Here is a 230,686-nt window from a genome sequence, read left to right on the forward strand (position 1 = left end):
TCAAACAATTCATCGATTTCTTTTGTTGAATCTAAACCATGGGGAACTAGTGTACTATCAATATCAAAAATTAATCCTCTGTAACCAAGTTCGTATACTTTATTAAAATCTATATCAAAAACATTTCTTATATATAGATTCGGAAATAAATTATTAATCATTTTAACGCTACACCTCCTTTTTTATAGCAAATTTTAATTATTAATATTTTTATTGTATTGTATTGTGTTGCGTTAAAGTGTAAACTACCTATTAACTTAAGTCAAATTAAGGTTTGAATATATAAGGGGGAGTATTTTTATGAATTCTGAACTTGTTGTGATGCTAACTTATAACGATTTCACAGTTGAAAATGCATTTGAAGTATTTGAAGAATGTAAAAATTCAAAAGCTAAGTATTGGGGATTTAAAGATAAAGGAATCGAATTAGAAGAAATGATATCGTTGTTTGATTATATGAAACAATGCAATAAAACTACTGTTTTAGAAATAGTTGAATATGAAGAAAAGAAATGCTTAGAAGGCGCATATTTAGCGAAAATCTGCAAATGTGATATTTTAATGGGCACTAATTTTTATCACTCAGTGAATGATTATTGTAAAAAACATAATATAAAATATATGCCTTTTGCCGGTAACATATGTGATAGACCGTCTATACTTCATGGCGAAATTGAGGAAATTATTAAAGAAGCCAATGATTATCTAGATGCTGGAATTCATGGAATTGATTTGCTTGGATATCGTTATGTAGGAAATCCAACAGAACTAATCGCTGAAGTTGTAGCAAATATAGATGTTCCAGTTTGTGTTGCTGGGAGTATAGATTCTTATGAGAAACTGGATTTCATAAAAACTGTGTCACCATGGGGTTTCACAATTGGTAGCGCATTTTTCGATGGTGAATTTGATGGCACTTTTTCAGAACAAATTGAGAAGGTATATAATTATATAAATTAGTGATGCTAGGATATTAAGGTATTTAAATTATTTTTAAATTATATTAATAGTAAGAACTATTTAAAAAATTAGTTGTCAGAAAACTTTTTCTTATTTCATATTTACATATTATAACGATAGGCGTAGATTGTTATGTGTAAGAAGTAATAATGTGTGGAAGAAAGGAAAGTTTCAAAATGCAAAATTCAATAAAATACCGTAAATTTATTTTACCCCTAATTATCGGTATAATCATTTGTGCACTTACGCCTATTAAACCGGATGCATTGAGTACACAAGCTTGGTTAATGTTTGCTATATTTGTCACAACTATTGTTGCTTGTATTACGCAGCCTATGCCTATTGGTGCTGTATCTATACTAGGTTTTACAGCAATGGTTTTAACTGGCGTAACGGACATAAAAACTGCAGTAGCAGGATTTGGAAATAACAGTATTTGGCTTATTGCGATAGCCTTTTTTATTTCTAGAGGTTTCGTCAAAACAGGTTTAGGTCGCCGTATTGCACTACAATTTGTAAAGCTCTTTGGTAAAAAAACTTTAGGCTTGGCCTATTCACTTGTCGGCGTTGATCTTATACTTGCACCTGCTACTCCTAGTAATACCGCACGTGCAGGTGGCATCATGTTCCCAATTATCAAATCTTTATCGGAATCATTTGATTCAAATCCGAAACAAGGCACAGAGCGTAAAATGGGTGCTTTTCTTATATTTACTGAATTCCAAGGTAATTTAATTACTGCTGCAATGTTCTTAACAGCGATGGCAGGTAATCCTTTGGCACAAAACCTTGCAGAAAGCACTGCCCATATAAATATTACGTGGATGGATTGGTTTTTAGCCGCTTTAGTACCTGGATTAGTATCACTGATTGTCGTACCGTACATCATTTATAAAATTTATCCCCCAAGTGTTAAAGAAACACCTAACGCTAAACATTGGGCTAATAATGAATTATCTAAGATGGGAAATATTTCAACTTCAGAAAAATTCATGATTGTTATTTTTATTATCTCATTAGCCTTATGGGTACTAGGTAGCCTTATTCACATTGATGCTACTTTAACAGCATTTATTGCATTAGCGTTATTATTGTTAACAGGTGTACTTGAATGGAAAGATATTTTGAACGAGACAGGTGCATGGAATACATTAGTATGGTTCTCAGTACTTGTTCTAATGGCAGATAGATTAAATAAATTAGGATTTATTCCATGGTTAAGTAAACTCATAGCAACAAGTTTAGGTAACTTCAATTGGCCAATAGTGCTCATTATTCTTATCGTATTTTACTTTTATTCACACTATTTATTTGCGAGCTCAACAGCACATGTTAGCGCGATGTATGCCGCTTTATTAGGCGTAGCAGTTGCTGCAGGTGCACCACCATTATACAGTGCACTCATGTTAGGTTTCTTCGGTAACTTGCTAGCTTCAACAACACATTACAGTAGTGGCCCAGCGCCAATATTATATTCAGCAGGCTATATCACCCAAAAACGTTGGTGGACTATGAATTTCATTTTAGGTATCGTCTATTTCATTATTTGGATTGGTTTAGGCTCAGTTTGGATGAAATTAATCGGTATTTTATAAAGTTAAGTGTAGTAACGATGGGCCATTCACCTTTGCTTCTATCTGATAATTGTTGAATTGATGTTGTGACCTTCATATGTTTATAGGTATATAGAGAAAAGTTTTAGAAGTTGAAGAGACAGTCATATTTTTATTGCCTAAAAATTTAAAAGAACAAGAATTTTTGGCTAAATTATAACTTGGTCAGAGATTTGATTATAAATATAAATGAGATTGAGAGAATAGTATAATTACTGTTCTCTTTTTTTATTGTATAGACTACCAATGTGATTCATTGATTTTAGCGATACATCTATACTTCTTTACATTTTTTTACCTACAGTATCGTAAAATTGAATTTCACCATTAGATGTTACTTTAAAACTCGTTTTCTCAAAACTCTCCACACTACTCACTACTAAGTCATATAAATTGACGTTGCTAAACACCAAGTCTATTATTGTCCAAGAAGAATACTAATGAAGGTATTCTATCTGGTTTTTTAATGGAGGAAATAATATATGTTAAATGTAAAAGCTAGAGCGGTAAATAGTCCGGATTCTGATTTTTATGCTACAGAAATAACAAGACGAGATCTTGATAAAAATGATATTTTGATTGAAATTAAATATGCAGGTATATGTCATTCAGATATTCATACTGCACACGGAGAGTGGGGCCCAGTTCACTATCCATTAGTACCGGGTCATGAAATTGCTGGTATTGTTAAAGAAGTCGGTTCAGATGTTAGTAAATATCAAGTAGATGACCGTGTTGGTGTTGGTTGTATGGTAGACTCATGCGGTGAATGTGAACATTGTAAAAACGGTGAAGAGCAGTATTGTACAAAAGGTATGGTTGGTACATATGCCGGTACGGATAGATATGGCGAACCAACTCAAGGTGGCTACTCAACACATATCGTTGTACATGAAGATTTTGTGCTACGTATTCCTGATAATATTAGTTTAGATGCGGCTGCACCTTTACTATGTGCTGGTATTACGACATATTCACCTTTAAATCACTGGAAAGCATACGAAGGTAAAAACGTTGCTATTATTGGTATGGGTGGACTTGGTCACATGGCTGTTCAAATTGCACATGCTATGGGAGCTGAAGTAACTGTATTATCAAGAACATTAAGCAAAAAAGAAGATGGCTTGAAATTAGGTGCTTCTAATTATTATGCAACAAGCGATGAATCAACATTCGAACAACTTACGAATTCATTTGATTTAATTATTAATACAGTAAGTGCTAATTTACCTTTAGATGACTATCTTAAATTATTAAGATTAGACGGTACACTTGTGAACGTTGGCGCACCAGCGGAACCCGTGTCATTACGTGTAGCTAGTCTTATAGGTCATCGTAGATCATTCGCAGGTTCAGCGATTGGTGGCATAAGAGAAACTCAAGAAATGTTAGATTTCTGTTCAGAACACAATATTAAACCACAAATTGAACTAATTTCTGCAGATCAAATTGATGAAGCGTATGAAAGAGTACTATCTTCAGACGTTAAATATCGTTTCGTTATTGATACAAGTACAATGTAATATAAAAAGTGGAAGCTGAGCAAAAGCTCATTTGTATAAAAAAGATTTTTTAGTTTCGCTTTGGCAAAGATGACTAGAATTGAAAAAGCTCAATACAAGGCATTTTCAACCCATTCATATACTGTCATATATAACCAAAAATCCCCTGTTAACCATAATGTTAGCAGGGGATTTTCATGCGATAAAATATAAAGAATAATTTCTAATTTTTCACTTTAACTTATATTAAGATATGACACTATCTTCCATTTGAGCTTCGAAGTCATCGATTAATCCGCGTGCTTGGTCTGTCGTTTCCGTGCTCATCAATTTATGACGTAGCTCGCTAGCCCCTCTGATGCCACGTACATAGATTTTAAAGAATCTGCGTAGGCTTTTGAATTGTCGTGTTTCTTCTTTTGAATATTTATTGAACAGTGTTAGATGTAATCTTAATAAATCTAATAGTTCTTTGCTCGTATGTTCGCGTGGTTCTTTTTCGAAAGCGAAAGGATTATTAAAAATGCCTCTGCCAATCATCACGCCGTCTATACCATATTTTTCTGCAAGTTCGAGACCTACTTGTCTGTCTGGAATATCACCGTTAATCGTTAATAATGTATCTGGTGCAACCTCGTCGCGTAATTTTTTAACGGCTTCGATTAATTCCCAGTGTGCATCTACTTTACTCATCTCTTTACGTGTACGTAGATGGATAGATAAGTTGGCAATATCTTGTTCAAAGACGTGTCTTAACCAGTCTTTCCACTCGTCGATTTCATAATAACCAAGACGTGTTTTAACGCTTACCGGTAGACCACCTGCTTTAGCTGCTTGAATAATTTCGGCCGCAGTTTCAGGTCGTAGAATCAAACCTGACCCTTTACCTTTCTTTGCAACATTGTCTACGGGACAGCCCATATTTAAATCAATACCTTTAAAGCCCATATCAGCCAAACCAATACTCATTTCTCGAAAATGATCTGGTTTATCGCCCCAAATATGAGCGACCATTGGCTGCTCATCTTCACTAAATGTTAAGCGTCCACGAACACTGTGTATGCCTTCGGGATGACAAAAGCTTTCAGTGTTAGTAAATTCAGTGAAAAATACATCAGGTCGCGCTGCTTCACTGACTACATGACGAAAAACGATATCCGTAACGTCTTCCATAGGTGCCAAAACAAAAAAAGGACGTGGTAACTCACTCCAAAAATTTTCTTTCATAATATATTTAAACCTTCTTATTTATTAGTATAATCGAATTTTTATCCATGATGATATTACCACAAATCGTACACTTATACAAAAGGAATTTGTCTAGTTATGACCTATGCCAAGGGGTGTCTTAAGGTAGTCTAAAATATAGATGGAGGCTAGTGCTTTCAACAATGAAGAAGTGGAATGAATTATATTGACATTAACTCAAGGTGTAACTATAATGGTTACATGAGGTGGTTGTTTTGAAAATTAGCAGTCGTTTTACGGTAGCTGTTCATATTTTAGCTTTGATTAAAGTAGAAAGAGAATATACTTTAACGTCAAATCAAATAGCAAATAGTGTGAACACGAATCCGGTAGTAATACGCAGATTGATGGGAAAACTTAAAGATGCTGGTTATATTGAAGTGTCTCGAGGCAACTCAGGTGTTAGACTTTTAAAACCTTTAGATGAAATTACGTTGTTTGACGTATACAATGCTGTAGAAGTTGTTGAAAAAGGGCGTCTATTTCAAATACATGAGGATACTAATATTAATTGTACAGTAGGTGCAAACATTCAAGTTGTGTTGGAAGTCATTTTAGAAAATGCGCAAGAAGCAATGGAGTCAGTATTGAAAAATGTAACTTTACAAAATATAGTGGATAAAATATTAGTGAATAACGGATAAACTTATCCGTGTGCCTATGATGTAACTGTAACTATTACAATTACAACTAAAATATTTACTTAATTATATTAAAACAATATCAACCCCCTTAATAATCCTTATTGAAAGGAGTTACTGTTTTACCTCAATTAGCGGTAATTTTAAATTTGCAATAATTATAAATAATTAGGAGGATTTTATTTATGAAAATTGGAATAATTGGAGCAAGTGGTAAAGTTGGTAATCTAGTATTAAGAGAAGCAATTGAAAGAGGACATGACGTAACAGCAATTGTTAGAAATGCATCGAAAATATCAGATAGTAATGTTAAAGTAATAGAAAAAGAAATATATGATATAACTTCAGATGACTTAAAAGATTTGGATGTAGTCGTTAACGCCTTTGGTGCACCACTTGGTGAAGAAGAAGCACATGTAAAAGCTGGCCGTGCATTAATTGAAGCATTAAAAGGTACAAATACAAGAGTAATCGTTGTGGGTGGCGCAGGTAGTTTATATGTTGACGAAGCACAAACAACGATATTGATGGATACACCTGAATTTCCTGAAGCGTTCGCACCAACTGCTAAAGGTCAAGGTAGAAATTTACAAGATTTAAAAGCTACACAAGATATAACTTGGACATTCGTAAGCCCATCTGCCGATTTTAATGCTGAAGGTGAAAGAACAGGAAGCTATCAATCAGGCAAAGATAATTTATTAGTTAATACTAATGGCAATAGTTACATTAGCTATGCTGATTTTGCGATAGCATTAGTAGATGAGATAGAAAATCCACAACATATAAATGAACGTTTTACAGTAGTTGGAGAAGAAAAGTAAAATAATAATCATTTTTTTATATAGTAACGTTGAAAGTAAATCATTCAACTTTAGAGAATTTAGCAGAAATTAAGTTTTCCTAAAAATTGAGAGATTTACTATCATAAGGTGGTATCAAACCCGCTAAAATTTAAAAGTAAATTAATCTAGAATAATTTAAAAGCATTAAGGCATGTTCTGAAATAGGAACTGTCTTCTAACTTACGTTTAAGAAGCGCATAAGTTAAACGAAAATGACCATGTCCGTGGCAAAATTGTATTAATTAACAATTCTTAATAAACTAAAAACAAGCATACCACTTTATTTCCTGGGAAATTAGTTAAGTGGTATGCTTGTTTATTTTGTATATAGGGTTTGGGAATTTCTACTGTGCAATACTATGAACGCTTAACGCGTGTCTTTTTGACTTTGTACACGATAAATCCAATAACAAATCCTAATAGTGCAGGGGTTACCCAACCCATACCAATTGTAAAGAATGGTAGGTATTTTTGACTAAATGAGATTATACTATGTGCAAATTGTGTATTTACAATGATTGCTGGGCTAGCTTTGATACCGTCCGCAAACGAGGCCACTAGCGTGAAATAGGTAGTAAATTGATAGACAATTTTCGAATGATTAAATAATGAACTGAATAGTGTGAGTAAAATAATCGTAATGGCTAACGGATATAAGAACATTAATACCGGTGTTGAATAAGCGATAATTTTTGTTAAACCGATATTAGCAAAAACGCAAGAAATGATACTAACGACTGTCGCAAACATTAAATAATTTTGTTTTGGAAATAGCTCTGAAAATGTTTCTGAAAATGCCGTAATTAAACCTATAGCTGTTTTTAAACATGCAACGATAATGATTAATGACAGTAAAATAATGCCATAATCGCCTAAGTAATATTGTGCAATTTGTGCGAGTGCGATACCGCCATTTTCGCTCATTTTGAAATGGCCTAAACTCATCGTACCCATAAATGCTAATAAGCTGTATATAACACCCATTAAAATGATGCTGATCGTACCGGATTTTACTGTTTCTTTGGCAATGTGACTAGGATTGGTAACACCAAGCTTTTTAATCGTTGTAACGACGATAATACCAAAAGCGAGTGCTGCTAAGGCATCTAATGTGTTGTAGCCGTCTATAAATCCTTTTAATAGAGCACTGCTTTCATAATCTGGGCTAATTTTAGCATTGGAAATATCACCCATAGGATTAATAAAGGCTAATACGATCAATAATCCTAACAATATTAAAAATACTGGATTTAGAAACTTCCCAATGTATTCTAAAATTCTAGAAGGCTTTTTAGAGAAAAACCAAGCCACAAAAAAGAACAATACGCTAAAGATGAGTAGGTACAATGTGATTGATGATTTAGAAATAAATGGTGTGAAAGCTATCTCAAATGAAGTTGTAGCTAATCTCGGTAATGCATAAAACGGGCCAATGACGAGATAAAGTAATATTGTGAAAATGTATGCATATTTAGTACTTACTCTTGAAGCAATATCAAAAATACCATTTGTCTTAGAAATACCTATAGCGATAATGCCTAAAAAAGGTAAACCAATTGCTGTAAGCAAGAAACCTAAATCTGCCTTAAAAATATTTGAACCGGCTGATTGGCCTAAATGTATAGGGAATATAAGGTTACCTGCGCCAAAAAACAAGCCGAATAATAGTGAGCCAATAAATATATTTTCTTTGAAACTAAGTTTATTTTTCATGATGATTTATGCTGTCTCCTAATATATTTTCTTTGAAACTAAGTTTATTTTTCATGATGATTTATGCTGTCTCCTAATATGTTTTCATTCAATTTTAAATAAGATGTTGGCGTAGAACGTAAAATTTATGCAAATTAATACGTTGGATAGGACGAACAATACGCTTATGATTGCATCCAAAATTAAGAAGTATTGCATAGTCCACTAACACACTTATTAAAGCATTATAACAAGCATGAGAGACAACTGGAAGAACAAATAAAGATGGTGTGCGATATAAATAACACATATAAAGTACTCGTTTTGTCATAAATAATTCCTGAAAAATATCTTCATAAGTAAATATAAAAAATAATTAATAATATTTGGTAGTGTTAATTATATTTACTTAGTTTAGTAAAAAATTGTTAACTCTTTAATCACTAGGAATTTTATATATTTCAATTTATACGTTCTTTAGGTCTATATGATTTAACTTTAGCTAATATAATGAGTTCTCATGTTTTATCGTTGAGTGGAGATTAAATTACTGAAAAGGCAAATAAATTAGAAAAACTAAAAAAGTAAGTGTCGGTTATAATGCCCTTGATAATGAGCTAATTCAAGTGCACCAACAAAATAAAATACTAATTATAAATATGTTATATACTCTAATAAATAAACATATCAATTAATAATAATCGTAGGTTATTACTTAACTATAAAAAATTTGATATTATTATAGAATAATATCAATAGATAGTAATATTTATTAAAAATTTGTAAATTAATATAATAAGAAATATAAGAGTAGTAAATCTAAAAAAATGGAGATAGAAAATTGAATAAATTATCGATTATTATTACTTTTTACAATAAGGAAGATTACATTTTAGATTGTCTTGAAAGTTTGAAAAGACAACGCAATCAAGACTTTAACCTTATTATTGTTGATGATGGCTCAACTGACGCATCTGCTAGCATAGTAAAAAAAGCTTTTGAAAATACATCTAAAGATATTAACTATATTACGTTGGATACGAATCATGGCCATGCATACGCTAGAAATAGAGCGCTTGATGAAGTTGAGACGCCTTATTTTATGTTCTTAGATGCCGACGACCAATTGGCAAGCTATGCCGTTGAATTTTATTTGTCTAAAGTCAATGGTTTAGATGGACTCGTTGCCCCTGTGCATAAGTTTAGTCTTAAAGATAGACCTCAGTATATAGATAAAGACCAGATTAGAGTAAAATATTTAACTCAAAAATCAAACCCTAATTCGTTCTTACGAAAAAATACTGTTTGTAATATTTTATTTAAAACGGCAATCATCCAGGGTCATCATATTAGATTTAATGAAAATTTAAAAATATATATAGATACCTCATTCTTAGTTGATTATGTAAAATACACTGAAAAGTTCGTTAGAGTGTTGAATTATTCGTTCTACTATAGGGGAGAAATATATGATCCATTTGAAGGTAATGCACTTAGTGATCAAGAATTTATTTTAACTTTTGAAGATTACGTTAATAGTTACTTTGATGCAATTCAAAGAACAGATAATAAAAAAGTAAAAGAATTCTTAACTGAAAAAATGAAGAATAAAATAGAAGAAGGCTTTGATCCATCTTTAAAAGATATTGAAACTCGATATAATACGCTTGAAGAACCACTAGTAAGAGTCGTAAAATATTTAAAGTGGGATTTACTAAAAGATGCTAAAGTACTTTTTAAACTAGAAATGTTATTTTTATATTTTGATGCGATTGAAAATGCTAAATTTATCAACAATATTAGAAATATAAGCAGACACCTAAAAAATATTTTTACAAATGGTAAAATGAAAAATCTTTCTAAGTATTTATTACTTGATAAAGAAGAAAATGTTGATGCAAATACTGTAATTTTTGAATCATTTGGTGGTAAAAATTATAGTGATAGTCCGAAATATATTTATGAATATATGCAAAATCACTTCCCGCAATTAAATTATATTTGGGTGTTTAATAATCCGAAAAAGAATATAATTATGGGAAATGGGCAAAAAGTAAAAAAAGGTTCTAAAGCATACTATGATGCTTATTCTAAAGCTAAATTCTGGGTTGCTAATGCTAGATTACCGCAATATTTAAACAAAAAAGATAATCAAGAATATATTCAAACGTGGCATGGTACACCGTTGAAACGATTAGGTAATGACATGAAAGTCGTTAGAATGCCTGGTACGACAACGGCCAGATATAAAAAGAACTTCTACAATGAAACAAAAAGATGGAATCACCTTGTTTCTCCTAATAGATATTCGACAGAAATTTTTAAATCTGCGTTTTGGATGAATGAAGAAAGAGTATGGGAAATCGGTTATCCAAGAAACGATGTATTAGTTAATAGAATTAATGACGAAGACTTTAAAAATCGCCTGAGAAAAGATTTAAATATCCCAGAGGGTAAAAAAATCATTATGTATGCGCCAACGTGGAGAGACGATGAATTTATTAGACCAGGACAATATTTATTCGACTTAAGAATCAACTTAGAAAATTTACAAAAAGAATTAGGCGACGAGTATGTTATTTTACTGCGTATGCATTATTTGATTTCTAACGCCTTAGACTTAAAAGGCTACGAAGATTTTGCTGTCGACGTATCTAACTATAATGATATTTCTGAGCTTTATTTAATTACAGATGCGCTTGTTACTGACTATTCTTCTGTAATGTTCGACTTTGGTATTTTAAAAAGACCTCAATTCTTCTTTGCTTATGATATTGAAAAGTATGATAAAGGGTTAAGAGGATTTTATATGGACTATATGAAGGATTTACCTGGTGAGATTTTCACAGATGAATTTAAACTAGCTAAAGAGCTTAAAAATTTAGACGCTCATCAAGAGAAATATAAAGATAAAATTGAACAGTTTTATGAAAAATTCTGTTCCTTAGAAACAGGCGAAGCTTCTAAATTTATCGGGAATTATATTTATGATCAATCAAGATTAGAAGATTAAGTTAAAATGTTAATGGTGACAAACCAGACTGTATTACGCAGTTTGGTTTGTTTTTTTATGCAAAAAAAGAAGAGGGGAGTCTCCCCTCAGTCATATATAATATTATTTTATTGTGTTTCCACCATCAATGACGATGTTTTCGCCTGTAATAAAGTTAGTAGCGTCGCTTGCTAAAAATAATGCTACGGCAGCTACTTCAGATGGGTCGCCAAATCTGCCTAAAGGTATGCTATCAAGTTGCTCCTGGCGTTTTTCGCCTACCCATGCTTTATCGCTTAACTCAGTAGCGACAATGGTTGGTGCGATAGAGTTAACATTAATACCGTATTGTGCCCATTCATAGGCTAAGCTTTTAGTTACATTAACTATAGCAGCTTTAGTTGCGCCATAAGCGATATGATTATCTAAGGCTATTAACGCATTTTGGCTGGCCATGTTGATAATTTTGCCACCTTCATTTTGTTCGATTAAGATACGTCCAACGATTTGAGCCAGTTTAAATGACGCAGTAAGGTTTAAATCAATTGTCTTGTCCCACAATTCAGCAGATATGTCTTTTGCCTTATCAAGTAGTGCAACACCAGCGCTATTTACTAGTATATCTATTCTGCCGAATTTTTCTTTAATTGCATGTACAGTTGCTTCTACTTGTTCGGCATTTGTGATATTACATTTAAAGCCAAAAACATTAGCCTTACGGTGTTCAATATCCTCCACGTCATCTTTTAAATCGATAACGGCGACTATAGCACCTTTTTGGACATATAAATCGGTAATGGCTTCACCGATACCACTTGCACCTCCAGTAACGATGGCGACCTTGTCTGTAATATTAAAATTAATATCAAAACCTTTAAATTCATTCATTTTATGTAACCCCTTTCATATAAAAACCATATTACTTTTTTATAATTTATTCAATAAAATAGTTTTAATTTTGTCTTAATAAAATATTAATTCTTACATAATTATAATTATGCTTATATTTATGACTTAAATTGAAAAGATTTACTATAAGGTCATTTCTTTATTAATAACTACGTCTAAATTTGCTAAGTAAAAAGAAGCTAGATATTCTCATTTCTTACAAAATTATTTTAGTTTTTCATATTAATAGTATGTCCTAGCTCAATAGGGTATATAAAGTGATAAAAAAGGTATAGAAGTACAACTTTTGACAAACGGATAGCACTCCGTTTAACATGTAAACGTTCGAAAATTTTGTGGAGGAGATGTAGAGTTGGAAGATTTAAATCAACGTAATAAAACACTGCTTATAGCCATTCTAATGGTAGGCTCATTTGTAGCCATTTTAAATCAAACATTAATGACTACGGCATTGCCTAGTATCATGAGGCAAATGGATTTATCTAGTAGTACCGTACAATGGCTGACATCAATCTTTATGTTAGTAAACGGTATTATGATTCCTATCACTGCATTTTTAACACAACGTTTTACAACCAGAACGTTATATTTTGCAGCGCTAACATTTTTTATAGTAGGTTCTGTAATATGCGTTGCAACTGATCAATTTGGTGTGATACTTGCAGGTCGTGCCGTTCAAGCTATGGGTGCGGGCATAATGATGCCATTAATGCAAACGGTCTTGTTCTTAGTTTATCCCTCAGATAAGAGGGGTCAAGCTATGGGAATGTTTGGCTTAGTTGTAGGCTTTGCGCCTGCTATTGGTCCAACTTTATCTGGTTGGGTCGTTTCTCAATATAGTTGGAAAGTTATTTTCTACATTTTATTAATCGTAGCTATAGTAGATTTATTATTTGCTATAAAATTTGTAAAAAACGTAACCGATGTGACAAAACCAAAACTCGACAAAATGTCAGTAACGTTATCGACGTTAGGTTTCGCTGCTTTATTATTTGGATTTAGTGAGGCAGGTAACCTTGGATGGACTCATCCTTTAATTTATTCGATGATTATCGTAGGTATTCTTATCTTAACGTTATTCGTACTAAAACAATTACGTATGGAAAAACCATTTCTTAACGTTCGCGTGTTTACTTATAAATCATTTACGATGAACATGATTTTAGTATGTATCGTGTTTATTTCATTTATCGGTAGCCAAACGGTGCTGTCATTTTATTTACAAGATTTACATGGTTATTCACCATTAAAATCAGGACTAGCGCTTATGCCTGGCGGAATTATCACAGGTATACTCTCTCCAGTTACTGGAAGAATATTTGATAAATATGGCGGTAAGTTATTATCTATCGTGGGCGTATCAATTGTTGTTATTACATCGTTCGCATTTACACAACTCAATGCGCACACGTCTTTCGCTTATGTAACAACGTTCTTTGCTATTTCATTAGCAGCAAATGCTATGGTGTTTAACCCGCTAACTACAGCAGCGTTGAATAATTTATCACGTGATTTAGTTCCACATGGAACATCTATGAATAATACGATGCGCCAAGTAGGGGCTGCAATGGGTTCTGCAATGCTCGTAACAGTAATGAATACGGCAATATTAAATCCACATAAATATGGTATCGATGGTTTAGTGCACGGTGTTCGCGTGGCTTACATCGTCATTTGTGTAATCGCCGTGATTGGTTTAATATTAGCTATCTTTAATCCAACATCTAAAAAAGGTTATTCTGAATCTTAATAGTGAGGTCTGGGACATTAAATTGTCTCCAGACTTTTTTCATATCGACAGTAGATAGCTGAATAGAAAATGTGCTTGTATCAAGTTTCCTTCAACTGGAGTCCTTTTTCCATAGAGAGATTGCAAAACTTTCTTGCATGATTCTCCTTTCTATTTTTAAGAAATTAAGCGTAGTGTGAGAGTGAAATTTAAGATAAGTAGTAACGATATAACTAGGAAAAACAGGGTAAAACTAACTGATTGCTTGATAGATTTGGGAAGAGATTAACATAGTAATAATTAATAAAGGTAGTGAAAATTATGTTGAAAAACGAAGAGCATCAAATTGCTTTAGAACAGGTAGAAAATCAAGTAACGATAACTAAATTTAATGAAACGCAGCAATATGATATTTTAGAACAAATTAATGAAGTACCTCAAAATGGTTATGCAATATTAAACCACTTGTATGTAAATCCAGGTTTTGAAGCGGATTTTGAGCAAGTATTTCTAAATCGCGACCAACATTTACAGGACGTTGAAGGTTTCCAAAGTTTATTATTTTTAAAACCGCAAATTGAGCATTTGCATTATGTAATAGTGACGATTTGGACTGATGAAGTAGCTTATAAAAATTGGCAAGCATCTAATGCTTACAAAGGATCTCACAAAAACAGAGGAACGCATAAAGGTGCGGATAAAAATATAGTTAATAGGGATTTATCGTTCAATATTGGTATAAATTTATATGGTAATGTATAAATTTAGCAAACTAAATTATTTTTTTAAATTGACTGGGTATACGTTAAAAGTTGCGTAACTCGGTCATTTTTACATTCAGTTAAATCATAAAGTAACAATATTCAACTCACGCCTTAATGTGACAATGTTCAACAGATAATAAATTTTAGCTAGGATGCAATTAGTCTTATACACAACCCTTCATTGACGAAATTTTCAGAAATATATAAAATATATACTTATATTCTTTAAATTAATGGGGGAAGTAATGGAAGAGCAAAATTTTAAGCGCGCGATGAAGTCGCGCCATATTATGTTATTAAGTTTTGGTGGTGTTATTGGAACGGGTCTATTTTTAAGTTCCGGTTACACTTTGCAACAAGCCGGACCACTTGGTACGGTGCTGTCTTATGTTGTTGGAGCAATACTGGTCTATCTTGTGATGCTGTGTTTAGGTCAACTTGCAATTAAACATCCTGTCACAGGTGGTTTTCATGTCTATGCTTCAAAATATTTACATCCCTCAATCGGTTATGTGGTGGCTTGGTTTTATTGGTTATGTTGGACGGTAGCACTTGGCTCGGAATTCACGGCGGTAGGGCTATTAATGCAAAAATGGTTCCCAGATATTCCGGTGGCTATATTTTCTGCAGTTTCAATTATATTTATTTTAATCTTCAATATTATTTCGACACGTTTTTATGCCGAAGTCGAATTTTATTTCTCATTAGTCAAAGTATTAACAATTATTGGGTTTATCGTGTTAGGTATTTTAGTCATAGTAGGTTTGATTCATTACGATGGCTATAAAGGTACTGATACGATAGTAAATCGCTTTACAAATCCCGTATTTCCTCACGGTATAGGGTCCGTATTTTTAACTATGTTAGCAGTAAACTATGCGTTTAGTGGTACTGAATTAATCGGAATAGCTGCAGGGGAAACGGAAGAACCGGAAAAGGTTATACCAAAAGCAATTAAAGCTACGTTGTGGCGTTTAGTTGTGTTCTTTATTGGTACAATGGTTATTATTTCGGTTTTAATTCCGAGTTACCAAGGTAAATCTCTAAAAAGTCCATTTGTAGTTATTTTACAAAATATCGGCGTACCTTATGCTGGGGATATTATGAACTTAGTTATTATAACGGCGCTACTCTCTGCGGCTAATTCTGGTTTATATGCGGCTAGTCGTATGATTTGGAGTTTATCAAATGAAGGTACAATGCCTAAGTGGTTTGGGAAATTAAACAAATACCATATGCCGATAAGGGCAACGATGTTTAGTATGATTGGTGGTTTATTATCGTTATTATCAAGTATTTATGCCGCTGATACGCTTTATGTTGTATTAGTTTCTTTAGCAGGATTTGCGGTAGTCGTGGTTTGGATGAGTATTTGTGCATCATACTTTCAAGCGAAGCGAATCGACGCACAGTTGAACATACATATTGCAATTCCTATTGCAGGATTTATCTTATGTTTAATATCTTGTATTGGCATGTTATTTGATACGAACCAAGCGCCAGCGCTCTATTTCGGTGTGCCTTTCGCAATTATAGCGATAGTATTTTACTTCGTTAAATATCATAAAAAAGGAGCAATTTAAATGCGCTTATTAGATAAAATAGCTCTACCAGGAGCAGTCGTTTTAGATGGTGGTTTGGCAACGACATTAGAAAGCTATGGCTGTGATTTAAATACTTCGTTATGGTCTAGTGAAGTATTACGTACTGAAGTTGAAAAAATTGAGCAAGCACATCAAGATTTTACTCATGCTGGCGCAGATATTGTTTTAACGAGTACCTATCAAGCTAGTTTTCCTACGTTTAAAAAGATTGGTTTAACAGATCAAGAGATTTGTAAACTATATGATAATGCTATAGATAGTATTAAAAATGCGACACATGACAATCAAGTTATAGTTGGGAGTTTAGGACCATATGGCGCATATTTAAGTGATGGTTCAGAATACACAGGAGCATACGACTTAACTAACGCAGATTACTATCAATTTCATTACCAAAGAATTGATGCGCTAATAACTCGAGGTATTCATGACTTTGTTTTTGAAACGACACCTTCTTTTTCAGAAATCAAAGCAATTGTAGAGACGATCATTCCACAATATAGTTCGGAAAACACATTTTGGATTTCGGTCACAATTGATGTAGGCGGTAATTTGTCTGACGGAACGCCGTTTGAAACAGTTGTAGATTACATCAAAAATCATCATGAAAGCGTACCTGTATTTGGCATTAATTGCTCTAAAGTAAGCGCGGTAAATAAAGCTATTGATAAGGGACTGATTAGTTTGCCTCAACAAGTTGCAATATACCCTAACGGTGGTGCAATTTTTAATGCTGAGTCTAAAACATGGTCTGATAATGGTGAACATGAACAACTATTTGAAGCAATTCCACAGTGGATTGCTCAAGGCGTAAAAGTTGTCGGAGGTTGCTGCCAAGTAAGTCCGCAAGACATTGCGAGGATAGATAAGATAGTTAAGTAGGCTATTAAATATAAAATGATAGGTTCATATAATTATAAAAGCGACAAGGTGTATCAAGGGAAATAGACTTAGATACGTATGCTTGTCGCTTTTTTTGTATTATCTTGTAATACTGTCTTTATCATAACGATAATATGCTGCAGCATCTTCATCGATACGTTGTTCAGCATTTTTACTCAGATAAAGGTCATCATCGATAATGTTTATTGAGTAGTTAAGTTGTTTCGCTAAAGGTATTAATTGAATATATTCTTGATTTGTAAAAGATTGAATGTAATTAGCAAGTTTTTCGCGGCTTATACAAGTTGTATTATCTTTATCGTCAGTTGTACTGTCGTTATTAAAATTTCCACTTTCAACATCAACAGCAAAGGCGTGATCAGCTATGGTCAAATCAAGCCAATAAATATCGTCTTCTCGAAAAGCTTGAAACTTACGTAGAGGTAAGGCGACGTTGTTAACATACACGTTAAATTCTGGAATTTCATAAGTTTCTAGTTGCGGTGCTTGATTTCGTTTAATGTAGACGTTACCACCCATTACAGTGCCTTCACGTGTGTCATCGGCTCCACCAGAAACGAATACATGAGGTTGTATAGTGTTTATGTTTTCTGCGCTGCTTTTAGAATCGTTGTCTTGCTCACTATTAATCTTCCACTGACTATCGGTAGCGCCATTATTTTTATCATTATTGTAATTAAATCTTAAGCCATGTACGTCACCGATATATGCTTCAGGCTTGCGCTCCATGGCATGCCCCTTATTAATTAGTTCTAAAATAATACTTTGGCTAAATTGGGGCTCCCATTCGATACGTGATGGGTTACTACTATATATACGTGGTTCATTTATAGCTTGTTGAATTGACATGTCAAAATCTAGGACATTGATTATCGTTTGAACGACACAAGCAATAATACTAATTGCACCAGGAGAGCCGACCTCCATAAAAGGTTTAGCATCTTTCATAATTATAGTGGGCGTCATACTACTGATTGAACGTTTGCCAGGTTCTATTTCATTGATGCCACCCTTAACCACGTCGAAGTCATTCATTGTCGTATTAAGGAGTAAGCCATAGCCTGGAACAGTAATACCAGAACCATAAATCATGCCAATAGAAGTAGTGAACGATGCGACATTACCATAACGATCTGTTACTGAATAATGGGTAGTTTCAGTATGTTGCTCGTCTATATTGGTATTAGATTGCTGTTCGCTGAATACGCCGTGATTAATATTAAAGTTTGCGTACTGACTTTGAATGTGGTTACTGCGATTTTTCAAATAATCTTCATTCAATAATTCACTAATTGGTACGTGATGGAAAGTATTATCAGTACTGTATTGCGCACGGTCGCTATAAGCTAAATGCATTGCCTGGATCAATGTATGAAGATATTGCGTTGATCGGCTACCCATATTTTTTAGATTAAATTGTTCCATCATTTTTAAAATTTGCAGTACGGTAATACCGCCAGAGCTTGAAGGGCCCATAGTATAGATATCATAGCCACGGTAATTTGCAGTAACAGGTGCTTTGATTTGAATATCATAATTGTGTAAATCCTCTAATGTCATTTGACCGCCAGCTTGATTAGTAGCTTGCACAATTTGATGTGCGATATCGCCATGATAAAAGGCATCAAAGCCGTTATCACGAACATATTCAAAGGTCTTTGAGAGTGCTGGCAGTCTAACCCAGTCACCTTCATGAAAGTAGTCATTTTCAGCATTAGTATAGGTTGCATAAGTTTCGGGGTACTTTTTAATACGCTCGATTTGATGCCATGAATATTTTTGCGTTGCCCAATTTGCACGGTGGCCTTCCTGTGCCAGTTGAATTGCTGGGTTGATTAAATTAGCTAACTCTAATGTTGCATAATTGTCCATTAAGTAATCAAATAGTTTTGGAATGCCTGGAATTCCAATGGCGGAACCATGTGTACTAAGGTCAAAAAATGACAGGTGGTTGCCGTCGTTATCTAGATAAAATTCGGTGTCTACATGGCTTGGTGCAGTTTCACGAGCATCAAATGTTGTTACCTGCTGAGTAGTATGATCATAGTATAATAAATAACCACCGCCACCTAAGCCAGACATATAGGGCTCTACAACATTTAGTATGCATTGAATAGCGATAACGGCATCGATTGCCGTACCACCTTGGTCTAAGATGTCTTTACCTACTTTGGCTGCAATAGGGTGTGATACTGATACTAGGCCCTCTGATGATGCTGTAACGTCAGATTGATTGTCCATATGATGACCTCCTATGTCTGTTTCAAATTAAAGTGAACAACATATTAAAATATAGGTGTTGTTACAACGCTATTTAGCTCTTTAAATTGTATGATAACGATATTAGAACAGCGCGTTTTTAATATTAATGATGGTGCTTTTGGTATTTATCCATAATCTTCTGAGCATCATCTAAATCTCTGTGTTGCTTATTACCTGTATTTAGCAATGGTGTGACAGGTGATGCAATATTAAACTTATCGCCACGGTAGAATTTTATATATTGCTGTTGATCGACCGCATCGACAACAGCACGACGCAATTCAGGATGTTTTTTGAAAGTACCGTGTTTAATATTAGTTAATAAGAAGACAGACTCGCTACCCATTTTACGTTTAATTGTTAAATTATCATCTGATTTGATTAAGTCGAAGTTTTTCTGGTCTGCATCAGATAATACATCGACAGAATGGTTTCTTAATTCAGATAAGGCACTGTCTGGGTCATCATTAAATCTTAAGGCAATATTTTTTATAGGAGCGCGGCCATAGTTGCTTTGCCCGTGTTCGTTAAAGCCTGGGTTACGTTCGAATGATGCCTGATAATTTGTTTTCTTAGTCATAATATAAGGGCCACTCGCATATAAGCTGTTTTTGCCACTATCTTTTGTTGGAATGGTACTTGGATCGCCATATGGTTTGTCATTGTTTTTATTGTTCATTGCAGTTACATGAGACTTAGATAATATGCCTGCAGATGAATGTGTAAGATAATTAACTTCTTTTGGCATTGATTGGTCTGTGGTAATTTTAACGACTTGATATTTACCTTCTTTATTGTTTACTGCTGCATCATTATTAGTTAATGATTTAACATTTAACTTTTTATCTTTAGTCAATGCGTCCCAAACACTGTTATTATTTGAGGTTTGTGTGTCTTTTAATTGGTTAATATTTGATACCTTAGCAATATTCTTAATGTGTGAATGCATATTATAAGTTGTATTATCTGGTACTGAATTTTTATCACGAGCGCGATCCAATGAAAACTTAACGTCGTCTGCTGTAACACGTTCATTTGTTTTTTCGGCTTTACCATTTTCTACTTTTGCAAAATAATCGTCGTCTCTTAATAAGAAGTAAAAGGCTGTATGGTCTTTATTTGTCGCGTAACTATGGCTGAGCGAGCCTTTAGTTGTAATGCTATTATCTTTATCCAATGTTAATAGACGTGTATACATGTTCATATCTATGCCATAGACAGACGGTGCAATAGAACGTATTGGATCGAGTGATGCGAGTTCACTGTCTTCTTGAGAAATAACAAGTGGTCGCTTGTCACGATTTTGTTTGTTATTGTAATCAAAACTTTGCCAAAAGAGTGCGCGAGATATAGGTAACATAACGCGCTTAGGATTAATTACTTTATTATCGAAAACGAGATTTTTTTTAGAACCATATAAAGGTGCTAAATAACCTTCTTTAAAAACAACTTCATCTTCTAATTGTTTATAGGTCTTTTTAGCTTTACTATCTGTTTCTTGAGAAGCTTTATTTAATAATTTATCTACATGTTTATCACTCAGCAAACTATTAGAGCCACCCGTTTTGAAAAGGGCACTCACAGAGTAATTTGGGTCACCAAAAACAGTAGTCCAGTCATCTATAGCAATATCATAGTTACCAGCTTCACGTTGTGAGCGGAAACTACCATAGTCAGGTTGTATATTCATTTTTACATTAAATCCAGCGTCTTCTAATTGAGCTTTGGCAATATTCATTTCATCTTCGTATGATGATTGCCCTAGAAAACTTATAGTTGGTCGTTTACCTTTAACTTCAACTTTATGTTCTTTTTTAGGTAAATCAGACTTCGTAGGTACACTGCATGCACTTAAAGTTAGTGCAGCAATTAATGTGACGGTTGCCAATCTTTTTTTCAAAATGTCATCCCCTTTCGCTTATTGAACTTTTGGATCAAGTGCGTCACGTACGGCATCGCCAATAAAGTTAAAGGCAAGAACGAGTAACATAATACATAACCCAGGAAATATTGCGAGATTACTATGTGTTTCAAGATAAGTACTACCTGTACGTAATATATTGCCCCATTCAGGTACTTCTGGCGCTACGCCAAGGCCTAGGAAGCTTAAACCACTTGTTGTTAATACGACCGCGCCTATATTTAATGAAAAACGTATAATGATAGGGGCTAAAGCATTTGGGAAAATATAACTCCATAGTATACGTGGTGTTTGTTCTCCTGAAATAATGGCAGCTTCAACGTACTCAGTACGTTTAACTTCTAATACATTCGCACGCATAGTACGAGCAAAAGAAGGAATATTACCAATGCTTAAGGCGATGATTAAATTGGTTGTACTTGCACCAAATGATGCGATAATTGCAACTGCTAACAGTAATGAAGGAATCGCAAAGAATACATCGAGAATTCTCATAATGCCATTGTCTGCTTTAGTGAAGTAACCAGCAAGCGTGCCTAAAAGCATGCCAAATATCATTGCAATAATAACCGATACTATCGATATAAAGAACGTTAATTTTGCACCTGCGATGATACGCGTGAATAAGTCACGTCCAAAATCATCAGTTCCAAATGGATGTGCCCAACTCGGATTTTGCAATAAAGCATTAAAGTGATTTTGCGTTGCTAATGACGTATCAAATGTGAAAATAGAAGTGATTGATAAGGTCAACATATAAACCAAAATCACCATACCAATAAGTGCAATTTTATTTTGGCGTACTTTATAAATGAAATTTTCCCAACTATTATAAATACCATATTTTGATGTTTGTTCATTGCGCAAAATCGTGATGAACATAAGCAATGAAAAAATATTTCCGGTACAAGTAGTTATAAGAAGGAACAGGTAAACTAACAAGCGTATTATTGAATTTGTCTGCCATTTTGAATAGGATAAGCCGATACATAATGTTAATAAAGTTACTACAATAAGTATCGTTTCACCCAAGTAAAATCTATCTGCGACATAGCCTTTAAACATATTGATACATGTCGTTAATATTACTAGTATAAATGTGACTACTGAGAGTAAAGTGAAATATTTTAATGTTTGTTGTTTCATAGCGTTACTCCCTTTCCTTAATTTCACTACGTATTTTTGGATCTACAATAGCGTAAAAAATATCTATCGCAAGGTTAGCTAGCGATATAACAATAGAAATATATACTACACCGCCCATAATGGCTGGAATGTCTGGTATAAATTGTTTTTGAACGATATAACGACCGATACCATTAATGTTAAAGACTTGTTCTGTTACCGCAGCGCCTCCTAATAAATCGGCTACGAGTAAGCCAATCAATGTGATGATAGGAATAATGGCATTTTTTAAAATGTGTCGTGTAATAACTTGTTGCGATGACAACCCTTTGGCATAAGCAGTCATAACATAGTCATTGCGCATAACTTCTAATACAGATGAACGTGTCATACGTGTAATAGAAGCGGCTACAGCAGTACCTACCACAATCACTGGCAAAATAAGTGTTAACGGGTTATTTGGCATATAAGATGGTGGTAAAATGTCTAACTTTAACGAGAAGGCAAGTATAAAGATTAACCCTTGCCAGAAATTTGGAATAGATAAACCTATTAATGCAATTATCATTAAAATAACGTCTAACCATGTGTTACGCTTAATTGCGCTAATAATACCAATAGGAATGGCAATAACAATCGCAATAATTAATGAAATTAAAGCAATGAGTAAAGTAACAGGAATACGTATGAAAATAGCATGAATAACGTTTTCATTACCTTTATATGATGTTCCTAAATCGAAGGTGAATACGCCTTTAATGGCATTCCAAAGTTGCGCTAAATAGGATTGGTCAAGGTTATGGCTAGCATTAAATTGATGTACTTGATCTTTTGTTGCTTCTGGGCCCAAAATGCTATAAGCTGCATCCAATGGTGAAAGATATAGTATTGTAAAAACAACAAAAATAACGCCTACGATAACGAATAAAGCCATTACGAAACGTTCAAAAATATATCTTACGATTGGATTTAAATAAAAGCATAATAAAATAAATAGCGGGAAGGCACAAATAACTTTGATAACTGGGAATCTGCCAGTTATCAAAGTTGTGTAATATGATACAAAGTCATTTGTAGGCTGCTTAGCATTATAACGATACCGATGATTATATATGCGTTGCGCTTCTTTCCTAAGCTTGTTATCATTTTTGTCCTGTTTTAAATAACTATATTTCTTTTTTAAAGCTGCTACAATTGAATCGAGTTCTGATTGTTGCACGGTACTTACATGTTGTTTACCTTGAATAAAATATTTAATTACGGCATAAATAAATAACGGTAAACTTAAAATTGAAAAAATTATACGATAAAAATATTTACCATATAAGGGCTTGAAAGCGTGACGAAATGGTTGCACAAAATTCACCTCTTGTAAGTTAAAGTCGACTAGATTAATATGATATACAAGTATAGTTGAAAAATTACGTTTTGTGAATAGGGGTGTTTGAATGACGAATTTATTAGAAGTAAATCATCTGGGTATATCGTTCGATTATGACAATAGAAGTGTCGAAGCGGTTAAGGATGTGAGCTTTAATTTAGAAAAGAGAAAAATACTTGGTATTGTTGGGGAATCTGGTTCAGGCAAAAGTGTTACGGCAAAGTCAATTATGAAATTATTGCCTGATTATCCTAACCACACAATTTCTGGTGAAATTTTATTTGATGGTGAAGATATTAATAAACTAAACCGTAAACAAATTCAGCAATATCGTGGTAAAGATGTAGCGATGATATTCCAAGACCCTATTTCTTCACTAAATCCAAGAATGGCAATTGGAAAGCAAATTACAGAAGTGATTTTTCAACATAAGAAAATATCTAAAAGCGCAGCTAAAAAAATGGCTATGGATATTTTAGAAAAAGTAGGTATTCAAAATCTAGAGCGTAATTTTAATGCTTATCCTTATGAATTTTCTGGTGGTATGCGTCAACGTGTCATGATTGCCATGGCTTTAGTTCTCGAACCACGTGTATTAATCGCTGACGAACCGACTACTGCGTTAGATGTAAGTACACAAAATCAACTGTTAGAGTTAATGAAATCATTATATGAACATATAGAAACATCAATTATTTTTATTACTCATGATTTAAGTGTAGTCTATCAGTTTTGTGACGACATGATTGTGATGAAAGAGGGCGCAGTTGTTGAACGTGGCGATGTTAAATCTGTCTTTGATAATCCACAAAATGCATATACACAACGATTAATTGATGCTATACCAGATTTACATGCACCGAAACAACCACGAAGTAACATAAGTGACGAAAAGATATTAACCTTTGATCATGTATCGGTTGATTATCCAGCTTCGAAAGGTCAAAGTTTTAGAGCGGTGAATGATGTATCTATCAATATTCGAAAAGGCGAATCACTTGGTATAGTTGGCGAATCTGGCTCAGGTAAATCTTCTTTAGCAAAGACGGTTGTAGGTTTGAATGGAGTATCTGAAGGAGCTGTGTGGTATAAAGGGTTACCATTACATTTATTTAGACAAAGCGAAATGACGAGCTTAAGAAAAGAAATTCAAATGATTTTTCAAGATCCATATGCCTCTATTAATCCACGCTTTAAAGTGATAGATATTATAGGACGACCGCTTAAAATACATGGCTATATAAATAATAATAAAGATTTAAAGACACAAGTTATTACGTTATTGGAAAAAGTAGGATTAGATGAATCTTATTTATATCGTTATCCTCATGAGTTATCAGGTGGACAAAGGCAACGTGTCAGTATAGCACGTGCTATTTCGATAGAACCTGAGGTTATTGTGTGTGATGAAGCAGTTTCTGCATTAGATGTATCAATTCAACAAGAAATTATTCAATTGTTGAAACGACTACAAGAAGAAATGAATATGACCTATATTTTTATCACACATGATATGGGTGTGATTAAAGAAATGAGCGACCGTATCGCCGTGATGCAACAAGGGCGAGTCGTTGAGTTAAATGATGCTGAAAGTGTTATTGAAAATCCACAGGCCGATTACACACAACGCTTATTATCTGAAGTGCCTACAGTGCCTTCAAGACATGCGAAATAGATTAGCTAGTTATAGAGCGTATTAAGCATAAAGATAGAGATACAAACTTTAATAAACAAACTTGGTTTAACAATTGAGTAAATAGTAAATTTAATATTATGGATGAGAATGGTCGTTTTAATTTTGAAGCGATCATTTTTCGTTATTTAAAACATGTAATAGATATTAGAACTTCAAATTCGTGTAAACTGTATTTTCAATCAGAGACGTTGAATTGCAAATAACGTAGTGAAATTTCAATTTTTTAATAAGGAGAAATGACCATTGGATAATCAAGATAATACAAACCGTATATTAAAGTTGGGTTTCGTTGGTGCGGTATATGCTTTTATGATTGTTATGATGGGGACGACGCTGCCGACGCCACTATACCCGCTGTATAGTAATGTATTTCAATTATCTCCATTAATGATTACTGTTATTTATGCCGTATATGCAGTAGGTGTTATCGGTGGATTACTTGTATTTGGACAGTTATCAGATCGTATTGGCAGACGTTATGTACTTATTCCTGGAATTATTTTGTCTATTATTAGTGCAATCGTCTTTCTATTTGCGTCAAACGTAGGTTTATTACTGTTAGGGAGAGTTGTTTCTGGTCTTTCTGCAGGCTTATTTACTAGTACGGCTACAACAACCATTGTGAATTTAGCACCTGACGATAAAAAGAACCAGGCGTCAACCATTGCCAGCAGTGTTAATATGTTAGGTCTAGGTTTTGGGCCATTACTTTGTGGCGTGCTCGCTCAATATCTTCCATACGCGTTACATTTAGTCTTTATTGTCGATATTGTGTTATTAATACCGGCATTTATTGGTATTTGGTTGATGCCAGAACCTATCAAAGATAAACAAAGTTTTCGTATTAAAGTTCAAAAATTGAGTGTTCCTAGTAACATTAGAGGGACATTTATTTATGCAGTAATACCAGTTTTTGTAGGATTTTCAATGCTAGGTCTATTCACGGCGATATCTCCCAATTTCTTAGGAGAAATCTTGAATATTCAAAACAAAGCAATTATTGGATTAACAGTATTTTTAGTATTCTGTGCTTCCACAGTCGGTCAATTATTATTCAAACAAAAATCAGACTATAGTGTGCTGATGTTAGGTAGTGCGACATTGATCGTAGGTGTTATTTTAGTAGGTATTTCATTGCTACTTAGTTCATATGTCTTATTACTTATAGGGGCAATTGTTTCAGGATTAGGTCAGGCGTTTAGCTTTCGTGCAGGCTTATCCACGGTAAATAGCGTGTCGCCACAAGACAAACAGGCTGAAATCACTTCAACGTTCTTTACGATTGCTTATATAGCGATTTCCATTCCTGTAGTAGGTGTAGGGTTATTACAATTAGGACTTGCTATTCAAGGTGCCGGTCTTACGTTTAGTATTATTGTCGTGCTACTCGCAATTATTTCGCTAGTGTTATTACTGTTAAATCATAAAAATACGCAGCAAGAATAAGGATAAATAGATATGATATTATTCGCTTTATAATTCTAATGTTAAAACGTGAGGTGGTGAGTCGATGAACACAACTTGGCAAATTTCAAAACAAGATCAACGTGTGCAACAATTAATGCGTAAAGACGCTATACTCGTATCCTTAATCGAAGACATTGGAGACATAGAAAGAAATTTACGTCCTGATCCATTAAAGTCAATTGTTAGATCGATAGTAGGGCAACAAATATCCGTTAAAGCCGCAGTAGCTATTTTTGACAGGTTAACTCAAAAGATAAATGATGACTGGTCAGTCGATACGGTTAGTAAATTAACGGAAGAAGATATGGTTGAGATAGGCTTGTCTAAACCTAAACAAAAATACCTCAGTAATCTTATTGAACATATTAACGAGAATGAACTCGAATTTAGTCAATTTGATAAATTAAGTAATGAAGCAATTATCAAACAATTAACTGCCGTTAAAGGTATTGGAAAATGGACGGCTGAAGTATTTCTAATTTTTACGATGCAAAGAGAAGACGTCGTACCCATTGACGATGTTGGATTACAGCGTGCAGCAAAGCATTTATACAAAGTGCCAGATGACAAGGGCAAAGAATTATTAAAAAAATGCCAAATTACTTGGGGTGACCAAGCAACAATTGGTTGTCTATATTTATGGGCATATATTCATAAATATAATATTTAAAGAGTACAAATAGATAATTTCAAAATCTGGATTTCATTATTACTCCCATTCGGTTTATACTTATATAAAGTATCGATATGGGAGTTTTTTATGTATAAAAATCGACTTTTTAAATCACTTTTATACAAATGCATGTATTTTACATGAATAAAACACAATATTATTAACAACGAAAGGTTCATGAGTATGTTTAAAAAAGCATTAGCACGGTTGCCAATCGCTATATCTGGGTTAGCGCTAGGTAATATGGCTCTAAGTAATTTGTTTTATCATTTAAATTTATCGTTATGTGGATTAATATGCTTTATTATTTCCTGGGTAATTCTTATCTTAGTTTTTATAAAGTGGATTGTTATGCCCCAAATGTTTATAAAAGAACTGAAAAATGTAAATACATTTGCTATATTGCCTACATTACCCATGACGCTAATGTTAATGTTGTTTATTATGAAAAATGACTTTTTAATCAAGTCGCAACTAGTAGATATTCTCTGGTACGTTGCTATTTTATTACATATTATTTTTATTATTATATTTGTAGGATTTTATGCGTTTAGAAATTATAAGTCCCGACCAAACACGAGCTGGTTTGTTATGTTTGTTGGAATAGGTGTAATCGGAGAAACATCACCGGCATTTAATAGTAGTTTAGGTTTGATAGCAACGATGTTAGGGTCGTTGTTTTTAATCGCCATTCTTATATATGTATTAATATCTAAAGCGTGGCAAACTTATAATCAAGAACAATATCCAATGGTGATCATAGTAAGTGCCCCAGCAGCATTATGTTTGAATGGTTATATATTAAATCATTCAACTTATTCAACAACATATGTGGTTAGCTTTACTATATTATCGCAACTGTTGTTCGTATTTTCATTGCTCTTTTTCCCTACAATTTTTAAGAGAGGATTTAAAGTATCTTTTTCAGCATTAACTTTCCCGTGGGTGACGACAGCTGCATCACTATATAATATCTCGCAAAAAATTAATTTCAATGATATTTTAGAATTATTATTCAGTATATTATCTTACGTTGAAATTATTTGGGCCACTCTTATCGTTATTTATGTAACTTACAAATATTTAGTGTTCTTAACTGCCAAGCATGAAAGTAGATAATTGCTAGTTAAGTAAATGTTGATGTAAGCGTCGAACAACGTATTTTAAAAGGAATATTATATGATTTATTTATATAAGGGAGAGATAAATATGGCGTATATTTTACAGGTAGATTTTCAATTTGATGGACCATTTGAACCTAATGTGCCGGAAGAGATGAAAGATTTGGCATACTCTATCAATGAAGAACCTGGTTTTATTTGGAAAATTTGGACTGAAAATCCAGAAAATAAAGAAGCGGGTGGCATTTACGCCTTTGATAGCGAGGCACATGCACAACAATACTTAGCAATGCATAGTGAACGCTTGAAACAAATGGGTGTTTCATCAATTAATAGTAAACTCTTTAAAGTTAATGACACGCTAACCCATATTACTAAAGGGCAAGTATAAATCAAATTACAAGTTGAAAATTTTAACTATATTAAAGTGCCAATTTTTATTAATGGTGCTTTTTTAATTTTTAAATTTAAATAATTTACAACTTTTTGAATTTATAAAACAACTTTCTAAAGTATTTAGTAAATAAAAGTATAAAAGTTTAATTGTTTTGTTATACTCTTGTTAATCAATATTATAATTGACGAAATGAGGGAACAAAATGTCGAGAGAAATGCATTTAACAGCTTTAGTTTATAGTACAGGTCTTCATCCAGATTCATGGCGTCTGCCCAATTCTCACGTTGAAGAGCTCGGGAGTATTGATTTTCAAATAAGGATGGCTAAATTAGCTGAACGAGCTAAGTTAGATGCTTTCTTTTTGGGTGATGGTCAATATATCTCAGAAGAAGGTACAGGACAAATTTCCTATTATTTTGAACCAATAACTGCTTTAGCTGCAATTTCTCGAGAAACAAAAAATATTGGTCTAGTGGCGACGATTTCATCGTCTTTTTATGAACCCTATTTAGCTGCACGAATGTTATCGAGTTTGAATCAAATATCTCAAGGGCGTATTGGTGCTAACATTGTTACATCACAATTCGATGTAGAAGCTCAAAATTTTTCCATGGATAAGTTACCACCACTTGAAGAAAGATATCACCGTGCAAACGAATTTATTACAGTTATGAAAAAATTGTGGGGGTCTTTTAATACGGGTGCAATTATTAATGACAAAGAAGCTGGTATCGGTTTGGATAGTAATCAAATAAAGGCAATTAAGCATACTGGCGAACATTTCCAAGTGAATGGTGCAATTAATATACCTACATCTGAATATGGGAGACCAATGTTATTTCAAGCGGGGACGTCTATGCCAGGTAGAGACATAGCAGCACGTCACGTTGAAGGGGTGTTCTCGATTGCGTGGAATATGAAAGATGCACAGGATTTTAGAGAAGATATGCATTTGCGTGCAATCAAAGAAGAACGTACTGCACCGCTTGTGTTACCCGGTTTAACCGTTTATGTCGATGAGACATATGATAAAGCATATGCTTTAAAACAAGAGCTGGATCAATTTGTTTCATTAGAGAATAGGAAAAAACGTTTATCCAAAGCGATAGGACGAGATATTACTAATTGGAAAATGGATGAACGCGTTCCTAATTTACCACCTTATGAAGAAGTACAACAAAAAATCATAAAATCAGTTTATATTGCCGTGAGAAATGCTGTTGAAACTGAAGAATTAACATTGAGGGAATTACTCGAACGTTTCTCAACATGGGTAGGGCATAAAACGATTGTAGGTACACCTGATATGGTTGCCGACGAAATGATTGAATGGTTCGAGGAAGGTGCGTGTGATGGCTTTACATTAATGCCACCTACATATCCTGATTTATTTGAAAAGTTCATTGATCTCGTCATCCCAGTTTTACAAGAGCGTGGTGTCTTTAGAAAAGATTATGAACACGTAACGTTAAAAGGGCACTTGGGGTTGAGTGAGCATGAGAAAAAAATTAAAAGTCGATAATAGATTATAAATTATAGTGTTTCTAAGTAACAAAAAAGTCACAAACTAATCGTTTGTGACTTTTTAAATATTAATGAATGCAATCCACGTTTATAAACACAATACTTATTAAGTTAAATGATTTTCGTTCAATTTACTTAATTCTGAGATGATTTTATGGCTATCTGAATTTAAGTTTTTAACATAAACGGTATTATTACCGTTTTCAAATTTTTCTACGATGGTGTCTATAGCATCTACGGCTGAATCATCCCATAAATGAGCTTTCGAGAAATCTAACTCTACAATACTATTACTTATATTGAAATCAAGGTGATTCATTATAGAATCGATGGATACGAAGAATATTTGACCATCGAAAGAAAAACGTTTCATTGCACCTAAGTCCTCATAATCGATATGAACTTTCGATATTTTAGTAGCAAAGAACAATGCGCTAAATATTACGCCTACAACTACACCAATTGCTAGATTATGTGTCATTAAAACAATAATAACTGTTAATATCATGACTACGGCGTCTGTCTTTGGTGCATTTTTAATAAATTTAAATGATTTCCAATCGATTGTACCAATAGAGACCATCACCATAATACCAGCTAATATAGGCATAGGTATTTGGACAACGAGGTCACCAAGCACGATAATCATAAAAATAAGTAATACGCCTGCTGTAAAGGTAGATAGTCTACTATTAGCCCCTGATTTAACATTAATAACGGACTGTCCAATCATTGCACAGCCACCCATACCGCCAAAGAAGCCGGTAACAATATTAGCGATACCCTGACCACGAGATTCTCTGTTTTTACTACTATAAGTGTTCGTTGCGTGATCAACGATTTTGGCAGTTAATAAACTTTCAACGAGACCGACGATAGCCATCGATAATGAATAAGGGAAGATGATTTTAAATGTTTCCAAATTAAAAGGTACATTAGGTATTAAAAAGTGAGGAAATGTTTGTTTAATAGTTCCTAAATCACCAACAGTTCTAACGTTAGCACCTGTGTACATATAAATAGCCGTCAATATAATTATAGCTATTAAAGGTGCTGGAATTGCTTTGAAAAATTTTGGAACGATGTACACGATAAGTAATGTAACAAGCACATAAATATAGGTAGCAATAGAAATACCAAAGATATGTTCAATTTGAGACATAAATATCATGATGCCTAATGCATTTACGAAACCAATCATTACTGAGCGAGGAATGAATTTCATTAGTCGGCCAACTTTGAGTACGCCTAACAATAATTGTATTAACCCCATTAAAATTGTAGCAGCAAATAAATATTCTACACCATATGCTTTAACTAATGGTGTCACTATTAAAGCAACTGCACCAGCGGCACCTGAAATCATAGCCGGTCTGCCACCAACAATTGCGGTTACACTTGCAATAATAAAGGCCGCATATAGACCGATCATAGGATCTACCCCAGCAATAATAGAGAATGCGATGGCTTCAGGTATTAAAGCTAAAGCTACGACTGTCCCTGCAAGTATATTTTTTCCTGGCTGGTTAAACCATTCAAATTTTAGCTTTTCTAGCATAATCCATACTCCTCTCAAAAAACATCTAACAAAGTATATCACAATAGTTTCATATTAACACCCCTTTTTGATACTATATGATATAATTCTAGCAAAGGTGGTGTAAGGCGATGAAATATGGTTATATCAGGCCTGTCACGATAAATGACAGCCTAGAAGAACAGGCAGAAAAATTATCTTTACATACAAACAATATCCATGAAGAAAATCATGCTAAAAATAAAAATAGAGCTAAATTAAATGAATTATTGGATTCAATTTTACAACCTGAAGACGTATTATACGTGACTGATTTATGTATTCTTGCAGATTCTACGAAACATTTAACGGAAGTATTAGATTACCTTTTAGCCAACAACATTAGTCTGCACGTCATTAACTTAGATAAGGAGATTTCGAGTTCTTATAATGAGTCATTCATAGATACACTACATCACATAGTTGAATTTCAACGCGACATTGTTAAATTTAGAACGCGTTTAGGTATCGAAGATTATACAATGAAAGGCAATAAAGTTGGTAGACCAAAACGTGATGATAAGAACCTTAAGGAAGCCGTCGATATGTATATGAGTAAAAAGTTCACCTTAGACGAAATAAAGAAAAAAACAAATATAAGTAGAGCTACTTTATATAGACATCTTGATAGATAAGTAGCGTATAACTATTTTTTAAATTAAGCTATACTTGATTCAAAGTAAATGAAGTATATACTCGCGACCTGCATCTACAATTGGTGTAGGTTTATACATTTAGCTATTTTATTGTATACATATACATTGGTTCGTAACGATAATGTGATAAACTTATTATTAAAACATGTTTAGCAATGCAAGGGGTAATGAATCATGAAAAAAGTCTCTATAAAAGATGTAGCTGGGGAAGCGGGCGTGTCGGTGACTGCTGTTTCGCATATATTAAATGATAATAAGCAACGTTTTTCGCAGGCTACAATAAAAAAGGTGTTAGATGCCAGGGAGCGCTTAGGTTACATACCGAATAAAAATGCACAACAATTGCGTGGAATCAAAACGAAATTAATTGGCGTATTGTTGCCAAGTTTAACGAATCCGTTCTTTTCTACGATTATGCAAAGTATGGATCAACATAAGCCGGATGATGTCGAGATTATATTTTTAACGACCATTAATAAAGGGCTAGAAGAAAATATTAAGCATTTAGTAGAACATGGGGTAGACGGTTTGGTTATAGGTCGTTTCATAGACGAACCGGAAAGTTTAAACGCATATTTAACTAAACATAAAGTGCCGTATGTAGTGTTAGACCAAAGTGAGGACAATGGTTTTACGGATATTATTAGAACGAATGAACATGAAGGTGGACAGTCAGCCGCAAAGCATTTAATAGACTGCGGTCACACTAACCTTGCAATTATACAACCTTATGAATTGATGGCTAACATGAAAGACAGAATTAATGGATTTGAGCAGTATTGTGGTATGCATAATATTTCTATTCCTAAAAAAATAGATACAGAATTATCAAAACTTGGTGGTAAAAATGCTGCCAATCAACTAATTAACGATGAAGTGACTGGTGTTTTCGCCATAAATGATGAAATTGCTATTGGTGCCATACGTGCATTAATCGATAATGGATTGTCAATTCCTGGTGATATATCAATAATTGGTTATGATGATATTGATTTTGCTCAATATATGAACCCAGCTCTAACTACAATTGCCCAACCTATGGATGACATTGGTAAGGTTGCATTAAAACTTATACTTGAAAAAGTAGATGGACTAAGTAGTAAAACAGAGAAAATTGAATTACCTACTCAATTAATAGTACGAGAAACTACACAAAGCCTCAAATAAGCATTGCCCTGAAAGTTAATTTAACTTTTAGGGCTTTTTATATATAAAAATTTAAAAAGAAAGCGTATACATTTTCAGAAAGAAGTGTTATATTTTAGTAAAACGTTTTACTTAATTATAAAAAATATTTTTACTAAATATGGAGAGGTGTAAAAAATGAACGTAGTAGCATTAATGATTGGATTAGGACCATTAATAGGTTGGGGACTATTTCCTACCATTGCTTCAAAATTCGGTGGTAAACCTGTAAATCAAATTATCGGAACAACGATAGGAACTTTAATTTTTGCTGGTGTCTTTTATTTATCTACAGGACATAGCTTTCCAACGGGAATGGATTTATTTTTTGCAATATTATCTGGTGCTGGATGGAGCTTTGGTCAAATTATGACTTTTAAAGCTTTTGAGTATATAGGATCTTCAAGAGCGATGCCAGTAACGACAGCTTTCCAATTATTAGGTGCTTCTCTTTGGGGCGTCTTTGCTTTAGGAAATTGGCCTGGAATTTCTCATAAAATTATTGGTTTTAGTGCTTTAATCGTTATTTTAATTGGTGCACGTATGACGGTATGGAGTGAAAAATCCGAAGCGACGAGCAATAATTACTTGAGAAAAGCAGTCGTTATTTTACTAATTGGGGAAATTGGTTACTGGTTATACTCTGCAGCGCCTCAAGCGACTGATATTGGTGGTAAAGCAGCATTCTTACCACAGGCTATCGGTATGGTTATCGTAGCGGTTGTTTATGGCTTAATTAATATGAAAAAAGAAAATGCTTTTACTAATAAGATTACATGGTTGCAAATTATTTCAGGTTTCTTCTTTGCATTTGCAGCATTAACTTATTTAATTTCAGCGCAACCAGATATGAATGGTTTAGCTACTGGTTTCGTACTTTCTCAAACTTCAGTCGTGTTAGCAACACTAACTGGTATCTATTTCTTAAACCAACGCAAAACTTCAAAAGAAATGGTTATAACTATCATTGGCTTAGTCCTTATCTTAGTAGCAGCAACAGTGACTGTATTTATTAAATAATATGTAGGAGCGATAACTATGAAAAAAACAGAAATGCTTAACAGTAATGTATCCAAAGCAATTGCTACAATTGGTCATTTTGATTTATTAACAATTAACGACGCAGGTATGCCAATACCTAATGATGACAGAAGAATTGATTTAGCAGTGACTAAAGAATTACCATTGTTTATAGATGTACTGAAAACTGTTTTAGCAGAAATGAAAATACAAAAAATTTATTTAGCCGAAGAAATTAAAACTCAAAATGCGCAACAATTAAAACAAATTAAAGCATTAATCGAAGATGATGTTGAAATTGAATTTATTCCACATTCAACAATGAAAGAATATCTTAGCCATCCATTGAATAAAGGAAATATACGTACTGGAGAAATCACACCATTTTCAAATATTATTTTAGAATCTAACGTTACATTTTAAAATCAAGGGAGAGAATTAGTTATGACAAATAAAGTAGTCGTTTTAGGGTCAACAAATGTGGATCAATTTTTGTCAGTTGAACGTTATGCAAAACCGGGAGAAACGTTACATGTTGATAATGCACAGAAAGCCTTTGGCGGAGGAAAAGGTGCTAACCAAGCGATAGCTTCAGCGCGATTGAACGCACAAACTACCTTTATTTCTAAAGTAGGTAAAGATGATTTAGCTAACTTTATGTTTGATGATTTCAAAGAAGCTGGCATTAATACGCAATATATTTCAAAATCTGACACAGCCGACACAGGGCAAGCTTTTATCACGGTTGATGCTGAAGGTCATAACACGATATATGTATACGGTGGAGCTAATATGGCTATAACACCGGAAGACGTAAATACGGCAAAAGACGAGATTGCACAATCAGATTATGTCGTTGCTCAATTAGAGGTTCCTGTGGATGCGATAATCCAAGCTTTTAAAATTGCTAGAGAAGCTGGCGTTACGACGATATTAAATCCAGCACCTGCAGAAACTTTACCAGAAACATTATTAGCGTTAACCGATGTGATTATCCCTAATGAATTTGAAGCCGCAATATTATCAGGTATTTCTGTTGATGATAAAGCATCTATGGAACAAAATGCGAAGTACTTTTTAGAATTAGGCATAAAGGTAGTCATTATTACGATAGGTGAGCAGGGAACTTATTATGCTGTAAAAGATGATTCTGGATTTGTCGAAGCATATAAAGTCAATGCGATAGACACAACTGCAGCAGGTGACACATTTATCGGTGCATTTGTCAGCAAGTTTAATATGAATGACTTAAATTTAACTGAAGCTATCGATTATGCAAATAAAGCAGCATCAGTTACAGTACAGCGTAGTGGTGCCCAAGCATCAATCCCATTAGCTAAAGAAGTACAATAATTAATAAACCTCCTGTCACTAAAGCAAAGTGAGTCAGGAGGTTGTTTTGTAGTTATTAAATTATGATGTTATTCAGGATCGCCGTTTTCGTCATATTTAGTGACATCGCCATCTTTATCTACAATATATGAACCTGCAAGGTCGCCGTCTTTATCGGTAAAGGAGAATCCCCATTCTCCATCTTCATTTTGCTCAGGCTCTTTATATTTATATGTAGAAGTATCTAAAGTATGTCCTTCATAGTCTTCCACTTTATCGATAACATTATCTCTCGTTACTTTTTCACCGCTGTCATCGCTATCACTATCGGTACTACCCATATCGCCATAGCCACTTGTTTCTGAAATAACATTTGTCCAAGAGTTGATTGTACTTTGTGACAGGTCTTGAAGTTTAACCGTTTTAGGGTTGTTTAGGATACGGTTAGACTCACGTTCTGTATAACCATCTTCATCCCACCCTTTATCTTGGAAATGACTTGGAACGCTGTAAACTGTCACTGTGCCATCATTGTTATCTTGATACACTACTTGTCCAGCTGCCGTTGGTGTACCTGATAGTAATTGTGTACCACTAGGGAATTTTGCTGAAGCACTTTTATTATATGGGTTTAGCGCTTTACCGGATACATCTTCATGGCCAATTTCAGTATTGGAAGGGTCTACACTGCCACCACTGTCTTCTATAACTGAAACCCAAACTTTAGCATAGTGTTCATTAGAATCTGTGCTTTCGCTATGATGATTACTATTAGATGATTGGTTGTTATTATTTTTCTTGTTATCGCTAGAAGAAGAGTCTTCTTTTGAGCTTTTGGAATCATTGCTTGATCCCGTATTAATATTAATATCACACGCCGATAAAACAACTGAAGCTATGAGTGCACTAGCAGCCACATATTTTAATTTCACAAAAAATCCCCCTTGGTAAATAATTAAATCTTTTAATTATTATTATACACAAAATATTGTGCATTATCACAATTAATTTAAAAAATTACAATTAAAAAGGGAACTTTGAAATTTTACTTGTTTAATTCATTAATTACACTAACCATGTCTTCATGGAAAACTAAGTCTGCATCTCTATCGTAAGGTGTTGGCTCTTTATTAATTATAATGAGGTTTTGGCCTTCGAAATTTGAAATAAGTCCTGCTGCTGGTTGGACTACAAGTGACGATCCAAGTACGACTAGCGTATCGGCTAGTTGTATTTTATTTAGGGCATTAACTATGGTTTCTTGGTTAAGCATTTCCCCGTAAAGTACAATATCAGGTCTAATAGCACTACCACATGCTTCACAATGACGTAAATCATTACTAATGACATAGGATTGTGAGTAGTCTTTGTGACAATTAATACAATAAAAATGATTTAACGTACCATGTAATTCGTCGACTTTTTCACTACCGGCAACTGAATGGAGCCCATCGATATTTTGCGTAATGACGCCTAGAGATTGATTGTTTTTTTCTAGATAAGCAATCCATTGATGTACATTATTAGGCTGTTTATCAGTATATAGTAAACGTTTATGACAGAAATTCATAAATCCTGTTGGATCATCTTGTAAATAGTCCGCACTTAATAAATATTCAGGAGAATAGCCATCTTTTGAAATCTCATCAAAAAGGCCACCCATAGAGCGAAAGTCTGGAATGCCACTTGCTACAGATATTCCCGCTCCTGTGAAAAATGTGATTTTATTAGAATTATCAATAATATCTTTTAATTGTTCGATGTTGTTTTTCATATATAACACTCCATTTAACAATATAACTAGCATTTATACTTATCATAATTTTAGTTATCGTAATTAGTTTTAGCAAACATAAAATTTGGCGTCTTTCTTGATTTAATTAACTTAAACAAGCTAAGAAAAGAAATTTTGAGTCACTTGCTTTATAATAAACACAAAATATTTAGAATTGAGGTCAACGCAGTGAAGAAGTTATGGATTTTAGGCGCAAGTATAATAGCAATTATCGTTATTGTGTCATTAATCACAGTAGGAATAAATAAAAAACAATCTAATTCTAAACATCAGGAACGTGACAAACATACGCAACATTCAAAATATATACAGAGCCAAACGCCAACGCTATTTTTACATGGTTATGCAGGGACACTAAATTCAGAGAAATATATGGTGAATCAAGCAAAGAAAAAGGGTGCAACAAAGAATGTCATAACGGCTGAAGTGAGTAATGATGGCCAAGTTCAGTTAAAAGGTAAGTTGAAAAAGAATGCAACGAATCCTGTCGTTCAAGTCGTGTTGGAAAATAATAAGCAAGGTGACTATGACATAAATGCCAAGTGGTTTAAAAATGTGTTAGTGAAATTACAAGACGAATATAAAATTAAAAAGTTTAATTTCGTAGGACACTCGATGGGGAATTTATCTTTTGCTAACTACATGTATTTATATGGCGATGATCATTCATTGCCACAATTAAACAAACAAGTTAACATAGCAGGCACGTTTAATGGCGTGTTGAATTTAAATGAAAAAGTAAATGAAATTTCAGTTGATAAAAAAGGTAAACCAAGTCGCATGAATCAACCTTACCAACAATTACTTAAACTAAAAGAAATTTATAAAGGCAAACATATCTCAGTATTAAATATTTATGGAGATTTACAAGACGGCACGCACTCTGATGGACGCGTATCGAATAGTTCGTCAAAATCTCTAAAATATTTACTGGGAAATAGTCCTAAAAGTTATAAAGAGACAAAATATGAAGGACAAAAAGCACAACATAGCCAATTACATGAAAATAGTAAGGTTGCCAATGAGCTAATAGAATTCTTGTGGGGTAATAATAATTAATAATTTGCGTGCTTAATTATAGTAGTTTATTAGACATGAGTTTGATAGATAAATATCTTAAGTTAAAGCAAAACTACAAATCGCTATTAAAAATTGTCGCATTTATTAAAATAACTGAAGCGTCCTTGTGCTTTGCACTAATTTATCAGGATTTAGTACCTTATCTCGGAAAATTGTGAGAATGAGAGAGTGTAGACTCAATATACCGAATGGCAAAATTAAAAGAGAGTTAATCCAAATTGTAACGGATTGACTCTCTTTTTTGTGAATGGCTAAGTTTTTTAATGTGGGAATATTAACTTTAATCACCGCTATAAAAAATTCTATGTAAAAAGGATAAATAAAAATAATTTAGTTGACGAATCAACTAAATGAGTGTATGCTTTAATAGTTGATTGGTCAACTATATATTTAAAGAAGGTGTTACTTTGAATGAAAAGGAATTTGAATATAGGAATATAAAGTTTATCGGAAAGTTATCATCAAAGATTTACAGAAGAGGAAATATCTATATAACAGAAAAGTTAAAACCATATGGCATAAATTATATTCAAATGATGTGTCTAGTGGCCTTATATATCGAGAACGGTATTAGACAAGAAGAAATAGTTGAAGACATAGGTATTGATAAAGCGAGTGTAACTAGGGCTATTAAATCATTAGAAGAAAATGAATATTTAACAAGATCTAGAAATGAAAATGATAAACGGGCATTTAATTTATATCTCACTGAAAAAGCTATGGAATTTAAAGAAATTAGTTGGAAATTTTTAAGTGACTGGGAATTAATGATATCAGAAGGCATCGACGATAAGGACAAGGCGATAGCATTCGATGTTTTGAAACAAATGTCTATAAATGCAGATAAATATTATAAAGATGAAAATTAACAATAAAAGGAGTAATAAATATGAATAACAATAACGAAATGTTAAATGGTGCAATTGTTTTAGGCGGCGGCGGTTCACTAGCTATCGGTTGGCAATTAGGTTATTTATATGCACTTGAAAAAGAAGGCATCGATATAAGAAATGCAGACTTAGTAATAGGGACTTCTGGCGGAGCGCAAGCTGCTACGGGTATTACTTCGACTAAAAGTTGGGAAGAAATTTTTAATGAGCAAATCGAGCCTAAATCTAATGAAGAACCACCTCAACAAAATATGGAAGCAGTGGTAGCTAGATATAGCGAGATAGCTCAAAAATCTAATAACTCTGAAGAATGGATTGAAAATTATAGTGAGTTTGCACTCGAAGAAAATAAATTCGATGAAAGCGAACATATAAATAGATTAAAACATAGAATTAAAGTAGAAAGTTGGCCTCAAAACTTGATGATTACAGCTATAGATGCTCAAGAATCTAAAAGAGCCGTGTTCACTAAGGCATCGAATGTCGATATTTATAGAGCGATGGCTTCAAGCGGTTCACTACCTGGCGTATGGCCTGCTACATCGATTGACGGTAAAAAATATTACGATGGTGGTTGTCATTCAATGGAAAATGCAGATTTAGCTAAAGGTGCAAATAAAGTATTGATTTTAGCTACAAATCTTCCTATTGTCACACCATATAAACTTGATGATGCTATTGCAGAATTACAAAATAGTGGAGCAGAAGTAAAATTAATCACACCAAGTGAAGATGTTTTACAAAAACTAAATGAACTAGGTGGCAATACGGTTAATACTGCTATTAGACCTGAAATGGCTAGACTTGGCCAAGAACAAGGCGAAAGAGATGCGCAAATGATTAAAGAATTTTGGAACTAGATAAATATGATAAAAAGACCTAACAGAAACCTATAGCGTTTTGTTAGGTCTTTTTAAAATAAAATGTAGGTGTACAAACATTTAATTATTAACTAAGTTTATATTTACCATTTAAAAAAGTTGTAATTAGTATATAATTATTTACATAATCTACTAAAGTTTAGGAGAATATGATGAATAATTCACAAAACCAAATTTTACAAAGTTACAAAGATTTTTGGGTTCGCTACATAGACGTAAATGGGAGATCCAAACGTTCAGATTTTTGGCATCCTTTTTGGATTAACTTCTTAATTTCTTCAGTTTTAGGAGCTATTTCTGGCGGTTTATTAACTACTATTTTTGGTATTGCTATTGTTATTCCTGCGTTTACAGTAATGGTTCGACGTTTACATGATACAAATCGAACTATGATTTTGGCCATTGTTTCATATTTTAGCAGTTTAATTACAACGATGGCAGCCGGGGCATTTATCCTCACAGTACTAGCACTTGCAAGTTCTGGGAATTTTGGATTGATAGGTGCAGCAATAATGGCTAGTGCAGTTGGTACATTAGTTGGTGGAGTTATCACGCTATATACATTGTTTGTGCTCATTAAACCTGGGAATAAAGATGTAAATAGATATGGTTCGGATGGTAGCTGTGAAGTGATTGAACAAATTTAACAGTTATAGTTTATTTTTGAAAAACTTAATAGATATGATTAAGCCACTTTTTTTTAGATTGAAAACAATGGTTTATAGATTTAAAAAAATAACCAAAAAATTATTATAGTTGCAACGCCTCAATTTATCGCATATACAGATGAATTTATTTTTTTATAAGTGAGCAATTTTTATATATTGTTTCGGCATTTACTATATAAAATGATGTAATTAGTATATACTGGTTAACATAATTTGCTGAGGTTGAAGAAAATTAGGAACAATATGCATAAGCAATTAAATTATAAAGGAATATTTGAGGTGTCAAAATGATTCACAGAAAGTTGAAAGACAAGCTAGATTGGCCAGTATTTATTATAAGTGGTGGCGTACTTATCATTTTCGTAATTATGTCATCATTATTTACTAAAGCCACTTCGCATTTTATTCAACAAGGGTTTCATTATTCTATAACGTATTTCGGTGCTTTTTGGCAATTTTTATTATTAGCTACGTTTGCGGTAGGATTATTTTTATCCATAACAAAATATGGTCGCGTTAGATTGGGTAATACATCTAAACCAGAGATGGGCTATTTTAAATGGGCAGCAATAATTATTACGTCAGGTTTAGGTGCAGGCGCAATTTTTTGGGCTGCAGCCGAACCTATGTATTACTTTATAGATGTGCCACCAACGATGGATGCAAGCATAAAAAATAAGAGTGTCGAAGCAATACCGGCAGCCATGGCACAAAGTTTTACTTCATGGGGTTATACTGCATGGGCAGTGTATGGCGCAGTTAGTGGCATTATAATTATGTATGCACATTACAATAAAGGTATGAAAATTTTACCAAGAACGTTGTTGTATCCAATATTTGGTAAAAAACTGGAACGCAATGGCTTAGGATCTGTGATAGATATATTTTGTATTCTAGGTGCAGTAGCTGGAACAATCGGAACAATCGGCTTCTTTGGGTTTCAATTTAGTTATTGGTTGCATAGTATTTTTGGGGTGCCAGACAACATTATTACACAAGTAGTATCAGTTGTTGGCTTAATTATAGTAGTCACTTTCTCTGCTGTAACAGGGATCGATAAAGGAATTCAATTTTTAAGTAAATTGAACGTGTGGTTAGCACTTGGTGTAGCTGCATTTATTATTTTAATCGGACCTGGCTTATTTATTTTACAGACATTTATGTCTTCTTATGGGACTTATATTACACATTTTATTAGTATTAGTACGTTTAGAGGAGATAATAAATGGGCAGGCGCATGGATGCTATTTTTCTTTGGTTGGTTTATAGGTTACGGTCCTTTAATGGGCATGTTAGTAGCACGCGTTTCCAGAGGAAGAACGATACGAGAAATTTTTATTTTAGTATCAATTTTAGCAGGCCTAGTTTCTCAGATTTGGTTTACCATTTTAGGTGGAAGCGGTCTGTTTTATGAACGCCATCAGTCTGGAACTATTAGTAATCCTTTAGAAAAAAATGGTTTACCTGCAGCTGTTATTTCTATTGCGAATCATCTACCTTTAGGTACTATAGTAGTCATAGCATTACTTTTATTGACGCTAATATTCGTTATTACAACGGCAGATACGATGTCATATTCAATATCCATGTCGGTAACTGGAGAAGGCGATCCACCAAAACTAGTCAGAGTATTTTGGGTCGCTGTAATGGGTGCGATTTCTGTCATTCTTATTAATATAGGAGAAGGCAGTATTGATGCAATTCAATCCTTTATTATTATCACGGCAGTACCTATTTCAATTATCATGCTGCCTGTTATTTGGACGGCACCGGCCATAGCGCATAAATTAGCTAAAGAACAGGGCATCATTAAGGTGAAAGAAAAGAATACGGTATTTAAATTTTTAGTACCTAATCAGATATTGAAATATACCGGAAATGATAAAGAAAAAGATTAAATTAAATAGCGAAGCCATTTAACTATTATTAAACATACACATAAAAACTGTCTAAATTTCTTAATCGAAACTTAGACAGTTTTTTTATTATTGAGCTGTGTAACCACCATCAATAAGGATGGCTTGACCAGTTACGCTTTTAGCTTTGTCACTGGCAATAAATACTGAATAGTCGGCCACTTCTTGAATATCGACAAGACGCTTTTGTGGAATCATAGGGAATAATACTTCATCAAGCACTTGGTCGACGCTCACGTTTCGTGTTTTAGCAAGATCTTCCATTTGACCACGAACGAGCGGTGTATCAATATAACCGGGACATATTGCATTGACTGTAATACCGTCTTCTGCGGTTTCTAATGCGGTTACTTTAGTTAAGCCAATAATGCCATGTTTTGCACTATTATAAGCAGATTTCCCAGAAAATCCTATGACGCCATTAATAGATGACATATTTAAAATACGCCCAAATTGTTGTTTTTTCATAATGGGTAATACGTGTTTCGTCATAATAAATGTACCCACTAACATAATATCAATCATTTGCTTGAATTTAGCCGTCGGGAAGTCTTCAATATTTGAGACGTGTTGTAAACCGGCATTATTAACTAAAATATCGATACGTCCATATTGTTTTATCGTTTCGTCGACAAGCTTTTGGACATTATCTTCATTAGAAACGTCTGCTACAACGGCATGACAATCAAAGCCCTTATCTTTAAAGGAATTTACCATGGCGTCTAATTTTTCTTTATTGATGTCCGTGAAAACTACTTTTGCACCTTGGTTTAAAAATTCTGTAGCGATTTCTAAACCAATACCACTCGCAGAACCTGAAATAATCGTAACTTTATCTTGTAACATTGTAACCCCTCCATTTTTTTTCTACATCTTTAGTTTACTTCTACTCTATAAATAAGTAAAATGAATATTAATAATAAAATCTATAACTTAAAGTTATAACGAAAGGTGATAATGACTTGGAAATTCGTCAATTTAATTATTTTATGACAGTAGCTAAACTAGGGAGTTTTACTAAAGCTTCACAACAGCTACACGTTTCCCAACCAGCACTTAGTAAGACAATTAAAACATTTGAAACAGAATTGAATGTGGAGCTATTAGACCGTTCTGACAGGCGAGTTAAACTTACTGATTCAGGTGAAATTGTCTACAATCACGGAATTAAAATCTTTGATACATTAAGTTCTTTAACATCCAATTTAAATGATAATAGTACACTAAAGAGTGGCAATATAAAAATAGGTTTACCTTCGTTAATTGGTATCATGTTTTTCCCTAGTATGATAAAGGGTTTTTCATCTGCATATCCTCATATAACTACGGAATTAACAGAAGAGGGTACTAATAAAGTTATGCGCCTTGTCGAAGAGGGTGAGCTAGATTGTGGTATTGCTATGTTACCGGTAGACGCAACAAAATTTGATGTCTTTAGATTGACTAAAGATAGATTGATGTTATTTTTGCAAAAGTCACACCATTTAGCACAACGTTCGGAAATTAGTTTGCCAGATATTAAAAATGAATCGACAATTTTATTCACGGAAGATTTCACGATGTATGATCGTATTATACAAGAGTGTAATAACTTCGGATTTAAGCCCAATATTGCGTATCAAAGTGCACAATGGGATTTTATAAAAGATATGGTAGAAAATAATTTGGGGATTACTTTTTTTCCAGAGTCATTAAATCGTAAAATTGATCACGATAAGATCACGTCAGTGGCGATAACACAACCACATATATACTGGGAAGTGGGTCTTATCGTCAAAAAAGATAGGTATCGTTCATATGCAACGCAAGCACTTATAGATTATATAACTGAGAAAGGTATTTAAATAATTATAACTTTTAGTTATAGAAATTATGATATTTATATATTTAACAAATATCTGAAACGCTTCTATAGTAGTAATTGTTCAAAGAAAAATAATTTCAAAGTTAAAAATTATTATAGGAGTGATTTGCTATGGAACAAACTAAATATCAACAAGGTATGGATAAGCTAATGGAGTACACTGCAACGACGGGTTCAACACATTTGAAAATAGCTGATGAACTTAAATATATTGCGCCCGATGTTTCAAGGTATATCATTGAATTTGCTTATGGGGAGATATATTCACGTAGTGGTTTAACAAATCAGCAACGTGCTTTAGTAACTGTCGCTTCACTTATAACACAAGGATCAGAGCCACAATTAGAATTGCATATTAATACAGCTTTAACTTCTGGGATAACAGCGGAAGAAATTGTAGAAACAATTACACAATTAATACCCTATACTGGTTTCCCACGTGTGTTAAATGCATTATCGGTTGCTCAAAAAGTATTCAAAGATAGAGAGATTACTGTAGAAGTGTCCAAAGTAGAACAATAATATAACGCATATAATTTGAACTACAGTGTATAAATTGACACTGTAGTTTTTATGTTTACGTATGTGAGATGTATCTTAAAAGTATTATATGGTAGAAGAGCTTACAATTTTTATTATAATGAAACTTTGGTACGCTAAAACCAAGTAATATTAATCCATTTATAAAGGGGCAATTGAGATGAAAATAGTTGTTATAGGTGCTACTGGTACAATTGGGCAACGTGTAGTTGAAAAATTAGAACAGCAACATGAGGTTATAAAAGTAGGTAGTCAATCAGGTGATTATCAAGTAGACATTACGTCCGTTGATAGTATTAAGAAAATGTATGAAGATATAGGTAATATTGATGCTGTTATTAGTGCGACGGGTGGTGCCGCATTTACTGCAGTGCCGGAACTTAGCGTGGAAGAAAATCAAATTGCGATTAATAGTAAATTACTTGGCCAAATTAATCTTGTGTTAATAGGGCAACATTATTTAAATAACAATGGAAGTTTTACGTTAACTTCTGGCATTATGATGGATGATCCTATCAGATTAGGTAGTTCTGCAGCAATGGCAAATGGTGGCATCACTGGTTTCGTCACTTCTGCAGCTATTGAACTTAATAATGGTTTAAGAATTAATAATGTGAGCCCTAATGTTGTTGAAGAAGCATTAGATAAATATGGTGAATTTTTCAAAGGCTTTACAGCAGTGCCAGTAGATAAAGTTGCTGACGCTTACATTAAAAGTGTAGAGGGTGCGCAGACTGGCCAAACATATCGAATTTATAATTAATAATGGTCAGTTTCATAGTTATATGTTCAATTCGATAAAAGTTAATTTATTAAGACATCAAAAAGCCGTTATTATTGTTTCCAATAATAGCGGCTTAATTACTTTTTTTAGTGAGTAATGGTGCTATTGACCAAATGATGAAATCACTGTTCAATGAAATACATCATTTCTTGCAGTTGAGTAACTTCAACATTAAAGTTATTTTTATGACAATATTTCAATACGCCAATAATCATCCCCATCAACACATAACGTAGGCCTTCATTGTTCTGTGCTTTTAAAATAAACGGCGTTAATCTATTTGAGTTTTGTTCTTTATTGATTACTTGGTCAATACTTTCAATAAGTACTTGTTCCATAGTATTAAATGTATTTTTATTGTCTTGTTTTAATGGAGAAATGTGTTGTAGTAATTTTTTGTTGTTACATAAAAACAATGTGAATTGTTCTACAAATGAATCACTTTCTTCAAATTCAAGGCTAATTAAATATACTATTATTGCGGTAAGTAAATCATATTTATTGTCGAAATGTCTATAGAACGTAGACTTATGAATATCACTGGCCTTACAAAAGTCATTAATCGTGACATCAGTAATTTTTTCGTTTTTTAAGATATCAATACTAGTTAATAAAATATGCTTTTTAGTTATATTAATAGTTAATGACCTTCTTTCTCTTCAGTAACTTCCATGGTTTTATTGCATATAAAACTTGTGATATTAGGAATTATCATATTTACGATATTGATCGTGATAAAAGCAACTAACCATGATTCTAACCATTGTATTAAACTAAAATGGGCTATACCTCCGTTAAATAAAGTTAACGTTAGAGATAATATAAATGTATTTAATATAATAGTAAAATATTTTAATACCCTAAGAAAAGTATTGCTTTTTACTCTAACCAATATATCACTCCTTGAATTATTATATGAAAAGTTTAAAGCGAAAGGTTGGAATACTAAACAGTCAAAATGGGCAAATCGTTTCATTTTAAAACGAAAACGCTATAAAGTATCTTCACTTAAATTTTTTTTGAGTCGATAATAAAGTTAGGGAGGGGCTCAAATGAAAAAATATACGCAAAATAAACAATATAATTTACAGTTAAATCGGTTTGTTGGAAATTTAAATGATTTAAGTCTCGATAAATATGTTGAATCATTGATGGAAAATGTTAATTCAGACCAACAGTGGTGGTCTGTGTGGCGAGAAGCAGGCGATAAAGCATGTAATAATAAAAATTATAAATTAGCAACAATATTTTATAGATTGGCAGGATTTTATTTAGAAAATAGTGATGAAAAAAATACGCTTTATGAATTGTTTACAGTGAACTTTTATAAAAGTATTGAAGTGAACTATTTTTATAAGAAACAATATTTAAATTTTTCAAATGCACAATTACCAATTATAATTTTAGCAAAAGAAGAGCCTGTTGATTTTAATAACACGATTATTATTCATGGTGGCTTTGATTCTTATATTGAAGATTGGTGTTTTTCTTATAGTTCTCTAATCGAAGAAGGATATACGATTATAGCTTTTGATGGCCCTGGACAAGGTCATATGTTAAATCAAAATGTATATTTAACTTATAAATGGGAGCAAGTTGTGTCATTTATTTTAGATTATTTTAGAATTGAAAATACTACGATTATCGGACAATCAATGGGTGGATTTCTATGTATGAGGGCAGCTGCCTATGATTTAAGAATTAAAAATGTCATTTGCTATGATATGTTTTATCAGTTATCAGATTCACTGTTTTATAAAATGGATGATGTTTATTTTAAATTATTAGAGTGGTTAGCTGATAATAAAATAACTTTAATTAATGAGAAAATTGACGAACTCAAAGCGCAAAGTCAGGAATTTAATTGGAAAATTAATCAATCTAAAAACACGCTACATGTTGATTCGAATGAAGCATTGTTAAAAGAAATACAAAATTATTCAATTGAAAATGACTTGCCTAATATTCAACAAAATATACTTTTGCTTGTAGGACAAAATGACCAATATGTCCCAACTACTAGACTTGGGGATTTCGCTGCTAAATTAACAAATGCTAATTTGATAAAAAGTACGATTTTCACTTCTTCATATGGTGGAGACGGGCATTGCCAAGCAGGTCACAGAGGGCTAGCAGTAAATCAAATTCGATTATTTTTAAAGGAAGTATATTAATAAATATAATAAGCACCCGTTCCCCAATAAGAACGGGTGCTTATTATTTAATCTAAAGTTCGTAGTTGTAGAATGATATAACTAATTTTAATGCCTGTTCGTAAAATTACGATGAGACTCATATTTCAGCACTATTGACCAATAGTAATTTCCATTAAATTATCATTTTGGTCAAAGAATGCCGTATATGAGCCATTATTTGTACCGTATTTTACAAAAGTACCATCGCCATTACCTAATTTACCTTCTTCAACAATTTTATTTGAAGTGTGCGCTTTGGTGAACGTGTCTTTTGAGACATTGTCAGGTTTAGTAAAGAATGTTATTTGAACGACTTTATTATCACTGTTGTATTCAATTGAAGTGTCATAAACTTTTTTAGAATGATCGAATTCTTTTTTGGCAGAAGTATCAACTTTATAACCATCAATGGCAACGTTGTCGTATTTTAAAGCACGTACAAAATTATAATCTTGCGTAAACGAAGCATCATAAGTCGTATATCCTTCATAGTTATACCAAGGTGTTTCGGCTTTGAAATTAGTGGTGCCTTCACTGTTTGCACCACTTGAGCCCCCTTCACCATGTCCCCATTTTTGAACCTGTTCTGCTGCGTGAGTGACTGGACTACTAGTCGTAACATATACTGCTGTAGAACCTAATACAAGCGTAGAAACAACGACAGTTGCTGAGAAAAACTTGCCTACTTTACGCATAATGAATCACTCCTTATATAATTGTACACCGGTGTAATTGTTCACTTTCATCATACTCTCATTATTTATAATTGCAAGAAAAGAAGAATGCGTTACTAATTAATCAATATTTTATAAAAAGCGAAGAAAATATTTATAAATAACGACTAAAGTCAAAATTAAAGACAGCCCTAAGAGGGCTGTCTTATAATGTTTATAATATGACTTTATTTCATGTTATTCAGTTGTTTTAAAATAATTTTACGTTGTTTTTCTAGAGAAATTGGGTCGTTATAAGTCGTATCTGATGCATCTAAAGTAATAACGTGTCCTTTTTTAACAGCATTTAAATTGCGCCAATTGTCAGTTTTAGTGAAAGCTGGTTTATCCCCATTTGTCGCTAAAATTATATAATCTCCAGTATAAGTAGCTAACTCTTCTTGAGATATCTGCGCATTGTAACTACTGTGGACCTTATCTTCTAGCGCTTTAGGCATCTTCATATCGTAACCATCATAGACAATCTCAGTACCGCGACCTAAACTTTTACCAAATGCTACTAATCCTTTTGGCGTGGATTGAACTGCTGTAATTGTTTTACCTTTAATTTTATTACCCAGTTTTTCTTTATCTTGCGCCATTTGTTGATCCCAATGTTTCACCCATTTTTTAGCTTTACTTTTCTCATTAACAATTTCTCCCAATTGTATTGTCGTTTCTTTATAGTTAGATTTTTTGGAATCAAATTGAACAGTAGGCGCTATTTTCTTTAATTTTTTGATATTTTTATCTTCTTTACTCGTTATAATTAAATCTGGCTGCGTTTGTGCAATTTGTTCAATATCCGTTTGACCTACACGTTTAACACCTTTAGTAGCTTGGTCTAAAGTTTTGTTTTGCTTCACGAAATCTATTACGCCTACAGGTTTATGATCAAATTTAACAAGTGCACCTATGTACGTTGGGTGTAGTACAACAATGCGCTTTGGATCTTTTGGTATTTTAACCTTCTTGCCATCATTTTGCGTAAATGTCTTAGTTTCTTTGTTATGCGACGATTTATCTGAAGTTTTACTATCGTTAGAATCTTTATTACCACAGGCAGCTAAAATGACAAACATAATTAATAATAAGACTAAAATTTTTTTCATTTAATTACCTCTCTCTTTATTGGTATTGATTATCATTATCAATTATAGCATAATAGATGTTGCTTACAAGTTTTTATTAAGTTAAAAATATAAAATATTGAAGGTTTCTTCATAAAAGGGGAAATGATGTTGAATAAGTACATAGATAAGTTTCAAGTCAACGATTATGCTATTACGGTAAAATTACCCAAAAGTTATTTTAAATGTAACAATCGATATTACTCATTATTGTGTGTGCAAGACGGTGATTATTTATTTAAATCGAGAAGTAAAGAAGTAATTTTTGTAGGTATTGAATCAAAAGATAGAAGCAATGATTTTACCCCATGGCAAGCGCAGATAGGCAATGAAATAAATGGTGGTCGTGCGGAAGAATATTTAACATGGCTAACCGAAAAATTAATTCCTTTATTAAGAGATAAATATAGAGTGTCGAATGATAATAACGACATTGGCATTGCCGGAGCATCATATGGAGGATTAGTTTCATTATATGCACTATATACAATGCCACAAAAATTTGGAAGTTATATTTTAATTTCACCTTCATTATGGTATCCACAATTTTTAGAGTTTATGCAGAATCATAACGGTATAAACAAAGAAGTTAGTGTTTATTGGTATGTTGGGTTAAAAGAAGGTATCAAACATACATTAAGGATTAAAAAGATGGTCCCAAATAGCCTAGAAGGCGTGAAAATTTTAGATCGTAATTTAAAAAACGACAGAACACGTTTTAAATTCCAAACCTCAAAACGAGGCATTCATAGACATCGCTACTTCAAAAAATACTTTAATAAAGCATTAAAATATATTTATTGATGTACTTTATATGCATCTCAAAAGGATAAATCATTTTAGTCTTTTAAGATGCTTTTTTTAATTTAATGTAATTTATGAGGAAATAAAGTAGAAATTTAAAAAATTTATAGTCAAAAATTAGTGTATAATAATATTAAAATATTTAATATTATAGGGGGCTTATTTGTGAAGTTAATTTCTATTATAGTATCAGTATATAATAAAGAGAAATTCTTGGAGAAGTGTATTCAATCAATAATAGATTTAAAAATAGATAAATCTATTATTGAAGCTATATTTGTAGATGATGTTTCCACAGATAATTCATATAAAATTATCAAAGAGTATGCAGAAGAATATGATTTTATTCGATGTATAAAGTTAAGTGAAAATACTGGAGGACCTGCTGAGCCACGGAATGTTGGAATACAAGAAGCAAATGGTGAATATCTTACTATATTGGATGCTGATGATTGGTTAGAATCCGATGGAATCCCAAAGTTAGTATATCAAATGAGGGATAATGATTCTGATATAGGTTTTGGACAATGCTATAAACATAGAAATAATGAAATAGTGAAAGTTGCTAACTTTACCTCATATAAAGAAGATAACGGTTTAGTTCCATATGAGATAAATAAAATTTTTAGATCAATCGGACCATGGGCTAAAATTTTCAAACGATCAACAGTTTTTGACCATAATATCAAATTTAAAAACTTAAAATATGCTGAGGATAAGCTTTTTTATTGCGAAATTATAAGTAAATCTAAGAGTGCATCTATGACATCGGAAAATGTATACCATGTAAATAGATATACAAATAATATTTCTTTGGTAAAAAAAACAAATGTTATGGAAAAAGCAGAATATAATCTAGAAGTTCTTAAAGAGATAGTTAAAATGAGTTTGCCTAAAATTGCTACTCAGCAAATTTTATGTAGAATTATAGAAATGGATTTTATCTCTAGGTTTTTTCTTACGAAAACCTTTTTAAATTCAAATAATAAAGAATATTTTTATCATATTTTTGATGAAGTAGAGTCAATAGTAACAAATCTTGGTTTTGAAATGAATAGGATTATTGAAAATGCTAGGTATAAGAACGTATATTATGCTTATCATTATAATAAAGAAGACTTTGTTGAATTTGTTGATCATGCATTAAATAGGGCTAATAAACAAAAGTATATTAATAACCACATTGTTCACTTTAAATATCCAAAAAAATTTAATAATTTAAATGAAATTAAATCTAAGTGTACAGCAGTATATAACGGTACTAGACTAATAAATAATAAATTCTACAAAGTTATTGAGGTGTTTAGACAACCTGAAGTTAAAATAAATTTTGTTAAGCTAGTAAAAAAAGAAGACGAAAGATATAGTAAAAACTTAGATTTCATATTAGATAATAATTTTATATATGTAGAAGCGCGATACTTTGAGTTTGAAGATTATGACTTTAATATTTTGATACAGTTCAATGATTATGAAACTACTTTAGTAAATTCAATTTATCCTGATAGTAGTAAGAACTACAAATTAAAATCTCAGAATCATAAATTAGAATTATTAAAGAGTAACAAAAAAAATAAAAAGAAAAAAGCGAATAAGTATTTAAAAGTTGTACCAAAGTTTGTTGTACTGATAAAGGACTCCAATATATACAGGGATTTAGAATTCAAAGAAAAAATTAGTCCGATTTATAAAGGGCGAGTTTTTGAAATTGTTTCAATTGATAAAAGTACAAAAAACGTCCCACGATTGGTAACTAAAGAAGGTTATTATATATCAGCTAATCTTGATATTGTTTTATCTCTAGATTTTGATAATTTGGTCCTGCAATAAATCCTATTGAAAAAGCATGTAGTATGAAGTTTTTAATAAGATCTATTCAACTGAAATATTGGATAAACTAAAATTCTAATTACTATTAATTTCATAACGGGATATATTGATTAAATGAATTTATTTTATATAATCAAAAATTAGTTATTGCAATAGGTTAATAAAATTTTGAAATTAAAATTTTAAAGTAATTTGAAAATTACATATTAAACTATTGTTTTTAAATCGGAAAATAGTTAAAATTAATATTATTGAGCAATTATAATTAATTAGGGAACAGGTGCCTAGAATTTGAAAGTGGGAGATATTATGAAATTTTCAATTGTTATACCTTATAAAGAAAAAGGGAATGAAAAATTTTTAGAAAATTGTATTGATAGTTTATGTCAACAGACCTATAAAAACTTTGAAGTTATATTCATACATAATAATTCTAATAAACTTCTTAGTTTAATAAAAAATATTGATTTGAACGTACATGAGTTCAAAATGAATGAAACAAACACCTTGTCTGATTATAGAAATACTGGTATTGAAAGAGCTAAAGGTGAATATGTTATTTTCCTAGATGCAGATGATTATATTCATTCAAATGCTTTATCTTATGCAAGTGAAATGATTAAAGATAGACCTGAAGATAGTGTTTTTAAATTTGGTATTGCAAAAACAAATTTAGATAAAGTATCTACATTAAATAAATCAAAAAAAGCTTTTTTTGAAAATGAAGCGCAAGCTAAACTTGAATCCGTACTAACTGACGCTAATATTAAAGTGAATGAAGAACAAGTTAAAGATGTTATTGATGGATTATTTAAAAATCAAATAATTAACCATAGTTATACTAAAATTAAACGCAACAAATTTTTAAGTGCTATAAATTATAAATTTAAGGTACATGGATTTATTATAAAAAGAGATTTTATAATAGATAATTATTTGTACTTCAAATCAAGTAATAATTTATATACTGATATACCTTTTTTAATAAGGCTTTATAATAAAACTGAAAATATTAATCAAACAACCACTAAATTATATTATAAATACCTTCATAATGATCCTATAAATATGCCATCCTTAACTCAAGAGGAACATAATGACAGACTATTTAAAAGATTATCTGCTATTAACGAAGCAATTCAAATCTGTGAAGATCAAAAATTAGCTAAGCAATTAAAATTAACAGCTATCAACTATTATTTATATAAAGTAGTTAAAAGTAACGTATTTATTGAGTCATATCCACAAACTCATAAAATTTATATTGAACTAAAATCTATATTGAATAGTCCTTCAGTCAATATTAATTTGAATCAAAGACATAGTTATGAGATAAATGCAATTAAAAAAGGTCATTTCAAGAAAGCATATGCCCTTAGTAAAACTAGAGTTTTAGGTTATAAAACATATCAATTTATGAAACCTAAAAACAAGCGTTTTAGACAAAAGAAAGTACAAAAAAATATTTTCACTAAATTACCTATCAAAGAAGATACAATAATTTACGAAAGTTTTTTAGGTAAGAATTATTCAGATAGCCCCAAATCGATTTTTAAATATTTGTTAGATAATAGTGAAAAAAAATGGAAACATGTTTGGGTTTTAAATAATAAAGATGTTGTTAAAGATGAAGAAGAGTTTGAAAATAATAATGTGAAAATAATAAAAAGATTTAGTTGGCAATATTTTTATTATGTAACAGTTTCAAAGTATTTTATTTTGAATATGAGACAACCAAAATGGTTATATAAAAAAAGTGAACAAGTTATATTATCTACTTGGCATGGAACACCTTTGAAAAAGTTAGTTTTTGATATGGAAAATGTTACTTCTGCCAATAAGCACTACAAAAAAGACTTTTATTATCAATCTAGAAATTGGGACTATTTAATAGCAGCTAATAAATATAGTGAGAAAATTTTTGAAAGTGCATTTATGTATCCGAAAGAAAATATTTTAACTTATGGTTATCCCAGAAATGATATTTTAACTAATCATTCTAGTTTATATAAGAAACAAATCAAAGAAAAATTGGAGTTACCTCAGTCTAAAAAAGTTATTCTTTATGCTCCTACATGGAGAGATGATGAATTCCATTCTGTAGGTAAGTATAAATTTAAACTACAGCTTGATTTGGATCGCTTAAAAGAAGAACTTGGGAATGAATATGTTATTGCTTTAAGAATGCATTACTTTATTTCAGATAACATTGATTTAACTGATTATAAAGGATTTGCTTACGACTTTTCTAAGTATAATGATATTAATGACTTATATATAGTTAGTGATTTATTAATTACAGATTACTCTTCTGTTTTCTTTGATTATTCAATACTTAGAAAACCAATATTATTCTATACTTATGATTTAGAAAAATATCAAAATATGCTAAGAGGTTTTTATATAGATGTTAATAAAGATTTACCTGGACCTTTATTGCTATCTAATGATGAAGTTTTAGATTCAATTAAGAATATTGATAGAGTGAACAAAGAATATAAAGAGAAGTATGAAGAGTTTCATAGTAAATATTGTTATTTAGAGGATGGGAAGGCTTCTCAAAGAGTCGTTGAAAAAGTTTTGAAATAAATTTTTTTAATTCCATTCCAAATATAAAAGCACTATCAAAATCATTGAAGAAAATGATGCTGATAGTGCTTTTAATATTTAAGCTAATATTTTAAATGCCTAAATAAATTAACTAAATAAACTAATCATCATTAAGTTGAAATATTTTATAACCACTATATCTTCTTATCTTTTCCAGAAATATAGCCGAATATGGAAACAAGTATGCCTACTAACAGTAACAAGATTATTGAGAAGTTCCAATTGCCCGTTTGTTGGGAAATGATTCCTAATAATAATGGGCCTGAAGCGGCTAAAATATAACCTATGGATTGAGCCATGCCTGATAAATCTGATGACTTTTTAACGGATGCTGTTTTTAACACAAAGAACATCATTGCTAAACTATATGTCGCGCCGGTACCAAGTCCGATTAAGATTAGAAATACAATAATCCAATGATTGTTAAGGAATAACACCCCTAGTAAGCCAACGACAAGAAATAATCCAGAAGTTAATGTTAAAAAGCTTTGTTTCTGCATTTTACTCGTGATAATTGGAATGATAAAGTTTATGGGTAACATGGCTAGCTGAAAAATAGTCATGTACCAACCTGCTTGATTGCCGTTAAAGCCTTTAGTTTCTAAAATCTGTGGCAACCACGCAAACAGGCTATATGGAATCAATGATTGTAACCCCATATAAAGCGTAATAGCCCAAGCAAATTTAGATTTCCAGACGGTAGTCTCGATATCATTATGAACATTCCCCAAAGTAAGGTTTTCTTTAATTTTCAATTGGGGAAACCTTAGGAAAAACGCTACTATTGCTAACACTGGAAATATAACCCAAAGTTGCATAGCAAACTTCCAATCGAATGTTCCGGAATTGGCTACCGATGAAGTTAGGCCGGAAGACAGTGCGCTAATTAAATTCATTGTAATTGAGTAAAGGCCGACGACAAAACCGGTATTTTTTGTAAAAGTGGATTTAATTAAACTTGGCGTTAATACATTACCTGCAGAAATCGCTATACCAACGACTAACGTCCCTAGAATTAAAACGGAACTATCGCCAAAAACCCTAAAAATCACACCAAACGATAGGATGAACATTGATACTAACAATGTCACTTCAATACCTAATTTAGCTGCAATCTTAGGCACAAGTGGTGAGAATAACCCAAATGCAATCAATGGTAAAGTATTCATAAATCCTATTGCTGTATTGGACATGGCTAAATCACTTTTAATGTGAGCTACTAATGGTCCAACAGAAGCTATCGGCGAGCGTAACGTTGCTCCTACTAATAATATAGCTATAAGTAACACATATAAGTAATAAGTCTTTTTAGTATCTAAATTCACGCACAACACCTCTTTTAGACCAATTATTAATCTTAGTAATTGGTATCCTATAAGTTCTCAAAATTCATCTAATTTAAAAAGTTTCATCAACAGAGCTAAGCTTAAGAAGCTTTTTTCAATGATAGGGCCAAAATTAAAATAATAATCAGTATAATACCTACTAATTGCAGTGGTAAGAATTCAACTTTCAACCAAACTGCACTCGCTACTATGGCCATCACTGGCTCGATTGTTCCGTATAAAGTAGTTTCTTTGGCAGTTAAATAAGTTAAACTTTTAATAAAGAAAAAGAATGCGATTGCCGTGCCACCAATAATACCAAATATTAAATATGCGGTAGTGGATATAGTTAATGATGCAAAATTAAAGTGCCATATGGATGCCTTAAAGTTCATCACGACACCTGAAATTAGCATCGCCCAACCAACGACTAAGACGGATTGGAATCTTACTAATAATTGATTGGCATAAATCGTATAAAATGTAAGTGATAATCCGGAAATAATACCCCAAATTACACTTGGCGGCGCCACTAATAATTTATTGAAAGAGCCATTTGTTAATAATAAAAATGTACCTGATAGTGTTAAAACAATAGCAACTAAATCAAATAGTTTAAATTTTTCTTTGCGTCGAATGACATACCATAAAATAATATAAACTGGCGCTATGTATTGCAATAACGTAGCTATAGCGGCATTACCATAATTAATAGAAGCCATGTAAGAATATTGCACAAGCAACATCCCGAATATTGAAAAAATAACTAATTGAATAATTGTATGGACATTAGTAAAAATAGCAAATATGGATTTTTGCCTATTCATTATTTTAAATAAAGCTAAAAGGGCGAGACCACTTATAATGAGTCGTGCCGTAACATACCAATTTATGTCGATATTTCTTTGTTGAAATAAGAAATCTGATACTGTACCGCCTAATCCCCAAAGAGAAGCCCCGACAATAGCTAAGAAGATTCCCTGTAAACGTTGATTTGAATTATTTGTCATGTTATCACCTTAAAAATATTAATATATTGTAATTATAGCGTGCATAAAACTGCTATAATATATAAAAATAGTTTAAAAATATCAAAATATTGAGGTGTTCAGCTTTGTATAACGAAATGATTTTAGGAGAATCTAATGAAGAGCTTATACAATATCCGGATAAACAATGGAAACATTTTATTTTACATACTGTACTCAATAAAACGCTTTTCGGCTATATCCCTTTGCATTGGCATCATGCGCTGCAATTTTTGTACGTTATCAAAGGTGGCGTAGATGTAGTTATTGCCGATAAATCAATAAGAATAAAGCAGGGTGACGGGATTTTTATTAATTCGAACGTGGTGCATGAAATTAAAGAGCATATAGAAGATACGGAGTTTTATTGTTGGAATATCGAATTACCTGAAGTAAGTCATAATATGGAATTCGATTACGTGATGTCTATTACTAATTTTGTGACGAAGTTACCTTATATTTATTTATCTGCGGATGACAAAGATGGGGTGAAATTACTAGAAATAATTAATGAAGCGGGCCAAATTTATGAGCGACAACCTACTTATTATAAATTAGATATTACGATTAGGTATTATGAGACACTTAAATGGTTAATGAGTGCATTGCAACAAAACCATGATCATATCGAATATTATTTCGATACGCGTGTAAAGTTGTTAATAGAATATCTTCATAATCATGCGCATACTAAAATAACTTTGAAAACGCTAAGTCATTTAATTCATATGAGTAAGTCAGAAACGATTAAATTATTTAAGCAACATGTGAATCAGACGCCATTTCAATATTTAACTAATGTTAGATTAGAGCGAAGCATTAATATGTTATATGGTCAACAAACTTATACAGTAACTGAAATTGCAATGGCTTGCGGTTTTTCAACGACAAGTTATTTTATACAAATATTTAAAAATAAATACGGCATGACGCCGAAACAAATGCAAAAAAATGTTGGTTTACAATATTAAAAATTGTAGTAAGTGCTATTAGTTATAATATGGCTTCAATGTTTGCCGTTTAAAGACACTAGTCGCACCAATATTTTATGCTGTTAAAAATATATATCAAAGTGCAATATATATGTTGGAAAAATTAGAAAATTAAGAATTCAACTTATTTTAAATTTAATTGTGAAATACCCTTTAGACTTTTTGAGTTAACTGGCATAATAGAAACGTTGACTAAAAGTTGAAGGGAGTATGAATAAGTATGGAAAATAGCAAAAACTACAATCTTATCACTACAATTATGTTTATTTCAGGCATCATAGTGATGGGTAGCTTATACACCGCTTTACCGCTAACAGCCGCTTTTGCCAATGACTTTCATGTTCCTAAAGAGGTTGCGACATTGAATGGTGTTGTTTTTTCAATAACTTATTCATTAAGCTGTTTATTTTACGGCACAATTTCTGAAAAATTTGGCCGTATTAAAACTATATTGGTAGGTATTAGTGGCCTAGTGATTATTTGTTTAATAATTGGCTTTGTTCACTCATTTACTTTACTCATTATTATGAGAGCTATACAAGGTGTTTTTGCCGCAGCATTTTCTCCAGTTGCTATAACATATACGACTGAAACCTATCCACCTGTAAAACGTATTACTGCTATAAGTTTTATTAGTACGAGTTTTATGCTTTCGGGTGTCTTGGGGCAAAATTTAAGTGAAATCATTGTTAGCCAACTCAATTGGCATTGGGTGTATTTTATTTTAACAATGTTATATCTAGTTCTCGTGATACTTATATATAAATTTGTGCCAGAAAGTCCTTATCAAAATCCACAGTTACAATTAAGTAAATTCTTTAGTAATTTTAAAGATTTTAGTAATAATTTAAACGTGTTATATTGTCTATTTATTTCATTAACTTTGTTAATTATGTTTATTAGTATGTATACAATTTTGAATTCATATATTACTTCCGAACAAATTGGCGGTAATATGTCTACTGCCTCACTCATAAAAGTATTTGGCGTTATTGGAATGTTCTTATCGTTATTAGCAGGACGCATAAGCGGACGCTTAGGATTAAAACGTACGTTGACATTAGCCCTTCTAACGTGTGTCGTATCATTAGTTTTAATGGGAACTTTCCACAATGTGATTATGATTACTATATTTAGTGTGACTTTTGTAGCAGGCATAGCCTTTTCAATTCCTACTGTTATTTCTAAAGTAGGGCTAATTGTTAAAACTAACCATGGTTTTTTTCTATCTGTTAATACAGTAATACTATTTTTAGGTACTGCAATCGCTCCTATATTAATGATTTATGTAGCTCGATTATCTAGTTATTTCGTAGAGTTTCTAGTTATAGCGCTTATAGGAATGGTATCTGTCATAATTTCGATATTTATGCCAAGTGATCATCAAAAAAGCAATTAAAAAAGTAAATATAGATCACAATTATTAAAATTATAGCCTTTAAATGAATTCTAATTGGAAATCATTTAAAGGCTATTTTTAATCTTTTATTAGTCATCGTTTTTAGAAATAATAACACCTAAGTCATTATTGCTATTATTAAATTGGTCACAAAGTGCTAACCAACTTGCAGATTCTATATTAAGCACGTAGCGGAAGTAAGCCCATGTAGCATATTGAATTAATTCAACTCTTTGAGGGTTGTCATCTGTTGTTTCTTTCACATCATAACCAGGTATACCTCCGAGTGAATGTTCTGCATCGTATAAATTCAACAAGCTTTTGCTTCCAGGGCTTTTATAATATGGCTCAGTCATCCATTCAGGTCCTTCAACAGTTAGTGGTGAATGGTCTGCGTCACCTGCAATAATAAGTGTAGGCTTATTCATATACTTGAAGTTAGGATTTAAGAAAGAAAAATTATCGACGGCAAATTGAGTTAACTTGTCGCCACCTTCACCGGCCGTAGCAAGAAGAACGCCTCCTTGCACTCTTGAATCTGATAAATCTTCACTTGCATAGGTCACTGGATCCATTACTTGTAGGCCAAGTAAATTTCCCGCAGTTTGTCCACCGAATGAATGGCCTGCTGTCACAATGCGATGATAATCTATGCGCCCTTGCAATCCAGGAACGAGAGATTCAATATAATCGAGATTATCGAGTATATGTTTCATGTCATCTACTCTAATACGCCATAAAGATTGCATTCTTGGATCGTCATCACTTAGATGAATCCTCTTAGAATCTAGAAAAGTAGGTTGAATCACGAAGAAACCATGAGCTGCCCAAAAGTCTGCTAAAGGTTCATAACCATCCTGAGAAGAACCAAAGCCATGTGCGAAAAGAATAACAGGCAAATCCTCTCCAGTTGATGGCGCAGAAACTTTTATAGATAAATCTTGTCCTCGCTCTGGTCTAGATAACATTATATACTTCATTGAAATAATCGGTTGTGCTTCATTTAGCTTAACGTCTAACATAATTAACAAAACTTCCTTTCCTATCTTTTAATATAGCTACATAGTAATATACTGCCGTTCACTTTACGTAATTGTTAGGTGGATATTTATAAAGACATTTTGAAACTATGATTATGTCATTTATTAAATAATTGAAGTAACTACAACAAAAGTCCGTTCACTATAATAAGTAAGCTACATTTTAAATCTTTCAAACTTACAATTAAAGATTATTGCTTTGAAATTCTCATAAGTTCATTTGGTTGATTAATCGTGCGCGATTGATTAAAGTTGAACTAGAAGAGGAGGGGTTATTTTGATTGATGAAGAAATGAAATTGGCTAATCAGTTATGTTTTTCTGCTTACAATGTTAATAGATTATTTAGCAAATTTTATGAACAACAATTAAAAAAATTTGGTTTAACATTTTCTCAATACCTTGTTTTACTGACGTTGTGGGAGGAAAATGCTCAAACTCTGTGGGCCATTGGTAAAAAATTAGATCTAGCGAGTAACACTTTAACGCCATTACTAAAGAGATTAGAACAAACTGGCTGGATTCAAAGAACTAGAGCTGAAAATGATAAACGACAACTTATTGTAACTTTAACTACGAAAGGTATAGACCAGCAAGAAGAAGTGCATAAAGCTATTTCTAAATGTATTTCTTCACAATTTGACGTAGATGAATATATAAAAGCTAAAAATATTATGGATAATTTAGAAGAAACGTTGAAAACTATTACAAAGGATGATTCAAATGAAAAAATATGATGTCGTATTTTTAGGTAGTGGGCATGCTGCTTGGCATAGCGCATTAACTTTAAACCAAGCAGGTAAATCAGTAGCTATCGTTGAAAAAGATCGTATAGCAGGTACATGTACGAATTATGGTTGTAATGCCAAAATCTTATTAGAAAATCCGTATGAAGTGTTAGAACAAGCTTCACACTATCCCAACATAATTAATACTGAAGCATTATCAGTGAATTGGGAAAACCTTATGTCTTATAAACATAAAATCATTGACCCTATGGCAAATACTTTGAAAGGTTTATTTGAACAACAAGGTATAGATATTATTGAAGGGGCAGGAAGATTAGTAGATGAGCATCATCTCGTAGTAAACGGTGAACAATATTATTGCGAAAACATAGTTATTGCGACAGGTCAACACAGCAATAAGTTAGATATTGAAGGATCTGAACATACGCATGATAGTAGAGATTTCTTATCATTAGATCAAATGCCAAATAGTATCACATTTATAGGTGTAGGCATTATTAGTATTGAATTTGCTAGTATAACTATTAAATCTGGCGTAGAAACGCATATGATTCATGTTGACGATGAGCCGCTCAAAGGTTTTTATTCAGCACATGTTGCTAAATTAATGGATAAATTGTCAGCAGAAGGCGTTCAATTCCATATGAATGAAAATACTACTGCGATTAAAGAGCAAGATGACCGTTATACAGTAGCAACAGAATCAGGATTAGAGATTACCACTGACTATGTGCTAGACGCTACTGGACGTAGACCAAATGTACACGGTATTGGTCTTGAAGAAGCGGGTGTTAATTTTACTACTCGAGGCGTACAAGTAGATGAATATTTACGTACAAATATCCCTAATATTTATGCTAGTGGTGATGTATTAGATAAAGCAATCCCTAAATTAACACCTACTGCAACATTTGAATCGAACTATATCGCTGCACATATTTTAGGTATGAATGACAATCCTATTAGTTATCCCGCAATACCTTCAGTCTTATATACGCTACCAAGATTGAGTAATATTGGGGTTTCTATAGATGAAGCGAACAAGAGCGACGATTATAAAGTGAAAGATATTCCTTTTGGTAAACAAATGGTGTTTGAATATAAAAATGAAACTGAAGCGGAAATGACTATCGTGTTGAATAGTAATAAACAGTTAGTAGGAGCTGCAATTTATGCCGATGATGCACCGGATTTAGTCAATTTACTCACTTTCATTGTGAATCAAAAATTGACGGCTCAAGATTTAAATCAAATGATTTTTGCATTCCCTGGTTCATCTAGTGGTGTGATAGATCAATTGAAATTAGCAATGTTATAAAAGGAGCGCTATATAATGACTAATAATATTTATGATATACAAGTTGCTAACAAAGATGGTAGCACTTATTATTTAAATGACTATAAAGGTAAGGTAATAATAGTTGTAAATACTGCTACAAAATGTGGATTGAGTGGCCAATTTGAAGAATTAGAAGAGCTTTATCAAAAATATAAAGATCAAGGACTTATTATTCTAGGATTTCCGTGTAATCAATTTGCCAATCAAGAACCTGGTACAGACGACCAAATCGCAGAAACATGCAAAATTAACTTTGGTGTAACTTTCCCAATACATGCTAAAATTGACGTAAATGGTAAAGACGAAAGTCCATTATTTACACTACTAAAAAATGAAGCATCAAGTTTATATGGTAAAAAAATTAAATGGAACTTTACGAAATTTGTTATCGATCGAGAAGGTAATGTAGTAAAAAGGCTTGCCCCTAAAGATAGTCCTAAAAAGGCTGAAAAATTAATTCAAGATTTATTGTAAATAGTCGTTTGACAAGATAAAAGGCATAGTAGCAAAGGAGTTATGCGATGTGGACAAATTAATTTTAGTCAGCTACGGCCAATTTTGCAATGGAATTAAAGATAGTTTAGAAATGATACTCGGACCATAACCACAAGTTTTCACTGTGCCATTACTAGAAGAAGAAGGCGAAGCTGACATCAAACAAAAGTATAACGATATAGTAAATAAAGATGATAACATAACAGTCTTTGTAGATTTACTGGGTGGGACGCCGTCAAATGTAATGTCTCAATTGCTTAAGGAAGGACAAAACTTTAAATTATATACAGGGATGAACCTACCAATGGTCATTAGTTATATAAGCAGTATTTTGCATGGACAACCGAAAGACTTTCATGTTAGAGCAAGAGAAGGCATCGTATATGTTAATGACATGCTCAATCATATCGATGATGAAGACGAGTAAACTAGAATAAGTAGCAGTTGAAATTTTTAAATGAGTAGAAATAGTTAGTTGGTTATTATTACCAAAATAGTGGCCAGCCTTAATTGAGAGGCTGGCTACTTATAGTTTATTAAATATAATTAATTATAAATTAACGATAAATATTTAATAATTATGTTAGTGTAATAATATAACTATTGATTTAGACATAAATTAAATTTACAATAATAAATAAGAGATATATTTTTTTGAGCACAAATAACAACGTTGTTATTTATATAAGTGATTAAAACTTTATTATGCATCAATAGTTAGTTATTGGCGAAGATTAAATGGAGGGGATTATATGGCCAAATTTTTAAGTATTTTTGTAAGCGCATTCATTATTTGGGGTATGTTTAGTTTTGCGTTTAACTCACAGATCAAAGCACAAGAAAAACCAAAGGAGATAGTTTTAGCTCATAATCAACCAACAGAGCATCCTGTACATAAGTCGCTTGAAATCTTTAAAAAGGAATTGGAAAAAAAATCTCATGGTCAAATTAAAGTGAAAATATACCCTAATGGCCAATTGGGTAGTGAGCGTGAAGCAATAGAAATGACACAAACAAATGCTATACAAATGACCAAAGTATCTGCGGGTGCACTTGAAAGTTTTTCACCTTCGTATTCTTTATTTAACGCACCATATTTATTTAATTCACAAGACAATTATCGTCATTTAATGAAAGAGAAAAAAGTCCAAAATGCATTTTTCCATAGTACTTTTGATAATGGATTTTTAGGAATTACATATTATGATGCCGGCGCTCGTAATATTTATACCAAAGACAAAGCTATCAAAAATAGTAAAGATTTAAAAGGAGTTAAAACACGCGTTCAACCAAGTAAAACGAGCGTTAAGCTAATTAAATCATTAGGCGGTACACCAACGCCTATGGATTTTGGTGAGGTATACACTGCGATGCAGTCCGGTGTTATAGATGCTGCTGAAAACAATGAAACAGCACTCACAACCAATAATCATGGTGAGATAGCGAAAAACTATTCTTATACAGAACATGCTTACGTTCCCGATGTCTTAATTATGAATAAGGATACTTACAATGATCTTACAAAGCAACAGCAAAAATGGCTTGCTGAAGCGGCGGCTGATTCAACTAAAAAGCATGAAGTTTTATGGGACAAAGAAGTTAAACATGCAAAGGAAGTTGCTAAAAAAGATATGGGTGTGAAATTCCATAAAGTAGATAAATCATCGTTCAAAAATGCATCCAAACCGTTACGTAAAGAGTTTGCTAAAGATCCAAAAACTAAAAAATATTATGACTTAATTCAAAAGGAGGAAAAGAAATATGAAAAAAGTAAAACAAAGCATTGATAAAGTATTACTTACATTAGCTGGTATTGCATTATTTATAATGGTTTTATTGTCTATTTATCAAGTGGTCTCACGTTTTATTTTTAATACACCAAGTACAGTTAGTGAAGAAATTGTACGATTTCTTTTGATTTGGTTTGCGCTGCTTAGTGCTAGTTATGTTTTCGGAGTTAAAAAACATATTGCCATTTTATTTTTTAGAGAAATTTTATCTGAAAAAGTACAGTTAATAATGGAAAAAATCACTGATATTTTAATTATAATTATTGCGCTAGTATTGATGATTTACGGCGGTTATGAAGTAGTAAAACTGACGTGGACACAATACGCACCATCTACAGGGTTGTCGATGGCAAGTATGTATGGCGCACTCCCAGTATCTGGAATATTTATAATTTTTTATTCTATCTACAACTTATTGGATAAAAGCGAATTAGATAATATGGATGATGGGGGGACTACATCATGACGCTAGTGGCAGGTTTAGTATTATTTATTAGTTTCTTTGTATTTTTATTTTATGGATTGCCGATAGCTATTTCTATTATTTTAAGTTCTATAATTACATTATTATTGATATTACCTTTTGATGTAACCATTGCGACAGCAGCACAACGTATGGTTACAGGGATAGATGATTTTACAATGTTAGCAATTCCATTGTTTGTGTTAGCTGGCATCATTATGAATAATGGTGGTATAGCATTTAGATTAGTTAACTTTGCAAAAGTCTTGGTAGGACGATTGCCTGGTTCGCTGGCACATACAAACACTGTTGGGAACATGTTATTCGGTTCAATATCTGGTTCAAGTGTTGCCGCTGCGGCTGCCATGGGTCGTATTATGGGGCCTATGGAAAAGGCACAAGGCTATAAAAAAGAATATTCTGCAGCTGCAAATATTGCTTCTGCACCATCAGGTTTATTAATACCTCCAAGTTCTTTACTAATAGTGTATTCTCTAGTTAGTGGTGGGACATCTATAGCGGCACTATTTATTGCAGGATATATTCCAGGTATTTTATGGGGCATTTGCTGTATGATTGTTGCATTTTTTATGGCTAAAAAACATGGCTATAAAGGATCTGAAAAGATTGCATGGAAAGATAAAATATTTTTATTTTTAGATGCTATTCCAAGCTTATTACTAATTGTCATAGTAATAGGTGGGATTGTAGTTGGAGTGTTTACAGCAACAGAAGGAGCAGCAGTAGCTGTATTATATGCAACAGTATTGTCGCTCATTTATAAAAGTTTAAAAATTAAAAATATACCAAGTATAATTAAAGAAACTGCAGAAATTACAGGGATGATTTTATTTTTAATTACTGCTTCGGCATTATTTTCACTCGTTATGAGTTATACAGGTTTACCTGAAGCAATATCTAAAAGTATTATTTCGTTAACTGATAATCCAATTCTATTATTATTATTAATGAACGTCATTTTATTAATAATTGGAACTTTTATGGATATTACGCCAGCAGTATTAATTTTTACTCCGATTTTTTTACCAATATCTGAAGCTATAGGCTTAGATCCTATTCATTTTGGAATTATTATAGCCTTTAACTTATGTATAGGTAATATTACGCCACCAGTGGGAAGTGCGTTGTTTGTGGGGGCTAGTGTTGGAGAAGTCAGGGTAGAATCAGTATTTAAATATTTATTACCTTATTTTGCTATACTTATCATTTTATTACTTGTTATTACCTTTATACCGCAATTATCATTATTTTTACCAAAATTATTAGGATTATAATAAAAAAACATACTAAGATTAGCTATGAAGAAATCTATGACTATAGATTTCTTCATAGCTATTTTTTATAATTATAGAGAGAAGTAGTCTGGGGCTTAATATTGTCTTCAGGCTCAATTTTTATATGAGCAGTAGATGACTGAATTGAAAATGCGCTTGTATCAAGATTTTTCCAACTCTAGTCATCTTTAACGGGGCGGGACTACAAAATCTTCTTATAAAAATAAGATTTTTGTCCCGCCCCCATTGTTTAATTAAAAGACATTAGTTCTTCATGCTCTAATTTATCGTCATACATAGGTATTTGGCTATTTTTTTGAATGAAGATAGGGATAGTGTCAAGTTCAATATCTAAGGAGATATATTGACCACCTTCATATCGTTCTTTAGTAAAGAAATTAACCCAACCTTTATTGTTTTGTGGTAAGTAGATGGTTTTAGAAGATTGTCCCGGTTCTACTACTGGTGAAACTAACATCTCCGCACCTAACATCCATGTGTCGTAATCTTCTAAAGTCTGAGTGTCTCGTTCAAACTCTAAAAACGTTGGTCGTACAATAGGAGTAAAATCATGATGACTCTCTTGTTGTAATTGGTTAAAATAAGGAATTAACTGCTCATGAAGATGCATTGCTACTTTAACTTCTTCGAGCACTTCAGGATGCATCCAAGGTTCATTTACCGTTTGATCGCTATTCCAAGAATGTATTGAAAAACGAGGATAAAATATACCATTTTGTACCCAACGTAAAAATAGTTCAGGATCAGGTTTGGGTCCGGAAAAGCCTCCGATATCATGACCAAAGTTATGTACTCCCGATAAGCTTAATCCTTGAGCCATATAATTATTATATTTTAAAGATTCCCAGCTTGTATTGTTATCACCGGTCCAAGTTTGCACGTATTTAGACATACCTGCGCAACCGGAACGACTAATGATATAAGGAGTAGTGGTGTCAGTTTCTTTAATTTGAATCTCCCTAGATGCCTTAGACATTAATAATGGCATGATCGCTCTATAGTCATTGAAGTTAGTATGACCGCTATTAAATCCATGAACTTGCGCGTGTGAATCCCAAATTTCAAATTCATTATTGTCATTCCACGTGCAATGAATGTGGTTGTCGATTAATTTTGTTTTGATTTGATGTTGCCACCATGCAATCGTTTGAGGATTAGTGAAGTCTAAGTAATAGCCTTCATCATCCCAAAATTGAATTTTAAGAGGGTCGCCATGTTCATCTTTTATAAATCCGTCAAACTCTAAGACTTCGTCAAGTAGGGGATGATTTAACATAAGTGATGGCTTAATGTTTGCTACCACTTCCACCTTATTATCGGTAAATGCCTTACCAAATGCTTGAGGATTAGGAAACTTATCATAATTCCAATTAAAGACATACCGCTTATCGTCTATGGATGTATAGCCTGATGATAAATGAAATGAACGTACATTAATATCGTGTTTTTTACAATCATTTAGAAAGTGAGATAAACGTGCCTGAGAATGTGGTTCGTCAGTATACTGCATCGTTGAACCTGAGTATGAAGCGCTCCAGCTAGGAAAAACAGTTGGGCGACCTGTTATTTGACTGAACTTTTGTGTTACGTCCTTTATAGTAGAGCCACCTATAACATAATAGTCTAAGAAAGTTGCTTCCGTTTCATAATAACGATAATAGCCATGATAATTGTCTAGCTCTTTCCCTAAATCAAATGTTGAGCGTTGATAATCATCGTAATAAAGACCATAAGTCATTTCATTTGATGGCTTATAAGTAATATAAAAAGGAATATGTTTATATAAAGGGTCAGTATTTTTGGCGCTATAACCCATAGCGTCAATATTTAACATGCGATAGCGTTCGCCGTGTTTATTTACTGTGCCCGACTTTTCACCTAGGCCAAAGTATTTTTCATCTATTTCTCTGGAAATATAATGGCATGTAGGATGGTTATCGGAAATGTCGAAATGATAAGCTTGAGTTTGACGATCATTAAATAAAGGTTGGAATATATCCTTAGCATCTTTTTGAAACCAATAAAATTTCAAACGTTGTTTATTTATTACTAATTTTAATTGAGTTGTTTTAATAGTTATGTCATCGTCGTTTTCATCGACAGTAAATTTGGATAATGCAAAACCGTGTGTATGATATCTTGATAGACCTTCGTATGGTAAAACAGTGTCATAAGGCGTAATAGTATAAGTAGGTAGTGAAATGTGTGCAGTTTTACTTACTTTTACGTTGATTAAAGTTTCTTCTAATACACGAATAGTATAAAAAATTTCTTTAACAGGATGTTTAATTTCGAGTGTATGATCATTAATTACTTGCGCAAATTTATGTGTCATTTGAACCCCTCCTATAAAATGAAAACGTTGTTATTCTATAGCATATAGTTTTATTTATAGAAATGCAAAGTTATTAAATATTGATTTTAATAATATAAAAACTATTTTTATCAATAAATTAACGTAAGATTAAGATCTAACATTTCAGGGCATAATAAAAGTGGCTTAAATAATGAAGAAGTACAGAATTAAGTATTTAGTCAAAAATCACAGTATTTTAATTAAAGTTGCTCATTATCGACATAATGGGATAATGTAACTTTTACTTAATAAGACACTTCATAATGTGTCAATAACTTAACATTAATAAAACAGCGGAAGAGAGTGGGTTAATTACTTTAACCATTGCAACTTGTGCTTTTAAATTGATATAGCCTATTAAATGATGCATGACATCATACTTTAAAAAACTTAGGAGTGTTTAATTATGAGTGACAATATTCAAGATAAAGTTGTAGTCATTACTGGTGCTTCAAGCGGTATTGGAGAAGCAACGGCGAAACTGTTACATGAAAAAGGAGCTAAATTAGTTTTAGGTGCAAGAAGAACTGAAAAGCTGGAACAACTTAAAAATAATTTAAACAACAACGTAGCTATTCAAGCTACAGACGTGACTAAACCAGATGAAGTTAATAGCCTTGTACAACTTGCCTTAGATGAATATGGCAAAGTAGATGTATTATTGAATAATGCCGGACTTATGCCACAGTCCTTCTTAGGTGACAATAAGGTCGATGAATGGAATCAAACAATAGATGTGAATTTAAAAGGTGTCTTATATGGTATTGGTGCAGTAGTACCATCTATGAGAGCTCAAAAATCAGGCCATATTATTAATGTTGCTTCTATAGCCGGACACAAAGTTAATCCTGGTGGTGCAGTCTACTGTGCTACTAAATTCGGCGTACGTGCCTTAACTGAAGCGTTAAGACAAGAAGAAGCTTCAGTTGGTAGTAACATTAGAACAACAATTATATCTCCGGGAGCAATAGATACAGAATTACTAGATTCTATTACTGATGATAAATTAAAAGAAGGCATGGAGTCAGTTTATAAAGATGCCATTAAACCGGAAGAAATTGCGCAATCGATTGTAGGCGCAATAGATACTGACGATAATACGTCAATTAATGAAGTTGTTATCAGACCTACACATCAAATTCCATAAATAATAAATATTGCGATAAAATCGCATATCAATTAGTAAAGCTGAGACGACTAGGACAATCCTACTCGCCTCAGCTTTTGCTATATTATAAAAAAATAAATGCGATGGGTGTCACAATAATTAAACTTAGGACTGTTCTCTCAAACCAAATGACAATTAAATCTCTTATACGTATTGGTATATCGGTAGAAAGCATACTTGGAACGCTTGCTGAAAAGAATATAATCGTTGAGACAGACGTCACGGCGATGATAAATTTAGTGATTAAAGGTGCTTGAACTACAATTAAAGAAGGTAAAAACATTTCTGTTATTCCGATAGCCGAACTCTTAGCGGCTAAAAATGCCTCCGGAATATGTAATAACCACGTTAAAGGATAAAAAATATAGGCTATATAATCAAAGATAACCGTATATTGTGCGAGCAATAAGCAAATTAAACCTATAGATAAAATTGTAGGCAAAATACTCATAGTCATAAATAAACTTTCTTTTAAATTTAACCAAATATTTTTAACTACATTTGGAGATGCTTCAACAGCTTCCATAGCTTTTGACCAAGCGAAACGCAATTTCTCCATGCCTTTTAAATGACTCGTATCATCTTCTTCATAAGGTTGATCATAATAGCTGTCGTCCATGTTACGTATTGGCCAAATTCTCACCGTACATGCCGTTACGGCTGCAGTCACGATAAGTGTTGTCCAAAAATATAAGTTCCAAATGGTCATTAAGTTTAAAGTCTTAGCAATAACAATCATGAAGGCAACAGTCACAGTAGAAAAGCCCGTCGCAATAATGACAGCTTGCTTGTGCGTAAATTTTCCCTCTTTGTATTCCTTATTTGTTATTAATAAACCCACAGCGAAACTTGCCACAAAAGAAGCCAAAGCGTTGACCGCAGAGCGACCTGGCGTTTTCCAAATTGGATGCATAACTTTTTGAGCATAAACCCCAACAAATTCTAGTAATCCATATCCTACTAGCAAAGCAAGTACCGCGCCCCCAGCAGGCACCGTTATGCCTACAGGAATCACTAAAAAGTTGAACACATATTGCCCGGTTTTGTCATTAAGCAACCAAGAAGGACCGATGTTGAATATAATCATAATACCTATAATTAATCCTAAAACCTTGAACATGCTAAAAATAATGTCGACGGTACTTCGCTTCCATGTCCCTTTAATGAAAGGATAAATAGCACCTGCAATGATAATGAGCATAATAAAAATCTTTGTTAACAATGGTAAGGTTTGACTTATCCATGTGACGAAATGATCTAATAAAATAGAAGAAGTATTGTTAATAGTTATTGGCACGAAAAAAATAATAATACCAATAAGGCTATATACAAAAAACTTAACCCCATTAAAGAAATTGTTGCTATTAGATTGAGACTTTTCGGCAACTTTAGACATTTAAACCATCTCCCTTAATATGATGGTAAGGCTAATTTATTCAGATTTATTATCGAAATTACGTCCTTCAAGACCTGCTAATTCTTCTTTAGAAGCAGCTGGTGCTTTCATTTCAAATATTTCGTCAACGACTGTGTAATCATAATAACCTAAGCGAGCAATAGGTCTAATAGATTTGATATCTAATTTTCCATTATCTAAAATGACTTCATCTTTGATATGAACTTGAGCTACTTTCCCTATAACAATATCGACTGTTGATACCGGGTCACCCGTCGGAATACGAATCGTTTGTACATATTCACATTCAAATTGAATAGGAGATTCTTTTACTCTAGAAGCCGGTGCGTCAATACACGGAGCTTTAGTTACGCCAGCAAAATCAAACTCATCTACATCAGGTTCGAGCGCTTTAGAAGATAGGTTAACTGCTTCTCTTAAATCATATGTTGCCATATTCCATACAAACCAACCCGTTTCTTCAGCATTTTTAACTGTATCTTTGCGGTCATTGTCGCCTAGTACAGATTGATTAGCTGCGAACATAACCATAGGTGGATCCCAAGTTAAGTTTTGATATTGACTGTAAGGCGCTAAATTATCGTGTCCATCTTTAGAAACAGTAGAAATCCAACCAATAGGTCTTGGTACTGTACTACTTTTAAATGGATCATGTGGTAAACCGTGACTACGTGTTCCTTGTTTTGGTGAGTAATTCATAATGATTCCCCCTTAAAATATAAAAAATGATTTGATTTCATTTTACACTTTGAAAAAACTATGGCTAATACCTTTTAACTATTAATCCATAGCCTAGCCCTATACATAATTAAAGCTGTCTATATTACTAATTTAAATCGATATAGAACTTGGCGTAACTTAATTTCTAATAGTAAATGTAGCATTTTAATATATAAATCTTTGGTTAATTAAAACTTAGCGAATTTTATAGGCTATTTTGATTATGAAATTTTCATCTCATTTACCATAAAATGGGCAACAAAAATTTAAATGTGTTGCATTTTTCGACATATAGAAAAATCTAATGGTGTTCACAATATGAAGAAGAGCGTAAAGTGGAAAATGTATTTTTTAAACAGAAAATACTTTAAGTGTTTAAAAAAGGGTAAATGTAATATGATTTAAATTTAAAATAAAATAGGAGGGAATGTTTTGGCAAAACTACTGTACAGAATGGGTTCATTCATTGCTAAACATAAATGGACGGCTCTTTTTTCATGGATTATCTTACTTGCAATTATTGTAGGTATGCTAGCAGTTAATTCACCGAAATTTGACGACGACATTACAATGAATGGTCTTAAATCATTAGATACTAATGACAAAATTAGCAAAGAATTTCATCAAGATAGCCAAAAAGCATCGATGCGGATTGTCTTCCATTCAGATAAAGACAATGGCATAACAAAGAAAGATACGAAGAAAGATATTGAAAAAGCGTTAGATAATATTAAACAAGATGATGATTACATCCAAAACGTTTCTAACCCTTATGATAGTGGTCAAGTTAATAAAGATAAAAATACTGCAATTGCGGAAATTAACTATGTAGTACCGCAAACAGGTATGAAAGATCAATCTAAAAAAATCATCGACAGAGAAGTTAAAGATGTGACAGATGATCATAATATTCACGTTGAAAAAACTGACCAAATGGGTATGGGTTCTGAACCGGGTGGTACTTCAGAACTTGTTGGTATTATTGCAGCATTTATCATATTGTTAATTACATTTGGTTCAATCATTGCAGCAGGTATGCCTATAGTTAGTGCTCTAATTGGTTTAGGCACAAGCGTAGGACTTATCGGATTATTAACATTAGTCTTTGATATTCCAAACGTTACTTTAACGCTATCGATTATGATTGGACTTGCCGTTGGTATTGATTACTCGCTATTCATTCTCTTTAGATATAAAGAAATTGCGAAAAAAGGTAAAGATCCAATAGAAGCAATCGGTTTAGCGGTAGGTACTGCAGGTAGTGCAGTTATCTTTGCCGGAATCACAGTAATGGTAGCCGTTTGTGGCTTATCTCTCGTAGGTATAGATTTCTTAGCAGTTATGGGATTCGCTTCTGCAATTAGTGTGTTATTCGCCGTTCTAGCAGCGTTAACATTGCTACCAGCGTTAATTAGCATTTTCCATAAACGTATTAAACTAACTACTAAAAGAGATAAACAACAGCCTAAAGCTAAAAATTCAGAAAGTAGCCCTTGGGGTAGATTTATCGTTGGCAAGCCTATTATCGCAACACTTATCGGTCTAGTTATTTTAATATTAGCACTGCTACCAGTAACTCACATGCGTTTAGGTATGCCTGATGACAGCTTGAAACCTTTAGATTCACCTCAACATAAAGCATATAAAATGATCTCTGATAACTTTGGACAAGGTTATAATGGTCAACTTGTTATGTTAGTGAATACTAAAGATGATGGTAGTAAAAAAGACATTCAAAATGACTTAGACAATATTCGCAATGACATTAAAGATTTAGATCATGTAGATAAAGTGAACAAAGCTCAATTGAATGATAATAACCATTATGCGTTACTTTCAATTATTCCTGAAGAAGGTCCAAATGCTAAATCTACACAAGATTTAACTTATGAACTGCGTGATTACAACAGTCAAGCCAAAGAAAAATATGATTTAGATACTGAAATATCAGGTCAAAGTGTGATCAACATTGATATGTCAGAAAAACTAAATAATGCGATTCCAGTATTTGCTGGCGTTATCGTAGCAATTGCTTTCATATTGCTAGCATTTGTTTTCCGTTCAATTCTTGTTCCGTTAAAAGCAGTGTTAGGTTTCGTACTATCACTTGCCGCAACGTTAGGATTTACAACGCTAGTTATGCAAGATGGATTCTTAAGTAATCTCTTTGGTGTAGATACAACTGGTCCTGTGCTTGCCTTCCTACCAGTAATTGTAATAGGTATACTCTTCGGTCTCGCTATAGACTATGAACTCTTCTTAATGACACGTGTTCATGAAGAATATAGTAAGACTGGTGATAATGATCATGCGATACTCGTAGGTATAAAACAAAGTGGTCCAGTTATCGTAGCTGCCGCGTTAATTATGTTCAGTGTGTTTATTTCATTCGTCTTCCAAGACGATGCAACAATTAAATCTATAGGTATCGCCTTAGGTTTCGGTGTGTTATTCGATGCATTTATCGTTCGTATGACAATTATTCCAGCCCTAACTAAGTTGTTTGGTAAAGCTTCATGGTATTTACCTAAATGGTTAGATGGCATTATGCCTCAAATCGATATCGAGGGCAAAGCCTTAGAAGAAGGTGCAGAAGACAGTCAACAACAAACAACAGCATATGCTAGTGAATACGACGAATATAATGATGTTGATTCACAAAACAGACCATATGCAGATAGTCAAAAACCTTCATATATGGGCAGTGACAATGAACAAACTAATCATTTCAGTAATGATGGTCGTAATACGTTTACGCATCAAGCACCTACAAGTTACTTTGGTGCGCAACAACCGCAACAAGACGAAGATATTGATTATGAAACGTTATACACTCAAGAAGGTAGTGGTCATGAGCAAACTCAGCAAGAAAACCAAGACTATTCTCAATATGCAAATCATGAACCACATGAAGATATGAACAAAGATAAAATCGAAAAAACAACAGCTTTATATGAAGCATTGGCTAAAGAAACTTCAGATCAAGATATTGTCTACAATGCTTTAATGTTATATGCACGTGTTAATAATAAAGCGGTATATGACAAATATAAAAATGAACACACAAATAACGGTTATGGAGATATAGAATAATTGTAAAAGGAGGAAGCGATGAATGATTAAGCGACGTTTAATGAAAACGTTTGGCCTTATAGCCACATTAGCCTTAGCCCTAGTGCTAAGCGCTTGTGGTAATGGCGGTAGCTCGTCGGATAGTAAGAAAACATCATTAGGTGATAAAGATGTTGAAATCCCATATATTGCTTCAGATAACTCAACAGCACGTTCATTAGTAATTGCTGAAGTCCTGAAGAAAGCTGGCTATAACGTTATTACAACACCAGTCCAATCAAGTGGACCACTCTATGCTTCAGTTTCTGAAGATAAAGACCAATTTCATGCAGATGGCATATTCCCATCTACAGATAAAAAATATTACAACAAATTTAAAAATAAAATTACGGTCTATGATCAACACCATTTAATTAGTAATGTAAAAGTTGGACTAGCTGTACCTAAATATGAACAAGACGTTAGCTCAATCCGTGACTTAAAGGATAAAGATTTCGGAAAATCAGTGGATTGGACAATCCAAGGTACAGATAAACGTAACGGTGTAATGAAACAAACTAAAGATGAAATTGGAGACAATGATTTAGAGAAATATAGTCTCAATAAATCTTCAGACCAGGATCAATTCAAGAAAATTCAAGGGGCTTATAAACAACAAAAACCTATAGTGTTTACAGCTATGGATCCAAGTTGGATTAATAAAGAACTAGATTTCAAAATGTTAGATGATCCAGACAAAGTCTATGGTAAACAAGACCAACATATTGATTTAGTGTTTAACAAAGAATTTAAACAAAGTCATCCAGGCGCTTATAAAATAGCAACACGTATTGCCGATGATTGGAGTAAGAAAGACGAAGAAAAACTAGCTAAGAAAATATTCGTCGACAATAAAAATCCTGAACAAACGGCTAAAGATTATGTAGACGATCATGACAGTAAAGTTGATGATTGGAAACAAGATGTTGGCAACTAAGGTTAAAGCATAAGGTGGATTAGGAGTTATTTAATAATATAGATATTCACACATTATTTCCCTGTTCGTAGCATAGTAGAAAGTGATATTTCTCATGTTGCGAGCAGGGAATTTTTATATGTGAAAAAAGTGTGAAATTTAATGTTATGTATCATAAAAAATTTAAAATTTATGAGGGTACATTTTGTTAACTTATGTTTGCTTGTGATAAGCTACGTCTAAATATATCTTGTAAAGCATTTTTAAGTTTGAGGAGAGAGCATTATGCAACCACAATCACCAGTTCAAAAAAGAACTGTTCAACATATTGTCCATGTGACATACCAATTGCTATATACTAATTATTTTGATGTTATAACAGTCCAACAAATTTGCGAAGAAGCGGAAATTAATCGTAGTACTTTCTACCGTTATTTCGAAGACAAATATGACTTATTGTACTATCTTGCACAGTACATTGGTTATACATTAAAGTCACGCATGAATGAAATAGATACAGATTCGTTTGTCGAAGACTTTGTCTCATATTTTGAAGCCAACAAAAAAGTATTTCGTCATCTATTTACTTCAGCTAAGTCAGGGGATATTTATCAAGAACTTATTAAAGTACACAGTAAATTAATGTTTGATGAATCAGCTGTGAAAAGTGACGAATTAGCAATGAAAATTCGAGAATCTGATTATCCTGAAATGTTGTGTGACTTTATGAGTGCCGGATTAATAGAAGTATTAAAAAACTGGGTCGATAATAATTACGACGATGACGCAAAAGAATTGTATCACTTCTTTAAAAGTACGATAGGGCCATTATAATGGAGTTTTCGAAGGACGAAGGATAGCTGCTGATGGTCAGCATTTTTTAGGAGTTGTAGTTAGTGACATGGAGATAAATTTTAAATGGGGTGGCAAACAATGGAAAGAGTATATTATGGTGATGCTGAAGAACAATTTTTTGAAGTATGTGCTAATGATGACAAGAGTGATAAATGGCTCATACTCGTGCATGGGGGCTATTGGCGTCAAAAACATTCTAAAGAGAACATTAAGGATTTGTTTGATAAGTTAGATTCTAAAGGATTTAATGTCGTAACGATAGAGTATCGCCGAGGCGAACATGGATGGCCAACACCTAATGAAGACGTTAGTGCGTCGTTAACTAAATTTAAGCAGTCAGATTTTTACAAAGGCAACCAAGAAATAATTTTAATTGGGCATTCTGTGGGTGGTCAACTCGCGTTATTAAATGAAGCAGCCGTCGACCGCGTCATCGCTTTAGCGCCAGTTACAGATGTGCCTTTCACATATGACGAAGGCTTAGGCCAAAACGCTGCTAAAGAATATTTCGGCGACGATAAAGCACTGATGCAACAAGCGTCACCGATTGAAAAGTCTAACCTAACAGCACCCACACTCATTGTACACGGTAATAACGACGATCGAGTACTCGTTGAAAACACTTACGATTTTGCGCGCAAATTTAAACACGCTAACATTGATTTATTTATCTTCAACGACCTGCCTCATATGGAGTGCGTAAACCCGTCACACCCAGTATTCCCATATTTGATAGAGTGGATAAGAGGGTAGGATTATATGATGAAAACTATTGAATACAATTTTTAATTGTAATGAATAAAGTTTAACTGAGTGAACGAATTATGCGTATGATATAATAAATTTATTAGTAAAAGTGACGATTTTAGGGGAGATTTTCAATAATGGATAAGCCAAAATACCAGATTGTAGCAGATGAAATTAAAGAAAAGATTATAAATAAAAATTATCATATTGGAATGCTCTTACCTACAGAAAAACAATTTCAAGATAGATATAACTTAAGTAGGTATACAATAAGACAGGCCATGGATTTACTAGTTTCTGAAGGTTATATTAAAAAGAAAAAGGGTTCTGGATCTTATGTCAGTAATAAATACTTAAGTAGTAACCAAGACAAAAGTCTGAAGAAAATTGGTGTGATTGTTACATATTTATCTGAATATATATTTCCTAACATTATTAGAGGTATCGAAAAAGAACTAAAAAAGCAAGGATACTCACTAATATTAGCAAGTACAAATAATAATCACGAAGATGAAAAGCAATGTCTAGAAATGATGCTAAATCAAGGCGTATCAGGTCTTATTGTCGAACCCACAAAAAGTAATGTTTATAATCCTAATTTATCTTACTACCCATTATTTAAACAAAGAGACATTCCAATTTTAATGATAAATGCAAATTACGAAGAATTAAATTTGCCTTATATAGCTATTGATGATGTTAAATCAGGGTATTTAGCCACGCAATACCTTATTGATCAAGGCCATGAAAAAATTGCTTTAATTACAAAAATTGATGATAATCAAGGTAAATTAAGAATGAAAGGTTATTTTAATGCCTTTGAACAAAGTGACAAATTATTTAAAGGCGAATATATTTATACGTACAACACTGAAAGTCGCCCAAAAGTTATAGAACAAATAGTTGAGCATATTAGTAATAGAGACATCAGTGTCTCGGCATTAGTATGCTACAACGATGAGATAGCATATGACATTATTCATCAATTGAGGCAATGCAACATAAAAATACCTCAAGACATTTCAATAGTTGGTGAAGATAATTCGATTTTGAGCAGGTTAAAGGAATTAAATTTGACGACTACTGCCCATCCTCAAGAACTATTAGGTACTAAAGCTGCTAATTTAATAATTGAAGCTATTGAGCAAGAGAAAGTACTAAAGTCTGAATTAATTGATACATATATAATCGAGAGAAGTTCAGTCAAAGACTTAAAAATCATTTAAGAAAATAAGCTATTAAAGGACCTTTATAAAAGGTTCTTTTTTTATTACATTTTATATTTGTACGTATTACTATAATATATTAATTGACTTATACGGACAAATATTATATTGTACATGTAAGCGGTTTCCTAGGAGGTATAAAATTGAATAATTTAAATAGCGAAGAATTATCAATAGGTATTGAGTTGGGTTCTACAAGAATAAAAACAATTGCTATTGATAAAAAACTTAATGTAAGAGCTTCTGGTAGTTTTCAATGGGAAAATAAATTTGTAGATGGTTTTTGGACATATTCCGCTAATGATATTTGGGTAGGTCTACAACAAAGTTATAGTGCTATGGCACAAAACTTATTTGATAAAACGGGTGTTACATTAACTAAAGTTAATTCTATTGGTATTAGTGCTATGATGCACGGCTATTTGGCATTTGATAATAATGATGATCTACTAGTGCCATTTAGAACGTGGCGCAACGGTAATACAAAAGAAGCCGCTAAAAAATTAACTAATATATTTAATTTCAATATTCCAGAAAGGTGGAGTATTGCGCATATTTATCAAGCAATTTTAAATAAAGAATCACATATAGCACAAGTTGAATTTATTACTACTTTATCTGGATATATACACTGGTATTTAACTGGTGAAAAAGTAATAGGTTTAGGTGATGCTTCAGGCATGTTTCCTATAGATATAAGTACTAATAATTACAGACAAGATTTATTGAGTGAAGCACAAGCGTTATTTGCAACACAAGGTTTTAGTAACTCGATTGAAAGTATATTACCACAAGTGAAATTAGCAGGTGAATTCGCTGGTTATTTAACTGAAATTGGCGCAAAATTATTAGATCCAACAGGAAAACTTGAGCCTGGGTGCATATTATGTCCGCCAGAGGGTGATGCCGCTACAGGTATGGTAGCAACAAATTCAATTACAGCCAACACTGGCAATATATCAGCAGGTACTAGCGCATTTGCAATGATAGTTTTAAATAATAAATTGCAAGATTATTATCCTGAAGTTGATGTTGTTACAACTCCAGATGGTAAAGAAGTAGCTATGATTCATGTGAATAACTGTACATCAGAAATAAACGATTGGATGAATTTGTTTTCCGAAGTATTAGAATCAATGGGCATTAGTTTTTCATCTGAAGAGATGTACGGACAAATATTCGAAGCAACGCTTTCCAGTGATGATGATTTAGGGGGACTTTTATCATACAACTATATTTCTGGAGAGAATATAACTGATGTAGATGTAGGGCACCCACTGTTTATTAGGTTGCCAAATAATAATTTTAACCTAGCTAACTTTATGAAAATGCATCTATATAGTGCATTTAGCACATTGAAAATAGGCATTGATTTACTGCAAGAAAATGAAAATATTAATTTATCAAAACTAATAGCGCATGGTGGGATTTTTAAAACTAAAAATATTGCGCAACAAGTATTATCTTCAGCCCTTCAAGAAAAAATTACAGTAATGGATACAGCTAGTGAAGGTGGTGCTTGGGGGATTAGTATATTAGGCTATTATGCTGCATTAGATGAACAAATAACTTTAGAACAATTTCTAAATGAAAAAGTATTTATAAATTCAAATGAAGTAACAATTGAACCAAATGAAAAAGAAGTGCAAAATTTCCAAAATTATTTAAATAGAATGAAGCGCGGATTACAGATTGAAAGGGATGCTAATTACTATTTAGGAGATGATAAAAATGCTAGAGCAACTGAAGCAAGAAGTTTATAAGGCTAATTTAGAGTTACCCCAAAGGGGACTTATTAAGTATACATGGGGCAATGCGAGTGCATTTGATTCAGAACAACAACTTTTCGTGATTAAACCTAGCGGTGTAGATTACGACAGTATGTCTCCCGACGATATGGTTGTCTGTAATTTAAATTGTGAAGTAGTTGAAGGGACGCTTAAACCATCATCTGATATGCCTACACATGCAGCTTTATATAAAAAATTCAATGATATTGGGAGCATAGTTCATACACATTCACCATGGGCAACCACTTGGTCACAATCAGGACTTGATGTACCGGCTATGGGAACCACACATGCTGACACATTTTATGGTTCGATTCCATGTGCCAGGTTTTTAAATAACGAAGAGATAAATAAAGATTACGAGTATGAAACAGGAAATGTTATTATAGAAACTTTTGAAAAAAGAGGTTTAAACCATTGGGAAATACCGGCTGTTTTATTACACGGTCATGCTCCATTTGTCTGGGGAAAAGATTGTGAAAATGCGGTTATGAACGCTGTAGTTTTAGAAGAAGTATGCAAAATGAATATTTTCACTAGGCAATTAAATCCCTTTGCTGAAACGTTACCGCAATCGATTTTAGATAAACACTATCAAAGAAAACATGGCGTAAATGCTTATTATGGTCAAAAATAGGAGGAATTATAATGAAGAAGTCAAAAATATTCTGGTTTGTAGTCGGATCACAAGAACTATATGGGGATGAGGCATTAGCGCAAGTAAAACATAATGCTGAAACGATTGTAGAAACATTGAATAATACTGCTGATTTAGATTTTGAAATCAAATTGCAAGAAAAGTTAGCTATATCTGCAGATGTTATTAAAAACATAATGAAAGAAGCTAATTATAGAGATGATGTAGTTGGAGTAATTACTTGGATGCATACTTTTTCTCCGGCAAAAACTTGGATTAGAGGGACGCAATTATTACAAAAGCCATTATTACATTTAGCAACTCAGTTTAATAAAGAAATTCCATGGGCTGATATTGATATGGATTATATGAACTTACATCAGTCAGCTCATGGTGATAGAGAATACGGCTTTATTAATAGACGTTTGAATAAAAATAATGAAGTTGTCTTTGGTCATTGGCAAGATACAGCAGTTCAACTAAGAATAAATGAATGGATGCATGTTGCTAATACTTATTATGAAAGTTTTGACTTAAAAGTAGCCAGATTCGGAGATAACATGCGTAATGTTGCAGTAACTGAAGGGGATAAGATAGAAGCACAAATTAAATTTGGTTGGACTGTAGATTATTTCGGTATTGGGGATTTAGTTGAATATATAAATAAAGTTTCAGAAAAAGAAGTTAATGAGTTATTTGAAAATTATAAAGAGGCTTATGATTTTGACTATAGAGATTACAGTAAAGAGGAATTTGAAAAGTCAGTTATAGAACAAATTAAATATGAAATAGCTATAAAACAATTTTTAGATGACGGTGGTTACACTGCATTCACTACTAACTTCGAAGACTTACATGGTATGAAACAACTTCCTGGTTTAGCAGTACAAAGGTTAAATGAACAGGGTTATGGTTTTGCTGGTGAAGGTGATTGGAAGACGGCTGCCTTAGATCGTTTGTTGAAAATCACAACACAAAATAAAGCTACAGGTTTTATAGAAGATTACACATATGATATGAGAGAAGCTTACAAACATGTTTTAGGTTCCCACATGTTAGAAGTAGACCCAACCTTAGCTAGTACAAAGCCTAAAATTGTAGTTAATCCTTTAGGTATAGGTGGAAAAGATGACCCAGCAAGACTTGTCTTTGATGGTAAGCAGGGTGAAGGTGTAATGGTAACGATGATAGATTTAGGTACACATTATAAATTTATTGTTAATGAAATCAATGCCAAAACTGTAGATGAAGAGGCACCAAATTTACCAGTAGCTCGAATTTTATGGGATGTCAAACCGTCGTTTGAACAAGGTATTAGAAGATGGATAGAAGCAGGAGGTGGTCACCATTCTGTACTTTCATTAGAATTAACAATCCCTCAAATTACGTCATTATTTAAATTATTTAACGCTGAATATGAATTAATTCAATAATTCCATTTAAATATTGGGATTAAATATAAAGGGTGGTTGGGATGAAATTAAATAGTAAAGTTTCGAATCGTTTTATCTATTTCTTTGGAGCATTTGGCGGAATTCTTTTCGGTTATGATATAGGGGTTATGACTGGCGCACTACCATTTTTGAAAGAAGATTGGAACATAGATAATGGAATGATAATTGGATTGATTACATCTTCAGTTATGTTAGGTGCAATTTTTGGAGGGATTTTAGCAGGCAGAGTATCGGACAAATTAGGTCGTAGAAAGATGATATTAATTTCGGCTATTATATTTGTTGTAGGTTCAATTTTATCAGGAATAGCACCTCACGATGGTAACTACTTTTTAATTATATCAAGAGTAATATTAGGAATTGCTGTTGGTGCTTCTTCTGCGTTAGTGCCGGCTTATATGTCAGAAATGGCTCCTGCAAAGTATCGAGGTCAGTTATCCGGAATAAATCAAACTATGATAGTGTCTGGAATGCTCATTTCATATATAGTTGATTATTTTCTTAGAGAATTACCTATAGAAATTGGTTGGAGATTAATGCTGAGTATTGCAGCTATACCAGCATTGATTTTATATCTAGGTGTATTAAAATTACCTGAATCACCACGATTTTTAATTAAAAAAGGGAAATTTGAAGAAGCTAAAACAGTATTAACACATATTAGAAATAACCAAGACGTTGAAAAAGAATACAATGAAATTAAAAATACAATCCAACTAGAGAATAAAACTTTAACAAATCATTCACTTGCAACCTTATTTAATGGAAAATACAAATATTTAGTAGTTGCAGGGTTAGGCGTAGCAGCCTTTCAACAATTTCAGGGTGCAAATGCAATATTTTATTACATTCCATTAATTGTAGAACAAGCCACTGGTAAAACTGCAAGTTCAGCTTTAATGTGGCCAATTATTCAAGGGATAATATTAGTATTAGGATCATTATTGTTTATAGCAATTGCTGATAAGTTTAAAAGAAGAACACTGCTTATGATTGGTGGGTTTGTGATGGGGTTATCGTTTATATTACCTGCCATCATCCATATTTTTGCACCATCTACTAACCCAATTTTAATCGTTGTATTTTTAAGTATTTATGTAGCATTTTATTCATTTACATGGGCACCGTTGACTTGGGTTATTGTTGGTGAAATATTCCCGTTAGCTATTCGAGGATTAGCCTCTGGCGCAGCATCATCGCTAAATTGGATAGGTTCATTTTTAGTAGGACTGTTATTCCCAGTAATGACCGCATATTTTTCTCAACAATTAGTATTCGCAATTTTCGGAATCATTTGTTTGATTGGCGTCTTATTTGTGAAGATATGCTTGCCAGAATCTAAAGGTAGAACTTTAGAAGAAATTGAAAAACTAGGGGAGTTAAAAGGAAAAGCTAAAGATAAAGTGAATACCATCGATAGAAAAGAAATGTCACAATTAAAATAAAATGAAATCCACCTATTTAGAAAGATAATAGGTGGATTTTTGTTTTTAAGTTTATTGACAAATTTCAGACTACTAACAATATTAAATAATTTCTACTTACCATATAAAATTTTGAATGAAGTATAACCATCATTTTGACAGCTTAAAATGAAATATGTTACTTTTAGATAGAACGATTATTCTAGTTGGATGAGTGGGTCTTATGTCTAAGAAAAAAGATGATTTATTAGAAGTCGCTGAAAGGTTATTTTATGAAAATGGCTTTAATGGCGTAGGTTTGAAACAAATAATTAAAGAGGCTAATGTTGCTACGATGACGTTGTACAATCATTTTGACTCTAAAGAGCAATTGATTGAAGAGGTTTTAAAACAACGTGAGCAACGGTATTGGTCTTATTTGGATGAAAATGTAAAACAACATTCATCTGAACCATTTATTGCTGCCGTTAATGGTCATTGTAAATGGTTGAATGATTACTCTTATACGGGTGATTTGTTTATGCGTGCTATAGAGGATTATACTGATGCTGATAATCAAATTGAATCTATTGCTAGGGGGCATAAGCAGCGTTTGCTCAACTATTTAGAAAATCTAGCCAATACTTCAGGATTTAAAAATGGTCATGATATGGCTATTCGCTATACGATGTTAATGGAAGGTACTACTTCTATGACGACGTTAATCGGAGTGGAGGAAGCAACGAAACATGCATTATATGTAGCGAATCTTTTTATTGATGAAGCGAGTTAAAATAGTGTCACAAAGCACGAGATTGACTAATATTCAATCTCGTATCATTTTACTATAAAATAGAATGAACGTTCTATACAAAAGGAAGTATATAAGAAAATGAAATTCTCTAAATTAGTTTTACCGGGCATTGCTATGATAGCAACTACGTATGGCTTAGGGCGTTTTAGTTTTGGTTTGTTTTTACCGAACATTTCACGTGATATGCATTTAAGTGCCTCGAGCTCAGGCCTAATATCTTCGTTATTCTATCTATCTTATTGTTTTACAATTGTATATTCTACTTTACGTACGAATAAAATTGGGCCTAAAAATATGATTATGTTGTCTGGCTTAAGTGTATTAATTGGATTAATATTGATTAGCACTGCACCGAATGGCTTAATGTTGTCGCTCGGTGTAATATTTGCTGGTGCTAGCACTGGTTTAGTATCACCACCATATGGTTATACCATTTCATTGTGGATTAAATGGCCTGAACAAGGTAAGGCGAATACGTGGATTAATTCGGGTACTAGCTTTGGTTTAATGTTTACTGGGCTTACCGCAATGATTATCTTTCTAGACTGGAGAATGACATATCTAATTTATAGTGTTATCGCTTTAATCGTCTTGATTTGGAATTTTTATGCCATTCCGGCATTAAATAAAGATATTAAAATCGAAACAGGATCATTAAATATTAGAGATATTAATAATAGTAAAAAAATAATTATTGCATCAACAGTATTAGGATTTTCAACAGCGCCATTTTGGACGTTTTCTAAATCATTTATTGAGCATACTGGTCATTATTCAAATACTGCATTATCAATATTTTGGATTTTAATAGGTGCCTTAGGTGTAATAGGCGGCATTTCAGGAAGCATTATCGATAAGCGAGGATTACGTTTTGCTTATATATTAGGCGTTACACTGTTATCTTTAGCTTCAATTTTATTAGTGTTTACTTCTAAAATATGGTTAATTCCTTTTATTGCTTCATCACTCTTCGGCGCAAGCTATATCTTTTTAACTGGTGTATTACTTGTATGGGGTGTAAAAATATTTGTGAAAAATGCTTCTTTAGGTATCGGAATCCCATTTTTAATGTTGGCTGTTGGACAGGTTTTAGGTTCAATGGTAGCTGGAACTTTAATAGATAACTTGAACTATGCGGTGACATTTATGGTCTATGGCATAGTAGGATTAGTTGCATTGACTATGTATCCAAAAGTAGAAGTGACACCAAGTAAAATAGTAAAAGGACAACAATATACTAAAATGCAACGAGAAAACAAAGAGGTTATTGAACAAGAATTCAATTATTAAAAATAAGTACCAATTACCTGAAATTGAAGGGGTAATTGGTATTTTTTAGAGTTAATCTAAAAAGTTAAAATTGAATACGCACAACATATGTGAAAAATGTTATATTGTATGTAACATATTATCAGTCATTGATATATAGACGGTGCATAGGTGACAAATCGATTTTAAATAAGTATTAACACTAATGGTTATCACAAATTGTGATTTTAAAAAAGGAAGAGGGTTAATATCATGACTTTAGATAAAGAACAAAGACGTATTACAAGTGAAGAATTGATTGCGCATTTTGAACAATCTTCACTTACGGAAGAAGATTTAGCCCATCAATTGAATATATCTGTTAAGCAGGTAGAAAAGGTATTAAACATGGATGCATCAAATGGCTTTTTTGCCGATAAATTACAAACATTTATTCATTTAGTGTGGGACGTACGTGATGCAATCGATAATGATATTAGAAATCACGGAGAAATTCCTAGTGGTTATACTTATTTGCAAGGTGAAAAAGAAGACTACTGGTTTTTACAATAAGTAAATTTTCATTAATATTTTATAATAAAGAAGACGGTAAGCGGTCTTCTTTATTTAAATTATGAGAGTTAGTTGTTAAAAAAGAATAAATCATTCGTGTCTTCGAAATTAGGATCTCTATAAAAGCCTAAACGAGTGGCAAGATTAATCGATGGAACATTATTTTTATCAGTTCTAATAACAAAAGGCATAGTAGTATCTAATTCGACTAACCAATCGATAACTGTTTGTATGGCTTCGGTTGCATAACCTTGGCCGGTAAATTGAGGGTGGAGTCGATAATATAAATTAAAGTATGTTTTGTGTGCAAATGTCATTTTTTCTGCACCTCCGCTACCAATTACTTTATTACTATTTTTCTCAACAATAACAAAATAACTAAAGCCATATTTATGCCAATGATTTATCCAATCTTTTAGCATTTTATTCGTTTCTGTAATATCTGTGTGCCTTCTTTTAGGTGTATATTGCGTAGCCTGTCTATTCGAGTGTATGTCATACAACGGCGCATTAAATGACAAATCAGGTTTATGTAATATGAGTCTTTTACTTTCTAACATAATGAGATACCACCTTTAATATCATAACAAAGGAAAAGTAACTATAACGTTACTTTTCCTTTGTTATTTATACAAGCCCTTGAATACGTAAAACTATTTCCGCTACTACTGCAGAACCTATGTATGTACTTATTAAAACTACCATACCTACAATAATTGTTTTCCAACCTAATTTAGCGAAGTCGACCCAAGAATTTCCTATAGACACACCTGCATATGCTACTACGGGTGTTGCTAGTGACATTAGATCAACTTTTTCGGTCCAATGAACAATATGTGTTGAACCAGGAAAGCCAGGAATCGTAATGATTAAGCCGATCACGCCTATATAAGCAATACTTGGAATATTTAATGGAATAACATTACTTAAAATTAATCCAACCAAAGCGATTAACATGAGCACAATTATACCAGGTAAGCCTTCAAGCATTGATGTATTATAGCCAATAAAGTTACTAAGTAGTGCGATAAAGCCCACTACACATAATGTAAGAATCCAATTTATTACTTTAGAAGACATGTTAATCACTCCTTATTTTTACTAAATTTACTTTTCACTTTCATAAAGCCTGCGTAGTATTTTTGAGTTAGAGGCAGAGCAACCAGTATACCCATATAGAGTCCCGTCACCGAAGTCAGTAAATTACTAACGCCTGAAAATGCTGTTATCGTACTTGATTGGTGCGGATACATTTCTACTAATGGTCCTAAAGCTGCAGCTGTCATTACGCCACTGCCGACACCAGTTGCCATTGCATAAGCTAAAGGACTTAATGGAAGTATCGATATAATTAAGCCAGCAAAAATACTGAAAAAGATTGCCCCAAAAATCGTGCCAAATATATACATAGACATAACACCACGCCATTCTGGAGAACTAATACCAAATTTTTCTGTTATTAATGCCAGGTTGGGTTCGCGTCCGATAGAATGTGTCATGCCGATTGATTCTCTTCTTAAACCTAATAAAACAGCCAATGGCAAAGAAATTAAGATAGTTCCAAGATTTCCTATTTCTTGTAAAATAAGCGCGGGTCCCGCAGAGATAATTTTCGGTAAGGCAGGTCCAGCCTCGACACCAAATTTAGCAATTAATAGTGCGACAGATATGAAAACTAAAGGTTCAGAGTTTTTAGCCTGTTTTCGTTTTACCAGTGGTGTAAAATATGCGATTAAACCTAGTAAAACAGCGTAAACTACTGGTAACAATAAGATAGAAGAGAAGCCTAATGGTATTTTATGAGCCCCAATGACCTCAGAAATAACCATAATAATTAAAACTAATAGATGTAGCCGCCAATCTTTCCACAATTTATTTTCATTTTCCATAGAAAGACCTCCCTTTTAAAAATCTGAAAATTCAAATTATAATATGTTTATTTTAACGATGACTTACCAAAATTAAAAGGGTGGATTTTATAACTGTGTAATTAAACTATGTAAATTTCATCAATTAACGTGTATTAAAATTATAAATACTAAAAAAGAAATGGGACAAAATTCTTGTTTTATAAGAACATTTTGTAGCCCCGTCCCGACAATGAGGACTAGCGTTGAAAGAGTTTGATACAAGCGTTTTCTTAATTCAGTCATTTACTACCAATATAAAAAAGAGTCTGGAGACATATGTCCAGACTCGTGCTAGTTTTATTTTATAAATTCATCATCTTTTCTTCTTGTACGATTCTAGTGTGTAAGAAGTAAGCATATGGTATAAGCAATACGCTTGTGTATGTTGCATGTGTGAGCAACAATACACCGATAAGCTTAGGTACAATATTTAAATAATAGTTAGGGTGTTTTGTTATTTTGTAGAGACCAGATTTTACGATAGGATGCTCTGGTAAAATAAATAATTTAAGTGTCCAGATAGAACCTAAAGCTTTAATCACATGAAATAGGACGGCGTATCCTGCAATCAGTAATACTAATCCAAGACCATTAAACAGGCTAAAAGCGTCTTTGTTAATCAGTGCTTCGACTGCTGCACCTACATAAATTAATATATGGTTTAGTGCGAGATACTTTGAATTTTGTGCCCCGTATTCTTTGGCACCTTTTTGGATTAATTGTTGTGTGTGGTTTATTGAAATTTTCAAGCTGTATAACCGCACAATAAAAAATAACAGTAAAATCGTAAAAGTCATGTTGTCTTTTGTCCTCCAAGTGTTGTTCGTAGATGTGTGAATGTACTTAGAAGTCTTAATTGCAGTTTTAACTACCATAAAAGGCTTTGAAGTACATTTATAAAGTTATTTTAAGAGGTTATGACACCAATTTCTATTAAATATTTATTAACTATTAACTTTTTAACAAAAATTTTTTCAACATGTTAAGCTACATGACCAAAGCAATGCTAAATAAATGCTTGAATCACTTTACCTTTGCCGTTAGCGTATTCGATAGTACCGTAAGAGCCGTTAACAAAAGTGATTTGCGGCGGTAAATGACCGCAATCTATATCATAAATAATAGGGATATTTAAATCGTTCGCAATATCTTCATAGACGTCTACAATATTGTAATCGTATGTTTCATAGCTCATAGCAGTTCTACCAAAAACGATCCCATTGCAATGATCAAACCAGCCTGCGAGTTTCATTTGCACTAACATTCTCCTTAACGATGTAGGTTCCGCATCGCAATTTTCAAAGTACCAAATAATCGGTTCATTATTGATATATTGGTGCCTAAAATTACTTAGGTTGCCGTAGGGCGTACCGATAAGATGATGAATAACGTCGATACAACCGCCTAACATTCTGCCTTCAATAGTGACAGGTTCATTATTAATAGATTTCCATTCTGTCGGTGTGTCGAAATTAAAAATATAATCTGTTGGTTTATCTGGCCAAGCACTTTGGAAGTGTTGTGATGCGTATTGAACCACCGAATCATTTTGAGATGTTTGTAAAACTTCGTGCCACTTTTGTGTTGTATTATCACTATATTGTCCACGTAAATCAACAATATTCGTACCGTGAGCAGTGGCTATGCCTGTCGTTAAAGTAATAGCGAGCGACACTAAACTTATGTCTGAATAACCTATTAGCCATTTAGGTTCTAATTGTGCGAAGTTAATTTTATCTATCATTTCTAAAGCAAGTTCGCCACCGAATGGCGGAATAACGGCATCGATTTCGTCATCAAGCATAAATTGATTAAATTCTTTGGCACGTGTAACTGCATCTGCTGATTTTCCTTTGTATTGGGTATAAGTAGTAGCGCCAAACACCACTTCATGATAACCATTAAATCTATTTTTAATTTCGTCAGTAAAGTGATGTAACTGTTTTGGTAACCCTGAAGATGGTGCAGTGACACCTATGACAGCATTATTTTTTAAGATTGGATAGCGTATCATAAAATCACCTCATAAAATTTAATTGTATTTATACTAACATATATGAGTTTATTTAATTGTCATAAATAGATAAAAGTTTTGATAAATCAGATGAACGGGTAAGTGAAAAAAGAAGTTAAACATAAAAGGAGTTTTACAGTGGAAAAAGGTACTGATTTAAACAAATTGTTGGTTTCATTAGATGGACAGAAATATGGTGCCTATAAACGTGTTAAAGGCATGTATCAGTTTGAGCAATTTCGCTTAGCCATAGATCATGTGCAAGTTGATCCTTTCGCACCACCTAGTAAGATGAGGATTTTAATAAGCCGTCAGACTACCGGCATTCCAAATAATCTATTAGATACCCGAGACAAAGTGACAGCCGTGGCGGATTTCTTAACACGAAATGTTAAAGAAGGTATTCAAAATGTTATTAAAGCGGACAATGGTAAGCCGGCTAAAATTTTTATTGATAGTTGTGGTCAAGAAATTTTAACGCGCAGTTCAGTAGTAATTAATGAACAAGATATAGAAGTACGTCTTGAAGTAGGTTTACCTGCAGCTGGAAGAAAAATATTAGGTAAGGCAGCTGCTCACGTCATAACACATATGATCCCTACTATTGTCGACCAAAGCTTACTATATAACAATATTGATAGTCAGTCTCTTAAAAAACAAGTTACTTTAATGTTAGATCAAGTATATATTAGACAAGCACTAGAGCAGCAAAATTTAGTAGCTTTTGTTGCTAATGACTCCGTTCTACCGCGTAAAAGTGGTGTTTCGGATAAAGTGATGCAAGGTGCCGTAGCTTTTACAAGCCCTCAAAATATGGAAATTACGTTGAATTTGCCTAGCGGTAAAACGATAACAGGTATGGGTGTGCCGGAAGGAATTACGCTCATAGTCGGTGGCGGTTTTCATGGGAAATCGACATTGTTACAAGCATTAGAACGTGGCGTTTATAATCATATAGCCGGTGATGGTCGTGAGTATGTTATTACACGTAATGATGCAACAAAAATTAGGGCAGAAGACGGTAGGAATATTGAAAAAGTTAATATTAGACCTTTTATTAATAATTTACCGGGAAATAAAGACACTAGACAATTTTCTACTGAAAATGCGAGTGGCAGTACGTCACAAGCAGCTAATGTGATGGAAGCATTGGAAGCAAATACATCACTACTCTTAATTGATGAAGACACTTCTGCTACGAATTTTATGATTCGAGATGGGCGCATGCAACAATTAATTGCACCTGAAAAAGAACCTATAACACCATTTGCTAGTAAGGTGAAACCGTTATATGACGATTATCATGTATCTACGATATTGATTGTTGGTGGCTCAGGCGATTATTTCGAAGTTGCAGATCAAATATTGATGATGGATGAATATGTATTAAAAGATGTGACAAAAAATGCTAAAGATATAGCACAATCAACGGGATACGAACGTGAAAATATTTCACAAAATCACTTTGGAGAATTACCAGCAAGAATACCTCTGAAATCAAGTTTTAATAAAAAAGGTAAAGATGCTCGATTTAAGGTTAAGGGTCAATTTCACATTTTATATGGCAAGGAATCTATCGATATCACAGGATTAGAACAACTTGTAGATACGAGCCAAACTGAGTGTCTGGCAATGATGATTGATTATTACCAACAACATCTTTTAAATGAACGAGATACTGTAAATCAAGCTGCAGATAAATTATATGATTTCATCGGTAAAGAAGGACTAGATGCGATTTCGCCTCATAGTGGACATCCTGGTAATTTAGCGCTGCCTAGAAAACAAGAGTTTTGTGCAGCGTTAAATCGTTATAGAGGGTTGAAGGTGAAAGGTTAATAAATAGGAAAAAGCCAAGACATGTAACATGTCTTAGCTTTTTTGTTAGTTTTCATCCCGATAAGTCACATTATTGCGGTCGAGTGCGTCCTCAAGTTGTTTTAGATTTTCGACCGTGGATTTTGAAAAATCATTACCAATTTTAAGAATCATTGCATCAATTAATGCGATGATAGGCAGAACGGTAAAATGATTTTTTTGCACAGCAACTTTTAATGTGACAGTGGCATATTCGAGTAATGGAGACGAATCGTAATCCGTAATAAGAATAATAGGGATATTTAATCTGTTAGCTTCTTTTACGGCGTTAATCACTGAATTTGTATAAGGTTCAAAGGCAAAAACAACAAGTACATCTTTTGGTGTGAGTTTGATGATTTTATCAAACATTGCATCTAAATCATGACTTAATTGATGAATATTAAAATAAAACTCATTCAGTAATTGTTCTAGATATAGCGCTGTTGCTTTATATGGTCTAGTGCCGAGAATACTAACGCTTGCAGCATTTTCTATATAGTCGATTGCTAGGTTAAAGTTACTTACAAGTTCATTTTTTAAAGAATGGTTGAGTAATTGAACGCTTTTGTCCCAAACAGATGTTAAAGGGTCGGAATGTTGTTGTTCATTTTCGATAAATGCCGTTTGTAATGTGAATTTAGTTTCATTCGGTAAGGCTTCATTATAAATATCTCGGCGAAAATCGTTGAAATTTTCATAGTCTAATGCATGAATAGTGCGCATGACTGTAGAGATACCGACATCAGCCTTGTGTGATAATTCTTTAATTGTAATTAATCCAAGATGTTCAAAATTTTTCAAAATATAGTCGCACAGCTTTTGTTGCTTTTTAGGCAACTGCTTTTTATTATTTAATAATTTATTTTTTAAGGGCATTCCCATTACAACAGAACTCCGTTTCCGTTAATAGTTTAAAACCATGATACCAGTTTATATAGGATAATTAAAACAAGTTTGTGCTCAATTTAAATCACAAAAGAACAAAAAAGTTCCGTTTTTAAATGTAAGGGTTTACATTTGTTCAAAATGGTTCTAAGCTTTTGATAATTTCAATTAAGGGGGATTCACACATGAAAAATTTTGAATTTTCAAAACTTAGACCGAAAGTTCAGGAATTTTTAGATAAAGAAATACCGCTATACATTAATGGACAATATCAAACAGCTTCTAGTAATACTTCCTTCGACGTGCTAGATCCATCAACGGGTAAGCAAATTGCTATAGCAAGTGAAGCGAATGAAAATGATGTTAATTTGGCGGTCCAAGCTGCCCGTAATGCGTTTGATAATGGTGAATGGACACAAATGCCTGCGCAAGAACGTTCAAACATTTTGTATGAATTTGCGAGATTACTTAAAGAACATAGAGAAGAACTTGCAGAACTTGAATCTATCGATAGCGGTAAAGTTTATGAAACTGCCTTAGCAGATGATATCGATGGTACAATTCAGCAATTTGAATATTATGCAGGATTTGCAACTCAAATTTCTGGTAAAACAACACAGATTTCTAATGATTTGGTTGCATATACGTTACATGAACCTATCGGCGTGGTGGGACAAATTATTCCATGGAATTTCCCATTACTAATGGCGTCATGGAAATTGGGCGCTGCCTTAGCTGTAGGTTGTACGATTGTGATTAAACCGGCAATGGAAACACCTTTATCTCTTCTTTATGCAGCACAATTATTCAAAGAAGCAGGATTCCCTGATGGTGTAGTAAATATTATACCAGGCCCAGGACGTACTGTTGGTGAAGCACTAACAAATCATACTGATGTAGACAAACTTGCATTTACCGGTTCAACTGCCGTTGGTACAGGAGTAATGAAAAATGCCGCTGAACAAATTAAAAATGTCACGCTTGAATTAGGCGGTAAATCACCTGCGATTGTATTAAATGATGCAGATTTAGATGAAACTATCGAAGGCGTATATAACGGTACAATGTATAATCACGGTCAAAATTGTAGTGCATGTACGAGAGTTTACGTTCAAAGAGATATTTATGACGATGTTATTGAGAAACTTAAAGCACGTGCGGCTACCGTACAAGTAGGACCAAGTATGGATCCAAATTCAGACATGGGACCATTAATTTCAGAAAGACAACAACAACGTGTACTCGAGTATATCGATAAAGGTAAACAAGAAGGCGCCAAACTTCTATGTGGTGGTAATAAAGTACATGACGCTGGCTATTATGTAGAACCTACAATTTTTGTAGATGTAGAAGATGATATGACAATTGCACGAGAAGAAATATTCGGTCCGGTCATGGCAGTATTTGTATTCGATGAAGTCGATGAAGTTATTAATAGAGCTAACGATAGTGAATACGGACTTGCTTCAAGTGTGTGGACTCAAAACATCAAAACGGGTCATTATATTTCAAATAAATTAAAAGCTGGAACAGTATGGATTAACACGGTAGGTCAAGAACTTGAAACAATGCCATTTGGTGGATATAAACAATCCGGTATAGGTAGAGAAATGGGCGGCGAATATGGTATTCAAAGCTACACTGAAGTGAAAAGCGTCATGATTAATATTGACTAAAAATAAAAAAGCGAGGGACTTAATTATGAATAAAAAACCATACGGAATGATAGCAGCTTTACCAACACCAATGAATAATAATGGAGATATTGATTATGCGAGTTATGAAAAATTAATCGAACACGTGATTAGCGGTGGTATTCACGGCGTACTAGTCGGCGGTAGTGGTGGCGAGTATTCGTTAATGTCATTTCAAGAACGTAAGGAAATCATTAAATTCGTTACGGAAAAAGTTAATGGCCGTGTACATGTAATGGCAGGTACAGGGTGTCACCGTACAGCCGATGCGATTCAGTTAACGCAATATGCTGAAGAAGTAGGTGCAGATTTTTCATTAGTACTACATCCATACTATATGCCAACGAGTGATGAAGGTATTTTAGCATATTACCAAGCTATTGCTGATAATACTAATATTGGTCTTGTTATTTATCATTATCCTGAAGCTACTGGTATTGAATTATCTCCAGAAGTTTTAGCTGAAATTAGTAAATTAGATCAAGTGGTAGGTATTAAAAATACTGCCGACGGTATTCACACTTCTAAATTATTAGAATTAGTTAAAGAGGACGATACGTTTGCCTTGCTTAATGGTTATGAAGATCTATTTTTACCTACATTAGCAATCGGTGGCGAAGGTGCTATTGGAATCGCACCAAATTTAGTACCTGATAAAGTAGCCAAAATATATGAATTAGTGAAAAACAATGATATTCAACAAGCGATAGAAATTAATAAACAATTATTACCATTATTTAACATTATAGAAGAAGATGTAATCCCAGGTACTGTCAAAGCAGGCTTGAAAGCGTTAGGTATTTTTGACACAACAACTTGTCGCGAACCATTAACGTCTCCTTCTAAAGAATATGAGCAAAAAATTGCACAGTTATTAGAATCACTTAACTAAAAGATGTAGCAGAGAAAAATAGTAAATGAAGAAGGTGCTTATATATGAAAGACGTGATTATTGTAGGCGGAGGATTAGCAGGATTATCAGCGGCGTGGCGTTTAAAAGACCATGATATTTTACTACTAGAATCCGAAGATCGAGTAGGCGGACGAGTGATGTCTGAACGTCGTGGTAACTATTGGATGAACTGGGGTGGCCACGTTTACGCCGGCAAAGGTTCAGCGACAGATGAATTATTAAAATCAGTAGGCGTAAAAGCACTACCAGTTCCGGGAAAACTTTCAGCGATGCAATTAAATGGCAAATTGTTGTTAGATGGTCATGTTGAGCTGTATCCTTTTAGAGTTTCTATGTCTTGGAAAGATCGTATTTCTATGTTGATTGCTGGAGCAAAAGTGAGAGGCGCAGTTTTAAAATATAGCAAAATAGCTAAAAGACGTGCGCATGAAGATTACTGTACACAACAACAACGTATCTTTAACTTTATGAATAACAGAACATTTTCTGATTTTACAGGAAAATTGCCAGAAGATGCAGATGCTATCTTTAGACCTACTGTAAGCCGTTCAACTGGCGAGCCAGAACAAATTTCTGCAGGCGCAGGCGTGGCATATTTTGACATGATTTGGAGTAAGGAAGATGGTTTAACACGTAACATTGTAGGTGGTCCATCGACTTTAACAAATACGATAGCTAGTCGTATTAAAGACAGCGTTGAGCTTAATGCGCATGTTTTAGAGGTCGTAAATAATGACGATTTTGTTAGCGTGAAATATGAAAAAGACGGCAAAACATATACTGAAATTGCACGTTATATCATTATGGCGACACCAGCACCTATTACGCGAAAAGTAACAAAAAATTTGAGCCCACGTTTAAATGATGCGCTCAGTCAAATTAAGTACGGCCCTCATGTAAGCGCTTCCTTTTTGACGAACGAAACAGAAAAACAGGTGTGGGACGATGTTTATGCCTTCGCGACGCCGAAAAAGTCATTTGATATTTTGATTCATAATTCGAATTTAACGCACAGTATGCACAGTCAACGTCATCAAGGTAGTAGCTTTATGACATTCTCGCCGGCTAATAGAGGTCGCGCATTATTAGACAAATCTGAGGAAGAAATTTTAGAGCTATATTTAGATGATATTGAAGAAATGTTCCCAGGTTTTAGAAATATTGTAGTCGAGGCACATGTGCAGAAGTTTCCATATGGTTCAGCTTATGTTTATCCAGGTCGTGCCGACATTCAACCTATATTGACAGAACCCGAAGGTCGTTTATATTTAGCAGGAGACTACTTAGGTACATTTTATACAGAAACAGCTATACAAACAGGTTTCACAGCTGCACAAGACATTAACAGTTTATTAGCGTTCTATCAAAATGATATACAGCAAATACTGTAATTAACATTCTGTATATTTTGGGAGGCAAGATTTAATGGAAAAGACAAAAGCGATGGAAGATGTTCCATTTTGTAGATTTCACATGAAAATATTTGCATATTGTAGTGGTAGTTCATTCGTAGATGGCTATGCGCTCGGTATCATTGCTATAGCACTCTCGATAATGCAAAAAGATATTAATATGTCCGTCACTACTGTAGGTCTTCTAGGTATGGGGACGTTACTTGGTATGGTTTTTGGTGGATTAGTCGGTGGTTACTTTACCGACCTTATAGGCAGGAAGAAAATGTTTATCATCGACATGTTGCTACTCGGTGTATTTACGATATCTCAGTTTTTCGTGACGGATCCAATACAATTAATCATCTTAAGAATATTAATCGGTGTCACGCTAGGTATGGATTATCCTATCGCAGGTTCACTAATGAGTGAATTTGCGCCGAAAAAAAATCGTGGTGCATTGTTAGGTGGTATCAATGCATTCTGGTTTATCGGTTACGCCGTATCATTTATTGTTGGCTATTTACTTATTCCAATTGGCAACGCAACAAGTTGGAGATGGATGCTAGCTAGTGGTGCAGTACCTGTGGTCGTATTATTATTCGCACGTTTGAATATGCCAGAATCACCACATTGGTTGTTAAAGCATGGCAAAAAACAAAAAGCCGAAGACATCGTACAAAGTGTGTTTGGCGACCATGTCCAAGTTAGCCAAAATGAACATTCAGAACAAAAACCTAATTTATTAGATATTTTTAGAAATGGTTACGGTAAAAGAACACTATTTATTTCAATATTTTGGTCAGTACAAGTCATGACAACTTTTGCAATAGGTACATATATACCTGAAATACTGTCTGAATTTAGTTTGAAAGGCGGTTCACAAGAATATTTAGGTTCTGCAATTATTAACTTATTTTATTTAATCGGAGCCTTCCCAGCATTATATTTTGTAGAAAAAATTGGCAGAAGACCGACACTATTGTGGCCATTTTTAATCACGACTATTGCCCTATTCGTATTAGGAGTAGTATCAGGCAATAATCCGCCATTTTGGATAATACTATTACTCTTTGTTATTTACGGTATCTTTAACACTGGCATGAGTAGTCACCAATGGATTTATCCCTATGAACTATATCCGACACATTTTAGAGGTACAGGTGGTGGATTTACAACTACCGTAAGCCGTATCGCATCAGCGATCAGTACATTCTTCTTTCCAGTTATACTGTCTAACTATGGATTAAGTACAACGATGTATATTTCATCAGGATTACTATTTATCGGCTTTGTCATATCAATATTTATGGCACCAGAAACCAAAAATAAAGGTCTCGATGATGCCAGTTCAGCAACAGTAATTAAACCCGAAATAAATTAAATTATGAGCTCAATTCGTATTTTCAATAAGCAAGAATTATAAAAAGCAGTCTTAAGACTGCTTTTTTGCTATTTATGCTTATCTGCTAATTGTATAATGTCTTCCTTTTGATTGTTTAAATCGACGTTACTTAGTAACTTATCGATAATTTTTCTTTTTGTTTCCTGAATATGCATGTTTTTACTAATACTGCTTGGCATATTCATTGGCTTGTATGCTTCCCATTCTTCTAATTCTGAAAATAATTCGCGACATGTTGTCATAATATGACCACCTTTTTTATTTTTTGCAAATAAAATAGCCCTTCTAGATCAGAAGAGCTTCCACACATCTTCTCATCTTTCAGTTATACATAACTGTTGGATTTAGCACATCGCCAAAAGGCTGTTGCCGGAGTTTCATAGGGCCAAGTCCCTCCACTCACTCTTAATAAGAGAACTATTTTATTTATCTACATAATAGCATATTTTTATATAAAGTACCATTTTACATATCTATAACAATAAATATGTAAGCTAATAAATACAATGACAGGGTAAAATACTAATAAATCAATTAATAGCGTAACGATATATAACTCATTATTTAGGAGGTTGTTATATGCAAGTCGAGGTCATAACACATAATCCACGCTGGAAAAATGAATTTGAACAGGAAGCACAAAAGATAAAAGAGATTTATCAAGAATTGATACTAGACATACATCATATCGGCAGTACCTCTGTGCCAGGTTTAATAGCAAAGCCCATTATTGATATAATGCCCGTTGTCAGCGACATTAATGCAGTCGATAAGTTTGATCAACAGATGCGCGCACTTGGTTATGAGCCACTTGGAGAAAATGGTATAGTCGGACGACGCTTTTTCAGAAAAGATAATGAGGCTTTAGGTAAAAGAACACATCATGTGCATGTCTTTGATCAACACAGCCATGACGAAATTATTAGACATCTAGCTTTTAAAGCATATTTAATTGCTCATCCAAATATAGCAAACCAATATGGTAATTTAAAATCAAGACTGGCCGCAACGTACCCTAACGACATTGAGTCATACATGGCTGGCAAAAATGAGTTCATCAAAGAGACCGAAAAACAAGCAGTGACGTGGTATGAAGATAAACTTAGCCACTAAGCTATATCATAAAGAAAATGTTTTTCATGTGCTACAATGGAAGTGAAATTACCAAGGGAGGCGACGCAAATGTCTAAAAAGAAAGTATCAATTATTGGGGGCGGCAATACGGGTGCAACGTTAGCATTTATTGTGGCACAGCAAGAACTAGCAGATGTAGTGTTAATTGATAGACCTCAAAGTGAAAAACCGGCTCAAGGTAAAGCGTTGGATATATTAGAAAGTAGTCCTATTTTTGGTTTTGATGTAAGTATTAATGCTGCCTCAGATTATGAAGCTACAAAGGATTCGGATGTCGTAGTTATTACTGCTGGTGTAGCAAGAAAGCCTAACATGAGTAGGGATGACCTGGTACAAACAAACGAACAAATCATGAAAGATGTTACTGAACAAATCGTAAAATATTCTCCTGAATGTAAAATCATTGTCTTAACAAATCCTGTCGATGCAATGACTTATACAGTATATAAAACTTCAGGCTTTCCGAAAGAACGCGTTATCGGTCAATCTGGTGTATTAGATACGGCACGTTATCAAACGTTTATTGCTCAAGAACTCAATGTTTCTGTTAAAGACGTGAAAGGTCTTGTCTTAGGTGGCCATGGCGATACGATGGTGCCACTCGTACATTCAACTAATGTTAATGGCGTCGCGGTAAGAGAGCTATTAGCAAGCGATGTATTAGATAAAATTGTAGAGCGCACTAAACAAGGTGGGGCAGAAATTGTTAACTTATTAGGGAACGGTTCAGCATATTATGCGCCAGCTGCAGCACTATACAGTATGATAGAAGCAATTATTAAAGATCAACATCGTTTATTGCCAACGATTACACTTTTAGAAGGTGAATATGGTTACAACGATATATATTTAGGCGTTCCAACGATATTAGGTGCGAACGGAATTGAACAAATTGTGGAATTAGAATTAGATGAATTTGAAAAAGAACAATTACAAGATTCAGCAGAATCAGTGATGAATGTAAAAAATGCTTTGAAATTCTAATGCAAACAAAGGAGACACTCGATAAAGTGTCTCCTTTTTGTATTGATAAGTCGATCTTATTGGAAAAGTTTAACGATTTGGGCGAAGATACCGTAAAAGAAACCGCCAAGAGGGAAGATAAGCCACCAATATCCTGCAAAAAAGTCTCCCATTGTTCGTCCTCTTTTATCATGCTTATTTAATTTACCGTCTAAAATTTGTTGTTTAAATTCACTATCTCCTTTAACTAAATGGTCCAACGTAATATCAAATAAATCACTCATAGAAACTAGGATATCTAGTGAAGGATAGTTCGTTCCGCTTTCCCATTTTGAAATGCTTTGTCTTGAAACGTGTAATTTTTCGGCTAGTTCTTCCTGTGACCAATGATTTAATTCGCGATGCTTTTTAATAATTTTAGCCAATTCCATAAGATCACTCCCTTTGGTTAAAACATACCCGTTTTCCATCCTAAAGTCACGATAGTATTAGTTGAAATGCCCGCAACTAGAAGTTGCAACGTACATTTTTAGACTGACAGGTAGTCTAACCCCTTGAAAACAAACAAAAAACACAGTGACCGTTAAGCCACTGTGTAGTTATCGTTACTAAACTTTTTCAATATATTGATCTTCGTACTCTAAGTCTTTACCGACTGGTTCCCATTTAATAAGTTTAGTAATGATTAAACCTAAGATAGGGAAGATAGCAATGATAAGCATTGTTTTATTTAAACCAAAGCTTGCTAAAATAATTGGAAAGACGAATGTACCAAACATACTCCCGAAACGACTGATTGATTCTACAAAACCTGTTCCTTTACCACGTAAAATTGTTGGATATGATAAAGCGGCGATAGCTTTCCCTTGTGTACCTGGTCCACCTGCATGTCCGAATAGGAATAGTGCAACCATAAAGGCAATTAGCCAAGTATACGTATGTCCGTAAAACAATCCAATTATAATCATTGTGAATGCTACGATGCTGAAACCTGTAATTGTTAATCTGCGGGCACCAAATTTAGTTGTTAATAAGGCACCAGTCAAACCACCGATAATGCCGGCAATGTTAATTAAAGCTGTACCAGAAAGTGATTCTAGTTTATTATTTCCAATAACGTAAGCAGCGATTAATGGAATATATAAACCAATTGCATAGTATTGCATACCTTGTAACGTAGCGATAGCGGTAGCTAATATTGTTCTTTTACGGTAACGTTTATTAAACAATGTACGTAGTGGGTGTTTTACCTCTGTACGTTTAAATTCTTCATTTTCACCTTCATAAGGTTCAATATTTACATTAATGTTATAGTTTTTTTCTAATTCACGGCTAGCCTGGACTAGTGTTTTGTTTTTCATCGACCATGTAGGACTTTCACTTAAATAAAATAGGCGTAGCACTAAAATTATTGTAGCGAAGACAGCACCTAGACCTACTGTATAGCGCCATAATAATGTGCCAGTACCTAAAGCGTAAAATAACATAACAAGTAACGCAGATGAAACGACTGCAATGTACCAAACAACTTGCCAATAGTTTACGTTACGGCCTTTATCTTTTTGGTTACTAATTTCAGATACGAAAGTAAATGCTACTGGGCTATCCATACCAATGGCAAAACCCATTAATAATCTAAAGCAAAGTAAAATAGCCGGTGTAGGCGATAATGCAGCACCTAAAGACCCGATAATTAGTGAAATCAATGATACAGATAAAATAAGTTTACGCCCAAATTTATCTGCGAAAAATCCTCCGATAGCAGCCCCGAAGAATGCACCAAACGGCATTGCCGTCATAACAATTGATAGATAACTTGGTGATAACTTAAATTCTGACGTTAATTGATCTGTCGCCGTACCTAAAATTGTTAAATCATAAGCATCTAAAAAGATGGTACCTAATACGATGATTAATAATAAGGCCGTACGCTTAGCGTTTTTTTGTCTATTTACATAATCAATAATGTCCTGCTTCGTATGTATAGTGATAGATTGTGCAGACATATAACTCCTCCTCCCAAATAAAACCTAGGTCCTTCTGAATGGAAACGATAAAACATTCATGGGATAATACAACTGTGTTGATTCAGAGATGAGTTGTTAAAAATGTACTCTGAGCATAGCATAATTATATAGGAAAAAACATGATATTTTTGAGGAGTGAAATTATGTTTACTGTCTATGGACATAGAGGCTTGCCAAGTCAAGCACCAGAGAACACCATAGCATCATTTAAATCTGCATCAAAAGCCGAAGGAATTAATTGGATTGAATTAGACGTGACGATTACCGATGACGAACAATTAGTTATTATTCATGACGATTATTTAGACCGTACGACAAACATGTCAGGCGAAGTTACAAGTTATAATTATAGTGAAATTAAATCAGCTTCAGCAGGTGCTTGGTACAGTAATAAATTTAAAAATGAACATCTACCAACGTTTGATGATGTAATTGATTTTGCCAATGATTATAACATGAATTTAAATATTGAATTAAAAGGCGTTACAGGACCAAAAGGTACAGAGTTATCAAAAAGCATGGTCCAACAAGTTAGTGACAAGTTGCAAAATTTGAGTAATGATCAACAAATATTGATTTCTAGCTTTAATGTAATGCTAGTAAAATTAGCCGAAAAACTGATGCCACACTTCAAGCGTGCAGTAATATTTAAGGCAGCAGCATTTGAAGAAGATTGGCGTACAATATTAGACTTCTGTAATTCCAAAACAGTAAACATCGAAGATAAATCACTCACAAAAGCAAAAGTTAAAGCAATTAAAGAAGCAGGCTACGAGCTCAACGTATGGACCGTCAACAAAGTAATGCGTGCCAACCAATTAGCCAATTGGGGCGTAGACGGCGTCTTCACTGACAACGCAGACAAATTGAGCCATTTACAAGAAGTATAAGAGAGAAGAACAAGACCTACAAAATAATGTAGGTCTTTTTTATATTCCATCACACAAAATTTTTATGATATTGGGTGGCGCTTATACCAAAGTGTTTAGTGAAGTTTTTGGAAAAGAGCAAGGGATCGCTGTAACCGACTTTTGAGGCGACTTCATTGATTCTTAAATTTTGATTTTTTAATAGTTCTGAGGCATGATACATCCTTATATAAGTTAAATATTCTTTTGGTGAGCAATTTAAATTCTGTTTGAATAACTTATATAGATAACTGCGTGTGACGTTAATTTCGCTAGCAACCTCGGCTATGGTTATTTTCGTGTTATAACTATTATTAATAAATTGTACTGCATTTTGTATATCCTCATTGATTATATTTATATTGGACTGGAATGCTTTTGGGAAACGTTCTTGAAGTTTAAACACTAAGCTATATAAATATTGCATCATCAATATGTCATTGGAATTAGAAGGTTCAATCGTTTCGGAAAGTTTGCATATTGCTTTAATAATTAAGCAAATATCTTCAGTATATCCACCTATGATGACATGATTATCAACGATATTGCTACGTGATAAATAACTTAAAATTTGTTCGCCACTCATGCCTACCCAGTAGTAAGTCCACGGATTGCCAAATGAAGGCACGTATTCTACATACTTATCTTTCTCAAGTAAAAACATATCGCCTTGTTGTAAATGATACAATTTGCCATCACATTTAAATGTACCTTCGCCTTTAGTTACAATATGTAAAATAGCATCTTTATCTACTGTATATTTATAACCTGCATTCGGCACGCCAACCTCTATGCCACATTCAACTAAATTAGCATCGATATGTAGTTTTTTAAATTTCTTCCAAAGTATTTGCATCTTACACCTCATATATAATTATGATTCACACAATATTTATAGTTTTATTAATAATTGTTTTCTATTATCAGGAAACATTTAGCCATGTTTTATCACCATAATTCTATTCTAACCCTCAAAGTCCTCTGATACAATTTAAAAAACAATATATGAAAGCGCTTTAAGTTGGCTTTGGAGGAGTGTATAGAATTGAATAGACATTTAACTGGTATGCAAAAATTTTCATTTGGCTTTGGTGCCATAGGGAAAGATGCCATTTTCAATATAGTTGGTGTATTTCTTATGTTTTATATCACCGACATTGTTGGATTATCCCCAGCATTTGTAGGTGTCTTACTTTTTGTAGCAAGAATATGGGATGCCATCAATGATCCGATTATGGGAATGATTGTTGATAATACGCGCAATAGATTCGGTAAATTCAAGACTTGGTTAGTGATTGGAACGATTGTTAACTCGGTTATCACAGTATTATTATTTACAAATTTTGATTTTTCACACCCTTGGAATTATGTGTATATTTCTATTATTTATATTGCATGGGGAATGACTTATACGATGATGGATATACCGTATTGGTCATGGTTGCCTAATTTAACGCACAACCCTAGAGAACGTGAGGAAGTATCGGTTATACCTAGATTCTTTGCTAGTTTAGCAGCATTCGTTGTTGGTACTTTTGGTCTGTTTTTTATACATAAATTTGGAGATGTTTTCGGCAATGGTAGCAACTCAGTAGGTATTTTTGTCTTTGCAATTATATGTAGTTTAACGTTCCTTATAACAATTGGTGTAACGGTATTTAAAGTTCCAGAAGATAAAGAAATGGAACAACAAATAGGAATAAAAGTTAATTTTAAAGACATTACCCGAATATTGTTTAAAAATAAAGAATTACTAGCCATTATGGGTGTGTTACTAACTTTCAATATGTGTCTGCAAATTATTAACGGATCTATTATTTATTACTTTAAATATGTAGTGAATGTAGAACATTTATTTTCAGTATTTAATGCAATGATTGTCTGCGAAATGTTGGGCTTATTGCTATTACCTAGATTTATCAAATTAGTAGGAAGAACGAAAGCGTTTAATACATCTATTTCACTAATCCTCGTTGGGCTAATTATTATCTTTATTGCAGGATTTGTAGCGCCGACTAGTACATTTTTCGTTATTTTGGGCGCAGGCTTATTGCGTATTGGCTCTGGTTTTATGATTGGTATTACGACTGTATCGCTTGCAGATGTTATTGATTATGGAGAAGTAAAATTCGGACAACGTAATGAAAGTATTATTACGTCAACGAATACATTTTTAACAAAAGCTTCACAAGCTGTAGCGGCTTTAATCGTAGGGGTTGGGCTATCAATATTTGGTTTCACGCCTAATGAAACGCAATCCACGCTTACCGTAAATGGAATTCGTGCAATGATTATCGTGGCACCTGCAATTTTCGTCTTTTTAACTGCAATACTCTATCATAAAGCATTTAATTTGAAGGGCGATTTCTTAAAAGATATAGAACAAACATTGCAATATAAACGTCAAAGGGAACATAGAGAACGAATTAAATAAGGAGATGAACTATGATGTTAAAACAAATATTTCATGAAAATTTAGATATCCAAAATGTGAACACGTTGCCTAGACGCGCATTTTATATACCATACAAACCTCAAGAAGCAGCTTACGACTTTACGACAAGATACAATACGAGCAATGTAACTGTTATGAATGGCGATTGGCACTTTGAGTACTTTGATTCTTTCGATAGTTGTGTAGCTAATTTAACGAAGGAGAAAAAGCAGCACCTTATTGTACCAGCAGTATGGAATTTACATGGATACGATCAACTACAATATTTAAATACACAATATCCTATACCTTTTGATCCTCCATATGTGCCACATAATAATCCTTGTGGTAGTTATGAAAAAAACTTTGAGTTGGAAAATTATAATCAACAGAGCGCTTATCATTTGAATTTTGAAGGCGTAGCGAGTGCTTTTTATGTTTGGATTAATGATGAATTTGTTGGTTATAGTCAAATATCACATTCAATATCTGAATTTGATATTACCAATTTTGTCTCTGCAGGTATGAATAATATAAAAGTTATCGTAGTAAAATATTCAGATGGTACTTATTTTGAAGACCAAGACATGTTCCGTCATTCAGGCATTTTTAGAGATGTCTATATCATAAAACGTGCCACATCACGTGTGGATGACTTTAATATTACGCCGCATCTAGAAGGTGATGCGCATGCGAATATAAATGTACAATTAACGAGTAAAACACAGTTAAATGAAGTTGAGGTACAGTTATTTAATCCTGATGGAGATTTAATAGCAAAACAAAGCGTTGAACAGCAATATCTTTTTGATATTGATAACCCTCAATTGTGGTCAGCGGAACAACCGAATTTATATACTATATTAATCGTGACGGAAGACGAAGTGATTACACAAAAGGTTGGTATAAGAGAAGTTGAAATCAAAAATAACCAACTTTATGTTAATGGAGCGTCGATTAAGTTAAGAGGTGCCAATTATCATGATAGTACTCCAGATACGGGCTATGTTATGGATGAAGCACAATTTATACAAGATTTAAAATTAATGAAGCAGGGTAATTTTAATGCGATTCGTACTGCACATTATCCGAAATCGCCGTTATTTTATGAACTTACTGATTATTACGGTTTTTATGTAATGAGTGAAGCGGATTTAGAAACACATGGTGTCGTAAGATTTTATGGGGAAGAAGATCAAGACAATTTCAATTTAATTATGGATGATCCACAATACCAAGCGGCTATCATAGAGCGTATTGAAGCTTCAATCATTCCGTTAAAAAATTACAATTCTATTATTACGTGGTCAATGGGTAACGAATCAGGATTTGGAATTAATATGGTAGAAGGGTTGAAACGTGCAAAGTCATTAGATGAAACAAGACCGCTGCATTATGAAGGTACTTTATACAGAGATAAGGCCAAAAATTATGATGTATCAAACGTAGATATGATTAGTCGCATGTATCCTTCACCTGAAGAAATAGAGCAACGCTATTTAACAAATAGTGAGTTAGATAAGCCGTTTATTTTATGTGAATATGCGCACGCAATGGGTAATTCTCCTGGTGATTTACATGAATATCAAGAATTAGTAGAACGCTATGATAGCTTTATAGGTGGTTTCGTATGGGAATGGTGTGATCATGCGATAACGGTTGGCGTACAAAATGGTGAACCTGTCTTTAGATATGGTGGAGATTTTGGAGAAAGATTACATGATGGCAATTTCTGTGTCGATGGTATTGTTATGCCGAATCGCCAACCACACGATAGTTATTATGATTTTAAATATGAACATAGACCTATTAAATTGATTAAGCAAGAGGGGTCTAAAATTTCATTTAGAAATCAGTTGGATTTTACTAATATTGAAGACTTGATTACCATTACAGGCTATGCGACTTATTTAAATGAAGATGTTAAAGAATTTGCCGTTAACGTCCATGAATTTAAGCCTAAAACAATCAAAGATATCGATATAAGTAATTATATAACTACTGAAAATTTAAGCGCCGTTATGTTTAAATATAATTTGAACGTAGAAGAAGGTTTACGACATAACGGTTTTGAATTAGGTTATGATCAAGTCGTTTATGAGAGAAAAACATATGATGTTAGCCATTTAACTAGTCATGAACTTTCATATAAAGATGTGGATAATATTATAAATGTTAAATGTGGATCTTTAGTTTATGCATTTAATAAAAATACGAGTAATTTAGAAAGTGTTATACACAACGACATCATTGTATTTAATGCACCGACTAAGATTAATATTTGGCGAGCGCCTACTGATAATGATGTGAACATTAAAGGAGAATGGAAATATGCAGGTTATGAAGATGCATTTTCTATTGCTAGAGATTATGAGATTGTCGAAGAGAGCGATAGGCTTAAACTAACATTTAAAACGGTAGTTATAGATGATGTGGTACCACCAATTTTAAGAGGTAACGTTACTTGGTCGGTTTATAAAGATGGCAAGGTGAATGTGAGTTTTGATCTTGAACGAAACGTGAAAGCAACGTTTTTACCGCGTTTTGGCGTAGAGTTTGTGTTATCAAATGCTTATGAACAAGTGAATTATTATGGTTATGGTCCATATAATAACTATCAAGATAAAGGTGTAGCAGCATACTTGGATAACTTTAGTACGACTGTTGAGGAAAATGGAGCAAATCATATTAAACCACAAGAAACGGGTAGTCATATGGGAACAAGCTTTGTGCAATTAGCTAACGAACAGTTTTCAATTGTTGCTAAGAGTGACACGCCGTTTAGTTTTAATGCAACGCATTATTCATTACAACAACTGACGCATACTGCGCATAAAGATGAGTTACAGAATGAAGGTAGCACTTATTTGTATATTGATTATCTACAAAGTGGTATTGGTTCTAATAGTTGTGGACCCGAATTGAATTCAGTTTACCAATTAGATGCGAGTGAAATTAGTTTCGACTTTGATTTATATTTCCTGGAAAATAAATAATCGAATTGAGCCTGGGACGCAATATGGTCTTCAGGCTCTATTTTTATATAGGCAGTAGGTGACTGAATTGAAAATACGCTTATATCAAGCTAATTTCAACTCTAATCATCTCTCTCGCTCTCTTAATTATCTTCTGCCAACAGCGTTGATAGCATCGATAAGTGCGTATCTGAAGTTGTTTTTTTCTAATGCGCTCGTAGCTTTAATAGTACTTCCACCAGGAGAGGTTACTTGGTCTTTAAGCGCGCCAGGGTGTTGTCCTGTTTCTTGAGCCAATTGAGCGGCGCCAATTATCATTTCTAAGATTACTTCATAAGAAAGATTTCTGTCCATACCATTTAGTACGGCACCGTCAGACAGAGCTTCTACAAAGACATCGACAATAGCAGGGCCGCATCCAGACATTGTACTAAAAATATCTAATTCGCTTTCTTTAACTTCTACTAGCTTACCTAAACAGCCAAATACTTCTTTAATCATTGTATTGTTTTGAGGTAGTTGATTATGTGCGTATCCAATAATACCTTTGTTTATTGCGACGACGACATTCGGTAATAGACTGACGATAGGTTGTTGCTTAGAGAATAAATGCTCCATATCAGCGATAGATACTGAGGGTACTATTGAAACGATCATAGTATCATCATTCGCTACGCTACTTAAGTTGTCGAGAACTTCTTGAACTGCAGCTTCATTTACGACTAAAAGTATCATGTCACAGTGTGCCAAATCATCATAATGGTGAACGAGTGTCGCGCCTACTTCTGATGACAGATTTTTAGCCTTGTCACTGTTACCTGATTTTATATAAATATCTTGCATATTAATGTTATTTGAATTATAAAATCCTTTTACTAAAGCACTTCCCATATGGCCTGCACCAATAATACCTAATTTCATCTTTAGCACCCCTTTGAAAATATTTACACCCTGAAATTATATATTTAAGATAATATTCCCTTGAATGTGGCGTGGAAAACCACAGTACTATAGTATCAAAAATTTACTGATTGAAAGCAAGTTACTTAACCAAAATATTCAAATATAGGATAATGAAATCGCTACGAATATAACGCTAATGAAAAAATTAGCGAAAGGAGTTAATCATGAAACATCAAGGTAGAAATGATTTTACGTTAAGACTGTTCGAAGCGGCCGAGATTCGTGAGGGTATGCGTGTGCTTGAAGTGGGTTGTGCGACAGGTGAGGTAACTCAATTATTATCTGAAATAGTAGGTCCTACAGGTGAAGTTGTTGGGGTAGACGTGAATGAACAATTGCTAGAAATGGCAAAAACGAATAATAACGCCGACAATATTGAATATATAAATAGTGATGTGTATCAATTACCTGATGATTTAGATCAATTTGATGCAATCGTGGGTAGAAGAATTTTGATGTATTTACCAGAAGCTAAAGCATGTTTACAAAATTTAAAACGATTTCTAAAATCTGGTGGCATTTTATGTTTCCAAGAAAGTGATGCGATTAATGGTGGCACAGGTGCGAACCAATTACCATTACATCAACAAGCCATTCAACGTGTATGGGATACGGTGGAAGCTGAAGGTGGCGATATTCATATAGGTCAAAAATTATATATGATGTACCTAAATATTGGTATACCACAACCCCAAGTTATTGCTGAAGCTATAATCCAAACATCTAACGATAATGATTTACAATGGTTAACTGAAATGATGGAAACGAGAATGAAAGAAAATGACATTGTAGCTCAAGACTTTTCTATAGATAAATTTAAGGCGAATATGGCTCATGAAGCAGAAGAAGCACAGGCAGCGTTTATACGTGATATGGCATTCGGCGTATGGGGCAGAAAAGATTAACAACATAAATAATTTTACGATAACTAACACTTCCATATTTCATTAATACGGAAGTGTTTTTATATACAAAAAATAAATTAATCCATTTAATATATTAAGATATAGTAATTGTATATCATAAGTATAACTTATTGTTTAATATTTAATCTAAAAATATATAATATACTTATAGTTTTATATTATTTTCTCTGTTACAATTAGTTAATACTTAATTGTAAGCGTTTTAATAAACAGAGGGGGATGTTTATGCAACACGATAGTATATGGCTTACTATAGTCGGCTTAATTATAATTATATCAATTGTAGGATTATTAATTGCTAAACGTATAAGTCCTGTCGTAGGTATGATTTTAATACCTAGTGCTGGGGCACTCATATTAGGGCATAGCATTGGGGACCTAGTTAAATATTTCAATAGTGGTTTAGATCAAGTTATGAGCGTAGTCATTATGTTCATTTTCGCCATTATATTCTTTGGTTTATTGACTGATGCAGGTTTATTTAAACCGTTAGTTAAACGGCTCATATTGATTACTAGAGGGAATGTTATTATCGTCTGTATTATGACGGCACTAATTGGTACAATTATTCAACTTGATGGTGCGGGCGCAACGACATTTTTACTTTCAATTCCAGCCTTATTACCTTTATATAAAGCACTTAACATGAATAAGTACTTGCTTATTTTACTATTAGGTTTAAGTGCGTCAGTAATGAATATGGTGCCTTGGGGTGGCCCAATGGCTCGTACGGCATCAGTACTTCATGCCAAAAGTGTGAATGAATTATGGTATGGCGTTATACCTGTTCAAATTGTTGGTATTTTCCTTGTGTTAATCTTCGCCGTGTACTTAGGGTTCAGAGAAAAAAGAAGAATTAACCGTGCGGTGGAAAAAGGTGAATTAGAAGATACACAACATGTTGATGTACATAAATTAGTAGAAGTATACGAACGAGATCAAGAAGTTAAATTCCCAGTTCGTGGTATGGCAGTGAAACATCCATGGGTAAACTGGATTAACGTTATTTTAACTTTAGCTATTATCGTTATTATGTTATTAAATATCGCACCACCGGAATTTGCATTTATGATTGGTGTGGCAATCGCATTAATCGTTAACTTCCCAGATGTCGATGAACAAATGAACCGACTCAAAGCACACGCACCTAACGCATTAATGATGGCAGCAGTAATTATTGCTGCTGGTATGTTCTTAGGTGTCTTAAATGAAACTGGCATGTTAAAAGCAATTGCGTTAACTTTAATTCATATTATACCTAGCTCAGTTGGTCCATACTTACACGTTATTGTAGGTATCTTCGGGGTGCCTCTAGACTTACTAACTAGTACAGACGCATATTACTTTGCTGTATTACCAATCGTAGAACAAACTGCAGGACAATTTGGTGTTCCATCTGTTTCTACAGCATATTCAATGGTTATTGGTAATATTATTGGTACTTTTGTCAGTCCATTTTCACCAGCGCTATGGTTAGCTATCGGTTTGGCAGAAGCGAACATGGGCACATATATAAAATACGCCTTTTTCTGGATATGGGGCTTCGCAATCGTAATGTTAATCATTGCTATATTGATGGGCGTTGTCACAGTTTAAGTAATTGATGTGGAAAATTGTATATTAACTATAAATTGGTACAGCATATAATTATATGTTGTATCAGTTTTTTTGTGAGTAACCATTAAAAAAGAGGGAAAATAATATATTATTTTAAATTGCAAACAATAAACATACTGCTATATTGAATAAGCAAATAGTAGTATAATATTAAGCAAAGATTTTCGGGATAGGTTAACCGTTTAGTGGTTTTCTATGATTGATTTTATAGTTCTAGATTTGAAAGAAGGGGTAAAATGTTATTACAATTAGAACTATTTTTTAGAATATTTCTATCTGTTCTGTGCGGGACTTTAATTGGTTATGAGCGTGCACAGCGACTTAAAGCTGCGGGGATTAGAACGCATATCTTAGTAGCAGCTGCGTCTGCGCTCTTTATTATTATTTCAAAATATGGTTTTTATGATATTTTACAATATCATAATATGCATTTAGACCCTTCGCGTGTAGCGGCACAAGTAGTAAGTGGTATTAGCTTTATTGGCGCTGGTACTATTCTTATCAAAGGTAATAACATAAACGGACTGACAACTGCTGCTGGGCTATGGATTACTTCAGGCGTCGGTATGGCATTAGGTGCTGGCCTGTATTTTATAGGTGTATTATCCACGATACTAATCGTTATCGTACAATTCTTTTTAAGAAGCGATTTTTCTTATTTAAAAATTGTAAAAAAAGAAACGATTAGAATAAGTATACAAGCAGAATATACGAGTTATATTAAACAAGAAATTAACGCATATTTAGAAAAACATAACGTTGAAAACATTGCCTTCAATATTCACAAACTTAATGATGATATTGTTTATTTTGATATTACAGGCCGGGTAAAATCAAATGAATATAGACGCAATGCTATACTTGAAGATATTTATAGCTTGGATAGCGTTCATGCAGTGACTTAAACATATAATGGCACCCTCACTTCGATTGGAGTGGGGGTGTTTTTCATTTAATAATTTAAATTTACAAAATAAACAACTGAAAAATGAATATTTATTAAAAAAGGCTGTACACAGCACTAATTATATATTAATCTTTAAATAAGATTAATGTATTGCTTAGGATAATAATAAGATGATTAAAAAAGATTATTTTTTTATTATTAAAAAATGATGATTTAGAGATTGTAAAAAATTAAATATAAGGGGATTGTAAAATTGGGATATGATGAATTTAATTATAATAATGATCACTTCCTACATCTAAATTTAGATGATTTGAAAAAGAGAAGGGAGCTAATTGAATATATTTATCAATATTTTGAAGAATTAAATGGGGAAATTAGTTTTCAAAATAACATACCTGTTTTATTAATTAATGGTTATGAAATAGCTAAAATAAAAAATCATGATATTGATCTAACTAATAAATATTTAACCAGATTAAATATAAGTGATGGTCAAGTTGTAGCATATATTAATTATATAGAGGAGAACGAGTTGTGAAAAAAGCATATATGATTGTGAATGAATTAGATGTGAACAAAGGCGGTATGACTACAGCTATGTTGACTAGAAGTAAGATGTTTTTAAATAATAACATTCAAGGCGACATTATTACGTTTGATTATAAAGTTGATTATAAAATAATTTTAGAAAAACTAAAAAAATCAAAAAAGATGGATGAAAGAACTAAAATGTTAAACCCATTTATATATTTTGAAGAAAAATCAAATGATATAAACACTGCTAGTAATCCTACAATTTATAAAAATTTATCAATTATGTTTAATAACTCAGTAGAAATAAAAGGAAAAGAGAATATATCTAGGTTTTTCAATAAAGAAACCGGAGAATATATTGCTTATAAACATGTAATTGGAACAAACGACGAATATTTTTTTGATTTATTTAAAAATAATAGTCGATATAAGAGAATACATTTTTATAATAGTAAAATACATAAAATAGAAATGTTTAATAAAGAAAATAAATTAACATCAGAACAATTTTTTGATGAAAATTGTTATATGTATATTTATAGACAAATTAATCCCAAAGGGACTATTGGAAAAACATACTTAATAAATGAAAAAAGACAATTTAATAACAATGTAGATTTTTGTAGTTATTTTTTAGAAGAAATTATTGAAGATAGTATAGAAAATACGATTATATGTGATGGACCAGGCAGTTTTCCTAAAATGTTAGAGACTAATCATAAAGTTTCTAAAAAGTACGCAGTTATTCATATAAACCATTACAAAAATTTTGATGATAGTGGGGCTGTGAAAAAACACGAAGACTACATTTTAAAAAATGCTGAAAAAATTACTGGAATAATTGTACTAACTGAGGCACAAAAACAAGATATAATTAAGGAATATAATATAGATAATGCTATTGTTATAAGTAACTTTATTAATATTCCTGAGATAGAACAAAATAGTTGTTCAAGTAAAATTGTAGGTCATATATCTAGGTTGGTTCCTCAAAAAGGTTTAACTTATTTAATAAATGTTGCTGAAAAGGTAGCAACTATTGATAGTGAAATAGAATTTCATATTTATGGTGAAGGTGAAGAAAAACTAACATTAAAAAATATGATTGAAGAGAAAAAATTGAAAAATGTAAAATTACTAGGTTATACAAATGATCCACAAGAAAAGATTAAAAGTTTTGGTTGTGTTATATCAACTTCGCAATTTGAAGGGCAAGGATTAAGTATTATAGAAGCGATGTTATTAGAAAAACCGGTAGTGGCATTTGATGTGAAATATGGACCTTCTGATTTTATTAGAGATCAAAAGAATGGATACTTAATTGAAAATAAAGATACTGAAACTATGAAAAATAAAATAATTGAACTTTTAAATAATAAAAAATTAGCATCTTCATTTGGTAAAGAAGGAAGAAATACAATTATTGAATTATATGAACCATCTAAATTACTTAAAAAATGGGAAGAAATACTCTAATAAATATTATAGGGAGAGAATATATTATGAAAATAAAAAAAGCAATTATTCCAGCGGCTGGATTAGGTACTAGATTTTTGCCTGCTACAAAGGCAATGCCAAAAGAAATGTTACCGATATTAGATAAACCTACAATTCAATATATCGTAGAGGAAGCAGTTGCTGCAGGTATTGAAGATATTATTATTGTGACGGGAAAACATAAAAGAGCTATTGAAGATCATTTTGATAATCAAAAAGAATTGGAAATGGTATTAGAATCAAGTGGGAAAAATGAATTGCTTGATAAAGTGAATTATTCAAGCAATTTAGCTAATATGTTTTATGTGAGACAAAAGGAACAAAAGGGATTGGGTCACGCTATTTGGACAGCAAAACAGTTTATTGGTGATGAACCTTTTGCTGTTTTATTAGGAGATGACATTGTTGAATCAACAACTCCAGCTATAAAACAACTTATGGAGCAATATGAAAATACTAAGAAATCAGTCATTGGGGTGCAAACTGTTAATGAAAAAGAAACACATCGATATGGGATCGTAGACCCTATAGATGCCAATGGCCGATTATTCAGTGTTAATAAATTTGTAGAAAAACCGAAGCCAGGAACAGCACCTTCAAATTTAGCTATTATGGGACGTTATATCTTAACACCTGAAATCTTTAATTATTTAGAAAACCAAGAAATTGGCGCGGGCGGTGAAATTCAATTAACAGATGCTATTGAACACTTGAACACAGATGATTGTGTTTATGCATACGATTTCGAAGGTGATCGCTATGATGTGGGTGAAAAATTAGGTTTTGTCAAAACAACAATTCAATTTGCGTTAAATAATGATGAAATGGCTGATGATATCAAAGCATTTTTAAAATCAATCAATTTATAAATAGGTGACAGATATGAAAACAAAATGGGAAAATGTTTTAGAAGATAGTTTTGTAAAACAGTTTTATGAACAACAATCATTAGAAGAACAAAACGAAGGCTTTAATAATCAGTTGTCATTTGGAACTGCAGGAATTAGAGGTAAATTTGGGCTCGGCGAAGGACGCTTAAATAAATTTACGATACAAAAAGTGGCTTTAGGATTAGCGCATTATTTAAAAGCATGTGAAAGTGCTCCTTCAGTCGTTATTCATTATGATACGAGACATTTATCTACAGAATTTGCTCGAATTATTGCAGAAATTTTAGCGAGCCATAAAATCAAAGTATACTTAGCAGACACTTATAAAACAACGCCTGATTTATCTTATGCTGTTAGATATTTACAAACAAGTGCTGGCGTGATGATAACTGCAAGTCATAATCCTAACGACTATAATGGAATAAAAGTTTATGGAAATGATGGTGCCCAATTAGGTACGGGACCATCTGAGATTTTAAGTGAATATATTAATAAGCTAGGTGACCCATTAACTTTAAATTTGAATATCGATTCAAGTGAAGTTCAAGACGATATTGACAATATTGACAATAAAATTAAAGAAAAGTATTTCGAAGAAATATTTGATTTAGTAGGGGAAATACCTAATTCAGATTTAAAAGTCGTCTTTACAAGTTTACATGGGACAAGTGTTCCGACAGTACCAGAATTGTTAAAATCACTAAATTTTAATAATTATACATTGGTTGAAAAACAGTGTGTTCCAGATCCGAATTTTAGTTCGGTTGACAGTGCTAATCCCGAAGATCATCAAGCTTTTAAGCAAGCAATTAAAAAAGGTAATGATATAGATGCCGATTTATTAATCTCAACAGATCCAGATGCAGATCGTATGGGTATTGCTGAAAGAGATGCCAAAGGGAATATTTATTATTTTAACGGAAACCAAATAGGAGCATTATTATTAGATTATAGAATAAAACAGACGGAACATTTAAATAATAAAGTTATGTTTCAGTCTATAGTGAGTAGCGAATTAAGTAAAATGTTGGCTGAAAAATATAATGTAAAATGTCGAGAAGTTTTAACCGGATTTAAATATATTGCTGAAGGCATACGCAATTTAAATCCTAACGATAATTTTATTTTGGGATATGAAGAAAGTTATGGCTTTTTAGCAAAACCATTTGTGAGAGATAAAGATGCTGTTCAAATAGTGCCATTAATTATTAAGTATGCTTCAGAATTAAAAAACAAAGGTATAATGTTAAAAGATAAGTTAGAAGCTATTTATAAAGAAGTGGGGCATCATCATGATAAATTGTTTGCCCATACTTTTGAAGGCGAAAGTGGTAAAACACATATTGATACGATTATGACTAACATGAGAAATAATCCACCCAAGTCGTTAGCTAATTTAAATGTATTAGTTATTGAGGACTTTGAGAAACAGCAAAGTATGAATATGGTTGAAAATAAGACAACACCTATTACTTTACCAAAGGCTAACGTGATTAAAATACACTTCAAAGAAGGGTTTATTGCTTTAAGACCTTCAGGTACAGAACCTAAAATTAAGCTCTATGTATCATTAACAGCGGAAAACTTTGACACTTTGGCACAAAGTATAGATAATTTAATATTTAACAAAAAAGCGTAACAGACATATTATCTGTTACGCTTTTACTTATTAATATTCGATGTTTGGTGCTTTGTTTACATGTTTTTGGTAACGTTTAAGGCCGAAGAATGCTAATGCACCTAAGGCTACAACAACTAATAATGTTTTCATATCTTGTACTCCTTTAAGTTCATTGATTATAACGAAATAATTAGACAGAGATGAGTAATAAATAGCAATAAGCCATTTGATATGGCGATTTAAATAAATTCAAACGTGCATATCAATAATGGCATTGCTAAAAATTATTATTCGTAATAATTTAATTCAAGATCTTTTGAAGTTTGTTTACGTGTTTTTCTCATTAGGTCAGCATCATCAATTAATGATTTACCGTATGAAGGAATCATTTTTTGAATTTTAGGTAACCATTCATCTTTATATTCAGAGAAGTTTTTCTCTAATACTTCAAGTGCTACTGATACTGAAGTAGAAGCCCCTGGTGATTCACCAAGTAAAGCAATTACAGTATGGTCAGAAGAGTTAACAACTTCTGTACCGAATTGAATGTAACCTTTACCTTCTTTTTCAGTGTCTTTAATTACTTGAACACGTTTACCAGCAGTGTATAATTGCCAATCTTTGTCACGTGCTTCTGGGTAGAAAGTACGTAAGTGATTCATACAACCTTCTTTAGTCATTAAGATTTGGTCGAATGAATATTTAATTAATGGTAAGTTTTTCGCAGCTGCTGCTAATAATGTTGTAATGTTATATGGTTTAACTGATTTGAATAAATCTAAGTTTGAACCATTTTTTAAGAACTTAGGTCCAACGCTAGCGAATGGTCCGAATAATAAAGTTCTTTCTCCATCAATATAGCGAGTGTCTAAGTGAGGCACTGTCATTGGTGGTGTGCCAGGTGGTTCTTTACCATATACTTTGGCATCGTGTTCTTTGATAACTTCTGGGTTAGTACAAGCTAAGAATTGGCCTGTAATAGGGAAGCCACCTAAGTGTTTACTTTCAGGGATGCCTGTTTTTTGTAGCAATGGAATAGCGCCACCGCCAGCACCGATAAATACGTAATCAGCTAGTTGAGTTTGAGTTCTACCGCTATTACGTTCACGAATTTCAACTTCCCATTTACCGTCTACACGTTGGTTGAAGTTAACAACTTCGTGGTTGTAATGTACTTCTGTTTTTGGTGTTTCTTCAAGATTTTTCGCTAATTTACGAGTTAACGCACCAAAGTTTACGTCTGTACCTTCATTAATTTTACTTGCAGCCATAATATCGTCTTTACTATGACCTTTCATCATTAATGGGATCCATTTTCTCATTACTTCGATGTCTTCTGTAAATTCGATATTATCGAACATCGGGAAGTTTCTCATTGCTTCGTAACGATCTTTTAAGAATTTAACGTTGTTTTTACCTCTTACGAAACTGATATGTGGTAAAGGACGAATAAATTCTTTAGGGTTTTCAATGTATTTTTCTCTTACTAAATGACCCCAATATTGTTTTGAAATTTCGAATTCTTGGTTGATTTCTTTTGCTTTTTCAATGTCAATTGAACCATCAGGTTGTTGCACTGTATAGTTCAATTCACAAAGTGCAGCGTGACCAGTACCAGCATTGTGACGTTCGTTTGAACTTTCAATACCAGGACGATCTAGACGTTCATAAAGTTTAACATTCCAATCTGGTTCGATTTCTTTAAGCATTGAACCGAATGTCGTACTAAGAACGCCGGCGCCAATAAGAATGACATCTTTTGATTCTTTTTGATTAGCCATACTGTCTCACCTTTCATTAATTAAGTTATTAGTAACGCTTGTTGTTACCCATGGCCTCTTTCCACATATAATTATAATATATTCCTATCTATTATAAAAATACATAATTTTAATTAAACTCATTACTTTTAGTAATGGGTCGAGAAGAGGTCATTAAATATTATACTAAAAGTTATTTACCCGATTTCATTATATCAAAATCATTTATAAATAGATAAAAGTAAGCGTTTTACTGCTTGATAAATTACCTTTTTATATAAGACATCAGGTCATAATATGAGTATGCACTGAAATGTGATTTACGGCAAGCTTTTTACTTAAAAATACCCAAATTTTTTGGGATTTTGCTTCAACTTGCATCAAATAGGTAATTGAATAATATGACGAAAAATAACCATTTTTAGTACTATTTTCACAAAATTATATGCTTTAGAAAATGAAATTAGGAGTGGAAACGATGAAATTCATGTTGAATAACGAATGGGTGAATATTGATTTTAAGCATGCATATTGCATAGGTTACTCAGGACGCAACGTAGATAAAACAAAGGCGCATATTAGTGAATTGAAGAAATTAGGCGTACCAAAACCGGCGTCGATACCAGAAATTTATCACTTATCTTCTGCATTATTTAAACAAGTAGACAGTATAGATGTAGTTGGCAATAAAACGAGTGGAGAAGCAGAAATTGTATTAATCTTTGATGGTGAACAAAGTTATGTAACTTTAGGAAGTGATCATACTGACCGAGATTTGGAAACAGTAAGTATTCATAAGTCTAAGCAAGTTTGTGATAAGACTTTAGCAACAAAGTTATGGCATTTTGAAGACGTACAAGCACAATGGGATAATCTAAAATTAACCTCATACGTAATGGAAAATGGCAGATGGAAGTTATATCAACAAGATGCTGTCAGTAGTATTTTGCCTGTAGAAAAATTAATAGCATCTTTAACTAAAGAAGGGGCGAATTTAACCAATACAATTGTTTATTGTGGCACCGTACCATTAAAAAATGGTTTTTATTATCCACATAAATTTAAAGCTGAATTATTTAATTCTCAAGAGAATAATACGATTGAATTAACTTATTCAATAAATGAATTATAGAATTAATGTAAACAACGTAAAAATTCTAAATATTCAATAAAATTTAACTTAAGAGATACAATATATAGTTAAAGTATTATATAATTGCTTGTGAATTAAGTTTTAAAAATTTTGAATGAGGTGAATTTATGAAGAAATTTTCGAAGTACGTTGCAGCACTCACACTAACTACAGCCGTTACTGTTTCAGCTCCACTTGGTACATATTCTTCGACGGCACATGCAGAAAGCACAGCTACGCAAACTAAGCCAGCACCTAAACAACAAAATCAAGAAACTGTAGGCTCTGAGAATACGATGGCAGTGTCATGGTATCAAAATTCAGCCGAAGCTAAAGCATTGTATTTACAAGGATATAACAGTGCTAAAACTCAATTAGACAAAGAGTTAAAAAAGCAAAAGCATAAGGGCAAAGATAAGAAAAAATTAGCGATTGCATTAGATTTAGACGAAACTGTGCTTGATAATTCGCCATATCAAGGCTATGCAACACTCTATAACAAGTCACATCCAGAAGGCTGGCATGAATGGGTAGAGTCAGCTCAAGCTAAACCGGTTTATGGTGCAAAAGAATTTTTACAATATGCGGATAAAAAAGGTGTCGACATTTACTACATAACGGATAGAGATTATCCTCAAGATTTTAAAGCAACACAACAAAACTTAAAAAATCAAGGTATTCCGCAAGCTACTAAAGAGCATTTAATGCTGAAAAGTAAAAATGATAAAAGTAAAGAACCTAGAAGAGAAAAGGTTAAGAAGAATCATAATTTAATCATGCTATTTGGCGACAATTTATTAGATTTTGATGATCCTAAATCTCCATCTCAAGCAGACAGAGAAAAATTAGTACAACAACATAAAGATGATTTCGGTAAGAAATATATTATTTTACCTAACCCAATGTACGGTAGTTGGGAGTCTGCAGTTTACGGCAATAAAAACGACATTTCTGATGAACAAAAACAACAATTAAGAAAAGAATCTATCCATTATTTCGATCCAAAATCTAAAAAAGTTAAACAACAATAATAAGATAAGGTGATGGACGTACGTCGTTCATCGCCTTTTTATACATACAGAACTTAAAATTATACGTAGTAATTTACTTGTGGAAATTATTATTTTCATGCACGCTAAAAGGTGAAGGTTATTTAAACAAGGGGGATATTTTTATGGAACGTATTGCAATACTGGGGAGCGGCACGATGGGGCATTCTATCGCATTGTCGTTTGCATTAGCAGATATTGATGTCAAGGTTTATGGCGTAAATGATGGCGATATAGCAAAAGCGAAAGAAGAACTGGCTAAAAATCTATCTTCATTGCACACACATGAATTGATTACTCAAACCCAAAAAGATGAGATACAGCAAAAAATTCAATTTAGTACATTGTTAGAGAATGTCGTTGATCAAGCATCCTTTATTATTGAAGCCGTGCCTGAAAAGTTAGCTATTAAACATGAAGTGTATAAAAAACTGAACAAGCTTGTAACTAAGGACGTCGTGTTAGCTAGTAATACGTCAGGATTCAAACTACAACAATTAACGGCAGCATATGATTATCCGAATAACTTTGTTATCACACATTTTTGGAATCCAGCACATTTAATTCCGTTAGTTGAAATTGTAAAAAATGATAGTACTAATGAAGAAACTGTTGAGAGAACGAAAAAAGTGTTAAACGAAAGTGGTAAAAAACCAATAACGATTAATAAAGAGATTCAAGGTTTTATTGGTAATAGATTACAATTTGCGATGTTTAGAGAAGCACAACATTTACTCGATGCGGGCGTAGCTTCAAAAGAAGATATCGATGCGGCTGTTAGTTATAGCGTAGGTCGTAGATATTCGAGTATTGGTCCATTAATGACTGCGGACTTAGGTGGTTTAGATACGTTTAGCGCAATAGCGGACTATCTATTTGAAGATTTAAATAACGATGGCAAAGCTAGTGATACTTTAGCAGACTTAGTAGATAATGGTAATTTAGGTTATAAAACAGGACATGGATTTTATGACTGGTCAGAAAATGAACAATTACAAGATGCTATAAAGAAAAGGGATGCAACACTCATACATTTTCTTAAAGAAGATAAAAAATATTAAAATATATGTAACTAACAATATTTTAATAAAAATATTGGCAAATCACCTATTATGACTTTTATTAAAAGTTTTCACCGTATTTAATTTATTAAAATTAGTTATAATCATTGAAAAAAATTTAAAAAAATACGATTAATAGCAAATTGATAGGGTAACCTCCCATAAAGGAGGTTGATTTTTATGAGTAATATTGTAGATTCATTCACTAGTGTGCTCGATAAAATTATAGGATTTTTACCAAATCTTATCGGGGCAATCGTATTATTATTAATTGCGTGGATTATTGCGATAATCGTTAAGAAAATTATTGTGAAAGGTTTAGGAGCTTTAGGTTTTGAAGCTTGGTTACAGAAAAAAGGGTTAGTTGATGACCAAGGTGGCAATGCCAATGCTGATGGAATTGTGCAAACTTTTGGTAAGTTAGCATACTTCTTCATCTTCTTACTATTCTTACCACCTGTATTTGATCAACTGAAAATGAAAGCTGTCTCTATGCCAATTAAAGGTATGATGACAAGCATGTTTAACTTTGCGCCTAAAATTGTTGTGGCAGTAATTATCCTAATTGTAGGTTTATTCATTGCTAAAATATTAGGTACTCTAGTTAAAAATGTCTTAGCTAACTTTAAAGTTAGTCGTTTTAATAAATATGTAAACTTTGGTGAGGACAAGAACAGTATTGATATACCGGTAGCAACAGGTTGGATTATTTCTACACTTGTTGGTTTATTCTTTACGGTACAAGCATTAAATACTGTTAACTTAAAAGTATTGAACAAAATTGGTGACGCAATTATCGGTTACTTACCATTAGTGATTTCTGGTGCTATTATCTTAGCATTAGGCTTTATCGGTGGTAACTTACTTGCTAAACTATTAAACAAATCTACTGGTAACGCAATGTTAGCAGAAATCGCTAAATACTTAGTAATTATCGTTTCTGTATTTATGACATTAGATCAGTTACACTTTGCTAAAAGTATCGTTAACGTGGCATTCTTATTAATTCTAGGTGCCGTAGCAGTAGCATTTGCGATTTCATTTGGTATTGGCGGTAAAGGCTTTGCTGAGCAACAACTTAGCAAGTTTTCTAAGAAAATGGAATCAAAAAACGATAACGATCGTCAATAATGGATCGGAAAGGGACAATCCCATTCATTAAAACTTAAACATAATTATTTACGCCTACGTTTAGAATCATTTAAGCGTGGGCGTTTTTTTATGCGATCATGTCAAAAAACAATGCATTTATGTGATGTTTATTAGCAACTATAGTAAAATAATTATGGAATGAATTTGATGAATAAAATGACTATATTCGAAGTGAAAAGAAGGTAAATCTGATGGGGAATAATTATGTATTAACAAACGGCATATTTTATACAGAAAACGAAACGATTAGACATGGTTACCTAGTTATTCAAGATGGAAAAATTACTGAAATTGGGCATGGTAACTATGAGGGGAGTCTTGAAACAGTCGACGTTAAAGGTGCGAATGTTTTACCTGGATTTATAGACATCCATATTCATGGAGGCTACGGCGAAGATGCGATGGATGCAGACTATGATGGTTTAAAACATTTAGCAGAATCGCTAATGTCTGAGGGAACGACATCATTTTTAGCGACGACGATGACACAATCTAATGAAAATATTGAACGTGCATTAGCAAATATCGTTCAGTATTCAAAAGCGCAGGATGAATATAATGCTGCCGAAATTGCAGGTGTTCATTTAGAAGGCCCATTTATTTCTGAACATAAAGTTGGCGCACAAAATCCTAAATATGTACAACGTCCACATGTAGCTCAAATTGAAAGATTACAGCAAGTGGCTGAAGGCAATATTAAAATAATGACATTTGCGCCAGAGGTTGAAGGTGCAAAAGAAGCATTAGCACGTTTTAAAGATGAAATTATCTTTTCTATCGGTCATACCGTGGCGACATTTGATGAAACGATGGAAGCGGCAGCGCATGGCGCTAAACATATTACACATTTATATAATGCGGCCACGCCTTTTGAACATAGAGATCCAGGCGTATTTGGAGCCGCTTGGGTTAATGAAGGTCTGCATACGGAGTTAATAGGTGATGGAATCCACTCACACCCTGCAGCAGTTAAACTCGCATATAGACAAAAAGGAAATGAACATTTTTATCTTATTACTGATGCTATGCGTGCCAAAGGTATGTCTGATGGAGAGTATGATTTAGGTGGGCAAAACGTTATTGTTAAGGGCTCTGAAGCAAGACTAGCATCGGGTGCTCTTGCAGGTAGTATTTTGAAGATGAATGATGGCTTGCGTAATCTCATAGCGTTTACAGGGGATTCGCTTGACCATTTATGGCGTGTCACAAGCTTAAACCAAGCTATAGCGTTAAATATCGATCACAAAAAAGGGAGCATCAAAATTGGGAAAGATGCCGATATCGTGGTTTTAGATAATGATATGGAAGTTGTAACGACGATTAAAAAAGGAACTTTACACAATTATCAATAATAAAAGAGGTAGCGAGACAGAAATCTGAATTGGATAAGAAGATTTTATAGTCTTGCTCCAGCAAAAATGACTAGGGTTGAATAAGCTTAATACAAGCTCGATTTCAATTCAGTCATCAACAGCCAATATAAAAAGAAAGTCTGGACAAATATCATGTTCCAGACTTTTATTGTGCAGTAATATATTAAGGAATTGATTCGTTAGTTTCACATGGAACAACATAAGTAAGAGAATGTTGTTGTCATTTAAAGATAAATTGTAGCTTTATATAACATAACGATAAAGTAAAAATTCTTCCCTATTTAGTAAAAATTACTGTGTAAAAAACAAGTAATATAATAGCGACTTATATTAAAGGTCGAAACTATTACTATATAGGAAAGGATTTATTGCTAACGATGAAACGACAACATAGTCATACTTTGAAACAACGACAAAAATATGCAATTCGTAAACTGAGTGTTGGGATAGCATCTGTATTATTTGGGACTTTTTGTTATTTAGGGCATAATGAAGCATCGGCTGCAGAACTAGCTAACAATGCCACAACTCAAACTTCTAATACACATCAAAATAACGTAGCCTTAACTCCAAATAACAAGTTAAACTCCGAAAGTTTGACGAAGCAAGCAACAGGAGTTCAAAACAATCAAGGTGCTTTAAAGGTTAATCAACATAAAGTACAACAACAGACACAGGTTAATGTGAATAACCAGCAATCTGTTAATAAAAAGAACCAAACTACTCTTAATAAAGGAAATAATGAACTCCAGAAAGAAAATAAACAAAATAATACGCCACAATTGTCGCAAACTCAGTCTGTGCAACAGCATAATGCTAATATGAGGCAACGCAATACAGACAATCATATTGAGAGTAAAAGTGCTAATGCGCAAATTCGACCGATGGCACAAGAAAAGGTTGTAGTGGGAACGGCGGTAAAAATTCGACCGGTAACCCAGCAAGCAACATCTCAATCAATACCTCAAGGGACACCTCAAGCACCTCCGAAAACAACATTTAATGAAACGATTATTTTACCTCAAACAAATGCTAGACCGGTACAAGTAAATGAAGTTAGAGAACAAGTATATCGTAAGGCTGTGGAAGTACTTAAAGTAGGTAATAAAGCACAAACTTTAGGCGCGAGTAGAGGTAGTAATCACGCACGTGATAGTCTTGGATTTATTGTGCCTGCCAATACAAATTTATATGTAAGACAAGTGAAAGGTAATAATGTTGGCAATCTACGAGTGAATTTAGCGACTAATGATAGTCGCTTAAACAAAACTGCAATTGTTAATAGCAATGGTGCGTGGACAGCGATTAAAACAACTATCGATAGCGCGGCATTTATCTTCATGCCTAAAGGATTAAATAAAGAACCGCAAATTGAATATTACGTGGAAAATAACTTAGGTAAGGCACTGCCTACGTATCGCAAAGGTTGGAATCAGAAGCTATTTGAACGTAGATGGATTGAAGAGGATTCAAGTTATGCTTATGTCGATGGTACACATAATGCGTTGTTAATTCCTAAAATTGATCGTCACCATATCTTAAATATGAAAAATAATACTAAAGATTATCAATTTAAAAATTTAGATGAATTAATAACATATTACGATGATATGATAAGCCATTACAATAAATGGGCAGGGCTTAATGACGATATCAATTCAGTTAACTTTAATAATGGTTCTAAATACTTTAGCACGGCAGATAAAAATGGCGCAGGTGTGGCATATTATTCAGGTGAACATATAGCTACAAATGGTCAATCGATTGCTAATTATTTACATAGAAGCTGGCTTTCTTTACACGAAGTAGGCCATGGTTATGATGGTATATTAACGGGTGATGTAGATATACAGTTAGGTGAAGTATGGAACAATATATTTGCTCATCAATACCAACGCTATGTTGAAAAGAGCAATAGTGGTTGGCTCTATGGCAATGGCCAACGTAATTATCAAGCTAGTATCCACAATCGTATGTTACAAAATAATTTAACGTTTGATATTAAGAAAGCTTCCTATAGGGAGAAATTAGATTTTATGACGCGTATGGTCAGATTAACTGGTATTGAAGGCTTAACTACTATGTTACAAGACTTGCGTGCAGAAGCGGCAAACAATAAACTATCCTCAAACTTACCTAAATGGATAAGTGAATATTGGATGGCTAAACACAATGCCAATATATTGCCATATTTCAAGCTATATAATATTGAGGTATCAAAAGATACTGAAGATAAGCTAGAAACACTTCAACAATCTTATGTGTATCCACTAGCGTTATTAATAACTAATGTAGATGAACGTCAAAGATACGTTAAAAAGCTAGGCTTAGAAACAGAATATGAGCTCGTAAGATCATCAGATTTAGCTGATTCACGAGTAAAAACGACTGCACAAATTAATTTACAGCTTAATGGGCAAAGATTAGCTCAAGATGCAGTGCTGAAGCTCGTAGATGGTAAAAATATTGTTGCTCAAGCCAGTATTCAAGATGGAGTAGCTAATTTCGCAAATTTAAGACCTGGAGTATATAAAGTTGTAGCACCATTTACGGAGAATAAATCGTTGCCTGATCATATATTTATTATCGTACGTGAAGGCGTGACTAATAACTTAACGGTGTCTTACCCTCAAATAGATGCACAACAAAGTTTTTATAGTCAAAATTTAACTTTCAAAGGTATTAATAATAGAGAGTTTCTAAAAATTAATTATAACCCGGGAAATATGAGCGTAAAGCTACAACATCATGCAGGATTGCCACATAATTTCTTTAAAGATGAATATGTGCATATCAAAATTATTAAACAAAACGGGGAAGTATTATTAGATGAGTCAATCGTTGGTAATCGTAATCTTGCAGCGAAAGTTCAACAATTTAAGTTATCATATGGCGATAAGATTATTGTTAAACATAGAGAAGCTAAGGGCAGACTTATACTTTCACGTGCAGAAACGAGAGAAGTTATCGAAGAACCATTCGCTAATAATCAAACAATAACATATACATTAACGAAAAATGGCTTTAAAATAAATAACGAGGCTGATTTTAGAACGAATGGTCGCTATATTACTGCTGTCATAGCAGATATTCAAAGATTTATTGAAACAGTAAATAATAATCCTGATGGGGACTACCGTGTAGTTTTAAGTAATATCATGCGTAGTATTCAGCATGGTGATGAACAATACAGACCACTTATGTTAAACCTGCTTAAAACTTACATTGATAAATTTAATTTAGATAGCTAAGTATTTAATTAAAAATAAGACACTTATTCATTCGCATTTTTAGCGAGTGCTATAAGTGTCTTTTTATATTTTTTGAAGCGGTTAGGGGAAAGTGTGTTTTGGAATACAATTAACGGGAATTTAATAACAGTAATTAAATAAATGATTTAATCAAGTTAAATAAGTTATTTTACGAATAATTTCTATTTAGAAAAGAATTAAAGTTCAATCACATAGGGAAGTGAAATAATGAAAAAAGTATTACTCACTGGTGCCACGGGCTATATTGGTGGTCATCTTAAAGCAAAATTAAAGCAGAACTATGAAGTTATTGCAGTTTCTAGAAATATTGATAATAAGACTCAAGAAACGAATGTTACTTGGCGGGCTGCAGATATGTTTGACTTAGAAGAAACTAAAGAAGTAATGCAAGATGTTGATACAGCAGTTTATTTAGTACATTCAATGATGCCTAATGCTAAATTAACGCAAGCTAATTTTGAAGATATGGATGCTTTATTAGCAGATAACTTTGCTAAAGCCGCAAAGGCTAATGGTGTGAAGCACATCGTATTTATGAGTGGGTTGATACCAGATACAGATGAGTTGTCGCCACACCTTAGAAGTCGTTTAGAATGCGAGCGTATATTAGGATCTTATGGTATTCCAGTAAGTACACTACGCGCTGGGTTAATCATTGGCTCTAAGGGAAGTTCTTATCCTATCTTAAAAAAACTTGTTGAACGTTTGCCAATGTTAGTGTTACCAAGTTGGGCATATAATACGACGCTACCAGTAGCTATCGATGATGTTATCAATGGTTTAGAGCGCATAGTTGACCGTAATCCTAGCAACAACGAGTCTATTGATATTGGTGGTCCAGAACATATGACTTATAAAGATTTATTTAGTCATACTGCAAATGTGCTAGATAAAAACTTGCCAATGTTGGATTTACCAATTATTCCGATTTGGCTTAGTAAATACTGGGTGAAACTGATTTCTGGCGTACCTAAAGAAATGGTTTATCCCTTAATGGATAGCCTCATTCATGATATGACGCGAGACCAAGATAAGACGGTCGAAGGTATTTCTATAGGAAAAATTGACTACGAAAGCAGTGTAGAACGTGCATTAGAAGAAGAACAGTCAATGCAGCCTAAATCTAAAGGCAAGAACAATTCAAAACAAGGAATGACAATTAAAGACGTACGAGCAATTACACGAATATCTATACCTGAAGGCTTCACGATGGATGACGTAGCAAACACTTATGGTAACTTCCTAAATAAAATAACCTTCAATATGGTTGAAAGTGCCATCGACGAAAATTATTTCGCAATTAAGTTGCTATGGCTAGATAAACTCTTGTTATTACTAGAAAAAGATCATAAGGCATCAGATGACGACCGAGTAGTTTATCAAATTGTAGGTGGTGAGTTAGCTCATGCCGAGGATGGTGGAAGTGCTACTTTAGAGTTCCGTAGAATTATTAATTCGGCGCAAGGCTTGGTTGCATTACAAGAATATCAACCGACATTACCTTGGATTGTTTATAAATTTACCCAAGCTAAATTACACAAAACCGTAATGAATTTATTTACTTTGAAAATGAAAAAGTTAGCACATAAGAAAAATGCTTCAAATAATAAGATGACTAAAGCGACTAGTATTACTGTATTAGGTTTTTTAGGCATAGTAGCCGCGAAAAAAGTCAAATCATATTTAGCGAAACATAACAATATGTCTAATGCAGAATTATAAAAGGAGAATGTATATGAATAACTTAAAACTAATTTTAATAGCAGTAGGGGCAGTAGTTGTAGTAGGAACTTTAGGAGTAATAGGATTTAAACAACTAAAATCATGTTTAGCGAAAAATAATAATATGTCTAACGCTGAACTATAGAGGTGTATTGTAATGAAATATATTAAATTAGTGGTCGAAGCTCTATTGCCGTTTATAGGAGGCAACTTAATAGGTAAATACGCAGTGAAAAATGCTCGCAAAGATTATCGGCAAAATGTTAAACCGCCACTATCTCCACCGGGGTACATTTTTCCAATTGTTTGGCCAGTCTTATATGTAAGTATGGGCGTAGCGTTTGTAACTGCTAAAAATAAAAAGAATAGTAAAGTGATTAACAGCTTGCATTACAGTCAATTAGGATTGAACTTCTTATGGTCGTTACTTTACTTCAGATATAAATTGCGTGGCGCGGCTGTAGTTGAAAGTTTTGTCTTATTTACTGCTGTTACATCTACAACTGCAACTTATTTTCAAACTAATAAAACCAGTGGTAGCTTGATGGTACCTTATGTTGCTTGGTCTGGTTATGCCAGCTATTTAGCTACGGGTAACTGGTTGTTAAACAAAGATAAAGCACATTATACGAATAACTAATTGAGGTGACATCATGAAAAAAGCAGCTTTGTATTGCACGCTCTTTTGGCTTACCGTCCATATGTCTGTATCGATATTAGGGACATTTATACCCAATAATTTTTTCGTTAAAAACAAACGTTTTTTTAACTCACATCAATGGGAACGTGAAGGACAATTTTGGCAACAATATTTTAAGGTGAAGAAATGGAAGGATTATTTACCTGACGGTAGTAAAATCAATCCTAAAATTAGAAGCAAAAAACAACTAGCCAAATTCGACGATAAGACAAAAGTTAAACAATTTATTATTGAAACGCGTAGAGCGGAGCTTATTCATGTTTTATGTATTCTTCCAGGCTTTGTTTTTTATAAACAGCGCCCGCTAATAAAATATATAAATATAGTTTATCCGTTTGTAGCAAATGCACCATTTATTATTGCACAACGCTACAATAGACCAAAGTTTGAGCGTTTTTATAATAAATTATAATTTAAAGGAGGTGAGGTAATGATCAACCGTCGTGTAGTAGTTATTGGTGGCGGCTTAGGAGGTATAAGCGCTGCGATTAGAATGGCACAAGAAGGTTATGAAGTAGATCTTTACGAGCAAAACAAACATATTGGTGGCAAGGTTAATCGACTTGAAACAGAGGGATTTGGCTTTGATTTAGGTCCATCTATTTTAACGATGCCACGAGTATTCGAAAAACTATTTAAGTATAGTGAGAAACAACTCGTAGATTATGTAGAAATACAACGGTTAGATTTACAAATTCGTAATTTTTATCCCGATGAAACTGTGATAGATTTGTTTGACTCTGTAGGCTCGACAATAAGCAATAATACGACGTTAGATGAGCAAGATCGCCAAGAGTTAAATCAATTTTATGATTACGCGCAAAAAATTCTTCGAGTAACTGAAAAAGGATATTTTGCTAAGGGTTTAGATACTATTCCTGAATTAATTAAGTTTCACGGGCCGGTTAAAGCATTAAAGGAATTTGATTACTTTTCAACGATGCAACAAGCAATTAATAAACGTGTGAGCAGTCCTTATTTAAGACAGATGCTGGGCTATTTTATTAAATACGTTGGTTCATCTGCATATGATGCGCCGGCAGTTCTAACGTTATTGCCTCAAATGCAACAGGAACAAGGATTATGGTATGTCAAAGGTGGTATTCACAAATTGGCTGAAGCTTTACACAAATTAGCTGAAGAAGAAGGCGTGAATATTTATTTAAACCAAAAAATAAAACATCTTGCGCATAGTCATAATCAAATTAGTTCAATTGTATTAGAAGATGGCCATATCGTGAAGGCCGATTATTTCATCTCAAATATGGAAGTTATTCCATTATACCGAGACTTATTGCATTTCGACCAAGCGCAGATAGCTAAACTGGAACATAAATTTGAACCAGCAAGTTCTGGCTATGTTATGCACTTAGGTGTAAATAAACAATATCCAGAACTAAAACATCATAATTTTTTCTTCTCTAACGACGCTGAAATAAATTACGATGAGGTATTTAGAGAATATCAGCTTCCATCAGATCCCACGATTTACGTTGTAAATGTAAATAAAACCGATGAAAGTCAAGTGCCTGCTAATTGTGAAAATATAAAAGTATTACCACATATTCCATATATACAAGACGAACCATTTTCAGTAGAGCAATACGCACTATTTCGAGAACGCATTTTAGAAAAGCTTGAAAACATGGGCTTAGATAATTTGAGAGAACATATTATATATGAAGATATATGGACACCTCATGATATTGAAAATACGTATAATTCGAATAAGGGTGCGATATATGGCGTGGTATCCGATAAAAGGAAAAATCATGGATTTAAATTTCCTAAACATAGTCAATATTATAAGAATTTATATTTTGTTGGTGGTTCAGTCAATCCAGGCCCAGGTATGCCAATGGTAACGCTTAGTGGTATGCAAGTGGCGGATAAAATACTAAAAGCCAATAGAAAGTAGTGATGAAATGGTAACTTCTATTATTATTTGCATTTTAATCATTCTATTACTTTGCGCAATGCTTAGTGGTTTCTTAATGTTTCGCTACAGACGTCGTATTAAGTTTGAACATAATCCTGCTGATTTTTATGAAGCAACCGTCATTATTCCAGCACGTAATGAGGCAAATAATTTACCCCAATTACTCACTTCTTTAAATAAATATGAAGGCTTAGAAATTATCGTAATGGATGACCAATCCACAGATAATACTAAAGATATTGCTAAAAGTTATGGCGTAAAGGTATACGATGTGCCTGAAAATAAGGGGTGGTCGGGTAAATCCTATGCTTGTTGGGAAGGTGCTAAAAAAGCACAGCACTCTTTATTATTATTTTTAGATGCAGACGTGCGCTTAGCACAACGCTATAGTATTGAATATATTTTCCATCAATATAAGCATCAAAATTATAGAGGATTACTTACTATTCAACCTTATCATCGTATTAGTAAATTATACGAAAACTTTTCGGCTATCTTTAATCTAATGACAGTAATTGGCTTAAATGTGTTTTCATACAATGCAACAGTGGATGATAAAAAAGGGGCTTTTGGTCCTATTTTATGTACTAATAAAGCAGATTACGTTAAAACTAAAGGACATTATAATGCACGTCATTCAATTATCGAGGGGGTTGCTATAAGTAAGGCATACAATAATATGCACTTACCTGTTGAATTGTTTGAGGGCGTTGGAGTAGCAGATTTTCGAATGTATCCTAATGGGCTGAGTGAACTTATAGGTGGGTGGTCTAAGCATATTGCTGCTGGATCAAGTATTACAAAAAAATCTGTAATACGACTTATATTAACTTGGCTAAGCGGTTCCTTTTTAAGTTTAATAATTCTTATATTAGCTATGACTTTTAATATTGGACAAATCCTTTTTTGCGTAGCGCTATACACAATATATAGTTTGCAATTTACATTCTTCATGCGAAGAATTGGTAACTTTAATGTATTAGTGCTGTTTTTATTTCATCCTATCTTATTTCTATTCTTTATAGTGATATTTGCCAAATCATGGATTGATATTAATTTATTAAAAACAGTGAAATGGAAAGGCAGAAAGATTAAAACTAAATAAATGATTTAACAAATAGCTTAAATTGTAAAGAAAATAAGCAACATTAGCGTAGTTTTATAACGACTACAATAAACATAATAATTATAGTAAGGATGATAAAGTTGAATATTGGAATTATAGGCGCAGGTGTAACGGGTTTAGCAGCAGCGGCAAGATTGTCCGCACAAGGTCATGATGTCGTGTTGTATGAAAAAAATGAACAAGTTGGCGGAAGAATGAGTCAATTTCAAAGTAAAGGCTACACTTTTGATATGGGGCCTACAATCGTAATGATGCCTGAAATATACCGAGATGTTTTTAAATATGCACATAAAAGCATAGACGATTATCTTGATATGAAGCAATTAGCACATATTTACGATGTTTACTTTAGTAAAGATGATAAAGTGACGGTACCTACGGATTTAGCTGAATTGCAGCATACTTTAGAAACGTTAGAACCAGGATCAACGCACGGATTTATGTCATTTTTAACTGACATCTATAAAAGATATGAAATTGCACGTAAACATTTTTTGGAACGTACATTTAGAAAACCTTCAGATTTCTTTAACTTGCATACTTTATATCAAGGAATGCGCTTGAAGACGTTTAATAATGCCAGTGACTTAATCAGTGACTATGTAGACAATGAAAAAATTCAGAAACTATTAGCGTTTCAAACTTTATACATTGGTATTGACCCTAAAAGAACGCCTTCGCTATATACTATGATACCGATGGTCGAAATGATGTTTGGTGTTCATTATATTAAAGGTGGAATGTATCAATATACTAAAGCGCTAGAACAACTCAATTATGATTTAGGTACGGAAATTATTACTGAAGCGCCTATCGATGAAATTATTATTGATTCTAGATATAAACGTGCCGAAGGGCTAAAGGTAAATGGCGACATTAAGAAATTTGATAAAATTTTATGTACCGCAGATTTTCCTTATGCGGCTCAAAATCTAATTTCAGAACCTAATGCTTTGAAAAATTATGGTTCGGAAAAAATAGAGAAAATGGATTACTCATGTTCTGCATTTCTACTTTATATGGGTATAGATAAAGACTTATCTGAAGATATATTAATTCATAACGTTATTTTTTCTGAAGGATTTGATCAAAACATAGAAGAGATTTTCAAAGGGAAAATGCCAGAAGATCCATCTATTTATGTGTATGCGCCTAGTGTGATAGATCCATCATTAGCGCCAGAGGGTAAAACAGGTCTCTATATATTAATGCCGATTTCCGAATTAAAAATAGGAGAAATGGATTGGTCTAACCCCGAGACAATTGAACATACTAAGCAATTAATTTACGACAAGCTTAGTACGATTGATAGTTTAAAAGATGTACGAGAACATATTGAAACTGAAATTGCTTTTACACCGCAAGATTTTGAAACACGATATAATGCTAAGTTTGGCTCAGCATTTGGTTTGATGCCAACGTTGGCACAAAGTAATTATTACCGTCCGCCAAATGTGAGTTGGGATTATGATAACTTATACTTTGCAGGTGCGAGTGCCCACCCAGGTTCCGGCGTACCGATTGTATTAACAAGTGCGAAAATCACGGTAGAGGCTATGTTAGAAGATATTGAGCAGTAAAAAGAGCAAGACTGAAATCTTATTTTTATAAATAGATTTTGTAGTCTCGCCCCGGTATGGATGACTCGCGTTGAAAAAAGCTTGAGATAAGCACATTTTCAATACGGTCATCTACTGCCGATATAAAAATAGAGTCTGGAGATAATTGTATCCCAGACTCTTCTCTTATATATTAATCAAAATTGATTGTTTGTGGTGAATCTATCGTATCATCATTCATTATTTTAATTGAGTTTGGTGTCACTTTAAGTACACATAACTCTGGGTCATCTTTTGAATCGAAGAATGTTTTATCTTGTGTTTCCCATAGCCAATCAATAGTAGCTTGATCATTGATGACTTCGACTTGAGCGTCAATTTCTAAGAAACTACGATTGTTCGTATCATCATAACCAAGTAATATATGAGCGCGTGGGTTATCTTTAAATTCGCTAACTTTTGTAGAATCAATATTTGTTTTCGTATATAAAGTTAAGTCATCATTGTAAAATACCATATAACGACTATTTGGAACGTTATTATGTGCTGTTGATAATACACCTATTCTAGAACTATTTAATATTTTTTCAACTTCAGTTAATACTTGTGCTTTATTCATTATATATCACCTCATAATAATGTATACCCGACATTAATAAGATGTAACAGTATAGTGTGAAATTTTGTTTTGGAAACAGTGTGGAAAAGTAAACATAAGGGGGTTCTGATATGAAAGAACGTGGTTATATAGAACGTTTATGGAGAGAAGAAAAATATCGTGTACTCGCACATAGTAAACAACATTATGACGAAATACGAGAGCTATTAAAGCAAGGCCCATCCTATACAATGGTTAAAGATAAAATTGATGAAGCCTTAATAATAACGCCGACAATAGGATCTACAATCAATGCATTCGACCACATGTGGGGTTATTTTAAAAATAAAGCGACAGCAAATGAAAAAGAGCAATATTTAACATTGAAGCGGCAATTCCAAAATAAACAAATTGACGCATCGCTGATAAAACAGTTTTTAAAAGATATGGCAGAGGAATATGATGTGCAATATTTAATAAACAGCACAGCTTTATATAGATAGACGAGGAGGATAAAAAATGAATCTTGGAGTTATTTTAAATCGAGTTTTTAGAATCAATGATAATCCGTTATTCCATTTTATTAATGAACATAAAGAAGATATTGATCAACTTGCGATATTAATACCTATCGAGGATATGTCAGACGTCAATAAAGTTAAACAACAATATTATTATGACGTAGCTGGGAGTTTTATTGAGGAATTAAAGCAATATAATATTCAACCATTTATAATACCTTACAATAAATTAGAAGAGTTATGTTATAACTTAGAACTCACACATGTATTAATGGCTAAGGATATTATGAGTTATAATAAAGAAGAAAATGATTATCCTCATATTAGTGCTAAATTAAAACAACAGAAAATCAAAATTATAAGTAGACGCGTTAACCATTACTTACAACCTTCGGTAACTTTTAATAAACAACACGAACCATATAAGGTTTTTACAAGCTTTTATAAAGCTAATAGAGATAAGATAGTTAAAAAACCTACATATAATTATAAACTTAACGATATAAGCAGCCTCTGCGTAAAAGGGGAAAACAAGACTGAAATTACATTTAGTTCTGATAAAGATCTTGAACAGCAATCTATTAAAGCTTGGCAAGCATTTTTAAAAAATGATATAGGGTATTACGCTTCAAATAGAGACGATGTAGCACAAGCATATGTAAGTGGCATGAGCATTGATTTAGCATATGGCTTACTTGATATTACTATGGTAATGAATGATCTATTAGATGATTATCCGAATGATGAGGAAAATTACGAGGCTTACATTAGAGAATTAATGTTTCGAGAATTTTACTATGTATTAATGACCCAATTTCCAGAAACAGCACATCAATCATTTAATGAGAAATACCGTAAGTTGAATTGGTCTTATAGTAAAGCAAACTTTAAAGCTTGGACTGAGGGGAAAACAGGATTTCCACTAGTTGATGCTGCGATGCGTAAATTAAATAGAACAGGACATATGCACAATCGCTTAAGAATGGTCGTATCTCAATTTTTAACAAAAGATTTATTTATAGATTGGACATGGGGTGAAGCATATTTTAAAAAATATTTGATCGATTACGATAACGCTTCGAATGTTCACGGTTGGCAATGGTCGGCTTCAACTGGTACCGATGCCGTACCTTACTTCAGAATGTTTAATCCTAGTACACAAGGTGAGCGCTTTGATAAAAACGCTTATTTTATTAAAGAAGAATTACCGATTTTTGATGATGTACCAGCTAAATATATTCATCATCCAATGTCATATGTTGAACGTTTAAAAAAAGATTACGAGATTGAATTAGGAAAAGATTATCCGAAAGAACTTGTAGATCATAAAGCAAGTAGAGACTATGTCATGACTAAATTTAAAAACGTTGGTAAATAAAATATGGAAGTATAATTCGCTATAAAATTAGAAACAATAACGAATTTCTTATATGAAATTTACTTTTAAGTGTTTCGGTTGGAAAAATCCTGGGAACAATAAGTAACAAATAAAGAGAATAAGTTACAAAAATAGCTAAATCTTATTCGAGTATTACATTAGTGTTACAAAGGTTTAGTGTTAGAAATATGCTCTCGAAACTTTCACGATAGTTTTGAGAGCATATTTTTATGTCTATTTTTAACGATTTTAGTGTAATTAGGATGTAATGAAGTGCCTATTTTTTTTATTTGCCTGTAACCTACACCCTTTTTTTAGATGTTATAGTGATTACAGCAAATTAATCATATAAAACTTATTACCTTATAGGAGGATTTTTTAAATTATGAAAAAAACAGTATTAACTTCAACAATAGCTTTAGGATTAGGTGTAACAGGATTAGCGACAGGACATCATGCAAACGCAGCAGAAACTACTGGAGCTGACCATGCACATTTAGCACAATTAGCGCAAAATAACCCTTCTGAATTAAACGCGAAACCAGTTCAAGAAGGTTCATATAATATTAGCTTTAACCAAAATGGTACTAACTACCACTTCTCATCAAATGGCAAAACTTGGTCTTGGGGCTTCGGTGGAGGTTCTGATCAAGCATCAACTAGTGAACAAGCTCAACCACAACAACAAACTCAACAATCTGCTCAAACTCAAGAGCAACCAAAACAACAAGAGCAAACTCAACAACCTGCTCAAACTCAAGAACAACCAAAACAACAACAAGCACCACAAACTGAATCAACTCAACAACCACAACAAGAATCTACTTCAAGTAATTCAAGTTCAAGTGATGACAGCGGTTCTTCAGTAAACGTTAACGATCACTTAAAATTAATCGCTCAACGTGAATCAGGTGGCGACATCCATGCTACAAATGCATCTTCAGGTGCATCAGGTAAATATCAATTCTTACAAACTACATGGGATTCAGTAGCACCTGCTCAATACAAAGGTCAACCAGCTTCATCTGCTCCTGAATCAGTACAAGACGCTGCAGCTGTTAAATTATACAACACTGCTGGTGCTTCACAATGGGTAACTGCATAATTTTAAACTAAATTATGTATAACTATTTATAATAAGCCCTATCTCAAGAGAGGTAGGGCTTATTTTTTTATGTTATTTCATCAAAATAACTATAAAAGTACTATTGCAATGCGTTTTACCCATAAAGATAAAATAACTATGATAATCTTAATATTGAGAGCAATATGTACATGAATAAACGAATGAAAGGGAGCGTAATTTATGAAAAAATTTATTAACGCCACTATTTATGGCGTACCGGATGCTACTGAATTTATCATTGACGATAATGGGCAATTCAAAGCGGTTGGTAATAATCTTGAAGAAGTCAATGAAGCAATAGATTTAGAAGGAAGATTAGTGTTACCTCCTTTCGTAGATCCGCATGTACATTTAGACTATATTTTCACAGGGTTAGGCGAAGGTAACGCTAATGTTTCCGGTACATTATTTGAAGGCATTCAGCGTTGGAGTGACAATAAAAAAGAACTAACAGAAGAAGTCGTACGCGAACGTGCGCTAGCTGGTATTCGTAAAGAAATGAATAAAGGTGTTCAATTTATCCGTACTCATGTTGATATAACAGATCCAGATTTAACAGGTATGAAAGCAATGTTGAAACTACGTGATGAGTTAAAAGACTACGTCACAATTCAATTAGTCGCATTCCCTCAAGAAGGTTTCTTTAGATTCGAAGGCGCCGAGCAATTAATGGAAAAAGCATTAGAAATGGGTGCTGATGTTGCCGGAGGTATTCCACACTTTGAAATCTCATACGAGCACGGTGTAGAATCATTACGTCGCATTATCGCGATGGCTAAAAAATATAATACACAGATTGATATTCATTGTGACGAAAATGATGATCCTAATAGTCGATTTTTAGAAGTATTAAATGCCTTAGTTATGGAAGAAAACTATGGTCAATATACGACAGCGAGCCATACTTGCAGTTTTGGTGCGGTTGAAAATAGTTATGCCAATAAAATGATGGGCTTATTTAGAGAATCAAAAATTAACTTTATTGTGTGCCCAACTGAAAATATGCATTTACAAGGTAGAGGAGATAACTATCCAGTTCGTCGTGGCATTACACGCGTGAAAGAACTATTAAATAATGGTAATAATTTAGCATTTGCCCAAGACTCAATTGCTGATTACTTCTATCCTTTAGGTAATGGTAATATGATGAATATTTTAGATAATGGTATTCATTTAGCACACTATACACATATTGATGAAATTAATAAAGCATTGGACTTAATTACTTATAATAGCGCAAATATTTTACGAGTAAATGAGCAATACGGTATAGAAGAAGGTAAACCAGCAAACTTTATCGTCATAGATGCACAAGATGCTTATGAAGCAGTTCGTGAACGCGCTGAAGTTATTACTTCAGTACGTAATGGAGAATATATATTTAAACGTGCACCTAGAAAAAATGATATAGAAATAGATTTCTTAAAAAATTAAACTGCACTTATTATTTATAATAGCTAAAACGTCTGATTGTTAATTTTCTTTTTGGGGTAAATTAATAATGGATGAGGTGAATGATAATGACAAATATTTCTTGCAAACGTATTTTATTAACTGGTTTAGCAGGTGGATTAGTCGGCGGTATGGTTAAAATGGGCTGGGAAAGTATCGTCCCACCTAGGACGCCAGAACGTGATGAAGAACCGCCACCAGTAACGATGATGAAACAATTTAAAGTGCCAGACAGTATTCAAAATTATACTGTGACGTATAATAGTAATGAAATACCATTAGCAGTTATGGGTATTCACTATGGATTTTCCGTCGCTAACGCATTTGTTTATGCAATATTAGCAGAGAAATGTTATAAAATTACATTAGGTAAAGGATTGTTATTTGGTGTTGCAATTCATGTTATCTTTCATGAATGGTTATTGCCAAAATTAAAACTAACACCTGAAGCGAGCGAATTGCCTATTCAAGAGCATGTTTCTGAATTGCTAGGACATATTATATGGATGAATAGTATAGATTTATTCAGAAATGCAGTTAAATAATATATACAATTATCTTCAGTGGTTCCAATAAATGGAATCACTGTTTTTTTACATTAATATGTTGGATGAAATTTTCCAAATATAAATACTTGTGCAATACATAATTACGTGAAGTTAGGGTATAAGTTATGCATAAACTACGTAGGGGAGGCTACTATTTGTTATGCGATTGAATAAATTAACAGTAGTGTTTTGGGTTGCCCTAGCGGTTTGTACTTTATTCGTTGTTTATGGTGCTATATGGCCTAAACAATTAGAAACGGGTACTCAAGCAATTACGAATTTTATAGCAGTAAATTTTGGTTGGTATTATTTATTGTTAGTTTTAGTAATACTTATTGTCTGTGTTTATTTATTATTTTCTAGATATGCTTCAATTACTTTGGGAGAAGAAGGCGAAGAACCCGAGTTCTCACTTAAGTCATGGTTCGCCATGTTATTTAGTGCTGGTATGGGCATGGGTCTTGTCTTTTGGACGACGGCTGAACCAATCAGCCATGCATATACGTTAACGCCGATTCATAAAGCTGGTACACAGACGGCAATTAACGATGCGATGCAGTTTGCCTTTTTCCATTGGGGTATACATGCATGGGCAGTTTACGGCATTGTTGCCTTAGTATTTGCATATTTTAATTTCCACAAAGGATATCCGGGTTTAGTGAGTGCAACGCTCACACCAATATTTGGTACAAAAATGATGAGAGGACCTATTGGTGGTGCTATTGATGTTTTAGCCATTATTGCGACGGTTACAGGTGTCGCAGCAACTTTAGGATTTGGTGCGTTACAAATTAACCAAGGCTTACACTTTTTATTTAAAACACCTTCGAATTTTGCCATGCAAGTAGCGATTATTATTATTGCTACGATATTATTTACATGGTCTGCGTGGTCAGGTATTGATAAAGGAATAAAAAGTTTAAGTAATATTAATATGGTTTTGGCATTTGTAGTGTTAGTAGGATTATTTATCGTAGGCCCGACATTACAAATTTTAAATACATTTACGAATGCATTGGGAGATTATATTTTTAATTTCTTCAAAATGAGTTTACGTATTCCACAAAGTGGTGGAGAGAAATTCCAATGGGTGCAACAGTGGACGTTGTTCTATTGGGCATGGTGGATTTCATGGGCACCATTCGTAGGTATCTTTATTTCTCGCGTGTCACGTGGTAGAACAATTAAAGAATTTATTTTAGGTGTCTTATTTGTGCCAGCACTTGTCTGCTTTATATTCTTTGCAGTCTTTGGTGCTTCAGCAATCTTTGTGCAACAACATGGCATTGCCAATATTGCTAAGGAAGCAACTGAAACAGCGACGTTTGCAACGCTAGAACATTTCCCATTGGGCTTTGTCCTAAGCATACTTACATTATTTGTCATCATGATTTTCTTCGTAACTTCAGCAGACTCCGCAACGTATGTGTTAGGTATGTTAAGTTCTAAAGGTGAAATTAACCCATCTGGTATCGTAAAAGTAAGTTGGGGTGTAATCTTAGCTTTATTCGCAATTATTATGATATACACGGGAGGCACGCAATCGATTCAAAACCTCTTGATCATTGCGGCGCTACCTTTCTCCCTTGTCATAATCTTTATGATGTGGGCATTGTTTAAATCCCTAGCTTTAGAAAAGCCGCGACATACCAATAACAAACTGTACGTCGGGGATGAAAAGTTATTGCATTATCGGAAAGTAAATCAAGACGTTATTGAAGAAAATAGCGATCAACAACATACAACTAAATAAATTTGATATTGAGGCTGTGGCGTATAATGTCACAGTCTTTTTTTGTGGGCGATTACTTTTTGCATTCTATATTTTTTGAAAATCAATTTATTTTTTATCTTATTATATTGGCCGTCTTTCATCGACTTAAATACTGTGGTATGGTTTTTAAAAGCGTTTACATAAAAGGGGGAATCAATATGGAATGGTTAAAATTAATTGGTATTGTCATTATCATTGTCGGTTTTTTATTAAAAATTGACACGATTGCGGTCGTCTTAATCGCGGCAATAGTGACGGGGCTTGTATCTGGTATGGATTTTACAGATATCTTGTCTACTTTAGGAAAAGCATTTACTGATAATAGGTTAGTGACTTTGTTTTTACTAACGTTACCAATGGTTGGTTTGATTGAACGCTTCGGCTTAAAACAACAAGCTTCTAAGTTGATTGGTAAGATTGATAAGGTCACAAGTGGTAGGCTGATGACCGTTTATTTAGGCGTTAGAGAATTAGCGGGGCTTGCATCTATTAGAATAGGGGGACATCCTCAATTTGTGCGACCGTTGATTAATCCAATGGTACAAGGTGCATTACGTACGCGTTTTAAATTAAACAGTAAGCAAGTAGAGGATAAGGATGTAGAACTTATTAAAGCTCAAACATCGGCGATGGAAAATTACGGTAATTTCTTCGGCCAGAATTTATTTGTCGGTGGCGCAGGTATTTTATTAATGGTGGGTACTTTTAAATCGTTAAAGATTAATGTCGATGCGGTTGATTTAGCTCTAGCATCTGTACCTATAGCACTTATTACCTTTGTCATTGTGTGGCTTAATAATATGCGCTTAGATCGCTATTTCCAACGTAAATATGAACAACAAGAGGTGACGAAAGATGAGTAGTCAAACTTTAGATACTTTGTTAGAAATATTTTATGTGTTAATTGGTTTGCAATTGTTTTATACAGCCTTACGTGTTTTAAAGGCACAGGATAAAAGTAAGAAATATGGTACGGCGTTATTTTGGATTATTTTAGGCGTATTATTTATTTTTGGACCTTACATACCAAGCAGCATTAACGGTGTCTTGATATTATGCATGGGTGCACTGACTTTATTCAAACAAGTAGCAATTAAAAATATTGTAGACGTTACTGATAAAGAAGTAGCAGAGGGTGCAACAAAATATGGTAATAAACTTTTTATTCCTGCTATCGTTTTAGCGGTAGTAGCCGTCGTAGTATCGAATTGGACGCCACTTGGAGGTGCAGTTGGCTTAGGTGTAGCTTCTATCGTCGGTATAATCACTGCGGTAGTCGTAATTAAACCTAAAGCTTCTTACATTTTATATGATAGTGATAGACTGACACAGCAAGTTGGGACAGTCGGTATCTTACCACAATTTTTAGCCGCATTAGGTGTGCTATTTACGGTGAGTGGTGTAGGTAACGTCATTTCTAAAGGGATATCATCATTTTTACCAGAAGGTAATCATTTGATTGGTGCCACGGCTTATATTATAGGCATGGTCTTATTTACAATGTTGATGGGTAATGCGTTTGCAGCTTTTACAGTTATCACAGCGAGTATTGGTATGCCATTCGTTATTGCGCAAGGCGGAGATCCTGCGATAGCTGGGGCGTTAGCAATGACAGGTGGCTTTTGTGGTACTTTACTAACTCCGATGGCTGCGAACTTTAATACATTGCCAGTTGCTTTACTCGAAATGAAAGAAGAATTTGGCGTTATTAAAGCACAAGTTCCTATTGCCCTTACGTTGATTATCGTACATATCGTATTAATGTATTTTTGGGCATTTTAATTATAAGGAGGAAACATTATGAAAATATTAATAGCAGCATTTGATCCATTTGGTGGAGAGAAAGTAAATCCAGCGTTAGAAGCGGTAAAGCAATTGCCAGAGCAAATTGGTGAACATCATATTACAAAATTAGAGATTCCTACCGTGTTCCATGAATCAAAAGATGTACTAGCAGAAGCCTTGTCTCAAGACAGTTATGAAGCTGTGTTAACGATCGGACAAGCCGGCGGACGCTTCGAATTAACGCCCGAACGTGTTGGCATTAATATTGATGATGCACGTATTGCGGATAATAAAGGGAATCAACCTATTGATGCGCTAATTCAACCACAAGGAGCTCCGGCTTATTTTTCTAATATGCCAGTGAAAGCAATGACTGAAGCCATTCAAAATGCTGGTGTACCGGCACGATTGTCAAATACAGCCGGTACCTTTGTCTGTAATCATATTTTATATCAAATGGGGTATCTACAAGCGACATCTTATCCAGAGCTGTTATTTGGCTTTATCCATGTGCCGTTTATACCTGCACAAGTTGCGACGAAACAAAATGTACCTTCAATGTCTTTAGACACTATTGTGCAAGGTTTGACTGCGGCAATCAAAGCGATATCTAACTCAGATGATAGCCATGTAGCATTAGGAGAAACGCATTAAATCGAATAATATGTATAAAAACGCCCTCTATCAATAAATGATGAGGGCGTCTTAGTTATCTAAAGTAAAGATAACCCTAGTGGGAGTGGGACTACAAATGTATTTAAGCATTCATAGTCCCGCTCTATTTTATTATTCATGTCTTTAACCAAGCATTAATTAGTCAATTTGAATATTTGAACTTGTGTCTTCTTGTTGTGATTTAGGAAGTTTCACGTGAAGCATTCCGTTATTGTAAGAAGCAGTAATATTGTCTTTATCTATATTATTAAATGAAAATTGTCTACTTACATTGCTGTAACTACGTTCACGTTGAATAACGCGACCTTCGTCATCTTGTTCTTCATTTTCAACTGTTTGTTTTCCTGCAATAGTTAAAATATTGTTGTCGAATTGAAGTTGTATATTGTCTTTATCCATACCAGGTAATTCTGCTTCTACCTCATAAGCATCGTCTAATTCTTTAATGTCAGTTTTTATATTTTGACTTGGAAATTGATCAAAGAATTGACGGCCAAAATCTTTAAAGAAATCACTTGGGTTCACGTCGAAAAATGAGTTGTTGAAAGGTTTCATTTCAAATGCCATAAAACATCTCTCCTTAATCTTGTGATTGGCGTATCGGCATAATCAGTAGTAATTATTTATTATTTGTATTATGCCTTCTTTAACCTTACAACTATATAATAGCACAAAGGTCAAAGAAAGTCAAAGTCAAAAAACTTATTTTGACTTTTTGAGATATTAACTGACTTTATCGATATTTAAGAAATAGTTAATACTAGTTAATCCTAAGTTAATGTGATTTTTGAAGCGGTCTTATTATGATTAAAACATAAACTAAATTGAAAGAAGGAAATCATATGAACATCAAAACATTAGTATTTTCAACGACTATTGCAGGGACTTTATTATTAGGCGCTTGTAACAATATGGAAGATAAGAAAGATGAAAAGTCAGAGACAAAAACAGAAATGAAAGACAATCAAAAATCTACTGACAACGCTAAAGTAGAAAAAGAGGGTACGTTCAAATCTGAAAACAAAGAAAAAGTAGAAGGAAAAGCAATGATCAAAGACGGTAAACTTATGCTTACTGATTATAGCTCATCTAAAGGCCCAGACTTATACGTATACTTAACTAAAGGTAACAAAATTAAAGAAGGTGAAAAAATTGATGCCGTTAAACACGATGAAGCGTCACAAACATTTGACCTTAAAGACATAGATGCTGAACAGTATGACACAGTAACAATATACTGTGATAAAGCACACGTTATTTTCGGATCAGCTAAGTTAAAATAATATGGCGGGCGGGGAAGTATTATTAATGTAAGTTAACAATACTTTGCTGCCTTTTTTAGGAGTGAACACAATAATGATAGGAAAACTAATAATATTATTTATTCGCTTAGGTACAGGCAGTTATATGTTATTTCAAGGTTACGAAAAAATAACTGGCGGTTTTGCGGTAGATGGGTTAGTACCCGTAATTAAAGAAAATCAAGATTCACCATATTGGTATAAAGACTTTTTCGAATATGTCGTAGCACCTAATTTAGAGTTGTTTAAATGGATAATTCCTTTAGGAGAAATAGCGATAGGATTGGCGCTAATTTTAGGCGTATTGTCATATACAGCTAGCTTTTTCGGTGTGTTTATCATGTTGAATTATATTTTGGCAGACATGATATTTACATACCCAACACAACTGTTTTTCTTTATAATATTATTAATGAATAAAGAAACGATGAAGACATTAAGTTTAAGTCATTTCTTAAAAAGGACAACAGGTAAGGATTGAGAAGAATGAATCATGTATTAATCGTAGATGATGAACAAGATATTAGAGAAATTTGTAAGACCTATTTTGAGTTTGAAGGTTATGAGGTAACAACTGCTTGCGATGGCAAGGACGCGCTCAGCAAGTTAAATGATGGTGTGGATTTAATCATTTTAGATATTATGATGCCCGAGCTCAATGGTTATAAAGTTGTAGAGGAAATGAAAGCACAAGGTTTAGATATTCCTTACATTTATTTAACTGCAAAGACGACTGAAAGCGAGACAATATATGGCTTAATGCTTGGCGCAGATGATTACGTTAAAAAACCATTCAGCCCAAGAGAATTGGTCATACGTGCTAAAAATATTTTAGCTAGAGCATCACAAAAACCCACGCACAAAGATATAATTGAATGTGGTAGTTTAATACTCAATAATTTAACTAAGACAGCAGAAATTAACGGACAAGAATTAGGATTCAGAATAAAAGAATTTGAATTGCTATGGTATTTTGCAACGCATGAAACAATAGCTATTTCCAAGTCAGAATTGTTAGAGAAAGTATGGGGCTATGCGTATTACGAAGACATGAACACATTAAATGTACATATACACCGCATTAGAGAAAAATTAGAAGCCTGTCAGTATGATGAATATACAATAGCTACGGTGTGGGGACTTGGTTATAAGTTCCAAAGGAGTGTTTAATATGTCCATTCGTAAACAATTATTTTATGCATTTATAGTTTCAATACTCATTACGACACTTTTTGTTTGCGTGCTATATAAATTAATGTGGTTTAACGCGCATCAAACGATTATGTTAACATTAGGGTCCTTTATTTCTAGTATGATTACGATGATTATAGCAATATTTTTATTAGCGCCAACGATTCAAAAAATAGAACAATTAAACATCCAAACACAACAAATCGCACAAGGTAATTTTAATATTGAAAGTTTACCAATAACATCTCCCAAAGAATTAAAAGAATTAAATATTTCATTTACTATGATGATAGCTAAAATTCAAGCACAAATGGCTGATATTCAATTAGAACAAGATGAAAAAATAGCGATGATTCAAAACTTAGCACATGATTTAAAAACCCCCTTAGCAAGTATTAAATCTTATTCAGAAGGGCTTAAAGATGGCATTATTCATGACACCGAAGATATAGCAGCGGCTTATCGCATTTTAATAACTCAAACAGACCGTTTGTCACAAATGTTTGATGATTTAACAGACTTAATAGCTGTAAATCGTACCGAACAACTACAAGCAACGATTAATATGGATCAATTGTTAATTCCAGTATTAGAAAGTTATCAGCAACAATTAACGACAGAACATAGAGATGTACAATTAAATATAGATCACACCATCCCTCCATTTCAACAAGACAAAGTAGCACTCGAAAGAATCATTACCAATTTTATCGACAACGCATTGAAATTCTCAGCTAAAGGCACACCGATTAAGATAGACGTTAACAACCCCTCTAACAATCAACTAGCAATATCGGTGACTGATAAAGGCATAGGTATTAAAGAATCACAATTGCCACATATTTTTAAACGCACGTATCGCGTAGAAGCATCCCGCAACAAATCGACGGGCGGCACAGGTTTAGGTCTGTATATTGCACAGACTTTAGCCGAGCGTATCGGTGGCGATATTAAGGTTAATAGCGTTTTTAGTAAAGGTACTACGATAACACTCACTTTTCCAATACAATCATCTTAAAGGGAGAGAGACAAAAATCTTATTTTTATAAGAAGATTTTGTAGTCCCACCCCGGCAAGGATGACTAGAGTTGAAAGACGCTTGATATAAGCGTATTTTCAATTCAGTCATCTACTGCCAATATGAAAAAAATGAGCCTGAAGACACGATAATGTCTAAGGCTCTTTTTAATTAATAAAAAAGTGCATATTAAATAGTTAACAGGGGTAAACTATAGCAATAAGTAACTTTTCTTGAATTATATGTAAGCGATTACATATAGTTGGTATAAATACATAAAACAATGAGTTAGGAGCATGATTATGAAGGATAAAGTAATTATTGTAACTGGTGGCAGTAGCGGTATGGGGAAAGCAATGGCTAAACGATTTGTTGAAGAAGGCGCCAATGTCGTTATAACTGGACGTACGCCTGAGAAATTAGAAGCAACCAAGCAAGAAATAGAACAACGTGAAGGGCAAGTACTGTGTGTAGCAATGGATGTTCGAGATCCTGAAAAGGTACAACAGACAGTCGATGAAACACTAGAGCAATTTGGTAAAATTGATGGTTTGGTAAATAATGCAGCAGGTAATTTTATTTGTCCGGCTGAAGATTTATCGCTAAACGGTTGGAATTCTGTTATTAATATCGTATTAAACGGTACTTGGTATTGTACGCAAGCTGTTGGTAAGCATTGGATTGAGCAAGGGCACAAGGGTGTTATCGTTAATATCGTTGCGCCTTATTCATGGACTTCAGGTCCTGGCGTTATCCATTCAGCAAGCGCTAAAGCGGGTGTGCTATCAATGACACGTACAATCGCTATAGAATGGGGCTCTAAATATGGAATACGTGCTAATGCGATTGCTCCGGGTCCCATAGACAATACTGGAGGCGCTCAACGCTTGACGCTATCAGAAGATGCACGTCAACAAACGTTAGATAGCGTGCCATTAAACCGCATGGGTCAACCAGAAGAAATTGCTGGTCTAGCACGCTTTTTATTCTCAGATGAAGCGAGCTACATCAATGGCGATTGCATCACGATGGACGGTGGCCAATGGCTAAATCGTAATCCGTTTTAAAGTAAAGGGAATAAAAAAATCACGTCCACCTTATTAAGATGGGCGTGATTTTTAGTTATATTATTGATTTACTAAATCTTTGAAGTTTTCTAAGCGTTTTGCTTTTTCTTCTTCGCTGATATCGTGTTTTTGAACGTAACGGTTTCTTTCATGTGCTGCACATTCGTGTGAACATGCACCTAAATAACGCTCTTCGTTTTCTTCAGAAACTAAGATCTGACGGTTACATTCAGGGTTGCTACAGTTGATATAACGTTCACATGGTGTACCATCGAACCATTCTTTACCAACAACTGTTTTGTCTACTTGGTTAATTTCTACGCTAATACGTTCATCGAATACGTACATTTTACCGTCCCAAAATTCGCCTTTTGTTTCAGGGTCTTTACCGTAAGTTGCAATACCATCTTTAAGTTGGCTTACATCTTCGAAACCTTCTTTTAATAACCAGCCAGAGAATTTTTCACAACGGATACCACCAGTACAATAAGTGACAATTTTCTTATCCATAAATTGTTCTTTGTTTTCTTTTATCCAGTCGGGTAAGTCTCTGAATCTAGTGATGTTAGGACGGATAGCCCCTCTGAAATGACCTAAATCATATTCATAGTCATTACGTGCATCAATAACGACCGTATCGTCTGATTGTAATGCATCTCTAAATTCAGTAGGTGATAAATATTTACCTGTTAATTCTTTAGGATTAACGTCGTCTTCAAGATCTAAAGCGACAATTTCATTTCTTGGACGTACGTGCATTTTTTTGAATGCATGACCTTCAGCTTCGTCGATTTTGAAGACGATATCACTGAATCTAGTGTCAGCTCTCATGTGAGCGATATAATTATCAGTTACTTCTTTAGGCCCAGACACTGTACCATTAATACCTTCAGAAGATACTAAAATACGACCTTTTAAGTCGTTGTCCTTACAAAATTGTAAATGCTCAGCTGCAAAAGTTTCGGGGTCATCAATCGTTACGTATTTATAAAATAACAATACTCTATAATCCATTATACTAACTCCTCTTAATTTTTAATGTTGTCTTTAATCATTTATATAAAGTGCCTGTGTGGTTGAATGATATAAGTACTAATGATTTATACCTTGCACCCTTGAGGTATTTTTATTTATGAAGGGGCAAAGAAATTCCATACTATATTTTAACAAAAAAGCGATAATATTCAATGTATTAATATAATTAAGTTTACTCTTTTTCCGTAATTTAAGAAATAGGGTAGGGGGAAATAGTTACGAAACTTTGGTGAACAATGATTGGGAAGATGTGTAATTATAAACTCAAATATAATAAATTTCAATTTTAACATAGGGGTTAGTCTGCCGTTTGTCTGAAGTTACAGTGCGGGTTGTATAAAAAGTAAAGTAACTTAACCAGGGCGTTAATATAATTTTATGTGTTTTGTGTAATATTTTAATTTTAAAATAAACTTGCTTTATATGTAACATTTTGGTAATATTGTAATCGAATCGTAACACGATTCAAAAAGAAGGGGTTGAGTGTCATGAATAAACTTGTAAAATTAGTATTATCTAGCACAATTGTTTTAGGCACTGCAATGGGCGCAAATGTAGTACAAGATAATGAGACTAGCACTGAAGCACATGCGGCAACCAAACCTTGGTATAACTACACAGGGTATACAGCATCACAAGGTAGTTTTGTCTTAGATCAGAATTTCATTAACGCTGTTAAATATAATAACTTCACAATTAATGGTTATACTATGGATGGCAAAGTTAGTGAAAAGGGTTCTAAATTTGTTTATCCATATGACCAAAAAATTGCAAAGACAAGTAAAAATACAGGTTCTGTTGTATATTTAAAATTAGGAAAGAGTGTTACGAGCAAACAAATTATTGATAAATATGGAAAACCAGAAATAGATAATGTGACTGAAAAAACTGGGGATTATCGTTATCACATTGGTTATTCTTCAATTGATTTTTATGTAAAAGATGGTTATGCATATAAAGCGATGTTAGATACACATTATAATAAGAATTAATTAAGTTTGAAATTGTAAAAAATAATTTAGAAAATCCTTATAAATATTAAAAAATCAGACCTCCTGTCTTCTAAGTAGGAGGTCTGATTATTTTAGCGAATGTCTTTGACGACTTTACCACCAATGCCAACAACTTTAATATTGTCTGGATGTTTGATTAACCCGATGTCGTCTAATGGATTGTTATCTACCATGATGAAGTCGGCTTTTTTGTTGATTTCTACCGTACCTAAGTAGTCTTGGTAGCCGAGGCATTCGGCTGAGGTTTGTGTTGATGCTACGATGGCTTGCATAGGTGTCATACCATGCTCGACCATTAATTCTAATTCGCGTAAGTTGGTACCGTGTTTAAAGACGCCTGCATCTGTTCCCATAGCAATTTTCACGCCGGCTTTTACTGCTTTATTAAAACTTGTCGTATGTGCATCAATTACTTCTTTAGACTTATGAATGGATGTTTCTGACATGCCTAATTCATCGGCAAATTCTATAACAGAAACTGGTGCTAATAATGTTGGTACAAGGAACATATTTTTAGCTTTCATGCCTTCAATTGCTTCATCGTCTAAATAAATGCCATGTTCGATAGAATGAATGCCTGCTTCGATACAATTTTTTACGCCTTGTAATCCTTGAGCATGGGCCATCACTTTACGGTTATCTCTAAATTGTGCTTCCTGTACCATAACTTTGAGTTCTTCAACTGAAAATTGAGCATAGTCTGGGTGGTCAGTAGGACTAGTAACGCCACCAGTTGCATGGACTTTAATTACGTCGGCACCAGCTTGTAGCATTTGACGTACTTTTTTGCGTACTTCTTCTACACCATCACAAATACCATTAGGTAAACCGGGATAATCTTCTAAAAAGCTAGGCATGACAATACCAGATTTAGTCAGTTTATCACCATGTCCACCAGTTATAGTCAAAGCGTTAATGCTTACTTGCATGCGTGGCCCTAAAATCAAACCGTCTTGAACTGCTTCTTTAATACCTTGATCGGCACCTAATGCGTCACGTACTGTTGTTACACCGCAATCAACGGTACGTTTCAAATGGTCGATTGCTTGATAAAAAGTATATGAAAAAGGTGTAGCTAATTTTTGTGCTAAAGGTTTCATTTCTTCCATAAGATGCACGTGGCTATCTATCATGCCGGGCAATAAATATTTACCTTGTCCATCAATAACTTCATTATCCTCAACATTAAGATTTGCGCCGATTACAGCAAATTCATCATTTTGTATATACACATCTACGTTGCTTTGTACCTCGCGTCCTGTTCCATCTATCAAATTAATATTTTTAATTAACATTGTATCCCTCCATTTGTTATTTCATAAAGTTCATCAATATACCTGTTAAAATAACCGAAGCTACGGTTACGGAAGTAAAGCCACCGATTAACATTGGACTTAGTAATTCTTTGAACAGTGCTTCGCGTTCTTTTTTATTTTTAGCCATCGTACGACTCACTTCTTCACATAACATAAAGTCACCAGGGAAACCGTATAAGGCGGTTAATGCTACTGGTAAAGCTTTACTGTAACGCCAACCAATAAGTTTAGCGGCAATTGCACCACCAATTAAAATACCAATCGTACCAATCAACAATATAAGTAAAATTGCTGGCAAGTGATGCCATAAGTCATGTGGTGTTACGTCTCCCATAGAACCGATAACGATGAGCATTATCATTACAAGAATAAGTGAAAATGATTTGTTTTTCTCTAACTCAGCTTGTTGAAATAGGCCTAATTTTAAACCGATAACCCCAAAGGCTAAACTAATTAGCGAATAGTGAATGTGTGTCACTTCACCTATTAAAAATGCCAAACTTGCTAAGACGAACATAATAAATAAGCGTAATATGTCGTTTTGTAAAATAGGAAAACGATCGTGTATTGATTCAGCTTGTTGTTCTTCTTCAATCATCGTAGCTTCTTCAGTTGAATTGTATTCATTTTCTAAATAGTGTTTGCTGTAACGTTTCATAATTATTGAACTTAAAGGTAAACCAATCACGCCTTGTAAGCCTTGAACTAAGGCAGGTAAGACGATTAAATAACCTAAATGTAATTCTTTTAATTTATCGATTGTAATTAACAAGGCTACGATACCCCCTGAAATAGGGCCAACACCTGATGCAGCGATACGGAAATCGTAAACGAGTGATACGATCGTTAAAATGGCGACAGTAGATCCCATAATCCCAAAAATAGAAATAACGACGGCTTTCCACTGTTTCTTTAATGTTGCGAGAGGCATCATCGTCCCCATATGCATAATCGCTGGCGCAATCGCAAGCGCACCTAATGACGGTATAACAGCCGAATCCAAAATGTTCTTAGGAAATACGCCGAACCATTTGAGCAGTAGAAAGCTGACCATTGCCGTAAGTAACATCGGTATCCTCGCCTTAGATAAGGTCGAAATAACTTCTCCAAGCGCAATCAACGCAAATAGCGCTGTTGCAGAAATAATAGGTTCACTCCACATAAAACTTCCCCCTCCCCAAAATGAGTTAGTAAGTATCATAGCACTTATAAAGTAAGTTGTTAACATTAAATTAAGAATTTTCAGAAAATATATTTGTGATTTGATAATTAAATTATTATTAGTGAAATTAGAAAATTGATTGACTTAAAGTATTGATGCAAACTTATAAAAATTTTAGTGCAGTAAAGTGACTTTGTAACCTAATATTTATCATGATTTGTGTATGTTTTTACATATATATAACTGTCATATTATTGTATTTTTTACAATTTTAAGAATTTTTTATTTTTCTTAAAGTTATGTGTAATCGTCTTGAAATAGCATTATGTAGGTATATTACGAATTTTATATTAATAGGTTAATGATAAAAATTTATTAAATGCCTATTGTATTTAATATAGATGATGATAGAATTAAGTTAATGAAAATGATTATCAATGTCACTTTCAACTAGTTTTATTGGATTTTTTTGCGAAAGGTTATAGGTAAGTCATTATGAAATTCTTCTTCAGTAGTATCTTTCTATTTATAGTTTTACTGTTGTTAACGATTCTTTCTCTGTTTATAGGCGTAAGTAAGGTATCAATCACCGATATATTCCACTTAACCAAAGAGCAAACTAATATTATCGTTTCAAGTCGTATACCTAGGACGGTCAGTATTTTAATTTCTGGGAGCACTTTAGCGCTTGCGGGGTTAATAATGCAGCAAATGATGCAAAATAAATTTGTGAGTCCTACGACGGCAGGTACGATGGAATGGGCCAAATTGGGGATTTTAATATCTATGTTATTTTTTCCTCAACAAAACATTCTTATTAAATTGATCTTTGCGGTAGGTTTAAGTCTTTGTGGGACTTTCCTATTTGTGAAATTAGTGCAGTACATCCGTTTTACAGACGTTATTTTTATTCCTTTATTAGGTATTATGCTCGGTGGTATTGTTTCTAGTTTTTCAACATTTATAGCGTTGCAAACCAATACAGTTCAAAGTATTGGCAACTGGTTAAATGGTAATTTTGCGATTATTACTAGTGGTAGATACGAAATCTTATACTTAAGTGTTCCATTATTATTTCTTACATATATATTTGCGAATCATTTTACAATTGCGGGGATGGGAAAAGATTTTAGTAGCAACTTAGGCGTTAATTACGAAAAGATAGTCAATATAGGATTGTTTATATCGGCAATCATTACGGCGATTGTCGTAGTTACTGTTGGGACATTACCGTTCTTAGGGTTAATCGTTCCAAATATTGTGTCAATTTTTAAAGGAGATAACTTAAAGAATGCATTGCCGCATACGGCTTTATTAGGGGCAATCTTTGTCATGTTCTCCGACATCATTGGTAGAGTTATTGTTTATCCGTATGAAATAAATATCGGCTTAACTATCGGCGTCTTTGGCACTATTATTTTTATAATCTTGCTGATGAAAGGACGACACAATTATGCAAATGACTGATAAAACAAAATTACTGTTCCTAATGATATTAACAGTAATAGTCGGTGGGCTTTACCTTATCGTAGGTATTAACTTTGATATTTTCGAGTACCAATTTTTCAGCCGGTTAAGAAAGTTATGCTTGATGTTGTTAGTTGGGGGTGCCATTGCATCATCAGTAGTCATTTTCCAAGCGATTACGAATAACCGTTTATTAACACCGTCAATCATAGGCCTGGACGCTGTCTATATGTTTGTGAAGGTATTAATTGTCGTTGTGTTTGGGGTGCAATCAGCTTTAGTGACCAATACATATTATAGCTTTGCTATTAGTTTAGTTGTCATGATTGTATTTTCATTATTCCTCTTCCAAGGCATTTTTAGTATGGCTAACGTTTCAGTCTACTTTATATTACTAATTGGTGTTGTATTAGGGACATTTTTTAGAAGTTTAACAGGGTTTTTAGAGTTAATCATTAATCCAGAAGATTTTCTTGCCGTACAAAGTTCAATGTTCGCAAACTTCGATGCTTCTAACAGTAAATTGATGTTGCTAAGTACTTTTATACTCGTTATTTTAGTTTTAATTACCGTATTTTTTATACCGTACTTAGACGTGCTGTTGTTAGGGCGCAGTCATGCTATTAATTTAGGTATTTCTTATAAAAATTTAACGCGCTTATTGTTAATTCTTGTTGCAATACTTGTATCTGTATCGACTGCATTGGTTGGTCCTATTACATTTCTTGGATTATTAACGGTTAACCTTGCCCGTGAAATGTTAAATACGTTCAAGCACAAATATATTTTACCCGCGACGATATGTATTAGTTGGTTAAGTTTATTTATTGCACAAGGCGTAGTGGAAAACTTATTTGAAGCAACAACTCAAGTCAGTATTATTATTGATTTAGTAGGTGGTAGCTACTTTATCTATTTATTAGTCAAAAGGAGGCATTCAAATTGATTAGTATTCAAGGAGTTAATAAAACGATTCAAGACAAGCCGATTTTAAAAGATATCAATGTTGATATTAAAAAGGGACGTCTAACTTCCATGATTGGACCTAATGGTGCTGGTAAAAGTACGTTGTTATCGATTATTACACGACTTATAGAGTCTGATAATGGCGAAGTGAAGATTGAGGATAAGGCAATCACTGACTATAAAAGTAATGAATTAGCGAAAAAGTTATCGATTTTAAAACAAACGAACCATACAGAATTAAATATCACTGTAGAGCAATTAGTGGAATTCGGACGTTTTCCATATTGCAAAGGGCGCTTGAAAAAAGAAGACAAAGAACAAGTAGAATACGCGCTCGAAATCTTGCAGTTACAAGAAATTAGAGATCGTTATTTAAAAACATTATCTGGTGGTCAAAGACAACGTGCATATTTAGCAATGACGATTGCGCAAAATACGGATTATATCTTATTAGATGAACCATTAAATAATTTAGATATGAAACATTCTGTACAAATTATGCAAACATTACGTCGACTTGCAAAATCTCTAAATAAAACAATTATCGTGGTTATCCATGATATTAATTTCGCTTCTTGTTATTCAGACGATATTATCGCGCTTAAAGATGGAGAAATAGTCGAAGCGAGTGCGAAGGACGATGTTATACAACCCGATGTATTGAATACGCTATATGATATGGAAGTGCGCATCGAAGATGTTATGGGACAGCGTATTTGCATTTACTTTGATGAAACGACCGTTAACGAGGCGCCTTATTTAGCACAGACTTTATAAAAAGTAACGCTTTGCATTGAAGGGAGTGAGGCCACTTTAAATTTATAACAAGTTTAGGGTGTATATCAGGGGGACAAAAAATTAAAATATAGAGGAGTTTAGATATGAAGAAATATGCTTTAATACTTATAGTAGGTTTAATGTTTTTATTAGCAGCTTGTAACAACGGAAAATCGGGTGACGACAAGGGAACTAAGTCAGAATCGAAAAATGAAACTGTAAAAATTGAAAATAATTACCAAGCAAGTGGTGAGAAAAAAGACGGTAGCGATGCAAAAGATGTAAAAGAAACTGTCGAAGTACCTAAAAATCCTAAGAATGCAATTGTGTTTGATTATGGGGCATTAGACACATTAAAAGAATTAGGACTTGAAGATAAAGTAAAAGGACTACCTAAAGGCGAAGGTAACAAATCGTTACCAGACTTCTTAAGTGACTTTAAAGATGATAAATACATAAACACTGGTAACTTAAAAGAAGTTAATTTTGACAAAGTAGCAGAAGCTAAACCTGAAGTGATTTTCATTTCTGGTCGAGTAGCAAATCAAAAAAATCTTGATGAATTTAAAAAAGCAGCACCAAAAGCTAAAATTGTATACGTTGGTCCAGACGCTAAAAATAGCGTAGATTCGATGAAAGATAGCGCGAAAAAACTTGGACAAATTTATGACAAAGAAGACGAAGTTAAAGATTTAAATAAAAAACTAGACGATAAGATTGCAGGAATTAAAGAAAAAACTGAAAAAGTAAAAGATAAAAAAGCAATGTTCTTACTAGTTAATGAAGGTGAATTATCAACATTTGGCGCTGGACAACGTTTCGGTGCAGTTGTATTTGACACTATGGGCTTCAAACCTGCTGATAGTAAAATAAAAGGCAGCAACCATGGTCAAAACATAACAAATGAATACATTGCTCAGAAAAACCCTGGTATCATCTTTGCGATGGACCGTGGTCAAGTAGTAAGTGGTAATTCTACAGCTAAGAAAACATTAAGCAATGATGTTATTAAAAATGTAGATGCAGTGAAAAATAATAAAATCTATGAATTAGATCCAAAATTATGGTACTTCTCAACTGGTTCAGTAACAACGTTAACGAAACAAATTGATGAAGTAGAAAAAGCAATGGATAAAAAATAATAATGACAAGTAGCATAATTAGTTACACATAAATGAATAAACACCCTGCAAATTGTCTAGTGGTTAAGACAAATGTAGGGTGTTTGTTATTACCTAGAAGCACATTCAAAACAATATAAATGATTGTCTTGGTGAATGCCATTCAAGAAGCCATCCATACAATATACATTTTTATGACATAGTTCACACTGTCCGACTAATTCTTTCATAATAACACCTCATATATGATTCATTTATTTGAAGACTTTGTGAATATTTATAATCAATATTATGAATTTTAAACTAAAAAATAACTTAACCGGTTGAAAGTAACGTATTTCAGTATTATAAAGGAGTTAAGAGCCATTGCATTAACCGTTGTTGATAAAAAATTTAACTAAAGGAGTTAATAATAATGAACAAAAGATACGTTAAAGTTTTTGCTTTATATGCCTTATGTAATGTAATTCCACAGTTAGTGACAAAAAGTTTTAAAGTTAAAAAGTCAGTGCCACAAATCCTACTAGGGTATACGCTATTTGCACTAGGTCTTAAATACATGACATATTTAAAAATGAATAAATAATCATATAGATGAAGAGTCTGGGATATCGTAATATTTCCAGACTCTATTTTTATATTGTCAGTATATGATGGAAGTGAAATAAGTTTTTATTAAGGTTTTTCAACTCTAGTCAATTTTGGTGGGCGAGATATACAATCATTTTATATTCTATCTCGTTCACTTTATTTATTTTCTAGTAATTCTTTGAGTACGACGGCTTGATTATGTTCCGTATCTTTTGCAGCATAAAGTAGTACTATATCGTTATTCGAACGCGCAATCTCTTGTAATTCTTCGAACGCTTCGTTTTGGTCATCATTTTCACGCAATTCCTTTTCATATTTTTCTTTGAACGCTGCATAAAGTTTTGGATCGTGATTAAACCATTTTCTTAATTCACTCGTTGGAGCGACTTCCTTCAACCAGTGATCCAAATGCGCATCTTCTTTAGAGATACCTCTAGGCCATACTCTATCCACAAGAATACGCGTCCCTTTATTATCCTTTGCGTCATAAATACGTTTAATTGTAACTGTCATCTTTTATCACCCTCTATAAATACATTACCCGGAAAATAATAAGTTAAAATTTATTAGTCATGAAAGATAGAAATGTATAAGAAATGATTAATGGAGTGTAGGAAAACTAAGAAAATATATTTTTATGAGCTTAGATATAAATTTCCATAATAGTTTATTGATAATAGATGATTGAATTGAAAATACGGTTATATCAAGATTTATTTACTATGTGTATCTGTTCAATATAAGTTATTTAAATATTTTTTAATAAAAAGTGAACTTAATAAGGAGATAATACGTATATTTTAATGAGTAGAAAACAAAGGGGGCCTTACGCAATAATAATTAGATTTATAGTTTGTTAGCAAGTTACTTTTTTAGCGTAAGAATTAGATATTTAAACAACATGAATAAAGCATAATAAAAATAAAAAAAAGGGGTGCGGATTTATGAATAATAAATTATTAGTATTTTCATCTTCAGCGTTAGCGACAGGTTTACTATTAGGATTAGGAACAAGTGGTGCAGCACATGCAGATACGACGATGAATCAAGACAACATGAATGAAAATATGAATCAAAAAGATATGATGATGAATCAAGGTAATATGGGCAACATGAATGGAAATATGAATCAAAAAGCTATGATGAACCAAGGTAACATGGGTGACATGAACGGTAACATGAATCAAAAAGCTATGACGATGAACCAAGGTAACATGGGTGACATGAACGGTAACATGAATCAAAAAGATATGATGATGAACCAAGGTAAGATGGACAACATGAATGGTAACATGAATCAAAAAGATATGATGATGAATCAAGGTAACATGGGCGACATGAATGGAAACATGAACCAAAAAGGTATGATGAATCAAGGTAACATGTGGAACATGAACAATAACATGAACGGCAATATGACTCAAAAAACAATGATGCCATATTATAACTATAATGGTTATACGACATATGATGGTCAATTCACGCAAGATTATGATTTCGTAAGAGCGTTAAAATACGATAACGCCATGATTGATGGTTACAAAGTTAATTCAGCGACTACCGATAAAGATGTAGCTTCTAGTAAGCATGTTGATGATACAATGGTAGATATGAATAAAGATGGTCAAGTCGTGCATATTTCATTTAAAACAAAAGCACATACAGTAAGTAAAGATATGTTCAAAAAAGCACACATGTCTAACCATATGTCTAATGAAGGTAATACAGATAGTGGTTCTTATATCACTTACAAAACTAACAACGGCATGTATACTGCATATTTCGATGACCAAGGCTACTTAATGAAAATTATGATTGGTTAATAGAAAAAGAGTCTCTGATGAGGCTCTTTTTTTATGTGGTTAGTAATTGACTGAATCGAAAATACGCTTGTAACAAGCTGCTTTCAACTCTAGTTAGGGGCTAAAATACAAAACCTTCTTATAAAAATAAGGCTTTTGTCTCGCTCCTTTTCTTATTAATACTATTTGATTTTGAAACATTCATAATACAAATGAATTTTACATATCAAAAAGGGACCACATTAAGTCGTGATCCCATTTAAAATGCATTATAAAGTGTTTATTATACTTTGCTACTAGCCATAATCATTTGCCCTTTAGGCTTATCATTATTGGGAGAAGGTTCTAACGTTAATGCAATCGTGTCCTCTTTATCGATATTCATATGACTTAAATCTGCTACGGCCATTCCTTTGTTATTAGTAGTTGCTAATGTAGCTGCTGCGTGTGGTTTGTCATTTTTTATTACCCAAACCTGGTAGACTTCGTTACCTTTTGTAGCTTTAATATTATTAGCTTCAACCATTAACTTACTATTGTCTTTGTTATTGGAAACATAAGCATGCCCGTTAGTTTCATCTTTACTTTTTGTCATAGGTTTTAATGACATTGAATGAGCTTTATCTTTATTAATCATTGCAGTGTTCTGTTTAGTTGAACTTTTATGATTAAAATACTGCATGCCATTACCTATTAATGATAATAATAAAATTGCTGCCATGATGATAAGAGGAATTTGAGAACGTATCCCTTTCTTCTTACGATATTTATTATCTGATTGTGTCGTGTCTTTGTCATAACGAGTTGAGTCTGAACTGCGATGACTATTTTGATGTGTCTGTGTATATTTTTTAGCGTGATTTTTATTATCAATAGGTTCGCTTTCAGTATCAGTTGATGCATCGTTGCGTTCTTCAATTACTGTGCTTAATATACGTTTTTTCATATCTTTTGGTGGTTCTACTTCTTTATTACTGTAAGGAAGAATATCGTGAAGAACTGCTATTTCGTCCAAAGCTTCATTATATTCAGATGATACTTTTAATTCATGTTCAACATGTGCTTTTTCACTTTCACATAACTTATCGTTGAAATAATCATATATAATATCGACTTTGTTATCTTTCATTTTCTTCACTCTCCCTTCTTAAAATATTTTTTAAATAATCGTTTAAATGTTTAATTGATAACCTTAATCTACTCTTTACCGTGCCTAGAGGCATTTTTAATTTATCGGCAATTTCTTGTTGGCTTAAGCCTTTAAAATAAAATAAGGAAATGATTGTTTGTTGGTCCTTACTTAAATATGAAATAATCTTTTGTAATTCCTCGGAACATTCCTTATCTAATAAATCATATTCCGGTGGGCTATTTGTTTCTATACCGTGAAATTCTTCGTCAAAACTGCGCTCTATATCTTTTCTTTGTCGCAAAATATCTATGGCTCTATTACGACATAGCGTAATGAGCCAAGTCGATAACTTACCTTTTTCAGGTTTGAAAATAGCTTTTTGATGCCAAATTTTCATAAATATATCCTGTAAGACCTCTTCACTTGATTGCTGGTCTTGAGTGATTTTATAAGCTAAATTATATAACAATGATTCATAACGATCATAAAGCTTTTCCAAGCTCGCACTGTCTTTGTGCTCTACAATTAGCTGATAAAGCTCATTTTCATCTAGCATTTTTTCCCCTCCTTGTTGAAAAATCAACAAAACACCTAAATTAACCACATAAATTTATAGCATGCTGTAATAAATATACGTATTAAAAAAAGAAAAAGTTCATCATACCGGATGAACTTTTTTAAGATGCATTGCTCAAAATATTAAAATACAACTCATTATGAACTTAAAAGAGTGCAAAATACCAATAAAAACCTTTAGCGATAATTTAAATAAAGGGAGATAGGAATAAAATTTTAATGATAAACGACGTAAAATGTCTTCAATTCTGAAATTTGAGTATCTTTTTAATAAACTTAAATTATGAAACCAAACAAATATAAAAGTAGGAATAGGATTTTTTGTGAATATATAGGTTGTTGAATGGTTTATATTACTATTCTATAATTATGATAAATAGTTAAAAATAAGAAAAGGTGACTCATATGACTACAGATAATAAATTAATGGTAAAAAAAATAAACTATACTGTAGAAAATTTAAATAACACTGTTAAAAAATGGGCGGAAGTAGAAGAAGCAAAATATCTGTTACGTTATCCAACTGTTTATATAATAAATGATAAAAAGAAACAACACGAAGTTAATATATATGTTGGAGAAACTGCGGATATCAATAGTAGAACAAAACAACATTTAAATGTAGATTCTAAAATAAAACAATATTGGTGTAATTTTTCTAATTCAAAAACTTCATCCATGTATGTTATAGGGCACCCTTTTTTTAATAAATCATTAACTTTAGATATAGAGAATAGGTTAATGCAATATTTATCTAGTGTAGATAATGTAAAATCAATTTTTAATAGTAGAACAAATCAACAAAATGAGTATTATACGTCAGATAAATTGGATGAAATATTTAATAATATATGGAACTCTTTACATAAAAAAGATGGCGATTTATTTCCGTTAGAAAGTGTGGTGAGAGATTCAGCAATATTTAAAGCATCTCCTTTTCATAAATTGACTCCTGAGCAAAATAAAGCTAAAGACGAAATCATTTCTAAAATTAAAATAGCCCTCCATCAACATAGTGATAATCAACTTATACTTGTAGAAGGAGAAGCGGGTTCAGGTAAAACGGTATTAATGAGCACGCTTTTTTATGAATTGAAGCAATTTGAAAACGACGATTTCATGGAAGATTTAGATGTACATCTTTTAATAAATCATGAACAACAATTGAAGGTTTATAAACAGATTGCTGAAAAATTGGGATTAACATCTAAAAATCACAATATCATAAAAAAACCTACTAGTTTTATAATAAATAGAGAGTCTAAAGATAAGGTAGATGTAGTAATCGTTGATGAAGCTCACTTATTATTGACTCAAGGAAAAATGTCATATAAAGGTGAAGGTCATTTAAAAGATATTCTTGAAAGAGCAAAAGTAGTAGTTGCAGTATTTGATAGTAAGCAAATACTTAGTAGAGAACAAATATGGGAATTTGATACTTTGAACGAATTAGTTGAAAGTACAAAGAAAAATGATAATCACATTTTACTGAAAAATCAATTAAGAATAAATAGTAGTGAAGAAACTGTTCAGTGGATTAGAAAATTAATTGATGAACAAGTTATTAATAAAATTCCATACGATAATAAGGGTTATGATATAAAAATATTTGATAATCCAAAATCATTGGAAAAAGAAATTAGGAAAAAAGCTAAATCAACTGAATCTGGAATTTCTAGAGTTTTAGCAACATTTGATTGGAAATATAACGGAAATAAAAAACCACAAGATGATGATTATTGGAAAGTTCAAATAGGTGATTGGTCGATGCCTTGGAATTTACAACTAAAAACATTACGTGGAGAGAAAAACTGGTCTTGGGCAGAACAAACAAACACTATAAATGAAGTAGGGTCTACATTTACTATTCAAGGATTTGATTTGAATTATGCTGGAGTAATTATTGGTCCCTCCGTTAAATTTAGAGGTGGCAAAATAATTTTTGATAAAAATGAAAGTCAAAATTCTAAAGCAACGCAAAATAGAACATTATCTGATAAATCGAAACAAAACTTTGCAGAAGAGTTATTGAAAAATGAATTAAATGTTTTAATGACACGTGGAGTTAATGGCTTGTATATATATGCAGTAGATAAAGAATTAAATGAAGCATTGAAAGAAGCTTATAAAGGGTGAGTTTATGGATGAAATTAAGAATTTAATTAAAGAAGTGAATAAATTTAGAGATGACCGTAATTGGAGGCAGTTTCATAATGAAAAAGATTTAGCTCTATCAATCTCATTAGAAGCTTCCGAGTTGTTAGAACTGTTTCAATGGAAGGAATCGGAAGAAGTAGTTCAAGACAAAAGGGTTAGGCTAGCAGAAGAATTAGCAGACGTATTAATATATAGTTATATGTTAGCTGATAATTTAGATTTTAATATAACTGAAATAGTTGAAGATAAGTTAAAGAAAAATAATATTAAATATCCTATATCAAAAAGTAAGAATAAAAAAAATAAATACAATAATTTATAAAGACTCCATAATAGGAGTCTTTTTATTTATCGCTAAAATCATTTAAGATATCACGCAGTTCTTTAATTTCTTCAGCGCTTAGTTCTTCATGTTGTGCAAAGTTAAGGACTAAATTTTTCATGTCTCCGCCATATAATTTATTGAGAAAGTTTTTAGCTGTTTTCAACTTAATATTATCTTCTTTAACATTAGATGAGTAATAATAAATACGATCAGCTTTATGTCGCGTCAAAATTTCTTTCTTATATAAACGCGTTATTAGTGTTCGAATAGTTTTTTCACTGATTTCTTTATATTGTTGAATCTCGAAAACAATTTCGTTAGCAGATGCTGATTTTTTATCCCATATTACATTCATAACGTCCCATTCGGCGGCGGTTATTTCGATTTGATTATTGAGCACTTAAAACACCCATTTCTTTTAATATTTCTTTGCTAATAGATTCAGCATTTTTCCCGAAGCATTTTTATCAGATAGATGTGTAGAGAAATAATATGTGTCCTGATTCGTTTTTACATAGCCGACAAACCATCCATTCTTATGTTTACCATTTACGATACCTGTTCCAGTTTTACCATACAACGCATAGTTATTGTTTTTATTAATCAATAATGATGAGGATAGTTGGTTTTTCTGTGCCTTACTAAAATGACTATTATGTTCCATCAAACGATCTAAAACGATGACTTGTTCAAGGTTAGAAATTTTTAGATCATTTTCCATCCAGTAAGCATTATAGTTACCCAAATTTTGATTTCCGTAATTTAATTGGTTCAGTTGGTTGGCTGTATAATTTTTAGGTATTTGATTACTAATACGTTCAAAGTACCAATTAACTGAATTTTGCAGTGCTGTAGTTAAATTTTGATTTTTATTCCACGAGGCAAAAGGATAATTTTTATGATCCCATTTTATCATTGAATTACTGCTCGTTATTACATTACGGTCTAGTCCGAACATGGCTAAATAAATTTTATAAGTAGAATCCGGAGAATATCTTTTTCTACTTTCTTGTTCATTATAAATATAATACTCATCTTTCTTCGAGCTATACATTACGAATGAACCTTTGTGTGTAGCAAAGTTTTTACTCTTATCAATGGTCTGATAATTACTCTTTAAAGGCTCCCTGTATTTATTATCGGTTAATGATTGTCCCATTAAAAACTGACTTTGGAAAATGATTAGAAATAGGCAAAATACATAAGTCAGTATCAAAATCGTTTTTGGCTGCTTTTTAAAATTAATTTTTTTGATATTAATAAGTCTTTTTTTGAGTAAAGTTTTTTCACCGTTAAATGCATGACTTAATATATTTTTATTGAAAGACTTAAATTTTAAGGCAGACATCATAATCGTCTCGGCATATGTTTTAAATTCATTTCTTTGAATATTTTTTAACACAAAGATATCAGCTTCAACTTCATTATCATCTGTCATCATACGTTTAACTATAGGCATCAATGGATTATAACTCATGATGATAGAAAATATAGTAAAGATAATTAAGTGTAACGTATCTTTATTTTTAGCATGAGCATATTCATGAAATATTATATATTTTAAGCTTTGTTCTTCCAAATCTTTAAAGTATGCAGTAGGAATTAAAATATAATATTTTCCATACCAAAAAGTTATTGGAGAGGTCACGGATGCTGATTTTTTAATCACAATATTAGGTGCTAATTGATAGTTATTTAGTATCTGAATTAACTTATAAGTCTCACCTTTATTTAAATTAGAACTTTGCTTTCTTAATTTATTAATATAAAGCAATGAATTTATAAATTTAATACTGAAAACTATGATTAAGACGATCCATAGTATTGTAAATATTGCGTCTATATATTCCCAGTTTACCTTATGAATATTTGTTGTTAAGTCTTGAACATGATTAGTTGTACTTATATTTTCATTTAAACGCTTAGTGCCACTACTTACATTAGTGTCTTGCTTATCAAAATTAGTAAATTTTGGCAAAGAGAATTTAAATGGTATGAAAGGGATTAGGCCTGCAATAATAGTGAGGTACCAAATTTTATAACTAAATCTGTAATTAAAATAGCGATCTAAAATATATCTAAATAATAATATTAATAGAAATATAATAGTAAAGCTCATTACACTTATTATAAGTAATTTAGCCACGTAGTCACCTTCTTTCAAGTACTAATCATAAACGATTGACAACAAGATTACAATTGTAATATCATGAGGCCAGAAAGATTACAACTGTAATATTAGGGGGATTAATATGAAAAAGTTAATAGTGTTAATCGTATGTGCAATCATTTTAAGCGCATGCAATTCAAAGGATTCACATGCCGATGAATTAAAAAATTTAGAAAAGAAATACAATGCTAATGTTGGTGTTTACGCATTAGATACTAAGAGCGGTAAGGAAATAAAGTTTAATGCAGATAAGAGGTTTGCTTATGCTTCTACGTCAAAAGCAGTAAATAGTGCAATGTTACTAGAACAAGTACCATATGATAAGTTAGATAAAAAAGTACATATTAATAAAAGTGATATTGTTGATTACTCACCTGTGTTAGAAAAATACGTTGGCAAGGATATAACTGTAAAAGAGCTTATTAAAGCTTCAATGATGTACAGTGATAACACAGCAAATAATAAAATTATTGATGAACTTGGTGGCTATAAACAAATTAGAAAAAATTTAAAAGAATTAGGGGATAACACGACTCAACCATCTAGATACGAGCCAGACCTAAATAATTACTCACCAAAAGATAAAAGAGATACTTCAACGCCTAAAGCATACGGCAAGACTATGAAGAAATTGATTGAAAAAGATGATTTAAGTAAAAAGAACATAGATTTCTTACTTGATTTAATGTTTAACAATAAAAACGGTGACACTTTGATAAAAGATGGGGTTTCTAAAAAATACAAAGTTGCAGATAAAAGTGGTCAAGCCCTAACGTATGCTTCTAGAAATGACATTGCATACGTTTATCCTAAAGGACAATCTAAACCAATTGTATTAGTTATTTTCACAAATAAAGATGACAAAAATGCTAAGCCAAATGATAAATTAATAAGCGAAACTGCTAAAAAAGTAATGAAAGAATTTTAAGGATCATAACGCCATAACGTATATAGAAATTATATACGTTGTGGCGTTTTTTATTATTAATGCTTACCTTTTATAAACGTGATACCAATAAAACTTAATAATGCCACAATGATACCACCTGAACCGAAAATAAGTCCCAAACTTACAATCGGAGTAAGTACACCAATTATCCCTAAAGATAATGTATCAGCTGCATAATTTGATGTTGAAGATAAGCTGAATACTTTGCCCATTAAATGCGGTGGCGTTTGTGTTTGTATAGCAATTGAACGTGTTAATCCTTCGATTGATTGTCCTATTCCAATAAGTACAGCTGCTAAATATATAAATATTGCGTTAGGTGAAATGGCAATTATAAATAAACCAATGCCCCAGATAAAAACGCCGATGCTAAATTTAAGAATAATATATTTGGCAGTTAATAATCCTACAATTAATGACATAATTAGCGAAGCTACACCTAAAAATGATGTTGCTAAACCATAGACTCCGACACCAGCATGTAGATTTTTAGTTATAAATAGTGGTAATGCAACACGCCATAAACCTGTGTTAATAGCGATACAGATAAATTGAATAATAATAATATAAGGTATTGTTTTTACTGTTTTTAAAAAGTTCCATGCTAATTTAAAGTCTTCTTTAGTATTCGTTGTTGATACATCAAGATGTTTATCTTTTTTAATTAATGAATTTGCTATAAAGCCTAAAAAGAGTAAGGCGCTACATATGTAAAACACACCAACATTACCGACTAGAAAAACCAACACACCAACGAATGCAGGTAACACAATATTTGAGCCGCGTTGTAAACTATCAATTAATGCATTTGAAGTTGCTAAATCTTCTTCTGTAATTAAATCTGGCAGTAATGCTCTGAATGCAGGATCAGTGAAACAGTTAATAATTGTAATAATAGTAGAAATGCTTAACAATGTTACGTAATTTAACGATGAAGTAAAGGCTAGTATAGGTATTAATAGGATAATAAAAGCTAAGACAAAATCTGACAGTACGAGTATTTTACGTTTATTATGTCTATCTGAAAATGCACCACCAAGCACGCCAAATAATATAAACGGTAGTGTCTGGCTCATTACCATAAGTGATAACTTCCAAGCAGAATGATGCGTAAGGTCAATCGTGAACCATATAAGTTGCAGTGAAAATAATACAAAGCAACTACTTCTAAGAAAATTACCTATTAATAAATAACTAAAGTTTTTATTTTGTAAAACCGTTAAATAGTTCATCGATAAAACCTTCTTACGTTTAAAATTACAATTATTGTATGAAATTTTTAATATTGATGTCAACTTAGTTTTCGATAAAAAAAGATCTAACCAAAAGTGGCTAGATCTTATAAATGTTCTCTTAATTGATATGGTTTTTAACAAATTCATGTACTCTGTCGTTCTCTCTGTCATTAGGTTCTGCATTGTAAATTGTTATTTCATATGAATTAGGTTGTAAAAGAGGGCGTCTCAAGGCACTAAATTTGCGATGATGTTCAGTTTTATCATGTTTATCAAATAATGTTTCGTTTTCCCATTTTTCTAAAACAAAGACTCCGTTATCATTTTCTGGATCTGGATAATGCATGTAACTAATGTTTCCAGGTTCTTTTCTAGTTTCTCTGATGTTTTCTTGGCAATATTCTAAAACTTCGTCGCGTTTACCTTCTTTGCATAGATAATAAGCTGTTACGATTAACATACTAGCATCTCCTCATTAGTCTTTTGATAACTTATAAATATTTTTTATACCACTCTAAGGCTTGGGTACTTGATTGGTCAAAGTTCACATTATAAGGGTCGAAGTGACCGCCAGGCATGATATTTAAAGACTTAGGTTCAAGTGCTGTCTCATAAGCTTGTAAAGCTAAATCTGAAGGTGTGATAATATCATCTTTAGCAACAAGCATTAATAAAGGTTTAGGGCTAATAAATGGAACCATATTTCCAGGGTTATAATACTGAGAAAACTCAACTGAGCGCAAAGTTACTTTATTTACAGCATTGTTATATTTTTCGTGGCCATCTCCATACCAGTCGATAGCATCTTGTGAGTTATATATGCCTTTATCGTTGTTAAATTCAGGGATTACTTTAGTATAAGTAGGAGCTTTACCTTGCTGACGATTTATTCTATCTTGAGCAAATTCATCTTGTTTTGCTTTTAGTGCATCACCAGTCATACGGCGCTTACTTGTTTCCGAACCGCTTATCGTTGGAACTTGGGCAACGACACATTTAACTCTAGCATCACTTGCACCAACCATTAATACATGACCGCCACTGTAACTAGAGCCCCAAATACCAATGCGATTAGCATCTATTTCAGGTAATGTAGATGCATATGTTATCGCATGCTTATAACCTTCTATTTGTTCCCAAGGATTTATTTCGTAGCGCGGTTCACCATCGCTGTCACCAAAGTTTTTATGATCGTATACGAGTACAGCATAACCATTTTGGGAAAATTTACGCGCATAGGGTGCTAACCCCATTTCTTTTATAGCTGAGAAACCGTGGGCCATGATAATACATGGTAAAGGTTTTGTACGTTCAGAAGGTAAGTATAGCCACCCTCTTAAAGTTGTACCATCAGCGTTAAAACTAATGTCAAGCATTTCAATATTTGTGTTATTTTGTTGAGTCAATTTGTTCATCTCTTTTTTTAAAAATTTAATAAAACGTTCTAACATTAATGTTAGAACGTTTATATTGTCAGTTCAAATTATTTACTTTTAAACATGTATGCTAAAACACCGATTAAACTAAATGTAAATACTGCAAATACGATGTTCATAATTACTAAAGTTTCGATAATTACTGAGTCTTTACCTAAACGTTCAAAGGCGTTTTGTTGCATTTCTTGTTGTGTATTCCAATCTCCTTCGGCACGTGAAGGTTTTTCTTCGATATCTTTTTCCATTCTGTCATCAATTCTACTCATCATGAATCCCTCCATTTTGTTACTAATAATTATTTTCCCTATAAATGAGCATATAAATCATACACACTTTAGATACTAATTAAGAGGGAACTAATCTAAAAACAGCCAATAATAAAATATTTAGTTAAAAATTTGAAAAAATAGATGAATTTAAAGTTTTTATTGTTCGAAATAGGTTATTGGAATATAAATTAATTTTAAAGAGGTGTATGACTATGTCTGAATTTATATCAGCTTTAGCCGGAGGTCTTATAGCGCTAATAGGAGTTTGGTTACAATTTCGCAAAGAAGATAGGGATAAACGCATTGATTATGAGAATGACATAAAGAGTATGATTGATTTAATCGTCTATAAAGTAGCTAGAATTAGAAACACTGAATTGGATGAAAAAAGAGTTTTGAAAAGTCGAGACTATACATCTGAAATATTTTTTGAAATCGAAAGTGATTTTAAAAATTTAAATGATCAACTTCAAACACTCATAATGAAATTGAGCCACCATGATGATAATTCTAGTTATCTTTTACAGGACTTATTGAGAAGATTTGCTCCACTAGAAATACAATTTAAAAATTTCAAAGTAACTTATAAAATATATGATAATAATTTTGAAGAAAAGAAAAAGGAGTTAACCTCTATAATTGGTTCAAAAGTTAAATTAGATAAAGAAGTTCGTGAATTTATATTGAAAATGAATAACTTTGCACGAAAGAATTATAATCATAAAATACTTGAACCTGATATTAGAAGTTATGAAGAAATAAAATCTAAAAATAAATACACTTTTAATGAATAAAATATAACGTAAGGGATATGTAGTTAATTTAAATAATTACATATCCCTTTAAAATTCTTTAAGATTCTAGTTTATTAATCGCCACGTCTAAGCCAAAATAGTCGTACAATAACTGGCGGTAATTACTAGAGTTTACTTCTTGTTGTTCCTTTTGACCTTGTTTCGTTAATGTAAGGTGATTGAATGACATAGTTGCTCTACCAAATGATTGTGGCTGTGTCACAAGTAGACGTTGAACGAAAATTGATTCTGGATTTGATTGGTTATAATTAATATTGTCTTCAAATTCATCGATAGATCTTGCTATCAACTCTGCTTCGTATAGCGTTTGCCATTCGTTAGCTATTAATTTTTGAAGGTGAACATTATTTTCTTCCATTAAAATGGCACGAAATTGTCCGTTAATATCGATAACAGGTTCTGCATTCTCTAAAGTCGTGATGCGTAAGGCTTTTAATGGCAAGTCTCCGAAACCTACATCAGCAATGTATTGATTGTCGCCAATAGTTACGACTGTAGACATATGAGAACCATGTGGGCTACGACCGCCATCAGGTGTATGAATCGTTGCCGATATACTTTCTGCAGTATACCCTTGTTGTATTAAATAGTATTTAAACAAAGTGTTTAATTCATAACAAAAGCCACCACGATGATGATTAACTACTTTATCGAAAAGGTGATTAATATCGACTGATATAGGTACACCATTTTGAACGTCTATATTTTCAAAAGGGACAGTGAACATAAAATGTTGTAAATAATAATTAAGTGCGTCTAATGTAGGTTTGTCATACATATTGCTATCAATTTTCAAATGCTGTTCGAATGCTTTGATATTCATAGATTATAAGCTCCTAATTAAAGTGTTTGTGTAATAACTTAAGATTATAGCGTTAAATTCTTTATTACAAATAGAACGATTTAGAATTATAGGTTTGAAAACGTTTAAATAGGATAAAAGAATAAAAATTATTATTTTGTTAATCTACATAATAATTTTCCACACTCAAAACAGTAAAATTATAAAATTGTAGCCATTTGTAATTGTTAGTTAATTAAAAATGGTATTTGAGTCGTAAATTTTGATATCACAATGATGGAAATAACAGGGTTAGTTCCATTTGTATTTTTGTAACAAAAATAAACAATGAAAGGGTTTTGACTATGATTAAAAGAACTGGTGAAAAAGTATTAACCTGGATAGGAATTGTAGTACAATTACTACTTGTTATTGGACTAGCAATTACATCATTATTCATGGGTAACTCAAGTTTCAAAGATGAAGTTACGACAAGTATTCAAGAAAACAATCCATCTGCGACATCGTCGGATGTATCAAGTATGACTGGCATGTTATCAAGCTTTGTAACGTCTGGTATTGTAATCAGTATAATTGTATTAATTTTAGCAATTATCGCTGCGTTACTTATTAAAAAGAAAGCGAAATTAGCAGGGGTAATCTTATTAATTTTAGGTATTGTATCTCTATTATTTAACTGGATTAGTGCCATTTTATGGATTATCGCAGGTATTATGTTACTTGTAAGAAAACCTAAACCTTCTGATGATTCACATGGTCCAGATGGTCGTGAAGACGATATTCATAACGCTAATGAATCAGATGATAAAGGCCATGACGGTCATAAAGGTTCAAATAAAAAAGCAACAGGCGCAGCGGTTGGTGGCGCAGCAGCTGGTGCAGCAACGACTGGTGCCGTAGCAGCTTCTCCTAAAGAAGATAAAGACGATGTACAAGAACGTAATGACGAACATAAACATGGCGATAAATCACAATCACATGATAATAATCGTCAACAAGACGCTTATGTTACGAATAACAAAGGTAACGACAAAGATAATGTTGGTAGTCAAAAACATGAAGATGAACGACATGGAGAACAACGTAATAATGTGACTGACAACAAAGGTAACGACAAAGATGTTGTTGCTGGCAATAATCATGGAGACGAAGACTATACAAATCAACAACGCAACGTTACAGATAACAAAGGCAACGACAAAGATGTTTATTCAAATGACCGTCGTGAACAAAATAGTCGCCAAGATGTCAATAACAATGACAGAACAACAACAGACGGTAGTAATGATGAAACTTACAATGCAAGTACAAGCATTGATGATCGTCAACACGATCCAAATGAGCAGGCACGTGATACAGAATTTAAAGGTAATGATACAAACGCAAGCACAAGTAACTATCGTGCAGGCGAAAGACAAGATACTACAAATTCTGACGTTACAGACAATAAAGGTAACGATAAAGACTCAGCTTATGCTTATCGCCATGTAGGTGAAAATCAACACGAATCATCTTACAACACTAGTAATGACAATCAACAAAATCTTAATACTAGTAACGATAGCGTTGATGATCGCCAACAAACAACAAGTGACAATTACAAAGGTCATGATACAAATGTTAGTTCTAATAACTACCGTGGTGGCGAACGTACGCAAAACGTTACCAATGCCGGTGTGACTGACAATAAAGGTAATGACAAAGACTTTAGTTCGACGCAACAAAATGATAATACGTCAGCAACTTCTCAAGATAATGATGATAGATCAAATTATCATTCAGGCGAAACAGATAGCCAAGGTGTACATGAAGATATTAATGATAGCTTCCATCAATCTGGTGAGCGTCCTTCAAGTCAAGGCGAAAAAGTAGATGCAAGCACACAACATGATATTGAAAGTCAGCAATCTTCATCTAGTTACGTAACAAATAACCAAGGTAATGATCAAGATTTTGGTAACACTAGTGGTCACGAAGGTAGAAATACTGCGAATCAACAATTTAGCAATCAAGGTGATCAAGAAGTACATGAAGATATGACTAATAGTTTTGAACAAACTGGTGCCAGTGAGCAATCTTCACCAAGTCAACGTCAATATGACGACAATCATGGTCAAGATGAAAAAGTGGAAGCAAGTACACAACACGATACAGAAAGTCAACAATCTGGACCAAGCAACGTAACAGAGAATAAAGGTAACGACAAAGATATTAGTAATCGTGATAGTCAAGAAACACGCGACAATTCTAATTTACGTCGCAACGTAGAGAACACGACAGACGTAAATTCAAAAGAGCATCGCGTCGACGACCAACAAAAATCAGCTTTCGACGATGAAGGTTCAGCTAATCAAGAAGATAACTATAATAATAATCTATTCAAAAATCGTGTGAATAAAAATAAAGACGATGCTGAAAAAGATACAGATTCAGAAGATTATAGATTCTAATATGAAGCAAAATAAAGAGGAGTACATGTAGATGTACTCCTCTTTTTATTCGTAATTTGCCGGTAATGTTTTTACTACTAAAAATAAGACGAGTGTTTGTATTGCTAACATGATGCCTAGTCCTATTCTTATAAAGATAATGTCTACCATAAATATAGAAAAACCGACTACGATATATAAGCTGATTAACATTTTGATTTTTTGTTTAAATGTATAACCTCTGTATTTTTTGAAATTATGCACGTATTCTTGATAAATTTTTGTGGCAACGAGCCAGTTATGAAATTTGGGTGAGCTTTTAGCAAAGCATAATACGGCAAGTAAGATAAATGGGGTAGTAGGTAATAAAGGTAAAATGGCACCTAAAAAGCCTAAAAAAGTAAAAAAGAAACCTAAACAAATTAATATTATTTTCATGATTCTATCCTTATTTAAGTATGATTTTGACATATTTTATGTGATATCGCATGGCTTGTCAATATTGAAACGCATGCGACATATTATTAGTATATAAGACAATAAATTTCGTCAGCTCCACTTCTTCACTTAGTCGAGCTGACATTTTAAAACTATAAATCGTGCAAGTTTTCTTCGATTTCTGCTCTCCTATCTTCTAGAAATTCTGGTAAATTTAAATGTTTGCCCAAATCTTCTATCGACGTATCAACTGTGAAACCGGGCTGTGCCGTCGCAAATTCATACATAATTGAATTTTGGCGATAATATAATGATTTAAAGAAAAATCTATCGATAATACCTGAGTTATTGCGTGGTAAGGCGTCAATTTTTTCATAAACTGCAGTGAGGTCTTCGTCATTAGGTGTATTCACTGCGATATGATGTACGTAACCTCGTCCGGGTTTAACTCGCTCTCCCTGTTGTTCAATGATAACAAAATCAGTATATAAACCATCTTCGTCTAAAGTGACAACAGTATCTTCTGTATTTAAATTATTTCTGACTTTATAACCTAAATCATTCGTTAAAAAGTTCAGCGTAGGTGTTGTATCACGTAATCTCAGTTCGACTGGACCTAATCCAAGAATTTGATAGTCTTTTGGCACATCAGTATAGCTATTGTTGCGCCATTTGTTAGGAACTTTATAATCATCATTGACGACTAACATCACTTCTAAGTCGTCGATGTCTTTAAATAATAATGCAGGTTGTCCTACATAAGTCATCGGCGTAGTTGTAATGCCATCTTGTTCTAAACGGTTTTTGAAAAATTGTAATGCCTCTCTGTTGGGTACGAGTAGTGATAGACGATAAATAGAATTTGTACCAGGGCGATTTTGACCAATATTTGGAATTTCAAAGAAACTTAATAGCGTGCCTTCCGTACCTATTTCATCACCAAAGAATAAATGATACATCGTAGGGTCATCTTGATTGACTGATTTTTCTACTAAACGTAGACCTAATACATTAACGTAAAAATCTCTATTTGCTTGCGCATCTTTTGTATACATAGAAATATGATGGTGACCAATAATGTTCATAAATATCCTCCTTTTAATCAAACAATATACTAAAAACGATAGTAATGATAGTTTTTGAGTTTATAGTGCGATAGAATTATGACAATAATTAAAAAATAACTATTGAGGAGGGAATTTGATGGAAGTTATTTATTTGGCTGGCGGATGTTTGTGGGGCGTACAAGCATTTGTGAAAACATTGCCAGGTGTTGTCGCTACTGAAGCGGGCAGAGCAAATGGACAGACACAATCATTAGCAGGAGAGTATGATGGTTATGTAGAATGTGTAAAAACAACGTTTGATCCGCAAGTTGTATCTGTGCCAGAGTTAACGGCATACTTATTTGAAATTATTGATCCTTATAGTATCAATCAACAAGGGCAAGACGTTGGTCCAAAATATCGCACAGGTATTTATAGTGACAATGAGCAACATTTACAAAGTGCTAAAACATTTATAGCGCAACGTGAAGATAACGATGACATTGCGGTAGAAGTCTTACCGTTAGCGAATTATATTCCGAGTGCAGAAGAACATCAAGATAGGCTAGATAAATATCCGAATGATTATTGTCATATTCCTGCCACATTAATGCGAAAATATAAACAATAACATTGTAAAAATACATAGCATATTAGATACTAAAGGTAGCAAATATAACTTGTTGTAAAAATGAGGTGTTGTATGCATGATATTTATTATGATGTCTCCGCTGTTAATAGTCTTATTTATAGTTATGGCTATATTGGAAGAAAAGAAACGTAAGAAAAAATAATGTGCTTACGTAAAATAAATGAATATAAAAAGTGGGATAGTCATCGTAATGATAGATGACATCCCACTTTTTTAATTTAATCTGCTAAATGTGCGATTTGATTGGTGTCTTTAATATGCCAATTTGCCTCACGGAAATAAATATTGCTTAAACCACCATTGGCAAGTCTAGCGTCACGCTTATGTTTATTGTCAGTGTCAAAAATATCTAAAATTTGATGAATAGCTGCACCATGAGTTATGAGTAACACTTTTTGATTTGGATAATCGTTATTGATTGTGGTTAGCCCTTCTTTAAGACGACGGTTTAAAGCTTCAGTAGATTCTGAATTTTTGCTATCTCTATTAGGGTACTTTTCATGACGTTCTGCCGCTGTTAAACCTTCTGCATCTCCAAAACCACGTTCAATAAATTCTGGCATTACACGTAAAGGTAAATTTAAATATGTATTAATAATTTCTGCTGTATCCTTTGCACGAGATAACGGACTCGCAATAATAACATCCCATGATTGTTGTTGTAATAACTTGCCACATGCTTGAGCTTGTAATTTGCCTGTTTCATTTAATGGTACGTCAGTACGTCCTTGTAATTTACCAGCCTTATTCCAATCAGTTTCTCCGTGTCTGACTAAACATACTTCAGTCATCGTAACAGCTCCTTATTATCAGTATACGTGTGCTTTAGTTAGTTAATTATTATCTATTGTAATAAAATTTCATTTAAATAGTAAAGTATTGGCCGTGAATTTTTAATTGAGTGTTTGCATTTGCTTAATTTAATCATGTAAACTGTAGATATTTTAAATTGGTGATTTTGTAAACGAGGGAGTGTGGTCAACATGAAATGGAATTCAGAATTATACGATGACAAACATAGTTTTGTAGCAAAATATGGTGAAGGTATTGCTTCATTTTTAAATGTGCAACAAGGAGATAATATACTTGATATAGGTTGTGGAACGGGGGATTTAACTGCTAAGATTGCGCAGGAAGGTGCTACGGTCACTGGTATCGATGCTTCTCCTGAAATGATAGCCCAAGCACAGAAAAAGTTTCCTAACATACACTTTGAAGTTGCAGATGCTTCAATGTTATCTGATGTAAAACAATATGATGCGATATTTTCAAATGCCGTACTTCACTGGACGTTTGAACACTTACGAATATTTAAAAATTGTTATAATGCCTTAACTGATAATGGAAGATTTATAGCTGAATTTGGTGCTTATCATAATATTAAAATGGTGTCAGACGCCATTGAACAAGCGATTCATAATTTAGGTTATACATATCGACCAGATTATTTCCCGTGGAATTTTAGACAAGATGAAGATATTAAAAGTGATTTACTTAAAGCAGGATTTGAAGACGTTACAGTAGAAAGTTTTGATCGCCCAACGCCATTAGAAGGTGAGGATGGCCTCGTCAATTGGTTAGTGATGTTTAGCGATAATTTACTTAAAGATTTTACAGATGAAGAGAAACAAAATGTCTATCAAGAATGTTCAAGGTTATTGCGAGATAATTTATATGAAGCGGGACAATGGACGGTTGATTATAGAAGAGTTCGTATTTTTGCATATAAATAAATAATACGGGAGCGGGACTAGAAAATCTTCTTATCAAAATAAGATTTTTGTCCCGCTCTTTTTTGAATGTGCTATTTAAAACATGATTCTTGAAAGATAGATGACTGTAGTTACCGTAATAACACTTAGTAAAGTAGAATACAGTACTACTTGTGCATGTAATTCTGGCTCTACATCATATTCCATCGCAATAGTAGAAGTGTTTCTAGATGTAGGGAACGAACTTGCAACAAATAGTGATTGTGCCACGACACCGTCAATTTTCAAGATATAAATGATAGCGAGTGAAAGTAAAGGACCGATAATTAAACGGCCAATTAACGACCAAGTAATAACGCGATGTAAGAAGCGTAAACGTATTTTAGCTAACTGCGCACCTAATAAGAGTAGTGCAACTGCGACAAAAGCATCTGATAATTCTTTTAAAGGAATATGTACAAATTCAGGTAACGGAATATTGAATACTTGAAAGATGATACCTAAGATAAGCGCATGAAAAATAGGTAATCTTAACAATGAAGTTATAATCCCACGTAACGATGTTGTTGCAGAAAGTAAATTATAGAGCCCATAAGAATAAGTTAAGAGATTTTGGAAAATAAGAATGAAAATTTGTATAGAAACGCCAATAGGATTGTGTGCGAAAACGAGTTGACTGACAGGTAAGCCATAATTTCCCGAGTTCATTAAAGAAATACTGTTTTTTAAAGCTGCGCCTTGCGGTTTATCTAACTTTAATAATTTGGCTAAGCCATTTCCTAGTAACATTAAAATGATTGTGTAAATTATTAAATAAGAAATAATACGCATCATAACAGTTGTATTAACTTTAATATCTATAATATTAATGAAAACTGCTGCTGGCATTAAACAATAAGTAATTAAAGTAGAAAGTTGTTTTAAATCAAAAGTAAATTTAATTTGAATTAATGCCCCCACAATAATCAAAATTAAAATAGGTAAAATAACCTGTAATAAAATAAAAACTAACATAGTATCCCTCTTATCTATATAAATCCTTCTAAAAAACGTGCTAACCCGTATGATGTAGTGATTACTTTAACCTTAGCATACAAAATTAATAAGTTTAAGTAATGGTTTATAATGTTTTGCAATAACTAAAAGTTATATATTGTTAATTTGTACCGTGTGTAACAAACATCAAATTACATTACTTATTACATGATGTAATACTTTGAAAACAATATGAAAGCTTAAAAACTGTGGTGGCAACTTTGTAATTAAATTACAGAAAAGGCAGAAAAATTACAGCGAACTTGAAATTATTATGCGTCAATTACAATGTCATAACATCGCCCACAAAGTTAAATTTATCTGTTAGTGTGTGTCTTGTCGTTAAAAAGCGATGAAAAAATACAATTATAAAGTAAACATGTAATTTATGAGCCACGAGAATCTCATTTAACTAATAAAATTTAACTTATATTTATGGAGGATTTTTAATTATGAAAAAGATCGCTACAGCTACAATAGCAACAGCAGGTATCGCAACTTTAGGAATGGCACATCATCATGCTGACGCAGCAGAAAATAACGGGCAAGGTGCATATAACCCAAACGATGCATCATCTTATAGCTACTCATATAATATAGACCAACAAGGTAACTATCATTACAAATGGCAAGGTAATTGGAGTCCAAACCAAGCACAACAAGGTCAACAAAATCAACAAGCGCAACAAGGACAAGTTGAACAACAAAACAACCAAGGTCAACAAAACTATAGCTACAATTATGGTACAAACAACCAAACACAATCTTATACAGCTAATAACGCTGGCGGAAAAGGTGCATCTTACAGCACATCAGACAAAAACGTAAAAGTACAAACACAAAGTGCACCTCAATCAAATGATGGTTCAACAGCATTTGCAGGTAAATCATCAGGTGGTGGCAACGCTTATGATGCAGGACAATGTACTTACTACGTTTACGATAAAGTAGGCGGAAAAATTGGTTCTGACTGGGGTAACGCTAGTAACTGGGCAAACAAAGCTGCTCAATCTGGTTACACAGTAGATAATACACCTAAATCAGGTTCAATCCTACAAACTTCACAAGGTGCTTATGGCCATGTTGCATACGTAGATAGTGTAAGCAGCGACGGTTCAGTAAAAGTATCAGAAATGAACTATGGTAAAGGACCTGGCGTTGTAACTTCACGTACAATTTCTGCAAGCGAAGCAGGTTCATATAACTATATTAAATAAGCAATAACGCATTTCCCGTAAATTCTTGAGTGAATTTACGGGATTTTTTGTGAGTTTAGGAATAAAAAGGGAGAAAGGCTAATAAAAAAGTAAAAAGGTATAAAATGTAATGAAAATAGTAAAAAATAGAAAAGATAAATCGCTATAATAATAAGTGTATAGCTATATAAGATCCAAATTTCAGTGAATAATAACTTCCAAAAATTTTTACTGACATAAATACATCAAAGTGACCTAACAACAGGAGGAAAATTTATGTTTAAAAAATCTATAGTAACTTCATTAAGTGTTTCAGCTTTATTATTAACTGCTGCTCAAGCAAATGCAGAAGAAAATAGTCAAAGTGAAGTATCAAAAGTACCAACTAATGTACAAGCCGAGGCTAAAAATGGAGTAAATGAAGATAAATCAAAAGCTAGTTCAGATAAAGTGGCTAAAGATGTTGTATCGCCTGAAGAAAAAGCTAAAGACGAAAAAGCAGATGATAAAAAAGCTAGTGATGTTACGAAAAGTTCATCAGTAGCATCACCAAAATCAAATGATACTGGAGACAAACCTGCAGCGAAAGGAACGGAGGATTCTAAATCTAATAATTCTAACATGACAGGTTCAAATGCTGCTGATGCAAAAGGTAAAGCGTCACAACCAGTTGAACCAAATAAACCAACTGTGAAAGCAGATGCACCTATGGTATCTACACCAAAAGCAGCTGAACCAAAGGTAGTTGAGCCTAAATCTGTTACTCCAAAAGCAGTGGAACCAAAAGCAGTAGAACCAAAAGCGAAAGAAACTCCAAAAGCATCAACTAGTACAAAAGCAAAAGAAGCACCAAAAGCTAAAACTACAACTAGCGTTAAGAAAGACGTTAAAACAGTAAGTAAGACAACTGTTAAAAAAGATGCATCAAAAGCTGCTGTGAAACCAGCAAACACTAAAGTAGCTGCAGCCAATAAAGCGACAGCTAAAACTGATAAAGCTAAAAAAGCAGACCAAAAAGTTAAAGCAACTCAAAAGAAAGCCAAACAATTACCTAAAACAGGTAGCGCACAATCTGGTGTGTTAGTTACTGTAGGTTCATTATTTATTGCTGGATTAACATTCTTATCAACACGTTTATTCAGAAGTAAAAAATCAAATATGTAATAGATTTTATAGCTAGCAGGGTTATCCTGTTAGCTTTTTGTTTTAACATTGTGTTTTTTACTAAATCTTGCTTATTTTTTAGGTCATTGTCAGACTCGGTCACTTTTGGCTCAGTAATGGTTATAATATTCCTCTGATAGAAATAATTTTTGGGAGAGACATTACTATGAACAAACTGCTACATACACCAACAATCATGAAAATTATAGAGGTACATTAATATGATGCCAATGAAGTCGGGAATCATTAAATACTATAGTTTTTGTTTCTTGTTTTACTTGGTTTTTGTCATGTGGGTACCACTCGTGCATAGTGATTGGCAATGGCACAGTGTCTACGGTATTAAATTGTTTCACAATAATTTCATAGATATAAATGGACGCTATTTAAGCAATTTATTAGAGTTTTATGCTGTCAGAAGCGAAATCATACGTTGGTTAACTTATAGTTTATTTAGTTTATGCACTATTCTCGCAATTGTACAGTTTGTAAAAGTTAAGCAGCGTGCACTGTATTTTATGCTTGCATTTGCATTAATGCTCATTATTCCACCGACGCTTTTTAGACATACGTATGGTTGGTTTGAAGGATTTTATAATTATGTGCCGGCAACAGCATGTATGATATATAGTTTATGGTATGTTGTGACAACTTTTGATAAATATTTCGTATTTACTAAAAGACATCATATTATTTATTATATTGTAAGTATTAGTGGGCAACTATTTTTGGAGCAAGTGACACTTTTTAACGTTATATTAATAATCGGAGCACTAATTATTTGTAGTTTTCGATATAATCGAATGCATCCAAAGTTAGTATTAGGTGGTTTATTAACATTAATAGGTACGATTGTAATGTATGCACATACTTCCTACGATAAATTGTATGGATCGATTAAAATACCTCATAGTAGTAATGAAGTTCTGACTTTAGCATTACGTAGTTATCAAAATTTAACGATATCTATTACTAATGGTATGTTTTTTAACAATATTATTATTTTAACCCTCATTACAATTGTACTTATTGTACTGCTAATGCAAAGCTCGGATTTTCAAAGCGTAGGACTTTGGGAAAAGATTATTATTTACAGTGGGCTAGTTATTTTTCAATGTTATGCCATTATTATTTACCAAAATTTCAACTTTAGACAGTATGATAACTTTATAGTTCTAAATGCCTTTAATTTTATAATAGTGCTTATATTTTTAGTGTCTACTATGCTGACGGTGAATCATCTTGAAGTTGCGAAGTATGTGAAACGAATGCTCTATATTTTAAGTAGTACATTAATTTTTCTTATGGTGTCGTTTAGTTTTTATAATGAAATTGAGCAAGGCTATTTTTACATAACTTACGTTATATGGGTGGTCCTGTTATTAATATTATTATCGCAAGTTGAATTGAACAGGAAATGGATTATATTTGCTGTGAACTTTGTTGTAACTATAATATGTTGCACATACATTTGTATTATGTTTTATGTAGATTACACGAATGATACACGTATTGGTCAACTTAAATATGATTATCACCATGACCCTTTAGCCACTTCATATAAAGTTGAAAAATTACCGTTCGAACAATTTTTACAACAACCAACGCCTAAAAATAAAAAATATGAAAAGTTATTTAAACAATATTGGAATATTCCCCAGGATATAAAAATTAAATTTGTCCCTTACCATAGCGTGAAAAGGGACGACGATATTTAGTCAAATAAATTTTTGGAAAGCAATCTAAAATAGAGGCTGTGACAGTTAGATGTCGCAACCTCTATTTTTTGTATACATTAAATTTAATGAAATTGGTAAATGTTATGTCCTTTAGCAAAACCGCGCGCAGTGAATAACCAAGAATCGCCACCTGCTTCAATATCATTCGCACATATAATAAGTTGATCTGTGCCAGGAATAAATGCTGGGTGTGTCGATCTAAGCATATGACCTTCGTCTCTGTTAGGCATCAAAATTTGGCCGATTGGGTAACCACGTTTGTTAAATACCAATACTCTGCCTTGACCATACATAGCGACGTAAAGGTTATCGTCACTATCGATGCAACATGAATCTGGACCTTCATGACCTGTGAAATAGTAAGGAATAGAAGCGCCAAATGGTGCGATAGAAACACCGTCTTCGAGTAACTCAATACGATGTAAACGGTTGGCGTTTGTTTCAGTGACCCATAACACTGATTCGTCAGTACTTAACGCTACACCATTTGCTACGGATATATTTTGTATCACAGGCGTCACAGTTTGATGGTCTGGTGAAACGTAATAGACACCACCTTGTGGGTTCGTAGAATATCCACGGAAGTCAGTAAAGTAAAAACCACCTTTACTATCAAAAACAAGGTCGTCTACGCAATATTCAGTCGTAATATCATTAATAACATCTTCGAAATTATTGCCAGCATCATCTACTGCATAGATGCCACCGCTACTTTCAAAATCACCTAAATAACACACGTAAAGTTTGCCGTTTTTATGAATTTTCACAGCGGCAGGGTTTGTTTTTGTGGATTGAAAAACCGTAGAAACTTGTCTTTCTGGTAAGTCTACGCGAAAAACTTTGCCACCAAAAACCTCGCATAGAAATAAATTATGTGCTCTATCGAAACATAATCCTTCTAATTGTAAGCCTTCATCTGAAATTTTAACCCATGGTTCAGCTGTAATTGTTTGTAATTCACTTTCGTTAATAATTGGTACTGCCGATTTAGAAGCACCTTTATAAGTTAACGTAGGTAAATTTTGTTCTGACATTATATTCATCCCCTTAAAATATTGTGAAATAACTTGTTATGTAATTTGAAATTGTGCATTCAAGCCGAGTATAAAGCAATTTTTAGCAAAATGCTAACGCGAAAAAACATAGTGAACAATATAATTACACTTTGAACATGAAGTGTAATATGTTAAAGTGTAGTGAATACTTCACAAATAATAATTGTGAAGTATAAAAATTCATTTACTTTGTAAGCGCTTACTCAATTTAAAAGGGGCTGTCACTATGAAAAAGAAGTTAAATATGCCGAATACGTTTGTAATATTATTCGTTATTCTGATAATAGTTTGGCTGTTGAGTTTTATCATTCCATCTGGTGAATTCAAAACGACTGGTAGTAACCATACAGTTGTGCCAGGTAGTTTTAAATATATTAATGGTGGATTTTTAAACGTCATGGATTTGTTTATGTCGATTCCGAAAGGTTTAATTGATACTTCTGATTTAGTGTTTTTAGTATTAATTATGGGTGGGGCAGTAGCAGTTATTGAAAAGCAAGGAACTTTTAATTCAGCGGTTCAAAAACTCGTAGATAAAACCGGTGGCAATATATATTTATTAATTATTGTAGTTGGTATTACTTTTGGTTTAATACACGCATTTGGTGTTAGTGCCAATGCAGTTATTGCTTTTATTCCGTTAGGCGTTATCTTGGCACGCAAGTTGAATCTTGATGCGATAGCCGGCGTAGCAATCGTATATTTGAGTTACTATGTTGGTGCAGTTGCGCCGATATTCGATCCGATAGCTTTAGGTGTTGCACAAACGATAGCTAAGTTACCAATATTCTCTGGAACGATGTTACGTGTTTATATGTTCATAGTATTTATGATTGTGACATTGTTGTATGTGATGCATTACGTAAGAAAGATATCTAAAGATCCGAGTAAGAGTATTATGGGTAAACAACGATTCCAAAAAGATGTCGTCGATGAGGGAGTAGAAGCTCGTTCGAACTTCACAATGGCGCATAAAATAATCATCATATTATTCTTTGCGGCTATATTAGTCTTTGTTTATGGTTCTCTACAATTAGGTTGGGGCGTTAATCAATTGTCAGCACTATTTTTAATTGATGGTATTTTAACGGCAATTGTTGCGCGACAAACGCCGAATGAATTTATAGAAACCTTTATGACAGGCGCGAAAAACATTTTATTTGGTGCTTTGATTATCGGAGTGGCTCGTTCTATTACTGTGCTGATGCAAGACGCTAAAATTTTAGACACATTAGTTAATGGACTCTTTATTCCATTAAGTCATTTACCGCCGATGTTAGGTGCGGTAGCAATGTTTATTTTCAACGTATTATTCAATTTAATCGTACCTTCTGGTAGTGGTCAAGCAGCGGTAGTTATGCCTTTAATGACACCGTTAGCAGACGTGTTGCACATTTCAAGGCAAACTGCCGTTATCGCCTTCAAATTAGGCGACGGTATTACTAATATGATTACGCCAGTGTCTGGTACTTTAATGGCTATATTAGCAGTAGGTGGCGTACCTTTCGCGAAATGGGTAAGATTTGCTTTTCCATTAGTAATTATATGGTCAATTATTGCAATCATCTTTGTCATCATAGCAGTACTGATTAATTACGGACCAGCATAATAACAATTAATAGGAAGGTGCAAAATAATGAAAACAGTAACATATCAAGATCCTAGTTTATCAACATATGATATATATGAGTTTGGTGATGGTGAAGGAACTGAAGTCGTTATCACGGCAGGTATTCATGGTGTAGAACAAACAGCGATTTATGTAGCGCGTCAGTTTGTTAAATATTTTGAAGACCATGGCGCAAACGGTAAGGTTAAAATTATTCCAGTTTGTAATCAAGCAGCTTATTTTAATCGTACGCGTACGTCGCCATATGACCAATTAGATTTAAACCGTATCTTCCCGGGTGATGCGCATGGCTCACAATCTATGCAGTTAGCACATAGTATTTGGCAAGATACACGAGATGCTGACTATATTATCGACTTACATTGCTGTGGTCAGCATGGTTCAACATATGTAATGTCGCTCTTTAGTCAATTTGAACATCAGGTTGGTTTAGCAAAATTATTAGGTTTTTCTGATGTGGTACATTCCGGTGGTGCGAGAGGTCAATTGTTTTTAGAAGCATGTGAAGCAGGACAACAAGCGCTCTTAGTTGAGTTAAAAGGAGGCCAGCCTGACGGTATGATTGATTTTGATGCCGCAGAAAAATGTTTTAAACAATTGCTTAACTTTTTCAAGTATACTGGCAATATCTCAACTACTGAGTCTGATAAAATTGTAGAAGTACATCCTGTCCGTTTTCACGAAAGTATGACGACCTTGAAAGCTGAACATCATGGATTATTTGTACCTTATGTTAATTCGGGCGTTCATTATGAACAAGGTACGATTCTTGGTAAACTAAATAATGAAAATATAACAGCACCATTTGATTGCTATATTGCAGCAATTAATTATCCAAGATATTGTTTTGCTGGGGAAAGAATGGTGCGTATCGCACAAATTAAAAACTGACGTTTTGGAGGAGCTTAAATGGCAAAAGATATCATTAAGGCAATTGAAGAACAATATGACGCTTTATCAGCCGGAAAGAAAAAAGTTGCAACATATATTTTGAATTATACAAAGACAAGTAGTTATATGACATTAGCTGAATTACAAAAAGCCACACAAGTAAGTGAAGCGACAATAATTCGTTTTGCATATACTGTAGGTTTTGCTGGATATACGGAAATGCAAAATGCGATTAGAGCTTATGTGTTTGATACGGAATCAAAGACTGAGCCTAATACGTCATCCATACTTGCGCCTATGAACCAAGATATTACATTAATTCAAGATGTGGCGGCATCATTAGATGAACAAGCGGTAAACTATGCTATGCAATTAATCCATGATGCACAATACGTGTATATTGTTGGCAACAATACGTCATATGGTGCAGCACACTGGTTTGGTTATGTGTTAGGTACGTATAAATCAAATGTCACTGTCGTAACGAAACAACATATGAATAAATATTTATTAGATATGCAGCCTAATGATGTAGTCGTTGCCATTTCTTTTCCTAGATACCATAAAGATACAACGGCATTTATAAAAAATGCTGTGAAGCAACAAGCGCGTATTATTAGTATTACAGATAACCAAGTTTCTCCAATATATAAAATGGCTGATTCGGTATTTTTCGCGAAAACAAATAGGGACGTTAGTGGTTATAACGAAATAGCGCCGATAATTAGTTTGCTTAATGTTATCATCACACAATTTAGAGAAAATTATAGTGATGAAGTAAAAGAACGTATTCAACAATTAGAACAATTAAATGATGAAAATCAAGATTTAGTGGAATAGGAGTGAAGTGATTTGTCACGAATAAAGGACTATATTTCTGAACATGAAGCAGATATTATTGCAGATATAAAAGCCCTCGTGCAAAAACAGTCACCAACAGCACATAAAGAGGCTGTCGATGAAGCAGGGGTATGGATTCAAGATAAAATCAAAAGTTATTTAGATATTGAACTAGAAATCATCGAACAACAAGAGACCGGTAACCATATTCGTTTTCATATAGGTGAAGGCGATGAACAAATATTAGTAAGTGGGCATTTTGATACAGTATGGGATTTTGATGATTTAGAACTGATCGAAGATGCTGATACCATATATGGACCTGGTGTTATCGATATGAAAACTGGTGTCGTTCAGGTGCTATGGGCGTTACGTGCTTTAAAAGAACAAAATATCACTACCAACAAAAAAATTGTCGTCCTCTTCAACGGAGATCATGAAGGTATTGCGTCGCCAACTTCTAGACCTTATATCGAAGAAGAAGCGCGTAACAGTGCTTATGGTTTAGTTGCTGAAGCGGCCACTGGTGAAAGTGGTGCGTTAAAAACTTTCCGAAAAGGGATTTATCGCTATACGATAGATTTTAAAGGTGTGAGTTCTCATGCTGGTAATGATCATCAAGCAGGTGAAAGTGCCATATTAGAAGCGGCTTATTTTATTCAACGTTTAGAAAGTTTAACGGATTATGATACAGGCACTACAGTTAACGTTGGTACAATCACAGGTGGTACTGGAATAAATGTTAGACCAGATAGCGCTCAAATTAAGGTCGATGTCCGCGTGAATAACAACGATGAAGGTAAAAAAATAGATGAGCGTATTCAAAGTCTAGAAGCACAAAATGCTAAAGTAGAAGTAACGATAAGTGGTGGACAAGTGAGACCCGTTATGGAAAAAACAACTGCTACTGAGAAGTTATTTGAACAGGCACAAGCATTTGCTCAAGATTTAGATCTTGAATTAGCACAAGTTGCTGTCGGTGGTGGTAGTGATGGAAGTTTTATAGCTGCACAAGGGACACCGACGTTAGATGGTTTAGGTGGGGTTGGCGGAGGTCCACATGCTCGCAATGAACATATTAATAAGACGTATGTAGTTGATAGAACATCACTATTAGCGACGTTGTTTGAACAATTGTAATAAACAGGGAAATTTCTTTTATAAAAAATAGCCTAACAGATATTAACGCCTGCTAGGCTATTTTAATGTGCTTTATCTGTATTGTCATACACTTCGAATGACCAATTTTTCTCTTTCAACACTTCACGGTAAAATGGATCGCTACCAATAACTTTAATATTGTCAGCTAGAGCTTCCACTTCATCTAAATGATGGGTCGTTAAAATAATAAGACGTTGTGATTTCATATCATTAAGTAAACGGTGAATATCATAACGTGATTTCAAATCAATTCCTACAGTAGGTTCGTCTAAAATAAGCACTTTTGGATTGCTCAATAAACCAATTAGAACATTTACTTTACGTTTAGTGCCACCTGATAAGTTGGCGACTTTGGTGTCTCTTGCAGTTAAATTAAGTTGTTGTGCATAAGTATCAATGGCTTGGTCAGATATTGGGTTTTTGGATAATGCTTTAAAACAGTTAATGTTTTCGTTCACAGTCATATGTTCGAACAAAGCAATATCTTGTGGAATATAACCGATTAAATCACGTACACCTTGTTTATTTAAACGTTCACCAAAGTATTGAATCGTGCCACTGTTGGGTTTTTCTAACGTGGCGATAAGTTGGAGTAATGTTGATTTACCTGCACCATTTTCACCGAGTAATACTGTTAATTGTTTATCATTAAAAGTCATATTCAGATTGTCGAAAATATGCAAATTGCGAAAACTTTTATTAATATTTGTAAGTTCAATCATAGCGTCACTCCTAAAATTGTAAAAAGATATAGATAATAGCAATCATCACGCCGTATATGAGTGCCATAAATAGGCGATGACTTAACGTATTAACTTTGAATAGTAACCAAGCGATACCGCATTCGAAAATAATAATAATTAGCAATGAACGTAAATAAAATATCAAGCTGAGTTGTTGCTGCACAATTAAAGCGATGATACCTAAAGTGCACAATAATATCAATGTATGCGTGACAATGTATGTTAAATATAATTTAGACTTTCCGTAACGAAAGAGCGCCAATCGATTTAATGCCGCATTTTGTTTTAATCGTTGATGTAGAATGATTTGGATCGTGCTCACACAAAGTAATAAAGCAAAAATAACACTTACCGAAATTGAGTGATTAGAAGTATGTTTTAACGCTTGATAATCTATTTTAGACGAAGGCGTCTTTTCAGTTACACGTTGTTTGATGGTCGTCATGGTGTAAGATTTATGTGCTAATTTCGTATGTGTTTTAACGATATTCGGAATTTGTTGTTCATAAATCGATTTGCTAATTATTTCCAGGGCAATACTGCCAATAAAATCATCGCGGGCATATAAGTTAATGGCATGCTGTAAATGATTATGATTAAGTTTTGTCGCATAATCCTTTGGTATTGTCATACTGACGACGGCTTCTTTTTTGGATACACGTTCGTCAATATAACCATCGTCTGGCGATATTTTTTCAAGCTGAATAATATCATGATGGCGTAATTTATGAATGAGTTCTGCTGATTGCTGACTATTGCTCATATCTTGTACTGCGACGGGTATGCGTAAAGTTTTATTTAAGTTTTGTTGAATGCCCCAAATAATAATTGATACACACAGCAAGGTACCGATTAATGCTAAATAGTGTTTCCATTGTTTTATAATTACGAGATATACATAGGATTTCATCATCGACGATACCTCCAAACAAGAGTTATAGCTAATAAAATGAGAGAAATAATTAAGCTACTATAAAATATAGGTGAAGTATCTAAAATAAAGTTATTTAACGTAATTTCTAACATTTGATTCGTCACTAAACTAAACGGCTGAGCAATAAATAGACCGCCCAATAAATGTTTGAAATATATCGTAGGAACAATCATTCCTGAACATAAGACGATAAATAGCGTTAATATCAATTTGAAAAGGTAATTTAGCCAACTGGAGCTTATTAATTCGATAATTGTGATCCATAATGTAATCATGATGACGTAATAAGTTAAATGAATGACCACCGTCGGCCAGTTATAACTTTCAAAAGTATTTGGTAAACTGTGCAAAATCCACATATAACCCATTACAGTCCATAGTGCCGTATAACAAAGACTAAATAAGCTACGAATTAAAGTTAATTTTTCAAATGAAAAGTGAAACATGCTTAGTCTACTTTTGAGTGCCGTTTCTTGGTTCATTTTTAAAATAGAAAATAGTGATAAAAATACGATGAATATTGAAATTAAATAACCTGTAATAACGTAATAACTACCAGTATCATAAAGCTTTAACGGATGATAATCGAAAGGACCTGTACGATTTAAGCCTGTAAATAATAAATCTGTTAGTAAGATGAAAGTTTGGTGATTAGTCGCATGCGGTGTAAGGCTAGTATAAGCGAGACCGCCTCCCATTGCTTCCATTAATCTACTATAGACAGAGTCTGTTAATTGATGCATCGCAATGCTTTTTGTAGATTGCGTATCGTATGTATACACGGTAATTGGTAGCTTACCACTATGGTAAAAAGCTTTTGTCATACCGTGCTCGAAGACATAATAGCCTTCAATTTTTTGCTGTTGTAATAGTTGATGCGCTCTGTGTTTGTTATATTGCTTTAACCGAATATCTTTACTTAAGTTTTTCCCGTTTCCCATAGAGTTCAATATCAGTTTTGTTTCTTTGGAATGATCTTCATCAACAATACCGATATTAAATTTGGCATCTTGTTGCTTAACGTGTTGAATAATAAGTAATGTCGATAATAGGGCGATAATAACGGCTGCAATATAGAGTAATAAATACCATTTTTTTAATAAAAAGGAGTGATAAATACGAAACAATTGTAATGTTTTCATTTAATCACTCCTTTAGTCAGTTAATTATTTTTTAACGTCTTTTTGTAATTTTTTTAGTAAGTCGCCAGTATTTTTAGAAATTGCTTTTTGTGCTTTTTTGTAATCAGAATCAGACATAGTGTTTAAGTCTTTAGCTTCTGAAGTACTGAATTTAATTGGTTTTTTCAGTTTAACATTACCATCTAATGTAAATGTAACTGGTTCGTCTTCGACATCAGTAGTAATATCAAGTTTTTGTTTTTGTGTATTATTTTTTGGATCACTGTTTAATACGTTATTGTATTTTACTGAAGCAGTATCATATTTTGATTTTTTCTTAATGCTACCTTTGTCAGTACGGTTGTCACCATTATGTTTTTCTTTATTAGAAATAACGATGCCATCCGATTTGTAACTATTTTTTGAACCTAATGTATATTTATCTGTGTAGTTATCGCCATGTTTCTTAGAGCTACCTTTAATGCTAAATGTATCTTGGCGTTGTTTTAATTTGTAGTCTACAAATAGTTTTTTGTCGCTAATACGGCTTGTACCTGTAATTTTAACATCTGAACCATATTGTCCCTTAAGTAATAAGTTACGTTTTAAAATTTGATTATCTTTTTCCCAAATTGTAGATGTAATTTTTGGATATTCGTCTGAGTCGGCTTTTTTAGCATCTTTTAATGCTTTGTTAATAGATTTCTTATATGACTTGTTGTTGAATTTATCTTTAGCAATTTTCTTAATGTCGCTATCTTTTTTCGCTTCTTTCAAGACAGCTACAGTTAATTTTTTCGTTTCGCCACGGCTCAATTTCATTGTAACTTTCTTAACATCTTCTTTTTTACCGTCTACAGTTACTTTGGCGTTATCTTTTTTGAAATTGTCTTTATCTAACTTATCAACGATAAATTTACTGTAATGATCCCCAATATCTTTCAAATCATCATTAGAAATTTGAGCACTAGACAGTATCGTATTTAAATTTAAGCTGTCATTTGTGACGTTGTTTTGACTACTTGAAGTGCTTGAATATTTTGATGAACTTGAATAACTTGATGATGATGCTGAATTACCAGTGATTTTTTTATACACATCAACAAGTTCACTATTTTTTGCTTTATAACTATCATCAAAAATAGGTGCTTCATAATATTGGTTTTTACTATTTGCTGCCCATTGGAATTTTCCAATTTCGTTATCAGCAATTGTTGGATTTAAAGCTAACACTGATTTATTTTTATCAGGGTCATGTCCGACTTTTAAATTGATTTTTGATGAATCGACAGTTGATTTCGGAATGTCAGAAGATTTCAATAACTTTTCTGGTACATTGGCACTGAAATTCATATTTAATAAATAAGAACTATCTTTCAACTTATCTTGAAATTCAAATTCATTCTTAAAACGATCTTTACCGTAATCTTGAAGCTGCTTAGCTGTTTCTTGTTCACTCATTAAGTAAGTATTCTTAGGTGTATTCTTCACTAAATAGTATGTTATTGCGCCCCCAATCCCTACAATAAGTAGCAATGCAATAACTGCGGCAATAATGATTTTCACTAATTTAGACATTGTCGTCTACCTCCCCGTTTAGTTGTTTGTAAACATAATAGCACAATTAATATAAAATGTAATAGAAAATTTTGTTTTTTAATTAATTTTTGAAAATAAAAACACAGGCATAATTATAAAAATATATTTTTTGTATTAAATCAATATTCATTGAAAGTTTAAAAAACTTTAAAATTATGAAAAAATTGATTGTGATATACTTTGTTATTTATAGTGTAATTTTTTAAAATTATGTAATGGCTATTTTTATACGAGAAAAGGGACACTGATGCATGACGGTCATGAATATGTTTTGGAGGACCTAATAACACTTTTTTATTAATTTATTGTTTTTTGTGACTTTTGAATTTTTACTACTATTAGTTGTATCAATTCTTATAATTTATAATTTGGAGGGGAAATATATCGAAGATTTTAAATTGGTAATATTACTTGTTGCTTTTGTTTAAGCCAGTGTAATAACTGATTTAAATTTTATAATTATATTCCACAACATAATCTTAATGTAAGAAATTCAATATAAATTTAAAGGCTTATTTCTTAGGATTTCCAAGAAATAAGCCTTTAAAATATTATGCTCAACAAAAGTACATCTATTGGTAGTTCAGCACAGCATAAGAAAACAATAGGGTTGTCGTGAGATGAATTGTATTATGCTGCTTTATCTTTATGGTGCGATTTTTTCTTGTCTGCTTGCTGTTCTTTAATGCGTTGTGACTGACTTGTGTCATATTGTTTCAAGTCTGCTTTTTTGAAGTATTTTGCTACAACTTCGTCTAAAGAAATACCTTCTTCTTTTTTACCACCGAACATTGTATAACCATCGCCTTTATTTGCCGTAAAATCATTCGTTGCGACGTGATACTTTTTATCTGGGTCTAGTTGTTTGAAGTTTCCAGTTTTCTTATCTAATACTTTAATTGATGTGACGCGATGTTGCTTGGCTTTATTTAAATTATAAGTAACACGTATAGATTTTGAAGCTTGTAAGAAACCGCCATTCGGTGTTAATACTTTTTTATGATTTTCTGTTTTAGTAGGGGAACTTAAACTGTGTTCAAATGCTTTTTTAACGTCGCTACCTTTAACGCTTATTTGAGTAATGGTATTACCAAAAGGTAAGACAGTGATGATGTTATTTTGTGTTACTTTACCTTTATCAATCGATGCTCTAATGCCGCCACCGTTTGTTACGGCAAAGTCTGGTTTATGTTTGAATTCTTTATTACCATAACTTTCCATGGCATCTGTAATTAAATTACCTAAATTAGTCTCCTTAGTTCTAGCGATGTTTTTAGCGCCTTCAAATTTAACATTATTGTGTTCGCGAACGACTTTTGAAGTTTGTTTTAAGAATTTTTTGTTTGCACTGTTTACTTGATGTGCGATTGTTTTATTACCTTTAAGTTTACTTACGTCTTTAACGTTAATTATTTTTGCTGCTAAATGACTAACTTTATTATCGGAATAATTAAATGTGATATCGCCTACGTTTTCTAATGCGGTACCTGTTTGTGCTACGATACCTTTGCCGAATTTTTCACCTTTGTCTAAAACTGTGTGAGAATGTCCGTCTACGACAATAACAGGTTGTTTAATTGATTTTTTAGCATTCAATTCTTGTGCTAAATTGTCACCGCGCCATGATTTTTTAGTCACTGGATCTACACCTAAATGGGAGAGTACGACAATGACATCTGCTTTATTATGTAGCTTTTTCGCTTCTTTTTCAGCACTACTTACTGGATCAGCAAATTTAACACCTTTAATACTGTCAGGTCTTGTTTTAACTTTGGTTTCAGGCGTAGTAACCGCTACGATACCATAACGGACACCATTTCTTTTAATAACCGTAGAAGGTTTAAAAGGGCGTTTACCATTTTTGTAAACATTTGATGAAATAATAGGGAAATTTAACTGTTTCTTCAAATGTAATAATTGTTGGTAACCAAAATCAAATTCATGATTACCTAAAGTCATCGCATCGTAACCGACGCTATTCATAGCTTTTGCCATTTCTTCGCCTTTAGAATTATTAGAAACAGGTAACCCTTGGAAAGCGTCGCCAGCATCTAACATTAAGTCTGGATGTTGTTGGTCTTTAAAAGTTTTCAGTTTCGCCATGCCAATGACGGAACCTTTTTCTTCAACCATTCTGCCGTGAATATCGTTAGTATGTAAGATAGTGTGTTTTGTAGTGGTCTTTTTATGATGATTTGATTGTTTCTTTTCAGATGCAAATGCGCCTGCCGAAATAATTGTGTAACAAAGTAATAAGCCAAGAATGACCCCGATTATTTTCTGCATAACTAAAACCTCCAATACAAAATTTAAATAAAACTGTATAGTTTAATACATATCACTAAATAACGAGTAACTAACATAAACTTGTAAACTTTTTGAGGTAAATTATTTACAAAAAAACGTTACTACCAAAAGTCATACTTTTGAATAGTAACGTTTGTAACAAGACCACGATGTCTATGCAATATTAATCTGTAATCGCACCTTTTGAGGCTGAAGATACGAGTTTTGCATATTTGTATAAAGTACCACGTGATACTTTTAGTTCTGGCTGTGTCCAATTCGCTTTACGACGTTCAAGTTCTTCATCTGAAACATCGAATGTGATTTCACGATTTTCTGCGTCTATCGTGATTGTGTCATTTTCTTCTAATAATGCCATTGGACCACCAACTTGTGCTTCAGGCGCCGCATGACCAATAACTAAGCCGTGTGAACCGCCAGAGAAACGACCATCAGTTAATAAGCCTACAGATTCGCCTAAACCTTTACCGACTAAGATTGAAGAGGCGGATAACATTTCAGGCATACCAGGTCCGCCTTTAGGCCCGGCGTATCTAATAACGACAATATCACCAGGTTTGATTTTGTTATTTAAGATAGCCTTAGTGGCAGCATCTTCAGTATCGAATACTTTGGCTGGCCCTTTAATATATGTTTCGCTAAGACCTGAAATTTTGGCAACGGCACCTTCTGGCGCTAAATTACCTTTTAAAATAACAAGTGGGCCAGTAGGGTGTTTAGGTTCGTCAAAGTTTATTATTTCTTTATTGTCTGTAAGCTCTTCTTCTTCGGCTAAGTTCTCAGCAACCGTTTTGCCAGTGACTGTTAAGCAATCTCCATGAATTAATCCTTTATCAAGTAATAATTTCATTACGCCAGGTACGCCACCAACATCATTTAGATGTGACATGACATACTTACCGCTTGGACGTAAATCGGCGATATGCGGTACGCGTTGACGAATTTTTTCGAAATCATCTAAGTCTAAGTCAACCTCGATCGTATGCGCAATAGCTAATAAATGTAAAATAGCGTTAGTTGAACCACCGAGTGCCATCGCAACAGTTATAGCATTTTCAAATGCTTCTTTTGTCATAATATCTTTTGGATAAATACCTTTTTCAAGTAAGTTATACACAGCTTTGCCGGCAGCACGACTATCTTTTGCTTTATCTGCCGATACGGCAGGGTGAGAAGCACTTCCAGGTAAACTCATACCCATCGCTTCAATAGCAGAGGACATTGTATTAGCTGTGAACATACCACCACAAGAGCCAGCTCCAGGACACGCGTTACATTCTACTTTATGCAATTGTTTGTCATCGATTTCACCATTGTTATATTGACCAACGCCTTCGAATGCAGATACTGCGTCTAAATCTTTGCCGTCTAATTTCCCAGGTAATACTGTACCACCATAAACGAAAACGGCAGGTAAGTTGAGACGTGCTATACCAATCATGCAACCAGGCATATTTTTATCACAGCCACCAATTGCTACAACACCATCTAAATTTTCGGCACTTACAACTGATTCGATAGAGTCTGCGATTAATTCTCGGCTTGGTAATGAAAAACGCATGCCATCCGTACCCATTGAAATACCGTCAGAAACAGTAATGGTATTAAAGATTAATGGATTGGCGCCTGTTTCACTAATACCTCTTTTTGTAGCGCGAGCCAGCCCATCGATATGTACATTACAAGGCGTTACTTCACTCCAAGTACTTGCAACACCAATCATCGGTTTTTGAAAATCTTCGTCTTCAAAACCTAGTGAACGTAAGTAAGATCGGTTTGGTGTACGATTAACGCCTTCGCTAATCACCTTACTCTTAATACGTAAATCTTGCCCCTCGTTAGTGTCTTTATTCTCCCAACTCATAATAATACCTCCTAGTAAAATAAACTACTTTTGCCTATCTGAGGTGATCAAATTTTATATATAATATTGAGCCATGATAACATACATAAGTTTGTTAATGTAACAGGCAATTTATATATATAAAGCTAAAAAGTTATTTGTACTATATAGCCTTTCTTGAAAGTTATAAACTTTTTAATGAGTATAGTTTTTAAAATGACGATTACAAATAAATGACCACACATTTAAATCATGTGTGGTCGCAAAGTTAATTAATATTTATTTTGTTCATGATATTCTTTTGCTTTTTCTCTCGAATATTTGAGATACATGAGTGACAAAATAATTAACCATACTGGTGTGAAGTAGACAGCTGTACGTGTATCTGGGTTAACTAATAAGACACCGAATATAAAGATAAAGAAGATAATGATAACAATTGACGTTACACGTCCGCCAGGTAGTTTGAACTTGCTGTTTTTGTGTTCTTCAGGTCTTTTTTTAGTATATCTATAATATGCAAAAGTAATAAGTGTCCAAATAAAAATATTCAATACCGTAGAGACTGTTGAAATATAAACAAACACAGTCGTTGCGTTTGGAATTAAATAATTTAGCAATACCGAAATAGAAATCATACCGCAAGTAATTAAAATAGCGATAAAAGGTATGCCTTTACGATTAGTCGTTTGGAACTTCGGTGGCGCTTGCTTTCTGTCAGCTAAACCAAACAATGTACGACTATTTGCGAAAATACCACTGTTACAAGCTGATGCGGCTGCAGTTAAGACGACGAAGTTAATAATCCCTGCTGCGAAGGGAATACCTGCTAAGCCAAACACTTTAACGAATGGACTGTCATCAGGACTCAAATGATTCCATGGAATAACTGAAATAATGACTGCTATCGCTCCAACATAGAATAACAATATTCTAATAGGTACGTTATTAATAGCTTGTGGAATCGTTTTATGAGGGTTCTTCGTTTCACCTGCAGTTATCCCTATCATTTCAATACCTAGGAAAGAGAAAATAGCCATTTGGAATGACATTAAGAAACCTGAAATACCGTGAGGGAACATACCACCATGACTATATATATTTGTGAAGCTCGATGTCCCATATGGTGTTTTATAAGCCATAATTACAAGAATGACGCCTATAATAATGAGTGCCACGATAGTAAATACTTTGATAATGGCAAACCAAAATTCCAATTCACCAAATAACTTAGCACTCGTTAAATTGAAAGCCATAAGTAACAACACGCAAGCTAATGCAGTTAACCAGTTTGGAATTTCCGGGAACCAGTAAGACACATACTTTGCCACGGCAGTTACTTCGGCCATTCCAGAAACGATCCAAGTTAACCAATAAGACCAACCTGTAATGAATCCTGCCCATGGTCCTACAAATTCATTTGTGATATCGGCAAAGGAATTAAATTTTGTGTTAGATAATAACATTTCTCCCATTGCACGCATAAATAAAAATAGGGCCAAGCCTACAATCATATACGTAAACAATATTGAAGGCCCAGTGAGGTGGATTGACTCACCTGCACCTAAAAAAAGTCCTGTACCAATTGCGCCCCCAATCGCAATTAATTGAATATGTCTATTACTAAGTGCTCTTTGTAATTTATCTTCCATATCTTTTCCCCTTAACATTAAAAATGTATGCGCTTTCATAATACTTTGTTTTTTCATATATTGCCATTCTTTTTTTAATAATTCAAATATCTTTGGGCAAATTATATAAAAGAAAAGGTGAAAATCACCTTAAATACTACGTTTTAAGAGATTAATAAACAAAACAAATTTAAAGTTATTTTTTAATCATCTATAATCATAAATTTAGATGGAAACAAAATATGATTGCCACAATATATTAATTTCACAATTATGTAATACAATTTTCAGTTTTTCCATAAATGTACAGGGTATTTAAAAATTAAAAGGAGGATTATTATGACAAATAAAAAACTCGACCAACTTAAAAAGAATGAAAAGAATAATGACGGCAAAGCGATGACTACGAATAATGGGGTTAAAGTGAGTGAAGACGAAAATACTTTAACGGTAGGTGAACGTGGCCCAAGTTTATTAGAAGACTTTCATTTTAGAGAAAAAATAATGCATTTTGACCATGAACGTATTCCAGAGCGTATCGTACACGCACGTGGTTTCGGTGCTCATGGTGAATTCCAAGTATATGAAGATTTATCAAAATATACGTATGCAGATTTTTTAACAAATCCTGAGAAAACGACACCAGTATTTGTAAGATTCTCAACTGTCCAAGGGTCAAAAGGTTCTCCAGACACAGTAAGAGACGTACGTGGCTTTGCGACGAAATTTTATACTGATGAAGGTATATTTGATTTAGTCGGTAATGACATTCCAGTATTCTTTATTCAAGATGCAATTAAGTTCCCAGATTTAATCCATGCAGTGAAGCCAGAACCGCATAACGAAATACCTCAAGGTGGTTCAGCACATGATACATTCTGGGACTTCTTTGCACAAAACCCTGAATCAACGCATACAGCGATGTGGGCAATGAGCGACAGAGGTATTCCTAAAAACTTTAGACAAATAGAAGGTTTTGGGGTGCACACGTTCCGTTTAGTTAACAGTGAAGGTCAATCTTATTTCGTGAAATTCCATTGGAAACCATTACAAGGCTTAGAATCACTTGTATGGGACGAAGCGCAAATCTTACATGGTAAAGATGTAGACTTCCATCGTAAAGATTTATATGAGTCAATCGAAAAAGGCGACTACCCTGAATGGGAATTAGGCTTACAAATCATTACACCAGATCAAGAATTTGATTTTGATTTTGATATTTTAGACCCAACAAAAATTTGGCCTGAAGATCAAGTGCCAGTACAACGTGTTGGTAAAATGACTTTAAATCAAAACGTCAGCAACGTGTTCGATGAAACTGAACAGGCTGCGTTCCATCCTGGTCACATTGTGCCTGGTATTGATTTCTCAAATGACCCATTATTACAAGGTCGTTTATTCTCATACACAGATACTCAAATTTCACGTCTTGGTGGTCCAAACTTTAACCAAATTCCAATTAATAGACCAGTGAATGAAGTTCACAATAACCAACGTGATGCAATGCATCAACAAAATGTCCATAAGGGACAAACTTCATATCATAATAATGCGTTAAATGATAATGACCCTCATACTACTTCAAAAGAAGAGGGCGGTTATGAACATTATCAAGAAAAGGTTGAAGGTAGAAAAATTAGAAAACGTAGTGAAAGTTTCAAAGATTATTATTCTCAACCTAAATTATATCTAAATAGTTTAACAGAAGATGAGTATCAACATATGGTTGATGGTTTCTCATTCGAAATAGGTATGTGTAAATCTATCATGGTTAAGGAAAATGCAGTTAGTCAACTTAACAAAGTTGATAGAAAGTTAGCACAATCTGTCGCAGAAAATGTTGGTGTTAAAGTACCTGAAGAAAATGAAGAAGTAGAGTCTAATGCTTCAGATAGTAAATTAACTATGGAAAAATTTGATATTCCATTGCCAGGCCATTCAGTAGCTGTATTATTAAATGGTGACATTTCAGAAGATACGTTAAAATCTTATGCTAAAACATTTACTCAACAAGGATTAAACTATGCGTTTGTAGGTAAACAACCTAAAGATATAGATGAAGACTTTGGTGTTACTGAAACTTATGCAACAGCACATCCTACGTTATTTGATAGCTTAATTGTGTTATCAGATGGTTCAGACTTAAATCCAGATGCAGAAGCATTTGCAGAAATGTCATATAAACACAACAAACCATTAGTATTTAATAAACAAGCTGCAGAGCAATTAAAAGCAGCTAAATTAAAATTAGATGCGCCAGGTGTCTTTATTTCAGACGATCCAGAAACAATCGTTAAAGCATTTGACCGTGCTAGATATTGGGATAGATAAATTGGGATTACTGAGAACTGATGTATGTCAGTTCTCTTTTTTAAACTAAAAAATAGCAATCCAAATACAGACCCTGAATATAAAAGGTGGAGTAGGACAAAAATCTTATATTTATAAGAAGATTTTGTAGTCCCATCCTGGCAAGGATGACTAGAGTTGAAAACAGCTTGATATAAGCACATTTTCAATGCAGTCATCTACTGCCAATAAAAATAGAGCCTGAAGACAATATATGTCTCAGACTCTTGCTCCTATTAGAGATAATTACAATTTAACGTACATACTCGAAAATACCAGCTGCACCCATGCCGACACCGATGCACATCGTTACCATGCCGTATTTACTATCTGGTCGTTTTTTCATCTCTGATAATAAGCGACCTGTTAACATAGCGCCAGTAGCTCCAAGTGGATGACCTAAGGCAATAGCACCGCCGTTAACGTTTGTCTTTTCTGCATCTAATCCAGTTTCTCTCATTGATGCGAGTGTTTGTGAGGCAAAAGCTTCATTTAACTCTGTTAAATCAATATCATCAATAGATAATCCAGTTTCCTTAAGTACTTCTGGAATAGCATATGCTGGACCTATACCCATGAGTTTAGGATCAACGCCAACAGCTTTGAAGCCAACGAAACGCGCAATCGGTGTCACGCCTAATTCTTTGACTTTATCACCTGACATAAGTACTACAAAGCCACTGCCATCTGTTAATGGTGCAGAAGTACCAGCAGTCACTGTGCCGTCTGCCTTAAATACAGTACGCAATTGTGCTAAGTCTTCTATATTAGTATCTGGACGAATCATTTCGTCTGTCTTAAATTGAACCTTGGATACTACCGGACCATTGCTGTCATAACTCACGTCATTAACTTCAATCGGTATAATTTCATCATCAAACTTATTAGCATCTTGTGCCGCTTTAGCACGTTGATGACTTTGAACGGCGTATGCATCTTGGTCTTCACGTGAAACTTTATATGTTTCTGCCACCATTTCTGCCGTTAAGCCCATAGGATAAGAAACACCACGGTCTTCATCTTGTAAAGTTGGGTTGTTTGTTTGTTCATTTCCTCCCATAGGCACTGCACTCATTAATTCCACGCCACCTGCGACTAAAATGTCGCCTTGACCTGCTTTAATTTGGTTTGCTGCAGTAGCTATTGTTTGTAAACCTGATGAACAATAACGATTTACTGTTTGACCAGGTACACTATCTGGCATACCAGCTAATAGGGCGATAGTACGTGCAATATTTTGACCTTGTAAACCTTCAGGGAAGGCGTTACCAACGATAACATCTTCAACCATACTTGGATCAAATTGACCATCTACACGGTTAAGCACGCCTTTAAGTACTTGCGCTGCCACGTCATCCGGTCTGTCATGATACATGGCACCTCCTTTAGCTTTACTTGCTGCCGAACGACCATAAGCTACGATATATGCATCTCGCATTTCACTTCATCCTCTCTTCTCTTACTTTTAATTAGTTGCGTAATGGTTTGCCTGTTTTTAACATATGAGAAATTCTGTCATATGTTTTACTATTTTGTAGTAGTTCAACAAATCCAGCTTTTTCTAAATTTTGTAAGTAGCGTTGGTTCACATAGGTATTACGTGGTAAATCACCGCCAGCTAAGATGTCTGCGATTTTAAGCGTGATTTCATAATCGTAATCGCTAATAAAGTGACCTAAGCGTTGTGCATCTAATTGACCTTGTGCCAATGCTTTAAAGTCTTTACCTAAAGCGATAAAGTTTTCTTTTGGTGCAGGCATGTAATTTGTTTCAGATTCGTAACGTGCACGTTTAAGTGCGATTTCGATACGTTTTTCTTTATTCATAATAATTGTATCAGTCTCTTTTAAATAGCCGTATCTGACAGCTTCATGCGCATTAGTTGCCACTTTGGCTAGACCAATATTCATCAAAATCTTGGCCATTGTAGCTTGCTTATCATCTTTTTGATGATCGGCACTTAATACTCTAGTAGCTAGCTCAGCAAGTCCGCCACCACTTGGTAATAGGCCAACGCCAGTTTCGACTAAACCTATATACGTTTCGCTATAAGCTACTACGAAAGGTGAATGCATTACGAGTTCACAACCACCACCTAAAGTTTTACCTTGTGTCGCAGTAACGATAGGTTTTAGTGCATATTTTAAACGACTAAACACATAATGTAGTCTTTCGACTGCAGATTTAACTTCCGTTTCTACAGCGCCATCTTCGTGAGCTTTTTTCATCATGTACAAGTTCGCGCCGACACTAAAATTATTGCCATCAGCATAGATCACCATGCTTGTGTAATCGCCGTTTTCTAGCGTGTCGATGGCGTCGTTTAAATCTTCGACAAATTGGTTTGTAATAACGTTATTTTTACTTTGTAGTTTTAATAATAGTTGATCTTTATTTGCTACAGATAAGTTTGAATCGTCTTTGTTCCAAATCTCACTGTCGATAAAGTTAGAAACATCAGTTACGCGTTCTATAGATTCATTTTCAGCATAAAATGAACCTTGTTGCTTGTCGACCCAGTCAGGTAGATCGCCAATTTCGTCTTTAATACGTTCTTTAACTCGGTCAAAGCCCATTAAATCCCATAATTGGAATGGTCCTTTTTTCCAATTGAAGCCCCAAACGATAGCACGGTCTATATCTTTAAAGTCGGCCGCTGCTTTTGGTACATTAATTGCCGCGTAGTAGAAGTTATTTCTTAACGTTTCCCATAAAAATTTACCGGCATCGTCAGTTGCGTTAAAAATAACGTCTAAGTTATGAACTAAATCTTTACTGAATTGGCCTAATATATTGAATGTAGGCTGTTGTGGTTCTACATATTCATTTTTTTCAGGGTCTAAGACAAGTCGTTTTTTATTTTCTTTCTTATAAAAACCTTGTTTTGTTTTACGACCTAATGCGCCAGCTTCGAAAAGTTTTTTACTTAATTGAACTTCCTTGAAGTAAGGTTGCTCTTCAGGCACTCGACGCATACCTTCAGTCACGGTTTGAGCAATATCAAGACCAACTAAATCAGTAAGCCCATAAGTACCAGTGTTAGGTCTGCCGATAGCACGTCCAGTTAGTGCATCTACTTCTGTAATAGAGAAACCTTGTTGTTCTGCTCTATACATAACGTCGTTCATAGATTGAGTACCAACTCTATTTGCAACAAAGCCTGCAACGTCATTTGCTACGACAGTACCTTTACCTAATATTTCTTCTGCAAAGGATTTAACACTTTCAATAACACTGTTTGCAGTATGTTCATTAGGGATGATTTCCGCTAATTTCATAATGCGTGGTGGGTTAAAGAAATGTAATCCTAAAAATCTTTGTCTAGTATCGTCATTGAACGCTTGCGCGATAGATTCAATTGGAATACCTGAAGTGTTCGTTGCAAAGATTGCACCTTCTTTAGCATTTTGTTGCACTTGTTGCCAAATTTGATGTTTAACGTCCACGTCTTCTTTGACGGCTTCGATATAAATGTCTGCATCATCATGAGCTAAATCTTCATTAAAGTTACCGTAAGTTAAATTAGAAGCGTAGTCTAAATTAAATAACATCGGTCTTTTTTTATTGGTAATTGTTTCGTATGCTTTTTTAGATATTTTATTTGGATCATTGTCATCTATTACGATATCTAACAATTTTACTTTCAAACCAGCATTTACGAATAGGGCAGCAATTTGACTGCCCATTGTGCCAGCACCTAATACTGTTGCTTTGCGTATAGTCATATAAATACCTCCAAGTGATTATTAATTAGTCATATTAGATAAATGCAGAGTCGCCAGTAAGAGCTCTACCGATAACTAAAGCATTCACTTCGTGTGTACCTTCATATGTGTAAATTGCTTCTGCGTCTGAGAAAAATCTTGCGATGTCGTATTCAGCTAAAATGCCGTTACCACCTGTGATGCCACGACCCATTGCCGCAGATTCTCTGAAGCGTAATGAGTTCATCATTTTTGCTGTTGATGTTGCAACTTCATCGTACTCACCGTTTGCTTGCATACGTGCAAGTTGTGCCGACATGGCCATTGCTTGTGATAAGTTACCTTGCATCATAGCTAATTTTTCTTGTATTAATTGGAACTTACTAATTTCTTTACCGAATTGTTTACGTTCTTTAACGTATTTTAAAGTGGCACGTAAAGCTCCGGCCATTGCGCCAGTCGACATATACGCTACACCAGCACGAGTTGAATAAAGGATTTTTGCTACATCTTTGAAACTATTAATGTTTTGTAGACGTTCTTGTTCTTCAACGACGACATTTGTTAATTTAATATGCGCGTTAGGCACAATTTTTAAGGCGATTTTATTTTGAAGAATATCAATCTCTACGCCTTCTTGTTCAGGACGAACGATGAAACATTTTGGTTTTTTAGTTTCGGCATCGACTGCAAATACTGGTATAACATCTGATAAATGTGCGCCACCAATCCATTTCTTCTCACCGTTTAAAACCCATTTATCTCCATCTTTTGTTGCAACTGTTTCTAAACCGCCTGCAACGTCAGAGCCATGGTTTGGTTCTGTTAATGCAAAACAAGTACGTAATTCATGAGATTGTAATTTTGGCACGTAATAGGCCACTTGTTCTTTACTACCACCAAATAAGAACGCGTTATGTCCTAAACCTTGGTGTACACCTAATAAAGTGACGAGTGAGACATCAAATCTCGCTACTGTATAAGATAAGAAAAATTGGAACATTTGGCTTGTTGTTTTCGCATCACCACGGCCTTCAAAGAGTAGGGGATTATTAAAATAATTTAATTTGCCTAATTCTTCGAAGAAACCTTCTGGAATCGTAGCATTAGCCCAATGGTCATTAATTGAATCACGATAATTATTTTCCAACATATCATCTAATTGTTTTAAAAATTTAACTTCACCTTCAGTGAGCTCTTTAGATATATTTAACGTATCTTCTGGATATAATTCTTTTAATATTTCAGTTTTTGTAGACATAATAAAACCTCCAATAATATTTATGATAACGCTTACATTTATTAGTAAAAATTTTTAAAGTTTTACATGATGATGTTGTTATGCCAATTCGTCTCCTTGGTGCAATTTCTCTGCTTTTTCATTCATACGTTGTTGTAAAGCAAGTTTATCTGGTTTAGATGTTGAGTTTAAAGGCATATGGTTTATACTTAAGTACATTCTAGGTACTTTATAACCGCCAAGCTTTTCACGTGCGAACTTGTCTAATTTTTCTTCGAAATTATCATCTTCCTCAGTTAACACGACTGCAGCCGATACGGATTCGCCATATTTTGGACTTGTAAATCCAACAACTACGCATTGTGCTACCAATGGATGTTCTGATAATACCGCTTCAACTTCTGATGGCAGTACGTTTTCGCCACCTGTAATAATCATCTCTTTCTTACGGTCAACGATATAAACATCGCCATCTTCATCAATTGTCGCGAGGTCCCCAGTTAAAAAGAAATTATCATGGAAACTTTTCGCTGTAGCTTCTGGCTTATTCCAATAGCCTGGTGTAACGTTTTTACCACGTACGCCTAATTCGCCAATTTCTCCTGGTTCAACTTCATTGAAATCATCATCGAAAATACGTACTTCAGTAAAGATGACTGGATGCCCGATTGATTTAGGTTTAACTTTTGAATTGCTTACAGTATTTACAGAAACGATTGGTGCTTCAGTTAGACCATAACCATTAATAAGCGCAATGTTCATGTCTAGTAATTTTGCTTGTACTGCAGGTAGTGGAGGTGATCCACCTTGAATTAAGTAGCGCACGCTTTGATAAGCTTCCGGGTTAAAGTTTTTTGCTACAAGCATTGCATATAACATTGTTGGAATAAGCAACATATAGTCAGGTTTATATTCCATCATAAGACTGTTTAGCTCTTCAGCATTGAAATAACGCTGTAAAACTAATGTGCCTCCATTAAATAGCGCTGGTAAAGTTAAATCATTAAAACCAAACACGTGGAACATAGGTAAAGCGACGATTGTAACGTCTGTTGGATAGGTTGGGTGTGTATGATTTAAATTAATACCATTACTAACGAATGAATCATGTGAGAACATAACACCTTTAGGCACGCCCGTAGTACCACTTGTATATAATAACGATGCTAAGTCATCACCTTGCAATTCAACGCTATCAAATCGGTTATGATGTGATGGATCAACGATATCGTTATATTCTTGAGCGTTAATATCCATATATAACAGAGATTCATCTATTTTAGTAAGTGACGATAAGTGTTTTGTTTCATAAAATATTTTTGTTACGCCTGAATCTTCAACAACGGTTGCAATTTCTTCAGGATTTAAACGCCAATTAATTGGTAAGAACACGGTCCCTGATTTTATTGAGGCAAATAAGACATCTAGAATTGCCACATCATTAGGTGCAAATATACCAATAACATCGCCGCGTTCTGTGCCTTGTTCACATAAATGAGAAGCGAGATTCTCAGCACGTATATTTAACTGTTGGTATGTCCATTCAGTACCCTTAGCTGGGTCTATAATTGCAGGTTTCTCTTCTTCAAATATTGCTCTTGTCTTAATCCAATCGAAATTCATAGTTTATACCCCCTTGTATTCGGTTAACTATTGCTCCCTAACGACTTGTGTAAATTACCCCAATGTTCTTGAAACATACTAGCATCCATTAAACCAATGTCGTCAGGAACAATCGGTTTAAATGACATATTCGCTAATATATCTCTATCTATGTCTACACCTGGTGCGATTTCGATTAATTTCAAACCTGAATTTGTCAGTTGGAATACCGCGCGCTCAGTCACGTAATAAACAGTTTGACCTTTGGATAGTGCGTATTCGGCATTAAAATCTACGTTGCGAACTTCGTCTACAAATTTAGTAGCCTTACCTTCTTCGTTGATGACTAATTTGTTATGTACACAATCTAGTTGACCCCCGACAACCAATGAGCCAGAAAAAACAATGGTATCGACGGTTTGGCTTATGTCTATAAAGCCTCCGCAGCCATTTAATTTATTACCATATGAAGAGACGTTTACATTACCTTGTTGGTCTATTTCAGCAAAGCTCAAATATGCAATGTCTAGTCCACCGTTATAAATAAAATCCCATGTCATTTCGTGACGCATACGTGCGCTTAAATTGTAGTGCATACTCAAGTAGTCATTGCTACCGATATAACCATCAAAGACGCCCGTATCGATATTGAGATGTACTAAATCACGTACATCTTCTTCGACTAATAAATTAGATAATTCATTATTTATACCAAATCCAATGCTGACCATATCGCCACTTGTTAAAAATTGTGCCGCCCGTCGTAAGATGACTTTGCGTGAACTCATTTTAATGTATGGTCCAGGCATTTCTAACACTTTATAATGTCCTGATAACGCAGGGTCATAATACGTTTGAACAACTTGTTTATGGTAACGTGGATTGTCGTTTACCATAACATAGTCTACTAAGGCGCTAGGTATAAATACATCTGTTGGTTTAAAGCTACCATCTTCAACAACGGCTTTAACTTGTACAATCACTTTACCGTTATTTCTATGTGCTGCAGCAGCAACACTATATGCTTCGCTAAGATGTGCCTCATGATCCATATAAATGTTACCTTGTCGATCTGCGTAAGTTCCTCGTAACAGGGCTACATCAACTTCAGGAAATTGGTAAAGTAAGTATTCTTTACCATTTACTTCCGTTAATTGTACTAAGTCCTCACTCGTGCGATCATTTGCCTTACCACCCGTATATCTAGGGTCTACCGTTGTATGTAAGCCTATCGTCGTTATTGTACCTGGACTGGCGAAAGTTTGATTACGATAATTCGTCGTCATCACGCCTTGAGGTAAAAAGTAGGCTTCTAGTTCATTATTTTTTATTGCTGAGATTGTAGCGGGTGAGGCTACTATAATGCTTGATATTAAACGTTTTATCATATTACGTTTAATAAATGCGTCTAAATCGACGCCGTCTCCAACGTAATCACTAATATCATTAGCAATCATAATTGTTAAGTTGTCTAGTTGTTGAGTTTCATCATAATAGTCAATAAGATGCTTCAGTATTTCTACTGGTAAATTACCTACTGACAATGCTGAAAGGGCAATGGTGTCATGACTTTTTACTAAATTTTTTAATTCTTTTGCTGTAATAATTTTCATTGCATAACATCACAAGTTCTCATAGGAAGACTGCCTCCTTTCGAATATGTAAGCCCTTACATAGAATATAACACAGTGTAAAATTGATGTAAAAGTTTTAATAGTTCATAATAATAAAAACTTATAATCTAAAGAGTTTTGTTTTAACAAAATTATAAAATGATAGGTATATTGTAAATTTATAAGTATGACAGAGGCAACTTGACATTATGTAACGAAGAACATACATTTAAAGTAATAATTAAATAACCACTAGGGGTGTCATTTTTGCACTGAGATGAGGATGTCCTCAAACCCTTTGAACCTGATCTAGTTGGAACTAGCGTAGGGAAGTGTGTTCGTCAAACTGTAATTTAAGCACTGGTGCTTTATTATATATAAAGATATTTTTTGACGCGGCTTCCATATTCGGAGGTCGCGTTTTTGTTGTTTTGACACTACAAAGACACGTTGGCGTGGCAAATTTTAATTATAAATCAAACTATAGGAGTGAAATATTATGTCGAAAGTGATTTTAGTAACAGGCAGTAGTAAAGGTTTAGGAGCAACAATCGTTAAAACATTAGTGGAGCAAGGTCAGCAGGTAATTATTAATTACTGTCATAGTGAACAAGCGGCACAAGATTTAGTGGCAGAATTGGGCTCTGATAACGCGATTGCTATTCAAGCTGATGTAACTCAACGTGAAGCGGTAGATAAAATGATTGCACAAGGAACTAAACATTTTGGTCAAATTGATGTGGTAGTAAACAATGCGCTCGTAGATTTTAAATTTGATCCCACTGCGCAACAATCATTTACTGAATTAACATGGGAAGATTATCAACAACAAATAGATGGGACGTTAAAAGCTGCATTTAATGTTACTCAAAGTGTCGTGCCACAATTTAAAGAGCGTAAACAAGGTAGTATTATTAGTATTGGCACGAACCTATACCAAAACCCAGTCGTACCTTATCACCAATATACGACGGCGAAGGCTGGATTAATTGGCTTTACTCGCAACATAGCGGCTGAATTAGGTCAATATGGCATTACGGCAAATGTCGTTTCAGGAGGATTATTAAAAACAACTGACGCGAGTGCTGTTACAACGCCTGAAGTGTTTGATATTATTGCGCAAACGACGCCGTTACGCCAAGTGACAACACCAGAAGATGTTGCGCATATGGTTGCCTTTTTAGCTTCAGATAATGCACGCGGTATTACCGGTCAAAATTACACTGTCGATGGTGGCTTAACAATGAACTAAAACATAGTGAGGTAAAGGAGTATATTTTATGGATAAACGTCAACTTCATATTGGAGTGCTGTTAATTGGTTGTGGTCATCATTCTGGTGCATGGTTAATGGAAGATTCTTTAGTTGAGCGCATTGGTGATATTGCGTATTATCAGTCGTTAGCACAACTTGCTGAAAAAGGTTATTTTGATGCTGTATTCTTTGCAGATAATCAAGCATTACAAGTTTCTGATAATAGTGATATGCCATCATTTTGGTACGATCCTTTAATTAATTTAACTGCTATTTCTCAAGTAACCAAGCATGTAGGTTTAGTCGCTACAATTTCGAGTAGTTTTGCTAATCCATTTACAGTGGCAAGACAACTTTTAAGTTTAGATCATATTACGAGCAGTCGTGTAGGATGGAACTTAGTGACTTCGATGACAGATTTAGAAGCGATGAATCATAGTATGGCGAAATTGCCTAATCATTCAGAACGTTACGGGAAGGCAGATGAATTTGCGCAAGTGATGAATAAATTGATGGTGTCATGGGATGAGAAAGCATTAGTATATAATCGTGCTACAGGTGAACTGATTGATGCACAACAAATTAAACCGATTGATCATTCGGGCACGCATTATCATGTGCAAGGACCATTGACGACGCCTCAAAGTCCGCAAGGTAAACCGGTGGCAATGCAAGCAGGTGCTTCGAAACAAGGCATTGCACTTGCCGCTAAATATGCAGATGCCGTCTATTCAGTATCTTGGAATTTAGCACAAGCGCGTAATTATCGCCAAAAGTTAGATGCCCAGTTAGAGGAAATGAATAGACAAGATTACGTTAAAGTTTTTCCAGGTTTAGTAACTTATGTTGGGCGTACTTATGAAGAAGCATTAGCCAAAAAAGCATATTTAGATAAGCAGATGCCAATAGCAAAAGCATTGAAACAATTAAGCTTTTTCGTTCAACAAGATTGTTCAGCATGGCCATTAGATGAACCTGTGCCAGCGTTACCTTCTGTACATGAATTTGAAGGACCTATTGGACGTTATGAAACGATATTAGCTATTATTGAAGAAAAACAACCGACTGTACGTGAATTATTAGGATATATTAGTGCTGGTGGCGGACATTTAACGTTAATAGGAACACCTGAACAAATCGTGGATGAGATGGAACATTGGTTTAATGATGGGGTGGCCGATGGATTTAATTTAATGCCACCTACGTTACCGGAAAGTTTAGAAGATTTCGTAGAATATATTGTGCCGGAATTGCAAAAACGTAACTTATACCGTCACGACTATACGACTACGACGTTGCGTGATCATTTGTCATTACACTAGGTGATGGTCAAAGAATGAATTTACTATAGCTCATCTTAATTTGTAGATGGTGAGTCATAAATACGATGCTCAACAAGAGTCTAGGATATTATATTATCGCTAGACTCTTTTATATTGATGGTAGGTTACTAAAAGGTAAATGCGCCTATATTAAGTTTTCAAACTACATTTATAGCCAAAAAATAAAGTGCTTAGTTGTAATATGAATTTATGAAAGAAGTAAATATATATTCTGATTTAGTAAAAATAAAGCTTCTTACTATCGATATAATTTAATAATATGGTTTAGATATCTCGGTATTTTAGTAATTGTTACGTTGTTTATTTTAAAATAAATTAGCGGTTTGCAGAAAACCATAGATGTAAAATATATATATATAATTGTCGGAATATTCAGCTTATTATATCGAGATATTTATTCATATAAATAGATTAATTTCACAGCAAGAAAGGAACAACAACTATGAATATATTAAGAAAAAAGGATATCACTACAGTAATTTCGCAAAAACATACGAAATTAAAAAAGAGTATGAATACCTTTGATTTAGTTTTCTTAGGTATAGGGGCGATTATAGGAACGGGTATCTTTGTTTTAACAGGGACGGGTGCTTTAAAAGCAGGACCAGGCCTGATGTTATCATTTGTCATTGCAGCTTTAGCATGTTTATTTACAGCTTTATGTTATGCAGAATTCGCTTCTATGGTGCCGATTTCTGGTTCGGCGTATACGTATACCTACACAACGTTAGGTGAGATTTTCGCTTTTATTATTGGTTGGGATTTAGCCCTAGAATATATGTTAGGGGTTAGTACTGTTTCAGTTGGTTGGTCTGGGTACTTCAATTCGTTATTAGTAGGATTAGGTATACATATTCCTGAACAACTAACTGCACCACTCGGCGTTACTACAGCTAATAACGAAAAAGGTATATTCAATTTACCTGCTTTTATTATTGTCATGTTAGTTACGACACTTATTTCTATAGGTATTAGAGAGACGAAAAAAGTAAATAATATAATGGTATTCATAAAAGTTGCTGTAATACTCTTGTTTATTGTTGTGGCAATATTTTATGTTAAACCAGATAATTTAACTCCATTTTTACCTTATGGTTTTTCAGGTGTTTTTGCTGCTGCAGCAACAGTATTTTTTGCATTTATAGGTTTTGATGCAGTTTCGTCTAGTGCTGAAGAAACAATCAACCCTGCTAAGACTATGCCTAAAGGGATAATAATTTCTTTAGTGATTTGTACAATTTTATATGTTTGTGTGTCATTAATAATGACTGGTGTGGTACCGTTTAAAATGTTTGCTCAATATGAAGCGCATCCTATTTCGGCAGTGTTGAAATACACGAATCAAAATTGGATATCGGGTGTTATTGACGTAGGGGCTATTCTTGGTATGACTACAGTTATGTTAGTAATGTTATACGGTCAAACGAGAGTTGCTTACGCAATGTCTAAAGATGGACTCATACCTAAAGTATTTTCAATTGTTAATAATAAAACTAATACACCCTTTATCGCTACGTGGATATTTGGTATCTCAGCTGGTTTATTAGGTGCACTTTTCTCTATAGAAACATTGTCAGAGATGGTAAGTATCGGTACGTTATCGGCATTTATATTAGTATCTGTATCTATTTTAATTTTACGTAAGACAGCACCTAATATAGATAGAAAATTTAAATGTCCATTAGTACCAATAGTACCGCTTCTTTCCATTTTCTTCTGTGCATTTCTAATATTGAATTTAGATGTCACGACTTGGATTAGATTTGTAGTTTGGTTAATCATAGGATTTATAATTTACTTTAGTTTTTCAATTAGAAATTCAAAATTAAATGCTTAAAATGTAGTTTTGTAACAAAATACGCAATGTTAAAAAGGGAGTTAACCCATGGTGTACGTGGATTAACTCCCTTAGTTATATTCTTAATGAATAATTATTTTTATTATATTTTTAAGGATAAGAATAGCAATTATTATAATGATACAACTAGAAAGTTTATTAACAATAACGATATATTTTCCAGTCTTATCTATAGAACCCAACATTTTGCCTGCTACAGCTAAAAATATAAACCACAACCAAGATACAGCAATCGTTGCCAAACTAAATAATACTTTGTCGCCATGTGAATAGAGAGCGGCGTTCGTGCCAATTACGCCTATTGTATCCATAATAGCGTGTGGATTTAACAGCGACACAGATAGAGCGAAACCAATTTGCTTTTTACTACTTAATGGATCGAAATGTTCTAAACTAGCAGGTGCTTCATGCCATAAAGACCACGCCATATAAAGTAAAAATATAAAACCAACAATATAGACAATCAATTGTAAAATTGGAAATGATACTAGCACTACTGAAACACCGAGAACAGCTAGACTAATAAGTAAAGTATCGCACAAACCAGCCGTAATAATAACAGGTGCTGCTTTTATTAAACTTTTATGATTAGCGCCTTGGTTGAAGACAAATACATTTTGAGCACCTAAAGGTAATATCAAACCTAACGCTAATAAAAAACCGTGAATAATAGGTTGTAGCATAACTCAATCGCTCCTATAATTAAAATTCTTTCTTAAACCAACCACTTCAGTCTAACGAATTGCAACTTTTAGATTAGAGAAAAGTCAAACTGACGTTAATGTTTGTACTTATGCTATAATATTTTTAACTTTACGTAACCATCCAGTTAAAAATAAAAAAACCAACCAGATTAGAGTTGATATTATGGCAAAACCAAAATATAAAAAAATAATCGATGATATCGTAAATGATATACAAGATGGGAAGTTAGCGCCTAATGACAAATTACCTTCACAACGGTCATTATCACATAAATATGATGTAAATAGATCTACTGTAGTACAAGCGCTAGATATATTGAAAAGTTACGGTATTATTGCGACTTCCGAAAAAAGAGGGGTCTATGTATCCAATCAAAGTTGGAACGCATTTATTTCTAATAATATGAAATGGCAAGACTTTATAGGTAATAATGCTTCTAAAAATAATTTGTATTATGTGCAAAAAATTAATGAATTAGAATTTGCCGACAATATGATTCGTATGGGAACAGGAGAATTAGCGCCAGATTTAATACCTAATCATGCATTTAAAAAAATTCTGTCAGAGGGCAATTTACAACTAACTACGAATTATGAAGAAGCAAAAGGGAAATTAGAATTACGGCAAGCGATTGCACAGTATATGAAAAGTAAAGGTGTCATATGTACTGTAGATGAAATATGCATTACCTCAGGTGCTTTACAAGGATTGAAATTAATAGCGGAAGGTTTATTAGTACCACAATCTAATATTATTATTGAAACACCATCGTATATACATTCTGTACGCACGTGGAACAATATTAGCGCTAGTATTAAACCACTGCACATCGATTATATTAAACGTCATATTAATAATATTTTTAACGCCAACAGTAATTATTATAATAGTATTTTCTACTGTATACCTACATTGCATAATCCGACCCAAAATAGTTATAGCGAGCAAGAAAAACAGAAAATAATTAATCAATGCCAACAAAATGGTATTCCTATAGTTGAAGACGATATATATGGCGATTTATGGTTTGGTGACACGCGTCCGCACCCGATGAAGTCATTGCCAAATAGTGAGAACGTTATTTACTTAGGAAGTCTTTCAAAAACGGTCAGTCCGGGTCTGCGTATTGGATGGGTTATTGCTAACAAACATATTATTAAACATTTAGCAGATATGAAAATGCAAAGTGATTATGGGGCAAGTTCTATATCGCAATACATTGCACAACAATGGTTATCGCAGCCACAATTTCATGAACAACATGTTGCGCAATTAAAGACCACATTACTAGAAAAACGTAATTTATTATTAACGGCTATGGATAATTATTTGGCTGATTTAGGAGAATGGGACAAACCTCAAGGTTCATTTTATGTATGGTTTAAACTAAAACATGCGATTGATATGAAGCAGTTATTTAATATGGCTACTGAAGCGGGACTTATTATTCATCCTGGTGAAATATACGATAGACAAGCACAACAATATATCAGATTTTCTTATTCATATATAAATAAAGACGATATAGAACCAGCTTGTAATAAATTAAGACAATTAATTTTGGCATTATTGTAAGAATATTAATAATATAAATAAATCACTAACAACAATTAAAACAAATGAACGTGGGGCTATAGAGCGAAAAAAGCTTAAGTCTCACGCTTTTTTATAACAATAGAAACAGGTAACACTTTCGGACAAATAAATATTAAGATAAAAAAATTATCAATTTGACTAAAAATAAAATTTTGTATATCATCATATTAAATAGAGATACCTTTCAATACAAGACTGGAGGACAACTATGAAACAACATCAAGAAATATCTAAGTATAGTATAAGAAAGTTAGCAAAAGGCGCAGGCGCATTACTTATTAGTAGTGTGTTATTATTTAGCGCGCAAAACAATGCTTCAGCGACAGAGCAAAATAGCAATAGTGCTAGTGTTAATGGCCAAACAGTTACTAACGCACCGGCTAAAGCTACACAGAAGAAAGATACGACAAATCCTGAAATTCAAAGCATTAAGATGGATAAACGTGAGTATGCACCTGGAGAAATTGCTATTGCAACATTAATTGTGAAAGATGAAAGCAATCTAGCTGATACTTCAATCGGTTTTACAAATACTACACAAGTTGGTACGCCGGCATTAAGTGGTGTAGCTGATAAAGCGAACATCGAAAAAATTGGAGATGACTTATGGAAAGTTACAATTCAAATTAATATTCCAGACAAAATAGGGGACACATCATACAAATTTTCAGCGGCTATTGTAGATGATGCGGCAGAAAATGGCACAACGATAGCACCGGAACTTGCACCTACGTCACTCAATGTTAACGATTTATCATTTAAAGTAGTTAATAAAAATGTATCAAATGTTGATACAGAATTACCTCAATTTGATAGTGTGACGGTTGATAAACAGACATATGCACCGGGTGACGTGATTAAAGCACAATTAAAAATTTCGGATAAAAGCACATTAAAAGAAGTATCAGTCGGTTTTGAAAATGATCCGGATAAAGGCCTAATTGGATTAAATAAAGTTGCTGATCTAAGTAATGTACAACGTAATAGTGAAGGACAATGGGTAGTGAATGTAGAAATTCCTATTCCAAGTGACTTAGAAGACGGTAGTTATAAGTTTTCGCATATTAGTGCGACAGACGAATTTGGTAATGCATTTGGTTTAATTGATGTACCAGACTTTGAGACAAAATTCACGAACGTGAAATTTAATGTAGCTAAGTCTGGAAGTGATAAAAAAGCAGTAACCCCAGTGAAACCACAAACTAACGACCAAAATAAAGTTGCTGACGTTATTAATACAAATACAACAGATGCTAAAAAATCTGATCATGTAGAACAACCAAATAATAATGTTCCAACGCCAGAACAACCACAAGATAACAACACAAATCAACCAGATCAAAGTGTAACTCAAGATAGTGATAAAGCAGCACCAAACAAAGATGTTGAAGATGCTAATGCGCAAAATAATAACGATGCAACAATGAAAGATCAAAGTACTGATAAAGCTGCTGAACCAAAGGCACCAGCAACACCTGATCAAACTAACGATAATGATAGTAAAGTAGCGCCACCAAGCGAGACACCTAAAGCATCTACGCCTAATACAAACGCTCAAATTAAGCCTATGGATACACCATCGGAACAAAATAATGCTAAACAATCGAATGATGTAGCGACAACGCCAAAAGCTACGGATAAGGCTCAACCACAAGTTAAAGCTGAAGCACCACAAGCCAATAAAGTACAAGCTCAATCTCAAGACAAAAATGCATCATCTAGTACAGCTAAAGATGTTAATAAGCAAGCACAGTCATCCGACAAAAAATCAGCAAATGCTCAAGCTCCTGAACCAAAAGTAAATAAACCGAGTAACGTAGATAACGGTCAACAAGGAACAGGCGCAGATGCCAAAGTAAAACCACAAGAGCAACCGAAGCAATCACAAAGTAAAGATAGCAAAGGGCAACAGGCAGCGGCTAAATCACAAATGCACAACAAAGCGACTCAAGGCAATGCCAAGGATCAATCAACTACGAAACAACAGATGAATAATAAAACTACAGCTGAGATGCCTAAACAAGCAACAACGAAAGCTATGGACAATGCTACAAGTAACAAAACGCAACAAGCAACAAACAATAAAGCAGTAGCTACGCCAGCTCAAAATAAAACAAAAGCTACAGACAATAATAAAAAAGCTGTAACTGACAAACAAACAGCCTCAAAAGACAAAGCAAATAACAATGCCAAAGATGCAAAATCAACAAAACAATTACCTAAAACAGGTATGATCGATACTATGCGCGATTACTTCTTTGTTGGCGTATTAATGGCTGTTGGTATAACAGTAATTATGTTCAGAAGATTTTCCGTTTTTAAATAAAATAACGCATAATTAAAAATTATGAAGCGACAATTTCTATTGCGATAGAGATTGTCGTTTTCTGTTGATAAGGAAAATAGAAGTTGAGTGATATAATGCAACTATCTTTTGCACATGCTAATTTAAAATATTTTTTTAATGCCTGCAATTTTGTACTATCTCAAATTAAGACGATTTTATAAACTGAGGTAACAATATAAATTAATCAGTTAGGTAGTGGGAAAATGAATGTTTTATCTTACTTTTTATATACTTTAGTAGTTACAGCAACTCCGGGACCTACGAATATTGATATTTTAAATACGATTAAAAGTAGAGGAACTAAAGCAGGCTTGAAATATACTTATGGTGCTACAGTGGCATTTCTAACGTTATTAATAATTTCTACCTTTTTAAATACCTTTTTAGTATCTATCATGCCTAAGTTGTTAATTGTTATGAAGGTTATAGGTAGTTTGTATATGCTATATTTAGTCTATATGTTATTTAAGAAACATGATAATGATCAGGATGAAGTGAACATTGGTACCTTTAAATCAGGCTTTAAATTACAATTTTTAAACCCTAAAGTTATAACTTTTACTATGACTGTAATACCAACTTTTGTACTTGCATATTATAGTTCTGTTTCAATAATAACTATTTATATTATTGTGACTTCTATAATCGCTATGTTTGCTTTTAGTCTTTGGCTCATTTTTGGGACGTTATTACAAACTTTTCTTAGACGGCACGAAATAGGTATGAATATCGTGATGGCTATATTTTTAATTTACGCAGCAGTTATGGTTTGGCTTTAATTCTGATTTTTTGAGGGTGTGTAGCTATGAATGAATTTATATTTAAAAACGCAATTAATATTACTGCATTACATGCAAAATTCGATGATTTTATGTACAAAACACATGCTCACCAAGAATATGCCATTGGTGTGACGCTGAATGGGATACAAGCATATAACTTAAAAAATGATTTTATACTATCTCACAGTGATGGAATTATGTTCTTTAACCCAGAGGAAAATCACGATGGCATGGCATATAATGGTCAGACACTTGAATACGTTATGTTGTACATCAAACCCGAGCAATTATTAGAAGCTAGTAATTTAAATCAGCTATACCAATTTGAAAAGCCAATTATTTATGATGAAAATATTAAAAGTAATATTTTAAGGCTTGCGTCTGCAATTTTTAATGAAGAATCAGATGATGTGTGCTATGGGTTATTTTTAAAATTGATAGATAGTTTACAGGTTGATAGCACACATTTATTTTCTCAATTTGAAGATAATAAGTTGTCACTTGCACAAGAAATAATAAAACAACAATTAACTGAAAAACTCAATATTGATAACATTGCACAACAATTAGGAATGTCCAAGTATCAATTTATACGATTTTTCAAGCGTCAATGTGGAATAACACCATATCAATATTATATTAATTATAAAGTTGAAAAGGCTAAACATATTATAGAAACGTATAGAGATGTCTATTGGGCAATTGTAGAATGTGGGTTTGTAGATTTAGCACATTTAAATAAGTGTTTTAAATATCGTTATGGTGTTACTGCCCATCAATATATGTCCCAATTTAGATAAAGCGTCTGGAACAAGTTGTCTCCAGACGCTTTATCTAAATTCGCAGTAGATGACTGAATTGAAAAGGTACATGTATCAAACTTTTTTAACTCTTGTCATCATTATCAGTGTTACGTTATTAAGGAGAAAGATGGATGAAAGAAAAGAGGCCTGAAACATTACATTTCAGGCTTCTTTATATCCTATCTACATGTTGTTGCATAATATCGATGAATGCTTGTAGCGCTTTAGTTCTTATTGATGAGTGTTCTAAGTATGAAAAAGAGCGCCATAAGGGTAACTTTTTAGTGTTAATAATTGTTAATTCATTACGTTCTAATTCTTTTTTAATTGCCCAAGTAGATAGTATACTCAGCCCAATACCTGCCTCTACAGATGTTTTAATGGGTTGTGTGCTACTATAATGTAGTAACTTATTAGGTGCGATTGCTAATAACTTGAATGCTCTATCCATGGCTTCTCGAGTGCCTGAACCGTATTCACGTACAATCCAGTTTTGTTGTTCTAATTGTGTGGTAGAAACATGAGATAATTGCGCTAGCGGATGGTGGGGGCTAGCTACAATAACCATAGAATCCTTGGCAAAAATTGTTTTCTTAATAGCATTGTGCGTAACTTTACCTTCGATAATACCTATATCAAGCTGACGTGTTTCGACTAAACGCATGATTTCTTCAGTGTTATCAATCGTTACAGTTGGTTTAATATCGGGATAATGAGCAAGTGTTTGTGAAATGATATGGGGAAGTACATATTCTCCGAAAGTATAACTTGCACCTATTTTTAATTCGCCACTAGGAGATTGGCTTAAATCGTTAACTTGTTCGCGCATATTATCATAAAGCATCATAATTTCCTTAGCATTAGCATAAACGATTTCACCCGCTTTACTTAAATACACGTATTTATTACTACGTTCCAATAATTTAGTGCCCATACGTTCTTCGAGTGTACGAATATATTGAGATACGGCTGGTTGCGTCATGAGATGCACTTCGGCTGCGCGCGAGAAATTTTGTTTTTCGGCTACAGTGATAAAAACGGATAAATATTGATCCATGAATAATGTCTACCTCCCTGTATAAGTGATTACTTATTATCATCATTATAATAAATAATTTTACTTATAGCTAGGTGCATCATACCCTTGTATATGACGGGAGGTATTGTTATGACAATCACACAAGGAGATAAGCAATACTTTAAAAATTTTGTTCTCGGCATAGTATTTACTTTTATCATAGCCGGACTAGGGTTTCTATTGTCGTTGATTCCTGGACTAGATCATATCGGACAATTAGCCTGTGCTATTATTTTGGCTGTGATTTATCGGCAACTATTTGGCTATCCTAACCAACTGAAGCCGGGCATTACTTTTTCACAACAAAAATTATTACGTTTAGCTATAATTTTGTACGGTTTAAAGTTAAATGTCGATGCGATATTACATCATGGTTTAATGTTGATTGTTAAAGATGCGATCATTATTGCATTTGCGATTATCGCCATGATTATACTAGCTAAAATTTTTAAAGCAGATAAAATGATTACTTTATTATTAGGCGTAGGTACTGGTGTATGTGGTGCCGCGGCTATCGCAGCAATAGCGCCAATCGTAAAGGCAGAAGATGACGATACGGCGATTAGTGTTGGCTTAGTCGCTTTAGTAGGTACCTTTTTTGGTATTGGTTACACGTTACTTCAACCTATCATGCCTTTAAGTCATTCACAGTACGGTATTTGGTCAGGTAGTAGTTTGCATGAGTTAGCACACGTTGCAATTGCAGCAGGACCATTAGGTGGGCATACAATAGCAATTGCTATGTTAGCGAAGTTAGGCCGAGTATTCTTACTTGTACCTTTAGCATTTATTTTCTTAGCTTATATGAAAAAGAAAAAGCAACATGATGAAAATACACGTATACAGTTTCCATGGTTTTTAATCGGTTTTATCATCATGAGTGTCATAGGTACTTACGTACTTGGTAATGTTATTACATTGCCACATGGTGTGATGACTGGTATATCTCAAGTGACGACGTGGTTGCTAACTGCTGCTATGGTCGGACTTGGATTAAATGTTAACTTACAAGATGTTAAAGACCGTGCATTAAAACCTTTAATTGCGATGTTAATCATATCGGTTTGTGTATCATTATTAGCGTTTTTCTTAATTTAAAAGTGATTATAAAAAAGGTTGAGACATCGAATAACTGTCTCAACCTTTTTCGTATGTTTAATTATTATTGTTGTCTTCTTGTGCTAATTCCTCACGCTGTTTGTAGCGTTCTAATTGTCTATAACCATAGGTGCTTTCCTTCACTAAAGTCACATTAGTTAAGCCGACGCCGATTGTGCCGGCTACGATTGCAATAGAAGCGGCAAACCATGCCAATTCAATATAGTTAACAGGTCCGGCTAAGCCAGAAAGACCTATTGTTTTACCTAGAAAATCAGGCGGAATAATCGTCACTGCTGTAATTAAAAATAACAACATTAACGTTAAATAATAAATAAATACCGACACGAGTAAGGTTACGATTGTCGTAAAATTATATAGGTGAGTAATACGTTTACTTTGGTTTTTAGGTGGTTTTTCCCATAATTGATGTGCTAGGACAATCCATAAGACCATAGCTACAATAGCGGCTATTGAAATAGACAATAAACGTAAGTTTGAAAAAATATAGCTTAAATTCCACATTGTAGTAAATACGAGTCCAAAGGCACCGGTCGTAAAGGCTAACGCAACGGAATTATTTAAACTGCGCATCATGTTTAAAGGGTTATTCGCAAAAGTCATGCCAATAACTAATCTAATGCTACCGTTTAAGTGTGGTTCAACGAGATAACGTAGATGTACTGTGTCATCATTTCCAACGGCAGTATCAATCACTTTTAACGGTGCTAGTGGAAATTGCTTCTGTAAGTTTTTGTTTATAACTTTACCTTTTGAGTCGCTGTGCACGGTTGAATAGGAATGAGCAACGACTCTAATGCTTTCTGCAATAGTTTGACTGACTCTTTTTCTAAGTGGTCGCCAACCATAAGCAGGTAGTGAAATAATAATCGCACCATTGGTTTTATTAATATCAACTGCGACCACATTTTTATCTTCGAAAATAGGTAAGTCAGTTAAACTTACAATGTAATCCCAATCATGATTATTAATATATGTCTCGATTGCAGAATGAATTTCATATACAGATTCAGCTGAGCCTGCCAATGGATCTTCAATTGTTTCGATATGCCATTCTTCATTTTCTTCAAATTGTTTGTTCAATATATCTGGTAATGTACCATAATATATATTTGCTAATCGTTTAGCTAAACCAGGGGCTGCAATTATGCCTATTTTCTTAGTCATTGTTTACTACCCTCCTTATGTGATTGGACTTGTCCCTCGTGTTGTTCTTCGCGTTCTTTATAATTTGATGATGCTTCTTCTTTCTCTAATTGTTCGTCGATTTTTTGACTACGCGCATACTGACGAGAAGAATAAGTGAGTTCTTTCATTTTTTCGTCGCCTTCTAACACTGAACCTAGTGCACCAGCTAGGAGTCCGACTGAAGTAATGAACCATGTTAATCTTAAGTAATTCGTTATGGAGTGTTCGCCGTCAGCCTTCCCCCATAGTTGAAATAAATTATCTGGGACGAACAGCATGACACTAATAAATAAAAATAAAAACAAAATAATATAGTTAAAGACTGTCAAGCTTATTAGGGTCGTTAAAGTAGTTAGATTATAAGCGTATCTATATTTGCGTTGACTTTTAGAAGAAGGTTTTTCCCAAAAATGGTGGGAATAAATAAGCCATGAAACCATGCCAATGACTGCGATAAACATTAAGATAATAAAACGTAAAATACTGAAATCAATGCTTAGCTGCCATGGCGTTGAAAAGATTGAAACGTAAGTACCAGTAGCAAAACCTAATGAAATAATTTTCTTAAAAGCACCAATAGCTTTCCATGGTTGATTGGCATATGTCATACCCAGCACGGCTTTAATTCCGCCTATTATCGTGGAATTTAAAACAAACCGCTCATCCGTAGAATTATGATCATTTGGCTCTACTTGTTTAATATTACTTATAGAAAGATTACTAAATTTAAGTTCAACAGATGCGTTGTTAGATATGCTATATAGGTAATAAATTATCTCACTAAGTGCGTTAACGAATTTATGTTTTAATCGATAAATACCTAAGGATGGTAAAGAAATTAAAGCTGTTTGATTAGTGGTACTGACGTCCGATAAAACAGCTTTACTATTCGAAAAACTGGGTAAATCAGTAACACAAACGGAGAAGTCCCAATTATTTTCATTTTTACGCCGATAGGCATAATCTATACATTCATGTACGTATTCTGCACTCCCTGTGACACTGTCGCCTTCAATGTCGAAGTTACAATCGATGTTTGGTAGTAATGATTTAATATGTTGTTGTAATGCGTCTAAACATTTATTAGTTAATTTTTCGGGCATACCTGGGGCCACGATTAATCCAATGTTAATGGTTTTCAAGGTCTACGCTCCTTTGCTAAGTAATTTTATATATTTTAAAAATAAGATTTCGCTATTTGAATAATCTTAGAAAATATTATTTTGAGGGGTATGATGTCATATAGCATCACTTAGATTTTTAAATATAATAAACATACAATTTAATATGCTTCTGTAACGGGAATTACAAAAGCTCAATTATCTATTTTATACCCTTTATATTTAACATTTAAAGATTAAAATAATATTGTTGTACAAGTTTCGATAAGCGAAGCAGTATAATTCTTTAGAAAGCGCTTACTTTTAGAAAAAAAGGGTAGAATTTATAAAAAAGGAGGTAATGTTAATGATCTTTCAAAATCCAACTGAGCAAGACGCACAATACAAAGTAAAATCAAAGTATGAGAACTTTATAGGTGGGCAATGGGTAGCGCCTCAAGAGGGCAATTACTTCGACAATATTTCACCGATTACTGGTGAAAAGTATTCAGAAGTACCACGCTCTACTAAAGCGGATGTTGACAAGGCTGTTGAGGCAGCGCATAAAGCACAAGCTGAATGGGGTAAAAAATCATTAGCTGAACGTTCACAGTTACTATTAAATATTGCGGACCGCGTAGAAGAAAATTTAGAATATTTAGCTGTTGTGGAAACATTTGATAATGGTAAACCGATTAGAGAATGTTTAGCGGCCGACTTACCTTTAGTCGTAGATCACTTTAGATATTTCGCAGGCGTTATTCGTGCCGAAGAAGGTGGCATATCACAAATTGATAATGATACTGTTGCCTATCACTATAAAGAACCACTTGGCGTTGTAGGACAAATTATTCCTTGGAACTTCCCTTTATTAATGGCTACTTGGAAAATTGCGCCTGCACTTGTAACAGGTAATGCGGTTGTCTTAAAACCTGCCGAACAAACGCCAGTATCCGTCTTGCATATGGTTGAACTTATTGCTGACTTATTACCAGAAGGTCTATTAAACGTAGTTAATGGCTTTGGTGCTGAAACTGGGGAAGCACTTGCAACGCACAAAGATATTAATAAAGTTGCATTTACTGGTGAAACAACAACTGGTAAAACAATTATGAAAAACGCGAGTGATAATATTATTCCTGTTACGTTAGAACTTGGTGGTAAATCACCAAACGTTTTCTTTAAAGATATTATGGATAAAGATGATAGTTTCTTAGAGAAAGCCGTAGAAGGCTTAGTTATGTTTGCACTTAACCAAGGTGAAGTCTGTACATGTCCTTCACGTGCATTAATTCATGAAGATATTTATGAAGATTTCATTAAACTATGTATCGATAAAGTAAATAAAATTAAGTTTGGTAACCCATTAGATGATACGACAATGGTTGGTGCACAAACTTCTAACGAACAACAAGAAAAAATTAAAAAATACTTAAATATTGGTAAAGAAGAAGGCGCAGAAGTACTAGTTGGTGGTGGAATTAGAGAAGAAGATGACGAATTAGGTAATGGCTTCTATATCGAACCAACAATTTTCAAAGGTACACAAAACATGCGTATTTTCCAAGAAGAAATTTTTGGACCAGTATTATCCGTGGCAACATTTAAAGATGATGAAGAAGCATTAGCGATGGCTAACGATACTATGTATGGTTTAGGTGCTGGTATTTGGACTAGAAACCAAAACACTGCATATCGTATTGGTAGAGGTATTCAAGCAGGACGTGTATGGGTAAATAACTATCACACTTATCCAGCGCACGCAGCGTTCGGTGGCTATAAAATGAGTGGTATCGGTCGTGAAAACCACCTTATGATGTTAGAACATTATCAACAAACTAAAAACTTACTTGTGAGCTATGATGAAAATCCAACAGGGTTATTCTAATTATGAGTCATAGCAAGTTACGCTACAGATGTTAGTGTCTGTAGCGTTTTTTATTGGTGTTTTATAGTTTAGAAAATGTTGTGAACTTGACTTTTTACGTAATTAGTTATAAATTATTGTTATTCTGATTAAATAAAACATTAACAATTAAACAGTGAGAGTGAAGCTTTAGCAGACAATTAATATACGTTATTGATTGAATGAAGAAGTCGTCAAAATCATATGTTTAATATTTTTATAAACTGATACATATACAGTGCATGTTAAATATACACAG

199 protein-coding genes, 2 pseudogenes and 2 riboswitches (1 of these 203 cut by a window edge) are annotated in these 230,686 nt (G+C 33.4%); of the genes and pseudogenes, 130 read left to right on the top strand and 71 right to left on the bottom strand.

The window, feature by feature from the left end:
- On the bottom strand, positions 1-161 hold the beginning of the coding sequence (locus tag C7J89_RS13380) for a YqeG family HAD IIIA-type phosphatase (RefSeq protein ID WP_106884376.1). It extends 388 nt beyond the left edge of the window; only the first 161 of its 549 coding nucleotides appear in the window; the start codon lies at positions 159-161; its stop codon lies beyond the left edge, outside the window.
- Between the two features lie 139 nt (positions 162-300).
- Between C7J89_RS13380 and C7J89_RS01775 the strand changes: the two genes are divergently transcribed.
- The 3 genes from C7J89_RS01775 (at position 301) to C7J89_RS01785 (ending at position 4,096) form a co-directional block, all read left to right on the top strand.
- Positions 301-960 (top strand): beta/alpha barrel domain-containing protein, encoded by a 660-nt coding sequence (locus C7J89_RS01775; protein WP_106884377.1) that lies wholly within the window; start codon positions 301-303, stop codon positions 958-960.
- Positions 961-1,136: 176 nt separating this feature from the next.
- On the top strand, positions 1,137-2,555 hold the full coding sequence (locus tag C7J89_RS01780) for an anion permease (RefSeq protein WP_106884378.1): 1,419 nt from the start codon (positions 1,137-1,139) through the stop codon (positions 2,553-2,555).
- A 500-nt stretch (positions 2,556-3,055) separates the two neighbouring features.
- Complete coding sequence (locus tag C7J89_RS01785) at positions 3,056-4,096, top strand: NAD(P)-dependent alcohol dehydrogenase (protein WP_103296162.1); 1,041 nt, start codon at positions 3,056-3,058, stop codon at positions 4,094-4,096.
- 225 nt (positions 4,097-4,321) lie between these two features.
- Here the strand turns inward: C7J89_RS01785 and C7J89_RS01790 are convergent, their stop codons facing one another.
- Complete coding sequence (locus C7J89_RS01790; RefSeq protein ID WP_103296161.1) at positions 4,322-5,302, bottom strand: tRNA dihydrouridine synthase; 981 nt, start codon at positions 5,300-5,302, stop codon at positions 4,322-4,324.
- Positions 5,303-5,538: 236 nt separating this feature from the next.
- Between C7J89_RS01790 and C7J89_RS01795 the strand changes: the two genes are divergently transcribed.
- Both C7J89_RS01795 and C7J89_RS01800 read left to right on the top strand, forming a co-directional pair.
- Positions 5,539-5,967, top strand: coding sequence for an Rrf2 family transcriptional regulator (locus C7J89_RS01795; RefSeq protein WP_103296160.1), 429 nt, complete (start codon positions 5,539-5,541; stop codon positions 5,965-5,967).
- Positions 5,968-6,149: 182 nt separating this feature from the next.
- On the top strand, positions 6,150-6,788 hold the full coding sequence (locus C7J89_RS01800) for an NAD(P)-dependent oxidoreductase (RefSeq protein ID WP_103296159.1): 639 nt from the start codon (positions 6,150-6,152) through the stop codon (positions 6,786-6,788).
- A gap of 378 nt (positions 6,789-7,166) precedes the next feature.
- Here C7J89_RS01800 and brnQ read toward each other — a convergent pair whose 3' ends face one another.
- Positions 7,167-8,525, bottom strand: coding sequence for a branched-chain amino acid transport system II carrier protein (gene brnQ / locus C7J89_RS01805; protein WP_170066453.1), 1,359 nt, complete (start codon positions 8,523-8,525; stop codon positions 7,167-7,169).
- An 817-nt stretch (positions 8,526-9,342) separates the two neighbouring features.
- Here brnQ and C7J89_RS01810 point away from each other — a divergent pair.
- Positions 9,343-11,514, top strand: coding sequence for a bifunctional glycosyltransferase/CDP-glycerol:glycerophosphate glycerophosphotransferase (locus C7J89_RS01810; protein WP_103294756.1), 2,172 nt, complete (start codon positions 9,343-9,345; stop codon positions 11,512-11,514).
- 102 nt (positions 11,515-11,616) lie between these two features.
- Here C7J89_RS01810 and C7J89_RS01815 read toward each other — a convergent pair whose 3' ends face one another.
- Positions 11,617-12,381, bottom strand: coding sequence for a GolD/DthD family dehydrogenase (locus tag C7J89_RS01815; RefSeq protein ID WP_103294755.1), 765 nt, complete (start codon positions 12,379-12,381; stop codon positions 11,617-11,619).
- A gap of 373 nt (positions 12,382-12,754) precedes the next feature.
- Between C7J89_RS01815 and C7J89_RS01820 the strand changes: the two genes are divergently transcribed.
- From C7J89_RS01820 to mmuM, 4 genes are all read left to right on the top strand, one after another.
- Positions 12,755-14,152, top strand: a complete 1,398-nt coding sequence (locus C7J89_RS01820; RefSeq protein WP_103294754.1) for an MDR family MFS transporter — start codon at positions 12,755-12,757, stop codon at positions 14,150-14,152.
- A 300-nt stretch (positions 14,153-14,452) separates the two neighbouring features.
- Complete coding sequence (locus tag C7J89_RS01825; RefSeq protein ID WP_103294753.1) at positions 14,453-14,893, top strand: antibiotic biosynthesis monooxygenase family protein; 441 nt, start codon at positions 14,453-14,455, stop codon at positions 14,891-14,893.
- 247 nt (positions 14,894-15,140) lie between these two features.
- Positions 15,141-16,478, top strand: coding sequence for an amino acid permease (locus C7J89_RS01830; protein ID WP_103294752.1), 1,338 nt, complete (start codon positions 15,141-15,143; stop codon positions 16,476-16,478).
- A complete protein-coding gene (gene mmuM, locus C7J89_RS01835) occupies positions 16,479-17,381 on the top strand; it encodes a homocysteine S-methyltransferase (protein ID WP_103294751.1) in 903 nt (300 codons plus the stop codon).
- Positions 17,382-17,480: 99 nt separating this feature from the next.
- Here the strand turns inward: mmuM and ggt are convergent, their stop codons facing one another.
- The 4 genes from ggt to C7J89_RS01855 all read right to left on the bottom strand — a co-directional run bounded on the left by ggt (position 17,481) and on the right by C7J89_RS01855 (position 24,121).
- On the bottom strand, positions 17,481-19,643 hold the full coding sequence (ggt, locus tag C7J89_RS01840) for a gamma-glutamyltransferase (RefSeq protein ID WP_103294750.1): 2,163 nt from the start codon (positions 19,641-19,643) through the stop codon (positions 17,481-17,483).
- Positions 19,644-19,767: 124 nt separating this feature from the next.
- On the bottom strand, positions 19,768-21,564 hold the full coding sequence (locus C7J89_RS01845) for an ABC transporter substrate-binding protein (protein WP_103294749.1): 1,797 nt from the start codon (positions 21,562-21,564) through the stop codon (positions 19,768-19,770).
- Between the two features lie 18 nt (positions 21,565-21,582).
- Positions 21,583-22,731 (bottom strand): ABC transporter permease, encoded by a 1,149-nt coding sequence (locus C7J89_RS01850; protein ID WP_103294748.1) that lies wholly within the window; start codon positions 22,729-22,731, stop codon positions 21,583-21,585.
- A gap of 4 nt (positions 22,732-22,735) precedes the next feature.
- Positions 22,736-24,121, bottom strand: a complete 1,386-nt coding sequence (locus tag C7J89_RS01855; protein WP_407697226.1) for an ABC transporter permease — start codon at positions 24,119-24,121, stop codon at positions 22,736-22,738.
- A 37-nt stretch (positions 24,122-24,158) separates the two neighbouring features.
- Between C7J89_RS01855 and C7J89_RS01860 the strand changes: the two genes are divergently transcribed.
- The 6 genes from C7J89_RS01860 (at position 24,159) to C7J89_RS01885 (ending at position 30,967) form a co-directional block, all read left to right on the top strand.
- Complete coding sequence (locus C7J89_RS01860; RefSeq protein ID WP_103294746.1) at positions 24,159-25,766, top strand: dipeptide ABC transporter ATP-binding protein; 1,608 nt, start codon at positions 24,159-24,161, stop codon at positions 25,764-25,766.
- 264 nt (positions 25,767-26,030) lie between these two features.
- Positions 26,031-27,233, top strand: a complete 1,203-nt coding sequence (locus C7J89_RS01865) for an MFS transporter (RefSeq protein WP_233432439.1) — start codon at positions 26,031-26,033, stop codon at positions 27,231-27,233.
- Positions 27,234-27,297: 64 nt separating this feature from the next.
- Complete coding sequence (locus C7J89_RS01870) at positions 27,298-27,924, top strand: DNA-3-methyladenine glycosylase family protein (protein WP_103294745.1); 627 nt, start codon at positions 27,298-27,300, stop codon at positions 27,922-27,924.
- Between the two features lie 186 nt (positions 27,925-28,110).
- Complete coding sequence (locus tag C7J89_RS01875; protein ID WP_103294744.1) at positions 28,111-29,046, top strand: SLAC1 family transporter; 936 nt, start codon at positions 28,111-28,113, stop codon at positions 29,044-29,046.
- A 90-nt stretch (positions 29,047-29,136) separates the two neighbouring features.
- Positions 29,137-29,439 (top strand): monooxygenase, encoded by a 303-nt coding sequence (locus C7J89_RS01880; protein WP_103294743.1) that lies wholly within the window; start codon positions 29,137-29,139, stop codon positions 29,437-29,439.
- Positions 29,440-29,647: 208 nt separating this feature from the next.
- Positions 29,648-30,967: an NtaA/DmoA family FMN-dependent monooxygenase gene (locus tag C7J89_RS01885; protein WP_103294742.1), complete on the top strand. Its 1,320-nt coding sequence runs from the start codon at positions 29,648-29,650 to the stop codon at positions 30,965-30,967.
- A 108-nt stretch (positions 30,968-31,075) separates the two neighbouring features.
- Here the strand turns inward: C7J89_RS01885 and C7J89_RS01890 are convergent, their stop codons facing one another.
- Positions 31,076-32,527, bottom strand: a complete 1,452-nt coding sequence (locus C7J89_RS01890; RefSeq protein ID WP_103294741.1) for a SulP family inorganic anion transporter — start codon at positions 32,525-32,527, stop codon at positions 31,076-31,078.
- 110 nt (positions 32,528-32,637) lie between these two features.
- Here C7J89_RS01890 and C7J89_RS01895 point away from each other — a divergent pair, with 110 nt between their 5' ends.
- The 5 genes from C7J89_RS01895 (at position 32,638) to rbsK (ending at position 36,759) form a co-directional block, all read left to right on the top strand.
- Positions 32,638-33,180 (top strand): recombinase family protein, encoded by a 543-nt coding sequence (locus C7J89_RS01895; protein ID WP_170066437.1) that lies wholly within the window; start codon positions 32,638-32,640, stop codon positions 33,178-33,180.
- 195 nt (positions 33,181-33,375) lie between these two features.
- Positions 33,376-34,368 (top strand): ribose utilization transcriptional repressor RbsR, encoded by a 993-nt coding sequence (gene rbsR, locus C7J89_RS01900; protein WP_103294740.1) that lies wholly within the window; start codon positions 33,376-33,378, stop codon positions 34,366-34,368.
- Positions 34,369-34,524: 156 nt separating this feature from the next.
- Positions 34,525-35,406, top strand: coding sequence for a ribose/proton symporter RbsU (gene rbsU, locus C7J89_RS01905; protein WP_103294739.1), 882 nt, complete (start codon positions 34,525-34,527; stop codon positions 35,404-35,406).
- Between the two features lie 18 nt (positions 35,407-35,424).
- A complete protein-coding gene (rbsD, locus tag C7J89_RS01910) occupies positions 35,425-35,829 on the top strand; it encodes a D-ribose pyranase (protein ID WP_048794277.1) in 405 nt (134 codons plus the stop codon).
- 21 nt (positions 35,830-35,850) lie between these two features.
- Positions 35,851-36,759: a ribokinase gene (gene rbsK, locus C7J89_RS01915; protein WP_103294738.1), complete on the top strand. Its 909-nt coding sequence runs from the start codon at positions 35,851-35,853 to the stop codon at positions 36,757-36,759.
- 68 nt (positions 36,760-36,827) lie between these two features.
- Here rbsK and C7J89_RS01920 read toward each other — a convergent pair whose 3' ends face one another.
- Complete coding sequence (locus C7J89_RS01920; protein WP_103294737.1) at positions 36,828-37,670, bottom strand: hypothetical protein; 843 nt, start codon at positions 37,668-37,670, stop codon at positions 36,828-36,830.
- A 113-nt stretch (positions 37,671-37,783) separates the two neighbouring features.
- Positions 37,784-38,512, bottom strand: a complete 729-nt coding sequence (locus C7J89_RS01925; RefSeq protein ID WP_103294736.1) for an NAD-dependent protein deacylase — start codon at positions 38,510-38,512, stop codon at positions 37,784-37,786.
- 189 nt (positions 38,513-38,701) lie between these two features.
- On the opposite strand from C7J89_RS01925, the gene C7J89_RS01930 reads away from it, so the two are divergent.
- The 5 genes from C7J89_RS01930 (at position 38,702) to C7J89_RS01950 (ending at position 43,950) form a co-directional block, all read left to right on the top strand.
- Complete coding sequence (locus C7J89_RS01930; protein ID WP_103294735.1) at positions 38,702-39,592, top strand: alpha/beta hydrolase; 891 nt, start codon at positions 38,702-38,704, stop codon at positions 39,590-39,592.
- Between the two features lie 428 nt (positions 39,593-40,020).
- Positions 40,021-40,482, top strand: coding sequence for a MarR family winged helix-turn-helix transcriptional regulator (locus C7J89_RS01935; RefSeq protein ID WP_103294734.1), 462 nt, complete (start codon positions 40,021-40,023; stop codon positions 40,480-40,482).
- A 20-nt stretch (positions 40,483-40,502) separates the two neighbouring features.
- On the top strand, positions 40,503-41,363 hold the full coding sequence (locus C7J89_RS01940; RefSeq protein ID WP_172458997.1) for a patatin-like phospholipase family protein: 861 nt from the start codon (positions 40,503-40,505) through the stop codon (positions 41,361-41,363).
- 173 nt (positions 41,364-41,536) lie between these two features.
- Positions 41,537-42,031 (top strand): DUF805 domain-containing protein, encoded by a 495-nt coding sequence (locus C7J89_RS01945; protein ID WP_103294733.1) that lies wholly within the window; start codon positions 41,537-41,539, stop codon positions 42,029-42,031.
- 308 nt (positions 42,032-42,339) lie between these two features.
- Positions 42,340-43,950, top strand: a complete 1,611-nt coding sequence (locus C7J89_RS01950; RefSeq protein ID WP_103294732.1) for a BCCT family transporter — start codon at positions 42,340-42,342, stop codon at positions 43,948-43,950.
- 87 nt (positions 43,951-44,037) lie between these two features.
- Here C7J89_RS01950 and C7J89_RS01955 read toward each other — a convergent pair whose 3' ends face one another.
- Positions 44,038-44,814: a 3-hydroxybutyrate dehydrogenase gene (locus C7J89_RS01955; protein ID WP_103294731.1), complete on the bottom strand. Its 777-nt coding sequence runs from the start codon at positions 44,812-44,814 to the stop codon at positions 44,038-44,040.
- Between the two features lie 116 nt (positions 44,815-44,930).
- On the opposite strand from C7J89_RS01955, the gene C7J89_RS01960 reads away from it, so the two are divergent.
- From C7J89_RS01960 to C7J89_RS01970, 3 genes are all read left to right on the top strand, one after another.
- Positions 44,931-45,812: a LysR family transcriptional regulator gene (locus C7J89_RS01960; protein WP_103294730.1), complete on the top strand. Its 882-nt coding sequence runs from the start codon at positions 44,931-44,933 to the stop codon at positions 45,810-45,812.
- 131 nt (positions 45,813-45,943) lie between these two features.
- Complete coding sequence (locus C7J89_RS01965) at positions 45,944-46,354, top strand: carboxymuconolactone decarboxylase family protein (RefSeq protein ID WP_103294729.1); 411 nt, start codon at positions 45,944-45,946, stop codon at positions 46,352-46,354.
- A gap of 178 nt (positions 46,355-46,532) precedes the next feature.
- Positions 46,533-47,135 carry a short chain dehydrogenase gene (locus tag C7J89_RS01970; RefSeq protein ID WP_103294728.1) on the top strand — a complete coding sequence of 201 codons (603 nt, stop codon included), beginning with the start codon at positions 46,533-46,535 and terminating at the stop codon, positions 47,133-47,135.
- 143 nt (positions 47,136-47,278) lie between these two features.
- On the opposite strand, the gene C7J89_RS13385 is transcribed toward C7J89_RS01970, so the two are convergent.
- Positions 47,279-47,572 (bottom strand): hypothetical protein, encoded by a 294-nt coding sequence (locus C7J89_RS13385; protein ID WP_229348903.1) that lies wholly within the window; start codon positions 47,570-47,572, stop codon positions 47,279-47,281.
- A 72-nt stretch (positions 47,573-47,644) separates the two neighbouring features.
- Positions 47,645-47,794 (bottom strand): annotated as a pseudogene (locus tag C7J89_RS13550) (TetR/AcrR family transcriptional regulator); the annotation flags it as partial.
- A gap of 414 nt (positions 47,795-48,208) precedes the next feature.
- Between C7J89_RS13550 and C7J89_RS01985 the strand changes: the two are divergent.
- On the top strand, positions 48,209-49,330 hold the full coding sequence (locus C7J89_RS01985) for an alpha/beta fold hydrolase (protein ID WP_103294726.1): 1,122 nt from the start codon (positions 48,209-48,211) through the stop codon (positions 49,328-49,330).
- A gap of 131 nt (positions 49,331-49,461) precedes the next feature.
- On the opposite strand, the gene isaB (C7J89_RS01990) is transcribed toward C7J89_RS01985, so the two are convergent.
- The gene (gene isaB, locus C7J89_RS01990) at positions 49,462-50,046 is read right to left on the bottom strand and encodes an immunodominant staphylococcal antigen IsaB family protein (protein WP_103294725.1); all 585 of its coding nucleotides are present in this window, start codon (positions 50,044-50,046) and stop codon (positions 49,462-49,464) included.
- A 206-nt stretch (positions 50,047-50,252) separates the two neighbouring features.
- Complete coding sequence (locus C7J89_RS01995) at positions 50,253-51,176, bottom strand: ABC transporter substrate-binding protein (protein WP_103294724.1); 924 nt, start codon at positions 51,174-51,176, stop codon at positions 50,253-50,255.
- 126 nt (positions 51,177-51,302) lie between these two features.
- Here C7J89_RS01995 and C7J89_RS02000 point away from each other — a divergent pair, with 126 nt between their 5' ends.
- The 3 genes from C7J89_RS02000 to C7J89_RS02010 all read left to right on the top strand — a co-directional run bounded on the left by C7J89_RS02000 (position 51,303) and on the right by C7J89_RS02010 (position 56,417).
- The gene (locus C7J89_RS02000) at positions 51,303-51,998 is read left to right on the top strand and encodes an alpha/beta hydrolase (RefSeq protein WP_103294723.1); all 696 of its coding nucleotides are present in this window, start codon (positions 51,303-51,305) and stop codon (positions 51,996-51,998) included.
- Positions 51,999-52,163: 165 nt separating this feature from the next.
- Positions 52,164-53,828 (top strand): glycosyltransferase family 2 protein, encoded by a 1,665-nt coding sequence (locus C7J89_RS02005; RefSeq protein ID WP_159031764.1) that lies wholly within the window; start codon positions 52,164-52,166, stop codon positions 53,826-53,828.
- A gap of 297 nt (positions 53,829-54,125) precedes the next feature.
- On the top strand, positions 54,126-56,417 hold the full coding sequence (locus C7J89_RS02010; RefSeq protein ID WP_233432449.1) for a bifunctional glycosyltransferase/CDP-glycerol:glycerophosphate glycerophosphotransferase: 2,292 nt from the start codon (positions 54,126-54,128) through the stop codon (positions 56,415-56,417).
- 155 nt (positions 56,418-56,572) lie between these two features.
- Here the strand turns inward: C7J89_RS02010 and C7J89_RS02015 are convergent, their stop codons facing one another.
- Both C7J89_RS02015 and C7J89_RS02020 read right to left on the bottom strand, forming a co-directional pair.
- Positions 56,573-57,763 carry a CynX/NimT family MFS transporter gene (locus tag C7J89_RS02015; RefSeq protein ID WP_103295373.1) on the bottom strand — a complete coding sequence of 397 codons (1,191 nt, stop codon included), beginning with the start codon at positions 57,761-57,763 and terminating at the stop codon, positions 56,573-56,575.
- Positions 57,764-57,864: 101 nt separating this feature from the next.
- The gene (locus C7J89_RS02020) at positions 57,865-58,773 is read right to left on the bottom strand and encodes a DMT family transporter (RefSeq protein ID WP_103295374.1); all 909 of its coding nucleotides are present in this window, start codon (positions 58,771-58,773) and stop codon (positions 57,865-57,867) included.
- Positions 58,774-58,877: 104 nt separating this feature from the next.
- Here C7J89_RS02020 and C7J89_RS02025 point away from each other — a divergent pair, with 104 nt between their 5' ends.
- Positions 58,878-59,762 (top strand): AraC family transcriptional regulator, encoded by an 885-nt coding sequence (locus C7J89_RS02025; protein WP_103295375.1) that lies wholly within the window; start codon positions 58,878-58,880, stop codon positions 59,760-59,762.
- A 241-nt stretch (positions 59,763-60,003) separates the two neighbouring features.
- Positions 60,004-61,182: an MFS transporter gene (locus C7J89_RS02030; RefSeq protein ID WP_103295376.1), complete on the top strand. Its 1,179-nt coding sequence runs from the start codon at positions 60,004-60,006 to the stop codon at positions 61,180-61,182.
- A gap of 89 nt (positions 61,183-61,271) precedes the next feature.
- Here C7J89_RS02030 and C7J89_RS02035 read toward each other — a convergent pair whose 3' ends face one another.
- On the bottom strand, positions 61,272-62,204 hold the full coding sequence (locus C7J89_RS02035) for an alpha/beta hydrolase family protein (protein WP_103295377.1): 933 nt from the start codon (positions 62,202-62,204) through the stop codon (positions 61,272-61,274).
- 295 nt (positions 62,205-62,499) lie between these two features.
- Here C7J89_RS02035 and C7J89_RS02040 point away from each other — a divergent pair, with 295 nt between their 5' ends.
- From C7J89_RS02040 to C7J89_RS02070, 7 genes are all read left to right on the top strand, one after another.
- On the top strand, positions 62,500-62,958 hold the full coding sequence (locus C7J89_RS02040) for a MarR family winged helix-turn-helix transcriptional regulator (protein WP_103295378.1): 459 nt from the start codon (positions 62,500-62,502) through the stop codon (positions 62,956-62,958).
- Complete coding sequence (locus C7J89_RS02045) at positions 62,945-64,288, top strand: dihydrolipoyl dehydrogenase family protein (RefSeq protein WP_103295379.1); 1,344 nt, start codon at positions 62,945-62,947, stop codon at positions 64,286-64,288. Before C7J89_RS02040 ends, C7J89_RS02045 begins: the two co-directional genes overlap by 14 nt.
- Before the next feature lie 15 nt (positions 64,289-64,303).
- The gene (locus C7J89_RS02050) at positions 64,304-64,783 is read left to right on the top strand and encodes a glutathione peroxidase (protein WP_103295380.1); all 480 of its coding nucleotides are present in this window, start codon (positions 64,304-64,306) and stop codon (positions 64,781-64,783) included.
- Positions 64,784-64,928: 145 nt separating this feature from the next.
- The gene (locus C7J89_RS02055) at positions 64,929-65,231 is read left to right on the top strand and encodes a PTS sugar transporter subunit IIA (protein WP_233432440.1); all 303 of its coding nucleotides are present in this window, start codon (positions 64,929-64,931) and stop codon (positions 65,229-65,231) included.
- A gap of 325 nt (positions 65,232-65,556) precedes the next feature.
- Complete coding sequence (locus C7J89_RS02060) at positions 65,557-66,591, top strand: TRAP transporter substrate-binding protein (protein ID WP_103295381.1); 1,035 nt, start codon at positions 65,557-65,559, stop codon at positions 66,589-66,591.
- Complete coding sequence (locus tag C7J89_RS02065; RefSeq protein WP_103295382.1) at positions 66,566-67,060, top strand: TRAP transporter small permease; 495 nt, start codon at positions 66,566-66,568, stop codon at positions 67,058-67,060. The genes C7J89_RS02060 and C7J89_RS02065 overlap by 26 nt, the downstream gene beginning before the upstream one ends.
- A complete protein-coding gene (locus C7J89_RS02070) occupies positions 67,057-68,352 on the top strand; it encodes a TRAP transporter large permease (protein ID WP_061854007.1) in 1,296 nt (431 codons plus the stop codon). Before C7J89_RS02065 ends, C7J89_RS02070 begins: the two co-directional genes overlap by 4 nt.
- A gap of 250 nt (positions 68,353-68,602) precedes the next feature.
- Here C7J89_RS02070 and C7J89_RS02075 read toward each other — a convergent pair whose 3' ends face one another.
- Positions 68,603-70,708 carry a glycoside hydrolase family 31 protein gene (locus tag C7J89_RS02075; RefSeq protein ID WP_106884381.1) on the bottom strand — a complete coding sequence of 702 codons (2,106 nt, stop codon included), beginning with the start codon at positions 70,706-70,708 and terminating at the stop codon, positions 68,603-68,605.
- Between the two features lie 427 nt (positions 70,709-71,135).
- Here C7J89_RS02075 and C7J89_RS02080 point away from each other — a divergent pair, with 427 nt between their 5' ends.
- The gene (locus C7J89_RS02080) at positions 71,136-71,876 is read left to right on the top strand and encodes an SDR family oxidoreductase (protein WP_061854005.1); all 741 of its coding nucleotides are present in this window, start codon (positions 71,136-71,138) and stop codon (positions 71,874-71,876) included.
- An 85-nt stretch (positions 71,877-71,961) separates the two neighbouring features.
- Here the strand turns inward: C7J89_RS02080 and C7J89_RS02085 are convergent, their stop codons facing one another.
- Positions 71,962-73,293: a YjiH family protein gene (locus C7J89_RS02085; RefSeq protein WP_103295327.1), complete on the bottom strand. Its 1,332-nt coding sequence runs from the start codon at positions 73,291-73,293 to the stop codon at positions 71,962-71,964.
- Positions 73,294-73,329: 36 nt separating this feature from the next.
- Entirely contained in the window at positions 73,330-74,013 is a 684-nt protein-coding gene (locus C7J89_RS02090; RefSeq protein ID WP_061854003.1) for a flavin reductase family protein, read from the bottom strand.
- A 453-nt stretch (positions 74,014-74,466) separates the two neighbouring features.
- Here C7J89_RS02090 and C7J89_RS02095 point away from each other — a divergent pair, with 453 nt between their 5' ends.
- The 12 genes from C7J89_RS02095 to C7J89_RS02150 all read left to right on the top strand — a co-directional run bounded on the left by C7J89_RS02095 (position 74,467) and on the right by C7J89_RS02150 (position 88,808).
- Entirely contained in the window at positions 74,467-77,127 is a 2,661-nt protein-coding gene (locus C7J89_RS02095; protein ID WP_103295328.1) for an MMPL family transporter, read from the top strand.
- A gap of 22 nt (positions 77,128-77,149) precedes the next feature.
- Positions 77,150-78,082, top strand: coding sequence for a glycine betaine ABC transporter substrate-binding protein (locus C7J89_RS02100; RefSeq protein ID WP_103295329.1), 933 nt, complete (start codon positions 77,150-77,152; stop codon positions 78,080-78,082).
- Positions 78,083-78,346: 264 nt separating this feature from the next.
- Complete coding sequence (locus C7J89_RS02105; RefSeq protein ID WP_103295330.1) at positions 78,347-78,895, top strand: TetR/AcrR family transcriptional regulator; 549 nt, start codon at positions 78,347-78,349, stop codon at positions 78,893-78,895.
- A 99-nt stretch (positions 78,896-78,994) separates the two neighbouring features.
- Complete coding sequence (locus C7J89_RS02110; protein WP_103295331.1) at positions 78,995-79,669, top strand: alpha/beta hydrolase; 675 nt, start codon at positions 78,995-78,997, stop codon at positions 79,667-79,669.
- Between the two features lie 131 nt (positions 79,670-79,800).
- Positions 79,801-80,889 carry a GntR family transcriptional regulator gene (locus tag C7J89_RS02115; protein WP_061853998.1) on the top strand — a complete coding sequence of 363 codons (1,089 nt, stop codon included), beginning with the start codon at positions 79,801-79,803 and terminating at the stop codon, positions 80,887-80,889.
- Between the two features lie 143 nt (positions 80,890-81,032).
- Positions 81,033-82,652, top strand: a complete 1,620-nt coding sequence (locus tag C7J89_RS02120; RefSeq protein ID WP_233432441.1) for a xylulokinase — start codon at positions 81,033-81,035, stop codon at positions 82,650-82,652.
- Positions 82,621-83,316 (top strand): L-ribulose-5-phosphate 4-epimerase, encoded by a 696-nt coding sequence (locus tag C7J89_RS02125; RefSeq protein ID WP_103295332.1) that lies wholly within the window; start codon positions 82,621-82,623, stop codon positions 83,314-83,316. The genes C7J89_RS02120 and C7J89_RS02125 overlap by 32 nt, the downstream gene beginning before the upstream one ends.
- An 11-nt stretch (positions 83,317-83,327) precedes the next feature.
- Positions 83,328-84,749, top strand: coding sequence for an L-arabinose isomerase (gene araA, locus C7J89_RS02130; protein ID WP_103295333.1), 1,422 nt, complete (start codon positions 83,328-83,330; stop codon positions 84,747-84,749).
- A gap of 41 nt (positions 84,750-84,790) precedes the next feature.
- Positions 84,791-86,215, top strand: a complete 1,425-nt coding sequence (locus C7J89_RS02135) for a sugar porter family MFS transporter (protein WP_103295334.1) — start codon at positions 84,791-84,793, stop codon at positions 86,213-86,215.
- Between the two features lie 202 nt (positions 86,216-86,417).
- Positions 86,418-86,966: a TetR/AcrR family transcriptional regulator gene (locus C7J89_RS02140; RefSeq protein WP_103295335.1), complete on the top strand. Its 549-nt coding sequence runs from the start codon at positions 86,418-86,420 to the stop codon at positions 86,964-86,966.
- Positions 86,967-87,065: 99 nt separating this feature from the next.
- Entirely contained in the window at positions 87,066-88,277 is a 1,212-nt protein-coding gene (locus tag C7J89_RS02145; RefSeq protein ID WP_103295336.1) for an MFS transporter, read from the top strand.
- Positions 88,278-88,508: 231 nt separating this feature from the next.
- Positions 88,509-88,808, top strand: a complete 300-nt coding sequence (locus C7J89_RS02150; protein ID WP_103295337.1) for a DUF2316 family protein — start codon at positions 88,509-88,511, stop codon at positions 88,806-88,808.
- 68 nt (positions 88,809-88,876) lie between these two features.
- Here C7J89_RS02150 and C7J89_RS02155 read toward each other — a convergent pair whose 3' ends face one another.
- The 5 genes from C7J89_RS02155 to C7J89_RS02175 all read right to left on the bottom strand — a co-directional run bounded on the left by C7J89_RS02155 (position 88,877) and on the right by C7J89_RS02175 (position 92,732).
- Entirely contained in the window at positions 88,877-89,368 is a 492-nt protein-coding gene (locus tag C7J89_RS02155) for a GNAT family N-acetyltransferase (protein ID WP_103295338.1), read from the bottom strand.
- Positions 89,369-89,435: 67 nt separating this feature from the next.
- Entirely contained in the window at positions 89,436-89,888 is a 453-nt protein-coding gene (locus C7J89_RS02160; RefSeq protein WP_103295339.1) for a hypothetical protein, read from the bottom strand.
- A gap of 5 nt (positions 89,889-89,893) precedes the next feature.
- Positions 89,894-90,697, bottom strand: a complete 804-nt coding sequence (locus C7J89_RS02165) for a DUF3100 domain-containing protein (RefSeq protein WP_103295340.1) — start codon at positions 90,695-90,697, stop codon at positions 89,894-89,896.
- A 323-nt stretch (positions 90,698-91,020) separates the two neighbouring features.
- Complete coding sequence (locus C7J89_RS02170) at positions 91,021-91,515, bottom strand: isoprenylcysteine carboxyl methyltransferase family protein (RefSeq protein ID WP_103295341.1); 495 nt, start codon at positions 91,513-91,515, stop codon at positions 91,021-91,023.
- 209 nt (positions 91,516-91,724) lie between these two features.
- Positions 91,725-92,732 (bottom strand): S66 family peptidase, encoded by a 1,008-nt coding sequence (locus tag C7J89_RS02175; RefSeq protein WP_103295342.1) that lies wholly within the window; start codon positions 92,730-92,732, stop codon positions 91,725-91,727.
- A gap of 138 nt (positions 92,733-92,870) precedes the next feature.
- On the opposite strand from C7J89_RS02175, the gene C7J89_RS02180 reads away from it, so the two are divergent.
- Positions 92,871-94,571 carry an ABC-ATPase domain-containing protein gene (locus C7J89_RS02180; protein ID WP_103295343.1) on the top strand — a complete coding sequence of 567 codons (1,701 nt, stop codon included), beginning with the start codon at positions 92,871-92,873 and terminating at the stop codon, positions 94,569-94,571.
- A 45-nt stretch (positions 94,572-94,616) separates the two neighbouring features.
- Here C7J89_RS02180 and C7J89_RS02185 read toward each other — a convergent pair whose 3' ends face one another.
- On the bottom strand, positions 94,617-95,474 hold the full coding sequence (locus tag C7J89_RS02185; RefSeq protein ID WP_103295344.1) for a MurR/RpiR family transcriptional regulator: 858 nt from the start codon (positions 95,472-95,474) through the stop codon (positions 94,617-94,619).
- 188 nt (positions 95,475-95,662) lie between these two features.
- Here C7J89_RS02185 and C7J89_RS02190 point away from each other — a divergent pair, with 188 nt between their 5' ends.
- The 4 genes from C7J89_RS02190 to C7J89_RS02205 are packed head-to-tail and all read left to right on the top strand — an operon-like array spanning position 95,663 to position 100,859.
- Entirely contained in the window at positions 95,663-97,153 is a 1,491-nt protein-coding gene (locus C7J89_RS02190) for an aldehyde dehydrogenase family protein (protein ID WP_103295345.1), read from the top strand.
- Between the two features lie 25 nt (positions 97,154-97,178).
- Positions 97,179-98,063: a 4-hydroxy-tetrahydrodipicolinate synthase gene (dapA, locus tag C7J89_RS02195; RefSeq protein ID WP_106884382.1), complete on the top strand. Its 885-nt coding sequence runs from the start codon at positions 97,179-97,181 to the stop codon at positions 98,061-98,063.
- Positions 98,064-98,107: 44 nt separating this feature from the next.
- Complete coding sequence (locus tag C7J89_RS02200; protein ID WP_103295765.1) at positions 98,108-99,475, top strand: flavin monoamine oxidase family protein; 1,368 nt, start codon at positions 98,108-98,110, stop codon at positions 99,473-99,475.
- 34 nt (positions 99,476-99,509) lie between these two features.
- Positions 99,510-100,859, top strand: coding sequence for an MFS transporter (locus C7J89_RS02205; protein ID WP_103295764.1), 1,350 nt, complete (start codon positions 99,510-99,512; stop codon positions 100,857-100,859).
- Positions 100,860-100,927: 68 nt separating this feature from the next.
- On the opposite strand, the gene C7J89_RS02210 is transcribed toward C7J89_RS02205, so the two are convergent.
- The gene (locus tag C7J89_RS02210; protein WP_061853981.1) at positions 100,928-101,122 is read right to left on the bottom strand and encodes a hypothetical protein; all 195 of its coding nucleotides are present in this window, start codon (positions 101,120-101,122) and stop codon (positions 100,928-100,930) included.
- A 69-nt stretch (positions 101,123-101,191) separates the two neighbouring features.
- Positions 101,192-101,295, bottom strand: a riboswitch (SAM riboswitch).
- A gap of 164 nt (positions 101,296-101,459) precedes the next feature.
- Here C7J89_RS02210 and C7J89_RS02215 point away from each other — a divergent pair.
- The gene (locus C7J89_RS02215; RefSeq protein ID WP_103295763.1) at positions 101,460-101,993 is read left to right on the top strand and encodes a GrpB family protein; all 534 of its coding nucleotides are present in this window, start codon (positions 101,460-101,462) and stop codon (positions 101,991-101,993) included.
- Between the two features lie 69 nt (positions 101,994-102,062).
- Positions 102,063-102,998, top strand: a complete 936-nt coding sequence (gene mdh / locus C7J89_RS02220; RefSeq protein WP_103295762.1) for a malate dehydrogenase — start codon at positions 102,063-102,065, stop codon at positions 102,996-102,998.
- Positions 102,999-103,054: 56 nt separating this feature from the next.
- On the opposite strand, the gene C7J89_RS02225 is transcribed toward mdh, so the two are convergent.
- Entirely contained in the window at positions 103,055-103,408 is a 354-nt protein-coding gene (locus tag C7J89_RS02225) for a helix-turn-helix domain-containing protein (RefSeq protein ID WP_103295761.1), read from the bottom strand.
- Positions 103,409-103,585: 177 nt separating this feature from the next.
- A complete protein-coding gene (locus C7J89_RS02230) occupies positions 103,586-104,983 on the bottom strand; it encodes an MFS transporter (RefSeq protein ID WP_103295760.1) in 1,398 nt (465 codons plus the stop codon).
- A gap of 164 nt (positions 104,984-105,147) precedes the next feature.
- Between C7J89_RS02230 and C7J89_RS02235 the strand changes: the two genes are divergently transcribed.
- Positions 105,148-105,894, top strand: coding sequence for a glycerophosphoryl diester phosphodiesterase (locus C7J89_RS02235; protein WP_103295759.1), 747 nt, complete (start codon positions 105,148-105,150; stop codon positions 105,892-105,894).
- A gap of 49 nt (positions 105,895-105,943) precedes the next feature.
- Here C7J89_RS02235 and C7J89_RS02240 read toward each other — a convergent pair whose 3' ends face one another.
- A complete protein-coding gene (locus tag C7J89_RS02240; RefSeq protein WP_103295758.1) occupies positions 105,944-106,768 on the bottom strand; it encodes an AraC family transcriptional regulator in 825 nt (274 codons plus the stop codon).
- Positions 106,769-106,957: 189 nt separating this feature from the next.
- On the opposite strand from C7J89_RS02240, the gene melB reads away from it, so the two are divergent.
- Together melB and C7J89_RS02250 are read left to right on the top strand one after the other, a co-directional pair.
- Entirely contained in the window at positions 106,958-108,346 is a 1,389-nt protein-coding gene (melB, locus tag C7J89_RS02245) for a melibiose:sodium transporter MelB (RefSeq protein ID WP_103295757.1), read from the top strand.
- Between the two features lie 11 nt (positions 108,347-108,357).
- Positions 108,358-111,342, top strand: a complete 2,985-nt coding sequence (locus C7J89_RS02250) for a glycoside hydrolase family 2 TIM barrel-domain containing protein (protein ID WP_307725072.1) — start codon at positions 108,358-108,360, stop codon at positions 111,340-111,342.
- Positions 111,343-111,468: 126 nt separating this feature from the next.
- Here C7J89_RS02250 and proC read toward each other — a convergent pair whose 3' ends face one another.
- The gene (proC, locus tag C7J89_RS02255; RefSeq protein ID WP_103295756.1) at positions 111,469-112,242 is read right to left on the bottom strand and encodes a pyrroline-5-carboxylate reductase; all 774 of its coding nucleotides are present in this window, start codon (positions 112,240-112,242) and stop codon (positions 111,469-111,471) included.
- Between the two features lie 206 nt (positions 112,243-112,448).
- On the opposite strand from proC, the gene C7J89_RS02260 reads away from it, so the two are divergent.
- From C7J89_RS02260 to C7J89_RS02290, 7 genes are all read left to right on the top strand, one after another.
- Positions 112,449-113,189 carry a methyltransferase domain-containing protein gene (locus tag C7J89_RS02260; RefSeq protein WP_103295755.1) on the top strand — a complete coding sequence of 247 codons (741 nt, stop codon included), beginning with the start codon at positions 112,449-112,451 and terminating at the stop codon, positions 113,187-113,189.
- A gap of 246 nt (positions 113,190-113,435) precedes the next feature.
- Positions 113,436-114,806: a CitMHS family transporter gene (locus C7J89_RS02265; RefSeq protein WP_061853971.1), complete on the top strand. Its 1,371-nt coding sequence runs from the start codon at positions 113,436-113,438 to the stop codon at positions 114,804-114,806.
- A gap of 257 nt (positions 114,807-115,063) precedes the next feature.
- Entirely contained in the window at positions 115,064-115,732 is a 669-nt protein-coding gene (locus C7J89_RS02270; RefSeq protein WP_103296164.1) for an MgtC/SapB family protein, read from the top strand.
- A gap of 255 nt (positions 115,733-115,987) precedes the next feature.
- A complete protein-coding gene (locus C7J89_RS02275) occupies positions 115,988-116,275 on the top strand; it encodes a hypothetical protein (RefSeq protein ID WP_103296182.1) in 288 nt (95 codons plus the stop codon).
- On the top strand, positions 116,272-117,747 hold the full coding sequence (locus C7J89_RS02280) for a glycosyltransferase (protein ID WP_106884383.1): 1,476 nt from the start codon (positions 116,272-116,274) through the stop codon (positions 117,745-117,747). Before C7J89_RS02275 ends, C7J89_RS02280 begins: the two co-directional genes overlap by 4 nt.
- 26 nt (positions 117,748-117,773) lie before the next feature.
- Entirely contained in the window at positions 117,774-118,637 is an 864-nt protein-coding gene (galU, locus tag C7J89_RS02285) for a UTP--glucose-1-phosphate uridylyltransferase GalU (RefSeq protein ID WP_229294230.1), read from the top strand.
- 13 nt (positions 118,638-118,650) lie between these two features.
- Entirely contained in the window at positions 118,651-120,297 is a 1,647-nt protein-coding gene (locus tag C7J89_RS02290; RefSeq protein ID WP_103294537.1) for a phospho-sugar mutase, read from the top strand.
- 30 nt (positions 120,298-120,327) lie between these two features.
- Here the strand turns inward: C7J89_RS02290 and C7J89_RS02295 are convergent, their stop codons facing one another.
- Positions 120,328-120,429 carry an SE2200 family small protein gene (locus C7J89_RS02295; RefSeq protein WP_064485312.1) on the bottom strand — a complete coding sequence of 34 codons (102 nt, stop codon included), beginning with the start codon at positions 120,427-120,429 and terminating at the stop codon, positions 120,328-120,330.
- A 137-nt stretch (positions 120,430-120,566) separates the two neighbouring features.
- Positions 120,567-122,060 carry an L-lactate dehydrogenase (quinone) gene (gene lqo, locus C7J89_RS02300; RefSeq protein WP_103294536.1) on the bottom strand — a complete coding sequence of 498 codons (1,494 nt, stop codon included), beginning with the start codon at positions 122,058-122,060 and terminating at the stop codon, positions 120,567-120,569.
- Between the two features lie 457 nt (positions 122,061-122,517).
- On the opposite strand from lqo, the gene C7J89_RS02305 reads away from it, so the two are divergent.
- From C7J89_RS02305 to C7J89_RS02360, 13 genes are all read left to right on the top strand, one after another.
- Entirely contained in the window at positions 122,518-123,171 is a 654-nt protein-coding gene (locus tag C7J89_RS02305; protein ID WP_103294535.1) for a DUF2848 family protein, read from the top strand.
- Between the two features lie 128 nt (positions 123,172-123,299).
- Positions 123,300-124,202, top strand: a complete 903-nt coding sequence (locus C7J89_RS02310) for a 5'-nucleotidase, lipoprotein e(P4) family (protein WP_103294534.1) — start codon at positions 123,300-123,302, stop codon at positions 124,200-124,202.
- A gap of 143 nt (positions 124,203-124,345) precedes the next feature.
- Positions 124,346-125,281 carry a 3-hydroxyacyl-CoA dehydrogenase family protein gene (locus C7J89_RS02315; RefSeq protein WP_103294533.1) on the top strand — a complete coding sequence of 312 codons (936 nt, stop codon included), beginning with the start codon at positions 124,346-124,348 and terminating at the stop codon, positions 125,279-125,281.
- Positions 125,282-125,461: 180 nt separating this feature from the next.
- Positions 125,462-126,412 (top strand): mechanosensitive ion channel, encoded by a 951-nt coding sequence (locus C7J89_RS02320; RefSeq protein ID WP_061853964.1) that lies wholly within the window; start codon positions 125,462-125,464, stop codon positions 126,410-126,412.
- Between the two features lie 212 nt (positions 126,413-126,624).
- Positions 126,625-127,785, top strand: coding sequence for an N-acetylglucosamine-6-phosphate deacetylase (gene nagA / locus C7J89_RS02325; RefSeq protein ID WP_103294532.1), 1,161 nt, complete (start codon positions 126,625-126,627; stop codon positions 127,783-127,785).
- Between the two features lie 398 nt (positions 127,786-128,183).
- On the top strand, positions 128,184-131,057 hold the full coding sequence (locus C7J89_RS02330; protein ID WP_103294531.1) for a putative mucin/carbohydrate-binding domain-containing protein: 2,874 nt from the start codon (positions 128,184-128,186) through the stop codon (positions 131,055-131,057).
- Positions 131,058-131,285: 228 nt separating this feature from the next.
- Entirely contained in the window at positions 131,286-132,800 is a 1,515-nt protein-coding gene (locus C7J89_RS02335; RefSeq protein WP_061853961.1) for an NmrA family NAD(P)-binding protein, read from the top strand.
- Between the two features lie 13 nt (positions 132,801-132,813).
- Positions 132,814-132,945 carry a hypothetical protein gene (locus C7J89_RS13465; RefSeq protein WP_258027110.1) on the top strand — a complete coding sequence of 44 codons (132 nt, stop codon included), beginning with the start codon at positions 132,814-132,816 and terminating at the stop codon, positions 132,943-132,945.
- Positions 132,946-132,957: 12 nt separating this feature from the next.
- Positions 132,958-133,440, top strand: coding sequence for a TspO/MBR family protein (locus C7J89_RS02340; protein WP_061853960.1), 483 nt, complete (start codon positions 132,958-132,960; stop codon positions 133,438-133,440).
- 13 nt (positions 133,441-133,453) lie between these two features.
- The gene (locus tag C7J89_RS02345; RefSeq protein ID WP_061853959.1) at positions 133,454-133,912 is read left to right on the top strand and encodes a glycosyl-4,4'-diaponeurosporenoate acyltransferase CrtO family protein; all 459 of its coding nucleotides are present in this window, start codon (positions 133,454-133,456) and stop codon (positions 133,910-133,912) included.
- Between the two features lie 21 nt (positions 133,913-133,933).
- Positions 133,934-135,418: a phytoene desaturase family protein gene (locus tag C7J89_RS02350; RefSeq protein WP_233432450.1), complete on the top strand. Its 1,485-nt coding sequence runs from the start codon at positions 133,934-133,936 to the stop codon at positions 135,416-135,418.
- Positions 135,419-135,425: 7 nt separating this feature from the next.
- Positions 135,426-136,544, top strand: a complete 1,119-nt coding sequence (locus tag C7J89_RS02355) for a glycosyltransferase family 2 protein (RefSeq protein ID WP_233432442.1) — start codon at positions 135,426-135,428, stop codon at positions 136,542-136,544.
- Positions 136,545-136,645: 101 nt separating this feature from the next.
- Positions 136,646-138,145: a phytoene desaturase family protein gene (locus C7J89_RS02360; protein ID WP_103294528.1), complete on the top strand. Its 1,500-nt coding sequence runs from the start codon at positions 136,646-136,648 to the stop codon at positions 138,143-138,145.
- Positions 138,146-138,317: 172 nt separating this feature from the next.
- On the opposite strand, the gene C7J89_RS02365 is transcribed toward C7J89_RS02360, so the two are convergent.
- Positions 138,318-138,743 carry a pyridoxamine 5'-phosphate oxidase family protein gene (locus C7J89_RS02365; RefSeq protein WP_061853955.1) on the bottom strand — a complete coding sequence of 142 codons (426 nt, stop codon included), beginning with the start codon at positions 138,741-138,743 and terminating at the stop codon, positions 138,318-138,320.
- Positions 138,744-138,853: 110 nt separating this feature from the next.
- On the opposite strand from C7J89_RS02365, the gene C7J89_RS02370 reads away from it, so the two are divergent.
- From C7J89_RS02370 to pcp, 9 genes are all read left to right on the top strand, one after another.
- Complete coding sequence (locus C7J89_RS02370; protein WP_103294527.1) at positions 138,854-139,225, top strand: YbgA family protein; 372 nt, start codon at positions 138,854-138,856, stop codon at positions 139,223-139,225.
- A gap of 16 nt (positions 139,226-139,241) precedes the next feature.
- Entirely contained in the window at positions 139,242-140,621 is a 1,380-nt protein-coding gene (locus C7J89_RS02375) for a cryptochrome/photolyase family protein (RefSeq protein WP_103294526.1), read from the top strand.
- A 385-nt stretch (positions 140,622-141,006) separates the two neighbouring features.
- Positions 141,007-141,726 (top strand): transglycosylase family protein, encoded by a 720-nt coding sequence (locus tag C7J89_RS02380; RefSeq protein ID WP_061853952.1) that lies wholly within the window; start codon positions 141,007-141,009, stop codon positions 141,724-141,726.
- 201 nt (positions 141,727-141,927) lie between these two features.
- A complete protein-coding gene (locus C7J89_RS02385; protein ID WP_103294525.1) occupies positions 141,928-143,181 on the top strand; it encodes an amidohydrolase family protein in 1,254 nt (417 codons plus the stop codon).
- Positions 143,182-143,267: 86 nt separating this feature from the next.
- Entirely contained in the window at positions 143,268-143,744 is a 477-nt protein-coding gene (locus C7J89_RS02390) for a DUF1440 domain-containing protein (protein WP_103294524.1), read from the top strand.
- A 163-nt stretch (positions 143,745-143,907) separates the two neighbouring features.
- Positions 143,908-145,500 carry a BCCT family transporter gene (locus C7J89_RS02395; protein ID WP_103294523.1) on the top strand — a complete coding sequence of 531 codons (1,593 nt, stop codon included), beginning with the start codon at positions 143,908-143,910 and terminating at the stop codon, positions 145,498-145,500.
- A gap of 179 nt (positions 145,501-145,679) precedes the next feature.
- Positions 145,680-146,384: a DUF969 domain-containing protein gene (locus tag C7J89_RS02400; protein WP_103294522.1), complete on the top strand. Its 705-nt coding sequence runs from the start codon at positions 145,680-145,682 to the stop codon at positions 146,382-146,384.
- Positions 146,377-147,303: a DUF979 domain-containing protein gene (locus tag C7J89_RS02405; RefSeq protein WP_103294521.1), complete on the top strand. Its 927-nt coding sequence runs from the start codon at positions 146,377-146,379 to the stop codon at positions 147,301-147,303. Before C7J89_RS02400 ends, C7J89_RS02405 begins: the two co-directional genes overlap by 8 nt.
- An 18-nt stretch (positions 147,304-147,321) precedes the next feature.
- Positions 147,322-147,960, top strand: coding sequence for a pyroglutamyl-peptidase I (gene pcp / locus C7J89_RS02410; protein ID WP_103294520.1), 639 nt, complete (start codon positions 147,322-147,324; stop codon positions 147,958-147,960).
- A gap of 159 nt (positions 147,961-148,119) precedes the next feature.
- Here the strand turns inward: pcp and C7J89_RS02415 are convergent, their stop codons facing one another.
- The gene (locus C7J89_RS02415; protein ID WP_061853945.1) at positions 148,120-148,548 is read right to left on the bottom strand and encodes an Hsp20/alpha crystallin family protein; all 429 of its coding nucleotides are present in this window, start codon (positions 148,546-148,548) and stop codon (positions 148,120-148,122) included.
- 275 nt (positions 148,549-148,823) lie between these two features.
- Here C7J89_RS02415 and C7J89_RS02420 point away from each other — a divergent pair, with 275 nt between their 5' ends.
- From C7J89_RS02420 to fadH, 5 genes are all read left to right on the top strand, one after another.
- A complete protein-coding gene (locus C7J89_RS02420; protein WP_103295849.1) occupies positions 148,824-149,264 on the top strand; it encodes a DM13 domain-containing protein in 441 nt (146 codons plus the stop codon).
- Between the two features lie 76 nt (positions 149,265-149,340).
- Entirely contained in the window at positions 149,341-149,763 is a 423-nt protein-coding gene (locus C7J89_RS02425; RefSeq protein ID WP_371860670.1) for a DoxX family protein, read from the top strand.
- A gap of 5 nt (positions 149,764-149,768) precedes the next feature.
- Positions 149,769-150,452, top strand: coding sequence for a response regulator transcription factor (locus C7J89_RS02430; protein WP_103295848.1), 684 nt, complete (start codon positions 149,769-149,771; stop codon positions 150,450-150,452).
- Position 150,453: 1 nt separating this feature from the next.
- On the top strand, positions 150,454-151,491 hold the full coding sequence (locus C7J89_RS02435; protein WP_103295847.1) for a sensor histidine kinase: 1,038 nt from the start codon (positions 150,454-150,456) through the stop codon (positions 151,489-151,491).
- Positions 151,492-151,793: 302 nt separating this feature from the next.
- A complete protein-coding gene (gene fadH, locus C7J89_RS02440; protein ID WP_103295846.1) occupies positions 151,794-152,558 on the top strand; it encodes a 2,4-dienoyl-CoA reductase in 765 nt (254 codons plus the stop codon).
- Between the two features lie 60 nt (positions 152,559-152,618).
- Here the strand turns inward: fadH and trhO are convergent, their stop codons facing one another.
- The gene (gene trhO, locus C7J89_RS02445; RefSeq protein WP_061853940.1) at positions 152,619-153,572 is read right to left on the bottom strand and encodes an oxygen-dependent tRNA uridine(34) hydroxylase TrhO; all 954 of its coding nucleotides are present in this window, start codon (positions 153,570-153,572) and stop codon (positions 152,619-152,621) included.
- A 509-nt stretch (positions 153,573-154,081) separates the two neighbouring features.
- Between trhO and isaB (C7J89_RS02450) the strand changes: the two genes are divergently transcribed.
- On the top strand, positions 154,082-154,585 hold the full coding sequence (gene isaB, locus C7J89_RS02450; protein WP_106884384.1) for an immunodominant staphylococcal antigen IsaB family protein: 504 nt from the start codon (positions 154,082-154,084) through the stop codon (positions 154,583-154,585).
- A 92-nt stretch (positions 154,586-154,677) separates the two neighbouring features.
- Here the strand turns inward: isaB (C7J89_RS02450) and C7J89_RS02455 are convergent, their stop codons facing one another.
- Together C7J89_RS02455 and C7J89_RS02460 are read right to left on the bottom strand one after the other, a co-directional pair.
- Positions 154,678-155,901 carry a metal-dependent hydrolase family protein gene (locus tag C7J89_RS02455; protein WP_103295926.1) on the bottom strand — a complete coding sequence of 408 codons (1,224 nt, stop codon included), beginning with the start codon at positions 155,899-155,901 and terminating at the stop codon, positions 154,678-154,680.
- A 16-nt stretch (positions 155,902-155,917) separates the two neighbouring features.
- A complete protein-coding gene (locus C7J89_RS02460) occupies positions 155,918-157,084 on the bottom strand; it encodes a hypothetical protein (RefSeq protein WP_103295925.1) in 1,167 nt (388 codons plus the stop codon).
- A gap of 495 nt (positions 157,085-157,579) precedes the next feature.
- Here C7J89_RS02460 and C7J89_RS02465 point away from each other — a divergent pair, with 495 nt between their 5' ends.
- From C7J89_RS02465 to C7J89_RS13190, 5 genes are all read left to right on the top strand, one after another.
- Positions 157,580-158,551 carry an ABC transporter permease gene (locus C7J89_RS02465; protein ID WP_103295924.1) on the top strand — a complete coding sequence of 324 codons (972 nt, stop codon included), beginning with the start codon at positions 157,580-157,582 and terminating at the stop codon, positions 158,549-158,551.
- Positions 158,538-159,497, top strand: coding sequence for an iron chelate uptake ABC transporter family permease subunit (locus C7J89_RS02470; RefSeq protein WP_103295923.1), 960 nt, complete (start codon positions 158,538-158,540; stop codon positions 159,495-159,497). Before C7J89_RS02465 ends, C7J89_RS02470 begins: the two co-directional genes overlap by 14 nt.
- Entirely contained in the window at positions 159,494-160,294 is an 801-nt protein-coding gene (locus tag C7J89_RS02475) for an iron ABC transporter ATP-binding protein (protein WP_103295922.1), read from the top strand. The genes C7J89_RS02470 and C7J89_RS02475 overlap by 4 nt, the downstream gene beginning before the upstream one ends.
- A gap of 104 nt (positions 160,295-160,398) precedes the next feature.
- Positions 160,399-161,436, top strand: a complete 1,038-nt coding sequence (locus C7J89_RS02480; RefSeq protein ID WP_103295921.1) for a ferrated catecholamine ABC transporter substrate-binding lipoprotein SstD — start codon at positions 160,399-160,401, stop codon at positions 161,434-161,436.
- Positions 161,437-161,830: 394 nt separating this feature from the next.
- Entirely contained in the window at positions 161,831-162,001 is a 171-nt protein-coding gene (locus tag C7J89_RS13190; RefSeq protein ID WP_157881575.1) for a hypothetical protein, read from the top strand.
- 161 nt (positions 162,002-162,162) lie between these two features.
- Here C7J89_RS13190 and C7J89_RS02485 read toward each other — a convergent pair whose 3' ends face one another.
- A complete protein-coding gene (locus tag C7J89_RS02485; protein WP_103295920.1) occupies positions 162,163-162,519 on the bottom strand; it encodes a DUF488 domain-containing protein in 357 nt (118 codons plus the stop codon).
- 431 nt (positions 162,520-162,950) lie between these two features.
- On the opposite strand from C7J89_RS02485, the gene isaB (C7J89_RS02490) reads away from it, so the two are divergent.
- A complete protein-coding gene (isaB, locus tag C7J89_RS02490; protein WP_103295919.1) occupies positions 162,951-163,829 on the top strand; it encodes an immunodominant staphylococcal antigen IsaB family protein in 879 nt (292 codons plus the stop codon).
- Between the two features lie 262 nt (positions 163,830-164,091).
- Here the strand turns inward: isaB (C7J89_RS02490) and C7J89_RS02495 are convergent, their stop codons facing one another.
- Both C7J89_RS02495 and C7J89_RS02500 read right to left on the bottom strand, forming a co-directional pair.
- The gene (locus C7J89_RS02495; RefSeq protein ID WP_103295918.1) at positions 164,092-164,937 is read right to left on the bottom strand and encodes an anti-sigma factor; all 846 of its coding nucleotides are present in this window, start codon (positions 164,935-164,937) and stop codon (positions 164,092-164,094) included.
- Positions 164,927-165,496: an RNA polymerase sigma factor gene (locus C7J89_RS02500; RefSeq protein WP_061853928.1), complete on the bottom strand. Its 570-nt coding sequence runs from the start codon at positions 165,494-165,496 to the stop codon at positions 164,927-164,929. Before C7J89_RS02500 ends, C7J89_RS02495 begins: the two co-directional genes overlap by 11 nt.
- 425 nt (positions 165,497-165,921) lie before the next feature.
- Here C7J89_RS02500 and C7J89_RS02505 point away from each other — a divergent pair, with 425 nt between their 5' ends.
- Both C7J89_RS02505 and C7J89_RS02510 read left to right on the top strand, forming a co-directional pair.
- Positions 165,922-167,652, top strand: a complete 1,731-nt coding sequence (locus tag C7J89_RS02505; RefSeq protein WP_103295917.1) for a DUF2075 domain-containing protein — start codon at positions 165,922-165,924, stop codon at positions 167,650-167,652.
- A 4-nt stretch (positions 167,653-167,656) separates the two neighbouring features.
- Positions 167,657-167,995: a nucleotide pyrophosphohydrolase gene (locus C7J89_RS02510; RefSeq protein WP_103295916.1), complete on the top strand. Its 339-nt coding sequence runs from the start codon at positions 167,657-167,659 to the stop codon at positions 167,993-167,995.
- A gap of 22 nt (positions 167,996-168,017) precedes the next feature.
- On the opposite strand, the gene C7J89_RS02515 is transcribed toward C7J89_RS02510, so the two are convergent.
- Together C7J89_RS02515 and C7J89_RS02520 are read right to left on the bottom strand one after the other, a co-directional pair.
- Positions 168,018-168,398 (bottom strand): BlaI/MecI/CopY family transcriptional regulator, encoded by a 381-nt coding sequence (locus C7J89_RS02515; protein WP_103295915.1) that lies wholly within the window; start codon positions 168,396-168,398, stop codon positions 168,018-168,020.
- Positions 168,388-170,144, bottom strand: a pseudogene (locus tag C7J89_RS02520) (BlaR1 family beta-lactam sensor/signal transducer). Before C7J89_RS02520 ends, C7J89_RS02515 begins: the two are co-directional and overlap by 11 nt.
- A 106-nt stretch (positions 170,145-170,250) precedes the next feature.
- Between C7J89_RS02520 and bla the strand changes: the two are divergent.
- On the top strand, positions 170,251-171,096 hold the full coding sequence (bla, locus tag C7J89_RS02525; protein WP_103294596.1) for a BlaZ-like penicillin-hydrolyzing class A beta-lactamase: 846 nt from the start codon (positions 170,251-170,253) through the stop codon (positions 171,094-171,096).
- Between the two features lie 56 nt (positions 171,097-171,152).
- Here the strand turns inward: bla and C7J89_RS02530 are convergent, their stop codons facing one another.
- The 4 genes from C7J89_RS02530 to C7J89_RS02545 form a co-directional block, all read right to left on the bottom strand.
- Complete coding sequence (locus C7J89_RS02530) at positions 171,153-172,349, bottom strand: MFS transporter (protein WP_103294597.1); 1,197 nt, start codon at positions 172,347-172,349, stop codon at positions 171,153-171,155.
- A gap of 121 nt (positions 172,350-172,470) precedes the next feature.
- Positions 172,471-172,812 carry a putative quinol monooxygenase gene (locus C7J89_RS02535; protein WP_103294598.1) on the bottom strand — a complete coding sequence of 114 codons (342 nt, stop codon included), beginning with the start codon at positions 172,810-172,812 and terminating at the stop codon, positions 172,471-172,473.
- A 31-nt stretch (positions 172,813-172,843) separates the two neighbouring features.
- The gene (locus C7J89_RS02540) at positions 172,844-173,758 is read right to left on the bottom strand and encodes an alpha/beta hydrolase (RefSeq protein WP_211295551.1); all 915 of its coding nucleotides are present in this window, start codon (positions 173,756-173,758) and stop codon (positions 172,844-172,846) included.
- 77 nt (positions 173,759-173,835) lie between these two features.
- Positions 173,836-174,054: a hypothetical protein gene (locus tag C7J89_RS02545; protein WP_061853922.1), complete on the bottom strand. Its 219-nt coding sequence runs from the start codon at positions 174,052-174,054 to the stop codon at positions 173,836-173,838.
- 215 nt (positions 174,055-174,269) lie between these two features.
- Here C7J89_RS02545 and C7J89_RS02550 point away from each other — a divergent pair, with 215 nt between their 5' ends.
- Entirely contained in the window at positions 174,270-174,851 is a 582-nt protein-coding gene (locus C7J89_RS02550; protein ID WP_103294599.1) for a type I secretion system protein, read from the top strand.
- A gap of 58 nt (positions 174,852-174,909) precedes the next feature.
- On the opposite strand, the gene C7J89_RS02555 is transcribed toward C7J89_RS02550, so the two are convergent.
- A complete protein-coding gene (locus C7J89_RS02555) occupies positions 174,910-175,695 on the bottom strand; it encodes an arylamine N-acetyltransferase family protein (RefSeq protein ID WP_103294600.1) in 786 nt (261 codons plus the stop codon).
- A 323-nt stretch (positions 175,696-176,018) separates the two neighbouring features.
- Here C7J89_RS02555 and C7J89_RS02560 point away from each other — a divergent pair, with 323 nt between their 5' ends.
- A complete protein-coding gene (locus C7J89_RS02560; RefSeq protein WP_103294601.1) occupies positions 176,019-178,124 on the top strand; it encodes a DUF4064 domain-containing protein in 2,106 nt (701 codons plus the stop codon).
- Between the two features lie 45 nt (positions 178,125-178,169).
- On the opposite strand, the gene C7J89_RS02565 is transcribed toward C7J89_RS02560, so the two are convergent.
- Both C7J89_RS02565 and C7J89_RS02570 read right to left on the bottom strand, forming a co-directional pair.
- The gene (locus C7J89_RS02565; RefSeq protein ID WP_103294602.1) at positions 178,170-178,541 is read right to left on the bottom strand and encodes a YbaN family protein; all 372 of its coding nucleotides are present in this window, start codon (positions 178,539-178,541) and stop codon (positions 178,170-178,172) included.
- 152 nt (positions 178,542-178,693) lie between these two features.
- Complete coding sequence (locus C7J89_RS02570) at positions 178,694-179,626, bottom strand: VOC family protein (RefSeq protein ID WP_103294603.1); 933 nt, start codon at positions 179,624-179,626, stop codon at positions 178,694-178,696.
- Between the two features lie 118 nt (positions 179,627-179,744).
- Here C7J89_RS02570 and C7J89_RS02575 point away from each other — a divergent pair, with 118 nt between their 5' ends.
- Complete coding sequence (locus C7J89_RS02575; protein ID WP_103294604.1) at positions 179,745-180,218, top strand: peptide-methionine (S)-S-oxide reductase; 474 nt, start codon at positions 179,745-179,747, stop codon at positions 180,216-180,218.
- A gap of 239 nt (positions 180,219-180,457) precedes the next feature.
- Here C7J89_RS02575 and C7J89_RS02580 read toward each other — a convergent pair whose 3' ends face one another.
- Positions 180,458-181,030, bottom strand: a complete 573-nt coding sequence (locus C7J89_RS02580; protein WP_103294605.1) for a histidine phosphatase family protein — start codon at positions 181,028-181,030, stop codon at positions 180,458-180,460.
- 192 nt (positions 181,031-181,222) lie between these two features.
- Between C7J89_RS02580 and C7J89_RS02585 the strand changes: the two genes are divergently transcribed.
- On the top strand, positions 181,223-181,972 hold the full coding sequence (locus C7J89_RS02585; RefSeq protein ID WP_103294606.1) for a class I SAM-dependent methyltransferase: 750 nt from the start codon (positions 181,223-181,225) through the stop codon (positions 181,970-181,972).
- Positions 181,973-182,047: 75 nt separating this feature from the next.
- Here C7J89_RS02585 and C7J89_RS02590 read toward each other — a convergent pair whose 3' ends face one another.
- Complete coding sequence (locus tag C7J89_RS02590; protein WP_061853911.1) at positions 182,048-182,965, bottom strand: AEC family transporter; 918 nt, start codon at positions 182,963-182,965, stop codon at positions 182,048-182,050.
- 473 nt (positions 182,966-183,438) lie between these two features.
- On the opposite strand from C7J89_RS02590, the gene C7J89_RS02595 reads away from it, so the two are divergent.
- The 3 genes from C7J89_RS02595 to C7J89_RS02605 all read left to right on the top strand — a co-directional run bounded on the left by C7J89_RS02595 (position 183,439) and on the right by C7J89_RS02605 (position 187,064).
- Positions 183,439-184,203 carry a CHAP domain-containing protein gene (locus C7J89_RS02595; RefSeq protein WP_103294607.1) on the top strand — a complete coding sequence of 255 codons (765 nt, stop codon included), beginning with the start codon at positions 183,439-183,441 and terminating at the stop codon, positions 184,201-184,203.
- A 255-nt stretch (positions 184,204-184,458) separates the two neighbouring features.
- Positions 184,459-185,346 (top strand): LPXTG cell wall anchor domain-containing protein, encoded by an 888-nt coding sequence (locus tag C7J89_RS02600; RefSeq protein ID WP_103294608.1) that lies wholly within the window; start codon positions 184,459-184,461, stop codon positions 185,344-185,346.
- Positions 185,347-185,651: 305 nt separating this feature from the next.
- On the top strand, positions 185,652-187,064 hold the full coding sequence (locus tag C7J89_RS02605; RefSeq protein WP_142758783.1) for a hypothetical protein: 1,413 nt from the start codon (positions 185,652-185,654) through the stop codon (positions 187,062-187,064).
- A gap of 83 nt (positions 187,065-187,147) precedes the next feature.
- Here C7J89_RS02605 and C7J89_RS02610 read toward each other — a convergent pair whose 3' ends face one another.
- On the bottom strand, positions 187,148-188,119 hold the full coding sequence (locus tag C7J89_RS02610) for an SMP-30/gluconolactonase/LRE family protein (protein WP_103294610.1): 972 nt from the start codon (positions 188,117-188,119) through the stop codon (positions 187,148-187,150).
- Between the two features lie 247 nt (positions 188,120-188,366).
- On the opposite strand from C7J89_RS02610, the gene C7J89_RS02615 reads away from it, so the two are divergent.
- From C7J89_RS02615 to C7J89_RS02630, 4 genes are read left to right on the top strand one after another with little or no spacing between them, the layout of a single operon-like run.
- On the top strand, positions 188,367-189,749 hold the full coding sequence (locus C7J89_RS02615; RefSeq protein WP_233432443.1) for a YfcC family protein: 1,383 nt from the start codon (positions 188,367-188,369) through the stop codon (positions 189,747-189,749).
- 27 nt (positions 189,750-189,776) lie between these two features.
- Positions 189,777-190,661, top strand: a complete 885-nt coding sequence (locus C7J89_RS02620) for a succinylglutamate desuccinylase/aspartoacylase family protein (protein WP_103294611.1) — start codon at positions 189,777-189,779, stop codon at positions 190,659-190,661.
- Between the two features lie 18 nt (positions 190,662-190,679).
- Positions 190,680-191,501, top strand: coding sequence for a MurR/RpiR family transcriptional regulator (locus tag C7J89_RS02625; RefSeq protein WP_061853904.1), 822 nt, complete (start codon positions 190,680-190,682; stop codon positions 191,499-191,501).
- Between the two features lie 12 nt (positions 191,502-191,513).
- Positions 191,514-192,641 carry a M20 family metallopeptidase gene (locus C7J89_RS02630; protein ID WP_103294612.1) on the top strand — a complete coding sequence of 376 codons (1,128 nt, stop codon included), beginning with the start codon at positions 191,514-191,516 and terminating at the stop codon, positions 192,639-192,641.
- Between the two features lie 62 nt (positions 192,642-192,703).
- On the opposite strand, the gene C7J89_RS02635 is transcribed toward C7J89_RS02630, so the two are convergent.
- The 7 genes from C7J89_RS02635 to C7J89_RS02665 form a co-directional block, all read right to left on the bottom strand.
- Positions 192,704-193,384, bottom strand: coding sequence for an ABC transporter ATP-binding protein (locus C7J89_RS02635; RefSeq protein WP_103294613.1), 681 nt, complete (start codon positions 193,382-193,384; stop codon positions 192,704-192,706).
- A gap of 10 nt (positions 193,385-193,394) precedes the next feature.
- Entirely contained in the window at positions 193,395-194,318 is a 924-nt protein-coding gene (locus tag C7J89_RS02640) for an ABC transporter permease (protein ID WP_103294614.1), read from the bottom strand.
- A complete protein-coding gene (locus tag C7J89_RS02645; protein WP_103294615.1) occupies positions 194,315-195,481 on the bottom strand; it encodes an ABC transporter permease in 1,167 nt (388 codons plus the stop codon). The genes C7J89_RS02640 and C7J89_RS02645 overlap by 4 nt, the downstream gene beginning before the upstream one ends.
- Before the next feature lie 24 nt (positions 195,482-195,505).
- Positions 195,506-197,038, bottom strand: coding sequence for a DUF6583 family protein (locus C7J89_RS02650; protein WP_103294616.1), 1,533 nt, complete (start codon positions 197,036-197,038; stop codon positions 195,506-195,508).
- A 651-nt stretch (positions 197,039-197,689) separates the two neighbouring features.
- A complete protein-coding gene (locus C7J89_RS02655) occupies positions 197,690-199,345 on the bottom strand; it encodes a 5'-nucleotidase C-terminal domain-containing protein (protein ID WP_103294617.1) in 1,656 nt (551 codons plus the stop codon).
- Between the two features lie 184 nt (positions 199,346-199,529).
- Complete coding sequence (gene ilvD, locus C7J89_RS02660; RefSeq protein ID WP_061853897.1) at positions 199,530-201,230, bottom strand: dihydroxy-acid dehydratase; 1,701 nt, start codon at positions 201,228-201,230, stop codon at positions 199,530-199,532.
- A gap of 251 nt (positions 201,231-201,481) precedes the next feature.
- The gene (locus C7J89_RS02665) at positions 201,482-202,861 is read right to left on the bottom strand and encodes an amino acid permease (protein ID WP_061853896.1); all 1,380 of its coding nucleotides are present in this window, start codon (positions 202,859-202,861) and stop codon (positions 201,482-201,484) included.
- Between the two features lie 318 nt (positions 202,862-203,179).
- Here C7J89_RS02665 and C7J89_RS02670 point away from each other — a divergent pair, with 318 nt between their 5' ends.
- Entirely contained in the window at positions 203,180-205,171 is a 1,992-nt protein-coding gene (locus C7J89_RS02670) for a catalase (RefSeq protein ID WP_103294618.1), read from the top strand.
- A 271-nt stretch (positions 205,172-205,442) separates the two neighbouring features.
- Here the strand turns inward: C7J89_RS02670 and C7J89_RS02675 are convergent, their stop codons facing one another.
- From C7J89_RS02675 to fadX, 5 genes are all read right to left on the bottom strand, one after another.
- Positions 205,443-206,627, bottom strand: coding sequence for a thiolase family protein (locus tag C7J89_RS02675; protein ID WP_103294619.1), 1,185 nt, complete (start codon positions 206,625-206,627; stop codon positions 205,443-205,445).
- Between the two features lie 31 nt (positions 206,628-206,658).
- Complete coding sequence (gene fadB / locus C7J89_RS02680) at positions 206,659-208,914, bottom strand: 3-hydroxyacyl-CoA dehydrogenase/crotonase FadB (protein WP_103294620.1); 2,256 nt, start codon at positions 208,912-208,914, stop codon at positions 206,659-206,661.
- Between the two features lie 34 nt (positions 208,915-208,948).
- Positions 208,949-210,154 (bottom strand): acyl-CoA dehydrogenase FadE, encoded by a 1,206-nt coding sequence (gene fadE, locus C7J89_RS02685; protein WP_061853892.1) that lies wholly within the window; start codon positions 210,152-210,154, stop codon positions 208,949-208,951.
- A gap of 78 nt (positions 210,155-210,232) precedes the next feature.
- The gene (gene fadD / locus C7J89_RS02690) at positions 210,233-211,756 is read right to left on the bottom strand and encodes a long-chain-fatty-acid--CoA ligase FadD (RefSeq protein WP_103294621.1); all 1,524 of its coding nucleotides are present in this window, start codon (positions 211,754-211,756) and stop codon (positions 210,233-210,235) included.
- Positions 211,757-211,779: 23 nt separating this feature from the next.
- A complete protein-coding gene (fadX, locus tag C7J89_RS02695) occupies positions 211,780-213,348 on the bottom strand; it encodes a fatty acid degradation protein FadX (RefSeq protein ID WP_103294622.1) in 1,569 nt (522 codons plus the stop codon).
- 244 nt (positions 213,349-213,592) lie between these two features.
- Positions 213,593-213,696, top strand: a riboswitch (TPP riboswitch).
- 151 nt (positions 213,697-213,847) lie between these two features.
- On the opposite strand from fadX, the gene C7J89_RS02700 reads away from it, so the two are divergent.
- From C7J89_RS02700 to C7J89_RS02710, 3 genes are all read left to right on the top strand, one after another.
- The gene (locus C7J89_RS02700) at positions 213,848-214,600 is read left to right on the top strand and encodes a 3-oxoacyl-ACP reductase (protein ID WP_103294623.1); all 753 of its coding nucleotides are present in this window, start codon (positions 213,848-213,850) and stop codon (positions 214,598-214,600) included.
- 28 nt (positions 214,601-214,628) lie between these two features.
- A complete protein-coding gene (locus tag C7J89_RS02705) occupies positions 214,629-215,924 on the top strand; it encodes an LLM class flavin-dependent oxidoreductase (protein ID WP_103294624.1) in 1,296 nt (431 codons plus the stop codon).
- Between the two features lie 463 nt (positions 215,925-216,387).
- Positions 216,388-217,782 (top strand): branched-chain amino acid transporter BcaP, encoded by a 1,395-nt coding sequence (locus tag C7J89_RS02710; RefSeq protein ID WP_103294625.1) that lies wholly within the window; start codon positions 216,388-216,390, stop codon positions 217,780-217,782.
- 83 nt (positions 217,783-217,865) lie between these two features.
- Here the strand turns inward: C7J89_RS02710 and C7J89_RS02715 are convergent, their stop codons facing one another.
- Positions 217,866-218,486: a LysE/ArgO family amino acid transporter gene (locus C7J89_RS02715; protein WP_061853887.1), complete on the bottom strand. Its 621-nt coding sequence runs from the start codon at positions 218,484-218,486 to the stop codon at positions 217,866-217,868.
- Positions 218,487-218,670: 184 nt separating this feature from the next.
- Here C7J89_RS02715 and C7J89_RS02720 point away from each other — a divergent pair, with 184 nt between their 5' ends.
- The 4 genes from C7J89_RS02720 to C7J89_RS02735 all read left to right on the top strand — a co-directional run bounded on the left by C7J89_RS02720 (position 218,671) and on the right by C7J89_RS02735 (position 224,033).
- Complete coding sequence (locus C7J89_RS02720; protein WP_103294626.1) at positions 218,671-220,083, top strand: aminotransferase-like domain-containing protein; 1,413 nt, start codon at positions 218,671-218,673, stop codon at positions 220,081-220,083.
- Between the two features lie 229 nt (positions 220,084-220,312).
- Complete coding sequence (locus C7J89_RS02725) at positions 220,313-222,430, top strand: YSIRK-type signal peptide-containing protein (RefSeq protein WP_103294627.1); 2,118 nt, start codon at positions 220,313-220,315, stop codon at positions 222,428-222,430.
- A gap of 224 nt (positions 222,431-222,654) precedes the next feature.
- Positions 222,655-223,230 carry a LysE family translocator gene (locus tag C7J89_RS02730; protein WP_103294628.1) on the top strand — a complete coding sequence of 192 codons (576 nt, stop codon included), beginning with the start codon at positions 222,655-222,657 and terminating at the stop codon, positions 223,228-223,230.
- 26 nt (positions 223,231-223,256) lie between these two features.
- Positions 223,257-224,033, top strand: a complete 777-nt coding sequence (locus C7J89_RS02735) for an AraC family transcriptional regulator (RefSeq protein WP_103294629.1) — start codon at positions 223,257-223,259, stop codon at positions 224,031-224,033.
- Positions 224,034-224,208: 175 nt separating this feature from the next.
- On the opposite strand, the gene C7J89_RS02740 is transcribed toward C7J89_RS02735, so the two are convergent.
- On the bottom strand, positions 224,209-225,093 hold the full coding sequence (locus tag C7J89_RS02740) for a LysR family transcriptional regulator (protein ID WP_061853882.1): 885 nt from the start codon (positions 225,091-225,093) through the stop codon (positions 224,209-224,211).
- A 111-nt stretch (positions 225,094-225,204) separates the two neighbouring features.
- Here C7J89_RS02740 and C7J89_RS02745 point away from each other — a divergent pair, with 111 nt between their 5' ends.
- Positions 225,205-226,212, top strand: coding sequence for a YeiH family protein (locus C7J89_RS02745; RefSeq protein ID WP_103294630.1), 1,008 nt, complete (start codon positions 225,205-225,207; stop codon positions 226,210-226,212).
- Positions 226,213-226,269: 57 nt separating this feature from the next.
- On the opposite strand, the gene C7J89_RS02750 is transcribed toward C7J89_RS02745, so the two are convergent.
- Both C7J89_RS02750 and C7J89_RS02755 read right to left on the bottom strand, forming a co-directional pair.
- A complete protein-coding gene (locus C7J89_RS02750; protein WP_103294631.1) occupies positions 226,270-227,400 on the bottom strand; it encodes a cytochrome c oxidase subunit II in 1,131 nt (376 codons plus the stop codon).
- On the bottom strand, positions 227,397-228,563 hold the full coding sequence (locus C7J89_RS02755) for a hypothetical protein (protein ID WP_103294632.1): 1,167 nt from the start codon (positions 228,561-228,563) through the stop codon (positions 227,397-227,399). Before C7J89_RS02755 ends, C7J89_RS02750 begins: the two co-directional genes overlap by 4 nt.
- A gap of 325 nt (positions 228,564-228,888) precedes the next feature.
- Here C7J89_RS02755 and exaC point away from each other — a divergent pair, with 325 nt between their 5' ends.
- Complete coding sequence (gene exaC / locus C7J89_RS02760) at positions 228,889-230,409, top strand: acetaldehyde dehydrogenase ExaC (protein WP_061853877.1); 1,521 nt, start codon at positions 228,889-228,891, stop codon at positions 230,407-230,409.
- Positions 230,410-230,686 lie beyond the last annotated feature (277 nt).

It is taken from the genome of Staphylococcus kloosii (genome assembly GCF_003019255.1).
Taxonomy (GTDB): Bacteria; Bacillota; Bacilli; order Staphylococcales; family Staphylococcaceae; genus Staphylococcus; species Staphylococcus kloosii.

Bases quoted from the DNA above. Each gene is read 5' to 3' on its own strand.
- C7J89_RS01775 (WP_106884377.1), top strand. From the start codon at position 301: ATGAATTCTGAACTTGTTGTGATGCTAACTTATAACGATTTCACAGTT.
- C7J89_RS01780 (WP_106884378.1), top strand. From the start codon at position 1,137: ATGCAAAATTCAATAAAATACCGTAAATTTATTTTACCCCTAATTATC.
- C7J89_RS01785 (WP_103296162.1), top strand. From the start codon at position 3,056: ATGTTAAATGTAAAAGCTAGAGCGGTAAATAGTCCGGATTCTGATTTT.
- C7J89_RS01790 (WP_103296161.1), bottom strand. From the start codon at position 5,302: ATGAAAGAAAATTTTTGGAGTGAGTTACCACGTCCTTTTTTTGTTTTG.
- C7J89_RS01800 (WP_103296159.1), top strand. From the start codon at position 6,150: ATGAAAATTGGAATAATTGGAGCAAGTGGTAAAGTTGGTAATCTAGTA.
- C7J89_RS01815 (WP_103294755.1), bottom strand. From the start codon at position 12,381: ATGAATGAATTTAAAGGTTTTGATATTAATTTTAATATTACAGACAAG.
- C7J89_RS01825 (WP_103294753.1), top strand. From the start codon at position 14,453: ATGTTGAAAAACGAAGAGCATCAAATTGCTTTAGAACAGGTAGAAAAT.
- C7J89_RS01830 (WP_103294752.1), top strand. From the start codon at position 15,141: ATGGAAGAGCAAAATTTTAAGCGCGCGATGAAGTCGCGCCATATTATG.
- mmuM (WP_103294751.1), top strand. From the start codon at position 16,479: ATGCGCTTATTAGATAAAATAGCTCTACCAGGAGCAGTCGTTTTAGAT.
- ggt (WP_103294750.1), bottom strand. From the start codon at position 19,643: ATGGACAATCAATCTGACGTTACAGCATCATCAGAGGGCCTAGTATCA.
- C7J89_RS01850 (WP_103294748.1), bottom strand. From the start codon at position 22,731: ATGAAACAACAAACATTAAAATATTTCACTTTACTCTCAGTAGTCACA.
- C7J89_RS01860 (WP_103294746.1), top strand. From the start codon at position 24,159: ATGACGAATTTATTAGAAGTAAATCATCTGGGTATATCGTTCGATTAT.
- C7J89_RS01870 (WP_103294745.1), top strand. From the start codon at position 27,298: ATGAACACAACTTGGCAAATTTCAAAACAAGATCAACGTGTGCAACAA.
- C7J89_RS01875 (WP_103294744.1), top strand. From the start codon at position 28,111: ATGTTTAAAAAAGCATTAGCACGGTTGCCAATCGCTATATCTGGGTTA.
- C7J89_RS01880 (WP_103294743.1), top strand. From the start codon at position 29,137: ATGGCGTATATTTTACAGGTAGATTTTCAATTTGATGGACCATTTGAA.
- C7J89_RS01885 (WP_103294742.1), top strand. From the start codon at position 29,648: ATGTCGAGAGAAATGCATTTAACAGCTTTAGTTTATAGTACAGGTCTT.
- C7J89_RS01890 (WP_103294741.1), bottom strand. From the start codon at position 32,527: ATGCTAGAAAAGCTAAAATTTGAATGGTTTAACCAGCCAGGAAAAAAT.
- C7J89_RS01895 (WP_170066437.1), top strand. From the start codon at position 32,638: ATGAAATATGGTTATATCAGGCCTGTCACGATAAATGACAGCCTAGAA.
- rbsR (WP_103294740.1), top strand. From the start codon at position 33,376: ATGAAAAAAGTCTCTATAAAAGATGTAGCTGGGGAAGCGGGCGTGTCG.
- rbsU (WP_103294739.1), top strand. From the start codon at position 34,525: ATGAACGTAGTAGCATTAATGATTGGATTAGGACCATTAATAGGTTGG.
- rbsD (WP_048794277.1), top strand. From the start codon at position 35,425: ATGAAAAAAACAGAAATGCTTAACAGTAATGTATCCAAAGCAATTGCT.
- rbsK (WP_103294738.1), top strand. From the start codon at position 35,851: ATGACAAATAAAGTAGTCGTTTTAGGGTCAACAAATGTGGATCAATTT.
- C7J89_RS01925 (WP_103294736.1), bottom strand. From the start codon at position 38,512: ATGAAAAACAACATCGAACAATTAAAAGATATTATTGATAATTCTAAT.
- C7J89_RS01940 (WP_172458997.1), top strand. From the start codon at position 40,503: ATGAATAACAATAACGAAATGTTAAATGGTGCAATTGTTTTAGGCGGC.
- C7J89_RS01945 (WP_103294733.1), top strand. From the start codon at position 41,537: ATGAATAATTCACAAAACCAAATTTTACAAAGTTACAAAGATTTTTGG.
- C7J89_RS01950 (WP_103294732.1), top strand. From the start codon at position 42,340: ATGATTCACAGAAAGTTGAAAGACAAGCTAGATTGGCCAGTATTTATT.
- C7J89_RS01955 (WP_103294731.1), bottom strand. From the start codon at position 44,814: ATGTTACAAGATAAAGTTACGATTATTTCAGGTTCTGCGAGTGGTATT.
- C7J89_RS01965 (WP_103294729.1), top strand. From the start codon at position 45,944: ATGGAACAAACTAAATATCAACAAGGTATGGATAAGCTAATGGAGTAC.
- C7J89_RS01970 (WP_103294728.1), top strand. From the start codon at position 46,533: ATGAAAATAGTTGTTATAGGTGCTACTGGTACAATTGGGCAACGTGTA.
- C7J89_RS01985 (WP_103294726.1), top strand. From the start codon at position 48,209: ATGAAAAAATATACGCAAAATAAACAATATAATTTACAGTTAAATCGG.
- isaB (WP_103294725.1), bottom strand. From the start codon at position 50,046: ATGCGTAAAGTAGGCAAGTTTTTCTCAGCAACTGTCGTTGTTTCTACG.
- C7J89_RS01995 (WP_103294724.1), bottom strand. From the start codon at position 51,176: ATGAAAAAAATTTTAGTCTTATTATTAATTATGTTTGTCATTTTAGCT.
- C7J89_RS02000 (WP_103294723.1), top strand. From the start codon at position 51,303: ATGTTGAATAAGTACATAGATAAGTTTCAAGTCAACGATTATGCTATT.
- C7J89_RS02020 (WP_103295374.1), bottom strand. From the start codon at position 58,773: ATGACAAATAATTCAAATCAACGTTTACAGGGAATCTTCTTAGCTATT.
- C7J89_RS02030 (WP_103295376.1), top strand. From the start codon at position 60,004: ATGGAAAATAGCAAAAACTACAATCTTATCACTACAATTATGTTTATT.
- C7J89_RS02035 (WP_103295377.1), bottom strand. From the start codon at position 62,204: ATGTTAGACGTTAAGCTAAATGAAGCACAACCGATTATTTCAATGAAG.
- C7J89_RS02045 (WP_103295379.1), top strand. From the start codon at position 62,945: ATGAAAAAATATGATGTCGTATTTTTAGGTAGTGGGCATGCTGCTTGG.
- C7J89_RS02050 (WP_103295380.1), top strand. From the start codon at position 64,304: ATGACTAATAATATTTATGATATACAAGTTGCTAACAAAGATGGTAGC.
- C7J89_RS02060 (WP_103295381.1), top strand. From the start codon at position 65,557: ATGGCCAAATTTTTAAGTATTTTTGTAAGCGCATTCATTATTTGGGGT.
- C7J89_RS02065 (WP_103295382.1), top strand. From the start codon at position 66,566: ATGAAAAAAGTAAAACAAAGCATTGATAAAGTATTACTTACATTAGCT.
- C7J89_RS02070 (WP_061854007.1), top strand. From the start codon at position 67,057: ATGACGCTAGTGGCAGGTTTAGTATTATTTATTAGTTTCTTTGTATTT.
- C7J89_RS02075 (WP_106884381.1), bottom strand. From the start codon at position 70,708: ATGACACATAAATTTGCGCAAGTAATTAATGATCATACACTCGAAATT.
- C7J89_RS02080 (WP_061854005.1), top strand. From the start codon at position 71,136: ATGAGTGACAATATTCAAGATAAAGTTGTAGTCATTACTGGTGCTTCA.
- C7J89_RS02085 (WP_103295327.1), bottom strand. From the start codon at position 73,293: ATGTCTAAAGTTGCCGAAAAGTCTCAATCTAATAGCAACAATTTCTTT.
- C7J89_RS02090 (WP_061854003.1), bottom strand. From the start codon at position 74,013: ATGAATTACTCACCAAAACAAGGAACACGTAGTCACGGTTTACCACAT.
- C7J89_RS02100 (WP_103295329.1), top strand. From the start codon at position 77,150: ATGATTAAGCGACGTTTAATGAAAACGTTTGGCCTTATAGCCACATTA.
- C7J89_RS02105 (WP_103295330.1), top strand. From the start codon at position 78,347: ATGCAACCACAATCACCAGTTCAAAAAAGAACTGTTCAACATATTGTC.
- C7J89_RS02110 (WP_103295331.1), top strand. From the start codon at position 78,995: ATGGAAAGAGTATATTATGGTGATGCTGAAGAACAATTTTTTGAAGTA.
- C7J89_RS02115 (WP_061853998.1), top strand. From the start codon at position 79,801: ATGGATAAGCCAAAATACCAGATTGTAGCAGATGAAATTAAAGAAAAG.
- C7J89_RS02125 (WP_103295332.1), top strand. From the start codon at position 82,621: ATGCTAGAGCAACTGAAGCAAGAAGTTTATAAGGCTAATTTAGAGTTA.
- araA (WP_103295333.1), top strand. From the start codon at position 83,328: ATGAAGAAGTCAAAAATATTCTGGTTTGTAGTCGGATCACAAGAACTA.
- C7J89_RS02135 (WP_103295334.1), top strand. From the start codon at position 84,791: ATGAAATTAAATAGTAAAGTTTCGAATCGTTTTATCTATTTCTTTGGA.
- C7J89_RS02140 (WP_103295335.1), top strand. From the start codon at position 86,418: ATGTCTAAGAAAAAAGATGATTTATTAGAAGTCGCTGAAAGGTTATTT.
- C7J89_RS02145 (WP_103295336.1), top strand. From the start codon at position 87,066: ATGAAATTCTCTAAATTAGTTTTACCGGGCATTGCTATGATAGCAACT.
- C7J89_RS02150 (WP_103295337.1), top strand. From the start codon at position 88,509: ATGACTTTAGATAAAGAACAAAGACGTATTACAAGTGAAGAATTGATT.
- C7J89_RS02155 (WP_103295338.1), bottom strand. From the start codon at position 89,368: ATGTTAGAAAGTAAAAGACTCATATTACATAAACCTGATTTGTCATTT.
- C7J89_RS02160 (WP_103295339.1), bottom strand. From the start codon at position 89,888: ATGTCTTCTAAAGTAATAAATTGGATTCTTACATTATGTGTAGTGGGC.
- C7J89_RS02165 (WP_103295340.1), bottom strand. From the start codon at position 90,697: ATGGAAAATGAAAATAAATTGTGGAAAGATTGGCGGCTACATCTATTA.
- C7J89_RS02170 (WP_103295341.1), bottom strand. From the start codon at position 91,515: ATGACTTTTACGATTTTACTGTTATTTTTTATTGTGCGGTTATACAGC.
- C7J89_RS02175 (WP_103295342.1), bottom strand. From the start codon at position 92,732: ATGATACGCTATCCAATCTTAAAAAATAATGCTGTCATAGGTGTCACT.
- C7J89_RS02185 (WP_103295344.1), bottom strand. From the start codon at position 95,474: ATGGGAATGCCCTTAAAAAATAAATTATTAAATAATAAAAAGCAGTTG.
- C7J89_RS02190 (WP_103295345.1), top strand. From the start codon at position 95,663: ATGAAAAATTTTGAATTTTCAAAACTTAGACCGAAAGTTCAGGAATTT.
- dapA (WP_106884382.1), top strand. From the start codon at position 97,179: ATGAATAAAAAACCATACGGAATGATAGCAGCTTTACCAACACCAATG.
- C7J89_RS02200 (WP_103295765.1), top strand. From the start codon at position 98,108: ATGAAAGACGTGATTATTGTAGGCGGAGGATTAGCAGGATTATCAGCG.
- C7J89_RS02205 (WP_103295764.1), top strand. From the start codon at position 99,510: ATGGAAAAGACAAAAGCGATGGAAGATGTTCCATTTTGTAGATTTCAC.
- C7J89_RS02210 (WP_061853981.1), bottom strand. From the start codon at position 101,122: ATGACAACATGTCGCGAATTATTTTCAGAATTAGAAGAATGGGAAGCA.
- C7J89_RS02215 (WP_103295763.1), top strand. From the start codon at position 101,460: ATGCAAGTCGAGGTCATAACACATAATCCACGCTGGAAAAATGAATTT.
- mdh (WP_103295762.1), top strand. From the start codon at position 102,063: ATGTCTAAAAAGAAAGTATCAATTATTGGGGGCGGCAATACGGGTGCA.
- C7J89_RS02225 (WP_103295761.1), bottom strand. From the start codon at position 103,408: ATGGAATTGGCTAAAATTATTAAAAAGCATCGCGAATTAAATCATTGG.
- C7J89_RS02230 (WP_103295760.1), bottom strand. From the start codon at position 104,983: ATGTCTGCACAATCTATCACTATACATACGAAGCAGGACATTATTGAT.
- C7J89_RS02235 (WP_103295759.1), top strand. From the start codon at position 105,148: ATGTTTACTGTCTATGGACATAGAGGCTTGCCAAGTCAAGCACCAGAG.
- C7J89_RS02240 (WP_103295758.1), bottom strand. From the start codon at position 106,768: ATGCAAATACTTTGGAAGAAATTTAAAAAACTACATATCGATGCTAAT.
- C7J89_RS02250 (WP_307725072.1), top strand. From the start codon at position 108,358: ATGATGTTAAAACAAATATTTCATGAAAATTTAGATATCCAAAATGTG.
- proC (WP_103295756.1), bottom strand. From the start codon at position 112,242: ATGAAATTAGGTATTATTGGTGCAGGCCATATGGGAAGTGCTTTAGTA.
- C7J89_RS02260 (WP_103295755.1), top strand. From the start codon at position 112,449: ATGAAACATCAAGGTAGAAATGATTTTACGTTAAGACTGTTCGAAGCG.
- C7J89_RS02265 (WP_061853971.1), top strand. From the start codon at position 113,436: ATGCAACACGATAGTATATGGCTTACTATAGTCGGCTTAATTATAATT.
- C7J89_RS02270 (WP_103296164.1), top strand. From the start codon at position 115,064: ATGTTATTACAATTAGAACTATTTTTTAGAATATTTCTATCTGTTCTG.
- galU (WP_229294230.1), top strand. From the start codon at position 117,774: ATGAAAATAAAAAAAGCAATTATTCCAGCGGCTGGATTAGGTACTAGA.
- C7J89_RS02290 (WP_103294537.1), top strand. From the start codon at position 118,651: ATGAAAACAAAATGGGAAAATGTTTTAGAAGATAGTTTTGTAAAACAG.
- C7J89_RS02295 (WP_064485312.1), bottom strand. From the start codon at position 120,429: ATGAAAACATTATTAGTTGTTGTAGCCTTAGGTGCATTAGCATTCTTC.
- lqo (WP_103294536.1), bottom strand. From the start codon at position 122,060: ATGGCTAATCAAAAAGAATCAAAAGATGTCATTCTTATTGGCGCCGGC.
- C7J89_RS02305 (WP_103294535.1), top strand. From the start codon at position 122,518: ATGAAATTCATGTTGAATAACGAATGGGTGAATATTGATTTTAAGCAT.
- C7J89_RS02310 (WP_103294534.1), top strand. From the start codon at position 123,300: ATGAAGAAATTTTCGAAGTACGTTGCAGCACTCACACTAACTACAGCC.
- C7J89_RS02315 (WP_103294533.1), top strand. From the start codon at position 124,346: ATGGAACGTATTGCAATACTGGGGAGCGGCACGATGGGGCATTCTATC.
- C7J89_RS02320 (WP_061853964.1), top strand. From the start codon at position 125,462: ATGAGTAATATTGTAGATTCATTCACTAGTGTGCTCGATAAAATTATA.
- nagA (WP_103294532.1), top strand. From the start codon at position 126,625: ATGGGGAATAATTATGTATTAACAAACGGCATATTTTATACAGAAAAC.
- C7J89_RS02330 (WP_103294531.1), top strand. From the start codon at position 128,184: ATGAAACGACAACATAGTCATACTTTGAAACAACGACAAAAATATGCA.
- C7J89_RS02335 (WP_061853961.1), top strand. From the start codon at position 131,286: ATGAAAAAAGTATTACTCACTGGTGCCACGGGCTATATTGGTGGTCAT.
- C7J89_RS13465 (WP_258027110.1), top strand. From the start codon at position 132,814: ATGAATAACTTAAAACTAATTTTAATAGCAGTAGGGGCAGTAGTTGTA.
- C7J89_RS02340 (WP_061853960.1), top strand. From the start codon at position 132,958: ATGAAATATATTAAATTAGTGGTCGAAGCTCTATTGCCGTTTATAGGA.
- C7J89_RS02345 (WP_061853959.1), top strand. From the start codon at position 133,454: ATGAAAAAAGCAGCTTTGTATTGCACGCTCTTTTGGCTTACCGTCCAT.
- C7J89_RS02355 (WP_233432442.1), top strand. From the start codon at position 135,426: ATGGTAACTTCTATTATTATTTGCATTTTAATCATTCTATTACTTTGC.
- C7J89_RS02365 (WP_061853955.1), bottom strand. From the start codon at position 138,743: ATGAATAAAGCACAAGTATTAACTGAAGTTGAAAAAATATTAAATAGT.
- C7J89_RS02370 (WP_103294527.1), top strand. From the start codon at position 138,854: ATGAAAGAACGTGGTTATATAGAACGTTTATGGAGAGAAGAAAAATAT.
- C7J89_RS02375 (WP_103294526.1), top strand. From the start codon at position 139,242: ATGAATCTTGGAGTTATTTTAAATCGAGTTTTTAGAATCAATGATAAT.
- C7J89_RS02380 (WP_061853952.1), top strand. From the start codon at position 141,007: ATGAAAAAAACAGTATTAACTTCAACAATAGCTTTAGGATTAGGTGTA.
- C7J89_RS02385 (WP_103294525.1), top strand. From the start codon at position 141,928: ATGAAAAAATTTATTAACGCCACTATTTATGGCGTACCGGATGCTACT.
- C7J89_RS02390 (WP_103294524.1), top strand. From the start codon at position 143,268: ATGACAAATATTTCTTGCAAACGTATTTTATTAACTGGTTTAGCAGGT.
- C7J89_RS02395 (WP_103294523.1), top strand. From the start codon at position 143,908: ATGCGATTGAATAAATTAACAGTAGTGTTTTGGGTTGCCCTAGCGGTT.
- C7J89_RS02400 (WP_103294522.1), top strand. From the start codon at position 145,680: ATGGAATGGTTAAAATTAATTGGTATTGTCATTATCATTGTCGGTTTT.
- C7J89_RS02405 (WP_103294521.1), top strand. From the start codon at position 146,377: ATGAGTAGTCAAACTTTAGATACTTTGTTAGAAATATTTTATGTGTTA.
- pcp (WP_103294520.1), top strand. From the start codon at position 147,322: ATGAAAATATTAATAGCAGCATTTGATCCATTTGGTGGAGAGAAAGTA.
- C7J89_RS02415 (WP_061853945.1), bottom strand. From the start codon at position 148,548: ATGGCATTTGAAATGAAACCTTTCAACAACTCATTTTTCGACGTGAAC.
- C7J89_RS02420 (WP_103295849.1), top strand. From the start codon at position 148,824: ATGAACATCAAAACATTAGTATTTTCAACGACTATTGCAGGGACTTTA.
- C7J89_RS02430 (WP_103295848.1), top strand. From the start codon at position 149,769: ATGAATCATGTATTAATCGTAGATGATGAACAAGATATTAGAGAAATT.
- C7J89_RS02435 (WP_103295847.1), top strand. From the start codon at position 150,454: ATGTCCATTCGTAAACAATTATTTTATGCATTTATAGTTTCAATACTC.
- fadH (WP_103295846.1), top strand. From the start codon at position 151,794: ATGAAGGATAAAGTAATTATTGTAACTGGTGGCAGTAGCGGTATGGGG.
- trhO (WP_061853940.1), bottom strand. From the start codon at position 153,572: ATGGATTATAGAGTATTGTTATTTTATAAATACGTAACGATTGATGAC.
- isaB (WP_106884384.1), top strand. From the start codon at position 154,082: ATGAATAAACTTGTAAAATTAGTATTATCTAGCACAATTGTTTTAGGC.
- C7J89_RS02455 (WP_103295926.1), bottom strand. From the start codon at position 155,901: ATGTTAATTAAAAATATTAATTTGATAGATGGAACAGGACGCGAGGTA.
- C7J89_RS02460 (WP_103295925.1), bottom strand. From the start codon at position 157,084: ATGTGGAGTGAACCTATTATTTCTGCAACAGCGCTATTTGCGTTGATT.
- C7J89_RS02465 (WP_103295924.1), top strand. From the start codon at position 157,580: ATGAAATTCTTCTTCAGTAGTATCTTTCTATTTATAGTTTTACTGTTG.
- C7J89_RS02470 (WP_103295923.1), top strand. From the start codon at position 158,538: ATGCAAATGACTGATAAAACAAAATTACTGTTCCTAATGATATTAACA.
- C7J89_RS02480 (WP_103295921.1), top strand. From the start codon at position 160,399: ATGAAGAAATATGCTTTAATACTTATAGTAGGTTTAATGTTTTTATTA.
- C7J89_RS13190 (WP_157881575.1), top strand. From the start codon at position 161,831: ATGAACAAAAGATACGTTAAAGTTTTTGCTTTATATGCCTTATGTAAT.
- C7J89_RS02485 (WP_103295920.1), bottom strand. From the start codon at position 162,519: ATGACAGTTACAATTAAACGTATTTATGACGCAAAGGATAATAAAGGG.
- isaB (WP_103295919.1), top strand. From the start codon at position 162,951: ATGAATAATAAATTATTAGTATTTTCATCTTCAGCGTTAGCGACAGGT.
- C7J89_RS02495 (WP_103295918.1), bottom strand. From the start codon at position 164,937: ATGAAAGATAACAAAGTCGATATTATATATGATTATTTCAACGATAAG.
- C7J89_RS02500 (WP_061853928.1), bottom strand. From the start codon at position 165,496: ATGCTAGATGAAAATGAGCTTTATCAGCTAATTGTAGAGCACAAAGAC.
- C7J89_RS02505 (WP_103295917.1), top strand. From the start codon at position 165,922: ATGACTACAGATAATAAATTAATGGTAAAAAAAATAAACTATACTGTA.
- C7J89_RS02510 (WP_103295916.1), top strand. From the start codon at position 167,657: ATGGATGAAATTAAGAATTTAATTAAAGAAGTGAATAAATTTAGAGAT.
- bla (WP_103294596.1), top strand. From the start codon at position 170,251: ATGAAAAAGTTAATAGTGTTAATCGTATGTGCAATCATTTTAAGCGCA.
- C7J89_RS02530 (WP_103294597.1), bottom strand. From the start codon at position 172,349: ATGAACTATTTAACGGTTTTACAAAATAAAAACTTTAGTTATTTATTA.
- C7J89_RS02535 (WP_103294598.1), bottom strand. From the start codon at position 172,812: ATGTTAATCGTAACAGCTTATTATCTATGCAAAGAAGGTAAACGCGAC.
- C7J89_RS02545 (WP_061853922.1), bottom strand. From the start codon at position 174,054: ATGAGTAGAATTGATGACAGAATGGAAAAAGATATCGAAGAAAAACCT.
- C7J89_RS02550 (WP_103294599.1), top strand. From the start codon at position 174,270: ATGTCTGAATTTATATCAGCTTTAGCCGGAGGTCTTATAGCGCTAATA.
- C7J89_RS02555 (WP_103294600.1), bottom strand. From the start codon at position 175,695: ATGAATATCAAAGCATTCGAACAGCATTTGAAAATTGATAGCAATATG.
- C7J89_RS02560 (WP_103294601.1), top strand. From the start codon at position 176,019: ATGATTAAAAGAACTGGTGAAAAAGTATTAACCTGGATAGGAATTGTA.
- C7J89_RS02565 (WP_103294602.1), bottom strand. From the start codon at position 178,541: ATGAAAATAATATTAATTTGTTTAGGTTTCTTTTTTACTTTTTTAGGC.
- C7J89_RS02570 (WP_103294603.1), bottom strand. From the start codon at position 179,626: ATGAACATTATTGGTCACCATCATATTTCTATGTATACAAAAGATGCG.
- C7J89_RS02575 (WP_103294604.1), top strand. From the start codon at position 179,745: ATGGAAGTTATTTATTTGGCTGGCGGATGTTTGTGGGGCGTACAAGCA.
- C7J89_RS02580 (WP_103294605.1), bottom strand. From the start codon at position 181,030: ATGACTGAAGTATGTTTAGTCAGACACGGAGAAACTGATTGGAATAAG.
- C7J89_RS02585 (WP_103294606.1), top strand. From the start codon at position 181,223: ATGAAATGGAATTCAGAATTATACGATGACAAACATAGTTTTGTAGCA.
- C7J89_RS02590 (WP_061853911.1), bottom strand. From the start codon at position 182,965: ATGTTAGTTTTTATTTTATTACAGGTTATTTTACCTATTTTAATTTTG.
- C7J89_RS02595 (WP_103294607.1), top strand. From the start codon at position 183,439: ATGAAAAAGATCGCTACAGCTACAATAGCAACAGCAGGTATCGCAACT.
- C7J89_RS02600 (WP_103294608.1), top strand. From the start codon at position 184,459: ATGTTTAAAAAATCTATAGTAACTTCATTAAGTGTTTCAGCTTTATTA.
- C7J89_RS02610 (WP_103294610.1), bottom strand. From the start codon at position 188,119: ATGTCAGAACAAAATTTACCTACGTTAACTTATAAAGGTGCTTCTAAA.
- C7J89_RS02615 (WP_233432443.1), top strand. From the start codon at position 188,367: ATGAAAAAGAAGTTAAATATGCCGAATACGTTTGTAATATTATTCGTT.
- C7J89_RS02620 (WP_103294611.1), top strand. From the start codon at position 189,777: ATGAAAACAGTAACATATCAAGATCCTAGTTTATCAACATATGATATA.
- C7J89_RS02625 (WP_061853904.1), top strand. From the start codon at position 190,680: ATGGCAAAAGATATCATTAAGGCAATTGAAGAACAATATGACGCTTTA.
- C7J89_RS02635 (WP_103294613.1), bottom strand. From the start codon at position 193,384: ATGATTGAACTTACAAATATTAATAAAAGTTTTCGCAATTTGCATATT.
- C7J89_RS02640 (WP_103294614.1), bottom strand. From the start codon at position 194,318: ATGATGAAATCCTATGTATATCTCGTAATTATAAAACAATGGAAACAC.
- C7J89_RS02645 (WP_103294615.1), bottom strand. From the start codon at position 195,481: ATGAAAACATTACAATTGTTTCGTATTTATCACTCCTTTTTATTAAAA.
- C7J89_RS02650 (WP_103294616.1), bottom strand. From the start codon at position 197,038: ATGTCTAAATTAGTGAAAATCATTATTGCCGCAGTTATTGCATTGCTA.
- C7J89_RS02655 (WP_103294617.1), bottom strand. From the start codon at position 199,345: ATGCAGAAAATAATCGGGGTCATTCTTGGCTTATTACTTTGTTACACA.
- ilvD (WP_061853897.1), bottom strand. From the start codon at position 201,230: ATGAGTTGGGAGAATAAAGACACTAACGAGGGGCAAGATTTACGTATT.
- C7J89_RS02665 (WP_061853896.1), bottom strand. From the start codon at position 202,861: ATGGAAGATAAATTACAAAGAGCACTTAGTAATAGACATATTCAATTA.
- C7J89_RS02670 (WP_103294618.1), top strand. From the start codon at position 203,180: ATGACAAATAAAAAACTCGACCAACTTAAAAAGAATGAAAAGAATAAT.
- C7J89_RS02675 (WP_103294619.1), bottom strand. From the start codon at position 206,627: ATGCGAGATGCATATATCGTAGCTTATGGTCGTTCGGCAGCAAGTAAA.
- fadB (WP_103294620.1), bottom strand. From the start codon at position 208,914: ATGACTATACGCAAAGCAACAGTATTAGGTGCTGGCACAATGGGCAGT.
- fadE (WP_061853892.1), bottom strand. From the start codon at position 210,154: ATGTCTACAAAAACTGAAATATTAAAAGAATTATATCCAGAAGATACG.
- fadD (WP_103294621.1), bottom strand. From the start codon at position 211,756: ATGAATTTCGATTGGATTAAGACAAGAGCAATATTTGAAGAAGAGAAA.
- fadX (WP_103294622.1), bottom strand. From the start codon at position 213,348: ATGAAAATTATTACAGCAAAAGAATTAAAAAATTTAGTAAAAAGTCAT.
- C7J89_RS02700 (WP_103294623.1), top strand. From the start codon at position 213,848: ATGTCGAAAGTGATTTTAGTAACAGGCAGTAGTAAAGGTTTAGGAGCA.
- C7J89_RS02705 (WP_103294624.1), top strand. From the start codon at position 214,629: ATGGATAAACGTCAACTTCATATTGGAGTGCTGTTAATTGGTTGTGGT.
- C7J89_RS02710 (WP_103294625.1), top strand. From the start codon at position 216,388: ATGAATATATTAAGAAAAAAGGATATCACTACAGTAATTTCGCAAAAA.
- C7J89_RS02715 (WP_061853887.1), bottom strand. From the start codon at position 218,486: ATGCTACAACCTATTATTCACGGTTTTTTATTAGCGTTAGGTTTGATA.
- C7J89_RS02720 (WP_103294626.1), top strand. From the start codon at position 218,671: ATGGCAAAACCAAAATATAAAAAAATAATCGATGATATCGTAAATGAT.
- C7J89_RS02725 (WP_103294627.1), top strand. From the start codon at position 220,313: ATGAAACAACATCAAGAAATATCTAAGTATAGTATAAGAAAGTTAGCA.
- C7J89_RS02730 (WP_103294628.1), top strand. From the start codon at position 222,655: ATGAATGTTTTATCTTACTTTTTATATACTTTAGTAGTTACAGCAACT.
- C7J89_RS02735 (WP_103294629.1), top strand. From the start codon at position 223,257: ATGAATGAATTTATATTTAAAAACGCAATTAATATTACTGCATTACAT.
- C7J89_RS02740 (WP_061853882.1), bottom strand. From the start codon at position 225,093: ATGGATCAATATTTATCCGTTTTTATCACTGTAGCCGAAAAACAAAAT.
- C7J89_RS02745 (WP_103294630.1), top strand. From the start codon at position 225,205: ATGACAATCACACAAGGAGATAAGCAATACTTTAAAAATTTTGTTCTC.
- C7J89_RS02750 (WP_103294631.1), bottom strand. From the start codon at position 227,400: ATGACTAAGAAAATAGGCATAATTGCAGCCCCTGGTTTAGCTAAACGA.
- exaC (WP_061853877.1), top strand. From the start codon at position 228,889: ATGATCTTTCAAAATCCAACTGAGCAAGACGCACAATACAAAGTAAAA.